At 27.7% G+C, this 230,686-nt stretch carries 246 protein-coding genes, 3 pseudogenes and 1 CRISPR repeat array (1 of these 250 cut by a window edge); of the genes and pseudogenes, 30 read left to right on the top strand and 219 right to left on the bottom strand.

The window, feature by feature from the left end; translation table 11 throughout:
* From D3Z33_RS04045 to D3Z33_RS04055, 3 genes are all read left to right on the top strand, one after another.
* Nucleotides 1-681: ABC transporter substrate-binding protein (locus D3Z33_RS04045; protein WP_160196514.1), on the top strand; the 681-nt coding region annotated here is incomplete at its 5' end.
* Nucleotides 682-708: 27 nt separating this feature from the next.
* Nucleotides 709-1,605, top strand: a complete 897-nt coding sequence (locus D3Z33_RS04050) for an ABC transporter permease (RefSeq protein ID WP_160196515.1) — start codon at nucleotides 709-711, stop codon at nucleotides 1,603-1,605.
* A complete protein-coding gene (locus D3Z33_RS04055) occupies nucleotides 1,571-2,332 on the top strand; it encodes an ABC transporter ATP-binding protein (protein ID WP_160196516.1) in 762 nt (253 codons plus the stop codon). Before D3Z33_RS04050 ends, D3Z33_RS04055 begins: the two co-directional genes overlap by 35 nt.
* A gap of 3 nt (nucleotides 2,333-2,335) precedes the next feature.
* On the opposite strand, the gene D3Z33_RS04060 is transcribed toward D3Z33_RS04055, so the two are convergent.
* The 30 genes from D3Z33_RS04060 to D3Z33_RS04205 all read right to left on the bottom strand — a co-directional run bounded on the left by D3Z33_RS04060 (nucleotide 2,336) and on the right by D3Z33_RS04205 (nucleotide 27,843).
* A complete protein-coding gene (locus tag D3Z33_RS04060) occupies nucleotides 2,336-3,268 on the bottom strand; it encodes an AEC family transporter (protein ID WP_160196517.1) in 933 nt (310 codons plus the stop codon).
* Between the two features lie 20 nt (nucleotides 3,269-3,288).
* Nucleotides 3,289-3,576, bottom strand: a complete 288-nt coding sequence (locus tag D3Z33_RS04065; protein WP_160196518.1) for a rod-binding protein — start codon at nucleotides 3,574-3,576, stop codon at nucleotides 3,289-3,291.
* A gap of 10 nt (nucleotides 3,577-3,586) precedes the next feature.
* Nucleotides 3,587-4,384 (bottom strand): flagellar basal-body rod protein FlgG, encoded by a 798-nt coding sequence (gene flgG, locus D3Z33_RS04070; RefSeq protein ID WP_160196519.1) that lies wholly within the window; start codon nucleotides 4,382-4,384, stop codon nucleotides 3,587-3,589.
* An 18-nt stretch (nucleotides 4,385-4,402) separates the two neighbouring features.
* Nucleotides 4,403-5,473, bottom strand: a complete 1,071-nt coding sequence (locus D3Z33_RS04075; protein WP_160196520.1) for a flagellar hook-basal body protein — start codon at nucleotides 5,471-5,473, stop codon at nucleotides 4,403-4,405.
* Nucleotides 5,474-5,539: 66 nt separating this feature from the next.
* Nucleotides 5,540-6,559 carry a rod shape-determining protein gene (locus D3Z33_RS04080; protein WP_160196521.1) on the bottom strand — a complete coding sequence of 340 codons (1,020 nt, stop codon included), beginning with the start codon at nucleotides 6,557-6,559 and terminating at the stop codon, nucleotides 5,540-5,542.
* A 168-nt stretch (nucleotides 6,560-6,727) separates the two neighbouring features.
* On the bottom strand, nucleotides 6,728-6,985 hold the full coding sequence (gene spoIIID, locus D3Z33_RS04085) for a sporulation transcriptional regulator SpoIIID (RefSeq protein ID WP_160196522.1): 258 nt from the start codon (nucleotides 6,983-6,985) through the stop codon (nucleotides 6,728-6,730).
* 76 nt (nucleotides 6,986-7,061) lie between these two features.
* Entirely contained in the window at nucleotides 7,062-7,904 is an 843-nt protein-coding gene (locus D3Z33_RS04090; RefSeq protein WP_160196523.1) for a peptidoglycan DD-metalloendopeptidase family protein, read from the bottom strand.
* 120 nt (nucleotides 7,905-8,024) lie between these two features.
* A complete protein-coding gene (locus D3Z33_RS04095) occupies nucleotides 8,025-8,699 on the bottom strand; it encodes a zinc metallopeptidase (protein WP_160196524.1) in 675 nt (224 codons plus the stop codon).
* 14 nt (nucleotides 8,700-8,713) lie between these two features.
* Entirely contained in the window at nucleotides 8,714-9,037 is a 324-nt protein-coding gene (locus D3Z33_RS04100) for a hypothetical protein (protein WP_160196525.1), read from the bottom strand.
* A gap of 11 nt (nucleotides 9,038-9,048) precedes the next feature.
* Nucleotides 9,049-9,612, bottom strand: coding sequence for a TetR/AcrR family transcriptional regulator (locus D3Z33_RS04105; protein ID WP_160196526.1), 564 nt, complete (start codon nucleotides 9,610-9,612; stop codon nucleotides 9,049-9,051).
* 110 nt (nucleotides 9,613-9,722) lie between these two features.
* Nucleotides 9,723-10,760 (bottom strand): stage II sporulation protein D, encoded by a 1,038-nt coding sequence (gene spoIID / locus D3Z33_RS04110; protein ID WP_347561210.1) that lies wholly within the window; start codon nucleotides 10,758-10,760, stop codon nucleotides 9,723-9,725.
* Nucleotides 10,761-10,970: 210 nt separating this feature from the next.
* On the bottom strand, nucleotides 10,971-12,251 hold the full coding sequence (gene murA, locus D3Z33_RS04115) for a UDP-N-acetylglucosamine 1-carboxyvinyltransferase (RefSeq protein WP_160196528.1): 1,281 nt from the start codon (nucleotides 12,249-12,251) through the stop codon (nucleotides 10,971-10,973).
* 70 nt (nucleotides 12,252-12,321) lie between these two features.
* Nucleotides 12,322-13,122 carry a YwmB family TATA-box binding protein gene (locus tag D3Z33_RS04120; RefSeq protein ID WP_160196529.1) on the bottom strand — a complete coding sequence of 267 codons (801 nt, stop codon included), beginning with the start codon at nucleotides 13,120-13,122 and terminating at the stop codon, nucleotides 12,322-12,324.
* Between the two features lie 308 nt (nucleotides 13,123-13,430).
* Nucleotides 13,431-13,832 (bottom strand): F0F1 ATP synthase subunit epsilon, encoded by a 402-nt coding sequence (locus D3Z33_RS04125; RefSeq protein ID WP_160196530.1) that lies wholly within the window; start codon nucleotides 13,830-13,832, stop codon nucleotides 13,431-13,433.
* Between the two features lie 10 nt (nucleotides 13,833-13,842).
* Nucleotides 13,843-15,252 carry a F0F1 ATP synthase subunit beta gene (atpD, locus tag D3Z33_RS04130; RefSeq protein ID WP_160196531.1) on the bottom strand — a complete coding sequence of 470 codons (1,410 nt, stop codon included), beginning with the start codon at nucleotides 15,250-15,252 and terminating at the stop codon, nucleotides 13,843-13,845.
* 23 nt (nucleotides 15,253-15,275) lie between these two features.
* On the bottom strand, nucleotides 15,276-16,136 hold the full coding sequence (gene atpG, locus D3Z33_RS04135) for an ATP synthase F1 subunit gamma (protein ID WP_160196532.1): 861 nt from the start codon (nucleotides 16,134-16,136) through the stop codon (nucleotides 15,276-15,278).
* Nucleotides 16,137-16,161: 25 nt separating this feature from the next.
* Nucleotides 16,162-17,676, bottom strand: coding sequence for a F0F1 ATP synthase subunit alpha (gene atpA, locus D3Z33_RS04140; RefSeq protein ID WP_160196533.1), 1,515 nt, complete (start codon nucleotides 17,674-17,676; stop codon nucleotides 16,162-16,164).
* Nucleotides 17,673-18,239 (bottom strand): F0F1 ATP synthase subunit delta, encoded by a 567-nt coding sequence (locus D3Z33_RS04145; protein ID WP_160196534.1) that lies wholly within the window; start codon nucleotides 18,237-18,239, stop codon nucleotides 17,673-17,675. The genes atpA and D3Z33_RS04145 overlap by 4 nt, the downstream gene beginning before the upstream one ends.
* Nucleotides 18,227-18,739, bottom strand: coding sequence for a F0F1 ATP synthase subunit B (locus D3Z33_RS04150; protein WP_160196535.1), 513 nt, complete (start codon nucleotides 18,737-18,739; stop codon nucleotides 18,227-18,229). The genes D3Z33_RS04145 and D3Z33_RS04150 overlap by 13 nt, the downstream gene beginning before the upstream one ends.
* 101 nt (nucleotides 18,740-18,840) lie before the next feature.
* A complete protein-coding gene (atpE, locus tag D3Z33_RS04155; RefSeq protein ID WP_130805732.1) occupies nucleotides 18,841-19,110 on the bottom strand; it encodes an ATP synthase F0 subunit C in 270 nt (89 codons plus the stop codon).
* A 60-nt stretch (nucleotides 19,111-19,170) separates the two neighbouring features.
* Complete coding sequence (gene atpB, locus D3Z33_RS04160) at nucleotides 19,171-19,851, bottom strand: F0F1 ATP synthase subunit A (protein ID WP_243153414.1); 681 nt, start codon at nucleotides 19,849-19,851, stop codon at nucleotides 19,171-19,173.
* 33 nt (nucleotides 19,852-19,884) lie between these two features.
* Entirely contained in the window at nucleotides 19,885-20,268 is a 384-nt protein-coding gene (locus tag D3Z33_RS04165; RefSeq protein WP_160196536.1) for an ATP synthase subunit I, read from the bottom strand.
* Between the two features lie 4 nt (nucleotides 20,269-20,272).
* Nucleotides 20,273-20,497, bottom strand: a complete 225-nt coding sequence (locus tag D3Z33_RS04170) for an AtpZ/AtpI family protein (RefSeq protein WP_160196537.1) — start codon at nucleotides 20,495-20,497, stop codon at nucleotides 20,273-20,275.
* Nucleotides 20,498-20,642: 145 nt separating this feature from the next.
* Nucleotides 20,643-21,302 (bottom strand): 3-oxoacid CoA-transferase subunit B, encoded by a 660-nt coding sequence (locus tag D3Z33_RS04175; RefSeq protein WP_160196538.1) that lies wholly within the window; start codon nucleotides 21,300-21,302, stop codon nucleotides 20,643-20,645.
* Complete coding sequence (atoD, locus tag D3Z33_RS04180; RefSeq protein WP_160196539.1) at nucleotides 21,302-21,958, bottom strand: acetate CoA-transferase subunit alpha; 657 nt, start codon at nucleotides 21,956-21,958, stop codon at nucleotides 21,302-21,304. Before atoD ends, D3Z33_RS04175 begins: the two co-directional genes overlap by 1 nt.
* A gap of 89 nt (nucleotides 21,959-22,047) precedes the next feature.
* Nucleotides 22,048-23,394 (bottom strand): TIGR00366 family protein, encoded by a 1,347-nt coding sequence (locus D3Z33_RS04185; protein WP_160196540.1) that lies wholly within the window; start codon nucleotides 23,392-23,394, stop codon nucleotides 22,048-22,050.
* 207 nt (nucleotides 23,395-23,601) lie between these two features.
* Entirely contained in the window at nucleotides 23,602-24,342 is a 741-nt protein-coding gene (locus D3Z33_RS04190) for an SIS domain-containing protein (protein WP_160196541.1), read from the bottom strand.
* 13 nt (nucleotides 24,343-24,355) lie between these two features.
* Entirely contained in the window at nucleotides 24,356-25,609 is a 1,254-nt protein-coding gene (locus tag D3Z33_RS04195; RefSeq protein WP_160196542.1) for a PTS ascorbate transporter subunit IIC, read from the bottom strand.
* A 14-nt stretch (nucleotides 25,610-25,623) separates the two neighbouring features.
* Complete coding sequence (locus tag D3Z33_RS04200) at nucleotides 25,624-25,905, bottom strand: PTS sugar transporter subunit IIB (RefSeq protein ID WP_130805724.1); 282 nt, start codon at nucleotides 25,903-25,905, stop codon at nucleotides 25,624-25,626.
* Between the two features lie 3 nt (nucleotides 25,906-25,908).
* Nucleotides 25,909-27,843, bottom strand: coding sequence for a BglG family transcription antiterminator (locus D3Z33_RS04205; RefSeq protein ID WP_160196543.1), 1,935 nt, complete (start codon nucleotides 27,841-27,843; stop codon nucleotides 25,909-25,911).
* A 346-nt stretch (nucleotides 27,844-28,189) separates the two neighbouring features.
* Here D3Z33_RS04205 and D3Z33_RS04210 point away from each other — a divergent pair, with 346 nt between their 5' ends.
* Nucleotides 28,190-29,362 (top strand): hypothetical protein, encoded by a 1,173-nt coding sequence (locus D3Z33_RS04210; protein WP_160196544.1) that lies wholly within the window; start codon nucleotides 28,190-28,192, stop codon nucleotides 29,360-29,362.
* A 2-nt stretch (nucleotides 29,363-29,364) separates the two neighbouring features.
* Here the strand turns inward: D3Z33_RS04210 and D3Z33_RS04215 are convergent, their stop codons facing one another.
* The 8 genes from D3Z33_RS04215 to D3Z33_RS04250 all read right to left on the bottom strand — a co-directional run bounded on the left by D3Z33_RS04215 (nucleotide 29,365) and on the right by D3Z33_RS04250 (nucleotide 37,763).
* The gene (locus D3Z33_RS04215; RefSeq protein WP_160196545.1) at nucleotides 29,365-29,790 is read right to left on the bottom strand and encodes a deoxycytidylate deaminase; all 426 of its coding nucleotides are present in this window, start codon (nucleotides 29,788-29,790) and stop codon (nucleotides 29,365-29,367) included.
* A gap of 22 nt (nucleotides 29,791-29,812) precedes the next feature.
* The gene (locus D3Z33_RS04220; protein WP_160196546.1) at nucleotides 29,813-31,024 is read right to left on the bottom strand and encodes a GNAT family N-acetyltransferase; all 1,212 of its coding nucleotides are present in this window, start codon (nucleotides 31,022-31,024) and stop codon (nucleotides 29,813-29,815) included.
* Nucleotides 31,025-31,291: 267 nt separating this feature from the next.
* Nucleotides 31,292-33,916 (bottom strand): pyruvate, phosphate dikinase, encoded by a 2,625-nt coding sequence (gene ppdK / locus D3Z33_RS04225; protein ID WP_160196547.1) that lies wholly within the window; start codon nucleotides 33,914-33,916, stop codon nucleotides 31,292-31,294.
* Nucleotides 33,917-33,944: 28 nt separating this feature from the next.
* Nucleotides 33,945-34,766, bottom strand: a complete 822-nt coding sequence (locus D3Z33_RS04230) for a pyruvate, water dikinase regulatory protein (protein ID WP_160196548.1) — start codon at nucleotides 34,764-34,766, stop codon at nucleotides 33,945-33,947.
* A 143-nt stretch (nucleotides 34,767-34,909) separates the two neighbouring features.
* On the bottom strand, nucleotides 34,910-35,539 hold the full coding sequence (gene upp / locus D3Z33_RS04235) for a uracil phosphoribosyltransferase (RefSeq protein WP_130805716.1): 630 nt from the start codon (nucleotides 35,537-35,539) through the stop codon (nucleotides 34,910-34,912).
* 35 nt (nucleotides 35,540-35,574) lie between these two features.
* Entirely contained in the window at nucleotides 35,575-36,021 is a 447-nt protein-coding gene (gene rpiB / locus D3Z33_RS04240) for a ribose 5-phosphate isomerase B (protein ID WP_160196549.1), read from the bottom strand.
* Between the two features lie 12 nt (nucleotides 36,022-36,033).
* Nucleotides 36,034-36,714, bottom strand: a complete 681-nt coding sequence (locus tag D3Z33_RS04245) for a protein tyrosine phosphatase (RefSeq protein ID WP_160196550.1) — start codon at nucleotides 36,712-36,714, stop codon at nucleotides 36,034-36,036.
* An 11-nt stretch (nucleotides 36,715-36,725) separates the two neighbouring features.
* A complete protein-coding gene (locus D3Z33_RS04250; protein WP_160196551.1) occupies nucleotides 36,726-37,763 on the bottom strand; it encodes an L-threonylcarbamoyladenylate synthase in 1,038 nt (345 codons plus the stop codon).
* A gap of 125 nt (nucleotides 37,764-37,888) precedes the next feature.
* Here D3Z33_RS04250 and D3Z33_RS04255 point away from each other — a divergent pair, with 125 nt between their 5' ends.
* Nucleotides 37,889-38,617, top strand: a complete 729-nt coding sequence (locus D3Z33_RS04255; RefSeq protein WP_160196552.1) for a ZIP family metal transporter — start codon at nucleotides 37,889-37,891, stop codon at nucleotides 38,615-38,617.
* 25 nt (nucleotides 38,618-38,642) lie between these two features.
* Here D3Z33_RS04255 and prfA read toward each other — a convergent pair whose 3' ends face one another.
* From prfA to glpX, 19 genes are all read right to left on the bottom strand, one after another.
* Complete coding sequence (gene prfA / locus D3Z33_RS04260) at nucleotides 38,643-39,713, bottom strand: peptide chain release factor 1 (protein ID WP_160196553.1); 1,071 nt, start codon at nucleotides 39,711-39,713, stop codon at nucleotides 38,643-38,645.
* A 63-nt stretch (nucleotides 39,714-39,776) separates the two neighbouring features.
* Complete coding sequence (locus tag D3Z33_RS04265; protein ID WP_160196554.1) at nucleotides 39,777-40,295, bottom strand: chromate transporter; 519 nt, start codon at nucleotides 40,293-40,295, stop codon at nucleotides 39,777-39,779.
* On the bottom strand, nucleotides 40,295-40,840 hold the full coding sequence (locus D3Z33_RS04270; protein WP_160196555.1) for a chromate transporter: 546 nt from the start codon (nucleotides 40,838-40,840) through the stop codon (nucleotides 40,295-40,297). Before D3Z33_RS04270 ends, D3Z33_RS04265 begins: the two co-directional genes overlap by 1 nt.
* Nucleotide 40,841: 1 nt before the next feature.
* Entirely contained in the window at nucleotides 40,842-41,705 is an 864-nt protein-coding gene (prmC, locus tag D3Z33_RS04275; protein WP_160196556.1) for a peptide chain release factor N(5)-glutamine methyltransferase, read from the bottom strand.
* Nucleotides 41,706-41,796: 91 nt separating this feature from the next.
* The gene (locus tag D3Z33_RS04280; RefSeq protein WP_160196557.1) at nucleotides 41,797-42,708 is read right to left on the bottom strand and encodes a metal ABC transporter solute-binding protein, Zn/Mn family; all 912 of its coding nucleotides are present in this window, start codon (nucleotides 42,706-42,708) and stop codon (nucleotides 41,797-41,799) included.
* A gap of 187 nt (nucleotides 42,709-42,895) precedes the next feature.
* Nucleotides 42,896-43,474: a thymidine kinase gene (locus tag D3Z33_RS04285; RefSeq protein ID WP_160196558.1), complete on the bottom strand. Its 579-nt coding sequence runs from the start codon at nucleotides 43,472-43,474 to the stop codon at nucleotides 42,896-42,898.
* A 78-nt stretch (nucleotides 43,475-43,552) separates the two neighbouring features.
* Nucleotides 43,553-43,750 (bottom strand): 50S ribosomal protein L31, encoded by a 198-nt coding sequence (gene rpmE, locus D3Z33_RS04290; RefSeq protein ID WP_130805705.1) that lies wholly within the window; start codon nucleotides 43,748-43,750, stop codon nucleotides 43,553-43,555.
* A 108-nt stretch (nucleotides 43,751-43,858) separates the two neighbouring features.
* Nucleotides 43,859-45,451 (bottom strand): complex I subunit 5 family protein, encoded by a 1,593-nt coding sequence (locus tag D3Z33_RS04295; protein WP_160196559.1) that lies wholly within the window; start codon nucleotides 45,449-45,451, stop codon nucleotides 43,859-43,861.
* A 180-nt stretch (nucleotides 45,452-45,631) separates the two neighbouring features.
* Nucleotides 45,632-45,967: an NADH-quinone oxidoreductase subunit K gene (locus D3Z33_RS04300; RefSeq protein ID WP_160196560.1), complete on the bottom strand. Its 336-nt coding sequence runs from the start codon at nucleotides 45,965-45,967 to the stop codon at nucleotides 45,632-45,634.
* Complete coding sequence (locus D3Z33_RS04305) at nucleotides 45,968-46,372, bottom strand: MnhB domain-containing protein (RefSeq protein WP_160196561.1); 405 nt, start codon at nucleotides 46,370-46,372, stop codon at nucleotides 45,968-45,970. It abuts the gene before it with no gap.
* A complete protein-coding gene (locus tag D3Z33_RS04310) occupies nucleotides 46,369-46,629 on the bottom strand; it encodes a hypothetical protein (protein WP_160196562.1) in 261 nt (86 codons plus the stop codon). The genes D3Z33_RS04305 and D3Z33_RS04310 overlap by 4 nt, the downstream gene beginning before the upstream one ends.
* Nucleotides 46,622-47,158, bottom strand: a complete 537-nt coding sequence (locus D3Z33_RS04315; RefSeq protein ID WP_160196563.1) for a Na(+)/H(+) antiporter subunit B — start codon at nucleotides 47,156-47,158, stop codon at nucleotides 46,622-46,624. The genes D3Z33_RS04310 and D3Z33_RS04315 overlap by 8 nt, the downstream gene beginning before the upstream one ends.
* Nucleotides 47,155-47,463 (bottom strand): monovalent cation/H(+) antiporter subunit G, encoded by a 309-nt coding sequence (mnhG, locus tag D3Z33_RS04320; protein ID WP_201750426.1) that lies wholly within the window; start codon nucleotides 47,461-47,463, stop codon nucleotides 47,155-47,157. Before mnhG ends, D3Z33_RS04315 begins: the two co-directional genes overlap by 4 nt.
* Complete coding sequence (locus D3Z33_RS04325; protein WP_160196564.1) at nucleotides 47,460-47,720, bottom strand: monovalent cation/H+ antiporter complex subunit F; 261 nt, start codon at nucleotides 47,718-47,720, stop codon at nucleotides 47,460-47,462. Before D3Z33_RS04325 ends, mnhG begins: the two co-directional genes overlap by 4 nt.
* 3 nt (nucleotides 47,721-47,723) lie before the next feature.
* Nucleotides 47,724-48,209 carry a Na+/H+ antiporter subunit E gene (locus tag D3Z33_RS04330; protein ID WP_160196565.1) on the bottom strand — a complete coding sequence of 162 codons (486 nt, stop codon included), beginning with the start codon at nucleotides 48,207-48,209 and terminating at the stop codon, nucleotides 47,724-47,726.
* Nucleotides 48,209-48,574 carry a hypothetical protein gene (locus D3Z33_RS04335; RefSeq protein ID WP_160196566.1) on the bottom strand — a complete coding sequence of 122 codons (366 nt, stop codon included), beginning with the start codon at nucleotides 48,572-48,574 and terminating at the stop codon, nucleotides 48,209-48,211. Before D3Z33_RS04335 ends, D3Z33_RS04330 begins: the two co-directional genes overlap by 1 nt.
* A 74-nt stretch (nucleotides 48,575-48,648) precedes the next feature.
* Nucleotides 48,649-49,977 carry a transcription termination factor Rho gene (gene rho / locus D3Z33_RS04340; protein ID WP_160196567.1) on the bottom strand — a complete coding sequence of 443 codons (1,329 nt, stop codon included), beginning with the start codon at nucleotides 49,975-49,977 and terminating at the stop codon, nucleotides 48,649-48,651.
* Between the two features lie 207 nt (nucleotides 49,978-50,184).
* Complete coding sequence (locus tag D3Z33_RS04345) at nucleotides 50,185-50,925, bottom strand: NADPH-dependent oxidoreductase (RefSeq protein ID WP_160196568.1); 741 nt, start codon at nucleotides 50,923-50,925, stop codon at nucleotides 50,185-50,187.
* 73 nt (nucleotides 50,926-50,998) lie between these two features.
* On the bottom strand, nucleotides 50,999-52,006 hold the full coding sequence (gene glpX / locus D3Z33_RS04350; protein WP_160196569.1) for a class II fructose-bisphosphatase: 1,008 nt from the start codon (nucleotides 52,004-52,006) through the stop codon (nucleotides 50,999-51,001).
* A gap of 142 nt (nucleotides 52,007-52,148) precedes the next feature.
* Between glpX and D3Z33_RS04355 the strand changes: the two genes are divergently transcribed.
* Nucleotides 52,149-52,940, top strand: a complete 792-nt coding sequence (locus D3Z33_RS04355) for a M15 family metallopeptidase (RefSeq protein ID WP_160196570.1) — start codon at nucleotides 52,149-52,151, stop codon at nucleotides 52,938-52,940.
* A 10-nt stretch (nucleotides 52,941-52,950) separates the two neighbouring features.
* Here D3Z33_RS04355 and D3Z33_RS04360 read toward each other — a convergent pair whose 3' ends face one another.
* The 5 genes from D3Z33_RS04360 to D3Z33_RS04380 are packed head-to-tail and all read right to left on the bottom strand — an operon-like array spanning nucleotide 52,951 to nucleotide 59,522.
* Nucleotides 52,951-54,240, bottom strand: a complete 1,290-nt coding sequence (locus D3Z33_RS04360; RefSeq protein ID WP_160196571.1) for a hemolysin family protein — start codon at nucleotides 54,238-54,240, stop codon at nucleotides 52,951-52,953.
* Nucleotides 54,241-54,296: 56 nt separating this feature from the next.
* Nucleotides 54,297-55,538: a sensor histidine kinase gene (locus tag D3Z33_RS04365; RefSeq protein ID WP_201750427.1), complete on the bottom strand. Its 1,242-nt coding sequence runs from the start codon at nucleotides 55,536-55,538 to the stop codon at nucleotides 54,297-54,299.
* 4 nt (nucleotides 55,539-55,542) lie between these two features.
* Nucleotides 55,543-56,232 (bottom strand): response regulator transcription factor, encoded by a 690-nt coding sequence (locus D3Z33_RS04370; RefSeq protein ID WP_160196572.1) that lies wholly within the window; start codon nucleotides 56,230-56,232, stop codon nucleotides 55,543-55,545.
* 58 nt (nucleotides 56,233-56,290) lie between these two features.
* On the bottom strand, nucleotides 56,291-58,825 hold the full coding sequence (locus D3Z33_RS04375) for an ABC transporter permease (protein ID WP_160196573.1): 2,535 nt from the start codon (nucleotides 58,823-58,825) through the stop codon (nucleotides 56,291-56,293).
* A gap of 10 nt (nucleotides 58,826-58,835) precedes the next feature.
* A complete protein-coding gene (locus D3Z33_RS04380) occupies nucleotides 58,836-59,522 on the bottom strand; it encodes an ABC transporter ATP-binding protein (RefSeq protein ID WP_160196574.1) in 687 nt (228 codons plus the stop codon).
* Between the two features lie 201 nt (nucleotides 59,523-59,723).
* On the opposite strand from D3Z33_RS04380, the gene D3Z33_RS04385 reads away from it, so the two are divergent.
* A complete protein-coding gene (locus D3Z33_RS04385) occupies nucleotides 59,724-60,548 on the top strand; it encodes an undecaprenyl-diphosphate phosphatase (RefSeq protein WP_160196575.1) in 825 nt (274 codons plus the stop codon).
* Between the two features lie 39 nt (nucleotides 60,549-60,587).
* Here the strand turns inward: D3Z33_RS04385 and D3Z33_RS04390 are convergent, their stop codons facing one another.
* The 14 genes from D3Z33_RS04390 to D3Z33_RS04455 all read right to left on the bottom strand — a co-directional run bounded on the left by D3Z33_RS04390 (nucleotide 60,588) and on the right by D3Z33_RS04455 (nucleotide 70,274).
* The gene (locus D3Z33_RS04390; RefSeq protein WP_160196576.1) at nucleotides 60,588-61,181 is read right to left on the bottom strand and encodes a hypothetical protein; all 594 of its coding nucleotides are present in this window, start codon (nucleotides 61,179-61,181) and stop codon (nucleotides 60,588-60,590) included.
* Nucleotides 61,182-61,262: 81 nt separating this feature from the next.
* On the bottom strand, nucleotides 61,263-61,643 hold the full coding sequence (gloA, locus tag D3Z33_RS04395) for a lactoylglutathione lyase (RefSeq protein ID WP_160196577.1): 381 nt from the start codon (nucleotides 61,641-61,643) through the stop codon (nucleotides 61,263-61,265).
* Nucleotides 61,644-61,659: 16 nt separating this feature from the next.
* Nucleotides 61,660-63,480 (bottom strand): DUF255 domain-containing protein, encoded by a 1,821-nt coding sequence (locus D3Z33_RS04400; protein WP_160196578.1) that lies wholly within the window; start codon nucleotides 63,478-63,480, stop codon nucleotides 61,660-61,662.
* Nucleotides 63,481-63,517: 37 nt separating this feature from the next.
* Nucleotides 63,518-63,682, bottom strand: a complete 165-nt coding sequence (locus D3Z33_RS17095) for a DUF255 domain-containing protein (RefSeq protein WP_160196579.1) — start codon at nucleotides 63,680-63,682, stop codon at nucleotides 63,518-63,520.
* A gap of 32 nt (nucleotides 63,683-63,714) precedes the next feature.
* Nucleotides 63,715-65,265, bottom strand: coding sequence for a recombinase family protein (locus D3Z33_RS04410; protein ID WP_160196580.1), 1,551 nt, complete (start codon nucleotides 65,263-65,265; stop codon nucleotides 63,715-63,717).
* Between the two features lie 23 nt (nucleotides 65,266-65,288).
* Complete coding sequence (locus D3Z33_RS04415; RefSeq protein ID WP_160196581.1) at nucleotides 65,289-65,855, bottom strand: site-specific integrase; 567 nt, start codon at nucleotides 65,853-65,855, stop codon at nucleotides 65,289-65,291.
* A 253-nt stretch (nucleotides 65,856-66,108) separates the two neighbouring features.
* Nucleotides 66,109-66,294: a hypothetical protein gene (locus D3Z33_RS04420; RefSeq protein ID WP_160196582.1), complete on the bottom strand. Its 186-nt coding sequence runs from the start codon at nucleotides 66,292-66,294 to the stop codon at nucleotides 66,109-66,111.
* 284 nt (nucleotides 66,295-66,578) lie between these two features.
* Nucleotides 66,579-66,725: a hypothetical protein gene (locus tag D3Z33_RS04425; RefSeq protein ID WP_160196583.1), complete on the bottom strand. Its 147-nt coding sequence runs from the start codon at nucleotides 66,723-66,725 to the stop codon at nucleotides 66,579-66,581.
* A gap of 99 nt (nucleotides 66,726-66,824) precedes the next feature.
* Nucleotides 66,825-67,160 carry a hypothetical protein gene (locus tag D3Z33_RS04430; protein ID WP_160196584.1) on the bottom strand — a complete coding sequence of 112 codons (336 nt, stop codon included), beginning with the start codon at nucleotides 67,158-67,160 and terminating at the stop codon, nucleotides 66,825-66,827.
* A gap of 64 nt (nucleotides 67,161-67,224) precedes the next feature.
* On the bottom strand, nucleotides 67,225-67,596 hold the full coding sequence (locus D3Z33_RS04435) for a hypothetical protein (protein ID WP_160196585.1): 372 nt from the start codon (nucleotides 67,594-67,596) through the stop codon (nucleotides 67,225-67,227).
* A gap of 64 nt (nucleotides 67,597-67,660) precedes the next feature.
* Nucleotides 67,661-68,437: a homing endonuclease associated repeat-containing protein gene (locus D3Z33_RS04440; RefSeq protein WP_160196586.1), complete on the bottom strand. Its 777-nt coding sequence runs from the start codon at nucleotides 68,435-68,437 to the stop codon at nucleotides 67,661-67,663.
* Between the two features lie 514 nt (nucleotides 68,438-68,951).
* Nucleotides 68,952-69,428 carry a hypothetical protein gene (locus tag D3Z33_RS04445; RefSeq protein ID WP_160196587.1) on the bottom strand — a complete coding sequence of 159 codons (477 nt, stop codon included), beginning with the start codon at nucleotides 69,426-69,428 and terminating at the stop codon, nucleotides 68,952-68,954.
* Nucleotides 69,429-69,458: 30 nt separating this feature from the next.
* Nucleotides 69,459-69,650 (bottom strand): hypothetical protein, encoded by a 192-nt coding sequence (locus tag D3Z33_RS04450; RefSeq protein WP_207708347.1) that lies wholly within the window; start codon nucleotides 69,648-69,650, stop codon nucleotides 69,459-69,461.
* 315 nt (nucleotides 69,651-69,965) lie between these two features.
* On the bottom strand, nucleotides 69,966-70,274 hold the full coding sequence (locus tag D3Z33_RS04455; protein WP_207708348.1) for a hypothetical protein: 309 nt from the start codon (nucleotides 70,272-70,274) through the stop codon (nucleotides 69,966-69,968).
* A 261-nt stretch (nucleotides 70,275-70,535) separates the two neighbouring features.
* Here D3Z33_RS04455 and D3Z33_RS04460 point away from each other — a divergent pair, with 261 nt between their 5' ends.
* Genes D3Z33_RS04460 through D3Z33_RS04470 form a run of 3 tightly spaced genes read left to right on the top strand, consistent with a single transcriptional unit; the run spans nucleotide 70,536 to nucleotide 73,260 of the window.
* The gene (locus D3Z33_RS04460; RefSeq protein WP_347561213.1) at nucleotides 70,536-71,936 is read left to right on the top strand and encodes a Sau3AI family type II restriction endonuclease; all 1,401 of its coding nucleotides are present in this window, start codon (nucleotides 70,536-70,538) and stop codon (nucleotides 71,934-71,936) included.
* Nucleotides 71,933-72,616, top strand: a complete 684-nt coding sequence (locus tag D3Z33_RS04465; RefSeq protein WP_160196590.1) for a hypothetical protein — start codon at nucleotides 71,933-71,935, stop codon at nucleotides 72,614-72,616. The genes D3Z33_RS04460 and D3Z33_RS04465 overlap by 4 nt, the downstream gene beginning before the upstream one ends.
* 17 nt (nucleotides 72,617-72,633) lie before the next feature.
* The gene (locus D3Z33_RS04470; RefSeq protein WP_160196591.1) at nucleotides 72,634-73,260 is read left to right on the top strand and encodes a BglII/BstYI family type II restriction endonuclease; all 627 of its coding nucleotides are present in this window, start codon (nucleotides 72,634-72,636) and stop codon (nucleotides 73,258-73,260) included.
* Between the two features lie 205 nt (nucleotides 73,261-73,465).
* On the opposite strand, the gene dcm is transcribed toward D3Z33_RS04470, so the two are convergent.
* From dcm to D3Z33_RS04485, 3 genes are all read right to left on the bottom strand, one after another.
* Nucleotides 73,466-74,677, bottom strand: coding sequence for a DNA (cytosine-5-)-methyltransferase (gene dcm / locus D3Z33_RS04475; RefSeq protein ID WP_160196592.1), 1,212 nt, complete (start codon nucleotides 74,675-74,677; stop codon nucleotides 73,466-73,468).
* A 1-nt stretch (nucleotide 74,678) separates the two neighbouring features.
* Nucleotides 74,679-74,891 carry a hypothetical protein gene (locus D3Z33_RS04480; RefSeq protein WP_160196593.1) on the bottom strand — a complete coding sequence of 71 codons (213 nt, stop codon included), beginning with the start codon at nucleotides 74,889-74,891 and terminating at the stop codon, nucleotides 74,679-74,681.
* 648 nt (nucleotides 74,892-75,539) lie between these two features.
* On the bottom strand, nucleotides 75,540-76,031 hold the full coding sequence (locus D3Z33_RS04485) for a hypothetical protein (RefSeq protein ID WP_160196594.1): 492 nt from the start codon (nucleotides 76,029-76,031) through the stop codon (nucleotides 75,540-75,542).
* Nucleotides 76,032-76,297: 266 nt separating this feature from the next.
* On the opposite strand from D3Z33_RS04485, the gene D3Z33_RS04490 reads away from it, so the two are divergent.
* Nucleotides 76,298-76,444 (top strand): hypothetical protein, encoded by a 147-nt coding sequence (locus D3Z33_RS04490; protein WP_160196595.1) that lies wholly within the window; start codon nucleotides 76,298-76,300, stop codon nucleotides 76,442-76,444.
* A gap of 87 nt (nucleotides 76,445-76,531) precedes the next feature.
* Here the strand turns inward: D3Z33_RS04490 and D3Z33_RS04495 are convergent, their stop codons facing one another.
* The 9 genes from D3Z33_RS04495 to D3Z33_RS04535 form a co-directional block, all read right to left on the bottom strand.
* A complete protein-coding gene (locus D3Z33_RS04495) occupies nucleotides 76,532-77,482 on the bottom strand; it encodes a DNA cytosine methyltransferase (protein WP_160196596.1) in 951 nt (316 codons plus the stop codon).
* Nucleotides 77,483-78,084: 602 nt separating this feature from the next.
* Nucleotides 78,085-78,582 carry a Swt1 family HEPN domain-containing protein gene (locus D3Z33_RS16895; RefSeq protein ID WP_160196822.1) on the bottom strand — a complete coding sequence of 166 codons (498 nt, stop codon included), beginning with the start codon at nucleotides 78,580-78,582 and terminating at the stop codon, nucleotides 78,085-78,087.
* Between the two features lie 128 nt (nucleotides 78,583-78,710).
* Nucleotides 78,711-78,872, bottom strand: a complete 162-nt coding sequence (locus D3Z33_RS04505; protein ID WP_160196597.1) for a hypothetical protein — start codon at nucleotides 78,870-78,872, stop codon at nucleotides 78,711-78,713.
* A 141-nt stretch (nucleotides 78,873-79,013) separates the two neighbouring features.
* Nucleotides 79,014-79,202 (bottom strand): hypothetical protein, encoded by a 189-nt coding sequence (locus D3Z33_RS04510; RefSeq protein WP_160196598.1) that lies wholly within the window; start codon nucleotides 79,200-79,202, stop codon nucleotides 79,014-79,016.
* Between the two features lie 3 nt (nucleotides 79,203-79,205).
* Nucleotides 79,206-80,324: a PD-(D/E)XK nuclease family protein gene (locus D3Z33_RS04515; protein ID WP_160196599.1), complete on the bottom strand. Its 1,119-nt coding sequence runs from the start codon at nucleotides 80,322-80,324 to the stop codon at nucleotides 79,206-79,208.
* A gap of 51 nt (nucleotides 80,325-80,375) precedes the next feature.
* Complete coding sequence (locus tag D3Z33_RS04520) at nucleotides 80,376-80,951, bottom strand: hypothetical protein (protein WP_160196600.1); 576 nt, start codon at nucleotides 80,949-80,951, stop codon at nucleotides 80,376-80,378.
* On the bottom strand, nucleotides 80,951-84,394 hold the full coding sequence (locus D3Z33_RS04525; RefSeq protein WP_160196601.1) for a DEAD/DEAH box helicase: 3,444 nt from the start codon (nucleotides 84,392-84,394) through the stop codon (nucleotides 80,951-80,953). The genes D3Z33_RS04520 and D3Z33_RS04525 overlap by 1 nt, the downstream gene beginning before the upstream one ends.
* 33 nt (nucleotides 84,395-84,427) lie before the next feature.
* Nucleotides 84,428-85,294 carry a TIR domain-containing protein gene (locus tag D3Z33_RS04530; RefSeq protein WP_160196602.1) on the bottom strand — a complete coding sequence of 289 codons (867 nt, stop codon included), beginning with the start codon at nucleotides 85,292-85,294 and terminating at the stop codon, nucleotides 84,428-84,430.
* 53 nt (nucleotides 85,295-85,347) lie between these two features.
* The gene (locus D3Z33_RS04535) at nucleotides 85,348-86,205 is read right to left on the bottom strand and encodes a tyrosine-type recombinase/integrase (RefSeq protein ID WP_201750428.1); all 858 of its coding nucleotides are present in this window, start codon (nucleotides 86,203-86,205) and stop codon (nucleotides 85,348-85,350) included.
* Nucleotides 86,206-87,125: 920 nt separating this feature from the next.
* On the opposite strand from D3Z33_RS04535, the gene D3Z33_RS04540 reads away from it, so the two are divergent.
* Nucleotides 87,126-87,320, top strand: a complete 195-nt coding sequence (locus D3Z33_RS04540; RefSeq protein WP_160196603.1) for a hypothetical protein — start codon at nucleotides 87,126-87,128, stop codon at nucleotides 87,318-87,320.
* Between the two features lie 780 nt (nucleotides 87,321-88,100).
* Here the strand turns inward: D3Z33_RS04540 and D3Z33_RS04545 are convergent.
* The 6 genes and pseudogenes from D3Z33_RS04545 to brnQ form a co-directional block, all read right to left on the bottom strand.
* Entirely contained in the window at nucleotides 88,101-89,129 is a 1,029-nt protein-coding gene (locus D3Z33_RS04545) for a phage/plasmid replication domain-containing protein (protein ID WP_160196604.1), read from the bottom strand.
* Between the two features lie 487 nt (nucleotides 89,130-89,616).
* Nucleotides 89,617-90,177 carry a JAB domain-containing protein gene (locus tag D3Z33_RS04550; RefSeq protein WP_160196605.1) on the bottom strand — a complete coding sequence of 187 codons (561 nt, stop codon included), beginning with the start codon at nucleotides 90,175-90,177 and terminating at the stop codon, nucleotides 89,617-89,619.
* Between the two features lie 173 nt (nucleotides 90,178-90,350).
* Nucleotides 90,351-90,527 (bottom strand): annotated as a pseudogene (locus tag D3Z33_RS04555) (DUF255 domain-containing protein); the annotation flags it as partial.
* 67 nt (nucleotides 90,528-90,594) lie between these two features.
* Nucleotides 90,595-91,149 (bottom strand): hypothetical protein, encoded by a 555-nt coding sequence (locus D3Z33_RS04560; protein ID WP_160196606.1) that lies wholly within the window; start codon nucleotides 91,147-91,149, stop codon nucleotides 90,595-90,597.
* A 78-nt stretch (nucleotides 91,150-91,227) separates the two neighbouring features.
* On the bottom strand, nucleotides 91,228-91,743 hold the full coding sequence (gene cobO / locus D3Z33_RS04565) for a cob(I)yrinic acid a,c-diamide adenosyltransferase (protein ID WP_160196607.1): 516 nt from the start codon (nucleotides 91,741-91,743) through the stop codon (nucleotides 91,228-91,230).
* 63 nt (nucleotides 91,744-91,806) lie between these two features.
* On the bottom strand, nucleotides 91,807-93,117 hold the full coding sequence (gene brnQ / locus D3Z33_RS04570) for a branched-chain amino acid transport system II carrier protein (RefSeq protein ID WP_160196608.1): 1,311 nt from the start codon (nucleotides 93,115-93,117) through the stop codon (nucleotides 91,807-91,809).
* Between the two features lie 198 nt (nucleotides 93,118-93,315).
* Between brnQ and D3Z33_RS04575 the strand changes: the two genes are divergently transcribed.
* Nucleotides 93,316-94,722: an aldehyde dehydrogenase family protein gene (locus tag D3Z33_RS04575; protein WP_160196609.1), complete on the top strand. Its 1,407-nt coding sequence runs from the start codon at nucleotides 93,316-93,318 to the stop codon at nucleotides 94,720-94,722.
* Nucleotides 94,723-94,758: 36 nt separating this feature from the next.
* On the opposite strand, the gene D3Z33_RS04580 is transcribed toward D3Z33_RS04575, so the two are convergent.
* Nucleotides 94,759-95,322, bottom strand: coding sequence for a YeeE/YedE thiosulfate transporter family protein (locus tag D3Z33_RS04580; protein ID WP_160196610.1), 564 nt, complete (start codon nucleotides 95,320-95,322; stop codon nucleotides 94,759-94,761).
* Nucleotides 95,322-95,918: a YeeE/YedE thiosulfate transporter family protein gene (locus D3Z33_RS04585; RefSeq protein WP_160196611.1), complete on the bottom strand. Its 597-nt coding sequence runs from the start codon at nucleotides 95,916-95,918 to the stop codon at nucleotides 95,322-95,324. Before D3Z33_RS04585 ends, D3Z33_RS04580 begins: the two co-directional genes overlap by 1 nt.
* A 107-nt stretch (nucleotides 95,919-96,025) precedes the next feature.
* On the opposite strand from D3Z33_RS04585, the gene D3Z33_RS04590 reads away from it, so the two are divergent.
* Nucleotides 96,026-96,697: a Crp/Fnr family transcriptional regulator gene (locus tag D3Z33_RS04590; RefSeq protein ID WP_160196612.1), complete on the top strand. Its 672-nt coding sequence runs from the start codon at nucleotides 96,026-96,028 to the stop codon at nucleotides 96,695-96,697.
* Here D3Z33_RS04590 and D3Z33_RS04595 read toward each other — a convergent pair.
* Nucleotides 96,689-97,828, bottom strand: a complete 1,140-nt coding sequence (locus D3Z33_RS04595; RefSeq protein WP_160196613.1) for an anti sigma factor C-terminal domain-containing protein — start codon at nucleotides 97,826-97,828, stop codon at nucleotides 96,689-96,691. The genes D3Z33_RS04590 and D3Z33_RS04595 overlap by 9 nt on opposite strands.
* Nucleotides 97,818-98,288 carry an RNA polymerase sigma factor gene (locus D3Z33_RS04600; protein WP_347561217.1) on the bottom strand — a complete coding sequence of 157 codons (471 nt, stop codon included), beginning with the start codon at nucleotides 98,286-98,288 and terminating at the stop codon, nucleotides 97,818-97,820. Before D3Z33_RS04600 ends, D3Z33_RS04595 begins: the two co-directional genes overlap by 11 nt.
* A gap of 248 nt (nucleotides 98,289-98,536) precedes the next feature.
* Here D3Z33_RS04600 and D3Z33_RS16500 point away from each other — a divergent pair.
* Together D3Z33_RS16500 and D3Z33_RS04605 are read left to right on the top strand one after the other, a co-directional pair.
* Nucleotides 98,537-98,667: pseudogene (locus tag D3Z33_RS16500) on the top strand (IS1/IS1595 family N-terminal zinc-binding domain-containing protein); the annotation flags it as partial.
* A 153-nt stretch (nucleotides 98,668-98,820) separates the two neighbouring features.
* A complete protein-coding gene (locus D3Z33_RS04605) occupies nucleotides 98,821-99,285 on the top strand; it encodes a GyrI-like domain-containing protein (protein ID WP_160196615.1) in 465 nt (154 codons plus the stop codon).
* A 92-nt stretch (nucleotides 99,286-99,377) separates the two neighbouring features.
* Here the strand turns inward: D3Z33_RS04605 and D3Z33_RS17155 are convergent, their stop codons facing one another.
* Both D3Z33_RS17155 and D3Z33_RS04610 read right to left on the bottom strand, forming a co-directional pair.
* Entirely contained in the window at nucleotides 99,378-99,689 is a 312-nt protein-coding gene (locus tag D3Z33_RS17155; protein ID WP_431768827.1) for a tyrosine-type recombinase/integrase, read from the bottom strand.
* A 133-nt stretch (nucleotides 99,690-99,822) separates the two neighbouring features.
* A complete protein-coding gene (locus D3Z33_RS04610; RefSeq protein ID WP_160196616.1) occupies nucleotides 99,823-100,335 on the bottom strand; it encodes a GNAT family N-acetyltransferase in 513 nt (170 codons plus the stop codon).
* Nucleotides 100,336-100,883: 548 nt separating this feature from the next.
* On the opposite strand from D3Z33_RS04610, the gene D3Z33_RS04615 reads away from it, so the two are divergent.
* Nucleotides 100,884-101,192: a YesK family protein gene (locus tag D3Z33_RS04615; RefSeq protein ID WP_160196617.1), complete on the top strand. Its 309-nt coding sequence runs from the start codon at nucleotides 100,884-100,886 to the stop codon at nucleotides 101,190-101,192.
* A gap of 119 nt (nucleotides 101,193-101,311) precedes the next feature.
* On the opposite strand, the gene D3Z33_RS04620 is transcribed toward D3Z33_RS04615, so the two are convergent.
* The 35 genes from D3Z33_RS04620 to D3Z33_RS04790 all read right to left on the bottom strand — a co-directional run bounded on the left by D3Z33_RS04620 (nucleotide 101,312) and on the right by D3Z33_RS04790 (nucleotide 132,973).
* The gene (locus D3Z33_RS04620) at nucleotides 101,312-101,659 is read right to left on the bottom strand and encodes a four-helix bundle copper-binding protein (RefSeq protein ID WP_160196618.1); all 348 of its coding nucleotides are present in this window, start codon (nucleotides 101,657-101,659) and stop codon (nucleotides 101,312-101,314) included.
* 47 nt (nucleotides 101,660-101,706) lie between these two features.
* A complete protein-coding gene (locus tag D3Z33_RS04625) occupies nucleotides 101,707-103,035 on the bottom strand; it encodes an MATE family efflux transporter (RefSeq protein WP_160196619.1) in 1,329 nt (442 codons plus the stop codon).
* Between the two features lie 49 nt (nucleotides 103,036-103,084).
* Nucleotides 103,085-103,993, bottom strand: coding sequence for an HD-GYP domain-containing protein (locus D3Z33_RS04630; RefSeq protein ID WP_160196620.1), 909 nt, complete (start codon nucleotides 103,991-103,993; stop codon nucleotides 103,085-103,087).
* 95 nt (nucleotides 103,994-104,088) lie between these two features.
* Nucleotides 104,089-104,466: a hypothetical protein gene (locus D3Z33_RS04635; protein ID WP_160196621.1), complete on the bottom strand. Its 378-nt coding sequence runs from the start codon at nucleotides 104,464-104,466 to the stop codon at nucleotides 104,089-104,091.
* 109 nt (nucleotides 104,467-104,575) lie between these two features.
* Nucleotides 104,576-105,970: a glycosyltransferase family 2 protein gene (locus D3Z33_RS04640; RefSeq protein ID WP_160196622.1), complete on the bottom strand. Its 1,395-nt coding sequence runs from the start codon at nucleotides 105,968-105,970 to the stop codon at nucleotides 104,576-104,578.
* Between the two features lie 3 nt (nucleotides 105,971-105,973).
* The gene (locus tag D3Z33_RS04645) at nucleotides 105,974-107,101 is read right to left on the bottom strand and encodes a HEAT repeat domain-containing protein (RefSeq protein ID WP_160196623.1); all 1,128 of its coding nucleotides are present in this window, start codon (nucleotides 107,099-107,101) and stop codon (nucleotides 105,974-105,976) included.
* A 5-nt stretch (nucleotides 107,102-107,106) separates the two neighbouring features.
* Nucleotides 107,107-109,134 (bottom strand): hypothetical protein, encoded by a 2,028-nt coding sequence (locus D3Z33_RS04650; protein ID WP_160196624.1) that lies wholly within the window; start codon nucleotides 109,132-109,134, stop codon nucleotides 107,107-107,109.
* Between the two features lie 94 nt (nucleotides 109,135-109,228).
* Nucleotides 109,229-110,695: a CotH kinase family protein gene (locus D3Z33_RS04655; protein WP_160196625.1), complete on the bottom strand. Its 1,467-nt coding sequence runs from the start codon at nucleotides 110,693-110,695 to the stop codon at nucleotides 109,229-109,231.
* Complete coding sequence (locus D3Z33_RS04660; RefSeq protein WP_243153417.1) at nucleotides 110,692-111,357, bottom strand: DUF4956 domain-containing protein; 666 nt, start codon at nucleotides 111,355-111,357, stop codon at nucleotides 110,692-110,694. Before D3Z33_RS04660 ends, D3Z33_RS04655 begins: the two co-directional genes overlap by 4 nt.
* A gap of 15 nt (nucleotides 111,358-111,372) precedes the next feature.
* Complete coding sequence (locus tag D3Z33_RS04665; RefSeq protein ID WP_130805657.1) at nucleotides 111,373-112,080, bottom strand: polyphosphate polymerase domain-containing protein; 708 nt, start codon at nucleotides 112,078-112,080, stop codon at nucleotides 111,373-111,375.
* Between the two features lie 5 nt (nucleotides 112,081-112,085).
* Complete coding sequence (locus D3Z33_RS04670; protein ID WP_243153418.1) at nucleotides 112,086-113,426, bottom strand: CCA tRNA nucleotidyltransferase; 1,341 nt, start codon at nucleotides 113,424-113,426, stop codon at nucleotides 112,086-112,088.
* A gap of 85 nt (nucleotides 113,427-113,511) precedes the next feature.
* Entirely contained in the window at nucleotides 113,512-114,303 is a 792-nt protein-coding gene (locus tag D3Z33_RS04675; RefSeq protein WP_160196626.1) for a TIGR00266 family protein, read from the bottom strand.
* Nucleotides 114,304-114,428: 125 nt separating this feature from the next.
* Entirely contained in the window at nucleotides 114,429-114,872 is a 444-nt protein-coding gene (locus D3Z33_RS04680; protein ID WP_160196627.1) for a cupin domain-containing protein, read from the bottom strand.
* The gene (eutH, locus tag D3Z33_RS04685; RefSeq protein WP_160196628.1) at nucleotides 114,872-116,014 is read right to left on the bottom strand and encodes an ethanolamine utilization protein EutH; all 1,143 of its coding nucleotides are present in this window, start codon (nucleotides 116,012-116,014) and stop codon (nucleotides 114,872-114,874) included. The genes D3Z33_RS04680 and eutH overlap by 1 nt, the downstream gene beginning before the upstream one ends.
* Nucleotides 116,015-116,063: 49 nt before the next feature.
* A complete protein-coding gene (locus tag D3Z33_RS04690; protein WP_130805652.1) occupies nucleotides 116,064-116,345 on the bottom strand; it encodes a BMC domain-containing protein in 282 nt (93 codons plus the stop codon).
* A 23-nt stretch (nucleotides 116,346-116,368) separates the two neighbouring features.
* Nucleotides 116,369-116,665, bottom strand: a complete 297-nt coding sequence (locus D3Z33_RS04695; RefSeq protein WP_160196629.1) for a hypothetical protein — start codon at nucleotides 116,663-116,665, stop codon at nucleotides 116,369-116,371.
* 17 nt (nucleotides 116,666-116,682) lie between these two features.
* Nucleotides 116,683-117,231, bottom strand: a complete 549-nt coding sequence (locus tag D3Z33_RS04700; protein ID WP_160196630.1) for a BMC domain-containing protein — start codon at nucleotides 117,229-117,231, stop codon at nucleotides 116,683-116,685.
* The gene (locus D3Z33_RS04705) at nucleotides 117,228-118,574 is read right to left on the bottom strand and encodes a 4Fe-4S dicluster domain-containing protein (protein WP_160196631.1); all 1,347 of its coding nucleotides are present in this window, start codon (nucleotides 118,572-118,574) and stop codon (nucleotides 117,228-117,230) included. The genes D3Z33_RS04700 and D3Z33_RS04705 overlap by 4 nt, the downstream gene beginning before the upstream one ends.
* 21 nt (nucleotides 118,575-118,595) lie before the next feature.
* Nucleotides 118,596-118,868 carry a EutN/CcmL family microcompartment protein gene (locus D3Z33_RS04710; RefSeq protein WP_130805648.1) on the bottom strand — a complete coding sequence of 91 codons (273 nt, stop codon included), beginning with the start codon at nucleotides 118,866-118,868 and terminating at the stop codon, nucleotides 118,596-118,598.
* A gap of 21 nt (nucleotides 118,869-118,889) precedes the next feature.
* Nucleotides 118,890-119,549 (bottom strand): hypothetical protein, encoded by a 660-nt coding sequence (locus D3Z33_RS04715; RefSeq protein ID WP_160196632.1) that lies wholly within the window; start codon nucleotides 119,547-119,549, stop codon nucleotides 118,890-118,892.
* Nucleotides 119,550-119,569: 20 nt separating this feature from the next.
* Nucleotides 119,570-120,394, bottom strand: coding sequence for an ethanolamine utilization protein EutJ (gene eutJ / locus D3Z33_RS04720; protein ID WP_160196633.1), 825 nt, complete (start codon nucleotides 120,392-120,394; stop codon nucleotides 119,570-119,572).
* Nucleotides 120,394-121,044, bottom strand: coding sequence for a phosphate propanoyltransferase (gene pduL, locus D3Z33_RS04725; RefSeq protein WP_243153419.1), 651 nt, complete (start codon nucleotides 121,042-121,044; stop codon nucleotides 120,394-120,396). Before pduL ends, eutJ begins: the two co-directional genes overlap by 1 nt.
* Before the next feature lie 16 nt (nucleotides 121,045-121,060).
* Nucleotides 121,061-121,792 (bottom strand): cobalamin adenosyltransferase, encoded by a 732-nt coding sequence (locus tag D3Z33_RS04730; RefSeq protein WP_160196634.1) that lies wholly within the window; start codon nucleotides 121,790-121,792, stop codon nucleotides 121,061-121,063.
* 72 nt (nucleotides 121,793-121,864) lie between these two features.
* Nucleotides 121,865-122,149 carry a BMC domain-containing protein gene (locus tag D3Z33_RS04735; protein WP_160196635.1) on the bottom strand — a complete coding sequence of 95 codons (285 nt, stop codon included), beginning with the start codon at nucleotides 122,147-122,149 and terminating at the stop codon, nucleotides 121,865-121,867.
* A gap of 26 nt (nucleotides 122,150-122,175) precedes the next feature.
* A complete protein-coding gene (locus D3Z33_RS04740; RefSeq protein ID WP_160196636.1) occupies nucleotides 122,176-123,648 on the bottom strand; it encodes an acetaldehyde dehydrogenase (acetylating) in 1,473 nt (490 codons plus the stop codon).
* Complete coding sequence (locus tag D3Z33_RS16900) at nucleotides 123,649-124,290, bottom strand: BMC domain-containing protein (protein WP_201750430.1); 642 nt, start codon at nucleotides 124,288-124,290, stop codon at nucleotides 123,649-123,651. It abuts the gene before it with no gap.
* Nucleotides 124,291-124,310: 20 nt separating this feature from the next.
* Nucleotides 124,311-124,964 (bottom strand): ethanolamine utilization microcompartment protein EutL, encoded by a 654-nt coding sequence (eutL, locus tag D3Z33_RS04750; protein WP_130805641.1) that lies wholly within the window; start codon nucleotides 124,962-124,964, stop codon nucleotides 124,311-124,313.
* Nucleotides 124,965-124,980: 16 nt separating this feature from the next.
* The gene (eutC, locus tag D3Z33_RS04755) at nucleotides 124,981-125,865 is read right to left on the bottom strand and encodes an ethanolamine ammonia-lyase subunit EutC (RefSeq protein ID WP_160196637.1); all 885 of its coding nucleotides are present in this window, start codon (nucleotides 125,863-125,865) and stop codon (nucleotides 124,981-124,983) included.
* 39 nt (nucleotides 125,866-125,904) lie between these two features.
* A complete protein-coding gene (locus tag D3Z33_RS04760; RefSeq protein WP_160196638.1) occupies nucleotides 125,905-127,269 on the bottom strand; it encodes an ethanolamine ammonia-lyase subunit EutB in 1,365 nt (454 codons plus the stop codon).
* Nucleotides 127,270-127,294: 25 nt separating this feature from the next.
* Nucleotides 127,295-128,737 carry an ethanolamine ammonia-lyase reactivating factor EutA gene (eutA, locus tag D3Z33_RS04765; protein ID WP_160196639.1) on the bottom strand — a complete coding sequence of 481 codons (1,443 nt, stop codon included), beginning with the start codon at nucleotides 128,735-128,737 and terminating at the stop codon, nucleotides 127,295-127,297.
* A 101-nt stretch (nucleotides 128,738-128,838) separates the two neighbouring features.
* On the bottom strand, nucleotides 128,839-130,263 hold the full coding sequence (locus D3Z33_RS04770) for a sensor histidine kinase (protein ID WP_201750431.1): 1,425 nt from the start codon (nucleotides 130,261-130,263) through the stop codon (nucleotides 128,839-128,841).
* Between the two features lies 1 nt (nucleotide 130,264).
* The gene (locus D3Z33_RS04775; protein WP_160196640.1) at nucleotides 130,265-130,837 is read right to left on the bottom strand and encodes an ANTAR domain-containing response regulator; all 573 of its coding nucleotides are present in this window, start codon (nucleotides 130,835-130,837) and stop codon (nucleotides 130,265-130,267) included.
* Nucleotides 130,838-130,870: 33 nt separating this feature from the next.
* Complete coding sequence (locus tag D3Z33_RS04780; protein ID WP_160196641.1) at nucleotides 130,871-131,296, bottom strand: EutP/PduV family microcompartment system protein; 426 nt, start codon at nucleotides 131,294-131,296, stop codon at nucleotides 130,871-130,873.
* A gap of 10 nt (nucleotides 131,297-131,306) precedes the next feature.
* Nucleotides 131,307-131,657: an ethanolamine utilization microcompartment protein EutS gene (gene eutS, locus D3Z33_RS04785; RefSeq protein WP_130805635.1), complete on the bottom strand. Its 351-nt coding sequence runs from the start codon at nucleotides 131,655-131,657 to the stop codon at nucleotides 131,307-131,309.
* A gap of 182 nt (nucleotides 131,658-131,839) precedes the next feature.
* Nucleotides 131,840-132,973 (bottom strand): 1-propanol dehydrogenase PduQ, encoded by a 1,134-nt coding sequence (locus D3Z33_RS04790; RefSeq protein WP_160196642.1) that lies wholly within the window; start codon nucleotides 132,971-132,973, stop codon nucleotides 131,840-131,842.
* Between the two features lie 181 nt (nucleotides 132,974-133,154).
* Between D3Z33_RS04790 and D3Z33_RS04795 the strand changes: the two genes are divergently transcribed.
* On the top strand, nucleotides 133,155-134,804 hold the full coding sequence (locus tag D3Z33_RS04795) for a putative manganese-dependent inorganic diphosphatase (RefSeq protein WP_160196643.1): 1,650 nt from the start codon (nucleotides 133,155-133,157) through the stop codon (nucleotides 134,802-134,804).
* Nucleotides 134,805-134,918: 114 nt separating this feature from the next.
* A complete protein-coding gene (locus tag D3Z33_RS04800) occupies nucleotides 134,919-135,515 on the top strand; it encodes a TetR/AcrR family transcriptional regulator (RefSeq protein ID WP_160196644.1) in 597 nt (198 codons plus the stop codon).
* A gap of 62 nt (nucleotides 135,516-135,577) precedes the next feature.
* Here D3Z33_RS04800 and D3Z33_RS04805 read toward each other — a convergent pair whose 3' ends face one another.
* From D3Z33_RS04805 to D3Z33_RS04830, 6 genes are read right to left on the bottom strand one after another with little or no spacing between them, the layout of a single operon-like run.
* The gene (locus D3Z33_RS04805) at nucleotides 135,578-136,183 is read right to left on the bottom strand and encodes a flavodoxin family protein (RefSeq protein WP_160196645.1); all 606 of its coding nucleotides are present in this window, start codon (nucleotides 136,181-136,183) and stop codon (nucleotides 135,578-135,580) included.
* Between the two features lie 28 nt (nucleotides 136,184-136,211).
* The gene (locus D3Z33_RS04810) at nucleotides 136,212-137,216 is read right to left on the bottom strand and encodes a 3-oxoacyl-ACP synthase (RefSeq protein WP_160196646.1); all 1,005 of its coding nucleotides are present in this window, start codon (nucleotides 137,214-137,216) and stop codon (nucleotides 136,212-136,214) included.
* A 10-nt stretch (nucleotides 137,217-137,226) separates the two neighbouring features.
* Nucleotides 137,227-138,795, bottom strand: coding sequence for a class I adenylate-forming enzyme family protein (locus D3Z33_RS04815; RefSeq protein WP_160196647.1), 1,569 nt, complete (start codon nucleotides 138,793-138,795; stop codon nucleotides 137,227-137,229).
* A gap of 31 nt (nucleotides 138,796-138,826) precedes the next feature.
* Nucleotides 138,827-139,243, bottom strand: coding sequence for a MaoC family dehydratase (locus D3Z33_RS04820; protein WP_160196648.1), 417 nt, complete (start codon nucleotides 139,241-139,243; stop codon nucleotides 138,827-138,829).
* 17 nt (nucleotides 139,244-139,260) lie between these two features.
* Complete coding sequence (locus D3Z33_RS04825; protein ID WP_160196649.1) at nucleotides 139,261-140,757, bottom strand: sodium:solute symporter family protein; 1,497 nt, start codon at nucleotides 140,755-140,757, stop codon at nucleotides 139,261-139,263.
* Complete coding sequence (locus D3Z33_RS04830; RefSeq protein WP_160196650.1) at nucleotides 140,757-141,218, bottom strand: hypothetical protein; 462 nt, start codon at nucleotides 141,216-141,218, stop codon at nucleotides 140,757-140,759. Before D3Z33_RS04830 ends, D3Z33_RS04825 begins: the two co-directional genes overlap by 1 nt.
* Nucleotides 141,219-141,444: 226 nt before the next feature.
* Between D3Z33_RS04830 and D3Z33_RS04835 the strand changes: the two genes are divergently transcribed.
* Nucleotides 141,445-142,227: a nitroreductase family protein gene (locus tag D3Z33_RS04835; protein ID WP_160196651.1), complete on the top strand. Its 783-nt coding sequence runs from the start codon at nucleotides 141,445-141,447 to the stop codon at nucleotides 142,225-142,227.
* A gap of 13 nt (nucleotides 142,228-142,240) precedes the next feature.
* Here the strand turns inward: D3Z33_RS04835 and D3Z33_RS04840 are convergent, their stop codons facing one another.
* From D3Z33_RS04840 to D3Z33_RS04960, 25 genes are all read right to left on the bottom strand, one after another.
* On the bottom strand, nucleotides 142,241-142,459 hold the full coding sequence (locus tag D3Z33_RS04840) for a YdbC family protein (protein WP_160196652.1): 219 nt from the start codon (nucleotides 142,457-142,459) through the stop codon (nucleotides 142,241-142,243).
* Between the two features lie 4 nt (nucleotides 142,460-142,463).
* Nucleotides 142,464-143,618, bottom strand: a complete 1,155-nt coding sequence (locus D3Z33_RS04845; RefSeq protein WP_160196653.1) for a Card1-like endonuclease domain-containing protein — start codon at nucleotides 143,616-143,618, stop codon at nucleotides 142,464-142,466.
* Nucleotides 143,615-144,076 (bottom strand): VanZ family protein, encoded by a 462-nt coding sequence (locus tag D3Z33_RS04850; protein ID WP_160196654.1) that lies wholly within the window; start codon nucleotides 144,074-144,076, stop codon nucleotides 143,615-143,617. Before D3Z33_RS04850 ends, D3Z33_RS04845 begins: the two co-directional genes overlap by 4 nt.
* Nucleotides 144,077-144,158: 82 nt before the next feature.
* A complete protein-coding gene (locus tag D3Z33_RS04855) occupies nucleotides 144,159-144,833 on the bottom strand; it encodes a rhomboid family intramembrane serine protease (RefSeq protein WP_160196655.1) in 675 nt (224 codons plus the stop codon).
* A 224-nt stretch (nucleotides 144,834-145,057) separates the two neighbouring features.
* Nucleotides 145,058-147,040: a sodium:solute symporter family transporter gene (locus D3Z33_RS04860; RefSeq protein ID WP_160196656.1), complete on the bottom strand. Its 1,983-nt coding sequence runs from the start codon at nucleotides 147,038-147,040 to the stop codon at nucleotides 145,058-145,060.
* Nucleotides 147,041-147,092: 52 nt separating this feature from the next.
* Nucleotides 147,093-147,881, bottom strand: a complete 789-nt coding sequence (locus tag D3Z33_RS04865; protein ID WP_347561215.1) for a cyclase family protein — start codon at nucleotides 147,879-147,881, stop codon at nucleotides 147,093-147,095.
* A 10-nt stretch (nucleotides 147,882-147,891) separates the two neighbouring features.
* The gene (locus tag D3Z33_RS04870) at nucleotides 147,892-148,713 is read right to left on the bottom strand and encodes a 3-keto-5-aminohexanoate cleavage protein (RefSeq protein WP_160196657.1); all 822 of its coding nucleotides are present in this window, start codon (nucleotides 148,711-148,713) and stop codon (nucleotides 147,892-147,894) included.
* Nucleotides 148,714-148,723: 10 nt separating this feature from the next.
* Nucleotides 148,724-149,896, bottom strand: coding sequence for a thiolase family protein (locus D3Z33_RS04875; protein ID WP_160196658.1), 1,173 nt, complete (start codon nucleotides 149,894-149,896; stop codon nucleotides 148,724-148,726).
* Between the two features lie 236 nt (nucleotides 149,897-150,132).
* Entirely contained in the window at nucleotides 150,133-151,518 is a 1,386-nt protein-coding gene (locus tag D3Z33_RS04880) for a sigma 54-interacting transcriptional regulator (RefSeq protein ID WP_160196659.1), read from the bottom strand.
* Between the two features lie 321 nt (nucleotides 151,519-151,839).
* The gene (locus tag D3Z33_RS04885; protein ID WP_160196660.1) at nucleotides 151,840-152,382 is read right to left on the bottom strand and encodes a PepSY domain-containing protein; all 543 of its coding nucleotides are present in this window, start codon (nucleotides 152,380-152,382) and stop codon (nucleotides 151,840-151,842) included.
* A 61-nt stretch (nucleotides 152,383-152,443) separates the two neighbouring features.
* Nucleotides 152,444-154,545: a CRISPR direct-repeat array (repeat unit 30 nt; unit sequence ATTTACATTACAATCTGTTTCTATTATAAG).
* 185 nt (nucleotides 154,546-154,730) lie between these two features.
* Nucleotides 154,731-155,009 carry a CRISPR-associated endonuclease Cas2 gene (gene cas2, locus D3Z33_RS04890; RefSeq protein WP_160196661.1) on the bottom strand — a complete coding sequence of 93 codons (279 nt, stop codon included), beginning with the start codon at nucleotides 155,007-155,009 and terminating at the stop codon, nucleotides 154,731-154,733.
* Nucleotides 155,010-155,013: 4 nt separating this feature from the next.
* Nucleotides 155,014-156,015 (bottom strand): type I-B CRISPR-associated endonuclease Cas1b, encoded by a 1,002-nt coding sequence (gene cas1b, locus D3Z33_RS04895; protein WP_160196662.1) that lies wholly within the window; start codon nucleotides 156,013-156,015, stop codon nucleotides 155,014-155,016.
* A 9-nt stretch (nucleotides 156,016-156,024) separates the two neighbouring features.
* Nucleotides 156,025-156,516 carry a CRISPR-associated protein Cas4 gene (gene cas4 / locus D3Z33_RS04900; RefSeq protein ID WP_160196663.1) on the bottom strand — a complete coding sequence of 164 codons (492 nt, stop codon included), beginning with the start codon at nucleotides 156,514-156,516 and terminating at the stop codon, nucleotides 156,025-156,027.
* A 15-nt stretch (nucleotides 156,517-156,531) separates the two neighbouring features.
* The gene (gene cas3, locus D3Z33_RS04905; RefSeq protein ID WP_160196664.1) at nucleotides 156,532-158,775 is read right to left on the bottom strand and encodes a CRISPR-associated helicase Cas3'; all 2,244 of its coding nucleotides are present in this window, start codon (nucleotides 158,773-158,775) and stop codon (nucleotides 156,532-156,534) included.
* 14 nt (nucleotides 158,776-158,789) lie between these two features.
* On the bottom strand, nucleotides 158,790-159,542 hold the full coding sequence (gene cas5b / locus D3Z33_RS04910) for a type I-B CRISPR-associated protein Cas5b (RefSeq protein WP_160196665.1): 753 nt from the start codon (nucleotides 159,540-159,542) through the stop codon (nucleotides 158,790-158,792).
* The gene (cas7i, locus tag D3Z33_RS04915; RefSeq protein WP_160196666.1) at nucleotides 159,529-160,413 is read right to left on the bottom strand and encodes a type I-B CRISPR-associated protein Cas7/Cst2/DevR; all 885 of its coding nucleotides are present in this window, start codon (nucleotides 160,411-160,413) and stop codon (nucleotides 159,529-159,531) included. The genes cas5b and cas7i overlap by 14 nt, the downstream gene beginning before the upstream one ends.
* Complete coding sequence (cas8a1, locus tag D3Z33_RS04920) at nucleotides 160,403-162,067, bottom strand: type I-B CRISPR-associated protein Cas8b1/Cst1 (RefSeq protein WP_160196667.1); 1,665 nt, start codon at nucleotides 162,065-162,067, stop codon at nucleotides 160,403-160,405. The genes cas7i and cas8a1 overlap by 11 nt, the downstream gene beginning before the upstream one ends.
* A gap of 12 nt (nucleotides 162,068-162,079) precedes the next feature.
* Entirely contained in the window at nucleotides 162,080-162,808 is a 729-nt protein-coding gene (cas6, locus tag D3Z33_RS04925) for a CRISPR-associated endoribonuclease Cas6 (RefSeq protein ID WP_160196668.1), read from the bottom strand.
* A 649-nt stretch (nucleotides 162,809-163,457) separates the two neighbouring features.
* Nucleotides 163,458-164,102: a fructose-6-phosphate aldolase gene (fsa, locus tag D3Z33_RS04930; protein ID WP_160196669.1), complete on the bottom strand. Its 645-nt coding sequence runs from the start codon at nucleotides 164,100-164,102 to the stop codon at nucleotides 163,458-163,460.
* Nucleotides 164,103-164,167: 65 nt separating this feature from the next.
* A complete protein-coding gene (locus D3Z33_RS04935; protein WP_160196670.1) occupies nucleotides 164,168-164,980 on the bottom strand; it encodes a 3-keto-5-aminohexanoate cleavage protein in 813 nt (270 codons plus the stop codon).
* A gap of 16 nt (nucleotides 164,981-164,996) precedes the next feature.
* A complete protein-coding gene (locus D3Z33_RS04940; protein ID WP_160196671.1) occupies nucleotides 164,997-165,380 on the bottom strand; it encodes a hotdog fold domain-containing protein in 384 nt (127 codons plus the stop codon).
* A 41-nt stretch (nucleotides 165,381-165,421) separates the two neighbouring features.
* Nucleotides 165,422-166,873 carry a sensor histidine kinase gene (locus D3Z33_RS04945; RefSeq protein WP_160196672.1) on the bottom strand — a complete coding sequence of 484 codons (1,452 nt, stop codon included), beginning with the start codon at nucleotides 166,871-166,873 and terminating at the stop codon, nucleotides 165,422-165,424.
* A complete protein-coding gene (locus D3Z33_RS04950) occupies nucleotides 166,873-167,538 on the bottom strand; it encodes a response regulator transcription factor (RefSeq protein WP_160196673.1) in 666 nt (221 codons plus the stop codon). Before D3Z33_RS04950 ends, D3Z33_RS04945 begins: the two co-directional genes overlap by 1 nt.
* Nucleotides 167,531-168,268, bottom strand: coding sequence for a glycerophosphodiester phosphodiesterase (locus tag D3Z33_RS04955; protein WP_160196674.1), 738 nt, complete (start codon nucleotides 168,266-168,268; stop codon nucleotides 167,531-167,533). The genes D3Z33_RS04950 and D3Z33_RS04955 overlap by 8 nt, the downstream gene beginning before the upstream one ends.
* A gap of 65 nt (nucleotides 168,269-168,333) precedes the next feature.
* Nucleotides 168,334-169,260 carry a LysR family transcriptional regulator gene (locus D3Z33_RS04960; RefSeq protein WP_160196675.1) on the bottom strand — a complete coding sequence of 309 codons (927 nt, stop codon included), beginning with the start codon at nucleotides 169,258-169,260 and terminating at the stop codon, nucleotides 168,334-168,336.
* Nucleotides 169,261-169,417: 157 nt separating this feature from the next.
* On the opposite strand from D3Z33_RS04960, the gene D3Z33_RS04965 reads away from it, so the two are divergent.
* The 3 genes from D3Z33_RS04965 (at nucleotide 169,418) to D3Z33_RS04975 (ending at nucleotide 173,144) form a co-directional block, all read left to right on the top strand.
* Entirely contained in the window at nucleotides 169,418-171,037 is a 1,620-nt protein-coding gene (locus tag D3Z33_RS04965; RefSeq protein WP_160196676.1) for an FAD-dependent oxidoreductase, read from the top strand.
* A gap of 22 nt (nucleotides 171,038-171,059) precedes the next feature.
* Entirely contained in the window at nucleotides 171,060-172,013 is a 954-nt protein-coding gene (locus D3Z33_RS04970; RefSeq protein ID WP_160196677.1) for a (4Fe-4S)-binding protein, read from the top strand.
* Between the two features lie 96 nt (nucleotides 172,014-172,109).
* On the top strand, nucleotides 172,110-173,144 hold the full coding sequence (locus tag D3Z33_RS04975; RefSeq protein ID WP_160196678.1) for a YeiH family protein: 1,035 nt from the start codon (nucleotides 172,110-172,112) through the stop codon (nucleotides 173,142-173,144).
* A 20-nt stretch (nucleotides 173,145-173,164) separates the two neighbouring features.
* Here D3Z33_RS04975 and D3Z33_RS04980 read toward each other — a convergent pair whose 3' ends face one another.
* From D3Z33_RS04980 to D3Z33_RS05020, 9 genes are all read right to left on the bottom strand, one after another.
* On the bottom strand, nucleotides 173,165-173,743 hold the full coding sequence (locus D3Z33_RS04980; RefSeq protein ID WP_160196679.1) for a TetR/AcrR family transcriptional regulator: 579 nt from the start codon (nucleotides 173,741-173,743) through the stop codon (nucleotides 173,165-173,167).
* A gap of 37 nt (nucleotides 173,744-173,780) precedes the next feature.
* Nucleotides 173,781-176,855, bottom strand: a complete 3,075-nt coding sequence (locus D3Z33_RS04985) for an efflux RND transporter permease subunit (RefSeq protein ID WP_160196680.1) — start codon at nucleotides 176,853-176,855, stop codon at nucleotides 173,781-173,783.
* Nucleotides 176,842-177,732 (bottom strand): efflux RND transporter periplasmic adaptor subunit, encoded by an 891-nt coding sequence (locus tag D3Z33_RS04990; protein WP_160196681.1) that lies wholly within the window; start codon nucleotides 177,730-177,732, stop codon nucleotides 176,842-176,844. Before D3Z33_RS04990 ends, D3Z33_RS04985 begins: the two co-directional genes overlap by 14 nt.
* Nucleotides 177,733-177,851: 119 nt before the next feature.
* Nucleotides 177,852-178,550, bottom strand: a complete 699-nt coding sequence (locus D3Z33_RS04995) for a hypothetical protein (protein ID WP_160196682.1) — start codon at nucleotides 178,548-178,550, stop codon at nucleotides 177,852-177,854.
* 13 nt (nucleotides 178,551-178,563) lie between these two features.
* On the bottom strand, nucleotides 178,564-180,144 hold the full coding sequence (locus tag D3Z33_RS05000) for a tetratricopeptide repeat protein (RefSeq protein ID WP_160196683.1): 1,581 nt from the start codon (nucleotides 180,142-180,144) through the stop codon (nucleotides 178,564-178,566).
* A gap of 72 nt (nucleotides 180,145-180,216) precedes the next feature.
* Nucleotides 180,217-181,341, bottom strand: a complete 1,125-nt coding sequence (locus D3Z33_RS05005; protein ID WP_160196684.1) for an ABC transporter permease — start codon at nucleotides 181,339-181,341, stop codon at nucleotides 180,217-180,219.
* Nucleotides 181,328-182,380 carry an ABC transporter permease gene (locus D3Z33_RS05010; RefSeq protein ID WP_160196685.1) on the bottom strand — a complete coding sequence of 351 codons (1,053 nt, stop codon included), beginning with the start codon at nucleotides 182,378-182,380 and terminating at the stop codon, nucleotides 181,328-181,330. Before D3Z33_RS05010 ends, D3Z33_RS05005 begins: the two co-directional genes overlap by 14 nt.
* Nucleotides 182,380-183,312, bottom strand: coding sequence for an ABC transporter ATP-binding protein (locus D3Z33_RS05015; RefSeq protein WP_160196686.1), 933 nt, complete (start codon nucleotides 183,310-183,312; stop codon nucleotides 182,380-182,382). Before D3Z33_RS05015 ends, D3Z33_RS05010 begins: the two co-directional genes overlap by 1 nt.
* Nucleotides 183,284-183,427 carry a hypothetical protein gene (locus D3Z33_RS05020; RefSeq protein WP_160196687.1) on the bottom strand — a complete coding sequence of 48 codons (144 nt, stop codon included), beginning with the start codon at nucleotides 183,425-183,427 and terminating at the stop codon, nucleotides 183,284-183,286. The genes D3Z33_RS05015 and D3Z33_RS05020 overlap by 29 nt, the downstream gene beginning before the upstream one ends.
* A 25-nt stretch (nucleotides 183,428-183,452) precedes the next feature.
* On the opposite strand from D3Z33_RS05020, the gene D3Z33_RS05025 reads away from it, so the two are divergent.
* Nucleotides 183,453-184,502, top strand: a complete 1,050-nt coding sequence (locus tag D3Z33_RS05025; protein WP_160196688.1) for a histidine kinase — start codon at nucleotides 183,453-183,455, stop codon at nucleotides 184,500-184,502.
* Nucleotides 184,499-185,101: a response regulator transcription factor gene (locus D3Z33_RS05030; RefSeq protein WP_160196689.1), complete on the top strand. Its 603-nt coding sequence runs from the start codon at nucleotides 184,499-184,501 to the stop codon at nucleotides 185,099-185,101. The genes D3Z33_RS05025 and D3Z33_RS05030 overlap by 4 nt, the downstream gene beginning before the upstream one ends.
* Here the strand turns inward: D3Z33_RS05030 and D3Z33_RS05035 are convergent, their stop codons facing one another.
* Together D3Z33_RS05035 and D3Z33_RS05040 are read right to left on the bottom strand one after the other, a co-directional pair.
* Entirely contained in the window at nucleotides 185,102-185,845 is a 744-nt protein-coding gene (locus tag D3Z33_RS05035) for a TIGR03915 family putative DNA repair protein (protein WP_201750434.1), read from the bottom strand. It lies immediately after the preceding gene.
* Nucleotides 185,823-187,097 (bottom strand): putative DNA modification/repair radical SAM protein, encoded by a 1,275-nt coding sequence (locus tag D3Z33_RS05040; protein WP_160196690.1) that lies wholly within the window; start codon nucleotides 187,095-187,097, stop codon nucleotides 185,823-185,825. Before D3Z33_RS05040 ends, D3Z33_RS05035 begins: the two co-directional genes overlap by 23 nt.
* A gap of 911 nt (nucleotides 187,098-188,008) precedes the next feature.
* On the opposite strand from D3Z33_RS05040, the gene D3Z33_RS05045 reads away from it, so the two are divergent.
* Nucleotides 188,009-188,479, top strand: a complete 471-nt coding sequence (locus D3Z33_RS05045) for a hypothetical protein (RefSeq protein WP_160196691.1) — start codon at nucleotides 188,009-188,011, stop codon at nucleotides 188,477-188,479.
* Between the two features lie 31 nt (nucleotides 188,480-188,510).
* Here the strand turns inward: D3Z33_RS05045 and D3Z33_RS05050 are convergent, their stop codons facing one another.
* The 3 genes from D3Z33_RS05050 to D3Z33_RS05060 all read right to left on the bottom strand — a co-directional run bounded on the left by D3Z33_RS05050 (nucleotide 188,511) and on the right by D3Z33_RS05060 (nucleotide 192,180).
* Nucleotides 188,511-190,673: a glycoside hydrolase domain-containing protein gene (locus D3Z33_RS05050; RefSeq protein ID WP_201750435.1), complete on the bottom strand. Its 2,163-nt coding sequence runs from the start codon at nucleotides 190,671-190,673 to the stop codon at nucleotides 188,511-188,513.
* A gap of 355 nt (nucleotides 190,674-191,028) precedes the next feature.
* Nucleotides 191,029-191,880 carry a hypothetical protein gene (locus D3Z33_RS05055; RefSeq protein WP_160196693.1) on the bottom strand — a complete coding sequence of 284 codons (852 nt, stop codon included), beginning with the start codon at nucleotides 191,878-191,880 and terminating at the stop codon, nucleotides 191,029-191,031.
* 18 nt (nucleotides 191,881-191,898) lie between these two features.
* Nucleotides 191,899-192,180, bottom strand: a complete 282-nt coding sequence (locus tag D3Z33_RS05060; RefSeq protein WP_160196694.1) for a hypothetical protein — start codon at nucleotides 192,178-192,180, stop codon at nucleotides 191,899-191,901.
* 252 nt (nucleotides 192,181-192,432) lie between these two features.
* Here D3Z33_RS05060 and D3Z33_RS05065 point away from each other — a divergent pair, with 252 nt between their 5' ends.
* Nucleotides 192,433-192,672: a hypothetical protein gene (locus tag D3Z33_RS05065; protein ID WP_160196695.1), complete on the top strand. Its 240-nt coding sequence runs from the start codon at nucleotides 192,433-192,435 to the stop codon at nucleotides 192,670-192,672.
* 43 nt (nucleotides 192,673-192,715) lie between these two features.
* Here the strand turns inward: D3Z33_RS05065 and D3Z33_RS05070 are convergent, their stop codons facing one another.
* From D3Z33_RS05070 to D3Z33_RS05105, 8 genes are all read right to left on the bottom strand, one after another.
* Nucleotides 192,716-193,399 carry a hypothetical protein gene (locus tag D3Z33_RS05070; protein WP_160196696.1) on the bottom strand — a complete coding sequence of 228 codons (684 nt, stop codon included), beginning with the start codon at nucleotides 193,397-193,399 and terminating at the stop codon, nucleotides 192,716-192,718.
* The gene (locus tag D3Z33_RS05075) at nucleotides 193,389-193,727 is read right to left on the bottom strand and encodes a PadR family transcriptional regulator (RefSeq protein ID WP_160196830.1); all 339 of its coding nucleotides are present in this window, start codon (nucleotides 193,725-193,727) and stop codon (nucleotides 193,389-193,391) included. Before D3Z33_RS05075 ends, D3Z33_RS05070 begins: the two co-directional genes overlap by 11 nt.
* Before the next feature lie 160 nt (nucleotides 193,728-193,887).
* Nucleotides 193,888-194,724 (bottom strand): hypothetical protein, encoded by an 837-nt coding sequence (locus tag D3Z33_RS05080; protein WP_160196697.1) that lies wholly within the window; start codon nucleotides 194,722-194,724, stop codon nucleotides 193,888-193,890.
* Nucleotides 194,725-194,753: 29 nt separating this feature from the next.
* Nucleotides 194,754-195,335, bottom strand: coding sequence for a histidine phosphatase family protein (locus D3Z33_RS05085; RefSeq protein WP_160196698.1), 582 nt, complete (start codon nucleotides 195,333-195,335; stop codon nucleotides 194,754-194,756).
* A 322-nt stretch (nucleotides 195,336-195,657) separates the two neighbouring features.
* Nucleotides 195,658-195,993 (bottom strand): hypothetical protein, encoded by a 336-nt coding sequence (locus D3Z33_RS05090; protein ID WP_160196699.1) that lies wholly within the window; start codon nucleotides 195,991-195,993, stop codon nucleotides 195,658-195,660.
* Nucleotides 195,990-196,283, bottom strand: a complete 294-nt coding sequence (locus D3Z33_RS17100; RefSeq protein WP_160196831.1) for a VanZ family protein — start codon at nucleotides 196,281-196,283, stop codon at nucleotides 195,990-195,992. Before D3Z33_RS17100 ends, D3Z33_RS05090 begins: the two co-directional genes overlap by 4 nt.
* Nucleotides 196,172-196,534, bottom strand: a complete 363-nt coding sequence (locus D3Z33_RS05100) for a hypothetical protein (protein ID WP_160196700.1) — start codon at nucleotides 196,532-196,534, stop codon at nucleotides 196,172-196,174. The genes D3Z33_RS17100 and D3Z33_RS05100 overlap by 112 nt, the downstream gene beginning before the upstream one ends.
* Complete coding sequence (locus D3Z33_RS05105; protein ID WP_160196701.1) at nucleotides 196,515-196,988, bottom strand: DUF5673 domain-containing protein; 474 nt, start codon at nucleotides 196,986-196,988, stop codon at nucleotides 196,515-196,517. Before D3Z33_RS05105 ends, D3Z33_RS05100 begins: the two co-directional genes overlap by 20 nt.
* A 210-nt stretch (nucleotides 196,989-197,198) precedes the next feature.
* On the opposite strand from D3Z33_RS05105, the gene D3Z33_RS05110 reads away from it, so the two are divergent.
* Nucleotides 197,199-197,474 carry a PadR family transcriptional regulator gene (locus tag D3Z33_RS05110; protein WP_243153420.1) on the top strand — a complete coding sequence of 92 codons (276 nt, stop codon included), beginning with the start codon at nucleotides 197,199-197,201 and terminating at the stop codon, nucleotides 197,472-197,474.
* Nucleotides 197,475-197,476: 2 nt separating this feature from the next.
* On the top strand, nucleotides 197,477-198,154 hold the full coding sequence (locus tag D3Z33_RS05115; protein WP_160196703.1) for a DUF1129 family protein: 678 nt from the start codon (nucleotides 197,477-197,479) through the stop codon (nucleotides 198,152-198,154).
* Between the two features lie 58 nt (nucleotides 198,155-198,212).
* On the opposite strand, the gene D3Z33_RS05120 is transcribed toward D3Z33_RS05115, so the two are convergent.
* The 20 genes from D3Z33_RS05120 to D3Z33_RS05215 all read right to left on the bottom strand — a co-directional run bounded on the left by D3Z33_RS05120 (nucleotide 198,213) and on the right by D3Z33_RS05215 (nucleotide 220,242).
* Nucleotides 198,213-199,817 (bottom strand): CTP synthase, encoded by a 1,605-nt coding sequence (locus D3Z33_RS05120; RefSeq protein WP_160196704.1) that lies wholly within the window; start codon nucleotides 199,815-199,817, stop codon nucleotides 198,213-198,215.
* Nucleotides 199,818-199,961: 144 nt separating this feature from the next.
* Nucleotides 199,962-200,717, bottom strand: coding sequence for an OAM dimerization domain-containing protein (locus D3Z33_RS05125; RefSeq protein ID WP_160196705.1), 756 nt, complete (start codon nucleotides 200,715-200,717; stop codon nucleotides 199,962-199,964).
* Nucleotides 200,717-202,273: a lysine 5,6-aminomutase subunit alpha gene (locus D3Z33_RS05130; protein ID WP_160196706.1), complete on the bottom strand. Its 1,557-nt coding sequence runs from the start codon at nucleotides 202,271-202,273 to the stop codon at nucleotides 200,717-200,719. Before D3Z33_RS05130 ends, D3Z33_RS05125 begins: the two co-directional genes overlap by 1 nt.
* Nucleotides 202,274-203,899 (bottom strand): MutS-related protein, encoded by a 1,626-nt coding sequence (locus tag D3Z33_RS05135; protein ID WP_207708349.1) that lies wholly within the window; start codon nucleotides 203,897-203,899, stop codon nucleotides 202,274-202,276.
* A 15-nt stretch (nucleotides 203,900-203,914) separates the two neighbouring features.
* Complete coding sequence (locus tag D3Z33_RS05140; protein WP_160196708.1) at nucleotides 203,915-204,931, bottom strand: hypothetical protein; 1,017 nt, start codon at nucleotides 204,929-204,931, stop codon at nucleotides 203,915-203,917.
* 40 nt (nucleotides 204,932-204,971) lie between these two features.
* The gene (gene ablA / locus D3Z33_RS05145) at nucleotides 204,972-206,234 is read right to left on the bottom strand and encodes a lysine 2,3-aminomutase (protein WP_130805575.1); all 1,263 of its coding nucleotides are present in this window, start codon (nucleotides 206,232-206,234) and stop codon (nucleotides 204,972-204,974) included.
* A 19-nt stretch (nucleotides 206,235-206,253) separates the two neighbouring features.
* Complete coding sequence (locus D3Z33_RS05150; protein WP_130805574.1) at nucleotides 206,254-207,291, bottom strand: zinc-binding dehydrogenase; 1,038 nt, start codon at nucleotides 207,289-207,291, stop codon at nucleotides 206,254-206,256.
* Nucleotides 207,292-207,586: 295 nt separating this feature from the next.
* On the bottom strand, nucleotides 207,587-208,972 hold the full coding sequence (locus D3Z33_RS05155; RefSeq protein WP_160196709.1) for a sigma 54-interacting transcriptional regulator: 1,386 nt from the start codon (nucleotides 208,970-208,972) through the stop codon (nucleotides 207,587-207,589).
* A gap of 59 nt (nucleotides 208,973-209,031) precedes the next feature.
* On the bottom strand, nucleotides 209,032-209,445 hold the full coding sequence (locus D3Z33_RS05160) for a DUF1934 domain-containing protein (RefSeq protein ID WP_160196710.1): 414 nt from the start codon (nucleotides 209,443-209,445) through the stop codon (nucleotides 209,032-209,034).
* A gap of 88 nt (nucleotides 209,446-209,533) precedes the next feature.
* Complete coding sequence (ypeB, locus tag D3Z33_RS05165; protein ID WP_160196711.1) at nucleotides 209,534-210,898, bottom strand: germination protein YpeB; 1,365 nt, start codon at nucleotides 210,896-210,898, stop codon at nucleotides 209,534-209,536.
* Nucleotides 210,899-210,909: 11 nt separating this feature from the next.
* Complete coding sequence (sleB, locus tag D3Z33_RS05170) at nucleotides 210,910-211,620, bottom strand: spore cortex-lytic enzyme (RefSeq protein ID WP_160196712.1); 711 nt, start codon at nucleotides 211,618-211,620, stop codon at nucleotides 210,910-210,912.
* A gap of 97 nt (nucleotides 211,621-211,717) precedes the next feature.
* Nucleotides 211,718-212,407, bottom strand: a complete 690-nt coding sequence (spoIIR, locus tag D3Z33_RS05175; RefSeq protein ID WP_160196713.1) for a stage II sporulation protein R — start codon at nucleotides 212,405-212,407, stop codon at nucleotides 211,718-211,720.
* A 98-nt stretch (nucleotides 212,408-212,505) separates the two neighbouring features.
* A complete protein-coding gene (locus tag D3Z33_RS05180; protein WP_160196714.1) occupies nucleotides 212,506-213,642 on the bottom strand; it encodes a Ger(x)C family spore germination protein in 1,137 nt (378 codons plus the stop codon).
* Nucleotides 213,639-214,739 carry a GerAB/ArcD/ProY family transporter gene (locus tag D3Z33_RS05185; protein WP_160196715.1) on the bottom strand — a complete coding sequence of 367 codons (1,101 nt, stop codon included), beginning with the start codon at nucleotides 214,737-214,739 and terminating at the stop codon, nucleotides 213,639-213,641. The genes D3Z33_RS05180 and D3Z33_RS05185 overlap by 4 nt, the downstream gene beginning before the upstream one ends.
* On the bottom strand, nucleotides 214,726-216,291 hold the full coding sequence (locus tag D3Z33_RS05190) for a spore germination protein (RefSeq protein ID WP_347561218.1): 1,566 nt from the start codon (nucleotides 216,289-216,291) through the stop codon (nucleotides 214,726-214,728). Before D3Z33_RS05190 ends, D3Z33_RS05185 begins: the two co-directional genes overlap by 14 nt.
* Before the next feature lie 42 nt (nucleotides 216,292-216,333).
* The gene (locus D3Z33_RS05195) at nucleotides 216,334-216,531 is read right to left on the bottom strand and encodes a CLC_0170 family protein (protein ID WP_160196716.1); all 198 of its coding nucleotides are present in this window, start codon (nucleotides 216,529-216,531) and stop codon (nucleotides 216,334-216,336) included.
* A 93-nt stretch (nucleotides 216,532-216,624) separates the two neighbouring features.
* Nucleotides 216,625-217,302: a GntR family transcriptional regulator gene (locus tag D3Z33_RS05200; RefSeq protein WP_160196717.1), complete on the bottom strand. Its 678-nt coding sequence runs from the start codon at nucleotides 217,300-217,302 to the stop codon at nucleotides 216,625-216,627.
* A gap of 23 nt (nucleotides 217,303-217,325) precedes the next feature.
* Complete coding sequence (ispE, locus tag D3Z33_RS05205) at nucleotides 217,326-218,174, bottom strand: 4-(cytidine 5'-diphospho)-2-C-methyl-D-erythritol kinase (RefSeq protein ID WP_160196718.1); 849 nt, start codon at nucleotides 218,172-218,174, stop codon at nucleotides 217,326-217,328.
* A 94-nt stretch (nucleotides 218,175-218,268) separates the two neighbouring features.
* Nucleotides 218,269-219,831 (bottom strand): DUF3794 and LysM peptidoglycan-binding domain-containing protein, encoded by a 1,563-nt coding sequence (locus D3Z33_RS05210; RefSeq protein WP_160196719.1) that lies wholly within the window; start codon nucleotides 219,829-219,831, stop codon nucleotides 218,269-218,271.
* A 144-nt stretch (nucleotides 219,832-219,975) separates the two neighbouring features.
* The gene (locus tag D3Z33_RS05215) at nucleotides 219,976-220,242 is read right to left on the bottom strand and encodes a Veg family protein (protein ID WP_160196833.1); all 267 of its coding nucleotides are present in this window, start codon (nucleotides 220,240-220,242) and stop codon (nucleotides 219,976-219,978) included.
* A 253-nt stretch (nucleotides 220,243-220,495) separates the two neighbouring features.
* On the opposite strand from D3Z33_RS05215, the gene D3Z33_RS05220 reads away from it, so the two are divergent.
* Entirely contained in the window at nucleotides 220,496-222,298 is a 1,803-nt protein-coding gene (locus D3Z33_RS05220; protein WP_160196720.1) for a heme NO-binding domain-containing protein, read from the top strand.
* A gap of 20 nt (nucleotides 222,299-222,318) precedes the next feature.
* Here the strand turns inward: D3Z33_RS05220 and D3Z33_RS05225 are convergent, their stop codons facing one another.
* The 11 genes and pseudogenes from D3Z33_RS05225 to D3Z33_RS05275 form a co-directional block, all read right to left on the bottom strand.
* Nucleotides 222,319-222,687: a DUF2500 family protein gene (locus D3Z33_RS05225; RefSeq protein ID WP_160196721.1), complete on the bottom strand. Its 369-nt coding sequence runs from the start codon at nucleotides 222,685-222,687 to the stop codon at nucleotides 222,319-222,321.
* A 17-nt stretch (nucleotides 222,688-222,704) separates the two neighbouring features.
* Nucleotides 222,705-223,514 (bottom strand): aminoglycoside N(3)-acetyltransferase, encoded by an 810-nt coding sequence (locus D3Z33_RS05230; RefSeq protein WP_160196722.1) that lies wholly within the window; start codon nucleotides 223,512-223,514, stop codon nucleotides 222,705-222,707.
* A 53-nt stretch (nucleotides 223,515-223,567) separates the two neighbouring features.
* Nucleotides 223,568-224,095, bottom strand: coding sequence for a GNAT family N-acetyltransferase (locus D3Z33_RS05235; protein WP_160196723.1), 528 nt, complete (start codon nucleotides 224,093-224,095; stop codon nucleotides 223,568-223,570).
* A gap of 13 nt (nucleotides 224,096-224,108) precedes the next feature.
* On the bottom strand, nucleotides 224,109-224,810 hold the full coding sequence (locus tag D3Z33_RS05240; protein ID WP_160196724.1) for a SurA N-terminal domain-containing protein: 702 nt from the start codon (nucleotides 224,808-224,810) through the stop codon (nucleotides 224,109-224,111).
* A gap of 120 nt (nucleotides 224,811-224,930) precedes the next feature.
* Nucleotides 224,931-225,413: a hypothetical protein gene (locus tag D3Z33_RS05245; RefSeq protein ID WP_160196725.1), complete on the bottom strand. Its 483-nt coding sequence runs from the start codon at nucleotides 225,411-225,413 to the stop codon at nucleotides 224,931-224,933.
* Nucleotides 225,400-225,783: a hypothetical protein gene (locus D3Z33_RS05250; protein WP_160196726.1), complete on the bottom strand. Its 384-nt coding sequence runs from the start codon at nucleotides 225,781-225,783 to the stop codon at nucleotides 225,400-225,402. Before D3Z33_RS05250 ends, D3Z33_RS05245 begins: the two co-directional genes overlap by 14 nt.
* Nucleotides 225,784-225,890: 107 nt before the next feature.
* Complete coding sequence (locus D3Z33_RS05255; protein ID WP_160196727.1) at nucleotides 225,891-226,826, bottom strand: magnesium transporter CorA family protein; 936 nt, start codon at nucleotides 226,824-226,826, stop codon at nucleotides 225,891-225,893.
* 229 nt (nucleotides 226,827-227,055) lie between these two features.
* Nucleotides 227,056-227,319 (bottom strand): metal-sensing transcriptional repressor, encoded by a 264-nt coding sequence (locus D3Z33_RS05260; RefSeq protein WP_130805555.1) that lies wholly within the window; start codon nucleotides 227,317-227,319, stop codon nucleotides 227,056-227,058.
* 83 nt (nucleotides 227,320-227,402) lie between these two features.
* On the bottom strand, nucleotides 227,403-227,615 hold the full coding sequence (locus D3Z33_RS05265) for a heavy-metal-associated domain-containing protein (protein ID WP_160196728.1): 213 nt from the start codon (nucleotides 227,613-227,615) through the stop codon (nucleotides 227,403-227,405).
* Between the two features lie 14 nt (nucleotides 227,616-227,629).
* Nucleotides 227,630-230,005 (bottom strand): annotated as a pseudogene (locus D3Z33_RS05270) (heavy metal translocating P-type ATPase).
* A gap of 158 nt (nucleotides 230,006-230,163) precedes the next feature.
* On the bottom strand, nucleotides 230,164-230,686 hold the end of the coding sequence (locus D3Z33_RS05275; RefSeq protein WP_160196729.1) for a P-loop NTPase. Its footprint extends 530 nt past the window's final position; only the last 523 of its 1,053 coding nucleotides appear in the window; its start codon lies beyond the right edge, outside the window; it ends in the stop codon at nucleotides 230,164-230,166.

The raw sequence follows: 230,686 nt of genomic DNA on the forward strand, positions 1-230,686 counted from the left end.
CCTGCTGCTCAATCTGCAAAACAAGTAACTAGTGATATTCCAGTTTTATTTAGTGCTGTTACTGATCCTGTAAAATCACAGATAGTAAATACATGGGAAGATGTTGGTGGTAATGTAACTGGTACTAGTGATAAAGCTCCTATAGAGTCCCAATTAAAAATGTTCAAACAAATTGATGACAGTATTAAAACAATTGGTATTTTATATAGCACTAGTGAAGCTAACTCAGAAATTCAAATAGATGAAGTAAAGAAACTTGCACCAAATGAAGATTTAGATGTAGTTACTGTTGGAGTAAATAATGTAAATGAAATACCTCAAGCAATAGATTCATTATTATCAAAAGTAGATGCTGTATATATTGTAAGTGACAATTTAATAGCTTCTTCAATAGAATTAGTTTCTACAAAACTTATTGAAAAACAAATGATTTCTGTATCTGCAGAGGAATCTCAAGTAGGTGGCGGAATATTAATTACAAATGGTTTAAGCTATTATGAATTAGGTAAGCAAACAGCTAAAATGGCGAAAGAAATTTTAGTAGATGGTAAATCTCCTTCTGAAATACCTGTAGGAATAGCTGAAAAAACTATTACTACAGTAAATTTAGATACCTTAGAAAAACTAGGTTTAGATAAAAATTTAGATATATTTAAAGATGTTAAAGAAGTAAAAAAATAAAAAATTAAGCTTTAGGAGGCAATTAAAATGAATTCATTAATTATAACTTCTATAGAACAAGGACTTATATTTTCAGTTCTTGCTATGGGAGTATATATAACTTATAAAATATTAGATATACCTGATCTTTCTGTAGAGGGAACATTTCCTCTCGGAGCATTTGTTTTTGCAAAATTTATTATGATTGGAATAAATCCTATACTCAGTACATTTTTAGCCTTTTTATCAGGGTTATTAGGTGGATTATTAACAGCAGTATTATTTACTAAATTAAGAATAAAGCCTTTATTATCTGGAATTCTTACTATGACAATGCTTTATTCCATAAATCTTAGGATAAATGGAAAATCCAATATACCATTGTTTCAATATGATTCTATATTTGATATAGGTTCTAATTTATTAATACTAATAGGAATTGTATTATTAGTTAAAATCATTTTAGATAGATTCTTAAAAACTGAAATAGGATATCTTTTAATAGCAACAGGTGATAATGAATCTTTAGTCAGATCATTAGGTCAAAATAGTGATAAATACAAAATAATAGGTCTTATGATTGCTAATGGTCTTGTAGCTATGAGTGGTGCTATGATGGCACAAATGCAAGGTTTTGTTGATATTACAATGGGAAGTTCTATAATTGTTGTAGCTCTTGCATCTATTATAATTGGTGATACTATTAGAAAAAATTCAGAAAGAATAAGAAATACTACTAGAGCAATACTCGGCGCTATAAGCTATAAAATTATTGGTGGTATTGCTATTGATTTAGGTCTTGCACCTAGTGATTTAAGAGCTATAAGTGCAATAATTGTTATAATTTTCTTATCTTATAATAATTTTATACCAAATATGATTGTTTCTAGAAAAAAAGGAGAGATTAAAAATGTTGAAAATAGAAAATCTATCAAAGAGTTTTAATAAAGGTACTGAAAATGAGATAACTGTTTTTAATGGTTTAGATTTAAATATAGAAAAAAATAAATGCACAGCTATAATCGGATCTAATGGCTGTGGTAAGAGTACTCTTTTAAATATAATTGGTGGAAGTATAAATATTGATAGTGGAGATATTGTTTTAAATAATAATAATATCTCTAAACTAAAAGAGGAAAAAAGGGCAGTTAATATAGGGAGAGTCTATCAAAATCCTTCTATGGGAGTTTCTCCTTCACTTACTATTCTTGAGAATATGTGCCTTGCTGATAAAAAAGGAGATAGATTTTCACTTAAAGGATTGATAAAAAGAAATGGAACAAGTAAATATGTTGAGCTTTTAAAAGATTTAGATTTAGGACTAGAGAATAAATTAAATACAAAAGTAAAATATCTATCTGGTGGACAAAGACAATCTTTATCTCTCATTATGGCAGCAATGAAATATCCTGATTTATTATTATTAGATGAACACACTGCTGCTCTTGATCCAAAGACTTCAAATGTAGTTATGGAAAAGACTAGAGAACTTTTAAAAAAATACTCTATAACTACTATTATGATTTCACACAATATGAAAGATGCAATAGATTATTCTGATAGAATAATAATGCTAGACAAAGGTAAAGTAGTTTTAGATAGAGATAGTAAAAATATTACTGAGTCTGAGCTTATTAATATTTACAGAGAAAAGATACAAGTAGTTGCATAAAGATTATACTCCTACAATCTTTACTACTAATGATATAAAAATAGGTATTGTAGCAATGCTACATAATGTTGATAAAAATACTAATTCACTTGCTAATTTGTAATTTGAATTATTTTTTCTAGCAAATATAGCTGCATTTGCTGCAACTGGCATTGACATTGTTATTGCTATTATACCTATTACTATATTTGGTAATGGTAATAAATTTAATATAAATAATAATGGTAATGGAATTATAATAAGTCTTAAAAACGTTGTTATAATTATTAATTTATTACTTATTACATCTTTTATATTTGATTCTCCAAGCATTGATCCTATTACTACCATAGCTAAAGGTATTGTTGTATCGCCTAAGCTATCAAGTGCTTGAAATAATGGAGTTGGTAATTTGATTGAAAATAAAAATAAAACTATCCCAATTGTTATTGCTATTGTGCCAGGATTTATAAGCATTTTAAAGTTTATATTTTTATTTTTATGGGGAGTTGAAAGTATCATTCCAAGTGTCCATAAAAATATATTAAACCATAAATTAAAAAGCCCAGCATAAAATATTCCTATTTCACCATAAACTACGGCTACTATAGGAAAACCCATAAATCCACCATTAGGAAATATAGTAGCAAATTGATATATTCCTCTATCAGGATTTTTAATATGCTTTATTTTTGTAAAGATATATCCAACTAACATTGCAAAAATATATGCAAATGGACCTATAGCTAGTACTAATAACCCATTACTTAACATTGCTTTAGAAAAATCGTAATTCATTGAAGTTATAAGAAGTGCTGGTATAGTAGCATATACTATAAAATTAGATAGTCCTTTTCCTAAGCTGTCATTTATTATATTAAACTTTCTAAGTATAACCCCTATTGTTATAAGAATAAACAATACTAAAACTTGGGATAGTACAGTTGTTAAGTCCATTTAAATATCCCTTTCTAATACTATATTCTATTTTTCATCTGATTGTATAACATTCTAGCTATTCCTATACCATTTTCTCCACTACTAGCTTCATTTGCAAGTTCTTCATGAAACATATCTGTGAATATCTCTCTACCTCTGCTTTTTTCTGTAAAATTAGATTCCATAACTGTTTTATTCATTTCTTTAAACATAATACCAGTGAATATAGCTTCAAAATCTTTACAAGCTTCAAGTAATATTTCTTGATCTTTTGTTTTTTGAGTTTCTATTTTTTGTGTATAATTATTTATATTATTTATTTGCATAAATTATCACTTACCTTTTAAGATTATTAGCTTGTTGCATCATTTCATCTGACGTTTGAATTGACTTAGAACTTACTTCATATGCTCTTTGAGCTGATATCATCTTTACCATTTCATCTATTACAGCTACATTTGAACTCTCTAAATACTTTTGAAGTATTGTAGAATCCATATTAAAATTATTTAAAACTCTTGGATTTCCTGATGCCACAGTCTCTTCATAAAGATTGCTTCCATCATTTAATAACCCTTTAGAGTTTATAAAATTTACTAATTTTAATGTGCCTATGTCTACAGTCTCTCCATTTGCATTTTCAGCAGTTATATTTCCTATATTATCTATTTCCAAATCTGATATTCCACTATTTAAGGTTATTCTATTATTATTATTATCTAATATATAATAGCCATCTGATGTTACTAAATCAGAAGTTTGACCATTAATACTTAGCTTAAAACTTCCATCTCTTGTATATCTTGTTTCTCCATTAGGAAGCTGTACCTCGAAAAAACCATCTCCAACTATTGCTACATCAAGTGGATTTTCAGTTGGTTGTGGACTCCCTTGAGCCATATTTCTATTTGTTGCTGAAACTTTCACCCCATGACCTACTTGAATATTAACCGGAGTATTATTATCATCATTTGGATTTGCTCTTTTTAATGCCGTATACATCAAATCTTTAAATTCAGCCCTTTGAGATTTATATCCAACAGTGTTTACATTTGATAAGTTATTTGAAATTGTATCTATATTAAATTGTTGTGTTTTCATACCTGTAGCTGCAGTCCATAATGACCTAATCATTTATAAATTCCCCCTATTTTATATTCTTGCTATATCATTTACAGCTTTTTGTAGTATTTCATCATATGACTTAACTACTTTTTGGTTAGATTCATAACCTCTCATAGTAGATATCATTTCTACCATTTCTTTTACTGTTTCTACATTGGAACCTTCTAAATAACCAGATAATACTTCACCTGTAAATGCACTTTCTTGTGCTTCTTGATTTTCTTCTATTCTATATAGATTATCTCCTTCTTTTCTTAGAAATTCTTTATTATCTATATTTACTATATCTAGTCTACTTACAAAAGCTCCATTTAATGATATATTTCCAAACTGATCTGTATTTACTTCACCATTACCTATGTTTATAGCACCATTATTCCCTAATACTCTATGTCCTTCAGATGTTGTTAAGAAACCTTCTCTATCTATTTTAAAGCTCCCATCTCTTGTATACCTAGTACCGTTTTCTGTTTGCACTTTAAAGAATCCATCACCATTTAATGCCATATCTAATGGATTTGATGTTTGCCTTATATCTCCCTGGGTGAAATTTATAAATACTCTATCAGTACGTATTCCATTTCCTAGAGTTCCTATTACATTCATATGAGGCTTTGTTACAATGGTATCTATCAAATTACCACCTGAAAATACATTTCCTTGTCCATCTATTTCTATATTATTTCCTGTAATTCTAATTCTTCCATTTTTGCCTAAAAGATAATTTTCCCCATCTGATTTTATATTTCTATCATTATCTTGATAATAAGTCTTAAGATATCCATCTTCTGTCACTCTAAACTTAAATTTATCATCATACCCTGTTCCTGCTGGTGTATCTATTGCAAAATATGCACCTTTAGTCTCAAGTAAATATTCTTCGCCATTTTGTGTTAATTCTACTCCTTGAAAAGGCTTTATTGTAGATATAGAGTTATCATTTATTCGTCTCAGTAATTGTTCAGGAAATGATTCTGAAAGCACTCCATCTTTTTTATATCCATTTGTATTAGTGTTTGCAAGATTATTTGAAATTGTATCCATTCTATGTTGATTATTTATCATTCCAGTGGTCGATATATACATGCCTCTAAACATTTTTTCACCTCAATTTTAATTCTGCTCGGTACTATTATCGGCAAAAAGTATAATATTCTTTAATATTTAATAACTTTTTGATTCAGTTGTCATTTGTTTTTCTAATATATCCATAGAGTTAAGAGATTCACCAGTACCTTTTGCTACACATGAAACAGCATCTTCTGCTATAATTACTTCTATTCCTGTTCTATTTTTTATAAGTTTGTCCATACCATTAAGTAGACACGAGCCACCTGTCATTATCATACCTTTATCACTAATGTCTGCTGCAAGCTCTGGTGGAGTTTGTTCAAGTACTGAATGTACTGCTTCTGCTATGGTAGTAACTGTCTCTTCTAATGCTATTAACATTTCTTCTGAAGATACTTTTATTGTCTTTGGAAGTCCAGTTACTAAATCTCTACCACGTACATCCATTGAAACTTGTTTATCTCTTGGATAAGCTGTTCCAATTCTAACTTTCATATCTTCTGCTGTTCTCTCTCCTACTAGAATATTGTGCTTACGTCTCATGTATTTTACTATAGCTTCATCCATTTTATCCCCAGCAAGTTTTATTGATGTACTTACTACTATTCCACCAAGTGATATAACTGCTATATCTGTAGTTCCACCACCCATATCTATTACCATATTTCCATCAGGTTGTGTAATGTCTATTCCTGCACCTACAGCTGCTGCTATAGGTTCTTCTATTAAATATGTCTTTTTTGCTCCTGCCTGCATACTTGCTTCTATAACTGCTCTTTTTTCTACCCCTGTTACTCCAGATGGTACACATATTATTATTCTAGGTTTAAAGAAAAATTTCCCCGCTGCTTTTGTTATAAAATGTTTTATCATTCTTTCTGTTATATCATAGTCAGATATAACACCATCTTTTAAAGGCCTAATTGCTATTATATTCCCTGGTGTTCTACCAATCATTCTTCTTGCTTCTTCTCCTACTGCAAGTACTTTATCTGTATTTTTATCTATTGCAACCACTGAAGGTTCTTGTAAAACTATCCCCTTATTCTTTATATATACTAATACACTTGCAGTTCCTAAATCTATCCCCATATCTGATCTAAATGTAAACATTATAAAACCTCACTTTCTACTTTTATCTATAACTAAATTATTATATCTGTTTTTTTACATACTTCTTTACTTATTCGATAAAAGTTCCAAAATTCCTGCAAAATTTTAGAAATTTTTTTATTTTTTTTATAATAAAAAAGAACCGATAAAATCGGTCCTTTTATAGTTTTACTTTACAGTAGCAGTGCTATATTTAATTTTTGTTGCCTTGCCACCTCTAATATGCCTTTCAGCTTTGTTCTTTTCTAAAACACTCTTTACCTGTTCTGAGATAAGAGGGTTTATCTTGGGAAGGCGTTCAGTTACATCTTTATGAACTGTGCTTTTACTTACCCCAAAAACATTTGCTGTCTTTCTTACAGTTGCTTTTTCTTCTATTATATAATTTGCTATTTCAAGAGCCCTTTCCTCTATATAGTCTTTCAATTGCCTAACCCCCTTTGATGGCACAACCGTCTTTTTTACATTATTATGCTTTTATAATGGTGAATAGAACATTTCTTTATTCAAAGTCTGGAATATAATCTTTTGGATCAATATGTTTTCCATTTTCTAATACTTCAAAATGTAAATGTGGTCCTTGAGATAGTTCATAACCTGCTGGTTCTCCTATAGCTCCTATGGCGTCTCCTTTATTTACATTCTGTCCTTTTTTAACTAAAATTTTTTCAGAAAATCCTGCATATTTAGTTATTAATCCTTCTCCATGATCAATAGTAATTACTCTACCTAAATCATCTGTTTCTTCTATATTCTTTACTACGCCTTTAAGTACTGCCCTAACTGAACTTCCTTTTTTTGCTGTTATATCTAAACCATTATGAGTAGTCCATTGTTCTAAAGTCTCTGAATATACAAGTTGATCTCCAGCAAAACCCATAGATTGTTTTCCCATTATTGGGACAAGCATTGCTTTTGCACGCCTTGCATTTGCTGAAACTTCTACTGCTTGTTCTTCATTTTTTGCTTGTTCTTTTGATTCTGGTTTAGGATTTGATTCTTGTTCTTGTTTTTCAGTATTTTCTTCTTTTTGAGGTTCTTCTTGTGTCTTTTCTTCATTTGGTTCTTCTACTTTTGGTTCTGGATCTGGTTCCTCTATAGCACCTATTTCGGGTTCTTCATTATCAGGATAATAGTCTAATATATCATCTTCTAAATCTTCTTCTTTTTCTAGCTCTGATATTTGTTTGAAATTATCTCCTGAAACCCAAACTGCAGTTACTCCTACTATCATTATGCATAAAAATAGTACTAGATAAAAACCATCTTTTTGCGTTACTTTTTTCATTTTATCCTTTAAACCATTTTCTTTTTTTTCATTATTATTTTTATCATTGTTATCCATCTCTACACCTCCATATATATGTAAAAACTATTTCAGTTACTATTATTAGCAAAATTATTTTTTTTATACAAAAAAAGACCCACTTTAGAAAATTTCTAAAGTGGGTCTTTTATATATTTTTTAATCTCTATCTGCAAGCAATATTAATCTTATAAGTTGTGCTATACCTACAAGTGTTGCTGCTACATATGTTAATGCTGCTGCATTTAAAACTTTTCTAGTAGGTTTCACATCAACATCTGCTATTATACCATTACTAAGTTGTGACACTGCTCTATTTGATGCATTAAATTCTACTGGAAGAGTTATTACTTGAAAAGCCACTACTGCAAGGTATAAGAATATTCCTATATATACTAAGTCACCTATTCCAAGTAAGAAACCTGCAAACACTAAAATCCATACAAACCTTGCCCCAAAACCTGCTATTGGAGCTATGTTATTTCTCAATAATAATGGAAAATAACCTTCTGCATGTTGTAAAGCATGACCTACCTCATGAGCAGCTACACCTACTGAAGCTATTGAACTTCTTTGATATACATCTCTTGACAGTCTTAAAACTCTTTTCCTAGGGTCATAGTGATCAGATAACTTTCCTCTAACCATTTCTATTTCTACATCATGAAGCCCATTTCTATCTAATATAGCACGTGCAACTTGATATCCTGTATATCCCGATGCACTAGCATGCTTTAAATACTTATTAAATGTACTGGAAACTTTTGATTGAGCATAAGCTGCAAATATTATTGCTGGTATTACCAATAAAAAGCCTACGTCTGCAAAGAACATAATTATCTTCTCCTTTAGTGTTTATTTTGTTTATCTATATATTCTGCCCTGCAATCCCAAGAACAAAAATATTTGTTTTCATCTTCTTCTAATACAATATATGCATTGTCTTTATTTACATCTTTATTACATATAGGATCTGTAACATATTCTATTTCTTGTTCTACTATTTTCTGTGTTTTTGATTCATCTATTCCAGCTTTTTCTTGATCATTTTTTATTTCTTCTAATTTTGCTGCTATTTTCTTTCTATTTACTAATGCATATATTATTCTTATAGTATTAGTAAATATTACATATAATAAAAATACTCTAAAAGCTCCTGTTAGAAGTTCCATATTATCACCTCTTAATATTTTTCTATATTTTCATATATAACCCATAGATAATTGGATAAATAATCTATATTTTCTTCATATTCCTCTGGATGTTCATTCATCATTGTTATAACTGTTACTAATATTGTTTGTAATAGTCTAATTTGATATTTACATTTTAATTCTTCATCCTTTTCATCAATTGATATGATTTTCTTTAGTCTTAATAATAATTCTTGTTTTATATTTATTTCTTGATTATTAAATTTAGAAGATCTAATTAAATGCTTCCCCATTCCTTTTCTTTCGTAAATTTCATCATATAATATTTGAACAAATTTTTTAATTTTAGTTTGCTTATTTAAGTTTCCATATATTATATTATCTAATTTTTTAAATGTATCTATCCAACTTTTATTAAATACATTTAAGAATAATGTTTTTTTATTTGGATAATAATTATATAATGTACCTACTGCTATTCCAGATTTTTTTGCTATTATTTTCATATCAACATTTTTATACCCATGTTCTGAGAATAGATCAAAAGCAGAAGTAAATATTTTATCTTCAATTCCTTCTATTATTTTAGGCATGTAAAAATCCCCTTTATACTATATAATTATTATGAACCTATATTCATAATAATATATTTTTGATTTTTTGTCAATAGAAAGCAAAGAGATTCTTCTATATAGAAGAATCCTTATTTCATCATTGAATTGTTAATTGGCGAAATTTCTACATCTGTATAATAGTGTTTTAATATTTCTTTGTAACTACTACCTTTTTCTGCCATTCCATTTGCTCCCCATTGACTCATTCCTACTCCATGTCCGTTTCCAAGTGTTTCTATAGTGACTTCACTTTTTTCTTTATTTATTGTTATAGTAAAGTTTGTAGAATTAAATCCAAATAATTCTCTGAGCTCACGACCTGTCATTGTTATTGTACCTATTTTTAATTTATCTACTCTACCTGTAGATGTTCTTTCTAATAGTTCAATTCTTTTTTCTATATTTTCTTTTGTAATATTTATATTAGAATATTTATCCTTTAGCTTCTTTACAAAATCATCTATTGAAACTTTAAAATTATCCTTTACGCTAGGTGAATCTGTTTCATAAGGACTTTCTACTGGTCTTAAATATGGTTCTGCTGATGCAAATACTTCTTCAGATGCTTCTGTCATTCCACCACTTGATGAATGAAATAATGGTTCTGATATAATCTGACCATCATATGAAATAATTTCTCCTTTTGTATCATCTACTGCTTGTTCTATTTTAGGAAAAAGTTTATCCATCCACTCTTTTCCATGAAGCTCTAATAATTTTTCTTGTGAATACCAAACCTGATCATGAATTGTATTACAAAGGGGGGCTTCTGGATGCTCCTCTGGCCTGTATCCATTGTTATATGCAATTATTTTTGAGATAGCATATGTTCTTGCTGCCACGGATTGTGCTTTTAATGCTTCTTTTTCAAATTTTGCAGGCATTTCACCAGCTACTACCCCTTTTATATATTCTTCAAGATCCATATTTATTATATTCTTTGTTTTAGTATCATATATATCTACTGATACATCTAAGGAGTCCACTATATCATTCTTTTTATTATCTATCTTTATTTTGTCTATCATTCCTTCGTTATTATCTTCATCCCATGTAAATAATATTATAATAGGAAATATTATAATCAGAAATATTATAATTCCTACTAATCCTAAAAATGACTTCACTATATTTTCCCCCATTCCTCTTATGGTTAAATTTTTACCTATTCTTCCTATTGATTCTTATTTAATATACTTATGAATAAGAAATAGCAAATATGAGTAAAAATTTTGAATGATTTTACTGGGGAAATATACGGTATTTCCCAGGAAATTGTCATGGGAAATAAATTATTGTCGACTTTGTTTTGTTAGGCAATAAAAAAACAGAAGCTATTAAGCTCCTGTTTCCATTTCTGTTTCTACTCTTTTAATTTTTGCTCCTAAATTAGTAAGTTTTTGTTCTATATTTGAATATCCTCTATCAATATGATGTATTTGATTTACTTCAGTAATACCATCAGATATAAGTCCGGTAAGTATAAGTGCAGCTCCTGCTCTTAAATCTGTTGCATTTACAGGTGCTCCTAAAAGTTGCTCTTGTCCTGTTACTATTGCACTTCTTCCATCTATTTTGATGTCTGCACCCATTCTCCTAAGTTCATTTACATGCATAAATCGATTTTCAAATATTGTTTCTATTATTACACTTGTACCTTCTGCCATACTCATCATTGCCATAACTTGTGCTTGCATATCTGTTGGAAATCCTGGATAAGGAAGTGTTTTTACATCTACTGCTTTTATAATTTTTGGTGCTACTACTCTTAAAGTATTATTTCCAACTTCAGTAAATTCTATATTAGATTCTTTAAGTTTAGATATTATAGATTTAACATGATCAAGTTCAATGTTTTCTATTGTAATATCTCCACCTGTCATAGCTGCTGCCACCATATATGTTCCAGCTTCTATTCTATCTGGTATTATTGTATGATTGCAATTTTTTAATTCATCTACTCCATTAATCTTTATTGTATTAGTACCTGCACCTTTAACATCAGCACCTAATTTATTTAAAAAATTAGCTAAATCTACTATTTCTGGCTCTTGAGCTACATTTTCAAGTATTGTTTCTCCTTCTGCCATTACTGCTGCCATCATTATATTTTCTGTTGCTCCCACACTTGGAAAATCTAAATATATTCTATTTCCTTTTAATCTATCTTCTACTTTTGCTTCTACATATCCATGACCTACTTCTATTTCTGCTCCTAATGCTTTAAATCCTTTTAAGTGTAAATCTATAGGTCTTGTTCCTATTGCACATCCACCTGGCATGGATATTCTTGCTTTTTTTAATCTTGCAAGAAGTGGACCCATAACCAAAAATGATGCTCTCATCTTAGTCATAAGTTCATATGGTGCTTCTGAATTATTTAAATTTTTAGCATTTATATTATATGATTCATCACTTGTTTTTTCTACAGTTGCTCCAAGTGAATTTAGTACTTCTTTCATTACGTTTACATCTCTTAAGTTTGGTACTTCAGTAAGTTCACATTTATCTGTTGATAATAATGTTGCTGCCATAATAGGTAGAGCTGAATTTTTTGCTCCACTTATTCTAACTTTCCCCTTTAATGGAGGGCTTTTTTCTACTATGAGTTTTGGCACCTTTTTTCCTCCTTATTATACTTTTTATCCTTTTGTTCTATAAATGCCCAAAACACAATTCCAACTTTTGCTAATATCCACCGTCAATAATTGGAGTTGCAATGAAGATATAAGTTTTGTCTTCAGTATAATTATGCCTCATAGCGATATTTAAATTCATCTTATTCTTACCTGTATATATATGATTATCTATATTTGGTGAATAGGCACTAATACTTAAAATATCTGGATTTTTATATTCTTCAACAATTCTTGCATCTACTGTTTTTGTTATATGGGATATTATATTAAATTTTTCTTCAGTTTTTATATTTCCTTCAAATGTTCCTATTACTTTTGAAGTTATATTTGGTGTTGTATTGTATTCTTCAAATATTTTTTGGACATTACTTTCAATTTTTTTATAATTATTAACATTCTGAGATATTATGTTAACTATTAAATCAGTCCTATTAAGATTACTATATTTGTCCTTGTATGTCAAAACATTTATTGTGACAAATCTGTTATTTTTATCCACCCCAGAGACTATGATTTTTTTATTATTTTCACTTTCTATATACTCTAGACTATACAGCTTTTTTGTAGAGTTTAATTGTTTAATATTATTATTGCTTTCAAGCTCACCTATTATATTAAACTTATTTTTAAAGTCTTGTCCTAATTTTTTAATATCTTTTTCAGACATAAATTCTTCATTTATTGTACCTTGAGCTTTTATGCTTATTTCTATTAAGTTTGCATTTATATTATTAAATGCTGTTACAATTGGTTGCTCTAGGTTATTCCTTATACTAGCTGATACTGTATAGTTTGATAAAGCTAAAATAAATATTAATATTATAGTTATTATTAACCTTTTACCATCCATAATACCACTCCCTAAAAATATAGGGAAGAGCAAGATATGTGGTAAAAATGTTAAAGGGGGACAAAAACATTTTTACATTCTGTGTACTCTTCCCTTTCAATAAATAGTATTGACAATGTAACTTGTCCTTTATACATTTTTTTATTTAAATTTTTAGAGAAAAGTAATGTATTGCTATGATGTTCTTACCCAATAAAAAAAATAATTAACATTTAATATCTAGCTATAATATTATATCAATCATATTATTAATTGTCTAATATTTATTAATAAATTCAAAAAAAAGATAGGTAAATTTACCTATCTTTTCATCTTCTTTTCATATTTATTCTATTTATAGCTTTTTTAAGTGCAATCTCTGCTCTCTGTGCATCCATATCACTTTCTTTTCTCTTTAATCTTTCTTCTGCACGCTTTTTAGCTAATTCTGCACGATTTAAATCTATTTCTTCTGGCCATTCTGCTGCATCTGTAACTATTGTTGTTTTCGTTTTTGTAACATCTAAATAGCCTTCTGCAACTGTTGCCTCACGATATTTACCATTTTGTTTTATCTTTACTCTGCCTATTGCAAGAGGTGTTACATAAGGAGTGTGATTTTTTAATATTCCCACATCACCTTCTAAACCCCTAACTACTACCATTTCAACTTCATCTTCAAAGAATTTTCTATCTGGAGTTACTATTTCGAGATCAAATGTAGCTGACATTTTATCACCTCTACTCTTCTTCTCTTATCTTCTTAGCTTTTTCTACTGCTTGTTCTATTGTTCCAACTAATAAGAATGCTGCTTCTGGAAGATCATCATGTTTTCCTTCTAATATTTCATTAAATCCTCTTATAGTTTCTTTTAAAGGTACATATTCTCCATTTATTCCAGTAAATTGTTCTGCTACTGTAAATGGTTGAGATAAGAAACGTTGTATTCTTCTAGCACGTGAAACTGTAATCTTATCTTCTTCTGATAATTCATCCATACCAAGTATTGCTATAATATCTTGTAATTCTTTATATTTTTGAAGTATCTCCTGTACTCTACGTGCAGTATTATAATGCTCTTCTCCTACTATTTGTGGATCAAGTATTCTAGAGTTTGAATCTAGAGGATCAACTGCAGGGTAAATTCCTAGCTCTGATATAGAACGAGATAGAGTTGTAGTAGCATCAAGATGAGCAAATGTTGTTGCAGGCGCCGGGTCAGTAAGGTCATCTGCTGGTACATATACTGCTTGTATTGATGTTATTGATCCTTTTTTAGTTGAAGTTATTCTTTCTTGAAGTCTACCCATTTCTGTTGCAAGTGTTGGCTGATAACCAACTGCAGATGGCATACGTCCAAGTAATGCTGAAACTTCAGAACCTGCTTGTGTAAATCTAAATATATTATCTATAAATAAAAGTACATCTTGACCTGCTTGATCTCTAAAATGTTCTGCCATTGTAAGTCCAGTAAGACCAACTCTCATACGTGCCCCAGGTGGCTCATTCATTTGACCAAACACTAGAGATGTCTTATCAAGCACCCCTGAATCTTTCATTTCATAATAAAGGTCATTACCTTCTCTTGTTCTTTCTCCAACTCCAGCAAATACTGAAAGTCCACCATGCTCTGTTGCTATGTTATTTATAAGTTCCTGAATAAGTACTGTTTTACCAACTCCAGCACCACCAAACAAACCTACTTTACCACCTTTAGAATATGGACAGATTAAATCTACTACTTTTATTCCAGTTTCAAATATTTCTGTTGAAGTCTGTTGTTCTTCAAATGGAGGTGCTTCTCTATGAATTGGAGATGTAGGTCCTGTTGTAACATTTTCCTTTCCATCTATTGCATCTCCTGTAACATTAAACATTCTACCTAGTGTATTTTCTCCTACTGGTACACTTATTGGAGCTCCTGTATCCATTGCTTCCATTCCTCTTACAAAACCATCTGTGGAATCCATTGATATACATCTTACAATATCATCACCTATATGTTGAGAAACTTCTACTGTAATTTCTTCTCCATCTTTGCCTTTTATTTTTATGGCATTTAATAGGTTAGGAAGATTTTCTTCATCAAATCGAATATCAACTACTGGTCCGATTATCTGAACAATATTTCCTATGTTTGATTCAGCCATATTTTCAACTCCTTTTCTAATCCTTATTGTAATGCTTCTGCTCCACCTACTATTTCTGCAATTTCTTGTGTAATTGCAGCTTGACGAGCTCTGTTATATTTAAGATTTAAATCATCTATCATTTCTTCTGCATTGTCAGTTGCTGATTCCATAGCCATTCTTCTTGCACCTTGTTCTGATGCGGATGATTCTATCATTGCTCCATATATTGTACTTCTTATATATTTCGGTATAAGATAATCAAGTACTACTTCAGGAGAAGGCTCGTATTCTGTAAGTATTCTTTTGCCTTCTGCTTTTTCTTCTGCAATATTTTGTGCAGGAAGTAATTTTAAAATAGTAGGTTCATGATTAATTGTGCTTTTAAATTGAGTATATGCTATATTTACCTCATCTACTTCCCCATCTTCATAAAGCTTAAGTGCCATATTGCCTATTTGAGTTGCATCCATAAATGTAGGGTCTTCTGATATATTTGTAAAAGAACCTTTAACATCATAATTTCTTCTTTTAAAATGTACTTTTCCTTTTTGACCTATAGTTATCATTTTAGAGCTATCTTTTGAACCCATATCAGCTTCTACTTTTTTTATGATATTTACATTATATCCACCACATAATCCTCTATCTGATGTAACTATTATATAACATTTATTTTTAACTTCTCTTTTTTCAAGCATAGGATGGCTTATTCCTCTAGAACTTGCTAATATATCTTTTATACTTCTACTTACTGTAAGGAAATACGGCTCAGTTTTTTCTAGCCTTTTTCTAGCCTTTTTAAGTTTTGAAGAAGCTACAAGTTCCATGGCATTTGTAATCTGTTTTGTACTACCTACACTTTTTATACGCCTTTTGATATCTTGCATGCTTTCTTGAGCCATCTAAACACCTCTTTTCTTTAAAAGCTTACATAGTTTTTTTAAATTCTTCTTTGAAATCTTCTATTCCTTTTCTAAGAATTTTTTCGTCTTCTTCTGAAAGCTTTCCATTATCTATAATTGATTTCCCTATTTCAGGATGATTTGTATCCATATATTTAATAAATTCTGATTCAAATTCTTTTACCTTTTCTACTGGTATATCTCTTAAGTATTTTTTAGTTACAGCGAAAAGTATCATTACCTGATGCTCTACATTTACTGGTGAATATTGAGGTTGTTTTAATACTTCCATTATTCTCTCTCCACGATCAAGAGCAGTTCTAGTTTCTTTATCTAAATCAGAACCAAATTGTGCAAATGATTGAAGATCTCTGTATTGTGCAAGGTCAATTTTAAGTGTCCCTGAAACTTTTTTCATTGCTTTAATTTGTGCATCTCCACCAACACGAGATACTGAAAGTCCCGCATTTATAGCAGGTCTTTGTCCTGATGCAAAAAGGTCTGTCTCTAGGAATATCTGTCCATCTGTAATTGATATAACATTTGTTGGAATAAATGCTGAGATGTCTCCTGCTTGAGTTTCTATTATTGGAAGTGCTGTCATAGAACCTCCACCATAATCTTCATTTAACCTTGCTGCACGTTCTAAAAGTCTTGAATGAAGATAGAATACGTCTCCAGGATAAGCTTCACGTCCTGGTGGTCTTCTAAGAAGTAAACTCATTGTACGATAAGCTACCGCATGTTTAGAAAGATCATCATATATTATAAGTACATCTTTACCATTAAACATAAATTCTTCACCCATTGCAGCTCCTGCATATGGTGCTATATATTGAAGTGGAGCAAGCTCACTTGCTGTTGCTGAAACTATTATAGTATAGTCCATTGCTCCTCTTTTTTGTAAATTCTCATATATACCTGCAACAGTTGATTTCTTTTGCCCGATTGCAACATATATACATATTACATCTTGATCTTTTTGATTTAATATTGTATCTATTGCTATTGCTGTTTTACCTGTTTGTCTATCACCAATGATAAGTTCTCTCTGTCCACGTCCTATAGGAATCATAGAGTCAATTGCTTTTATTCCTGTTTGAAGTGGTACAGATACAGATTTTCTTGTTATAACACCAGATGCTTTTTGCTCTACTGGTCTATATTTATCTGATTCTATTGCACCTTTTCCATCTATGGATTGGCCTAGAGCGTTTACTACTCTACCTATCATTTGATCCCCTACTGGAACCTCTACTATTCTTCCAGTTCTCTTTACAGTATCGCCTTCTTTTATGTTATCATCAGATCCAAGTAACACACAACCTACATTATCTTCTTCTAAGTTTAAAGCCATACCATATATTTCACCAGGGAATTCAAGAAGTTCTCCTGCCATACAATTTTCAAGTCCATATACCCTGGAGATACCATCTCCAACTTCAAGTACACTTCCTACATCTTCTACGTCTATTCTTTTTTTATAATTTTTAATTTGCTCTTTTATAATTGAGCTAATCTCTTCAGGTCTTAGGTTCACTTCATTTCCACCTCTTTCTTAGTTACTGTAGCGTTATTTAGTTGTTTTGACATTTCATCTATTGTACCTTTAACGCTTGAATCTATAACCTTGTCGCCTATTTTTACAAGCACTCCACCTAATACAGTTGAATCAACTTTATTTTCTAATTTTATTGTCTTATTTAATTTTTTAGATAATTCTTTTTCTAATCTTTCTAATTTTTCTTGTGCCATTTCAATTGCTGTTATAGCTTTTCCTTCTACTATTCCATATTCTTTATTGAAAAGCACAATATATTCATCTTTTATATCAGAAATATATTTTTCTCTTCCTTTATCTACTATGATATATAAGAAGTTTAAAACTTCTTCAGTTATTCTATTTTTAAAAAGATTATTTAGAATATCTTTTTTCTCATCTGTTGAAAGTTTTGGATGCTCAAATACAACTTTAAGTTCTTTTTCACTTTCAAATATATCTGATACTCCAATAATTTCTTCTTTAAATTTTTCTAAGTTTTCTTGTTCAAGGGCTACTTCAAATAGAGCTTCAGCATATCTTTTAGATACTAATTCTGCCATTTTGATTCCCCTACCTCATCAATAAACTTATCAATCATCCCCGCATGGGCTTCTTTATCTAAATTTTTATCTATTACTTTGCTTGCAGCAAGCATTGCAAGTTCTACCACTTCATTTTTTAGTTCCATTCTAGCTTGCCTTTGTTCTCTTTCTATTTCTTTCTTAGCTCTATTTATCATATCATTTGATTCTTTTTTCGCGTTATTTACTATATCTTCTTTTATATCTTCTGCTTTTTTCCTTGAAGACTCTATAATTTCTTTTCCTTCACCTTTTGCATCTTCAATTTTAGCTTGATACTCTTCTTTTAATTTCATAGCTTCCACTTTTTCTTTTTCTGCTCTATCTAAATCATTTTGGACACTTTCTTGTCTTTTATTTAAAGATTCCTTTACTGTATCCCATAAGAAATGTCTAAGCACAAGAAAAAGTACAAGTGTTGCTAATAATTGAAGTGTAAAATTGAACGGATCAGGTAACACATGAATTTCAGGTACCATTCATAATCCTCCCTTCAGTAATTACTGACATTTTAATTAGTTTTAGCTACAACAATAAGAGATGGGAAGGTGTTCCCCCACCTCTTTAAATTTATTATTTTTTAAAGAGCTCCTAATAAAGGTCTTACAAATAATAATATTATAGCTATAACTAGTCCATAAATACCAGTTGTTTCTGCAACTGCTTGACCTAGGATCATTGTTCTAATTATATCTCCTTGTGCTTCTGGTTGTCTTCCTACTCCTTCTGCTGCTTTACCTGCTGCATAACCTTGACCTATACCAGGACCTATACCTGCTATTGCAGCAAGACCTGCTCCTATTGCTGAACATCCTAATATAAACGCTTCACTTGAAATTCCTTCTAACATTTTGTTTCCTCCTCTAATTTTAAATAGTTTTTTAGTTTAATATCTTTTAAAAAATTAATCTTAGTCATCCATTGCCATTGATACAAATACCATTGTAAGCATAATAAATATAAATGTTTGAATTAATCCTGCAAATAAATCAAAATAAGCATGAAATACAGGAGTTACAACTGGTGCAAAATAACCTACTGCACTATATAAAAGTCCCATTATAATAACACCGGATAATATATTACCAAACAAACGGAATGATAGTGATATAGGGTTTGCAAGCTCACCTATTACATTTATTGGAAATAAAAATGGTATTGGTTCAAAGAATCCTTTGAAATAACCACCTAGTCCTTTGCTCTTGATACCAAAATATTGTGTCAATATAAAGGTAATTATAGCTAATGCTAGTGTTACATTATAGTCTGATGTAGGCGGAGCAAATCCAATTAATCCAAATAAATTTGCTACTGCAAGATAAAGTGCAAGTGTTCCAATATAGGGAGCAAATTTCATCTTGTCTGGCCCCATAGTATCTTTTACTAGTTTTTCTATTTGCACAACTATTATTTCTACTATATTTACTATACCTGTGGGTTTCTTAGTAGGATCTGATGCCTTTATTTTCTTACTTACATATATTGCAAATAGGGACAACAATAATACTACTATCCATGAATTAATTACTGTTGAGTGTATGTAAATTTCCTTACCCATAAACTCAAATAATATCCCCTTGATATTGTCCAAATATATGACCTCCTCTCTTCAGTTTGTAAAGCTTTAGCTAGTTCTTTTTTTAACCATATCATAAAATGTATCAGACATTATGACTATTTTGACCATAAAAAAACCTAGCACTACTGTATAAAAATTTAAATAGTCGGCTAGTGCAGCTATAGCAAGCACTATACCATAAATTATATATCTAGCCATATAGCTCCCTACAACATATGGCATAATTTTCGCTTGTGGCATCTTCATTGCTTTGGCTAGAGACAAACTCATAAGTCTAAAATTAAGTAAGTTAATTATCGATCCAAAGATAAGACCTAAAATATCATCTTTAGGGTTTGGTATAGCAAGTAGTATTATACCTATAATGATAAGCGTAAATATTATTACCCTTCTAAATATTTTGTATTCAGTATTTTTTGTTAAACTCAATAGATCACTTCCTATTACTCATCCTTGAAGTCATTTTAAATAATGTCATAAATGCAGCCCCGACACCTAGTATTAAAAACACTATAAGAAAAAGTATATTTGTACCTAATTTTTTATCTAAAAAATTACCCAAAAATATACTTCCGATTATAGGTACTGCCATAGATATACCTATTTGTGTTATTAATGCTATATTTTCTAAAGCTTTAGAGGTGCTTTTCTTAGACATTGAACTCCTCCTATATATTTGAATAGTTAGACAATATATATTCTATTATAATCCAAAAAGTTATTAATCTCAAGAAGAGTTTTGATAAAAATTTGATTTTATTTTGTCAATTTCCCACAAAAAAAGCAGAGAGATCTCTGCTTTTTTATATTTCCATAGATTTTAGATTTTCATCTATTATAAGCTCTGCTTCTGTTGCATTTTTTATTTGTTCTATTGTTGTTTCAGGTCCTATTTCCTTAAGAACTAAACCTTTATCTGTTACTTCCATTACTCCCATTTCTGTTATAATTAAATCTACTTGAGATTTTGCTGTAAGAGGTAATGAACATTTTTTAAGTATTTTAGGATTTCCTTTTGCAGTATGAGTCATAGCTACTATAACTTTTTTTGCACCTACTACAAGATCCATTGCTCCACCCATTCCTGGTACCATTTTACCTGGTATCATCCAATTGGCAAGACTACCTTCTGAGTCCACTTGAAGAGCTCCTAAAACAGTTGCATCAACATGACCACCTCTGATTATTCCAAAGCTAGATGCACTATCAAAAAATGCTCCACCTTTTTTAATTGTAACATGTTGACCACCTGCATTTGTTAAGTTATCATCTTCTGAACCTTTTTCTGGAGTTGGTCCAAGTCCTACAAATCCATTTTCAGATTGAAAAATTACATCCATTTCATCTGGAATAAAATTAGCTACAAGTGTAGGAAGACCTATTCCTAAATTTATTACATCTCCATTTACAAATTCTTTTGCTACTCTTTTTGCTATTATTTCTTTTACTTTATTTTTATCCATTACTTTTCACCTCCATCAACAATATAGTCTACAAATAGGCTTGGTGTAATAACATTTTCTGGATCTATTTCGCCTATTTCAACTAAATTATCTGCTTCTACTATAACAGTATCTGCTGCTGTAGCCATTGTTGGATTGAAATTTCTTGCTGTTTTATCGTAACGGATATTTCCTTTTTTATCTACTGTTTCTCCTTTTAACAATGCAATATCTGCTTTTAAAGGTGTTTCGAGTAAATAATCTTTACCTTCTACTTCTATTTTCTTTTTACCTTCTTCTACAATTGTATTAACTCCTGTAGGTGTAAGTACTCCTCCAAGTCCAAATCCTGCTGCTCTTATTCTTTCAACAAATGTTCCTTGAGGCACTAGTTCTACCTCTAATTCATTTTCATTCATTTGTCTTCCTGTTTCTTTGTTTGTACCTATGTGACTTACTATAACTTTTTTAACTTGCTTGTTTACTATTAATTTTCCTACTCCTTTATCTATAAAAGCTGTATCATTTGCTATTAATGTTAAATCTTTTACATTTTTTTCTACTAAAGCATCAACAAGCTTATTAGGTGACCCTACAGCTAAAAATCCACCTACCATTATAGTCATTCCATCTTCTATTTTTTCTATAGCTTGTTCGATAGAAATTTGTTTGTTCATTTGTTGCACCCCCAAAATTTATTTGTTTGTTATCAATACTATGTTATCACATAAAAAAATCATTTTCTAGAAACTATCTAGAAACTATACTATAAAAACATTAATCCCAAGGAGATTATTACTCCTGTATATATTAGGTCTATTATACAATATCCCATAATATCTCTTGCTCCAAGTCCTGCAATACCCAGTGCTGGTAGCGCCCAGAATGGTTGTATTAAATTGGTCCAAGCATCTCCCCAAGCTATACTCATTCCTGTTTTTGCAGCCGAAACTCCAAGTTCTGCACTTGCTGGCATCATTATTGGTGCCTGTACTGCCCATTGTCCCCCACCAGAAGGTACAAAGAAGTTAACTACTCCTGCACTTAAGAAACTGAAAAACGGAAATGTTGTTTCATTAGAGATACTTACAAATCCATTTGATATAACTATTGCAAGAGAACTACCTGATGAGCTGAGTCCAGTCATCATACCCATTATTCCTGCATAAAATGGGAATTGTAATATTATCCCTGCAGTTCCTCTTGTTGCAATAATTATAGCATCTAAGAATTTTCTAGGTGTACCATGAAGTATTATGCCTAAAAATAGGAATATAAAGTTAACTATATTTAAGTTTAAATCAAATCCATTGTTTATGAAATAATTAACTATAAATATTAGTCCCATTGCTCCTATTAAGATAGATAATATAGAACTATTTTCCATCTTATCTGCAAATGTTGGATTTTCTACCTCTACACTTAAATCTTCATCTACTAATAATTCTGGATCTACAGACACTACATCCTCTGGTTTTGGATGCATCGCTCTGTTTATAAAAGGCATTGTTAATAGTATTATTCCAAATATAATTAGATTATATGGTGAAAATATAGTTTCACTTGTTGCTATAGGATTTGTTACTACTCCTGCTGTTGCTTCTGCTAAACCTTCTCCTGCTGTTGCAAGCTTTAGTGGTATAGATCCAGATATACCTGAATGCCATACTACGAAACCTGAATAAGCTGAAGCTATTAATAATCTATAGTCTACAGTCTTAATTTGTCTTGCAAGCTCTCTTGCATATAACGCTCCGATTACTAATCCAAATCCCCAGTTAATCCAACAAGCTGCTATTGCAACAAAAGTAACTGCAAGTATTGCTTGCATAGGAGTCTTTGGTATTGATGCTAATTTTCTTAGCCCTTTCTTTATAATAGGTGCATTTGCTAAAGTATGACCTGTTACTAAAACTAGTGCCATTTGCATTGAAAATGCTAACAGTCCCCAAAATCCATCTCCCCAATGAACTATCATAGCTAATGGACTTTGATCTGTTACAAAAACACCTGCTAAAAATACAATAAAAGTAAGTATTGCAGCAAACAAAAATGGATCTGGTAAATATTTTTGTACTACTGCTACACATGCATTTGTAAATTTTTTAAACATTATTTCTCCCCCTTACAATTTATTTATGAAATACAATAATGCAAATACCGTGCCATCTAATTTAAACCTTATAATGAGTATATAGCTTCTTTTGATTATACTCTATATTTAAATCATGTTCATATTTTAATACAGTGTATGAGATATCAGACACTGTAATGATATAATTAATAAAAGCATTGGTGGTATTAAGACCACCAATGCTTTCTACAGGTAATAAATTGAATCTTTATATTCTTCAAATATTTTATTATTATGTTCTTTTCCACCATCTATATTTGCACTAAAAAGTATTGGTGGTGTTATACCTTTATTCATTAGTTCTTCTGCCACTTGTGCAACTATGGAGTTTACTATAGTACTTCCTACTACAGTAGATGTAGGAGATACTTTTTGCTCTAGACCTTCTACTTTAATAGTAGCATCACCTTTTTCTCCATGATTATCTATTACTATATCAGCAATATCCATTAATCTTTTCCCTGATGGATGTCTAGATTCTACTTGAGATGAATAAGATACATTAGTAAGACCTATTATTTTAGCTCCTTTTTCCTTTGCTTTATTTGCAAAATCTATCATTACAGAATTTCTTCCTGAAACTGAATGACATAAAATAACATCGTCTTTTTTTATATCTACTTTATCAGCTATTAATTCACCATATCCAACTAAACTTTCCATTTCACTTGTAAATGTGATAGGCCTTATGTTTAACATTATTGAAGGTTCAAAAATAGGGTTTATTAAAGCAAGTCCACCTGCTCTATAAAATAGTTCTTCTGATATTATTCCAGCATGTGATGCTCCAAAAGTAAATATACTATTTTTGTTTTCTATAGCTTTAACAAATAAATCTACTACTTTTTCTATATTTTCTTTTTCGTTTTCTTCTACTATTTCTAATATTTCTTTAACTTTATTAAAATATCTATTATATGCTTTCAAAAACTCACTTCCTTTATATTAGAGAAATTAATTTAGCTATATATTGAGAAATTGTACCCCAAAGCGAAAGATCATTTCCTCCGAAAATTAAAATCCAGTTTTGAATTGTACCAGAGTATATTATAGCTGAAATACCTACTAAACCTACCATAACTATTGCTGAAAAACTGGTACCGATAATTGCTCCTCTAAGTCCGCCTTGACCTTCTCCTATTACTGCAGCTGCTCCACATTCAAAGAAACTTGTAATAACTAAAGGTATAAGCATCAAACCAAATACATTAAAACTATTAGCTATTAATATAACTATTGTGGATACTACCATTGCTGTAACAAATCCAATAATTGCTGCGTTTGGTTTATAGTTAAATAATATTGGAGCATCTAATGCAGGTACTGAATTAGGTATAAGTTTTTCTGATATTCCTTGGAATGCAGGTAATATTTGATTTACTAACATACGTACACCTTGTAGCATTATTACTAGGCCTGCACCAAACATGAATCCTTGATTTATTGCATAAAATACTATTGGTTGTGCTTCTGCTTCAAATGCACCGTCTACAGTTAATCCTAAAAATAAGAACATTAAAAATACTACTATACCACCAGTAATAGATACTTCTTTAAAGAATGATAAACTTTCTGGTATCTTTAAACTTTCTGTTGATCTTTCTTTGTTTCCAAACTTCTTAGCTATAAATCCTGATATTAAAGCTAAAATTCCTGATGGATGACCTAGTGTAAAGGAATCATCTCCTGTGACAGCACTAACAAAAGGCTTTAATAACCATGGAACTATAGACCAGTATAATGCTGATAATACTGTTGCAAATATTATTAAAGTAGCTCCACTTAAATTCCCTTCTACACCTGCAGCTACAAATATAAATGGGAACCACCATAAAAAGTGACCAGTTAAAAATATAGTTTTAATTGGTGTAAATCTAGCTATAAGAAGATGTAATACTAGTGCGAAAAACATTGTAAGACCAACTTCTCCACCAAACTCTGAAGTAAATGTTATATCGTTAAGTCCTTCTGTTACTTCTCCACCAGCAATTTCTTGAAATAATCCATTTATTGGTGCTATTGACCCAACTAATATATTAACACCTTGCTGTAATATAAACATTCCAATAGCAGCTAAAAGACCACCTTTAATTACATCGCCAATTTTTTTCCCTTGTAAAGCAAGACCTATTATTGCTATTATTCCTAATAATACAGGGGGATTTCTAAAAAGGTTATCAATTATAAAACTCATTAATATTCCTCCTTTTATTTTTTATTTTCATTAATAAATTTTTCTACTGCGCTTTTAACTTCTTGTTTATCCATATATTTTTCCACTTCATATACTGGAGAAGTTGTTGAATTTCTCAAGTCTTTAGCTATTTCCTTAGAAGTGAAAATTGCATCTGGTTTAGCACCTTTAGCTGATGATAGATCCATTGTTTGAACATTTGCATCTACCCCTAATTCTTTAAATACCTTGTCTAGAGTCATTTTTAAAACCATTGAAGACCCTACTCCAAATCCGCATACCGCTAAAATTTCCATTTATTATTCCTCCTCTTCTTTATTTATCATTTTAATTACTTCTTTACTACTGTTACTAGATTTAAGTTTTTCAATATTATCTTTATCTCCCACTATTTCAGTTAATGAAGCTAAAGCTTTTATATGAGATGAATTATCTATGGAAGCAAGGACAGTGAAAATATTTACTGGCTTCCCTAATAAATCAACAGGTTCTTTTAATATTAGCATAGACATGCTCATATCCTTAACGCCACTTTCTGGCCTAGCATGTGGCAATGCAAAATAATCTGTTAATACTATATAAGGTCCATGTTCCTTAACACTATCTATCATTGCATCTACATATTCATCAGTTATTGTTTTTTGATTTAATAAAGGTTCAGATGCTATTTTTATAGCGTCTTCCCAATTGTCTAAACTATCTTTTAATACTATTCTATCTTCTGTTAATAATTCTTTTAACATTGGCTGAACAAACTCCTTTTTATTTACCTTATAAAATTTTTGCAATATTTCTCTTTCTAAAAGTTTTTCATTGTGCACTGTAGAATATTTTTTGATTACATCTAAAAGAGACTTTATATCTATTCTTATACCTTGAGCATCATATTCCATAATTTTTTCATACAAAAGATGTATATCATAATTACTTAATATTGGATTTACCACTATAACATTTTCATATCCCTTTAAAGATACTGTTGAAATTATATAGTCAAAATCGCCTTGATAATTATCTATATCTTTTATAGGAGTTGTTGCTACTATATCAATATAAGGAAATTTTTCTTCTATTTGTTTTTCTAATATTTTAGAAAACACTGCTCCTTTATGACAAACTATAAGAACTTTTTTCATGTTTCTATTCAAGGATTCTGGTTTTTTCTTGAAATATATTCCAAAATACATACTTATATAAGCAATTTCTTCTTCTCTTATGCCTGATAACTCTGGAAATCCTTTGATATTTTCAATTATTAATTTTGTAATTTTAAATATATCAGAATACTTTTCTTTAATTTCTTCTAATAATGGATTTACAATAGGAATCTGAAATCGTATTCTATTATAAGAAGATTTAAAATGACTTTTTAGATTGTTTCTTAGTTTTTCTTCTTCTTCTATATTTATAGATACTTGATTTTTAAACTGAGAAATTAATTTACTAACTATATCAATTATCTTTTGTTCATCTATTATAGGTTTCAAACTTGATAATGAACTTATATACGTTGTTATATACGCTCTTTCATAAATATTAATATTTATATCTTTAGCAAATAACTCATGTATATAATCAAAATAAAAAAATTCTTTTGCTTCATTTACAAAATTATATTTATTAAGAATATATCCCTGTTCAATTCTTGTATGGATAAAATTTATGAGATTTTCTAAATAAAACAAAGAAATATCTGTTAATTCCAGTTGAAATACCTTATCAAAATCTAATATGTGCTTATTTTCCACTATATTAAATTGCTTATTCTCTAAATTTTTAAGAAATAATTCCCTTATATCTATTTCATTTCCATCTAATATATATTCTCCCTTATAATAAAGAATAATATTTCTCTTTTTTAAAATTTTTTTTATAAAAGAAATATCATTTACAATAGTATTTTTACTTACTAAAAACTTTTCTGACATCTCTTCAATAGTAATTTGTGGATTAATAAATATAATATTAAGCAATTCAATCCTTCTCTTACTAGCATCAAAATAAATTTCATTGGAATATTCAAGTTTCTTTTTTAGTTTCTCAATATCCCCTATAAATATTACTTTTCTATTTATAGTTTTTATTTCTCCAATTTCCTTAATAAAATCATTTATTTCACCTATAGAATAATATAAAGTTCTTTTAGATATATTAAAATATTCTAATAAAGAATGTAAAGTATTTTCTTCTTTATTTAATATTTGATAAAGTATTTTTTCATTTCTTTTTTTCATAGCAATCTCCTTAAATAAATAATATCATTTTAATAAAAACATCTAAATACCAAATAAATTCACTGATTTTGCACAAGTAGGTTAATTTATATGAATATAATTATATTTCCTTAAATAGACTTCTATATGCATAAATATCCTTACTTGAAAATATAGTTTAACAGGATTACTGTTGCAACTATCCTTCAGTTATTATAATAGTAATAATATATAATAATAATAGCAATTATAAACTTATTTGTATTTTTAAGCTTGAGGAAATATTGAATATAAATTTAAAACCCTTTTCAAATATTGCTTTAAAATATATAATAATCTTTATAATATATAAAGGGGATTTGATTTAATGGATAATGTAGTAAAAAACAACAAAAGAAAAGGCAAATATTTAGGACCTATTTTATTTATATTAATATGTGCTGGTCTAGGACTTATACTTGGGTTTCTTTCAAATAATTATTTAAAGGATTTTTTCCAAAAATACATCAATAATGAAAAAGCATATATTGAACTTTTTAATATCTATATTTTATTATTAATATTTATACTAGGTTATTTAATACATATTATAATTCATGAAGCTGGACATTTAGTGTTTGGACTACTTTCAGGATATAAATTTGTATCTTTTAGAGTTGCTTCTTTTACAATAATAAAATTTCAAGGAAAATTTAAGTTTAAAAGATTTAGTATTGCTGGTACAGCAGGGCAATGTCTAATGATGCCTCCTAATATGATAAATGGAAAATACCCATTTACATTATATAATTTAGGTGGAGTAATATTTAATTTAATTATATCCATATTAGTTATATTAATTGCAAAACAATACTCTTCCTACTTAAGTGTTTTCTTTATATTAATAAGTCTTGGTGGAATACTTTGTGCCCTAACAAATGGTATACCTATGAAAATTAATGGAGTAGGAAACGATGCATATAATTTATTGTCAATGATTAAAGATAAGAATGCAAGAGAATCTTTTCACCTTCAACTTGAAATAAATGGACTTTTAACTGAAGGGAAAAGATTAAAAGATATGCCGTATGAAAAATTTAAACTAAAAGAAGATGTTAATTATAAAAACTCTTTAAATTTTTCTAAGTTTTTTATAACTTATAACTACTTTTTAGATAATATGGATTTTAAAAGAGCAAGACAAGTATTAAAATTTGCAGAGTCTTTTACTCAATACACAATTTCATTAAATAGATTAGAATGGGAATCTGAAATGTTGTTTATGGAACTTATAGGCGATTGTAACGAAGAAATAATAGAAAAATTATATAATAAAAGCCTTCAAAAATATATAAAAGCTTCAAAATTTATGGTAAGTAAAAAAAGAATTATGATGGCTTATGAAGGTCTTTACAAAAAAGATAAAGAAAAAAGCTTGAAATATTTAAATGAATTAAAAGATTTAGCTGAAAATTATCCTCTAAAAGGTGAAGCTGAAATGGAACTTATGCTAGGAGATTTTTTAAAAGCAAAATTAGATAATAATAACCCACCAATTTAAAATTATTTGGTGGGTTTATTATTATCTAAATAAACTACTTCTATATTTGGTGATTCTTTAAACCAATTTATTGATGGACTATAATCTTTTAAAAATACTACTCTAGTAATTCCCGATGTTATTATAAGTTTTTGACATTCTGGACAAGGCTGATGTGTTACATAAATAGTAGCACCTTTTCTTTCATCTGGTGTAGTTTCTAGTAGACAGTTAACTTCTGCATGAATTGTACGAGTACAATGATTATTCACTATATGACACCCTACATCTTCGCAATGAGGAAGACCTGCAGGACTCCCATTATATCCTGTCCCTTTTATTCTCTTATCTTTTACTATGACAGCTCCTACATGAAGCCTAGGGCATGTACTTCTTTCTGCAACTTTTAAGGCTATATCCATGAAATAATTATCCCAATCTTTTCGCATGTTTTTCCTCCTCTTTTTTATTTTAATAATAATCTGAAAAATATGGAGTCTGTTGTTCAATAGAATCCTCTAGCATATCCACTATTTCTGAACTACATTTCAATCGTCCAATTTTATGGAGATAATCAGGTCGTTTATATCCTAATAGCATAGTTACCATAGTTTGAATATCTATTCTTGAATCACTTTTCTCCTTTGTAGCAATGATTTCTCCTTTTCCCTTTATGTCAATTTTAAGGGTGAAAACCCCTTGATTCCACAACAACATTGGATCATCTAGAGTAAAGGTCCATACACGCTCCCTATTATCAGGTTTAAAATGATACTGATCAATAAACTGCTGAATATCTACAATTCGTGCCATATAGTAAGGTGATATAGTTTCCTTAATATCTGCATCTTCTAGCAAAAATGCCAATGGTTCATCTGTATGGGTATTTCCTATTACTTTTGAAATCATGGAGAAGTGAGCACTAATAAAATTCCACAAGCCAGTTCTAGCTTCTTCATTAATAAAAATCATGTCTTTTATATGAAACACTTCATCGGCAATCCAATACAAAACATAGCCTTCAGGCTCTCTATTTTCATTGTAGTAGATAGCCGCATTCAAATCATCATAATCCCATAGCCAATATTCATTCCAGGCCAGATCGTTTCTTAACATAGCTCCATGTCGTTGACTGCTAAAACGTCTATAAGCTTCTTTTACTTCTTCACTATTTGTATCAACACGTTCAACTTCTCCTGAGACTTGTTTAACTTTGGGTAACTGATAATCATTGACTTCAAATACAATCTTATCAGAAATAATTTCCCATCCTTTCCTACGATAATAGGGAATTGAATAAGGATAAAGAAAAGATATAGACTGCTTACGAGTTCTCATATTAAAAAGTGCTTGATATAAAAGTTTGTGCATTAGCCCAATATTGGAGTACTCAGGAAAAGTTCCTACTCCAGTAAGACCAGCCATATCATATATTCTATTAAATATATTGACCTTAAAAGGATAGACTGCTACCTGAGAAACCAGTTTATCTCCATCAAACCATCCCAGTACATCAGCCTTCTGTAAAACAGGAGATTTTGCCCGAATCATGTCACGGTCTTCCCAACCTACCTTACGTAGCTCATTATCAGTAACTTGAAAAACATACCTAAGTAACTGATTATACTGTTCAAGATGTTCTAGTTCAACACGCTTCATTTTTAATCTTTTTTCTCTCGCCATAAAAACCCTCTTTTCTTTTCAAACAGATTGCTTTAGTTTGATGTTAGGCAATAAATTTTCAATCGGATAAATACTATTATGTCAAACATTATTAATTATTATAGCATAAAATTTTTCATGGGACAATTTGCCTATATGACTAAAAATACTAAGGTTACTGGGTTTAAGTAAATCCCTAGAGTTTTGATTTAAAATAAATATAAAAAAGCAGATTTATTATATTAATATAATAAATCTGCTTAATTTAAACTAAAGTATGGATTACTACTATATATTTTTCACTACTGCTTGTGCTGCTGCAAGTTTTGCTATTGGTACTCTAAATGGTGAACAGGATACATATTGAAGTCCTAATTCATAGCAGAATTCTACTGAAGATGGCTCTCCTCCATGTTCCCCACATATTCCAAGTTTTATATTTTCTCTTGTTGATTTACCACCTTCAACTGCTATCTCCATAAGTTTTCCTACACCTTTTCTATCTATTGCTTGGAATGGATCTCTTTCTAATATTTCTTTGTTTACATATTCATCTAAGAATTTACCTGCATCATCTCTTGAGAATCCAAATCCCATTTGTGTAAGGTCATTTGTTCCAAAACTAAAGAATTCTGCCTCAGTAGCTATTTCATCAGCTGTTATTGCAGCTCTTGGTATTTCTATCATTGTTCCTATCATATAATCTACTTCTATTTCTTTTTCCTTAAATACTGCTTCTATTTCTTCAATTATTTGTCCCTTTACATATTTTAATTCTTCTATATGTCCTACAAGTGGTATCATTATTTCAGGTTTGATATCTTTAAATCCATTTTGTTTTACTTCTATTGCAGCTTCTATTATTGCTCTCACTTGCATTTTATATATTTCTGGATAAGTTACTGCAAGTCTACATCCTCTATGACCAAGCATAGGATTAACTTCATCAAGTTCTTCTATTCTATCCATTATATTTTCATAATCTATATTCATAGCTTTTGCAAGACTTTCTATATCCTCTTTTTTAGTTGGTAAAAATTCATGTAATGGTGGATCAAGAAGTCTTACTGTAACTGGCTTTTCTTTCATAACTTTATATAATCCTAAAAAGTCTTCTCTTTGGAATGGTAATAATTCTGCAAGTGCATTTTTTCTTTCTTCTTCTGTTGTAGAAAGTATCATCTTCCTTACAGAAGGTATTCTCTTTTCATCAAAAAACATATGCTCTGTTCTGCAAAGACCTATTCCTTCTGCTCCAAATTCCAATGCTTGATTAGCATCTTTTGGTGTGTCTGCATTTGTTCTTACACTCATAGTTCTTATTTCATCTACCCATTCCATAAATTCACCAAAGTTACCACTTAATTTTGGTTGAACTTTGTTTATATTACCTTTATAAACATTACCTGTACTTCCATCAAGAGAAATATATTCTCCTTCTTTTAGTACAAAGTCTTTTACCCTTATTTCTTTTTTCTCTTCACTTACTCTTATTTCACTACATCCAGCTACACAACATTTTCCCATTCCCCTTGCTACTACTGCAGCATGAGATGTCATTCCTCCTCTAGATGTAAGTATACCTTCTGCTGATACCATACCTTCTATATCTTCTGGTGATGTTTCTTGTCTTACTAATATACACATTTCTCCTCTTGCTTTTGCTTCTACTACATCATGAGCATTGAAATAAATTCTACCTGAAGCTGCACCAGGAGAAGCTGCAAGACCTTTTGAAAGTAATTCTGCATTTTCTAATGCTTTTTGTTCAAATGTAGGGTGAAGAAGTTGATTTAATGTATTTGGCTCTATTCTTAATACAGCTTCTTCTTTTTCTATTACTTCTTCTTTTACAAGATCTACTGCTATATTTATTGCAGCTTGTGCTGTTCTTTTTCCTGTACGTGTTTGTAATATATATAATTTTTTATTTTCTATTGTAAATTCAATATCTTGCATATCCTTATAATGTTCTTCTAGTTTTCTTGTTATATTTTTAAATTCTTCAAATACATCAGACATACTAACTTCTAAATGAGAGATTTCTTGTGGTGTTCTAATTCCTGCAACAACATCTTCCCCTTGTGCATTTATAAGATACTCACCAAATAATTTATTTTCTCCTGTTGCTGGATTTCTTGTAAATGCTACTCCTGTACCTGAAGTTTCTCCCATATTACCAAATACCATTGATTGAACATTTACAGCTGTACCTAATTTATGTGATATATTATTTATCTTTCTATATACTCTAGCTCTTGGATTATTCCATGATTTAAATACTGCTTCTATGGCAAGTTCCAATTGCTTTACAGGTTCTTGTGGGAATTCTTCTCCTATTTCTTCACTGTATACTTCCTTGTACTGTTCTACTAATTTCTTTAAATCTTCTTTAGTCAAATCTGTATCAAGCTCTGTATTCTTCTTTTCTTTCATATCATCAAGTAAATTATCAAATCTTACTTTTGGTATTTCCATTGCAACATCTGAAAACATTTGAATAAATCTTCTATAACTATCATATGCAAACCTTTCATTACCTGTAGATTTTGCAAGTCCTTTTACTGATATATCATTTAACCCTAAATTAAGTATAGTATCCATCATACCAGGCATTGAAGTAACTGCACCTGAACGTACCGATACAAGTAAAGGATTATCTTCATCAGAAAAACTTTTTCCAAGTCTTTGTTCTAAATCTTTTAAATGCTTTTTTATTTCCTCGTGTAATTCAACCCATATTTTCTCATTTTCTTCATAAAATCTATTGCATGCTTCTGTTGTTATTGTAAACCCAGGTGGAACTGGCAAATCTAAATTAGTCATTTCAGCTAAATTAGCTCCTTTTCCGCCAAGTAAAGATTTCATTTCTTTTTTACCTTCATTAAAGTTATATACATATTTATTTGTCATTTAAATTCCCCTCTCTGATCTCTAATATTTATTGAAAAGTAATACCATTTTTATTTAATAATGACACTACTATTTCTGCTGTTTCTTCTATTGCTTTATTTGATACATCAATTATAGGACATCCTATTTTCCTCATTATTTTGTCTGCATATTCTAATTCTTCTAATATCCTAGAAAAACTTGCATAACTTGAATTTTCTTTGAGTCCTAAAGACTTAAGTCTTACTTCTCTTATTTCATTTAATTTTTCTGGTGAATTTGTAAGTCCTATTATTCTTTTTTTAGGTATTTCATATATCTCTTTAGGTGGTTTTATTTCATTTACTAATGGTAAATTTGCAGCTTTTATATTTTTGTTTGCTAAATACATACTTAAAGGTGTTTTAGAAGTTCTAGATACTCCTAGTAATACTACATCTGCTTCTAAAAACCCCCTTGGATCTTTGCCATCATCATATTTAACTGCAAATTCTATTGCTGCCACTCTACTAAAATATGCTTCATCTAATCTCCTTATAGTACCTGATTTTCTAAGTGGTTTATTGTCTAACTTCTCACTTAAGGCATTGATAAGTGGACTTAACAAATCAATTGTTGCAATTTGAAACGTTTTTGAGCAATCATCTATAAAACTAACTAGTTCTTTATTAACTAATGTATATAAAACTAAAACATTTTGTTCTAAAATTACTTTTTTCATTATTGTCTCAAGCTTCATCATATTTGTTATATGAGAATATCTATTTATCTCATAATTATCTGTTTTAAATTGTGCCATTGCAGCTTTTAATACTGTTTCTCCAGTTTCTCCTAATGAATCTGATATAATATATATTTTTAATTCTTCCAATTTGTCACCTCTTTTTATAATGTGATATACTATATAACATTATAAATATATAGTATGTCATATTAATTATATTGTCAATACTTTTTTATAATAAAAAAAGAAAAGACAACTATTATAGTTATCTTTTCCATTAATATACCGTATTATTTTGTACCGTATAATCTATCCCCTGCATCACCAAGTCCTGGTACAATATATGCATGGTCATTTAATTTTTCATCCATTTCACCAAGATATATGTCTACATCTGGATGAGCTTCTTGTATTGCTTTTACACCTTCCGGTGCTGCTATTAGGCACATTAATTTAATATCTTTTGCACCTCTTTTTTTAATTGCTTCTAGTGCTGATATTGCAGATACACCTGTTGCAAGCATTGGGTCTGTTACTATTAATGTTCTTTCTTCTACATCTTTTGGTAATTTACAATAATATTCTACAGCTTGTAAAGTTTCAGGATCCCTATATAAACCAACATGACCAACTTTTGCTGCTGGAAGAAGTGTAAGCATTCCTTCTACCATTCCAAGTCCTGCTCTAAGTATTGGAACTATTCCTAATTTCTTTCCTGATATAACTTTTGATTTTGTTGTAGTAATTGGTGTTTCTATTTCTATATCTTCAAGTTCTAAATTTCTTGTAACCTCATATCCCATAAGCATTGAAACTTCTTTTACAAGTTCTCTAAATTCCTTTGGTCCTGTATTTTTGTCTCTTATAAATGTTATCTTGTGCTTTATTAATGGGTGGTTCATTACAAATAATTCTCCCATGTATGCATCTCCTTTCAATTGTTTATCGCTAAATATTATAACATATTTTCTTCTATATCCATAATTTTATTTACTCTTCTTTCGTGTCTACCTGCTTCAAATTCTGATGAAAGAAAAGCTTCTACTATAGCTTGTGCAAGGTCTTGACCAAGTACACGTCCACCAAGTGCTATAATATTTGCATTATTATGTTCTGCTGCTTTTTTAGCTGAATAAATATCTGAACATAATGCACATCTTATTCCACGAACTTTATTACATGCTATGGAAATACCTATTCCTGTACCACATATTACTATTCCTTTATCATATTCTCCTTTTGCTACTGACTCTGAAACTTTTTTACCAAAATCAGGATAATCAACTGAGTCTTCTGAATATGTTCCAAAATCATTATATTCATAACCTGAATCTTCTAAGTACTTGATTATATTTTGTTTTAATCCATATCCTCCATGGTCACTTCCTATTGCTATTTTCATAATTTATTCTCCTCACTCTTTTAAATTTTTTACTACTTTTTCTAATGTTTCTTTTATTTCCTCTGCACTTTTTTCATATACAGATGTAGGCTGTCCAAATGGGTCTTTTATATCAAGTGATGGTATTTTACTTTGTAATTTGGTTATTTTAGCTTTTTGATCTTCCAACTCACCTTCTATATCTCTTTCCCAGTCTTTTAATTCAATATCAATTCTTTCTATTTCTTTTAATAATTTTCTTTTTCTTTGTTGTAACTTCCTAATTTCACCTTTTCTTTGTTCCATTAGATGTGCTCTTTTTTGATTTATAGATTTATATATTTCATTTATTTCATCTAATATATCATTTATATTTATATCTTTATTTGCATATTCTTTTAACGTATATAATTTATTTTTTGCTTCAGGATATAAGTTAAGTACTAAAGATTTATGGTTAGTTGTCATTGTAAGTATTATATCTGCTTTTTCTACATCTTTTTTTGTAAGAGATTTCGCTTTATGACTTCTCATATCTATTCCCATACTATCCAGTACTCTTATTGCTTGTTTTGATGCATCCGTCCCATCTATTGCAGCTACTCCTCTTGAATATATATTGAATTCACCGTCATCAGTCATATCCTTTAGCATTGCCTCTGCCATACTACTTCTGCAGGTATTTCCTGTACATACAAACAGAATGTTTTTCATAATTATCACTCCTATACATTTTCTATATTGTATCCTGCTGCTTTTTCCATCCTATTCATTATAGCACTTCCTATACCTTTTTCTTCTATAGCTTCTGCAATTATTATATCTACATCTAATTTATCAAATTCTCTTAACATTAAAAATAAGTTAGAAGCTATAGTACTTGGGTCTCTTCTTGAACCCAATACAAATAAATTTTTATTTTCATATCTTCCTTTTGTTTCCTCTGTTGCTAATATACCCACTTTTAATCCTTCTTCTCCATAATATCTATCTAAAATATTTATTCTTTTTATTATTTTTTCTAAATCTCCTCTAATTATCTTCATATTTGCCTTAGGCGAATAGTGTTTATATTTTTGTCCTGGGGATTTAGGTACAATATCTTTATCTTTTAATGATTTATCTTGTTCAACTTCATCAAATACTTCAAGTAAGTCTTCTCTAGTTACATCTCCTGGTCTAAGTATCATTGGAGTTTTACCAGTTACATCTAATACAGTAGATTCTAGACCTACATCTGTTTTTCCGCCATCTATTATCATATCTACTTTTCCAAACAAGTCTTCTTTAACATGATTTATATATGTTGGACTTGGTCTTCCTGATATATTAGCACTAGGTGCTGCAACAGGAATATCAGCTAATTCTATTATTTTTCTAGCTATATTATTTTTAGGCATACGTATAGCAACTGTATCAAGTCCTCCTGTAATTATATCTGGTATAATATCTTTTTTCTTCATTATTAAAGTTAAAGGTCCTGGCCAAAACTTTTCTATTGCTAATTTAGCAGAATCTGTTATGTCTCTTACTAAATAATTTAATTGATTTATATTTGATATATGAACAATTAATGGATTATCCTGTGGCCTTCCCTTTGCTTTGAATATTTTTTTTACTGCTTCAGTATTTAGTGCATTTGCTCCTAATCCATATACTGTTTCTGTAGGTATAACAACTAACCCACCATTCCTCAAAATACTAGCTGCTAATTCAAGTGCATTTTCTTCATCTGATTTTTTTATGATTGTTTTTTTATTCATATTATCCCTCTAATACATATTTTCTTTTTAATATTATATATTATTTTTATCATTATATACAACACGTATATTTATAATCCTATTTGAATAAAATTATATATCTTAAACTTTATGGGGTGCATTAAATGCAATTAATTAATAATACTTTAATAGGTTTCATTGTAGGAATATTAGGCACCAGTTTAGGTGCAATAATTGCTTTACTTTTTGTCCATGATAATAAAAAGATACTTTCACTGATACTTAGCTTTACTGCAGGTATTATGCTTTCTATTGTAACTTTTGATCTTATTTATGAAGCAATAGAATTATCAAATATAAAAATGACTTCCTTTGGCATATTTGTTGGAACAATTATAGTAGTATTTATGGAAAATATATTATATAAATTACAGATTAATAAAAATCATAATAAATTCATTAAATCTGGATTATTAATGGCCATTGCAATTGCTATACACAATATTCCTGAAGGTCTTGCTATAGGTTCTGGTTTCATGTTTACATCTGATATGGGTTTTAAACTTGCTATTATAATATCTCTCCACAATTTACCTGAAGGTATAGCTATGGCAACTCCTTTAAAAATAAGTGGATTTAAAGGAGTAAAAATAATAATTTATTCAATACTTGCAGGAATTCCTACAGGTATTGGTGCTTTTTTTGGAACCATCTTAGGAGGTATTTCAAATTCATTTATAGGTTTATGTTTTGCTATTGCTGCAGGGACTATGCTCTATATTACATGTGGAGAACTTATCCCAAACTCTAAAGATATCCACAATAATAGACTTGCACCTGTGACTTTGTGTCTAGGTTTTATTATTGGTATTATTATAATAAATATATTATAAAAGCGAACTCAAAAAAGTTCGCTAATTATTTTTCTATAGTTTTAAGTTTTTCTGCTTGATCTGTTGTGATAAGAGCATCTACCATTTCTTCTATATCCCCATCTAGAAAATTATCCAATTTATATACTGTCATATTTATTCTATGGTCTGTTATTCTACCTTGAGGATAATTATATGTTCTAATTCTCTCTGATCTGTCTCCTGTACCTACTTGTGATTTTCTAGCTTCTGCTATTTCTTTATTTTGCTCTGAAAGTTGTTTTTCATAAAGTCTTGCTTTTAATACTTTAAATGCCTTATCTTTATTTTTGAGCTGTGATTTTTCATCCTGCATAGCTACTACTATTCCTGTAGGAACATGAGTAAGTCTTACTGCTGAATCAGTTGTATTAACACTTTGGCCTCCATTACCTGATGAACGGTATACATCAACTCTTACATCATTCATATTTATTTCTACTTCTACATCATCTACTTCAGGAAGTACTGCAACTGTAGATGTTGAAGTATGAATTCTTCCACCAGATTCTGTTTCTGGTACTCTTTGTACTCTATGAACTCCTGATTCATATTTTAGTCTAGAATAGGCACCTTTACCTTTTATCATAAATACTATTTCTTTAAATCCACCTACTCCTTGTGAACTTGTACTCATAATATCTACTTTGAAACCTTGTCTTTCAGCATATCTTGAATACATACGGAACAAATCTCCTGCAAATATACCTGCTTCGTCTCCTCCAGCTCCTGCACGAATTTCTACTATAACATTTTTCTCATCATTAGGATCTTTTGGTATGAGTAAGAATTTAATTTCTTCTTGCAATTCTTCTTGATTTTTTTGTAATTCGTTTAATTCTTCTTTTACCATTTCTTTGAAATCGTCTTCTAACTTTTCATTCAACATTTCTTTTGATTCTTCTATTTGTTCTGTTACTTCTTTATATTCTCTATATTTCATTACAATGGGCTCTACTTCAGCATGTTCTTTTACATACTTTTGCCATTCATTTATATTGTTTATTATATCTGGATCACTTATCTTTCCGTTTAAATCTTTATACTTTTCTTCAAGAAAATCTAACTTTTCTAGCATTTATTTCACCTCATTCCCTTTCGCCAATAATATATTATATCAAAAATTTATTTAAAAGTCGAATTAATATATCAAAATTCCAGTTATTCCTGCCCCAATTATCCCTACTATAGGACTTATTTTTTTTATTCCTACCAAATAAAATATTGCTATTGCAATAATAGCTCCCTTTATATCTAATATAGATTCTTTTCCTACTAAATATAATGCAGATGCTATAAGCGATAATACTATAGGTCTAATTCCAGAAAAAATCCATTCTACATATTTAGAATTTTTAAATCGTTCTAGAAAGTGAGCTATTGTTATAAGTATTAAAAATGAAGGAAGTATCACTGAAATTGTTGCAATTGCTGAACCTAATACTCCATTTATATTAAAACCTAGAAATGTAGCTGAATTTATTGCAATAGGGCCTGGAGTTACTTGTGATATAGCAAGCATATCTATAAACTCTTTTGGATTTATCCAACCTCTATTTTTTATCAATTCTTCTTGTATAAATGGAAGCATAGCAAGCCCTCCACCGAAACTAAATAAACCTATTTTAAAAAATGATAAAAACAATTTTGGTGATATCATTATTCTTTCCTTTCTTCCCTTAATTTATTATATGCTATAGATACAAATGCAGCAGTTAACAATACATATACAGGACTAATCCCAAATATTATAAGAAAAACAGCAGCTAATATTGATATAATGATTAATATAGGTTTTAATTTAGCAGATATATATAAATTCCATAATGATGCCCCAATAAGTCCTACTACTGCAGGTGTAAGACCTTTGAATACTTTTTCTACTATAATATTATCCCTAAATCCGTATACAAATTTAACTACAAATAATATGATTAAAAAGGAAGGAGTTGATACTCCTATTGCACAAAAAATAGCACCTTTTATCTTATTTAACTTATAGCCTATAAGTATAGAAGTATTTATAGCAATTGCACCAGGTGATGATTGTGCAACGGCAAGTATATCTAAAAATTCTTTTTCAGTTAGCCACCTATTATTATCTACTACTTCTCTTTGTATTAAAGGTAACATAGCATATCCACCACCTATTGTAAATATACCAATTTTAAAAAAGGTGATAAAAAACTTAAAAAGATCTTTCAAGCTAGCCCATCCTTCCTATAACTGCTCTATCCCTACCTTGTAGGTCTTTTAATATTAATATATCTTTATATCCGTTATCTTTCATTATATTTTTAACACTTTCACCCTGATCATATCCTATTTCATAACATAAAAGTCCATTATATATAAGTTTTTCTTTTGCTTTTTCTGTTATATATCTATAAAATACTAACCCATCATCTCCACCGTCTAATGCAAGTCTTGGTTCATATTTTGATACTTCTATTTGAAGACTATCAATATCTCTTGAAGGAATATAGGGAGGATTTGATACTACTATATCCATTTTTTCGTCTATCTCTGGAAATCCCTCTAAAATATCTTTAGTTATTAACTGTACTCTGTCCTCAAGGTTCATTTTCTTTTTATTTTTACGTGCTATTTTTATTGCTTTTTCACTTATATCTACAGAATAAATATATGAATTTTCTATATAGTAAGCAAGACTAAGTGATATAGCACCACTTCCTGTTCCTATATCTAATATTTTTAATTTTTCTTTGTCATTTTTTCTAGCAAATTTTATTATATATTCAATTAATATTTCAGTGTCAGGTCTTGGTACGAGTACTCCCTCTGTTACATGGAAATCCAAACCCATAAATTCTTGATTTTTCAGTATATATTGTATCGGGTAACCTTGTTTTCTCTTTTCAACTAATTCTTCAAATTTATCTATAATTTCTTTATTTACTATACGATTTGGATGAGTGTAAAGATAGGCTTTATCAACATCTAATAAATGCATTACTATAAGCTCTGATTCTAATCTTGGACTTTTTCTTTCTGTTTTTGATAAGGATTTGAAACCTTTTTCCAAAAGGTTTCTTACAGTTGTACTCACTTGAAATGTCCCCTTTCAAAATATTCTATTTAAAATTATAACATAAGCTGAAAATCTCTACCAATATTTATTATAGTAGAGATTTTTAATCTTAATTTAATACTTCACTAAACTTCTCTGAAATATTTTTCATATTGTCAATATAATTTTCTGATAGTGGATCGACCTTTATTGCTTCCCCACCAATTTCCTCTGCTATAGTTTCTGCTTGTGAACTGCTAAATTCTTGCTGATAAAAAACAAATTTTATATTATTTTCTTTAGCAAAATCTATTACTTCAGTTATTCTTTTAGCACTTGCTTCCTTACCTGATTCCTCTATTGCTACCATATTGAGACCATAATCATCAGCAAAATATCCAAATGAAGGATGATAAATTATAAATGACTGACTTTTTACTCCTTCTAGACTTTGTTTTATACTTTCATCTATTTGATTTAATTCTGCTTTATATTTTTCACTATTTTCAGTGTAAAATTCCTCATTTTCAGAATCTAATTCTATCAACTTATCTGTTATAATATCTACTATAGCAATAACTCTTTTAGGTGATAACCATATATGTGGATCTCTACCTTCTTCATGGCTATGCTCTTCATCTTCTTCATGGCTATGCTCTTCATCTTCCTCAAAATATCTATTGGGAAAATCCTGTTCTATATTATTTGCTAAATGGATTATTTCCATATCTTCATTTAAATCTTTTGCCTTTGGAATAATATTTGATTCTTCTGCTGGTACTCCCATAGCAAAATATACTTTAGAGTCACTAAATTTTTGTAACTCTTTTGGTGAAGGCTGATAATTTGTAGGACTGTTTCCCGGTGGTATCATAGTAACCACTTCTATTTTCTCTTTTGCAATAGAATTTATAAATCCTTTTATTGGTGGTATTCCAGCAGCTACAGTTAGCTTGTCACTTTTTTGTGCTTCATTGTTATTATCGGTACAACCTGTTAATACAACTAATAATATTGTTAAAACAATAAATATTTTCTTCATAATTCCCTCCTTAAAACACATACGATTTTACATTTATACTTCTAGTATAACCTTTTGTATTATTTCTAACAGCATTATAAAATTTAATACCCTTTATAATAGACAGTAATCATAAAGAATAAACTTAAAATAAGATAGATAAATGTACATTTATCTATCTTATTTTAAATATAGTAAAATTTGAACCTTACCCACGTTTTACTTCATGATGGAGTCTACATCTTGCTTCATAACTTTCTTTTGCTCCTACAAGTATTGTCGGTTCATCATATCTTGCAGGTTTCCCATCTATTAATCTTTGAGTTCTTGTTGCAGGATTTCCACAAACCATACATACTGCTGTAAGTTTGTCCACAAATTCTGATATAGCTAATATTTCTGGTGTAGGCCCAAATGGTTCCCCTCTAAAATCCATATCAAGTCCTGCAACTATTACTCTAAGTCCTCTATTTGCAAGTGTTCTACAAATATGTACTATTCCTCTATCTAAAAATTGAATTTCATCTATTCCTACTACTTCTGTATCATCTTCTAATAATTCTAATATCTCTTCAGAATTTGATATACAAATTCCTTCTATTTTATCTCCATTATGGGATACTACATCAACTTTTGAATATCTATTATCTATTGCGGGTTTAAATACTTGTACTTTTTGTTTTGCTATCTTTGCTCTTCTAAGCCTTCTTATAAGTTCTTCACTTTTTCCACTATACATAGGTCCTATTGCAGCTTCTATATATCCATGATCGTTTGGTCCATACATCTAAATCCCCCATTGTCATTAGTATATTTTGAAAAAATAAAGGTTAGAAGAATTTTCCCTTCTAACCTATAGCTTCTATTACATTCCATATTTTTTCTTGAATTTATCAACACGTCCGCCTTTATCAATAAACTTTTGACGTCCTGTGAAGAATGGATGACATTCTGAACAAATTTCAACTTTTATATCTTCTTTTGTAGAACCAGTTTCAAATTCATTTCCACATGCGCAACGCACTTTAACCGTATTATATTCTGGATGGATTCCTTCTTTCACTAAAATCACCTCTTTCCGATGCAACTTATAAATTTATGATTTTCATATTTGTCAGTTTTCAACTAATACATTATAGCACAGAAAAAAAACTTTTGCAAACAACTAAATTTAAATTTTTATCCACAAAATCATTACTACTATAAAGGTTATTAACATTATATTTGTAGTAGAAAATGATAAATTCACATGTCTTAATTTCTTTATTATTTTGTAGTCTTTTTCTATTATAAGTTTAAATATTATATATCCTAAAAATACATTTAATATATAATCAATTATATAACCCATGTCAAATATATTTAAATAAGATACTTCTATTCCAAATAAATTTAACATTATACTTTTTGAAAATAATCCTAGAGACAAACAAGTTATAGCTAATATGCCAATAGAAGTTTCACTTGTTCTATGGTGTAATTTGTTTACATTAGAATGACCAAAAAATATCTGAGAAAATTTTACAAATGAAATTATAGTGCCTAAATTAAGCAAGTTTAACATATTTATTTTTAAACTACTTCCATAAAGTCCATGCTTTATTATTGTTTTACTTACATATCCATTAAATAAAGGTGCCCCTGTTATAGATAATATACCAATTATCATAAATATAGAGATAATTGGTGAATCCCTAAAAACGCCTCTTATTTCTGTAACGCGTCTTGAACCATATCTATTTATAAGTATTCCTGCTGCTAAAAATAGTAATGTCTTAAATATTGCATGATTAAATACATGTAGTGTTCCACCAATCAAAAGTTCTCCTTCCATAGCACTTATTCCCATAAGCATAATACCTATTTGAGATATTGTATGAAAAGCTAAAATTTGCTTTATATCTTTTTGAGTTAATGCAAACAAGACACCTAAAAATCCAGTTGCAAAACCTAATAAAAAGAAAAAATCATTTAATAGATCTATATTAAACATCTGATTCATCCGAATAAATGCATATAATCCACTTTTTACGAGCAGTCCTGAAAGTAAAGCTGATACTCCAGATGGTGCAGCACTATGGGCTCTTGGAAGCCAATTGTATACTGGAAAAAGTGCTGATTTTACTCCTACTGCTGCCATTATAAATACATAGGATAATTTAACTATATTTGTATCTCTAAAAAATTCTATTTTAACTTTTATTGTGTCCATATTAAGTGTACCTGTAAATGAATATAATAAAATTAATCCTAATAGATAAAATAATATGCCTACTGAATTAAAAGCAAGATAATAAAGCCCTGCTCTCACTGAAAAACCATCTTTTTTATATATTATAAGTATTGTTGAAAGTATTGTTATTATATCTAATACAACAAAAATGTTAAAAAGGTCATTACTAAATAAAAGTGCTATAAATGCTCCTTCTAGAAATAATAAAAAGAATAAAAACTTATATTCATGTTCTCTTTTATTCCAGCTATATAGTATTATTAAAGTCCAAATAAATATTGTAAGTGCTACAAAAACCATACTAAGATTATCAATTAGAAATGTAATTCCAATTGCTTTATTCCATGGTCCTAATGTGAATATATGTTTTCTTCCTATAGTTATAAAATACTTTGAATAAAGTATGTATAAAATTATATTTGTAATCTGGGTTACAAATGCCAAGTAATTTATTCTTCTATCATGTACTAAGTATATTATCATTGCTGAAAAAATTGGTATAAATATTAAAAATATCGGTATAAATTTCATAAATTACCTCCCTAAAAAACCCAAACCCATATGATCATAAATACGACAGTAACTAATGAAATCGCATTTGTATTTTCAAAGGATAGATTATAATTTCTTATTTTAATGTGAAAAACTCTATATAATTTAAATCAACTCTAAATATAGCTATAAGGATTAGAATAGGTGCAAAATCTATAATTATCCCTCCCTATCAAAAAGCTCCTTCCAACTAAGGGTACCATAATAATGAAATACTTTTATAGCTAACATGAGAGATAATGCAGTGATACTTGCTCCTATTACTATTGTTGTTATCATAAGAGCTTGTGGAATAGGATCTACTATTTTTTCCGCTATTCCATTTAAAATAGGTATTTCTCCTCCTTCTGTTGCTCCAATACTTAAAAACAATAATATTATTGCTGCTTGAGTTATATTTAAGGAAATAATTGTTTTGATTATCCCTTTACTAGTTGAAAGTCCGAAAAGTCCTATAAGTACTATTACAAATGAAAGTAATATTTCTAATTTCACCTATTCACCCTCTTCCATAAATGTAGTCAATATTGTTATAAGGCCTGTTGAAACCTTAATACCTATTAGAAAATTTAAGATTAATAAAAATATAGTTTTTACTCCCATACTCATATGTTCTGGAACAAAATTAGTAAAAAAGCTACCTCTAGTAAATATACTGGTCATTGCTACTAATATAATTATAAAAAAACTATATTTTTCTATTTTAACTAATATTACTATATCTTCTAATATTGGTACTTCCACTATATATGTTATTAGTATAGCTGTTGCAAGTATTGCTCCTCCTTGAAATCCACCACCTGGAGATAAATGTCCATTGATTATAACATAAAACCCATATATCAGTATAAATGGAAATAAAATTCTACAAATACATGTTAAAATTTCGGATTTTTTCATATTACATCATCATCCCTTTTAGAAATAAAAATAATACCTGAAACTGTCACAAGAAGAAGTCCTGCTTCAAATAGTGAATCATATAATCTATAGTCTAAATATATTGCTGTTATAAGATTTTTAGAGCCTGTTTCTTCTAATCCATTATTAAACAAGTAATTTTTAGCGTAATTATCTACATCCAAATCTATCAAAATAGAAGAAAAACTTAAAAATATTATTACTAGAAGAATTATAGTTATAATTTTTTTAATCATAAACATGTTCCTCCTCTACAAATTTCACCTTTACATCTTTATAGTCTCCACAAATTTTACTTAGTCTATTAGTAATAGTAGATGCTGGATTTCCTTTAAAGACATAATGTTTATCTTCTTTATATATAAATAAGTCCACATTTCTAACTCTAAATACTTCAAATGATATATCATTTTTATCTTTTAAAAATACTAGTTTAAGTTGATAATAATCAGTTAATTCTTCTAATATTTTGTATCCTATTCCAGACTTACTTTCTATATCTAGAAAGCTATCTTCTACACTTCCTAATACTACAATAAACTCCTTTTGCTTAGATATAGCTATTATAAATATAAGGGGTATTATTGCACTTCCTATTGCAGCTTCAGCAAGTGCCAAGTCTGGTGCCCTATAAAAATAATAAAGAAGAGCTGAAATAAGAGAAAATACTGAAAAGAAAATAACTGATTTTAAATTATTTTTTAATGTTATTACCGTAATAGATATTATTATTAAAAAAACTTGAAGTAAAATTATTATATTCATAATCTCTCCTTATCTGGTTTTGAAGGTATACCATTTAAATATGCACTTCTTGCTATGATATGATTACTAACTGGACCTGTAAGTAGCATAAATACTAGTATTATAATAAGTCTTATTGATAATGTGTTTATTCCAACTTTAAATATTAGAGCAAATATTATTGTAATAAAAGCCACTGTATCTATATTGCTACTAGTAAGTAATCTAGCATAAATATTTTTGAATCTATATATACCCAAAACTCCAAAAAATATAAATATCCATGAAAGAAAAATTAAAATTATCGAAATAATATCAAATATCATTTTTGTCTTCCTCCTCTAAGTAAAAATCTTGAAAGAAGCGTTATAGTCAAAAATCCTATGATCCCATAAGATATTGCAATATCTAAAAGCATTGAACTTTCTTTATATATTCCATATATTGTTATAAGAAGTATTGTATGTGCTGAAATTAAATTAAGGCACATTAGCCTGTCCCAAAGAGTAGGCCCTTTTACCATTTTTATTAAAACAAAAAACATTGCAATTATCAAAACAACCATAGTTATGATTAAAAACATATATCAATTCTCCTTTTTAATAAAGAGTTTTTCAAATTTCTCTTTGATATTTTTTTCTGCGTCTCCATTTTCATCTTGCCTTATATATAATACGATTAATTTGTTGTCTTTTTTATCTACAGTAATTGTCCCTGGTGTAAGTGTTATTGAATTAGCTACAAGTGTAATCAAAAAAGAATCTTTTAAATCTAGCTCTATCTCCAATATAGAAGGATCATATTCATCTTTTATTATGCTTTTCATCAGATCTATAGAAGATATATAAATTTCTGAAATAAGAATAAATATGTACTTTATCCATGTATAAATACTAGGAAACGAAAATAAAAATCCGTTTTCAGTATATAGTAATCCATAAGACAAATAGGTTACTATAAAAGAAACTATAATCCCTCCTATTATATTTAAAATCTCTAAATTAAGAGTAAGTAACATCCAAAATATAAATAGAATAATAAACATCTTAGGGTGAAATTTCTTTACTTTCATTATTCCTCCTCTTTAAGCCCATTTTTTTCTTTTACGAGTATTATTTCTATATTTTCTCCATCATAATTAACATATGATTTATCTATAAGACTTGCAATAAGGTATATATTTTCTTCTTCTATATCATCATATAATCCTTCATATAATAATAAAGTTATATCATAATCTTCATCTTTTTCAAGATACTCTCTTAATTTATCAACATTCTCTTTCTTTAAATTTTTTATATTACCTACCATTCTTATTCTCATGTATTCTTCATTATTATCTATATTTAAATCAATTTTTTTAGCATCTTTTTTAAGCATTATGGAAGTAAGAGAACAAACTATATTATAAATATCATGCTTTCCTCTATTTAACATATTTTCACCTCTCCTTTTTTTATAATACCCTTTTCACATATATATAAAGCAAGACTAGAAGAAAATCTTCTAGTCTATTTTTTATTCCTCATTATCTCAATGAACTCAAAGTTTGTTTTTGTCTTCATTAATTTTTCAAGTATCATTTCTGCTACATCTACAGTAGAAGTATTACCAAGTGCCTTTCTTATATTCCAAATTGTTTCAAGTTCTTTTTGTGATAAAAGTAAGTCTTCTCTTCTTGTACCAGATTTATTTATATCAATTGCAGGGAATATTCTCTTCTCAGATAATTTTCTATCTAAATGCACTTCCATATTTCCTGTTCCTTTAAATTCTTCAAATATTACATCATCCATTCTGCTACCTGTATCAATTAAAGCTGTTGCAAGTATAGTAAGACTTCCTCCATTTTCTATTTTTCTTGCTGCCCCAAAAAAGCTTTTTGGTTTATGTAATGCTCCTGGATCAAGTCCTCCTGAAAGTGTTCTACCTGTTGGTGGTATTATAAGATTATATGCACGAGCAAGTCTTGTTATGCTATCTAAAAGTATAACTACATCTTTACCATGTTCAACTAATCTTTTGGCACGTTCTAACACCATTTCTGCCACTTTTGTATGATGACGTGGAAGCTCATCAAATGTAGAATACGCTACATCTCCTTTAACTGAACGTTGCATATCTGTAACTTCTTCAGGTCTTTCATCTATTAATAATATTATAATTTCTACATCAGGATGATTTTTTGCTATACTATTAGCAACTTTTTTAAGAAGTACTGTTTTTCCTGCCTTTGGAGGAGCTACTATCATTCCTCTTTGGCCTCTTCCTATTGGAGCAATAAGATCTATTATTCTAGTTGAAATTTCAGATGGGTTTGTTTCAAGAGTCATTCTTTCAATAGGATAAATAGGGGTAAGTGTATCAAAGTTTGGTCTATTAGTTGCACTCTCAGGATTTAAATCGTTTACCTTCTTAACATATAATAAAGCATTATATTTTTCACCTGTTTTTGCAGGTCTTGTTATCCCAAATACTTTATCACCTGTTTTAAGATTGAATCTTCTTATTTGTGAAGGAGATATGTATATATCATTATCTCCTGAAAGATAATTTTGACGTCTTAAAAATCCGTATCCACCATCAGGGTGAAGTTCAAGTATCCCTTCAACATAATTTATTTCTTTGCTTTTATCTATTTCTTCTGATAGTCTGTCTGGCAACTCTTTTTTGTGCATTTCTTTTTGATTTAATTTTTCTATTTTTTCTAAATCTCCTGCCTTTAATAAATGATCTATCAATTCGTCTTTTCTAAATTTAGTAAACCCTTTTAGACCTACATTTTTTGCTATGCTTTTTAACTGGTCTAATTTCATCGACTCTAGGTCCGATCGTTTCAAAATTCCACCTCCGCAAATTTACAATTATATATAATTTTATGTATTTTATATGGTATATGAATTTAAATATCATGGAAAAATAATATAAGAAAATAAAAGATAAGCTTATATATAAAGTAATATTATCCGCTAGCCATGAGTATTAGAACTCACAGCTTTTGGATAATTATATAGTATCATTTGAATATTAACAAGTCAATAAGAAAACTATTCTGATTTATAGCCTTTTTTTCTTATTGAATCACTTACTTTAGGAAAGTAAACATTTTCATATATTTGTGCTACTGTTTGACTCCAATTTCTATCTGATTCTCCATTAGTTCTTTCTTTCATATAATCACTCATTGTAGAATCATATTCATCTATTAACTTTTTCATGTCTTTTGAATCATATTTTTCTCTATGGAAAACTGCCTTTTTAGGAAGTCTTGGTTTTTTATTTGACCTATCCATAGGAAATCCTATACATAGTCCTACCATAGGAAATACATATTCAGGTAATTCTAACATCTTAGCTAATTCTTCGGATTCTTTTCTAACTGCACCAATAGGGACTATTCCAAGACCTAATGATTCTGCAGATACAATAGCTGCTTCTAAAGCAATACCTACATCTACTGAACCTACTAATGTTGCCTCTATATTATCAATTATTCCAAATTCTTTTCCTTGCTTTTCAAGTGCTAATTTTGCTTTATAAAAATCTGAACAGAATATAAGCATAAGTGGCGCTTGATCTATCCATTCTTGATCTCCTGATAATTGAGAGATTTTCTTTTTCCTAGCTTTATCCTCTATTGCAATGACTGATATTTGTTGTCCATTTATGGACGTTGGTGCTGATTGTACTGATTGTATTATATTATCTAAATATTCTTCTGGGACACTATCCTCTTTATACTTTCTAATTGATCTATGATCTTTCAATAAATCTAAAACATTATTCAAGATATTCAACTCCTTTATTTATATACCTAAGTATTATACCCTTATAAATAAAAGATAATCCTTTTGTTCGGTTCTAAGCTTCTCCATGTTTATTCATAAGATTTATAAGAATATCATTTTTATCCAACTTATGAATAGCTTCTACAAAACGTATAGTTCCTGTTTTTGATCTCATTACTACAGAATGTGTAGTTGCTACATTATTCCCTTTATATACTACTCCTTTAAGTAAATCTCCATCACTTATTCCTGTTGCAGAAAAGAATGCTTCATCACCTTTTACAAGATCATCTAATGAAAGTGTTTTATTTATATCTTCATCTGTTAAATTTAGATCTCTACATCTTTGTAATTCTTCATCAGATCTTACATTTAGTCTTCCTACCATATCTCCACCCATGGCCTTTATAGCTGCTGCTGTTATTACGCCCTCTGGTGCACCACCTATTCCCATTAGTATATCAATTCCAGTATCATCAAAGCCTGTAGCAAGTGCTGCAGCTACATCACCTTCTCCAAATAATTTTATTCTTGCACCTATGCTTCTAATTTCTCTAATTAAATCAAAATGTCTCGGTCTATCTTGTATTGTAACTGTTAAGTCTGAAATTTCCTTGTTTAATGCTTTTGCAACAGCAGTTAAATTTTCTTCCACTGATGCATCTAATCTAATCTTCCCTTTAGCTTTAGGTCCTACTACTATTTTTTCCATATAAGTATCTGGTGCATGTAATAAACATCCCTTTGGAGCCATTGCTATTACTGCTATAGCATTTGGAAGACCCTTTGCAACTAAAGTTGTACCATCTAATGGATCAACTGCTATATCTACTTCTATGGATTCCTCAGTTCCTGCTCCTATTTCTTCTCCTATAAAAAGCATAGGTGCTTTATCTTTCTCTCCCTCTCCTATAACTACAGTTCCTTTTACTTCTGCTAAATTAAAAGCACTTCTCATTCCATCTACTGCTGCTCCATCTGCTCCTATTTTGTCTCCTCTACCCATATATTTTGCTGCAGCAAGTGAAGCTATTTCTGTAACTCTAACTAATGAAAGTGCTAAATTCCTATCTAAATTCATATTTTTCACCTCTTTTTTTATTCTCTTCTTTTTTATCACTATAAAGTAAAATAGTCAACATTTTTCTTACATTTATTTAATTATTTTTGTTACTTTATTTAATCACTTTTGCTATACTATAATAGGTAAGGAGGCACAAAAAATGAAAAAAATTATAACTTTATTACTAACTCTTATTTTATCTATAGCTATTATTGGATGTGAAAATACAGAAGATAATGATAAAACTGAAATTCAACAACAAAATGATAACAAAAAAGATAATAAAAATAATGAACAAACTCAAGAAAACGAAAAAGAAGAATCATATTTAGAAAAAACTATAACTACAAATGCTAGTGGCGAACAAGTTGTAACTAACCCAAATGATATACTAGTTCTAACAAATAAAAATAGAAATTTACCTAAAGATTATGAACCAGAAGATCTAGTTGATCCTGATATCCCATTTGTATTCAAGGATAGTCCTGTAAGATTTATGAGACAAATAGCAGCTGAAAATTTAGAAGAATTATTTAAAGCTGGAAGTAAATCAGGTTTTAAGTTCTATGGTAGATCTGGATATAGATCTTATGATATTCAAACATCTTTATTTAATCAATATGTAGAAGCAAATGGCATAGAAGAAGCAAATAAGTTTAGTGCAAAACCTGGACAAAGCGAACATCAAACAGGACTTGCCATGGATGTTACCTCTGAAGTTGTCAATAATCAACTTACAGAATCATTTGGTGAAACAGCTGATGGCAAATGGTTGGCTTCCAATGCTCATAAATTTGGATTCATTATAAGATTTCCTAAAGGAAAAGAAGATATAACTGGTTACCAGTATGAACCTTGGCATTTAAGATATGTTGGTAAAGATGTTTCAAAAGAAATATATGATTTAAATATAACATTAGAAGAATATTTTAAGGACTACTTTTCAAAGTAGTCCTTAAAATTTACTTTGTTATTGTCATTTTTACAACTTTTATTCTCTTGCCTTTTATCTTTTCTACCTTAAATATTATATTATTAAAGTTAATCATAGGATAATCATCTTTATCTGGGATATCATCAAGTAAACTAAGTACAAATCCACCTATAGTATCTGGGCCATCTAAAGGTAAATCTAACTCTAACTCTTCATTTACTTTTTTTATGCTTTCAAGTCCATCAACTAAATATACACCCTCTTCTAAATATTTTATAGAGTGTATTTCTTGTTCAAATTCATCAAATATCTCTCCCACTATCTCTTCTAATATATCCTCAAGGGTTACAATTCCTGAAATGGAGCCATATTCATCTATTATTATAGCCATATGATTTTGATTTACTTTTAATTCTTTATATAATGTATCTATCTTTTTAGTTTCTGGTACAAAATAAGGTTTCCTAAGTATATTCTTTATTTCTATTTCCTGTTTTTTTATTCGTTCCATTTCATAAAATAAATCTTTTATATAAAGTATCCCAATTATATCATCACTTTTATCCCTTACAGGTATTCGAGAAAAACCACTTTTTATTATTCCATCCATCATACCTTTAATATCTGTTTCTATATTGACTGAGAATATTTTATTTTTAGCAGTTTTAATGTCTTTTACAAGTTTATCATCGAACTCAAATATCCGTTCAAGCATTTCTGTTTCTGTAGGATTTAATACTCCATGCCTTCTACCTTTCCTTATTGTATTTCTTATTTCTTCTTCTGTTATTTTTTCTTCTGCTCCTTCTGTATCAGTACCTAATAACTTTGCTACAATATCTGTGGTTTTCGTAAGTATAAATATTACTGGTTTCATAATTTTAGATAATAAATTTATTGGTGTTACTGAAAATAATGCTGTACGTTCTGTATTTGCAAGGGCTATTCTTTTTGGTACCAATTCTCCAAATACTAAAGTAATAAATGAAAGTATTATTGTCCCTATTACTATTGCAATTTGATCACTAAAGTCGGATATTACAGGTAATCCTGTGGCTTCTAATATTTCACCAAAAGGCTTTGAAATCGTTACTGCTGCAGATGCACTAGCTAAAAAACCAGCAAGTGTTATCCCTACCTGTATTGTAGCTAAAAACCTACTAGGATTTTCAGTTATTTTTAAAAGACTTTGTACTTTTTTACTAGTGTTATATTTTTCAGATTCATATTTTTCTCTTTCTATTGAAACAAGGGCAAATTCAGCTGCTGCAAAGAATCCATTTAGTAGTATAAGTATTAGTATCAAAATAAAATCCATATTTTCTCCTCCCTAAAGCATATTATAAATAATATACCCTAAATAGGAAAAATAAATTAATACTTCAAAAATGTAATTATAAAACGAGTAAACTCTCCTTTTATACTTTCAGCCTCTATTATGCCATTATGACTCTCAATTATTGATTTAGAAAGTGCAAGGCCTATTCCTACTGAATCACTATTTTGGGAGACTGTAGATTTATAAAACCTTTTAAAAATATGAGGTAAATCTTTCTTATCAATTCCTTCACCATAATCCTGTATTTCTATTCTCCTATAAATAGGATTTTCAAATGTAAATATATTTATATCACTTCCTATTTCACTATGATCTATTGCATTCACTATTAAATTGATAATGGCTTCTTTAAGCCAATAGAAATCATGATTTAAAAATATCTCATTTGTAGAATCAAAATTTATCTTTATTTTTTTTGCTTTTATTTTTTCATTTAATGATTCTACACCTACTTTTATAGTATTATTTACATTTAGTTTTTCTTTATCAAATTTTATAGCTTGTACGTCAAGTCTTGCAAGTTTAAGTAAACTTTTTACTAACCATTCTATACGTTCTAACTGTTTTTTATTATTTTCCAAAAATATTAATTGCTTTTCTCTTGGAAGTTCTTTTTCTGTAAGTATGTCATTATATACTATCATTGAAGAAAGTGGAGTCTTCAATTGATGAGATATATCAGATAATAAATCTACTAAAAAGTTTTTCTCTTTATCCAATTTTTCTAAATTCCCCTTTATAATTCCTACCATAGAATTAAATGATGATATGAGCTTTGGAAAATCACCTTCTTTATCTTTTTCTTCAAACAGCTTAAATTCTCCTTTTACTATATCTTTTGCTCTATTAGATATTTTTCTAATCTTTCTATAAAAATATCTATGTTCTATAAAATTAAGTATAAATAATACTAATAAAAGTAATATAAAAATCAATATAAACAACATATTATTCGTCATATAAGTTTCATTAATATTAGGGAAAAGTGAGTTTTCTAAGTCTTCGCTTAAACCATATTCCTTTAGAATAACCCCTGCCCTTTTACTTTGTTTTATATCCTCTTCTCCTGTTATACTAGGTATTATATCTTTTGCAAGCTCAGGATCACTGTCATTAACTATCATAAGTACATTTCCAAAGCTATCAATATAATCTCTTTTTAAATTTTTATAGTGTATATTTAAAATTGAAAATGATATAAGTGTAAATAAAACTATGACAGTTAAAAGTATTATAAAACTATTTTTCATTCTAGAATTTATCAAGTAACTATCCATATCTCTACTCCTTTATAACTTCTTTTTCCCAAATATAACCTAGCCCTCTTTTTGTAATTATATATTCAGGGTTTTTATGGTCATCTTCTATTTTTTCTCTAAGTCTTTTTATATACACAGATAATGTGTTTTCATCAAAGAAAGCTTCTTCATTTTCTGTTAGATAAGATAAAATTTCTTCTCTCTTTGATGATTTTTGGGGATGATTAATGAAAAATAATAATAATTTATATTCAAGTGCTGTAAGTTTAATTTCATTACTTTTCTTTTCTACTTTTACCTTAGATATATTTATTGTTAAATCACCTGATTTATATATGTCTATATCATCTTTTTTAGTTCTGCGAAGTATGGCTCTGATGCGAGAAGTCAATTCTCCTACTCTAAAAGGTTTTGTAATATAATCATCTCCTCCAATATCAAGTCCTAGAACTATATTTACCTCTTCATCAAGTGCTGTTAAAAATATTATAGGTACATCACTTTCACTTCTTATATATTTACACAAATCATATCCACTTCCATCTGGTAAATTAATATCTAAAAGTATTAAATCTATTTTTTCTTCTTCATATATTTTCTTACTTTCTTTTATAGTACTTGTATTAAACACTTCATATCCATTTTCTTTTAAGCTAAATTCTATTCCCATAGCAAGTGCTTTATCATCTTCTACTAAAAGTATACTTATCATCTTATCACCTCTTTATTACTTTATATTATAACAAAAAGAGATGATAAATATCATCTCTTTAATAGTCACCTTTTATTGTTTCAATTAAATTATCACGCTTTATTTTAGATAATGGATATTGTACAGAAAGAAATCCTATTAATACAATGGCAATTGTTGCTATACCTATAGTATTCCATGGTATATTCCAAAATTGCATTTCCCTTACACTTCCCATTCCTCTATACATGACAAATGAAAGAATCGAGCCTATTATAGAACCATATATTAAACCCATTACTCCATATAATATTCCTTCTAAAACCACCATTTTTTTAAGTCCTTTATGAGTAAGTCCAATAGATCTAAGTGTTGCAAATTCTCTCTTTCTTAAAAGAATATTTGTTGTAATTGTATTTATTATATTTACACTTCCTATAAGTGAAACTACTACTACAAAACCATATAAGAGTATTTTTACTATTAAATTAGATGCTTTTGATTGTCTATTATTTTCTATATGATTTATAACTCTTAAGTTTGGATCATCATTTATTATTTTTTCTAACTCTGTAACTACTGATTTTTCGCTTGTTTCATCATTTAATACAATATTTAAATTTATAGGTTTTATAGAATCTTTATCTAATAAATCTTGTGCTACCTCTTTTGATGTTATTATTTTTAATCCTTCTTCACCACCACTACCTCTAAATCTAAATATATTTCCTTTTGCAACAGCCATTACTTTTAGGTCTTTGTTTATATCATCTATTATTTCTTCTTCATTTTTAGCGTCCCAATATATTCTATTTAGTACTTTTATTTCATCTCCTGATTTTATATCTGCTATAGGTCCATAATATGAATTTTCAGTTTCATAGTTATAAATTCTATTATCTGCTATAAATATTACTCCATTTTTATCGTTTATCTCTTCTATATCTATATCTCCTGATTTTAAATATTTCTTTGATACTTCTAATGCATTTTCATCGTATATATTTATATTACCATTTATTTTAATTTTCTGGTGGTTTTCAGATTCATTATAAATCTTCTCTCCACCCACTTTTGCAATTCCTTCACTTATTTCTTTAACTTTACCCGTTTGACTATCCTCGTCTATTTCAAATTCAAAAGCATAGTCATTATATGCCTTATATACCGTTTTTACTGAAGGCATATTTTTTATTTCTTTTATTATATCCTCTTCTATAGACTCTCCATTATCAAATCCTGCTGTATCTCTAACTATAGAGAAATGAACATTATCGGACTCTGTAGGACTATCAGTTACATTATCTGCCATATTCACAAATGATGAGAAAGATATGAATAATACTACTGATATTACTATTGAAAATACTGTTACTCTATATCTCTTTTTATTTCTCTTAATATTTTTATATGCAAGTTCTCCTTCAAAACCTAATATACCTTTAAATAATTTACTTAATATACTCTTTTTTCTTTTAATTTTTTCCTTCTTAATAGATTTTCTATTACTTATAGCAAGTAAAGGAGATATACGTCCAGCAAATATAGCTGGTAACAATGCTGATATATATATAGATACTATACCAATAATACCACTAATTATTAAAACAATTGGTGAAATAGAAAGTTTTATGAAATCTAAGTTTTCGCCACCTATAAGATTAAAAACTAAATCTATACAGTATATTGCTATTACTCCAAATAATAGTCCTATAGGAACACCTATTGAGGATAGTAATGTAGCTTCTCTAACTATTATTTTCCTTATTTGTTTAGGAGTTGTTCCTACTGCACGAAGCAAACCAAATTCTTTTATTCTTTCTACTACAGATATTTGAAATGAATTATATATTACTGCTATAGTTGATATTACTACTATACCTATAATCACAGCTAATGCTATATATAATCCTAATAAATCATTTACATCTCCTGCTCCTTGTAATGAAAGTAGATAATTATTTTTCTCTACTTTCATCGGTGCCAAACTACTTAATTCATCTACTGCCTTTTTTAAGTTTGCTTTTTCACTAATTTCTACTAATAAAACTTTTTCACTTTGATTTGATATGTCCCCTGTCGTGTATATTGAACTATTTAAATTCATTTGATTATACACACTATCTTCTAAAATCCCAACTAATCTATAACTTTCACCATTTATATCAATAATACCACCAATATCAGCATCAGGTTCTATATACTTAAGTAACCATCCTTCCAAAGCTACTTCATTTTCTTTTTCTGGATAACTACCCTTTTCAATTTTAGTAGGTAGTAATTCTAATGCTTCATCTGTAACTAATAATTTCATAATATTTATTTTTTCATCTATCATAAACTCTGACTCTACTGTATATAATCCACTTCTACCTACTTTAGGATTATTTTCTATTTTGTCTATATCTTCATTATCTGGATTTTCATATAGTAAATGAGCTGACCCCTGAGTACTTTTTGCAACTTCAACTTGTGATTCTTGTAATCCTTTAAAAAATAATCCTATAGATGAAATTAATGAAACAGAGAGTATTATCCCAACTATTGTAAGTATTGCTCTTTTTTTATTGCTCTTTAAATATCTTTTTGTAATTCCTTTATAATTTGTAATCATTTCATCACCTCTATTCTACTTTCAAATATTCATCTGATACTATATCTCCATCTTTAAGTGTTATAACTCTATCTGCCATTTGTGCAATATTTAATTCATGTGTTATAAGTATCAATGTTTGATTATATTTTTTTGCAGTAAATTTCAATAATTCTATTACTTCTTTTGATGTAACACTATCTAAATTCCCTGTAGGTTCATCTGCAAGTATTATTGAAGGTTTATTAAATAATGCTCTTCCTATAGCTACTCTCTGTTGTTGTCCTCCTGATAGTTCTGATGGAAGATGATTTCTTCTATCTTTCATTCCAAGCAAAGAAATTAACTCATCTAAATAATCTCTACTTACTTTTTCATTATCTAATAATTCAGGAAGTGCAATATTTTCCTCTACATTTAATATGGGTATTAGATTAAAGAACTGAAATATAAAGCCTATTTTTCTTCTTCTAAATATAGCTAATTTTTCTTCTTTATAATTGTAAATATCTTCTCCATCAATTATTACTTTCCCACTAGTAGGTCTATCTAGTCCTCCTAATAAATGTAATAACGTAGATTTACCTGATCCTGAAGCACCAACTATTGATACAAATTCTCCTTTATTTATAGATAAATCAATATCTTTTAAAGCTTCCACTTTTGTATCTCCTGTAATATATGTCTTATTTAATTTTTCTACTTTTAATATCTCCATTAAATTTTCCTCACTTTCTTTTATCTTTCTAAATCCATTATACTTTTAGTTTAAGCATTAAACCATAACTACTAACTTACAATAATATTTTTTATCTTACAGTTTTGTAAGTTAAGAAAATATTAGAACTTTTATTCTTGCAATAAATAGAAAAGAATATTAATATATAAGAAGTAATAAATAATTTATAGGGGTGAAAAAATGTTTTTAATAGAATTATTTAAAACTTTAATTCTTGGAATAGTTGAGGGAATTACTGAATGGCTTCCTGTAAGTAGTACAGGTCATATGATTTTAGTTGAAGAATTTATAAAATTAAATTACTCTGATGCATTTAAAGAAATGTTTTTTGTAGTAATACAATTAGGTGCTATTATGGCTGTAGTAATTTTATTTTTCCATAAATTAAATCCTTTTTCTCCTAAAAAGACTAAAAAAGAAAAAATGGATACAATGGCAATATGGTTTAAAGTAGTAGTTGGAGTTCTTCCTGCAGCAGTTCTTGGACTTCTTTTTGATGATTGGTTAAACGAACATTTATATAATTATCAAACTGTAGCTATAATGTTAATATTCTATGGTGTATTATTTATAATAGTTGAAAATATGAATAAAGGAAGAACAGGTAAAATTAGAACATTTAATGACTTAAGTTATTTAACTGCATTTCTAATAGGAATGTTTCAAGTTCTAGCCCTTATTCCAGGTACATCTCGGTCAGGTGCTACTATTATAGGTGCAATTATACTTGGAACGTCTAGATATATTGCTGCTGAATATTCATTCTTTTTATCTATTCCAGTAATGTTTGGAGCAAGTGCATTAAAACTTGTTAAATTTGGCTTTGATTTTTCCATGGAAGAATTTATAATACTTATATTTGGTATGGTTGTAGCATTTATTGTTTCAATTATATCTATTAAGTTCTTACTTTCATATATTAAAAACAATGACTTTAAAGCATTTGGTTGGTATAGAATAGTACTTGGAATTCTTGTAATTGGATATTTTGTATTTTTTGGATAAATAAAATTGTCAACTCACTCTTGAGTTGACAATTTTATTTTATGATACTTTCATTCCTATTTTATTTTTAATATAATTAAAAGTCATGCTTTTGATACTACGTGATGGATACATTTCCTTTAAGTTTCCTTCATACACTATTTCACTTTCTATTTCTAATAAATTTTCAGGTCTTACTAAATTTCTAGATATATTTAAATCCACAATATAACTTTCATTCAATATGTAATATACAAATTCAGAACATAAAAATCTATCATCTGACAAAATTTCTTTGTTTAAAAGCATATATAAGAGTCCTTTATAATTATATTTATATACTTCACTATTATATGTGAATTTATGTAATAATTTTATTGCATCTTCATATTGCTCTTTTGTTACTTCTATTTCCATTACTCTACCTGGTAGTTCTTTATGAAATTTATAAATTCCTTTATCAAATTTTTCATGTTTAAATACTCCAATAAATGGATTATATGCTTTTTTTCTACTAAAGCTATACATGTTGGTTAAATCTTTATCTAATGAAATTGAAGCATGAGTATAATTATCATTTTTAAATAGTTTTATTAATTTTGAAATAGCTGTATGAGGACTTGTAAGGACTACATATAAATAATATTTTTGCATAATTTGTGCTCCTTTAACTTTATTTCTTATATAATTATACACCATAATTTATATGCAATCCATTACAACTTTATATCATTATTATGCTCTTATTACTTCTACATCATATCCATCTGGATCTGTTACAAAATAATATTTTGGCTTACTTCCCGGAAGGCCCATAAGCTCTGTTACTTTATAACCCATATCTTTATGTCTTTCTCTAGAAGCTTCTAAATCAGCTACAGAAACAGCTATATGTGCAAAGCCATTTCCAATTTCATATGGTTTATCTGGATTATAATTATAAGTTAACTCTATCTCATAATTACCTGTTGAGTCCGTTAAAAACACTAATGTAAATTCATATTCAGGAAAATCCTTTCTTCCAGTTTCTTTAAACCCTAAAGCTTCTTTATAAAACTTTAATGACTTATCTAAATCCATAACTCTTAAACAAGTGTGTAACATTTTGTAATCCATTTACTTTTATCCTCCTTTATTTTAATGCCTCTTTAAATTCTTCTAAATTATTTATAGGCATATTACAACTATAGTTTTCACAAATATAAACTGTTGTTTTATTATCTTTAAGCTCTCTTCTACCTTTAACTACTGTAGTAAAAGGTAGATATCTGCTGTTTATTTCTCTAATTATATCATCAAATAAATCATCTTCTTTTTCATAAGCTATTACTATATTTTTACCATTTTTTATATAATCCATATAACTAAGTAAAAAGAATGAATGGGCATGGGGCATATTTTTTATAGTACTACTAAATGACTTTAACATTCGGTTATACTTTTCTTTATAGGACTCGTCTTCTAACATTTTAGATAATTTTATCATATTAAAAGCAGCTACTGAATTGCCTGAAGGTATTGCTCCATCATATATTTCTTTTGGTCTTAATACTAATTCTTCTGCATCATGACCATTTATGAAAAATCCTCCATTTTTATCATCCCAAAATAATCTAAAAGTATCATCCATTAATTTTTTTGCTCTTTCTAAATAAATATCATCAAATGTTGCCTCATAAGTTTCAATCAATCCCCAAGTTAAAAATGAATAATCTTCTAAATATCCTTTATATCTTGATTCGCCATCACGGTATCTTGCAAGTAATCTTCCATTTTCATCAATTAAATTTTCATATATAAATTCTATACTTTCTTTAGCACGATTTATAAATAGAGGTTTATTTAATATTCTACCACCATATGCAAATGCTGCTATCATAAGCCCATTCCAAGAGGTAAGTATTTTGTCATCCTTGTGGGGTTTTATTCTATTTTCCCTTGTATAAAATAGCATATCAGCATATGCATGTACTCGATTTATTAAATCAGGAGATTTTTTCAGAAAATTCAAATCATATTTTATAAGATTTGGTATATTTTTGCCTTCAAAATTTCCTGTGTCTGTTATATCAAAATAATTACAAACTACTTCACCTTCTTCATCTCCTAAAATATCTTTTATCTCATCTTTAGTCCAAACATAAAACTTACCTTCCACACCTTCACTATCTGCATCTTCTGCTGAATAAAATCCACCTTTATTTGAAGTCATATCACGAATTATATAAGTAAATATTTTTTCTGCTACTTCTTTATATAACTCTTTTCCTGTTGCCTGATAACCTTCTAAATAACAGTATGCTAAAAGTGCATTATCATATAACATCTTTTCAAAATGAGGAACTAACCATTTTCCATCTACTGAATATCTGGAAAATCCAAATCCTATGTGGTCAAATATACCACCTTTATACATTCCATCTAATGTTTTTTCTATAATTTCCAATGCTTTTTCATCATTATTTTCTTTATAAAAACGTATCAAAAACATTAAATTATGGGGCATAGGAAACTTAGGAGCACTTCCAAAGCCTCCATATTTAGGATCAAAGTCTTCCTTTCTCTCATTAAATACTTCCTCTAAAACTTCTTTACTCAATTCTTCATTACTTGAACTTTGAATATTATTTAATTTTTCTATTATGTCTTCACTATTTTCTACTATATCATCTCTTTTTTCTTTCCATGCTTTATTTATATTATATAAGATATCCATAAGTCCTACTCTATCTAATATAGAACGTTTTGGAAAATAAGTCCCTGCATAAATTGGCTTTTTATCAGGTGTTAAAAATACATTCATAGGCCAACCACCTTGACCTGTGATTGCCTGCGTGATTGTCATATAAATATTATCTAAATCTGGTCTTTCTTCTCTATCTACTTTTATAGGTATAAAGTAATCATTTAAAAGCTCAGCTACTTCTTCATCTTCAAAACTTTCTCTTTCCATTACATGACACCAATGACATGTAAACTATTAACCGCAATCATGAATACCCAATCGAAAGGAAGATTGGTTTATCTTCTTTTTTAGCTTTTTCAAAAGCCTCTTGTCCCCATGGATACCAATCTACAGGATTGTACGCATGCTGAAGTAAGTATGGACTCTTTTCATTCACTAAACGATTGGGCGTTTCTTTGATTTTAGTCATTGGGCAACACCTCCTCATTGTTTTATTTTTATTTAAAGATATTCTACCTCTAGTGTTATATTATACCCCTCTCTATCGTAATTAATTCTTTTTACAATAGTTTTCAGCAAGTTATTCTGTTGCTTTGGAGTTGTACATTTTCGCCAATTGTTTTTGAAATATTTAATTCTAGAATTTAATTCTTCCTTTGACATTCTCTTAGTTGAAGCTATCTTTTCTTCTAATTCTTGCTTCTTTTGTTTTTTATCTTTTATTATATTGTCTATTATCTTTTTTTCTTCCTTAAGTTCTGTTAGAGTGTATATATCCTCTCTATAGGCTTCTTTCACTTTTTTTAAAGCTACTTCTTGCTTTATAATTTCTTGATTTAGTTCCTCTATTAAAAATTCTATTTCTTCTATTTCTTTTTTATTTATTTTGCTTTCTTCTATTATATGATTATTCAGATTATCGTTAATAATTGAATTATATAAGGCATTATAGAAATCTTCATCCATCTTTTTCCCCACTTGTGGGCACGTTTCTCCTATAGCATTCTTATGAGTACATTTAGTTAGGTTATATTGTTTTCCAGTTTTTGCTTCTACTTTCCCGATGCTATAACGCATACTATACCCACATTTTTTGCAAAACATTAATCCAGTAGTTGGAAATACGCCTTGCTTACTACGACTAGGAATCTTATTATTTCTTTTGCTGATTTCTAAAATTTTATTATGTTCTTCTGGAGTTTTTAAAGTTTCCCAATCTCCAGTTCCAATATGCCATTCACTTCTATCTTTTTTTCTAGTTATTTTTTTTTTGCCATTTATGTCTTTTTTCCATTCATTTTTTCCGTATATCATAACCCCCATATGAAATTCGTGCAGAAGCAAGCGACTTACTGCATTAGAGCTCCAATTTTTATTTTTTGCTGTTTTGTATCCTTGTTTATTTAGATAAAAGGCTATCTTCTCAGTTCCATAATTACCAGTTAAGTACATATTTTTCATAATATTATAGACTTTTTTTCTTTTTTTATCTATTGATATTTCAGATGCTACTTCTTGTTTACCATTAATATTAATTTTCACTTTTTTATTATATATGTAAGGAAATGGTGGGCTTCCATTAGTCCATTTTCCTTGTTCTGCCCCTGCCCTTTTTCCATCCTGAAATCTCTCAATAATTCTTTTTAATTCTGCGTTAGAAAATACACCTTCTATTGCTAGTTGCATATAATCATTTAAATCATTTACGTTAAAATTTTTATTAGAGGTCATTATGAAGGTATCACTATATCTAAATGCATCTATAACCCTTCCAAAATCTTTTAAATCTCCTCTGCTTAGTCTGTCATACTTTGCTACTAGTACACCATCAAATTCACTTTTTGTGACTAAGTCTAACAGTTGAGTTACTATTGGTCTTTCATCTACGCTTTCTCCCGATTTTATTCCTTCTTCAAATATAGAATATTCATAATTATTTTTTTTACATAACTTAACTAAAGTCGTTCTGTGTTTTTTTAATACATCTTCTTCATCGCCCCTACTCTTACGTAAATATATAGCAACTTTTTTAATATCTCTTTCATTTATCATTTTTCAATCTCCTTTGAATCTATTTATAGATTTAAGTTTAGATAAACATTATCTAAATCCTGCTGTGTTATACCTAAATACTTTTTAGTGTTGGAAATGGAAGAGTGGTTTAATGCTTCCATTATTAATGCTATAGATACACCATTTTTATAAGCCCAATAACCCCAAGTTTTTCGCATGGAATGTGTGTTTATTGGTTCTTTTATTCCAATATAATTTGCTGTTTTGCTAATTATACTAGAGGCTTGTTGTCTACTTAAAGGTTTGTTATATCCTTTTTTACTAAAAAATAAATAAGATTGAGCACTAGGATTGTATTCTTTCATATACTCATGCAATGCTTTACTAAGATTCTTTGTGATAGGAAACCTTTTAAGCTTGCCTGTTTTTTGCTCCCTAACTTTTATAAACTCCCTTGGTTTATTATTCTGCCATACATCATTTACGTGAAGACCTAAAATATCACTTATTCGCAGGGCTGAATTAATTCCAAGCACAAACATAAGATAATCTCTTTTACTTTTGCTTTTTAAATATATCTTCATAATTTCTATTTGTTTTTTATCTCTAATAGGACTAACAAAATTCATTTCAACAACTCCTATCGTGAATTTGTTAATATTACATATCATGCTTATATTATATATTATGTAATATTGAAATTTAAATAAAAAAATATTTTTGTGCCTTTTGTGTATTTTAAAGGATTATATACTTTACACAATATTATTGTGTAAAGTTCATTTTAAATAAGCTTATTAAAAATAATATTATTTTCTTTTGGAATGTAAGTAAATCTATTCTTTTAAAATAATATTATTTTAAATTAAATAAATTCTTCAACTATAATTTCCCAAGTTTTTCAAACACCTTTTTATTTCTTTTTAATATTTTTCTAGCTATTTTTTCAACTTCATTTTTATCTTCTTTTCTTTTCATTGTAAAATTTTCAATTAAAATTATTATAAATATAATTAAATTAAACTTTAGTATTAAAATAATATTTTTATTAATTTTACATTTTCTCACTTTATAAATCACCCTAAATTTGTCGTAATATCCCTTTAATTAGCTTGATTTACACATCCTTATAGTATATATTCTTCATTTCTTACATGGTTTTTGTCGTTGTTTAGAAGTTTCATACGTTTAAGGATTCACCCTAAATTTGTCGTCATGTCCCTTTAATTAGCTTGATTTACACATCCTTGTAGTATATATTCTTCATTTCTTACATGGTTTTTGTCGTTGTTTAGAAGTTTCATACGTTTAAGAGTTCACCCTATTTTGTCGTCATTAATAAAAGATGTACACTAATCCTGTCCTTCTTTGAAATCTACTATAAATGTAGGAATGAACATTGCCAATAATGGAGTAGCACTTTTTGTTATGTATATAGCAGTTGTAACGGCTATACCTGTAAATATCCAGGCGATTGCAGAAACTGCATTTCTTTTCATTTACTTCACCTCCTTATAACTAATCATATCTTTTATTTTCATTCAAAAGTTGACCCTATTTTTATCGTTATATAACTTAAAATATTCAAAATTAAATTATTACAAGAAAAAATCCTCTAAAGGAAGATTTTTAATAAAATCATCCACATCTTCTTCGCTTTCTATATCTCCTACAAATATAGTATACAATCCATAAGATTGAAATAAATTATTTAATAATAAGATTGAATTTTGACAATTATTATAGAAACTTTTTTGAGTTGATTTATATAGTTTTTCATCAGCGAAAATATGAAATATTTCAAATTTAATTCTTTTGTAATCTCTTATATTTTTTATTACATTGTTTAGTATTAAAGCACCCCCTATAAAATCCAACTCATTTTGTAGCGTTAATAAACTCAAACTCATTTTGTTATTTATATTATTATACATAGTTCTTATCCCCTTTTTTATTTTTTATAATTATAATATTGAATATAAATATGTTTATTTTAATCTATAACTCTAATAAGCTTTTTTCATATTCTTTAGCTATATTTGGGTTTTTAAATAATACACCTTTTTCCTTATTATATTCTTTTATTTCTTCATATTTAAAATGTTGAAATCTTTTAAGTTTACAATGACTACTATATTCATTATCTATAACATAGTACATAGTTCTAACTTTTGCTCCTGCTATTATCACTTCTTTAAATAGACTTTCATCTATATTATCATCTATATCTATTATAATATTATTTTTTGTTAGATAATATTGCTCATCTTTATATCCATCAGTACTTAAAAATATTTTAAATTGCTTACAATAAGATTTAGATTTAACATCTTTCATATCTGTTAATTGTAAAACTTTTAGCTTTCTCATTTAAAATCTCCTTTTAACTTTAGTTTTAAAATCCTTGATTTATAAACTATATTTTTTTAAAATATTATGAAAGCTTTTTCTCACTTAAAGGTATAGAATCTTCAATTTCTTGCCATACTTCAGTCATGGAAGTTTTCTTAAATTTAGTTAATATAGTTTTTAAACAAGGTAAATCTTCTTGTGAGTTTATCTGTTTCACTGTAACTTTTTTATTCTTTTTTAAATATAAATCTATTAACTTAATTTTAATATCTTCCTTTGTATAAGTTGTTTTATTCGTAATTATAGGAGGAAATCCCGCCTCTTCTTTTAACTTGCTCATACTTCCAAATCTAATTAAAAATATGCTTGGGTCATATATTTTATTAGATTTTAATAAATCATTATAAGATGCTGGTTTTCCAATTTTATTGCTATATTCTATATACATTTTTAATAATTGCTCTTTGCTTTCTTTAATTTTTGTTGGAGTTTTGTGATTTTCAAAATCATCTTTTATTTTTTTTGCTGCATTAGCATATGAGCCAAAATATTTAGCTAAAACTTTAGGAGTGTAACCTAATTTAATAAATTCACTTTGAGAAGGCATATATCCTAATGACTCATAAATTTCATTTAGCTTATCTAAATACTGCTTCTTATCTCTTCTTACGTAATTAAGTTCTTCATCTGAAATCCCTGACATAATTAATATCTCATTATATGTCTTATTAAATTTCTTTTGAAGATTTTGTAAGCAAGGTATTCTTTTATCCCTTTTTTTAAAAAAATCCCAACATCCTTTAGGTTTTATTCTTTTATATTCTTCTTTAATTAACTCCAATAATTCTTTATCACTCATTATTATACCTCCTAATAAATCTTTAATTTTAAAAATTCATATTATTATAATACTATATTAATTAAGTAGTATAAATAAAAAATCAGTTCTACCCCTAAAATTTATTTACTATAAAATATTAACTTAATGTTTGTGAGTATATATAATTAAATAACAATATATTCAAATATTTATAAATCAATTTGTGACAACTAAATTGATTTATTGCTTATAGTCAACAAAAAAAGAGACTTTATTCTTATATATATAAGAATAAAGTCTCTTTTTTTATAAAATATATTGATATATTAAAAAACTTAACTATATTTTTTTCCAATTGAATTTTCTCCCCAACTGTTTATTTTTCATAAATTTTATAAGTATAAATAATAATTAAATATATAATTAAATATATAATTAAAAATATATTTATTACTTATTTTAATATTATATTATATATCAATCTCAGTCAATGTTTGTATTATAATTTTTTTTATTTAGTTAAATACTAGTATATATAAGTTATATTTAAGGCTTATTGATTTTGTAATTTCTTATCATTCCATTTATCTTTAGACATTACTTTCCCTTCTGGAACTTGTTCTAGACATTCGCCTTTACTTTGGTAAAAATCAATACATTTGTTTTCCATTGATGTTAACCTTTGAATATCTTTATAATAATTATCGAATTCTAATTTAACTTTTTCTAATATTTTTATTATTATTTTATCTCCATTATTCATAGCCTTTACTAGACTTTTATTTGAATGAATCCCTTTTTTTAATTTAGTAATATGACCATTAGAACTAAACATCCTTAAATAAATATTATCAGACCAACCTACATATATACATTTTTTATTTTCATCTTTATCTAGCTGGGACTTTACAAAAATACCATAGACCCCTCTTAAAGAATTGTTAGACACTATAATTATATCATCAATTTCAAGATTTTTCGTATCATTTGCCCATTTTAAACTTTCATTTCTATTTATATTTTTATTCATCCTATTTTCCTCACAAATTCAAATATATTTTTAAAAATTAATATTAATACATACTTTCACAGATGTTATTTCCTCCTGATAGATTACATACTCCCATTTCTTTTCTTCTGCATATTCTACTAATTTAAGTCGATGCTTAGATAATATATCTTTCTCTTTATTTTTATCTCCTCTTGATTTTCTCAGATATATTGCAACTTTTTTTATATCATTTTCTCTCATCATGCCTACCTTCCTCACTCTAATGTTATTAATTTTTCAGCCCTTATACATATCCTGACACGGATACTATCTCTCTTTTCTTATATACTGATTTTCACTGTTAGTATTTTATTTTTTGAAATTAAACCATTATGCAAACACTCTTATTTATCCAACAACTCCTTATATAATAAAATATATAAGTTTTATCCATTATCTATAAATATATCATTTTTTTAAATATTGAATATATCACTAACATTATTATTACACTGGCTACTACTGAACATTATAGAAAAGGATAAAAGAGCACTGTGCTCTTTTATCCTTTTCAAATTAAAAATATCTACTAATGATTAAATCCTTAATAAAAGTATCTACTTCTTTTTTATTTTTTATATCACCTTCAAACAACAAGTCACTTTTATATACAATACACAACTGATTTAACAATTCAATACCATTTATAGCATTTTTGTAAAAACTTTCCACAATATTAGCATATACTTTCATATTTGGACTACCGAAGGATTGCCATGCATTTAATGTTTGATAATCATTTATATTTTGAAGTATATTTGTCACCACCACTTGACTTTCAAAGGAACTTAATTTATTTTCTAGTCTTAGTAATTTCTCCATCATTTTTTTACATATCCCCTCTCATCTTTATATAACCCAATAAAGGTCTCCTTTTTTTATTATTCTATAAATTATATACACCTTTATACTTTTAACAACTAAAATTTGAGTTTTCTTAAAAAATTAATAAAAATAATATTATTTTAAAAGATTCTTAAGTTAGTGCTACATTACATATTTCATATTTATTATAAATTTTTCTTTTTCTTTATTATGTAGTACTATATAATGGTAGGATTAATTTAGTGAAAGGAAGTAGATAAAGTGAATATAAAAAAGAATTTACTCTATGATGAGACAAGTCCTATTTCTATAGAATCTTATGCAAAGAAACTAATTGGAAAAACATTTGAGGATGTTATTGGAGAAGCAAAAAAAAGCAAAATTAAAAATAAGGGAAGACTAGGTCAACTATTAGAAAAATATTATTTTTTATATGAGCTGAATAGTGATAAAAATCCTGATTTTAAAGAGGCCGGTGTAGAACTCAAAGTAACAGGTTATGTGATAAATAAATCTAATAAAAAAAGAGCTAAAGAACGATTAGTATTAAACATTATAAATTTTAATGAAATATATCTAGAAACCTTCGATACTAGTTCTTTTCTCCAGAAGAACTCCTTACTTTTGTTGGTTTTTTATCACTATAAAAAAGGTGTACAAAGGCTAGATTTCACTATTGATTATGTACAATTGTTCCAGTTCCCAGAAAAAGACCTGAAAATTATTAGAGATGACTGGAATACTATAGTGAATAAAATTAGAAATGGTAAGGCCCATGAGTTGTCTGAAGGAGATACTAATTATCTTGGAGCATGTACAAAGGGTGCTAGCAGTAAGTCAGTAAGAGAACAGCCTTTTAATAATATCATGGCAAAACAAAGAGCATTTTCCTTAAAACAAGGATATCTTACTCAAATCCTTAATGATTATATAATAAAAGGTAAAAAAACTTATGATGACTCTGTAATCAAAGATATCCGTGTATTAGATAATATTACATTTGAACAGTTTGTAATAGATAAAATAAATTATCATAGAGGTAAGTCAATAGCAAATTTAGCTAATGAATTCGATGTAAATACTAACCCTACTAGTAAAAGTTATGTGGCTGATATAACTAAATCTATCTTAGGAGTAGAAGGAAAATACATTGAAGAATTTGAAAAGGCTAATATAAAAATTAAAACTATTAGAATAAATCAAAAAGGTACCATTAAAGAGCATATGTCCTTTCCTACATTTAAATTTACAGAAATAATTAATGAAGACTGGGAGTCATCAACTTTACGAGAAATGTTTTTAAATACTAGATTTCTCTTTGTTATATATAGATTTGATAAATTTAATGATTTACGATTAGAAAAATGTATGTTTTGGAATGTACCTCACAATGATTTGGAGTATGAAATTAAAGAAGTATGGAAAAAAACTATTAGTATAATCAAAGAAGGAATCAGAACTAAAAAAGTTGGAAAACGAACTACTAATAACCTGCCTTCCGCTTCTTCAAGTTCTATTCTACATGTTAGACCTCATGCTAGAAATAAAAAAGATACATACCCTTTGCCCAATGGGGGTGAGTATACAAAACAATGTTTTTGGTTAAATAATTCATATATATTAAGGCAAATTCTTAATGATGAAAGCGAGGAAATCAATTGAGCAATTTTAAGAATGATTTAAATTCCGAAAATGAACTTGCTAAATTTCTTGATGTAAACTTTTACCCCCAACTTATTAAAAAAAATTATATTCTAAATTTTGAGAGAATTTATGATAAATCATTGCAACGGAAAGGTGTAGATGTTATTTTACATACAAAAGACAATAAAACCATAACTATAGATGAAAAAAGTAGCCTTCACTATCTAAATAAACATCTCCCCACCTTTGCTTTTGAACTATCCTACTTAGATAAATATAAAAACACCCATGATGGATGGCTTCTGGATAATAGTAAAATAACTGATTTTTATGCTTTAATATGGCCTAATATAATAGATAAGAAATATAATAAATTAATTAAAGAATATGGAGAAAATCAAAAACTATGGCAAGGAGTTATAAAATCAAAAGACTTTTGTAATATGGAAATTTGGTTCATCAAGAAATCTGAATTATTAAGTGTTTTAAAAGATGAATATAACTTGTCTAAATCAGAATTACATAACATTTGTACTATTATACGCAAAGACCCTACTAATAAAATATATAATGAAACTAAGAAATTTAAATTCTACATCTCTACTTCTTACACTGAAAAACCTATAAACATAATAATTTGGAAAAAGTTTTTAGAATATCACTCGCTTGCAAGAAAGTTTAAATTAGAAAAATTATAAATAAACAGGAGGTATTTATGAAATACTTAAAACACTCACATCGCTATGGACTATCCTTAATGAAAAATGAAGATGAATTTATACATCTTTGGGAAGATATCACTACAGCATTAGATACAATAAGTGAAGAAGATATTATTAACTACTATAATCAGCATTGTGCCAATTCCATGAGCATTTCTAAAGCAATAAATAACCTTATAAAAGAACGCCTTTTGCAACGGGGATGGAATAAAGAAAGTCCAATTTTTCAAGCAACTAAGTACAGGAACAAAAGATGGCGTTTAGATTTTGCCAAAGATAAAATTTCTATCGAAGTAGCATTTAATCATGGAGAAGCCATTGCATGGAATTTGTTAAAGCCCGTTATGGCAAGCGAATTAAACCATATAGAAAAAGCAATTCAAACAAAGGTTGGTGTACTTATTACCGCAACAAAAGATATGAAAAAACAAGGTGCTTTTGATGGTGCCTGTGGAGAATATGAAAAAGTCTTAAGATATTTAACCCCAATGAATGATATTTTAACAGTTCCTATGGTAATTATAGGTTTAAAAGCACCACAGACTTTTCGAGTAAAGAAACATAAAATAAATGGTAAAAACATTGGAGTAATTGAAAGGTTTACAGATTTGAAGCTATGATGAATATCTTAACAATATGTGAATACCGATATCAAATTTAGTTTCTATCCCTCATCAAACCAGAATTATTATAATATAAAGCATGATAAGTTACTTGATGATAAACTAAATATTTATATTTGACTAATACATATTTTGAATAATGCTATTATTAGAGAGTAATCAGACTTTAAATTTAATGAAAAATAAAGAACCATATGGTTCTTTATTTTTCATTTGCAAAAATTGTATTTAACTCTTCGCCCATCTTCGATACTAGTCCTACAACAAGGGCATTTCCCATACAAAAATATCTAAACTTTTGTGACATTCCAGTATTAGTCCAATTATCCGGAAACCCATTTAGCCTTTCTGCTTCTGTAGGAGTAATTTTTCTCAGCTTATTTGTTTCTGGGTCTTGTATAATGTGTGTACTCCTATTTTTAGAAGATTCACTCGTTAGCATTGTTCTAGAAGGTCTGTCAATTGGGTCTGGGAATGCTATAGTTCCTTCAGAGAAAATATATTTATGTCCTTCTTTACTAACTCTCTCAATTCTTTTGGAGCCCTTCATATAATTCCACTCATCTAGTGCCCCATTTAAGTAAAATTTATTATCTACCTTTCTCTCAAGCACATCTCCTAGAGTGGTATACCGGCCATTGTATTTAGGTTTAGTTTTTTCAGTATATATTTTTCCATTACTCATAACACCGGAATTCATAAATTTACAACTAAAGTTATCAGATATATCAACTAAATCATTATAATCAAAATCAATATTTTTGATATCCTTATTTGAAGAATCACTATCTTCTATTGGAAATTGTGATTGAAAAAATCCCACATTATGCATCCAGTGTTTAAGTTTATCATCTTCAATATTCTTTGCATATTCAGTATCATTTCTAAAAGCAAAGATAAATACTCTTCTTCTTTTTTGTGGAAATCCATATTCGGCAGCATTAATAACTCTCCATTCCACGGAATAACCTAATAAATTAAAACAACCAAGCATAACACCAAAGTCTCTACCTCTTTGCTTTGATGGGGATTTAAGTAATCTATCCACATTTTCTAAAAGTACAAATGGAGGTTTTTTTTCTTTTAATACTTCATTAATTTCCCACCACAATACTCCTTTCTTCCCTTGAATGCCTTTTGCACCTGTACGGGCTACACTATAATCCTGACATGGAAAACCACCTACTAATAGATTGTGCTCAGGAATATCTTTTTTATCGATTTGAGCAATATCCATATTAACATGATTTTTATTATTTCCAAAGTGTTTAATATAACATTCAAACGCATGCTGAGATTTTCTACTCGGTTCATATTGATTTGCCCAAACAAAATTCCAATCTTGAGAAGAAGCATTTAGTCCTATTCTAAATCCTCCTACACCTGCAAACAGTTCACAAACAGTTTTCTTCATCTTATTTTTCACCACTTTCAATCTTTCTCTTTTTTAATTCACACTCTATAATTTCTACTGTTTTTTCGGAGAAATTCTTTCCATTACCGTATAACATAATATCTTTTTTTATATTGTCCGTTATGTATATTTTTGCACCTTTTTTTCTTTCATTTTCACTCAAAGGAGCTCTTCCTGCTCCTTTTCTAACTCCACCCCAATTATGCTTAGACAAATATATCACCTTCAATTATAATTATATATAACTCATTATAACAATTCTATCTTGAATTTTCAACCCTCTTTTTCAAGTTTTATGTAATTAAATAAAAAAAAGAAATGTAATTACATTTCTTTCTATATTAAATCATCTACATATTTATTTTTAGGATTATATTTATATCTTTTATTCACTCTATTATTATAATCCTTCATTATTCCATTTTTTTTATATCTAATAAATCTTTTTAAAGCCTTTATATCTTCTGGTGTATAGTAGATAGTGCCTTGTTTATCTAGATGGTTTATTCCTTTAGGAATTAACCTTTTCTTTTCTCTCCTCTACCTTCTAATTCAGTCGAATATCTATAATAATTGTAAATAGTTTGTTTAGATTTTTGAACCATTCTGGAGACTTCTCTTAAGGTATAATATTGCATTCCATCTATTATTTTTATAAAATCACCTCCTATTCTATATAAGTTTACTTTTCTTTAAAGGAATGAAAACTGATATGCATCTTTTAGTATATTCTTAATTCTAAATCCCCATAATATCAATGCTTTAATAACTTTATATCTAAATTTGTTTGACATCTAAGTAGACATTAAGTAATAAATTTTGTTATATAACTACTATTATAACAATCTATACTGTCTTTATCTTACTTTAATAAATGCTTGGGGATATAATCAACTAATTCATTTTTTCTCTTTTCTTCTCTTATAATACTATTAATTAAATCCGTCCGACTTTGGTTGCTACATGCACTTCTAATGCTTAAATAGTTAAATAAATCCTTCTCTAAAAATAGAGTGGTTTTTATTCTTTCTAATGAATTATTTTTCTTATCTTTTTGATTTAGAGAAGTATTTTTACAACTTCCTCCAAAGTATTTTCTCTTTTCCTTACCTCTTTCTTGAGACATTTTAAACTGCTCTGTATATATCCATTTTTCTTTTTTCATATCGTAAAAATAGACTTTATGAAATTCATTACATTCTAGACAATAAATATATAATGAATTATCTGATGCATCAAACTTAAAGTTCTTACTCTTCTTACCTCTTTTCTGTAAACTTATAATTATCTCTTCTGGTAGATTTATTTTCTTTTCTCCAATCATTATTTCCATAATTCCATATTGTAGGTACATTAGTATTTTCTCCTTTGGTGTGATAGTTGTATTTTTTATTTATATGATTATATGCAAAGTCATATTTTCTACAACTAAAACATTAATCAAAATATAATTTTTTCCAAGGTATCAAACACATTATCTATTGACCTTTTAATTTAAGAATTATAATATTATTTTACAAGAAGGAATAGTAGTAAATAATATGAAAAGGGAGTGTTCTAAATGGCTGGACATTCATAATAAAAAAATTGAAAACCTGTGTTCAGGAAAGGGTATTAAAATTGAGTGAAAAAATCAATTATATTATAATCAAAAGAAATGAACCTTCTAAAGAAGCTATTGAAAATTTAAATAACACCTTTTGTGACATTCTACAGAAACATTTAGAAGAAAGTTATAAAACTGAACAAGAATTAATCTCTGCTTAATATTTATATTTAAAAACCCCCAAGATAGGGGGCTTAGTACATAAATATAAAAATTCTCTTTTCATAATTTAACTATACTTTCTATTTTTATTGAGTTAAGGCATTTACAATACATTTTGCTATTCTTTCCACGACTGGCACTACGACACTATTCCCCACTTGCTTATAAAGATGATAATTTGCTATATCAGGCAGTTTATAATTCTCCGGGAATCCCTGAAATGAAAAACACTCTCTTGGTGTTAATTTTCTAATACCATATTTATCTATTAACAAAGGAACATTATGACCTCCGGTACCCATACTAGCTACTAATGTAGGGCATAAATTGCTTTTGTTTTCCCTTACATAACTTCGTCTAAATTGATATATTGTATCTTTTCTTTTAATTCTTTCTTTTAATATAGGATAGTATTTACTATTTTCATAATAGTACTTCTTCTCTTTTATTTCATCTGGTTTAGTTATATCAGATATTGTTCTTGTTAATTTAATAGGCTCTGGAAAACAAAACTTATCATAATTTTCTTTATTCTTAAAACCTACAACAAATATTCTTTCTCTATTCTGTGGGATATTCCCATAGTCCTTTGCATTTAAAACTTGATATTTCAAATAATACCCTGCCTCTTCTAATGAATTTTTTATTATCATAAATGTTTCCCCATTATCATGGAATAATAAATTCTTAACATTTTCTATGAAAAAAACTTTTGGTTGTTTTTCTTTTATTATTCGTAAAGCTTCAAAAAATAAATGCCCCGTTTTTACATCATTAAATCCTTTTCGGTATCCTGCAATACTAAAAGAGGTGCATGGAAATCCAAATAAAATAATGTCTGCATATGGTATTTCATCTGTTCTAATGTCTTCAATGTTTTTTTCAATTAAAATGTTTTTAAAATTCTCCCTATAAGTAATACAAGCATTCTTATCAGAGTCATTTGCCCATATAACATTAACTCCTGCACTTTTAAAACCTAGGTCTATTCCCCCTACTCCACAAAACAATGAAATCGCTGTGTATTTTTCCCTCATCTTCTATCTCCTCTCGCAATATGATTTTTGATTTTTCATATCATAGATGAAATAAAAAAAAATATAACGATTCACTGAGAGAACACACTTCACTTTTTGTTCTATTATTAGTAAGTTCTTAAGGGTTGTAGTTATTTAAAATAAAAAAGTAAGCATTATTTTTCAATGCTTAATAAATTGTAAATATTTAATTATAAATAGAACCAATACTTTGCCTCCTTATTTATCCCATATATTATTTTGCACCAATAATTATCTTCACTATTACTTATCTAAAAATATCAATTATGTAAAATTAGTACTTTTTATATTTGTTTTATCCCCAACTCATTTAACTTTTCCACCTGTCAAGTTTTTAAAGACTTTGATGCAATACATATGAAGTCTTTTGCTCTGTTCAATGCTACATGATAGAATATACTCCTTTCTTATTCATTGTGAATATCTTTAGAATTTCTTTTACTTCTATTTCATATCTACTATCTTTCGCATATTGTTCTGCTATAAATATTCGGATTAGCCATTTGTTACACTTGAAATATAAATTATAATAAGCTTAATTAGAAAGTAAGTATTATAATTTTAGTTAATAATTTTTCTATTTACTCATCTTCGTCATTATTATCTAGATTATTAAGAGTAGTAACTTGAGATTGTAGTAAATTACTTAACTCTTTTTGTGGAATATTAAATTTTATCTCCCTCATTGGCATTTTGCTCATTTCCTTTGTCATTTTAGAAATTTGTCTTACTATAGGAGCCATTTCTATAGAAAATTTATTAGAGTATAATCTCATAGCCTCTGCAAATACAACTATACTGTCACTTATATTACTTTCACTAAATGTTCTCGTTTCAATATCAGAAATAGCTTTACCAATTTGCTTTATCAATTTATTGAGTAATGTATTAAATTTCTCATAATTATCCTTATGAAAATTCTTACTATGAGCGACATAGTTCCTATAATCCCTAACCTCTTGAAGTTTATTTTGTAAATTATCTATTTCTATTTTACATTCAAAAAATCTATCCCATGTATTTTTAGCCCGACATTTTTCTAATATCTTTAATACTTCATCTTTTGACTTCTCATTTATTTGTTTTTGTGATAGCTCATTTTCTAATAATTAATTAGCATCCAACTCTCTATATGGTATAAACAAATAAGTTTCAAGCTGATACATAGTCATTTCATGTAGAGCTTTTTCAATTAGTTCACTTTCACTCATTCCTTTTGTTTGTTTTTTATTTCTGATTTCAAATCATCATTTACAGTTTTAGTATACCAATTAACTCCAAAAGACTTGGTTAATATAATCAAAATAAACTCTCTTATTTTTCTTTCAAATAAATTTATTTTAGGATATATTTTATTACAATAATACATAGATACACCATCAAATGATGTAATAATATTATAATCTTTTCTGTGAGCACCTTTAATTAATATCCTATTAGCTTCATCTAACCTTTTTGCACATTGATTGAGTGTTCCCTCAGTTCTAAAACTTAAGTAAATTATATTCTTTCACATTTTGTTAGTTGTTTTATACTTTATTAAATAGTATACCTTATCTGTTTTTACATCAAATGAGGATTCAGAAACATTATCAAACAAATGAGTTAACATTTTCGTTAATGATTGGCTTGTACCATCATTCTTTTTACTTTCATTACCTTTTCTTAGAAAAATATATTTCATTTCCATGTGTTTCATAATCTAACCTCTCTCATATAGAATGTTAAATTCTCTTTCTATTTCATATAAAAAGAATTTATGAAACTTAGGAATACATCTAATAAACTTATGGAATGTATTTTTATCGTTAATAAAAAACACACCTATTTCTGATTCATTATTTCCTCTATTACTTACTTTACCCTTAACTAATGATTTCCCTTCCTTCGATTCCAGAACTTCTAAAGTAATTTCGAAACACCTTCTCAACCTTTCTAATCTCTTTTTCTTATATTCAAGAATGTCTGATTTATTAAGTTCATTAAAGTAATCAGTACATTTACTTTCATCGAGATAAAGATATTGTTTTAAAGATAAATAATAACCTTCTTTCCTACAATCTAAGCGATAGAACATTTTATCTGGAAGTTCTTTAAAGTTATACTCTTGTAAGAAATTAAAGTGAGTCCAAGGTCGACCTTTACTTGAACCATGGGATAGTGAACCCTTTATGTTATTGAATATAAGCTTCATAAACATCCATTGCCCTTCATAAGTTTTAAGTAATTCATTTCTTTGTGATATATTATCTTTTTGTATAATATTTGATAATTTTTCTTCATTGAAAGCCAGTTTTTCTATATGTTTATAATAGTCAAGAAAGATATCATTATCTATATTGTCACTATATTTACTCATTAAATTAAGCATCATTTTTCTTGAAAATATCTTGTAATTAGTGTTCTTAGTTTTTTCTATTTCATAGTCATAAATATAACCAGTTTTATAATATACACCAATTGGATTGCAATACTTATACTTATCTTTGTTCTCATCAACAATATTACCTAAATATGTTTCAAGTTGTTTACTATGCATTGATGTATTAGTCTTATCTTCAATAATTATAGGTAGTATTTTACCTGAACTAAAGTATAAATTAATTAATATATCTATATTCTTATATTGTTTAGCTAAGTTTACTTTATCTACTTTTTGTTCATCGAATTCTGTAGTATGTAATTCTAATATTTTTTTAATGAAATCTAATGCAAATTTCTTCATTTCACAATCATCGTAATTTATCCAATCAATTATCCAGCATATAATAGCATCTTGGGAAAGCTCACTTGTTGCATAAGTAAAGAGATTGGGCTTCATAAAATTCCTCCTATTAAATAATTATAATATGTTCTAGACTTCTGCTATGAACTAGATAAATTGCATTATAATACTAATAATAAGTAGAACTAATAGAGCAATCGATATTATTTCATTAGTTTTTAGTTTTTTATTTACTTCTTGCTGATAACTCTTATTCTCTTCTCTTATACCATTTATTATATTTATAACTTTATCAGTTTTATTTCTTATTTCTACCTTTGTGTCCGAACTGCTTCTTTCTACCTTGGAATTTAAAATACTTTCAAATTCTAAATACAACTTTTTATTCTCACTTTTCACCTCTTGCAAGTGGCTCAGCAAGTCACTTTCCATTCCCTTATATAAATTACTTAATTCTTTATTAAATTCAATATTATTATCGTTAATTTCCTTTATACTAGCTTTTATATTTGATAGGTATTGATTGTTTTTATCAATAGATGAGTTTATATCTTTATTTAAATCTTTTATAGTATTGATTAATTTTCTATATGATTCATTTTTAATTGCTATATCATTATTTAATTTGTCTAATTTTCTAATAATATCTGATATCTTCTTGATATTAGTAACTTCTTCTTCTAAGCTCTCAATATTTTTATTTAGTTTACTTACATCTACCATTATAAAGCTCCCCCTATTTTTTGTATTCTTTCTTTAGAATTCTTAATCACCTTAAGTAAACTGAAGTTATCCTCCAATGACTCATATATATCTATAATATTGTTAGGGTAATATTCGCATAGTAACTCACTTAAATCTTCTTTATTTTCCTTCTTTGCAATTTTTCCAATCTTTAATGTTCTTTTTAAAATCTTTTGTTTTTCATCTTTTTTATACTTATCTATTTGCCCTAACGCTGATTCTAGCCTATATTTTCCATCTTGATTATCAAATTCATCTAACAAGAATCTTACTATACCACTAATATAGTTTAATCCTGTATTATATCTATAACTTTCAAGCAGTCGACTTAAACTTCCTTGAATTTCTTGAAGTTTATTTTTTTCTAGTATCACTTTGTTCTCCTCTAGCTCTTCTTCTATGTTTTCACCATTCTCATAAAAGATTCTAAACCAACTCTCTATATCAGTAGGATTTTGAGCTATATGGTCTAATAAATATGACTTTTCTGAAAATCTAAAAAACTTTTCTATACCCTCTTTAAAAGTACTTGGGTCACTGTATCCATCACAAAGTTCTAGAATATTTTTAATTGATTGCCTTCTGTTATATACAATATTATCATATCCCCATTCTAACAAAATCAAGATAGCCTTTTCATATTCCTTTAGAGATTTATCTCTTAATATCTTAATGTATTTACTATATTTAATATCCTGTTCATTTGTAATGTCTAGATTAAACTCTTTATCATATCTCTTTATGTATTTTAAGAGTGAATCCATTATAGTTTTCTTAGTATATTTATTAAGTTTTATTTTTATTATTTGACTACCTTTATTCCAGTTTTCTATAGTCCAGTCCTCAATTATTCCTAATAAGCTTAGTTTATATATAGCTTTTTGTATTTCCGAGAAACTGTACTCTAGCTTCTTACATTCAATTAATTGTGTAGTTCCTTTCTTAGCAAAACTATCATATATTTTCTTCATAACTTTAAACTCATATGCTATTCCTTTATTACTATTTAACCAAAAGAAAAAGTTTCGTAAGATATCTCGACTATTTTTAAAGCCATATTTTTCTTGAATTTTAGAAATTTCTTCAATGCTAGTATCAGGATTAAAGAGTATTTCAAATTCATCTGGAGTTAATTTCTCTCTTGAGTATAGGATATAACAGTTAGCTTCCTTCTTATCCCTTCCGGCCCTTCCAGCTTCCTGATACAAAGATTCTAATGAGCCTGGTATACCAAAATGTATAGTATATCTTATATTACTTTTATCAATTCCCATTCCAAATGCTTTAGTAGCAACTAACAAAGGATACTTATTTTCTTGAAAATCATTTTGGACCTTAAGCTTATACTCATCAAATTTATCCTGGGGCATTACTGAAATTTTTACTCTTCTTCCATTCGTAGAGACAGTTTTTTTAGGAATTTCTCCAGAATACCATTCTGCATTTATATTAAACTCTCCTGAAATTCTAAGAGATAAATCATAACATCCCATACTCCCATTCTTTAGCATAGTAAATATTAACCCTGATTTACTATTTTCATTATCTAAAGTAAATATATTATCTTTTTCATCTAATCTCTTTAATAATTGAATTAATTCTTTTTCCTTATCATCTAATGATTCACTATCGTCCTTAATTACATGAAAATTTAATTCTGGTCTCGTGAATGAAGTAAGAGTTTTAATATTATCTGCTGATAAATTAAATTCCACCTTTAAATCTTCCAATACAAAACTTGATGCAGTCGCTGTTAATCCGAGTAGTGTTGATGATGGGCAATACTTTCTTATTGTTTTAATTAAATTTAAGTAAGATGTTCTAAAATCATGTCCCCATTCGGAAAGACAATGCACCTCATCAATTACTGCATATGCTATAGTTTTTTCTTTATTTAACTTTTCAAGATATTTCCGAAATTTAGGAGTTTGAAATCGTTCTGGAGACATCCATATGAAAAAGTACTTTCCATTTGCAAAATTCTTACTAACTTGATTTTTCTCTGAAGCATCTTGGTCACTCGATATGTAATCATTATAAGTTATATACTTTTTAAAAGTATTATATTTTTGGTCATACATCAGACTCTTAATAGGGCATACGACAAAACTTATACAAGGCTGTAATAAAGCTGTAAACTGATATGTTAAGGATTTACCCCCTCCTGTAGGTAAAATACCTATCGTATCATTTAATGCTAAAGTATTAACTATAATAGGAATTTGACCATCGTTGAAATCATCAAAGCCAAAAATGTTTTTTAATAAAAACTTTAAGACAGGAATATCACTCTCTTCTCCATCATATATAATCTTATATTTTATTGGGTCAGAGATACTAACTTCAAAATAATTCTTTTTATCGTTATAATCACTCCTAACAAATATAACATTTTCATAATCTATATTCTCATCAGTCCACCTCCGTAAAAGACTAAAGTCAATGTTAATAACATTATTTTCAAAGATATAATCTTTAGCATCTTTACAGTAGGTAATTTGTATGTTTGGTTTGTAATAAGGTAATTTATTTAACTTACAAAGATTTTTAATCCATATGAATAAATCTTCAATAGCTAGTTCTGCAAAATGTTCAACATCCCTAGCTAGGATATTTAATCTCCAATCATTATCATCTAATTTAATCCTCTTTTTTTGTAATAATGATATCACAAGTACTTGAAACCTTATTATTGCTGAAGATTTCATTAATTTTTCATTATAATCATTTATAAAATAAGGAGGATGTTCATAATGACTTTTATAAAAGTTTAAAATCGAACTATATTGTTTTAACCTAGCTTCTATCAATTTTATTTTTTTCATAAATTGTTCATTTTTAAAAGAAGCTTCATTTATTTCACTTGTAGTTAATCTAACTGTATCAATCATGTGTTTTTGTAAAAACATAGCTCTTTCTTTATCATTTATTCTAGTTACATCTTCGATTTTATGCCTTTGACCATCTATCTCTATAACAAGTTTTGCTTGAGGCAGATAAAAGTCTACCTGTTGACCATGAAAATACTCACCACTATCTTCTACTATATCTTCAAATGCTACTTCCGGTAGCATCAATTGTTGAATAAACTGATACTCTGGTAAATATTTAGGTATCATATCTTCAAAAAACTCTTTTGCTGGATAGTATTGTTCCTCTGCGTCTCCCTTAATAGTCCTACTCCACTGTGGTATGTTTCTATCAATAAAGCCCATCTTTTTGTTAAAGTTCTTTTCCATATGTATACTTCCGATGCTTTTTTGTAAAAATTCGGACATAGTGGTAGGATATCCTCTTTGTATTATGTTTTTAAGAACACATAGCATGGGATAATATTTATCTCTAACTCTATTTTCACCTTTAATATTTTGTATTACAAAATTAGGATTTGTGTTTGCATAGTTAGCTGTATATTTCTCCATTTTGTTACTCCTTTGATTTTAATTATTAAAATACTAATCATCTAATACATTATTTAATTCCTGTGCAATTTCTTCTACTGTAAACATAGATGTGCTTAGAGCCTTTTTACCTGCTAATGAAGGGCTAAATTCTTGTACTTCATTCTTAGTAATTTTATGCCAAATAGGTAATATTGTTTTACCATAAGTCATTTCTTTTTGAAATAACCCATCTAATTCATAATTTGTCCATCCTTTTTTTATAAAATCTTTAGATATTATAACAATTCCAAATTTAGATGATTGTAGTCCTTTATCTATACTTTTTCTTAAACTATCTCCCCATTTTATAGAAAATTCATCATACCAAACTTTAATATTATGTTTATCTATTAAGGTTTCTGCTAGTTCTCTCACCAAATCTTCTTTATCTTCCGAAGCATGAGATATAAATACATCATATTTAATTTCAGTTTCACTGTCTATAAACTTATTAGAATTTTGTTTCAAAATATCTTCGGAAATATTATCTGAAATCTGTGCTTTGAGCTCATCAATCTTAGTTTCATATGTTTTTTGTATTCTTTCTTGTTCTTTTTGACTCTTTTTATACTCTTTTTCTTGTTCTTTGCGAAATTTTTGGTTATAATCATTCAATTTTACTTTTTGTTGACTAAGTTTTTTAGTTATATCAGATTTCTTTTTTATGATTAATTCTAATTTAGATTCACATTTTTGAATTTGATTTAATTTATTACTTTGTATAGATAAAGATTTAGTTCTTTTTATACTTGTTTTTAGAATATTTATCCTTTTATTAATATCTGATTCTTTTTTCATTTGTGATGCTAAATCATTTTCAAGTTTTATAATTTTTTTATTTATTTGGTTAATGGAACTTCTTAAGCTTGCTATGCTCATAACTTCGACCCCCTAGTATATTAGTTAAGATAATATTAATATCTAGCTATTTATTATAAAGATTCAAGCTTACTCTTCATATTTTCTTTGCTAGGATTTGTATAAATTAGTGTTGTTTGAATACTTTTATGTCCTGCTAAATTGGCAACTTCATGAATAGCAAATCCTGAATCTAAAGCATTACTACAGAAAAAATGTCTTAATTTATGGGGTGTTATCACTTTACTATATTTTTTGAATTGCTTATTTATAACGCTTCTATCTACTCGTGGCGATTGTCTTGATGCAAACAGATAATTGCTATTAGAATCTCTTGTCTTCATATATGCTTTTATTGAATTAACAACCTTAGAATTTAAAAATAAAACTCTCGACTTATTTCCCTTAGCTTTTGTAACTATTAACTCTTGCGTTATTAAATTAATATCATCTAGCTTTATATTTAGGGCCTCTGTTATTCTCAGACCAGAATATGCTATTAATGTGACAATTGCATAAAGTCTTTTATTATCTGCTTCTAATATCTTTTGTCTAAAGTTTTCAACATCAATTTTACTAATTTCTGCAGGATTCACATAGCTTGTCTGTATTTTTAACATATCATTTTTCTTTATAACTAAATTACTTTGCCTCTTTTCCTTAATAAGAAATTTATTAAAGGAGAGTAAAGCACTAATTTTAGCATTTATTGTTTTACCCTTTAGTTTATTTCCTTTATATTTTTTAATGTTAGATAGATAGCTTTTATATTCTAATACATTTTCTCGGTGGAGCTTAATAAAGTTACATCCATAACTTTTCTGAAACCAATCCAAATATTCTTTTACTTGTAATTTATAACTTTTAATTGTATTTTTGCTTTTCCCTTCTTGTTCCATAAATTCATCGAAGCTTCTTAAAATTTCATCCATACTTTTCTCCTTTTACAGTTATGTTGCACTCATAAATGTTGAAATTTATTTAATTATGTTGCGCTTAATAGTATAATCTTACCATATACTATTAAATAATGCCATATAATTGCTGTTATGTTGCACTCCTATTTTACATTCATTATTTATAATTCGACTATATATTTATCTTTTTATCATTATCTATAATATTGAAGTAAAAAATAATATTATTTTTATTCTCTAAAATAATCTTTTCTATATTAAAAAATAAATTTATTTTTTATATAATTAGATAGTTTTTAAATTAGTCTGTATCTCGATTAGTTATTTATATATTTTAAATTCAATTATTTTCTAATTAATATTCCTCTAGTGTAATTACCACAATAAAAAACATGCTATATACTATAGCATGGTTAAATACATGTAGCATTGACATTTTTCAGAATATAAAGATATAATATAACAAAGAATAGTTTGAAAAGTGGAAAGGCAGTTAGTAGGATTTTTAGATGTCGTGTCCATTTTGATTAACTTTGGAGGGGTTAATCATCTTCGCGTACTGAATTAACTTTTGTATTAGGTAGAACAAAATCAAAGAAAAATGCTAATCTTATAAATTTTGATAAGGTTAGCATTTTTCTTTGATTAAACTCTTAGTGTTTCTAAATGTATCTTCATATTTTAAATTAAATAGCTCCTAACTTTACAGCATTTATGAATATTATTATATCAAATCTAAACTCTATATCGATTATATAATATAGCAATCTATATTTCTTATTCTAAGTTTTCTAATATGTATTAAAAAAGCCTCCCAATCACTTCTAAGTTATTATGAATAAACACATAAATAACTAGAAGTATATAATTTATCCAAAATATTTATTAATATGTTATAATTAAATTAATACAAAACACGATAAGGAGGCTTTAAGATGCCTACTTCTTCTTTTTCCAAAGAATTTAAACTAATTGACAAAAAAGCTGTAGATTCTTTTTATAAAATAATATCTTCTCCAATTAAAAACAAACCAATTAATAGAAATCTTATAACTATTGAGACACAAAAAAAAGCTGAAGCAAAGTTGAAAAAGATGCTCTCTCAAGAGAATAATAATCAAAAGAAGTAGTAAGTGAATGATTTCAAGTATATACTCACTACTTTTTTATCTATTAATTTAGTCGTTACTTCGCATTGATTTGGTCGTCATTAAGTACTTTTCACATTGATTTTCTCGTTGTTTAGCATTCTTTTTCTCGTCATTAAGCAATTTTCACATTGATTTTCTCGTTGTTTAGCATTGATTTAGTCGTTAGTTTACATTGATTTAGTCGTCATTAAGCACTTTTCACATTGATTTTCTCGTTGTTTAGCATTCTTTTTCTCGTTATTAATCAATTTCCACATTGATTTAGTCGTTAGTTTACATTGATTTAGTCGTCATTAAGCAACTTCACATTGATTTTCTCATCTTTTCACATTGATTTAGTCAGTAGTTTAGCATTGGTTTAGTCGACACTTCGCAGTCATTTAATTAAGATAAAAATAACTTAATTACATATCAGCTTAATTAGGAAATCTTTTACACTATTTTTTATAGTATTTTTTCTTAGTTTATTATATTTAATGTTTCTCCATTGTTAGCATATTAAACTTTTGACCTAAGTCCTAACATTCTTTTATAATTAAATTAATTTATATATATTGGTTATGTTTTCTGAAAGTTGTTTTAGACTCCCCTTTTATTTCTAAGTATTCAATCCTAAATATTTAAATTACATTAAAGATTGAACTATTACTTTTTAGGAGATATTGAAAACCTCTATTCAAAAAAATAATAATAGTATATATACAATCACATATATATACTATTATTCCCCGAATAGGGGATTATATATTTTTTATTTACTTACTTTTCAAATTTAAAAGGATTATTAATAAACGAATTTGATTTCCAATTTTTTGGAATGAGAATCGGATTAATGTTCAATTCTTCCAACAACCTAATTCCTTTAGTAAATTTATACTTACTATATTTTTGCTTCTCATACACTACTTTTTTTTCTGATTTATCATTATTATTCCTACTATTTATTTTTAATTCTTTAGCTCCTGTAATCCCTGATTTTGATATATCCGTAAGAAACTCTTGTAGAAATTCTTTATCTTTATATTTTAATTTGCTTGCATAAATTATTTTTTTAGCTTGATAAATTTTATAATAATTTCCTCTATATAAAATGGGCTCCAAATACATATTCATATATTTTTTATATAACCCTTCTTCAAAATAATTTTCTAGTTTTTTATCAATGTTATATTTATTTTTTCTATAATTTAGATGTTTATTTTGTAATCTTACTTCAAATCTTAAAACATTTTCTTCGAACACTTCCACCTTTTTATTTTTAAAATTTCTCTCTTTTGTCTTATCATATACAGTAGCCTGAGTAGATTTTGAATTGTAATATATTGTACTATTATATTGGTCATATTTTCTCTGAAATCTATATTTTTCTATAGTTTTTTTATACAATTTCATCAAAACTTCTCTTTCATTTTCATTTGGAATTTTAACATCCATCCTATAATCAATCCGATTCAATAATAAATCTTTTTTATTATCTTCAAAAATATTGAAGAGATATGAGTTCAATATAGTGTTTATCTCCTTAAAATCTTGTTCTTTAATATCTTCTTTTCCTAACAATAAAATGAAGTCAACATTTATATACATAATGTAATTAGTAGATTGTTCTTCTCTAATATTAAAAGTTAACTTATTTTTCCCTAGCGTATAAACTCTTCTTTTTATAATGTGAGCAGTGATTCCTGTAGAATCTAAATTTATTATATTAGGTTTTGTTTTATACTTATCTTCTAAGAATATAATATCTTCTTCATTAAGCCATATAAAAAACTTTGCTGTGTGAACCATATATATTTTATTCCTCCTTATATTACATTAGTACGGGAATTATAAAAACACTCTAATTTCAATAGTTTCAATGTGTTTTGAGATATGATTTTTTTCCCGAACAGAACATATTTAATTAATTTTGCATACCTTTTACAAGGTCCTTATGAAGATAATAATAAATATTAGGCTTTAATATAAGGATTTATATGTCGTACCATTATAAAAACCTGTTCTATATATTAGGAGCTTTTTATTATAGTACTTTTAAAGTAAAAACATAAAAAAAGCACTGGATAAATTTATCCAGTGCTTAATAATTTACTTATATAGTTATAATTTCGGTAATACTTGGAATGGTTAAAATTTTAATATATTGAATTAATAGCATATAATTAATAATGTTTATAACTTCTAGTGTTTATATTATGTACTATTTCCTTGTGAATGAATAAGTATTTTATATTTGTGTAAGTTGATACTCCATAAATTAAATCAAACTAAATTTTTAATACTTATAAGAAACTCCTCTTTCACAAATATATACAGTTAAATTAACTTCACTTTTTTTGCAAATATTTGACCATTCATTTACAGTTTCTAAATCTCTATCACTTGGTTGTGTGCAATTGTACATATTTGGATTAGGATTAGGATGGTTATGAAACATTAAAATACTTGTATAATTATTATCTTTTGCCAACCGAACTATATTATCAAAACTCAAAATTAAACCGACAGATTTGCTATCCTTTCCTTTATTTGCCCATATACATTCTACTCTATCATTTTTTACAAAAGCTAATACAATCCATTCGTGTTTCTTGTATTTCAATAAACTCGCTACTAACTCAGGAGTTTCACTAAGTTTTTTATCAATAGTATAAAATCCACCCTTAGGATTCATATGTTTTTTAAGTTCTTTATCATTATTAAACTTTTTTCTGCGATATTTATAATAATAATGAGCAATTTTATTAGGTCTCATATAATAGAGTAGTTTAAATATTTCATAAAAGATGACACTTAAGCCGATAACTACTATTAGTATTAATATTTCAAAATACATATACCTTCTCCCTTTCTATCTAATACTTATTTTACCATATATAAGTATTAGGGTATAACTTTTAAAAGTTAAATCTACATAAAAAAGAAGAATAGTATTAAGATGTGATGATATGAGTCTTTCAACTATTTTGAATTTAAAATAATACATTATATTAAAAAGAGTTTTTAGGATACATGACACCAATGACATGTGCTATAACCTATTGATAAAAATATAGGTTTATCTTCTCTTTTAGCCTTTTCAAATGCTTTATCATCCCATGGATACCAATCCACAGGATTATAAGCATGTTGTAAAAGGTATGGGCTTTTTTCATCTATTAATCTATTTGTATTCTTCTTCCTCAAATTATCACTTCCTATTTTATATTCTAATGATATTATTACCCAATAAAATAGTTTTATATTGATTAATTCACTGTATAATCATTCTATTGATTAACATTTGTGAAAATTCACGTGATAATATTCTAATTTGACTATTTACTTTAATTTCAAATTGTTGATTATTTATATTTTCATTTACTAATTTATTATTAATAATAAATTTTTCATCCCAATCTAATCGTGTAATTTCCTTATTCTTATCTGGTTGTTTTTTTATAGAATTAGTAAAAAATACTCCTCCTATATTATAAAATTGTTCTTTACCTAATTTTATAATGTCTTGTATATCATTTTTATTTAGATGTGATGATAGTATACATATATCTGATGGAATAAATATACCTTCAAAGTAATCTTCTACTGTAGCTATATCACTATTTTTCTTTTCCTGATAACTTCTATTGCCCAAAAATAATTTTATTGAATTTTTTAATGCATATGGATGATTAATTTTATATTCTTTTCCAGAATATAATCTAGAATCCTTATTTTCATCACATAATATTTTAAGTAGTTCTTTTTGAAATGTAGTTTTTCCTGTATTATTATCTCCAATTAATATATAAATCCATTTAGATATCATTAAATCTCTCCTTATTTAAATTATGGCATTTATATATACTATTCAAAAACTACTCTCTATATTTAATATTTTTTTAATTTAACTCTCTATACCTTTTCTAGCCTTTACACCACTATTATAATAATGCTTTATTTCTTTCATTTCCGTTACTAAATCTGCTATTTCTATTAATTTATCTGGTGCGTATCTACCTGTTATAACTAATTCTATATTTTTATTTTTGTTTTTAATAAGTTCCAACACCTTTTCTAAGCTAAACAATTTATAATATAGAGCAATAGTCAATTCATCTAATACTACCAAATCATAATCACCTTTTTCAAGAATTTCTCTACATTTTTCTAGTCCAACTTTAGCACATTCTATATCTTCTTTTTCTGGCTCTTTATCTATAAAACAAGTTCTGCCAAATTGCTCTATTTCAAAATTTGGTAAATATTCTACTGATTTTGTTTCACTATATTTCATGCCTTTTACAAATTGACCAAAAAATACTTTTTTCCCTGCACATATTGCTCTTAAGGATAACCCTAACGCTGCTGTTGTCTTGCCTTTACCATTTCCAGTATAAATATGTATATATCCTTTATTCATTTTAACACCCCTATATATTTTTATTGTTAGTTTATATATTCTATAAAAAAAACAATATATCCTTTAAATATATTGTTTTTCTACTTTTTTAATTTTATTTAATTTACTAATAATTACTGATATTATCATGCCTAGTATAGAAGGTATAATCCATCCAAAACCTTCATCCCAAAGTGGCAATATATTTATTATACTATCTAATAATCCCCACTCTACTCCTAATGAATTTATTCCATCAATTGTACTTATTAAAAGTGCTCCGTATACTGCACCAATATATATTACTTTATTTTTAATTAGGTCATCAAATAAGTTTAAAACAATCAATACTATTGCTACTGGATATATTACTGCAAGTATAGGTCCTGCAAATTTAACTATACTTTCTACTCCTAAATTAGCTATTATCCCACTAATTATTGTGGCAATTATAACAACTAATTTATAGTTTACTTTTCCTTTACTAATTTCACTGAAAAAATTACCTACTGTAGCAATAAGGCCTACTGCTGTGGTAAGACATGCAACTGACACACAAATTCCTAATATTACTTTTCCTATTTCACCTAAGACATTGCCTACTATAGCTATTATTAAGCCTGTCTTTGTCATTTCTAATGAAAACTCAGAGCTTGCTGTTGATCCTAAATATAAAAGACCTCCATATACTATAGCTAGACCCATAGAAGATATTAATCCTGCTTTTAAAGTAACTTTAAATTGAGATTTTTTATCTTTATATCCTTTCTCCACTAATGAACCAACTATTATTCCTCCAAAAATTGTTGCTCCTAATGCATCCATTGTCTGATAACCTTCTGTAAATCCATTAGAAAAAGGATTTAAAATACCCGTATTAACTGGAGTACCAATTGGATTTATAATTCCCTTATATATTATTATAAATAACATTATAAGTAATATTGGAGTGAGTAACTTCCCTATTCTATCAATTATACCTGTAGGTTTTATTGTTAAAAATAAAGTAAGAGAAAAGAATATTATAGAAACTAAAACTGGGCTTACATCTGGAAATATAGGACTTATACCTACTTCATAAGTCGTAGCCCCTGTTCTTGGAACACCTAATATTGGTCCTAGTATTATTATAATTATTATTCCATATATTTTACTAAATTTTGAACTAATTTTACCAGCAAAATTATCTAAAGTTCCTCCTGCTTTTGATATAGCTAAAATTCCAAGTAGTGGCATTCCTATACCAGTTAAGAAAAAGCCAACCATTGCGCTAAACCAACTATCTCCTGCACTTATTCCTATAGAAGGCGGAAAAATTAAATTTCCAGCTCCAAAAAACATTGCGAATAAAGCAAGTCCTATAACAAATGAGTCTCCGTTAGTATTTTTTGTCATTATGACCCCCCATTTATGATGAAATATAATTATTGTAACACAGCTATTTATTATATCCAACACATAAAATTATGAAAAAAAAGAAATATATTCTTTTATATGTTTTTCTACACTAATCTTAAATCATTTACTCTCAACTTCTAACCTATGATTAACATATTATTTATGAGGTATAAATTAAATTAAGGAGGTAATTTAATGGACTATAATAAATTATATATTGATGGAGAATGGATAAAACCAGATAGTCAAGAACAAATAGAAGTAGAAAATCCTGCAAATCGAGAAATAATAGCAAAAATTCCAAGTTCAAATAAAAATGATGTTGATAAAGCAGTTAATGCTGCTAAGCGTGCATTTGAAACTTGGCAATATGAAGATTTAAATAAAAGAATAGAACTAGTAGAGAAACTAAGAGATGAAATGATAAATAAAAAAGAAGATATGGCAAGCATAATAATGGATGAACTTGGCAGAAGTAAAAGCTTTGCTCTAAACCCTCAAGTTGAACCTTATATTGATGCTATGAGTGATTTTATTGATATAGTTAAAAATTATGAATTTGAGCGTAACAAAGATGGATATAAAGTAAGAAAAGAGCCTTTTGGTGTAGTTGCAGCAATTACACCTTGGAATTATCCTCTAGGTCAAATCATCAAAAAAATAATTCCTGCTTTACTTGTAGGAAATACCATAGTCTTAAAACCTAGTCAAAAAACTCCACTTGTAGCTTATACATTAGCAGAATGCTTTGATAAAGTAGGTTTCCCAAAAGGAGTATTTAATTTAGTAACTGGAGCTGGATCTAAAGTAGGTAAAATGCTTACAGAACATAAAGATGTAGATGTAGTTTCATTTACAGGGTCAGTTGAAGGTGGTAAAAAAGTAGGTGAAAATTCAATTAAAGGAATTAAAAAAGTTACCCTTGAATTAGGTGGAAAGTCTCCTGCTATACTACTTAAAGGTGGAGACTATGAACTTGGTATCAAAAAAGCACTAAATACTGTATATAACAATACGGGACAAACTTGTAGTGCATTTACAAGACTCTTAGTACCAGAAGATGAAAAAGAAATAATTGAAAAAATGGTAGTAGAAAAAACTAAGAAATATAAATTTGGAAACCCTTATAGTGAGGAAAAAATAGTAGGCCCTTTAGCAAGTAAAAAGCAATTTGATAAGGTTAAAAGTTATATAGAAAAAGGACTAGATGAAGGCGCAAAAATGATTTATGGTGAGATACCAAAAGATTCTAGTAAGGGATATTATGTAGGCCCTGTAGTCTTTACTGATGTAACAAATGATATGAAAATTGCACGTGATGAAATATTTGGTCCTGTAATTTCAATTATAACTTATAAAGATAAAGAAGATGCTATTAAAATAGCAAATGATACAACATTTGGACTTGCTGGTGCAGTTTTTGGTCCAGAGATAGAAGCAAAAGAAGTAGCAAATAAAATAAAAGCAGGTACAATTACTATAAACCAAGGAAGCCCTACTCACAAAGCACCTTTTGGTGGCTATAAACATTCTGGAATTGGTCGTGAAGGTGGAGTTGCAGGTTTTGAAGCATTTCTTCAAGAAAAAGCAATATTTAGTTAGTTAAAAAAGGATTTGGCATATGCCAAATCCTTTTCATTATCCTCTTTGTTTTACATTCATAGGTAAGATATATGCTATAATCATAATTACTATACCCATGGATAACAATCCACTAAATCCTATATTGAATACAGAAGGAAATTCTCTTGATATATTAAATAATGTCATTTTTCCTATATCCATGATATCAAATAGTCCTAACTCTTTAAATGAACCATATGAAAGTGTGAATATAAATGCACCTACTAACCCACCTAATATAATTGCTATTGATTTTTTAAGTCCTCCACTTGAACTGTCTGCAACACATGTTCCTGGACATTTTCCTGCAAAACCAAATCCTAACCCAAATATAAGTCCACCTACTATAACACCTAGATTAGTTGATTTTACACTTAGATGTGATATATCAAATAGTCCTATAAGTGCAAAAATAGAAACTAAAGCACTTGAAAATCCTATTGCAAATAATATTATTTTCATAAGTGATAAGTATCTAAGGCTAAGCATACTCCTTAAATTAAATGAACTTGTTGAACCTACATAATATAATGCGAAACCGAAAAATCCTCCTAATAATATTGCAAGTAATATTTCCATTATGCCTTTGCTCCTTTCTTAAATATCATCTTTGGTAAAATTATTGCTGCAGGTACTGCTGTAGCAAATACAGCTATTGTAAATACAAATCCACTTACACTACTTTGCATAATTCCACTCATCATATGACCACTTGTACATCCTCCTGCCATTCTAGCTCCAAACAACAATAAAACACCAGATACAAAACTTGGTCCATATTTTTTAATAAAACTTTCACCTGAACCCTTTAACACTTCTAAGTCATTTGAATTTATATCTTTTTCAACTTCATCTTCTATAACTTTTTTTGATTTTAATTTAGAAGCTAAGTATGCTCCTAAAGGTATTGCAAGTACAAATACAAAACTATAATTTAATGGATTTTCTATTGCCTTTGCATATTTACCATCACTTTTTGCATAATATGCATTTGTACTAGTATATCCTGTTGAGCTATTTTCATCTTCTGTTATTACATCAGAATCTATTGCATTGTAGATTATACCATCAAGTATTACAAATTGAGTTGATACTCCTATTGGTTTTACCAATAAAACTGCTAAGAAAAAGGCAAGGCCTAATACAACTCCTTTAATTAACCATTTATTATTCATTAATTTATACCTCCTAATAATTTTCCTATATATACTATACATTATGATATAATATATTTCTGTGACTAAGTCACTTAGATATTTAAATATAATAGGAGGTAAATTATATGTTAAATAGAAATGATATTGATATATTAAAAAACAATCTAAATTTTTGGTCTAACTTAGATGAAAAAGATAAAAATTTAATTATAAATAATTCTATAATAAGAAAGTTTGAAAAAAATGAAACTATACACAGTAACTTAAATAGTTGCTCTGGAGTATTAATAGTTAAATCAGGAATAATAAGAACTTATTTGCTTTCAGAAGAAGGTAAAGAAGTTACACTATATCGTGTAAATAAAGGCGAAACATGTGTACTTTCTGCTTCTTGTGCCATTAAAAATATAAATTTTGATGTTCATATAGATTCAGAAACTATAAGTGAGATTATTTCTATAGATATAAATGTAATAAATAAACTTTCAAAAAACCTATATGTTGAAAACTTTTTACTTAAACAAACTGTTAATAGATTTTCAGATGTAATGTTTGCTATAGAGCAAATATTATTTTTGAAATTTGACCAAAGACTTGCTTCCTTTTTATTAGATGAGTCATATAGAAACGAAAAAAATGTTTTAACATTGACTCATGAACAAATTGCAAAGCACTTAGGTACCGCTCGGGAGGTTGTTTCAAGAATGTTAAAACACTTTTCAAAAGAAGGCTATGTTATGCTTTCAAGAGGAAAGATTACTATATTAAATAATTCAGCTTTAGAGAAATTAATTTAGATTCCAAAGCTTTACATCTTTCACTCTCATATTTTTTATATAATCTTCTTGTTTTAGCTTTAATATATCTTTAGTAGGTCCTGTAATAACCATACCATATATTTTTACTCCATTTTCTTCAATATGATTTATAATGCTATTTATATTTTTTCCTAACGTATAATCCACTTTACCAGCTATATCTTTATATTCATTTAAAAATTCTAGTGTCTCTAAGAAGTTTTTATCTCTTGATTTTCCACTTCCATATGGATCTACTGAAGGATATGAAGTTGATTCAGAAACTACTTGTTCTCCAAATAAAGTTTCATCACTTTCTTCTGTATAGGTTGTTCCATCTCCTTCTCTCCACATAGGATATGAAGGAAATCCTATATCTGAAAACATTTCACTAGGTATTGCATCTCCTATATCTACAGCAGCCCATAGCCAATTTAATTTTGATAGTTCAATTTTTTCAAGTATTTCATCTGTTTTGTATAATTTATCAAATGAAACATATACTTCTGCTACAGTTCCTTCATGCAATTTTTCAAGCTTCCCCCAATCACTTTGTGGATCATATTCTAAATTTTTCTCTGGATGTATAAAACCTATTGATTCAATTGAATCTAATTGTATGATATCTGAATTAACCTTATTAAATAGAAATTTTGCATTTAACTCTCCTACATCATAAAATCCATCTCCTACTTGCTTTTCAAGTTTTCCTTCTGTACTCATAGTAAAATAATTTTCTTGGGAAGTCCCAACAGAAGAAAGAGATAAATTTGGTCTAGTTACATATATTGTTGATTTTATTGCATCAATATAATTTTCCCTTCTATTAGGATTCCCAGTATTATAAAAAACACTTGTAATTATTCCAGATATTATACTAAAAACCATAAAAATTGCTATAGCAGTAATTGCAATATTAAATCTAGCTTTCCATTTTCCTTTTTTAATAATTTTTTTATAATTTCTTTCTTCTCTTTGAGATTCTTTTCCTTCTATTTCATTAAACTCTTCATTCATATATTCTTGATAAATTTCTAATTTATCTAATTCTTGTTCAATTTTTTTTGACTCTTCATCATTTAATTTACCTTCTTTGTATTTCTTTAATTTATCTTTGAAATCATCTTTCACTTTTTTTACTTCCTTTCATATTTTCTCTTACTGCTTTCCTTGCCCTAAATAACAATACTTTAAAATAGTTCAAATTTATATTCATTATAATTGCTGATTCTTTATATGATAATTCTTTAAAATCACATAATATTATAGCTTTTCTTTGTTTTACAGATAATTTTTCTAATACTTTGTATGTATCTTTTACTTCATTTTTATTAATAATTTCTTTTTCTATATCTTTTTCACTATGAATTTCATCAAAATATTTACTTTCTTTTAAGATATTCTTTTTATTCTTTCTAATATAATCAATATAACAATTCTTTGCTACAGTAAATAACCATGATTTAATATTACTATATGGACAAACTTCAAAATAAAGATATGCCTTATAAAACACATCTTGCATAATATCCTCAGCTATATACTTATCCTTACATAATGATAGAGATAATAATATACATCTTTTGAAAATTTATTATAGATATAATCAAGTGAATTTTTATCCAAATCATTACCTCCTCATTAATTAAACGTTTCAAATAATAAAAAGTTACAGTTTATTTTAGTATATAATAAATAAAAGTTTAGGAAAAATTTTAGTTTCAGATATACAAATAGTAGAAAGTAGGGTTTTTATGTTTAAAATAAAGGCTATATTAAAGAACTGTGCTGAAATTTTATTATAACCTGTAGAATTAGTTATAATAAGACTATACAAATGAAGTTAAGGAAAACAGATTTTCAAGGGGGAAAGTCTGCCTCATTGTGAACATAATAAAATATCCAGAAATGAGAAGTATAACAGAAATCAAAGATATATCTGTAACTCCTGCCAAAAGACTTTTACTGATAAGGGTTATATTAAATTCGCACAAAATTAAAGGATTTTAGGTTTAGAGAAGCAATATATGTATAACTAATGTAAAATATTTGTAATTATAAAATTATATGATGTATAATTAAATACAAACATAAAGTCTTTAATATAATGGGAGGTTTGAAATATGGAAATAACAAAGTGCATAAAAAAGTCATTTTCAGTCATAGGTAAAGAAGGTTCTACAAATGAAGGAAAAGGTTTTATTCAGAAGTTATGGGCTGATGCTAATTCTAATTTTGCAGAAGTGTCACCATTAGCGAAGAAAGATGAAAGTGGAAATCTTCTTGGAATATGGGGTGCAATGTCCGATTTATCCCGTTCCTTTAATCCTTGGGAGGATAATTTCACAAAAGGACTTTACCTTGCAGGTGTTGAGGTTATAGACAATGCTCAAGCACCACAAGGTTGGATGAAATGGACAATTCCATCATATGAGTATATTTATGTCAAGAATGAAAGTCAAAATACATTTACTGAAGTTATAGAGTATTTGAAAGAAAACAATATCAAACTTATAGGTGCAGCTCATGATTATACCTGTCCTGAAGATGGACAAGAATATATTTTTTTCCCAATACGAAGAGTATGAGAAAATCTTTATTTGCATTTTTCATAAAATGTGGGTTAAGGGAACTCGTTAACGAGTTCCCTTAAAATATATCATATTATCAACACTATGCTTTAATAGAGCCAAAATAAAAAATAAGAATTCAATAATTTATAGAATGTATCTATTCCTGATTGGAATAACATATTTCCCTCTCTAGACTTGAAAATATAATGATCCATGGAATAATCCAAAAGCTCTTTAAGATCATTTTTTGATGTCTTGTTTAGCTTAATTCTTCTTTCTTTATTAGTTTCACCTTCAATTATACAAATATCCTTAAAACGCTTCTTATTCTTTAATACATTAACCCATTTAAGCTTAAGTAAACCTGAGATTCTAAGAGCAATCTTAATTCCTAAAACAAAAAAGGATAAAGTATAAATTCTACTCTATCCTGGTAATATCAATAGTTATAAAGCGTTTTATGAATTTGTTATAATATCTATTTTGACAAATTCAATGTGAGTTTATTATATTATGTAGCTTAAAAAATTTATATTTTGAATAATTTAAAGTTTATTTATCAAATTTAACAGCTAAATTATCTAAAGCACCATCAGTTACTCTATATACTGTCCATTCGTCCATTGGAATAGCTCCCATTTGCTTATAAAATTCAATTGAAGACTTATTCCAATCTAGACACCACCATTCTAATCTTCCACAATTTCTTTCAATTGCTAATTTAGCAAGATAAGAAAGCATGATTTTTCCCATTCCCTTTCCTCTCATTTCAGGTCTAACATATAAATCTTCTAAGTAAATGCCTGGTCTTCCTAAAAAAGTAGAAAAATTATGAAAGAATAATGCAAAAGATACTGGTTCATTTTCGTATTCACCAATAATAACCTCAGCAGTTTTCTTTTTAAATAAAGAATCCATTAAAATTTCTTCTGTTGCTATAACTTCATGTAACAACTCTTCATAATCAGCTAATTCCTTTATAAATTTTAAAATCAAGGGAATATCTTTCTCCTCTGCAAATCTTATTTTAAAATCATTCAATCTAGTATCAATTAACATTTTCATACCTCCAAGTTATAATTAAATTAAAACATATTAAAATACTAATATGTTATTATAAATTTCTATAAAGGTCATTAAAATCCCTTTAATTTAATCTATAAAATATCATACGACTTTAAAAATAATTGAATTTGTCACAATTACTATTTTAGCTTTTCATAAAAAAATGAATTTGTGAAATTAAGGTATTAAATATAAAAACTAGTAACTATGCTCCCCATATTTAAAGTTAGTACTAAGAAAATTACACTTAGAAATCTATTAGTGATACTAAAGATACAATTAAAGACACATACTTTGATAAAATACTATAATAAGTTAAGAATACATCAATAGATAAATATACCGTTTTATGTTAAAATTACTATATGATGTTTATTTTATTCATAAAAAATATTACCTTTTAAGTGCCTAAAAGGAAGTGGTTATTTTGTCAATGATCAGAAAGTTAATGCCTATAATATTAATTATCTTAGGAGTTCTATTTATTAATATGGAACATTTTCTAATACCATATATCCTTATGGGAATCGGTGTATTCTACATTTTTGATGCAATATATGTTTACAAGCAAAAGAAAGAAGGTTGATAAAATGGATGCATCAATTTTAGAAGTCTGGTTTCCTTTATTTTTTATAGGAATTATATTTACTATAGGTATCTTAGCTATCTCTTTTAAAGTTTCAAGAACATTTTTATATTCAATATCTCTTATATTGAGTTTAATTTGTATTATCTTGTTTCTTTTCAGTATAACTGTTATTAGACGTTGGGAAGGATTAGCAATAGGATTTATTGCCATAAGTTCTTTGATAGGTACATGGATAGGCACTATTATTGGAATGCTAATAAAAAAATAAAAAATAATGGGCCTATTTATAATAGACCCATTACTTAAAACCTTAATATCTCTTAAATGAAATAATAGATTAACTTAATATATATACTTATTTAAAGTATTTTGGTTTTTCTTTAACTTTTATCCTACCATTTGTCTACATTCATCTGCACAACTTCTACATATCTCAGCACATTTTATGCAATGATCTGTATTCATTTTTTCACATTCAGCTGCACACGCATCACAAATTTCTGCACATTCTTTACAAATATGAACGGCATGTTCACTACCTCTAGCCATAAATCCAATAGCAGTGTCACAGATATCTATGCAATCTCTTAATATCTTCATACAAGATACCATTTTCTTTACATCTTCTTCATTCATACAAAGAGTAAGACATTCTTCACATGCTCTTAAACATCTTACACATTCATCAATACACTTTTGCATGTTATCATTACCTATATTTCCAACTATAGCCATTTTGACAACTCCTATAATTTATTTTTTACAATAATATTATGTGCAAATTACTTTAAATTATAAGATTCTTTTTTTAGTAATATTACACCAAATAAAAGTGTAGTAAATTCTGCTACTGGTACGCTTAACCAAACTCCATTCATATTAAAAATATATGATAATATAAATAAACTTAAAAGTAACATTACTACTCCACGAGATAATGTAATCATAGTTGAAAAATTAGATAATTCTATGGATTGAAAATATGTTCCTATTACAATATTAACTCCCATTATTACAAAAGCCACAAAATATATCCTTATTCCTCTTGTAGCTATAGTTATAAGTTCTTCACTTCCTTCAGTAAAAAGAGAAATCAATTGCTCAGGAAATAAATTACCTACAATAAAAAATGCAAATCCAAATATAAATGCTGATAACATCCCCATAGTTCTTATCTTTTTTACTCGTGAATATAATCCTGCACCATAATTTATACTTATAAGAGGCTGTAATCCTTGTGAAAGCCCTGTAAATATATATACACATATAAGGGATAAATTAGCTATTATACCATAGGAAGCTACTCCTATTTCACCTATTAAACTTAAAATAACCAAGTTAAATGAAACAATTACTATACCAGATGATGCCTCTATTATGAAACTTGGGATACCATTTTTAATTATTCTTTTCAGTATAGAAAAATCAAATTTAATTTTTGTAAATTTCAATGATGCAAATCCACTAACAAAGTGACTTAATAATATAATTATACTAGTAAATGCTGAAAATACTGTTGCAATAGCAGCACCTTTCATACCCCAGCCAAAAATAACTATAAACAACCAATCAAAAATCATATTAGTTAATCCACCTAATATTGTAGCCATCATGGCAAGTCTTGGTGCTTTATCGTTACGAACAAGTGGTGTCATTCCATATACTAGTAAAAAACTAAATCCAAACATAAATACTACTCTCAAATAATCTTTTACAAGTTCAATATTTGTACTCTCTGCTCCTAAAATATATGAAATTTCTTCTAAGAATACACTTCCAAGTATTGTATAAATAAGTCCAAATCCTATTATAAATGTCATAGATAAGGTAAATATTATATTTACTTTATCATAATCCTTTTTACCTAAGGATACGGAAATAGCAGTAGCACCACCCACTCCAAATAAAAGTGCAGTAGCAAATAATAAATTAAAAACAGGTATAGCAATATTAAGTGCAGCAAGACCACGAGGTCCTATCCACCTACCTATAAATATAGTATCAGCTAGTATATATAATGAATTCATTACCATTCCAGCAACTGCAGCAGATACATATTTAAAAAATAAACCTTTTATATCATCTTTTAATAAATCTGTACTATTTTTCATTTGTTTCACCTCTATATAAAAGTAAAATCCTCATCTATCTTTGAGGATTTTACTTTACACCTTCATTTTTATATAATATATTAGCAAATATTTTTACTAATTTCTTGTCATAATGTATTCCAGCATACTTTTTTATTTCAGCCAAAGCCTGACTAGGAGTCATTCCTTTTCTATATGGTCTATCAGATGTCATAGCATCAAATGAATCAGCTATTGATATTATTCGGGCTTCTAGACATATTTCTTCTCCCTTTAATCCTTGAGGATAACCTGAACCATCTATTTTTTCATGATGCTCATTTATAACTCTTGATAGTTCTTTAAAATATGTTTTTTCTACTAATTTAGCTCCATCTGCAGGATGTTTTTTTATTTCATCAAATTCTTCCTTTGTAAGGGATGATGGCTTTTTAAGTATTTCATCTGGTACATTTATCTTACCTATATCGTGAAAAAGTGAAGCATATGCTATTCTTTCAACCATATCATCTGACAAATCTAATTTGTTTGCTATTTCTATTGAATATTGTTGAACTCTATATCCATGATTATGAGTATACATATCCTTTTCTTGGCTTTTTTTTGATAAGTTAATTAAGTCATTTATATTTTCACTTAAATAATGAAATACTGGTTTAGTAGTTATATATAGTAATTTCACGTTTTCTAAAGATTTCAATTTAATTGTATCCTTTAATTCATGTACATAAAAATATTCATTTTTAGAAAGTATCTTTTCTTCCTCATCTATTTTAAATTTAATCTTTCCTTCTAATATATAAAAGAACTCCATAAGCTCATTTGATTCACCAGGTTCTATAAAAAAATGTTTATCTTTCTCTATATTTTGAACCATTATCTCTGCACCGTCACCACGTGCTATAAGACTAAGATTAGTTTCACCTTGTATAAATTTTTCTATAAAAGTTTCATCATTTCCTATATGTAAGCCATCCATTATTTAACCTCCCATAGTAGCTCTTTTTTATATTATAACATAGTAATAAATCAATAATCCAATACATTGGATTATTGATTTATTATTATCTCTATTTACCATGTAGGTACTACTAATGGGTCTATCCATACTTCTCTACCACCTATGATATATAAATCATATTGGCATTCTACTACTACACCTAATTTTGCAGCTCTATCAATCATAGCTTGAGCTTCTCTATCTGTTACCTTAACTAAAACATCTATGATTAGATCTAAATCTTTTTCACTTGTTCCAGGTAAGTCCGCTAAAAACTGAGCAAATTTAACTTTACGAGCTATGGATTCGTTAGTTCTTGCTACATCTTCCTTAACACGCTCTACTACATCTTCAAAATCCTCATCATAATCATCAGCAAATGATACCATAGGCATAATTGTCATTAAAAATGTCAATACAAGTAATATAGATATTATTTTCTTTTTATTCATTTTTTCACCTCCTATCCATCTCATATTACTTCTACATAAGTTCTAAAAATCCTGCTTCTTTTACCATCATTATATTAAATACCCTAATTTTAGTTTATTAATATATTATTTAAGATTTTTGTTCCACTCTTTCCATTTCACCCCATTTTTTATTTTTTAATTTAAATAATGCTATTATTCTATAAAATGAACATATTTGTCTATATCCAAAGGACTCTAACATACAAAATACAAATAACTTAAACATAAATTTCATAGGTATTGTCTTCTTAAATAAATATTTTTCTAAAAGAACTGATATTATTGAAATTACTACATTAAATCCTATATAAAACAATAAATAAAATATAAAGAATCTAAAATTTATAATTCCTATAAAAAATGATATTATTATAGTTGAAACACCTAAAACCTCTAAAACAGGAGATATAAATTCAAAAAATAAAAAATATGGAAAGGAAAGCATACCTACTAATCCATAGTGGGTATTTAAAAACATATATTTATGACGTCTCAAACTCTCTCCCATACCAATATGCCATCTTACTCTTTGGTTTTTTAGAACCTTTAAGTTTTCTGGTACTTGAGTCCAACATATAGCATCAGGTACATAATTCATTTTATAAGGTAATTTATTTTTTCTGTAAAATGCATGCATTTTAACAACTATTTCCATATCTTCCCCTATTAATCCTTTTGTATATCCTCCTACATTTATTACAGCACTCTTTCTATATATCCCAAAAGCACCTGATATTATTAAATTAGCATTTAATCTGTCAAAAAATACTCTTGAATTTAAAAATACTCTAAAATATTCTATTATTTGAAATAACACAATGCTTTTTTTAGGCGGATTTATATTTTTAATTTTACCATTTTTTATAACTATTTGATTAGAAACTTTTATATTACCACCAACTGCTATTGTAGAACTATCTTCCAAGAAGGGCTGTACTATTCTTTCAAGTGAATTTTTTTGTAACATAGAGTCTGCATCCACGCATACAAATAATGGGTATTTACTTATATTTATTCCTGCATTTAATGCATCAGATTTTCCACCATTTTCTTTATTAACTAAAACTATTTTTTTATCCGATTGATTTTCATATATACTAGTTATTTCTTCTGAATTAACTAATTTTCTAAAGGGTTTAGATATCCTACTTAAGTTGAAATGTTCTATTACTTTCTCTAAGGTTTTATCATCTGAACCATCATTTATAACTATAATTTCATATTCTGGATAATCTAAATCCATTAATGAATTTATTGTTTCTATAATTGTAATTTCTTCATTATAAGCAGGTACAAGTATAGATATAGGTATATAATTCAACTTATTTGAAATCATAGAATAACTCATATGCTTTTTACGTATAAAAAAATCATCTAAATTTATTGCTGAAAAGCTTGTAGTAAAGAAAAATACTATAGCATATATAAACATGTATATAAAGAAAAATACATTTATATAATAAACTATATTCTCTAAATTCATAAATTAACCTCCTTGCACAGCAAATTTTTCTTTATAATTATTATAAGATTCAAAATCTATAATATTATTTACAAACATTACATATGCTAAAATATCCTTTGCAAATCGGTCATGGTGATTTAATAGTTCCTCCATTATCTGATCCTTTTCTTCCATACTAATAAGAGAAAATGCGCTATTATATCTTACAAAGTAATTATTATCTCCTATGGTTTGCTTGAGTATATCTATAGCTTTTTTATTAGGATATTTGCATATAACCTTAGCACTTATTGCTCTAACTTCCCAATGCTCGTTTTTTAAATTCTTATTTAAAATATTAGCTACTCTATTATCTATTACTCGTTTAAAATATCTAGTTGATGAGATAATTACATCTTTATCATCACTTGTTGATATATAATTTAGCATTGAATCTCTAATTTCTAAACTATCATTTTTTCTATTTGAATAATGCTCTATTATTTTTGTCTTTAATTTTATATTATAATTATCTAATGTATCTAATAATTTCTTATCAAGTATATCAATATCACCTTTAAAATTATCCGAAAAATCTAATAATATTTTTTCATTAAAGTATTTTTCAGTATTATTTATAATGTTTATTGCTTGTAATGCTAGTTCTACATCTCCAATATTTTGAATTAGTTTTAATGAATTGTTTCTTATATAAATAGAATCATCTTGTAAAGATTCTAAACTAATTTGTCTAGTCTTTTCACTATCAATTCTAAATTCAGATAATAAATATAATATATAACTTTTTTTATACTTGTCCCTTACAATACTATTTTTTCTTATTTTTTCATAACTAATTATCCTATTTATATATTCTTTTATTGTAAAATCATATCCATTATCATTTATATAATCCTTATATGCTAAATAAAAAGCTCTAAGCCCTAATTTTGTAGATGATATTTTTTTTATTTGTTCAATATCTTCTTCATTCATTCCCTTATCATTAGACAGTTTATTATACATAATAGATTGTAACTTATTTACTTTTTTGTTTATTGTTTTGTTTGCTAAATTATTATAAATAATTGATGATATTAGGTAAATACTTACTATAAAAAGCATAATTACAAAAACTATAAAAGATATGATAACTATATAAACTTCCAAAATAATCACCTCTTATTTTTCCAATATTCTTTTAGTATATAATAAGATTCTTTTAATTCCTCATTATATTTTACCTTTCTAAATCTAGGAATAGCATACTCTTTACTATCAGTAATTATTTTTTCAGTATCATTCCTAGAAAAAGCTGAAATTTGTATATTTTCAATTTTAATTGTATCTTCTATTCCATTTTTATAAAAATCTCCTCTTATGTTTTTTTCTAATGGATTTATAACATTTATTAATGTCCAAGGAATTCTTAATTCTAAAGTGTTATCATTATTATTAAAATCTGATAAAGAGTTACTTTCATTATAGTCTGGATTATTATTTCCATAAAGTAATTTTCCTGTTTCATAATAAAGTGGTTCTAACACTTTATTATCATCTTTTAAATAAAACTGCTTTCTATTCATAATATATACTGGAGAGAATATATCACTATTCTTATTCGGTATATAAGTCTGCTTGTCCACTAAATATGAGTAATATTTATATAAATAATTAAATAGATTATATCTTTCATTTACTAATATTCTAGAATCATTATATCCATCTAATTCTACTATAAAATCAACATGATTTTTAAATTCAACTGATTTATCTTTCCACATTTTCGAACCCATAGAAGGATTTATATCTAATCCTATATACATTTCATCTCTTGTTAATGTCCAATCATCTTTTTCTATCATTAAATATAAATATGAAGGATCAGAATCTACTTTTATTTTTAAATTTTTTTGATTAATTAAGTAATCTGTATCTTTCCATTCGTCAATATTTCCATCTATATGTTTCTTATTATTCGCTTCAAATTTTAACAACCCAAAACTTTCATCACTAGATTGAGAATCAAACCAATATGTTGAATTACTTTCTAAAATATAGTCTTCTATCAAATTAAATTCTGTACTTCTATTCCAATTATCTTGCCAAGAATTTATACATACTCCTTGAATGTTTGCATCATTTACATAGCTTAATAGTTTTACTAATTGTTCGCCTGCTTCACTCTCTGAAAAGTTTCCTCTATTAAAGCCTTCATTTACATCTATTCTTGACATTCCTCTCGATGATGGTATCCCTATATCTGTTATTATTAAAGGCTTATTATAATAATTTTTTATATCTTTTAAATACCTTAGAAATGACTCTTTAGATTCATAATTATAGCTTATATAACTATTTGAATTTGGATATGCACTATAACTTACAAATATATTAGAGTATTTATTTTCTACTATATTTGTAATATCTATATTTGCATTTTCAAGTAATTCAGTTTGATTTTTATGCTTTAATGGGTCTGTTTCTATGCTTGTAATATATGAAATAAGACTTAATTTATTATATTTTTCAATTTCATAAGATACACTAAAATCCATTATTTCTGCTATGAAATGTTCAAAAGGTTTAGATTTATCATTAATACTATAGTACTCTCCAGAGAATGTACTCATATTTTCATTTTTAATATTAGTAAGAGCTACCATCTCAGGATTAGTTCCTAGCCCTACTACATATCCTAAAGTATATTTAGATATATCTTTCAAATATATCCCTGATGGATATCTATCTCCTCCAAATATGAAACCATTTCCATTTATTATATCTATGGCATTTTTTACATCATCTTTCAAAGTATTTTTTATGTCTAGATTGAAAGCATTGTAATGTTCTAATACCTTCCTTTCATCTACCTCAATTTCTTGAATTACATATATAGGTTTTTCTTTGTTTAAATTATAATCATATATAGCACTATAAACAGCAGGACTCATTATATCTGACAAAATAATAGTATTAGCATTTAAACTATCAATTTGATTTAACCATCTCATAGCTTGTTTTTTATCTATATTTCCTTTATTCCTACTGTAATTTGGTGCAAATGAAGATAATCTAATACCTCTTATGTCAAAATATTTCCATTTGTCTTTTTCATATATATAAATATTATTATCTTTTATTTTAGTTATTCTTTTCAAACCATCTATATTATCGGTACTTTTAGATACTTGATCTCTCATATATTTTTGATAACCAAATGTCATAAAAAATATTACTACAAATAATAATACTAAAAATATTATAGTGAATCTACGTATATTTATATTATCACCTCTAATCTATAGTATTTTGTCTAAGTCTTTTTACTAAATGGACATTCCTATCCATCCACTCTAATCTTTCAGATAAGAATTTCTTTATATTATCAATCTCCTTTTGATAATCTTCAGGTGTATCATTTGGATACCATTTCTTTTGATTTCTATAAGCTGCATCTCCAATTTGTTTAACTGCATCATCTATCATCTTATTTATTTTCTCTGTTTTCCATATGCTATTTCTATATTTTTTATAGTTTATCTTATATCTGTTAGCAAAATAATTATCTTGGAACAATCTTTCAAACCATATTGTATCTACAATTCGAAATCCTGTAGGTTCATTTACTTCTTCTACGTCAGTGTTTGATAAACTTAAATCAAAATCCCATACGGGTCCTGCTTTCATAACACCGCCAATATCTTTATGAAAATATGCACTAACTTCTCCACCATCTATATTTTTTACTATCTCATTTACCATAGCATAATTAACAAATGAATCTATATCAATATATTGTCTATATCCATATTTTTTATCATCAAAATCATTTGATCTTAAAAGATATTCAAAATCATTTATATAATCTACTATTTTATTTTTATATTTAATACTTAACTTTTTACTACTAGGATAAACTGGAGTAAGAGAAGTTCTTCTATTTACTACTCCCTCATTATTTATAATATATTTTTCCTCCAAATAGCTCCAATCATTTTTTAAAACTATGTCATCTTCTTTAATCTTATCTCTTGCAATAATAAAACTTACATCTTTATATTTTTCTTCCGCTTTTTGTATATCCACCCTTTCCTCATCTCTTTCTATTTTTTCAATTAAAATATAGACTCCTATATAATCTTCTTCAAAGTTCATATTATTATCATCATTTAAATAAACTTCTACAAATCGTGTTCTAGGTGCATAGTCTTGTATATCTCTAGCTAATTTAAAGCCAATATAATTTCTAATTAAACTTTTATCTCCATAAGAACTATTCAAAACCCATTTATCATGCTTACTCATACCTAATAACTTAATAGGCTTTTCCCTATTCTTATCATCTATAAATCTAATAGTATATTGCTTTTTAGGAAACTTTAAAGATGATTGTCCACGTACATTTATAGTTATATCTTCTTCAATACTAACTTCTTCAGGAAAATTATAAACATCATATAATTTAAATTTTGATTTTATTTTTGGAGAAGATTTTGTGATTAACTTGCCATTTAGATCATTAACACTATTATTAGTTTCTATTTTTTCACCATTAGTATCTATCACAATTATAGGTAGATTATTTTTACCTACATTATCCTCTTTATCAACATTTATATTTTCATCTTCACCTTTAGTCTCTTCAATATCTATAGTAATTTTAATAAAATAAACAAATATAAATATCATTAGTAATAAAAAAAAAGAAATAATATAATATTTAATTTTTTTATTTTTTTTTATTATTTTCTGATTTCTCATCCTAATGTTTCTCCATCTTGAGCTACCATATTAACAAATTCTACACCTTCAATACTTTTTAGTTTTTCATATTCTTTTATATTTTCATTTTTTCGAATTTTTATTTGATATACAATTTCTATATGATTTTCTGTTACAGTTTCAGCCCTTAGTTTACAAGCCTTATATATTTGAAAAAGTGATGACCTAACTGTCTCAAGACTCTCTAAATTCCCTCTAACTATAATCAAGTAACTATTTGAATCTTTGAACCCAAAACTTAAAATTAAACTAATAATTACTACAAAAATTGATCCTATTGCTACTACATAATAATTAGAAGAACCAGCACCAAGTCCAATAGCTATAGCCCAAAATATATACGTTGTATCTCTTGGATCTTTAACTGCAGTTCTAAATCTTATAATAGAAAGTGCTCCTACCATCCCTAAAGAAAGCGCTAAACTACTTGCTAATATATTCATAACCATTGTAGTTATCAATGTTAACATCATAAGGGATGTATTGAATCTCTTATTATATGCAACACCACTATATGTTATCCTATATGTAATACAAACTAAAATTCCTAGTATAAGTGCAACTATCATGTTTTGAATAGAAAACATAGGTGATGAAGATGATGTTCCTTCATATAATAAATTGTAAATTGTTTCTTTCAAATTAACCTCTCCTTTTTATGCCATATATTGATGAAATATTTTTCTTGATTCTACATATTTACTAAATGATTGTTTGTTTAAAGAATGAATCTTTATTAAATCAGCTATCCATTTATGAATAAACCCATTAAATTTAACTTCTAACAATGGATAATAAAAATTTTCCACTGGATTCATTATTGGATTTTTAGCAAAAAAATCAAAATTTGTTTCACTTGCATGTATTTGACTATCTAAAGTAAGTCTTATATTATTCATGGCATGTACAAATGCTTTTCTCTTGTATTCAATTAATACTACAGGTTTCATAGAATCTATCTTCATAATATTATATATTGTATTTGCTATATTGGATTTATATTTTTTAAGTACTTCATAATTACATTTTATCAGTTCTTCAGCATCTAATCTATCTATCCAGACAGTTTTCTTTTGTTGATTATCACCATACTTCTTTTTAATTTCAAGCTTTACCTTATCTGAATCATATCTATATAGTCTAAGTCTTATTTTCTTTCTATTTTCAACACCATTTAATTTGTCATAAAAGTCCATATTATTATATGTATCAAAATATAATGATCTAACAGTATATCCATCAACTCCATTATTCTTATCTGATGTTAAAGCAGAAGATAAAACATATGATAACTTAACATATTGCATAAAATTAATTTTATATTTAAGTTCCTTTCTTGAAACAGATAAAATATTTTCTGACATAATATTTAATCTCCTTTAATATTTTCTACTATATCTAATAATTTTTCACGAGTATTTAAACTTTCATCTTCCAATACATATTCAAGCAATATATTAAGTATTTTACCTATCTGTGGACCTTTAGGAATACCTAAATCGATTAAATCATATCCATTTATTTGCAAATCCTTTGTACTCATAGGCTGTTTTTTATTTAATATATGGATTATTCTTTTTTCTAATTTATTTATATTTTCCACATCTTCACTATGATTTGTACATTTTATATCAGCACGCATTAAATCTAAAAGTTTAAATATATCATCTTTACCTACTCTATTTATTAATCTTTTAAGTCCTTTATTGCTAAATTCATTATGTCCTATCATATGTTCTTTAACAAGTACACTTACAGTATTAATTAATTTTTTAGAAATATTTAATCTTTTAAGTATATCTTTAGATAATTCACTTCCTTTTTTTTGATGATTATAAAAATGACCTATACCTTTATCATCTATTGAAAAAGTATGTGGTTTTGCTATATCATGTAAAAATGCAGATAATCTATTTTCTATTGTTCTTGGAGAATTATCCACAACACAGAGTATATGATCGAATACATTTTTATCATGATGTGGATTATGTTGATTAAAATCCACACTTTCCACAATTTCAGGTACTATATAATGTATTAAACCAGTATCTACCAATAATCTAATTCCTACTGATGGTTTAGGTGATAATAGAATTTTAAAAAATTCATCTCTTATTCTTTCCTTAGATATACTTTCAAGTTTCTTCTTTAGATTTATTATAGACTTATATGTATTAACTTCTATATTAAATCCAAGCTGTGTGCTAAATCTTATAGCTCTTAATATTCTAAGAGCATCTTCAAGAAATCTTTCTTTTGGATTTCCTACACTTCTTATCACTCTTTTTCTTATATCCTCTTTTCCTCCAAAGGGATCAATAATACCTGTATTTGGATTATAGGCTATAGCATTTATAGTAAAATCTCTTCTTTTTAAGTCCTCTTTTATATCTTTTTTAAACTCTATCTTTTCTGGTCGTCTGTTATCTTTATATTCGGATTCTGCTCTAAATGTTGTTATTTCTATAGGATTACTATTTTTTATGACAGTTATAGTTCCAAATTTCTTTCCTGTTTCTATTGTTTTTTCATAAATAAATACTTCTAAAATCTGTTCAGGTAAAGCCGATGTTGTAACATCCCAGTCATTTGGAAGTCTTTTCATAAAACTATCTCTAACACATCCACCTACTATATATGCTTCAAATCCTTTATTATTTAATTTATCTAATATATATTGGACCTCAACAGGTATATTTATCTTTAACATTTTAATCACCAATTTAATTATATATCATTTATAGAAAAACTTAAATAATATAAAATAACTCCTAAAAATAGGAGTTATTTTCAAATTAATTGTCATCACCAAACATACTTCCAAGTATTCCACCTGCTATTCCAGCACCTATATTACCACCCATGTTACCTCTATCACCTCTACCTTCTCCTGTTCTACTACCTACAGCTGCAAATATTCTCTCTGCCATCTTAGATAATGGTAAACTTTGAAGATATACTTTTCCTGGGCCTGTTAATCTAGTTAAGAATAATCCTTCTTTACCAAATAGAGCATTTTTAAATCCGCCTATAAACTGGACATCATAATCTACTGATGTCTCAAATCCAACAAGACAACCTGTATCAACTCTTAATACTTCCCCTGATTTTAATTCCCTTTCTATAATCGTACCACCAGCATGAACAAAAGCAAGTCCGTTACCTTCTAATCTTTGAAGTATAAATCCTTCTCTGCCAAAAAATCCAGCACCAAGTTTTTTAGTGAATTCTACTTCTACTTCTATTCCATTTGCAGCACACAAAAAAGAATCTTTTTGACATATAAATTTCCCACCACAATTATCTAATTGAATAGGTATTATATTACCAGGATAAGGTGCACTAAAAGCTACCTTTTCTTTGCTACTTCCATTATTTAAAAATGTTGTTATAAAGAAACTTTCTCCTGTAAATGCTCTTTTGAAACCTTTAAATAGTCCACCACCAGTTGAAGTTTCCATTTCAATATCTTTGTTCATATAAAGCATGGCACCAGCTTCTGCCCTTACTCCTTCTCCTGGATCTAACTCAATTTCTACAATCTGCATATCAGAACCTTTAATATTATAATCAATAATATCAGCCAATATAATCATCTCCTTTTCAATTTTATACCCTTTTCAGAATATAAATATTACATTTTTTAAATAATTATACATTATAAAAGACAAAAATCCTAGAGAATTAGAATTTTTGTCTTTTAAATTTAATATTATAATTGATCCCAATTAGCAGGGTAAACTACATAAATAAACTTAGCATGATCAGGACAGCTGAATTTTATTGGAGTATCTTTAGGAATTAAAATTATATCACCTTGTTCTCCAACTATCTTTCTACCATCAATAATTATTTCTAAAGTTCCTTCCATTATATAGTCTATTTCATCATATTTAAGAGTCCAGTCAAATACTGTTTCTTCCATTTCCATTACACCACAACCAAGCCTTGGACTTTCTTCAAGGGTAAAAACATCTTTTAAATAAACTTTGTCTCCTGGCTTACCTGTGTCAAACTTTTCTGGTTTTACTTTGTTAGTTTTTACTACTGCTACTCCACTTTTATCAATCTTTTTTATTTCTTTTTCAGATTGATTCATATAGCTCATTACAACTTTTTTAACTACTTCTTCAATTTTCTTGCTATCCATATCCATTAAGCATTGCTCCTTTTATCATCTAAATCATCTGCAATACCTTCTGGCACTACTGTAGTATTTTTACCTACTGTTTTATTAGCAATAAGCATAGCTACTATAATAGCTGTTATACCACCTACAAGCTTTCCTACTACCATAGGGAATATCATTTCTCTTGCTACTCCTGCTGTAAAACCTAAATGATCTCCAAATACAAATGCGGCACTTACTGCAAAAGCAACATTTATAATTTTTCCTCTTTCGTCCATATCCTTCATTAATCCAAACATAGGTATGTTATTTGCAAGAGTAGCTACCATACCTGCTGCTGCAACATCATTCATTCCTAATAATTTTCCTACCTTTAATAATGGTTTTCTAAATACTTTTGTTATTACATAAACCATAGGGAATGCTCCAGCTAATACTATTGCTATTGAACCAACAATTTCTATTCCATCGGAAATTGGTGCCATACCTGGAATTACTACTATTCCTGTAAGTGTTTCTATAATTATAGCTGCAAGTCCAATAGTTATAACTATTACAACACCTTTTCCAAATACAGTAAATCCTTTAATCATCTTTTCTGGCATTTTCCATAACCCTAAAGAAATAAGCACAGCAACTAAAATTATTGGAATTAAGTTACTTATTATCATGCTTATACTAAATCCTGCAACCATTCCTCCTACAAATGCTCCTATTGGTATAGTAACTATACCAGCTAATATACCTGTTGCTAAGAATTTGTGATCTTCTTTTTTAATTATACCTAATGCTACTGGTATAGTAAAAACTATAGTAGGTCCCATCATAGCTCCTAAAATAAGTCCTGCAAAAAGTCCAGCTTCTGGTGTTTGAGCCATTTCCACAGCTAATGGATATCCACCCATATCATTTGCTAAAAGAGTAGTAGCAAACATTGCTGGATCAGCACCTAATGCAGTATATACTGGTGATACTATAGGTCTAAGAATTTTTGCAAGCACTGGAGCTAATGAAATAACCCCTACCATTGCTACTGCAAGGGAACCCATTGCCATGATTCCTTCTTCAAATTGCTCTCCTAAACCAAACTTATTACCAATTATCTTATCTAGTGCTCCTAATACCATAAAAAATACCATTATATATACAATAATCTCATTTATACTCATCTACTTTACCCCCTCTATTTATTAAGGTTTCTAAAATTTATTTTCTATACTACTCACTCTTTGGTAATACTACTTCAACTTCATTATGTGGTCTTGGTATTACATGAACAGAAATTAATTGTCCAACTCTTTCAGCTGCTGCTGCTCCTGCATCAGTTGATGCTTTAACTGCTCCAACATCGCCTCTTACCATTACAGTTACTAATCCTCCACCTACTTGTTGCTTACCTATTAATGTAACATTTGCTGCTTTCACCATTGCATCTGCTGCTTCCACTGCTCCTACTAACCCTTTTGTTTCTATCATTCCTAATGCATTTTGAATTGCCATTTACAATCACTCCTCTTAATTTTTTATTTATTTTTTGAAACTATTTTTAAAACTATTTTTAAAACTTTATCAATTTTTTGTTTGTCTGTTACATCATGATCGTGCTTTAATATTTCTATTACTTTATTTTTAAGATTTTCTTCATCTAATAAATTATTATCTTCTTTTGGTTGTTCTCCATATATTATTTTTAAATTATTATTTCTTATTTGGTCTTTAGCTCCAGCAGTAAGTATCATATTATCAGATACATATATATTTGAACTACCTTTAGATATAAATTCTTTATAATTGTTTTTAGTAAGTAATATCTTTTTCACATTATCACTCCTGTCTTTTATAAGAGCTTTTCAAAAACTTCTTTTCTAGGAGATGGTATAACTACTTTATTTATAAGCATTCCATTTTCTTTACCTATACTTGATCCTGCTTCTACTGCTTCATTGACTGCACTTATATCACCACTTAAAGTTACAAAAGATTTTCCACCTATTGCAAAACCAAGTCTTATTTCAATTAAGTTTACAGAAGCAGCTTTTGCTGCTGCATCTGCTGCAACAATTGAAGTAGCTATACTGAAAAATTCCATTGCTCCTATAGCATTTAAATCTCCTATTTCTGTAGCACCATTTATAGCATTTATTAATTGTGGATGAACACTTGGTAATATTAATTCATCTACTATATATTCTCTTCCTATATTCTTGCCTACTTCTACTGCTGATTTTACTGATCCAACATCACCTGATATTAAAACTATATATTTACCAGGACATATTGAATTCGATAATATCAAGTTTACTTCTGCAGCTTTTAACATAGCATCTGCTGTTTCAATACCTTTAGCTATACTATTTAATTCTATAAGACCTATAGTTCTTATCATAAGATCACCTCATTATCTTCTATTTCAATGATAATTTTATCTGAAATATCTACTACCTTACCATCTATAGATGAATGAACATTTGCTCCCATATCATTTCTTTCTACTTTTCCTATTAACTGTCCTCTTGATACTTTATCTCCTATATTCACTATAGATGTAGCAGGTTTTCCTATGTGTTGACTTAATGGAATAGATACTTTTTTAACTTTAACTTCTTTTAATTCATCTATTTGTTGATCAGAATATTTCATAATATCTAATCTAGACATTAACCTATTAGTAGGTATTTTTCTATACTCTATCATCTCTCTACTTTCTATATCTAAACTGCCCTTTTCTGGTCTTATGCCTTGCTTTCTCAGTTCACCTTTAACAAAGATATTTACTAATCTAGGAGACAACCCCATAGGGCAAGAATATAATTCACATATTCCACATTCACAACATAATAAAGATTCTTTCATAATTTCTGGATCTCGTTCTGCCATTCCTACATTTCTCATAACTCTATGTGGTCTTAATTTATGTCCTAAAAGATATCTGTGACATAAATCAGTACAATACCTACACTGAATACACGCTGAACGTGTTTCATTTATTATTGTTTTTATAGGCTTTCTTTTTCTTTTAACTATATAGTGATCTTTTGGTAAAACTATTAATGAACCATCTGTTTTTTTAATATATATACTACTTGATTCATCATCATCTATTATAGTACCCATCATAGGTCCACCTATTATTACTGCATAATCATCAAGGGTTGAACCTCCTGCTGCTTCTATACATTCTTTTATTGAAATACCTATTGGAACTTTTAACATTCTAGGATTATTAACTTCTCCTACTACAGTAATATATTTTTCAGTTACTGGCTTATCATTTATAGCATTATACACGTTTATTACAGTGCCTACATTTGATACTACAGTTCCAACATCTAAAGGAATACCAGCTTCAGGAATTGATCTTCCTGTAACTTCATATACTGTCATTTGTTCATCACCAGCTGGATAGAAGTTCTTCAGATAAAATAACTCAACTTTAGAATCTAGTTTTTTTATAGTTTCTTTTAAGATACTAATTTCCTTAGAATTTTTTTGTTTTATAGCTATTGTAAGATACTTTGCTCCTAAAAGCTCTCCTATATGTTCCATACCTTTTATCATTTCTTCAGCTTTAATACTCATAAGATATTTATCTGTATTTAGTAGAGGTTCACATTCAGCTGCATTTATAATGAAATATTCAACATTAGCATTTAACTTTATATGAGTAGGAAAACCAGCGCCCCCTGCTCCTACAACACCCGCTTCATATGTTTTTTGTAATAAATCCATAATTTAAACACCTCTTTTTAGTTAGTTGTCATCTATATCTACTTCATCGATTATTCCAACTATTGTAGCATCTATAGGAGCATTATTCTTGTCCAACGCTTTCCTAGCTGAACTTCCCTTTACTACTAATACATTGTCACCTATGCCAGCTCCAATTATGTCTGTTGCAACTATAGTAGGTATGTCTCTTTCAGTATATTCATCTAATGGTTTGACTACTAATAACTTGAATCCATTTAAGGCTTCATCTTTTCTTGTAGCCCACACATTTCCAACTACTTTACCTATTATCATAAACTTGTCCTCCCTGTGATTCTATTTTTTTGAAATTGTAATATTGTTTATTCTTATATAATCTTTGGCTAAGGGAGTTACTATAGTATTTTTATTTATAAGAATATTTTTGTAACCTTTTCTATATATATCTTCTAATATAGCTTCTGTAATTATTTTATTATTAATTGTATAAAAGTCTTGTTTATCTAAGCTGATTTTTGACTCTTCTTCTTTTTTATCATAAAATATCTCAGTTATATTTTCTTTATCTACAAAGCTTATTCCAAAGGAAATAAGTTTTTCTTCATATGATTTAAGCATATTATAGAAGTTTTTATTAGAAGTATTTTTATATTTATGATATTCTACTCCATCAGTTAAAATAGAAATTGATTTTCCTTTTAGAATACCTTCTGTTACTATAGAAGAAACATTATCTGTGGATTTACCCATAGAAATATCAATCAATTGATCTTTTGTAAAATCAGATACTATAATATATTTATAACTATCAATTTCTAAATCTTCATCTATTTCATAGAGATAATCTATTCTAAAATTATCATCTTTTATTCTAAAATCATTTTCTTCTTTATTAATTACTAATATTTTATCCTTCTGTACTGTATTAGAATTTATTTTTTTCATTACTTCCTTCGTTAAATACTCTACTAATTTATCAATGTTAATTGTATTCAAATCCAAAATATCCACGTCCTTTATATTTTACAATTCATTGCGATACCTAAAGGGGTTACTAAAAATGGATTCTTAGGTTTTATAGTTTTTACTTTTGTTTCCTTTTCGATAATTGTTTCTATACCTTGTAAACAACTTGTACCTCCTACAAGATATAATTCTTTTACATCATATTTTTGAATATGATTATGAACTATACTTGCCATTTTTTGAATTACTGGTATTACTACTGGAAATACTTCACTTTGTTTATCTTTAGCTTTCTTAAAATTCTCTGCATCCTCAAACTTCATCTTATAACTACCAGCAACTACTAATGTTAAATGTGTTCCTCCAGTAGCTTCATCTGCTACATATACTACATTTTTATCTTCTATTATAGATAGTCCAGTGGTTCCACCACCTATATCTACTATGGCCCCATCAGTTATATGAAGTACTTCGTTTGCAGCTGTAGGTTCATCCAATATATTTACAACTTCTAATCCAGCACCTTCAACAACATATCTATGAGTCTTGCTATCTTTCTCACCTGTTCCTGGCGGTACTGCTATTGCAGCTTTAGTCAACTCAGTTCCTATTTTTTCTTCTATATTTTTCTTAAGCTTTCTAACTATATTCATAGCCCCTATATAATCAACTACTAAACCGTCTCTTATAACTTGAGCAAATTCCATTTCACATGCTACTGGATTTTTATCTTTATCTAATACAACTATTACAATATATGCTGTACCTAAATCCACGCCTACAAGTAATTCTTCATCTTTATTTACTTTCTTAGGATTATCAATAGTTTTTTCCAGTTGAGAGATTAAATCATCTGAATTTTTAAAGTCTATCATTAGATATTCTCCTTTTTATCCAGTATTTGTCCCTTTGTTCCTTTTTTTAGATTGCAGGCATTAGCTTCGTCAAAATCTATATGCATATTTAAGCTATATTTTTCACTTACTCTAATTAAAACATCTTCAAATATAACTGGTCTATCACTTAATATTTTTACATTTACAATATCTTTATCTACTAATCCAAATTTATCTGCTGCTTCTGGTGGCATATGAATATGTCTTCTTGCTATTATTACAGCTTCTTCTGCTTTTATAATATTTTTTCCTGCTGAAATAAATAGATCTGCACTACCCTCTGTATCTCCTGAATCTCTAACAGGTGCATTAACACCTAAAGCTATACCATCAGTCTTAGATATTTCAATTTGAGTACTGTTTCTTTCAGGTCCTAATACGGCTACATTTTTAATTACTCCTTTAGGCCCCATTATATTAATTCTTTCTTCGCATAAAAATTGGCCAGGTTGAGATAATTCTCTTTTAGGAGTAAGTTTATAACCTTTTCCAAATAATTTTTCTACATCTTCTTTACATAAATGAGCATGTTTTGCAGATGCTTCTACAGGTATTATCTTGTCTGTATCATCTGAATTCAACTCTTCTATAATTTTACTTATCATTTCTTTTACTCTTGATTCATCCAAGAAATCACCTCCTATATTACTTATAATATCCAGCTAAATATCTGCACATCATTACATATACTGCACTACTTAATCTATTAAGTGATTTAATGATGTCATCTCTATTTAACGAGATAGAAACTATTTCAACTTCACGAATATTACTTCTTATTGAATTAAGTCCTATTACTAATTCTCCCATTTTATAATCTGGTAGAATGTGATCCACGCCTAAATTATTTTTTGGATTATGTGACATTTCTCTTATATCTGTTTCTTCTATTCCAAAAAAATTGAAGTCTTCTATTTTTTGATTTATAACTTCTGATTTCAATATATTTCTAACAAATTCAAGTATCTCTTGTAAATCATCTATTAATTTAGTTTTTTTATCTTTATGTGCTAACACTTGAATTTCAAGTATTTTAGATTGCAAACTATCAAGTTTTCCTCTAAATATAATGCTAGGATGATTTTTAAAAACCAATTCATTACCATATAATTGAGTCATATTTTCTGGCTTTTCTTCTAAATATCCTCCTGTATATTGACATATATATTTAGGAGTAAATTTTTCTTCTTTTGTCTCTTTTTCTTCTTCATTAGTTGTTTCTAAATGTTCCTTGTCTTCAAATACTAATTTGATATTTTTTTCATTTAAGTATTCTTTAGCCGAAGGAGTAATTATGGTATTGGATTTGACAATTAAATTCTCCATTTGTTCCTTTTTATGTTTAGCTCTGAGTTGAGCTTCAGTCAAAACTTTCATCTATTATCACATCCTTTTTAAGGGATAAGTCTGACCCTTTAAACTAAAGGGTCAGATATCACCTTAGACTAATTAACCTTCAAGTTTTGGTAATATAGTTTCTACTTCATTGTGAGGTCTTGGTATCACATGTACAGATACTAATTCTCCAACTCTTTCTGCTGCTGCTGCTCCAGCATCTGTTGCAGCTTTAACTGCTCCAACATCACCTCTAACCATTACAGTTACTAATCCTCCACCTACATGCTCTTTTCCAATAAGTGTAACATTTGCTGCCTTTACCATTGCATCTGCAGCTTCTACAGATCCTACCAATCCTTTAGTTTCTATCATTCCTAATGCGTTTGCATTTGCCATTTTAATATCCTCCTTTAAATTTTATATTATTTAATATTTTGTAGTTGTTCCATTACTAATCTTGTTATTGCTTCAACATCTAAATCAGCATTTGAATCATTTTCTTTGCATTTATTAGTTTCATATTCATCCGCTAAATCTTCTACTTCTTTTACTCCATATGCTAATCTCTTTATATCTATTAGATTTAAAGGACTTACATTATCTGATGTAGCACTACCACCTACAGCACCACAACCTAAAGTAAGTGCTGGAGATAAATTAGTAGTTGCACCTAAAGCTCCTTGTGCTGATGGAGTATTAACTAAAATTCTAGATGCAGGTTTCTTAAGTGCAAATGCCTTTATTATCTCTTCATCTTTTGAATGAATTGATAATGTATGACCAAGTCCTCCATAATTTAATAACTCAATACATTTATCACATGCACTATTCCAATCTTCTTCAGAATAGAATCCAAGTATTGTAGATAGTTTTTCTCTTGAAAATGGATATTTAATTCCTACATTAGTTTCTTCAGCTATTAATACTCTTGTATTATTTGGAACTTTAATTTCTGCCATTCTAGCTACTTCTTTAGCAGATTTACCAGCAATTTTTCCATTAAACTTGCCTGACTTATCTTGAATTACATCTCCTACTTTCTTTTTCTCAACACTATTTAAAAAGTATGCACCTTGTTGTACAAGAGATTTTTTAACTTGATTCTTAATGCAGTTTTCTGTTACAATTGCTTGCTCTGAAGCACATATTGTACCATTATCAAATGTTTTACTATCTAATATTCTCTTTACTGCTAAATCTATGTCAGCAGTTCTTTCAATAAATGCAGGTACATTTCCAGGACCTACTCCTAAAGCTGGTGTTCCTGAACTATATGCTGCCTTTACCATAGCTGAACCACCTGTAGCTAGTATTAGGCTTACATCATCATTTTTCATTAAAGCACTAGTTCCCTCCATATGAGGTATTGTTGTGCAATTTATAGTACCTTCTGGAGCACCTAATTCTTCTGCTTTCTTTTGAAGTATATCTACTGTTTCTTTTATACTATTTAGTGCTGAAGGATGAGGACTAAATACTATTGTGTTTCCAGATTTAACAGATATAAGTGATTTATAAATAGCTGTAGATGTAGGGTTTGTTGATGGAATTAAACCTGCAACAACTCCAACTGGTGTAGCTATTTCTACTATTTTTCTGTGTTTATCTTCATTTATTATACCTATAGTCTTCATATCTTTTATATAGTCATATACTGCTTTACTAGCAACTTTATTCTTTACTATTTTATCTTCATATACTCCAAATCCTGTTTCTTCTGCTGCCATTTTTGCTAGTCTATCAGCTTGTTTATATGCCTCTTCAGCCATTCCTTTAACTATTTTATCTATTTCTTCTTGACTTTTAAGCTTCAATTTCTGTTGAGCATTTTTAGCTTTTTCTACTAAATCCCTTACTTCTTGAATTGAGCTTAAGTCTTTATCTTTTATATGCACTTACTTCACCCTTTCGTAAAACTTTAGTATTGCATCTATTAGCTCGTTTTTCTTAGAATATTTAATTTTATTTCTTTCTATTGGAAAAAAATCACTATATTTATCATCCAATTCTCGAGCTATAGTTCTTAACTTAACTGTTTTTTTATTTTTAAGATTTTCTTTAGTATGAATTTTTATATCAAATGAACTGCTATCTTCATTTGATTTTTCTTCTTTATTTGACTCTTTTTGTGATTCTTGATTTTGCTCTTTCTTTTCTTCTGGCTCTATTTTGTCTTGTAGTTTTGAATCTTCTTTTTCTTCTTTTTCTTCTTTTTCTTCTTTTACTTTCTCTTTAATATCTTCTTCATTGCTGTTCTCATTTTCCCCTACAGGCAATATTTTTTCAATACCTTCGCCAGGTCTAGGTATTACATGAGAAGATATTAAACTACCTACTTTTTTAACCGCTGCTTCTGCTGCATCTATAGATGCTTTTACTGCTCCTACATCACCTGTTATATGAATAGTTACAAGTCCTCCTCTTACAAATTCACACCCTAACAACTTCACATTAGCTGATTTTACACATACATCTGCAGCTTCAATTGCTCCTATATATCCATATGTTTCTATCATTCCTAGAGCTTCATTTTTCATCATCATCACCACAGCTCATACTAATATTTAACTGGATTATCAGCTACACTATTTACTGCAGCTGCAAATGCATCACATGCTGCCTTACATGCTGATTGACTACCAGTCAATAGTCCTCCACCAAAGTTAGTTTCAGATGGTGGTCCATAAAATTCTACCATCTTAACATCTGCAGCTTTTAGAGCAGCATCCATTGCATACATAGACTCTATTGGTGGTGCTATAAGGTAAGCTACAGCTTCCCCTTCTCTAATTCCACACATATCAGATATAAATGATCCTGTTCTTGAAATACAATGAGCATAATATACTATAGAATCATCATCATTTGCACTATAGAAGCACGCATCATTTTTAATAAAATCAACTGCTGCATCTAAACCACTTCTTACTTCTGCTGGTGTAGGTCCTGATAGAATGCCTATAAACTCACCTGCAAGTTTTGTGTTTGCATTGTCTGCTCCACCATAGAAAGATTTAGCATATGCTACTGCAACTTCTGCTTTCTTTGTAGCATCATCTAATGCAGTGTAACCTACATCATCAACATTTGTTGTTATTAATCCTATACTCTTATGTCCTGGTTTTAGTTCTAATGCTTTCGCTAAGTCATCATCCACATTTGGAATCAATTTAACACTTAATACCTCTGCACAAATTGGATCATTTTTCATGAATAATCCCTCCTATTTATAATTCTAAATCTAAACCACTAGTTTTTTGTTTTACCATTTCATTTATAATGTGAGCTATATGAGCTCCTGCTTCTACTGCAGCAGTACCATCTTTATGAATATTTGAAACTACATTTCTTCTTGCTTCTGGCATTCCAACTGTTGCTTTATATGCTATATATGCACTCATACTTTCTCCTGTTGCAAGTCCAGGTCTTTCTCCTACTAAAAGACAAGTAACATCTGCTCCAGTAACTTCTGAAACTACATCCATTGATGGAACTCGTCCATATTTAATAAAGAATGGTGTTCCAAGTTCAAGTCCATATCCTTCTAAACCTTGCTTTAATGTTGGAAGTATATCTCTAATATTAGCTTCAATAGCTGTAGAACTTAACCCATCTGCAACTATTATTTGAACTTGTGGATTCTTTTTGCAGTTTTCTTTTATTTTATTTATCTCTTCATCAGCAAATTGTCTACCTAAATCTGGTCTAGTTATATATTGATCTTTATCTTTACACTTTGTTTTAACTGTAAAAAGATCCATTTCTTCAACAATTTTTTCATCTACACTTGTAAATACTGCATCCATTGCAACTGCATGATCTGCTCTAAATCTTAAAAGTGTACTTGTCTTACATCTTGGTCCAGATCTCCAAGCACCTACTCTAGCAGCTGTATTCTTTTTAAGCTCTAGATACTCTTCCTTATTTTCTGGTTCTGGCACTAATAATTGTTCCCTTAAATTCACTTCAGTTATATCAGACAATTCACTATTATCTACATCCGATACTTTTGTTTCTGGTAAAGAACATTTATCACTATTATCAGAAGGTTTACCATCTAATTGTGATAATACTTGTTCTACTATTTCCTTTAAATCTTTTTCAGATACCATTTAATTCACCTCTCCATTTTTCAATGATTATAATCTATATTATTTTAAAAAGATTGATGCATCTCCAGCTCTTTCAGTTAAAACTCCATTTCTTGTTATTCCCATTTTTTCTGTCCACTCATGGAATTCTTTTATAGGTTTTAAGTTCATTAATTCTCTTAAAGCTGCTATATCATGATAACCTGCTGATTGATAGTTAAGCATTACATCGTCTCCAAGTGGAGTACCTATTATATAATTACATCCTGCATTGTGTAATAATATTGAAAGATTTTCTATATCATTTTGGTCAGTTTTCATGTGGTTAGTGTAGCATACGTCAACTCCCATTGAAATTCCACTAAGTTTACCCATGAAGTGATCTTCAAGTCCTGCTCTTATAACTTGCTTGCTATCATATAGATATTCTGGTCCTATAAACCCAACAACTGTATTTACTATAAATGGATCATATTTTTTAGCTAATCCATAACATCTAGCTTCTAATGTTACTTGGTCTACTCCATGATGAGCATCAGATGATAACTCTGAACCTTGTCCTGTTTCAAAATACATTACATTAGGTCCTGCTGAAGTACCTTCTTTTAACATTAAATCTCTAGCTTCTTCTATTAATTTAGCATTTACTCCAAATGCTTCATTACCTTTTTCAGATCCTGCTATACTTTGGAATATCATATCTGCAGGTGCACCTTTTTCTACTGCTTTCATTTGAGTAGTAATATGAGCTAATACACTTGTTTGTGAAGGTATTTCCCATTTGTTTTTAAGGTCTTCAAATGCATTTAATACTTCAGTAACCTTGCTAACACTGTCATTTACAGGGTTTAATCCTATTACAGCATCACCAATACCATAAGATAATCCTTCCATAGCAGAAATTAAGATTCCTTCTACATTATCTGTTGGATGGTTAGGTTGAAGTCTTGCAGAAGCAGTACCAGGAACTCCTATTGTTGTATTACAAGTAGCAGTTATTCTGATTTTACTTGCAGCATATATAAGGTCTAAGTTTGACATTAACTTTGTTACAGCTGCAACCATTTCACTTGTAATTCCTCTGCTGACTCTCTTAATCTTGCTTTCTGTAGTTTTATGATCTAACAGCCATTCTCTAAATTCTCCAACTGTCCAATTCTTTATTTCTCCATAAATTCTTTCATTTACTGAGTCTTGAATAATTCTAGTAACTTCATCTTCGTCATAACCAATAACAGGGTTATTTCTTAAATCCTTAAGTGTTAAATTACTTAATACCTCTTTTGCAGCTATTCTTTCAGTTGTTGACTCTGCTGCAACTCCTGCTAAATTATCCCCTGATTTTTCTTCATTGGCTTTAGCTAATACTTCTTTGATTGATTTAAACTGATATACATCTCCAAATAATTTAGTTTTTAATATCATACATTTTCACCTCTTAGTTTTATAATTAATATCCAAATGCTAATGTCTTGATTACAACAGGAACAACCTTACCATTTGCTAAAGGTTTCCCTATATCTATAAAGTCACCATTTTTTACCTTTACACTATCTATACAAACTATATCTTTGTTGTAACCTAAAAGTCTGTTTATGGTTTGTCCTAATGCTTTTGCTATGTCATTTTCCACAATAACTATTAAGGGTTTTTCAGTATCTATTATTTCTTTCATACCTTCAATGACACTCTTGGCCAAAGATTGCAGCTCATTAAAGCTTATATTCTTCACCCCCTTCAATGCTAAAGCTATTAGTTGATTACCATCTTCTAAGTTAAACCAATTAAGCTTTTCCTGGATTGCTCCACTTAAGCTATGGTAATCTAACTCTTCATCTTGACTTGAAAGTTTTAAAATAGGGATGTTTTTAAATGGGAACATATCTTTTGTAAAAGTAATAGTACTTCCACTTATATCAGTAGTGTGAGTTCCTGCTCCCACAACAGTAGCTCTTATGGTTTCAGATGGCTTGTGTACTTTGAACTCATCAAATAATATACTTTTTCTTATGCTTTTACCTAAAACCACACCTATATCGCCATATTGAAAACTTTCTTTGTTTGCTTCAGCATCATATATGCAATCTGCAACTCCACCTGAAAAAGAAATATATTCTATATCATATTCTTTTTTAAGTCCCTTTGTAGTTAATATCAAATCTAGATCTTTACTATTTTGCTTAACTCCTATACCTAATGCCTCTTCAAGCACATCTGACATTTTATCTGTTACATAATTTAATTCATGCTGATTTATCTTTTTTCCAACTTCTAAATCAATATCTATATTTTTAGCAAGTTTTTTTATTTTGTCTGATACATATTCAATTTTCATGGTCTCAGGATTTACTTTAATTAATCTGCCACCTATATCTAAACAAGTAGTATCAATAACCTCACCTCTATCAAATATAGATATATTTGTAGTACCGCCTCCAATATCTAAATTTGCTACTACTGTTTTTTCTTGTTTAGAAATCACATCAGCTCCTGCACCTTTTCCAGCAATTATAGATTCTAAATCAGGCCCTGCAGTAGCTACTACAAAATCTCCTGCTAATCCACTCAATTTTTCTAAAACTAAGTTAGCGTTTTCTTTTCTAGCTGTCTCTCCAGTTATTATTACTGCTCCTGTATCTACATCTTTAGGTGATATATTAGCTTTTTTATATTCTGACTCTATAATTGTCTTTACATATTCACCATCTATTTCAGTTATAGATTTTAAAGGAGTATAATAAATATCACTTTTATATATAACTTTTTTATCTACTATATTTACTTTCGGTATAGCAAAAGAAGAAGCTGTATTTTCAATAAATAGTTTGCTAAAAACTAATTGAGTAGTAGAAGTACCTATATCTATTCCTACACTAAGTATTTGCTCCATCAATTAAATTCCTCCAGTCAAAATAGCAAAAGGAGCCTAAAGGGTATGTGTATACATACCGCTCTAGGCTCCTTTGCCTTCTCCAAACACTCCATTGTGTTATATTATTCGTTTTTAAAATCAAAAATTACTTTTGTACCATTTGATGTGGAATCCATATTCAAATGTCCTTGTAGTTTATCCTTGACAATACTTTTTACTATCTCAAGGCCTAAACTATGTTTTTTATTTTCATCTATATTAAAACCACGACCATCGTCAATTATAGAAATACTAGAATATAATATACCCTTTTGTACAGATATTTCTATATTTCCTTCAGCCTTACCTTTAAAAGCATGCTCCAAAGAATTTTGTAATAATTCATTTACTACTAATGCTATTGAAGTAGCTTTATCAGAATTTATAGTTATACTATCGCCTTTTATTTTTATATTTATTTTTTTCTTATAAGGTAAACCTAACCTTAAAGTGCTATTTTTTATTTTATTTATTATAGTTTTTAAATCTATATCATCTATACCATTTTGAGCTAATATCTCATGAGTAACAGCAATACTAAGCATTCTATTTATACTTTCATGAAATGCCTTTTTTACTGATTCATTTTTTACTCTTCTAGATTGAAGACTTAAAAGACTAGCTATTGTTTGTAAATTATTTTTTACTCTATGATGTATTTCCCTTATGGCAACAGATTTTAAAATTAATTCTTTTTCCTTTTGTCTTACCTCAGTTATATCTTTTATCAGCATTGTAATTCCTATTATCTTATTTTCACTTTTCATCAATGCATATTTTAACTGTAGTACAAATTTACCTGCAGTAATTTCCGTCTTTCTCAAGCTAGGTTCATTTATAACTTCTATAATAGAATTTTCATCTAAAGATACGTTGTTAAAATCCATTCCTATTACAGGATCTTTATATCCTAATTTTTTATAAAGTTCTTTTGCAACTGGATTTGCATAAGTTGCTATCCCCTTTTTATCAAATATAACTATGGCATCATTAACATGATAGGTCAAAGAATGTTTACTATCTTCAAAATTTAGTAATGTCTCTGTAAGTTGTTCCGTAGTCTCTGTAAGCACTTCCATTTTGTGTGTCTCATTTATATCTCGAGTTATATCTTGTTCCATTATCAAACATGCTATAACATCTTCATTATTATTGTAAATTGGTACAACACTTTGTCTTACTGTTTTATTTTCCTGTGTTATAGCTTTTAAATCACGTGTAGGCATTCCTATTTCTAAGGTTCTAAGAGCAGCTGGTTCATTTTTTCTAAAAGCTAATTGACCAACAACTGAATTCTTATACATAGAAATAGATGTAGTAGGTGATGCCTCTGCAACAACTATAGCAGTATCTGAATCTTCAGTTAAACAATCTATAAATATATCTGCTTTTACTAAATTAGCTATCAAAGGTAATACCCTTGATACTTCATTTATTTTATCTATATCAGAATCAGAAAGGGTAGTGTGTTTTTTACATATTTCTCTAATGATAATGTCCCCCTCCATTCTATGAATTACTCATTATAATTGCAGATGCAATATCTTGCATAGGACAACGTTTATCCATGCTTAGTTTTTTAATTTTCTTATATGCTTGGTCTTCAGTAATATTATTCGTTTCCATCAATATACCTTTTGCTTTTTCAATAACCTTTCTTGCTTCTAATTTGTCTTTAGCTGTTTTTATATCTTTTTTTATTTCTTGAATTTCTCTACCTTTAGCTATAGCAACCTCAATAGCAGGTATAAGATTTGGTTTGTTTATAGGCTTTACAATATATCCCATAACTCCAATTTCTTTTGCTTGTTTTATAAACTCTGGTCCACTATAAGCTGTCAACAGTATCACACTCTTAGCAATATTATCTTTTAATATTACCTTAGATGCTTTCATCCCATCCAATATAGGCATTTTAACATCCATAAGAACTAAATCAGGATTATACTCTTTACATAATTCTACTGCATCGAACCCATCAGAAGCTTGCCCTACAACGTTGTAGCCTTCTTCCTCTAAAAACTCCTTAAGGTCCATTCTAGTAATAGGCTCATCATCGGCTATCACTATATTATATTTCATAATATTATGCCTCCTTGATACAATTTTAGAATATTAATCATTAATATAATTTTGTATATCTTTTATGCCTATATCTTCTTTTGAACTTACTTTAAATATTTTTTGCGCTCCTGCTAATTCAAGACATTTTATAGAATCTTCAATATAGATATCTTCTTTATCCACTTTTGTGACTATACCTATCACTGGCTTCGTGAATATTGAAGCAAAGTTAGGCGGAAAAACACATCTTTTATTGCTTGAATCTTGAATTAATGCTATCTCATCACAATCATAAGATGCTATTGTAAGAGCATTATAATATCTTCTATTTTCTAAATACTCTCCTGGAGTATCTATGATATTACCATAATATTCTAAAGCTTGTGTCTTTTTATATTGAGTATTCATTTTTTTTAAAGACTGTATTAAAGTAGTTTTTCCACTACCAATTGAACCAATAATAATAATTTTTTTCATATTAACCTCTTTATGATCTAGTAATTTGTGCTGGAGTAAATAAAAGTGAGTCACTTAATACTGCTATTATTTCTTTTAAAGATGATTCTACACTTGATACATCTCCAGTAATAACTAAAGATCCACTAAACCTATCTATAAAACCTATTTCTACATCTGCTGATTTTGTAGCTACATCTGCTGCTATTATAGCTGCTTCACTAGGAGTTATAGTAAGTATACCAATAGCATCACTAAATTCATCATTTAGTCCCAACTTAACATATATACTCCTGTCAGGATTCGCAATAAGATGTGCTAAAGTCACTTGTTTCCCAGGAACAAATTCTTGTATTATTCTTTGTTTGTTTTCTTTTTCCATTTTAATCATTCCTTAATTAGTCTAAAAACACATAAAGCCCTACCCCAAAACATAGTTAACCGTTTCAGTGTAAGCCTCCTCGCTTTCTTACTGCACCCCATTGTACAATATATATTCAATTTTAAATCATTATAACATACCGTTTAAATTAAATCAATATCATATTAACAAAAATCATCATGCTATTTTTTTCCATTATATAAATCTTCATATATCTTTATAAAATCTGTTCTAGATGGAATTCTTGGATTGTTTTCTGTGCATATATCATTCATTGCTTTATCAACCATTTCATCTATAGCACTATAGAATTCTTCTCTTTCTATTCCCATATCTTTTAATGAATGTGGAATTTCAAGTTTTTCATTTAATATCTCAACTGCCTTTACAAGTGCATTTACACTATTTCTTTCATCTGGTACTTCTATACCTATACTTTTTGTTATATAAGCATATCTGCTTCGAGCTTGTTTCTCTTCTGAATTATACTTTATGATATGTGGCATTAACATAGCATTTGCTCTTCCATGAGGTATATGGAATCTAGCTCCTAATGCATGGGCCAAACTATGATTTATTCCTAGAGAGGAATTGTTAAATGCAATACCTGCCATGGTAGAAGCATTATGAAGTTTTTCTCTCGCAACCTCATCTTTTCCATCTTTAAATGCTTTAAGCAAATAACTAAACACTATCTTAATAGCCCCTTCAGCCAATGTATCTGTATAATCATTTGATTTTTTAGATACAAATGCTTCAATAGAATGAGTCAATATATCTAATCCAGTATCTGCAGTTACTTTTTTGGGTACTGTAATTGTAAATTTAGAATCCACTATAGCTAAATCTGGCATCATGATTGGATCATCAAAAGCTATCTTTTTGCCTTCCTTAGTATCTGTAATCACAGAGTAAGATGTTACCTCAGAACCTGTTCCACTTGTTGTAGGAATTGCTACAAAATATGGTTTCTTCATCTCTTTATTTTGATCCATTTTCATGAAAAAATACATCATTGCTTTAGCTGTATCAATAGATGAACCCCCACCAAGAGCAATTATACAATCTGGTCTTTCAGTTACCATCATATCTAAAGATTTAATTACTAAATCTACAGTAGGGTCTGGTTTTACCTCTGAAAATACATTATAATCAGATCCTTGTAAACTGAGAATATTAGTAACTTTTTTGGATATTTCAGAATCCACTATGAATTTTTCAGTTACAAGCATAACGTTTCTAAAGTCTTTTTCAATCAAGCATCCAATAGAACCTCTGCCATAAAGTATTTGAGGTCCTACCTCAAATCTATTCATTATATCACTCCTCATATTTATTTATTTATTTAATATTAAGCTAAATTATACTACATTAATTCTCATATTACAAACCTTTTAAATTTTTACCAATTTTAAAAATAAATATTTTTATGAGTTTTAATAAAGACATATTAAATGATATAATATATAAAACAAACATTGAAAAGAGGTGTATTAGATGAATGAAACCATATATATAACAGGACATAAAAACCCAGACTCTGACTCAATTTGTTCTGCACTTGCATATGCAGAATATAAAAATGGAAATGGAAATATAAATGCTATTCCAATAAGACTTGGAAAAATTAATAGAGAAACTAAGTTCATATTAGACTACTTTGGAGTTGAAGCACCCAAAGCTTTAGATACTATAAGACTTAGTGTAGAAGATTTAGATTTTGATAAAATTGCCCCTATTACTCCTGATATATCCTTTCGCATGGCTTTAGAATTAATGAAAAAGAATAATTTAAATAGTATACCTGTAGTAGGTGATAAAGAAGAATTATTGGGTATTGTAACAATTTCAGATATTATACAAGCATATATTGATGTATGGGATAATACAATATTAGGTAAATCTAAAGCATCAATAGACAATATCATAGACACGCTTTCTGCTAAACCCATATATATTCCAAATAAAATAAAAGAATTTAATGGAAAACTTTTAGTTCTTGCTATGGAACCAAATACTGTATCTAATTATATAGATAAGGATGATATTGTTATATGTGGAAATAGAAAAGATATTCAAAACAGTGCATTAGAAAAAGATATCTCACTTATGATTGTAACAGGAAATTTAGATGTTGAAGATGATATTATAAAAAAAGCAAAATCAAAAAATATCGCTATAATATCTACACCACATGATACATTTACTACATCTAGACTAATCCCACAATCTATTCCTGTTAACTATGTAATGACAAAGGAAAATTTAGTTTTATTTGATTTAGATGACTTAGTAGATGATGTAAAAGCAAAAATGAGCCAAACTAGATACAGATCATATCCAGTAACAGATAATACAAATCGTGTTGTAGGGCTTATCTCTAGATATCATTTAATATCAAGTAAAAAGAAAAAAATAATCTTAGTAGACCATAATGAAAGAAGTCAATCTATAGATGGATTAGAAGAGGCAGAAATATTAGAAATAATAGATCATCATAGAGTGGCAGATGTATTTACAGGTACTCCTATATACTTTAGAAATGAACCTGTAGGTAGTACTGCAACTGTTATTGCTTCAATATTTTTTGAAAATGGAAGAAGACCTTCAAAGAAAATTGCAGGAATACTTGCTGCTGCAATTATATCTGATACACTTTTATTTAAATCTCCTACTGCTACAAAGACAGATAAAGTCATGCTTAAAAGACTTGAAAAAATAGCTAATTTGAACGTTAAAGAATTCGCCATGGAAATGTTTAAAGAAGGAACATCTCTAATAGGAAAAACACCTGATCAATTATTAAGTGAAGATTTTAAAGTATTTACAATTGATGAAAATAAAATAGGTATAGCTCAAGTATATACCATGGATCCAGAAAGTTTAAAAGATATGAAAGCAGATTTACTTTCTCTTATGCAAAGAAGAATTGAAACAGAAGGGTATACAACATTTATCCTTATGCTTACTGACATTTTTGAGCAAGCTTCAGAAATGATAGTTGTAGGTGATAATAAGGAACTTATAGCAAAGTCATTTGGTAAAGAAATAAAAAATAATTCATTTTATGCAAAAGATGTACTTTCAAGGAAAAAACAAGTTGTCCCACCAATTACATCTGCTATAACTGCTGTAGAAGAAATATAGCTAAATCAAGATTTCTTTTAAAAAATACCAGAAAAAGTGTTATAATATTAATTATATTAGAAAAATCAGCTTATATTGAGTTTATAAGCTGATTTTTAATTAGGAGGAACTAAGTTGGGATTAATAAATGAACCTAAGACAAAAAGAGGGATGGAAACTTTAAATAAAATATGTAAATCTGCTGAACATCTATTTAGTGAAAAAGGTTATTTTGAAACTAGTATAGTAGATATTGCTCAAAAGTCTGAGGTAGCTCAAGGTACTATATATATATATTTTAAAGATAAGAAAAGTATATTTAGATATTTAGTAAAATATTTAGGGCAAGACTTAAGACAAGAAATTAAAAATGAAACTAAAGTTAAAACTTCAAGATATAATCAAGAATATGTTGGGTTAAAAACATTTTTAAATTTTGTAGGAGAACATATAGGAATATTTAAAATAATATGGCAAGCTCAATTTGTTGATATGGAACTTTTCAAGGAATATTATGAGGAATTTTCTAAAAGCTATATAAAAGGTATAGAAAGAGCTCAAGAAAATAATGAGATGAGAAAGATAGATTCAGAAGTATTATCATACTGCTTCATTGGTATTGCAAACTTTATTGCCTTAAAATATATAGTTTTTGATAATGAAAATGACTATAATGATATAGTTGAATCTGCAATGGATTTTATTAAAAATGGTGCTTTTTTTAATGAGTAATATTAAAAATATAAAAAATGAACTATTAATTCTTAGAATTAATAGTTCATTTTTTATATCAATTATTTTTTAAGTAAATACTCTATATTACCAGCTAAGTGCTCCATTATGCCTATTCCTTCTGTATCTTGCTCTGCATTTATTTGTCCACCTGCACCTGCTACTCCTATATTCCAGTAATTTGAGCCTACAACTGTACAATCATTAACTGTTGCCCATAACACTAATTGTGAGAATGCAAAGGTTTGACCAGTTCTTCTAGCTACTGTTATAGGAGCAACTAATTTTCTAGAAAATGCTGTACCTTTCCAATTATAAGAAGATGATTCATCTACCATTTCATTAGCAATCCATCGTCCTGTAAACCCTGCTCTATCAAGTAAACTTTTTAACTTTGGTGTAATTGAAGCATGATAGACTGGAGAAGATAATATTATAACATCTGCTTTTAACATTTTATTAAAAATCTCCTGAAAATCATCTTTAATACTACAGGATTGATTCTCAATACAATAGTAACAACCTGTACATTCTGAAATATCTTTTCCAATAAGTGAAATAAATTCAGTTTCAATATCTGACTTTTTTAATTTAGATAATACTACTTTAGTAAAGAACTCAGTATTTCCATCTTTTCTTGGACTACCACATATTGCTAATACTTTCATAAAGATACCCCCTATTTATTATTTTATATTAAGCTTTGCCCCACTTAACAGCTGTTGCTGCCCATGTATAACCTGTTCCAGCACCTAATAAAACAGCTAAGTCTCCATCTTTCAACCTATTTAGCTTTTGTCCTTCAAATAATGATATAAATGCATCTGATGATTGGCAATGACCATATTCTTCTAAAACAAATGAGTTTTCTTCAGATAATCCAAAACCTTCTAATATACCTTCTAATAAAGATCTTTTCATAAATATTGGAGCTAAATAGTTTATATCATTAATTTCATATCCGCTTTTTTCTATTGATCTCTTAATTACTTTATTAAAATTATCAAAACTAATTGGGTCTAGTCTTGATTTCATATCGTTTATATCCTTTACATCTAAAAATCTATTCTTAAATTTAACATCTTTTGAATTATTAAAATTTTTACATCCAACACCATATACTGCAACATCTTCTGCAAATGAACCATCTGTAATCATAGCAGTTTCTAATATTATATTCTCATTTAATCCCCTTTGTAATAGTATAGCAGAAGCTCCATCACCAAAGTTAAACATAAATCTTGAATTATGATTAGTATAATCTATTATTTGAGTCTCTTTTGAAGAGGATACTAATAATACATTATTTAAATTTTTATCATTTAACATCATACTTTTAAGAACTTTTAGAGAATATACTCCTGCAGAGCAAAGAGAATGAATTTCAAAAGCATTGGCATTTACTGCTCCTATTTTATTTTGTATATCTGCTGCACAATTATATAGATAGTAATCTTTATATTCACTACCACAATATACTACTAAATCTAATTTCTCAGGATCAAATCCATTTAGTGCTTTCTTTGCAGCTCTTGCACCCATTTCTGAAACAGTTTCTTCTTCAGATGCTTGATGTACTTTTTTAATACCGAATTTTTCTCTTATCACATATTCTGGTATTTCTGATAATTCTGATATTTTTTTGCTGTCTTTAATTTTTTTAGGTATATATATACCAATATTCTTTATTCCTATATTCATTTATATCCTCCTAATTATCATCACTTGTGCCATATAGTTCCATAATTTTCCCAACTACAATCTTGCCTACATTATTTTTAGGTATATCTTCTACAAATGTAATGTATTTTGGAACTTTATAATTAGCTAAATTCTGTTTTAGTTTTTCTTGAATTTCTTCTTTCGAGATTTGCATATTAGCTTTAAGTGAAACAACTGCTTTTCCTACTTCTCCCCAAACTTCATCAAATACTCCAAATACACATACTTCATTTATTTCTGGAATTTTATATATATATTTTTCTATTTCAGGAGGAAATACATTTTCTCCACCACTTATAAACATATTTTTCTTTCTTCCAACTATATAGTAATATCCATCTTCATCAACCTTAGCCATATCTCCTGTATGAACCCATCCATCTATCAATGTTTTATTAGTTTCTTCTTCGTTATTCCAGTATCCTGAAAAGATTTGTGGTCCACTCCAAAGTAATTCTCCAACTTCATTAACTCCTACTTCATTATTGTTTTCATCTACTACTTTAGTCATTGTTAAATACATAGGTTTACCAACTGAAGCAAATTTTTCTTTTATTTCTTCATCAGTCATAAACTGTACTGCTCCAGATAAATTGTTAGGTCCAGCTTCTGTCATACCATAACCTAATACAAATTTTAATCCTTTATCCCAGAACTGCTCCATTATATTAATAGGCGTAGGAGCTGCTCCTGCCATAATCCACTTCAAAGATGATAAATCAGCTGTTTTAAATTCTGGTAATTCTGCCATCATTCTAAATATAGTAGCTGCACCAAAAAGTACAGTTGTTTTTTCAGTCTCGATTATATCTAGGGTTTGTCTAGGATCGAATTGCTTATTAATTATTATTTTACCGCCTGCATGTAACAAGGGTAGAGTTAATAAATTCCAACCTCCAGTATGAAATAATGGTAATATAATATGTGCACTATCTTCATAATTAAGACCCCATGTGCAAATTTCATTCATTGAATTAAACAACTCAGCTCTATGGGAAATCATTCCACCTTTAGGTAACCCAGTAGTACCCCCTGTATGTATTATTAAATGAATATCTTCAAAATCTAAATCTTTACAATTTATAGGATTGTTATTATATTTCATTATCTCTTCATAATTTAAGTTATCTATATAAATATCTTCATCTAGATTTTGTAGTATAATATAGTTCTCAACATCTAATTTATCTTTTATCTTTGTAATAGATTCATTATATATATCTTCGTAAACAACTACTTTTGGCGTCTCACTATTTATAAGTTTTTCAAGTTCTTCTGAAGATAGTCTAGCATTATACGGAATCATAATAGCGCCTATTTTTCCTGTAGCATAATATCCATCAATTAGCTCAATTCTATTTCTAGAAATAAATGCTACTCTATCACCTTTTTCTACTCCAAGTTCATATTTAAGATAATTGGCTAACCTGTTAGCTCTATCATTTAAATCGTTATAAGTATAGTTAGTATCATTATCTGCATCATATACAGCTATTCCATGTCCATTGATTTTACTTCTAGATAATAAATAATCTCCTATCCAACCATTATTATACAAAGTAACCACTCCTTAAAATAGTATAGTATTTTTATTTACTAACCTTTACTATTGCCTCTCCATCTAACACTAAATTTTCATCTTCATCCTTTATTACAGTCAACATTCTTAATTTTCTTCTAGGTAATTTTTCTAAGACCTTAACTTCTATAGTTATATTAGAGTTTAAATATACAGGAGTTTTGAAATTCAATGTTTGATTAAGATATATAGTACCAAATCCTGGTAATTCTTTCCCTGTTACTTCAGAAATATAAGAAGCGATATGCATTCCATGACAGACTCTTTTACCAAATATAGATTTTCTTGCTACTTCTTCATCAACGTGAAAAGAATCTTTATCATTAAGAATTTCAGCAAAAGATTCAACATCTTTTACTGAAATTCTCTTATTCATAATTGCACTATCACCAACTCTTATGTCATCATAAGAAATTTGCTTTATCAACAGTATCTCATCCTTTATTAAAGCTCTATTACAGCTTCTACCTTTTTATCAAGAACTTCATCTTTTGCTAATAATGATACTACAACAGTAGTAATTATTGAAATTGTTATTACATTAAAGTACCATGGAAGAGCACCAGGCCAAGGTATTAAATTTAAAAATGAAACTATATTTAATATTAATGCCATAACTGAACCAGCCATAACTCCTTTTACACTAGCTCTTTTCCAAAGTAACCCAAGTATAAATACAGGGAATGTTGCTGACATGAGTGTTCCCCACCCAAATGTTCCTAATATAGCAACCATTTCACCTTGCGTTATAGAAAAGAATATTGAAGCTATTCCTATTACTGCCATTGCTCCTTTTGCATATTTCATTTGTTTTTCTTCACTTAACTTTATTCCAAATGCATCTGGTAAATCTCTAATTATTATATTAGAACTTATTGATAGGAATAAACTAGCAGATGACATTGCTGCAGCTAATACTGCTGCATATACAAAAAGTTGTACAATTAATCCTGAATAATCTGCAAATTCATATATTGCTCTATCTGGATTATCTAAAGGAGCAATTTTACCCGTACCTACTAAATATAATGCCCCGCTTGCTACTACTAATGTTAATAATCCAACTATTGTATGAGCTATAGCAGAATACAATCCCAATCTAGGCATATCTTTAGGATCTTTTAATGCATACATTCTAGTTAAAACTTGAGGTTGCCCTACAGTTCCTAAAATAGGAATAAGCATATATGCCATCGCTGCAACTTTAGGAAGGGTGCCCCAAGCATCTAAAATACCTGGAGAAAATTCCTTTGTAATATTGTTAGCAGTTACAGTTCCCGCTTCAGAAGTTACTTTTAAAACTTCTCCAAATCCTCCAGTCATTCTAAAGAAAGCTACTACTAATACTAATCCTGCAAGTACCATTACAAACCCTTGAAAAGCTTGAGTTAGTAATCCTCCAACTTCTCCACTAACAGACATATATATAGTTAATACTCCAAATATAACAAGTCCAGATACAAGTGGACTCCAGCCAACTAAATGACTAAAAAGTTCAGAACCTGCTTTTATTTGAGCAGATAAATAAGCTATACATCCAAGTAATAATGTTATTGACATACTTCCCTTTATAATCTTATTATTATTAAATCTTAAGTCAGAAACATCACCTAAACTAGCTACTTCACTAATTTCTGCCATGGCCCTAACCTTTTTACCTATAATTATGTATGCCATTGCAAATGCTGCTGAAGATAACATCCAAAAAGTCATTGCATTTCCTGTAGCATAGAGTATTCCAGGAATACCAACAAGAGCAAATGCACTAGCTACTGCAGCAGTACTAGATAACCCAACTACTAATGGTCCAAACATTCCTGTACTACCAAAATATGCTTTAGCAGTATTTGCTTTTCTTTTAGCCCACCATCCAATTGCAAATGAAATCAAAATCATACCAACTGAAAATGCTATAATTAAAGCTCTAGCTGTATTACTCATTATATTGCCCCCTTCTTTTCTTGTTCTTCGATAACTCTAATCTTTTCTTTAAAATCATTCCAATCTTTATCTGACATCCATTCATCTTTAAAAAACATAAATCCAAGTGTTAATGTAAGCATTCCACCAATCCAATATAAAAAAACTACTGGTGCAAAAGAAGGATGAAATCCTAATATCGTAAAAGAAGGCATTGCTCCTGCAAATTTAATTCCATAATAGTTTGCAAGAAAGAAACCTATAATCCATGTAATTGACCATGCTGCAAGTGGATAAAATAAAAATTTCTTAGAAACTACTCCTTTATTGGCAACCCCTAAAACCATGTATAAAAGCATCAATATTACCCCTAAATAAAGCCCTAACATATGATTGCCTGACCAGCCTAAAACATTTATCACTGTCCATAATATAGTAGTTAAAATTATTATGATAGTGATACCTTTTTCAGATAACTTCATTAAATCACCCCTATTTATTATTATTTACATGAATTATGAATCACTTCTCATGTTTATGATTTAATTATAATCTATAAAATGTTAAATGTCAAACGTTTTCAGACTTTTTTAAATTTTATTTTTTTTTGAATTTTTCTAACATAATTTGATTATAATTTGTGAAAATACTTATTTTAAAATATAATTATTGTAAGGTATAATTAATATAAAATATTGAGGTGAAAATATGTATAGAGCAATAGATTATAGAATATCTACTAGAAAATATAAAGATCAAAAAGTTTCAAATGAACATTTTAAAAATATACAAGATATTATAAAGGATATAAAACCACTCAATAAAGATATTCTAATGGATACCATAGTTTTAAGAGATGGAGAAAAGATAATAAATACATTTAAAGGATTTACATCAAAATATGCTAAAGTAACTGCTCCCCACTATATAGCATTTACTTCAAAGATAAAGGATAACTATTTAGAAAATATAGGATATATTGGTGAACAAATAGTACTAAATCTAACTAAATTAGGTATAGGAACTTGCTGGGTAGGTAGCCCAATAGATGAAAAAACCTTCAGACAAATTACAGATGTAAAAAAGGATCAAAAATATATTATACTCATAGCTTTTGGTTATCCAGAGAGAAAATTAGAAAAGAAAGAAAATAGGAAAAGAAAAGAAAATAAAAATATTTTATCTGGAAATATAAAAAACGAACTTATTCCAATAATAGATTCTCTTAGAAAAGCACCTTCTGCAATAAATTCACAACCTTGGAGAGTTCATTGTAGTGAAAATACTTTAAACGTATATATAGAATGGAAAAATATACTTACAAAAAAACTTCTAGAAAAAAATAATCATATTGATATAGGAATAGGACTAAGTCATATTATAATAGCAGCTAGACAATTAGGTTATGATGTGGAATTTATTAATAAGGATATTCAAAGTAGTAAAAACAAAAAATATATAATTACTATAAAAATAAAAAATGTGGATTAAAATATCCACATTTTTATAAATTCATATTATTTAATACATCTCTTAATTCTTTAAGTTCATCCTTTGTAAGTGTTATTCCTTTTCCCATCTTTTCATTATCAGGTGCCCAATCTCTTAAATCATATTTAGCATCCCTTGAATTCCAAGATATAAGATTTAGTTTCTTTTTCCAACCTGATTTAGATTCTGAAATTAATCCTATTTCTTCTAATATTTCATAATTTATTGCCATAAAATCACCCTTTATTATTTATTATTTTTTGTAACTCATTTTTAAACTTAGATACATCTCCATCAAATACTACAATATTTATATCCATTTCCTTTGCCCTATTTATTACATTCTCTTTTTCTGGATAATATGTACTTACGAGAATATCAATATTTTCACCTTTACTTATTCTCCTACTATACACATTAAGCTCATTTAACGCTTCTTGATCATACCCCTTACTATCCTTACAAGATATACATATAAGAGAAGAATCCACAGATGCAAGAATATCTAATTCATTTTTTACATTCTTCACATCTCTATCCCATAAAAATACAACACCTGTTTTTAAGTCATCTACATTATTTAGAGTTTTTACAACACTATATGTTATAAATTCAAGCCAATATCCAGAGATCAATATAAGACTTTTTGCAAATTCACTTTTAATATCCAATCTTATTTGATTTTTTCTATACTTATATTCAATATAATGCATATTTTTTAATATATTTAAGAACTCTAATAAAGAGTTTATATTCTCTTCCTCTAATTTACTTGTATTTATAAGTAATCTATTGTATATATAGTCATGAAATTCTATGTTTTTTCTATCTTTAAATATAGCTTTTACTTTTTTCCATTTATCATATTTTTTTATAATATAATTATAAATAGATTCTAATTTATCATCATTATATTTTGGAGTATTATCCCAAAGTATCTTTCCACCTGATATAGATATAAAATCATCTATATTCATATCATATAAATCCATATTTATTTTTTCTACTTTACCTTTTCTATATATAATGATCTCTGAATGTGCTACTTCTAAATAAGCATAATCAATAGTAAATATTTGAGAAAAGTTATAGATATATAGATTAACTAAAGTATCTGAACCAGTAATATTTATAACAGCTTCTTCATCTTTATATCTAAATAATATTTTTTCTAAACTTTCATAAAGAAGCCTATATATTGTTTCTTCTATTATTTCTATATCCTTAAAGTTTTTCCTATAATAATCCCTTATATCATCTGAATAAGCTTTTTTCTCATCACTACCATCATGAATAAGTACCAGTTTCTGAGGACTAAATGCATGTGTAGCAACTATATTAAAGTCATTATTTTCCCCAATCACATTTATAATTGTATTATATTTCTTCATGAAACTCTCCTTTTTTTAAGTTTAGAAAATACAAAATATATAGCTAGTCCAAAACTAGCACCAAAACTATCTATAAATACATCTTTTATAGATGGTCCTCTTCCTGGTATAAATGACTGATGAAACTCGTCTGTTGCTGCATATATTATTGATATTAAAAGAGCTATTATTATTGATTTAAAGCCAAAAATATTACTTGTTCTAAGTGCATTTATAAGGAGTATAGCAAGTATAAAATAAGCAGTAAAATGTGCTAACTTCCTTATAATATGGTGAAATAAATCTATATCCACCTTCAAAGATGGAAATATAGTATTTATCACATTTAACATCATTTCCGTTATTCCTGAACTTAAGCCTCCAGAGCTATCTCCAGATTGATGAGATAAATAAAATATTACACCCATCCATACAAAAACAGCTAAATATGATATTTTCTTCTTGTTATTTTGCTTCATAATCACTTTCCTTTTTAAGATAATATATCTTAATTATATTATCTTAAAAGTTATAAAGCAAACAAAATAGAATATCAATAAATCATATTCTCCTATAATAATTAATGCTCTTTTTAATAAATAATTTATGAAGAAAAACTCCAGCTAAAAATCCAAATATATGTGCCCACCAAGCAATATTTTGAGACAATTGACCTGCAAGTCCAGAACTAATTCCAGAAGATAATTGAATTAAAAACCATATTATAAGAAATATTTGTGCTGGAACTTGTATAAAAAAAGGAAAAATAGGAACTATAGTAAGCACTCTAGAATGTTTAAACATTAAAAAATATGCTCCCATAACTCCAGCAATTGCACCAGATGCACCAATTACAGGAACATATGATGAAATATCTGATAACATATGAAATATGGTTGCAATTACTCCTGTTAAAAGATAAAACAAAGTAAATCTTAAAGGCCCCATTCTATCTTCCACATTATCACCAAAAATCCATAGTGACCACATATTTCCCAGTAAATGAATTAAATTGCTATGTAAAAAAATATTCGTGATAAATGGAATATAAGCTAGTGGATTAAATATATTATATATAAATCTTATTGGTATGAAGCCATAATTAAAAACCATCTCACCAACCATTTCTTTCGGTATCATAGTTTGATATAAAAATATAAGTGCGTTTATTCCTATAACTATAAAGGTTGCAATAGGTCTTTTTCTACTTGGACTAGTATCTCTTAAAGGAATCATGATATCACCTCCTATTCAAATTGATTATATGTATTATACCCATTAAAAATAGATGATACCCTTTTGTATCATCTATTTAAATATATTTTAGTTATCTTTTTCTATTAAGTTTTCAGTTTCTATTGTTATTTTAATTTAATCGTTTAATTTTTAACGCATTAGTTATCAAAATACTATTACAAATTAAATTTTTTATTGATTTTTAAATAATATAATATTTCATTCTATAAATTATAGTTTACAGCAAACTTAGATACTGCATCTTTGCCTTTTTTTGTTACATAAATTTTTCTTTTAAACAAGCCTTTTTCAATAATATACCCTTGTCTTGTTAGATGGGAAGTTACACTTGATACTTTTAAAGAACTCCACCCCTCTTTTTTAATAAATTTATTTAAAGCACTTGGAGTTTCAATTACTATTTTCAATAAATTTATATATGATTTATTCAACCCAACATTAATTATTTCTTCTTCATTATTATCTAACTTTGATAATACTTCTTTAGATTTCTCAGTCAAATTAAATTCATAAAATTTGCTACCAATTAAACCTGCTCTTTCTATATAACCACCTCTATCAAGCTTTTCGATTGATATACTTGTGGTATTAGAGTCTACACCAAGTGCATCAGTGATATCTGACATATATATATGACCATTTCTTATTAATTCTAATACTATTATATCTTCTTTATTTAATTTAACGGACTCTCTCTTTCCTTCATTAACTTTAAATTTCCAATCACTTTTACCATAATATTTAGATTCTTTAAATGTATTAGCAATTACTCCTACTACTACAGTTATTAAGAATCCTACAATTGCAAGATGTGTCCATTTTCCTATGCTAAAGATGCCCATCAAATCTGTTAAAGTTAAGATTGCCATTGAAATCATTCCTGTAACTACACCCCAAAGAGCTCCATTTGAATTGAATTTAGGCCAAATAGCTCCAAAGCAAAGCAATACTGCAGGTGGCACTAACCAAGCGTTAGCAAAAGCAAATAAATAAGTAGGTCCACCAGGGAAGTAGCATAGTAACCATGTAAAGATCCCAATTATTAACATCATTATTTTACTTACTTTTAAGGTTTTCTTACTGTCAGCATTAGGGTTAATTGTTCTTTGATATATATCCCTAGTAGCTGTAGATGTTGCACCTAAAGTAGCTGTAGATGCTGTAGATATTGATGCTGCTACCGACCCAATTATAATAAAGGATGATATAAAAGGTGAAAATACCCTTGCAAAAACTCCATAAGCAGCTGTAGGTAAATTGCTACCTCCTGCTAAAGTATAAGCTTCTGGTGTTGAAGCACCTGCATAGGCGCCTATTATAGCAAGTGGTACCATAAATACTACTATCAATAATAATCCAGCAATAGTAAAGGATTTTTTACCTATTTTTTCATTCCTACAAGATGCAAGTTTTATCCAGTAATAATTATTGCCCCAAACCAAAGCTGCACCGAATAGTAATACAAACGTTAACCCACTAGGATATTTAAAAGACATAATAGGCATGCTCATACCACTTATACCTTCTGTAAATATATTTGCTCCACCCCAGTTTGCCTGTAAAAATTCAATACCCCCAAATTTACTAACTGCTAAATATAAAAATATAGGTATTGCTATTATACCAACCGATACTTGAAAAAAATCAGTTATTGTTGCTGCCCATAAACCACTTATATAAGTGAAAGCAAGAATTATTAAAAATATTAAAGATATTACAATTTCTTGAGGCCAACCTACAAAACCTGAAATTATACCAACACAAGATACAATATTATTAGCTAATATTCCACATAAACCTATAATAGTTCCGTAAGAAACCACATTTCTTACCTTTCCATCATATCTCATTTCAAGAAATTCAGGTAAAGTTTGAGCACCACAAGTCCTTATAAATTTAGAGAATACTTGACCATATAATATTAAACCTAGAGCTGCGTATACAAATCCCCAAATAAAAGACCCTCTTATTCCAAAGTTAATTGCATAACCAGGAGCAAGAGATACAGTAGTGCCCGCAAATCCTATTGCAGCAACTCCCATGATATTTATAAGCAAACTTACTTCTCTTCCTGCCAATATATAATCCGAAGTTTCTGATACCCATTTCTTTGTATATACACCTGCACCCACCATTATTGACGCAAAAATAACAAACATAATACTAAATATCACATTTATATCCATTAATTTCATCTCCTTTTATTAAAATCACTACTACAAAAGTAGTGATTTTATATTAATCAATAAAAGCTATAGCTCTAATCCATCCTGCACTAGCATCTTTTATCTTGATTGGTAAACCCATAAAGAAAAATCCATGAGATGGAAGTTTTTCTAAATTAGTCAATTTTTCCATGTGATAATATTCTTTTTCTATTCCTGCAAAATGTCCTTCCCAAATCAAAGAACTATCTTTAGTTTCATTGAACTCTTCAGCAATATAACCTAATGGACGATCCCAACTCCAAGCATCAGTCCCTACTAACATTACTCCTTGATTTATTAACCACAATGTTGCTTTCTTACCCATTCCCGCTCCTGAGGTTAAATATTCTATAGTGCCCCACTTAGAAGAAGCTCCTGTTTTAATTAAAACTACATCACCTTTTTTTAGATTATAATCTATATCTTTTAATTTTTCTTTTAAGTCATCTATAGTAACTAAATATCCATCTGGTTTATCTGACATATCTAAAACAACACCATATCCCATAAATCTATCTAAAGAAATTTCATCTATACATGTTGCTCTTTCTCCATTATTCATTGTAGGATGATAGTGTACTGGTGCATCTACATGAGTTCCCGAGTGCGTTCCTAGTGTTATTTTTTCAGTTTGCCAACCTAATCCATTTGGTAAGTCATCTTTTGATGCTCCAGGAAAAAACCCTAGCATTTCATCTACACTATCTTCATGCCTATTATATTTAATTTCTGGAATCATCATAGGTGGATCACTTGGTAATCCATCTTGTATTGTAATACTTAAATCTATTATTTTTTTATCTTTTATAAAGTTAATCACGTTATTCCTCCTACTTTAAACCCAATATTTTTCTAGCTTCATCTGGTGTAGCTACATCATTTCCAGCTTCTTTTATAATTCTAGCAGCTCTACAAACTAAATCTTCATTTGTAGCTAATACATTTTTTCCATAATATATATTATCTTCTAACCCTACTCTTACATGTCCTCCCATAGCTATTGTAGCAAGTAGTATAGGTAAATGACCTTTTCCAATTCCAAATGCTGACCATGTAGAATCTTTAGGTATTAAACTTTTTAAATATGTTAAATTCTCTACAGTTGCAGTAGTACCTCCTGCCGCTCCTAAAACAAATTGATAATGTAAAGGACTATTTAAAATTCCTTTTTTCACATAATACTGAGCATTATAAATCATACCTGCATCAAATACTTCAATTTCTGGTTTAACATTATTTTGTTGCATAGTCATTCCTAACTTTTCTAAGAACTCTGGAGTATTTAAAAATACAGTTTTATGTTGCCAATTCATAGAACCAGCATCAAAAGATGCCATCTCAGGTTTCAACCTTATTAAGTGTTCTTGTCTAGTTTCATCAGTTGCATTTAAATCTCCTGAGGTAGTTAAATTAATAATAATGTTGCATTTTTCTTTAATTAATTTAACTGTCTTCTCAAACCTATCTGCAGACATTGTTCCTTCACCTGCATCATTTCTCATATGAATATGAGCTATAGCAGCTCCAGCTTTATAACATTTATAAACATCTTCTGCTATTTCTTCTGGAGTATATGGAACGTTTTCATTTAGCTCTTTTCTAGTTACCGCTCCAGTTATGGCTGCAGTTATAATAGTTTTTTGATTACTCATTTTAACCCTCCTAAATTCTTTCAAGTACCATTGCTACTCCTTGTCCACCACCACAACAAAAAGAAATTAAACCTTTCTTATTGTTTCTTCTTTTAAGTTCATAAAGTAATTTTGTAGCAAGAATTGCTCCAGTCCCTGCTAAAGGATGTCCTAAAGCAATGGCACCACCATTCACATTTAATTTTTCTTTGTCTAATTTCATATCTTTAATACAAGCAATAGATTGAGAAGCAAAAGCTTCATTCATTTCTATCAAATCTATTTCATCTAAATTTAATCCATTATTTGTTACTAGTTTATTGATAGCTTTTGCAGCACCAATTCCCATAATATTAGGATCTACACCTACACTAGTAGACATTACATATTTTCCTAATATTTCTAAACCTAATGACTCAGCTAATTCTCTTTCCATTAGTATTAATGCCCCAGCGCCATCACTCATAGGAGAACTATTACCAGCTGTAACTAAACCATCTTTTATAAATGCAGGTTTCAATTTAGACATATCTTTCATGTTAATATTTTTTCTCAAAACTTCATCTTTTTTAACAATATTAACATTCCCTTTTCTATCAACTAATTTAACAGGTATTATCTGTTCATCAAAATAGCCTTTATCCCAAGCAATTGCTGCTTTTTTGTGTGATTTTATGGAGTACTCATCCATATTCTCTCTTGTTATATTGTATTCTTTTGCTAAATTCTCAGCTGTAACTCCCATGTTTGGATTACCTATATGAGGTGGCGAAAACATTAAATCTTTAACAAACTCAGGCGTAGGAAAAGTAAATCCTTTTTCCATCTTTCTAATTATATATGGTCTCCTTGAGTCAGATTCTACTCCACCTGCAACTATAACTTTAGCCACTCCTAATTGAATCTTCATAGCTGCAATTGCAATTGCATCAATTGAAGAACCACATTGTCTATCTATAGAAAATGCAGGAACTTCAATAGGTATATTGGAATTTAAAGAAATAACCCTAGCCATATTATTTGTATCGTAGGCCATAAGATTACTAAATATAACTTCATCTATTAGTTTAGTATCTAAATTAATTCTTTCTATATTCTCTTTCACTACTAAAGTACCTAACTCCACTGGATCTACAGATGATAACGCTCCTCCATAACGACCTACTGGTGTTCTTACTGCTGAAACTATAACTACTTCTTTCAATTTTAACCCTCCTTTCTTAACATCGTATATATGCAACCTCCGTGCCAATCACTACAACCCAGTATTAACGCCCATTAGAAGAATTCTTATCTTTTTTATTTAAATATTTAATTTGTTTTTGTTCAATTAATTTTACAACCTTATTTAAAACCAAAATAATTTTGACATATACACTTGCTTTTGATGAATATAAAATAAACTGTCCAAAAAAGTTTACGCAAACTTTTTTGGACAGTTTATTTTATATCAAACTTTATAATTTTATTATATAAAGTAGTTCTTGATACTCCTAAGAACTCTGCTGTTTTAGTTTTGTTATTATGATTCATATTCAAAGCACTTATTATAATATTTTTTTCTAATTCATTTTTAATTTCATCTATATTTTTATCTTGAATTAACATATTTGTTGTATTCAATTTTCCTTTAAAATTTCTTTTGTTTTTAAAATAACCTTCAAAATGTTCCCATTTTAATTCTTTACCATAACTTATATTCATAGCTCTTTCTATTACATTTTGTAATTCTCTTACATTACCAGGCCAATCATATTTTTTTAAATTAGTATAAATTTCAGGATCTACCTTTGTAATATTCATACTTAATTCAAAGTTTAAATTAGACAAAATATCATCAAAAATCAAATCAATATCTTCTAATCTTTTTCTTAATGGAGGTATGCTAATTTTAATAACATTTAATCTATAGAACAAATCTTCTCTAAATAATTTCTTCTTTACCAACTTTTCCAAAGATTTATTTGCAGCTACAACTACTCTAATATCTATACTGATACTATCTTTTCCACCAACTCTTTCTATTTCTTTCTCTTGCAACGCTCTAAGTAACTTAGGCTGCAAAGTCATATCCAGTAAATTTATTTCATCTAAGAATAAAGTTCCTTTATTTGCTAATTCAAACTTGCCTATATTACCACCTCTTTTTGCTCCAGTAAAGGATCCTTCTTCATACCCAAAAAATTCTGATTCTAAAAGTTCTTTAGGAATAGCAGCACAGTTAACTTTTATAAAATCTTCAGAACTTCTGTCGCTTAAATCATGAATAGAATGCGCTACTAACTCTTTTCCTGTTCCAGTTTCCCCTTCAATTAAAACAGTAGACTTAGTCCTAGCAGCTAAATATATTTGTCGTTTCATTTCTTCAATTTTATCACTTTTACCAATGATATTGTCTATGGTATATTTAGAACCTCTAACATTCCTAAGTTCATTTTTATAATATTTTAATTTACTGCTCATTTTATTAACTTGATCTGAAAATAATAAAGCTTCTTCCATCCCCATCATAATAACTTGAATAAAAACTGCAATTATTTTATTATTTTTAAATATAGGAGTATATTGACTAAAAGCTTTCATATTTCCATTATTTTTAAGAACAATAGGGTGTCCTTTTATAAATTTTCCTGTTTTTAGCACTTTGTCTGCCTTGCTATCTTTGATTATATCCCTAACAAACTTCCCTTTTACATATTCAAATTTATACCCTATCATATCTTCCCAAGATTTATTTACAAAAATGTATCTTCCATCAGCATCTGTTATAGCTACTCCTACTAATTGTTCTATTATTTGTTTATACATATCATAATTATTTTCCACAAAGAATCCCTCCTATTTTAAAGAATTTCTTAATTTAATATAACTCATATTAATTATAAAAAGTCATTATATAAATAAAAGTATATTATAGTTTTATATCTATTTTTTTAAAGCAGAACTTATTAATTTCTATTAATTAATAGTCATTTTAAAAAGAAAAAGTAAAAATTCTGAAAAATATATTTCTCAATTTCTTCTTAAATTAGACTATTCCATCTTTATGTGTTAATTAATTATATTTTATACTTTATACCTTTCATAATCAACTATACTAAAATAAAAATAGATGATACAGAAGTGTATCATCTATTTCAATATATTTTAGTTATCTTTTTCTATTAAATTTTCAGTTTCTAAATCATAAGTATATTCAACTTCATTATTGTCCTCAATTACTTCTATATCAAAAGCTAATATATTATTATCATATTCAAGACTCCATTCATTAACTCTTGAACCTTCTTTTGATTCATCTAAAGCTTTTTTAACTAAAGATTCTATTTTAGATAATTGATCTTTAGTTATTTCTCCCTGTTCATCATCTAAATCAATGATTTCTGTATCATCACTTATAATGTCTCCACTTACAGGATTGATTCTAACCTCATAATCATTTTCATCATCATAACCTTCTACCACATATTGATATTCTGTCATGTTTTTATCTAGAGAAATCTCCCTGATTTTTGAATCTGAATGAGATTCCATAAATTTGTCATATACATCCTCTGGAGTAAGTTCAATATCCTCATAGCTTACTTCATCATTATTATCTACATCATCACCATTTAAATCACCATCACCACATGCTGTAAGTGTCAATATAAACACTAAAAATAAAGATAGTAATATACGTTTTTTCATTATTTATAAACCTCCTTAAGAATATTATACCCAAGAAGGTTAGGATTAATTAGGCTGTAGAATTTACATTACAATCTGTTTCTATTATAAGAAGAAAATAAAAAAGGCATGGACTCAAGTCAATTAACATTTACATTACAATCTGTTTCTATTATAAGACAAAAGAAAGGTGATTAAATGACTAAAAAGTATTACATTTACATTACAATCTGTTTCTATTATAAGTAGGTTTTTGTGTTATTTTTGTATCGCCAATATTTATATTTACATTACAATCTGTTTCTATTATAAATCTCCCAGTTAGTTCCTGTTGCTAATTCAGCATCAGTATTTACATTACAATCTGTTTCTATTATAAGGGGATAGCATGAAACTAGAATACCCTTGCAGAGAATGATTTACATTACAATCTGTTTCTATTATAAGAGAGAAATAAGCAGAGAAATAGCACAAGAAATATCTATTTACATTACAATCTGTTTCTATTATAAGTATTTGCCATTGCTAAAGCGTAATTGTCAACTAAAATATTTACATTACAATCTGTTTCTATTATAAGACCAATTTAATAGTGATTACGGACAAGGATGGACTTTATTTACATTACAATCTGTTTCTATTATAAGCATACTGTTTTTAAAAAAACACCTGTTACCATTGACAATTTACATTACAATCTGTTTCTATTATAAGTGATTAAATATCTTTCAATTTTACTCATTCCCCTTAAATTTACATTACAATCTGTTTCTATTATAAGGGAACAAAAGTTAAACGTGGTGATGTTGTGGGAACAAATTTACATTACAATCTGTTTCTATTATAAGGGATTCTGATATAGAAGAAATGACATATATGGAAACTATTTACATTACAATCTGTTTCTATTATAAGACTCACATCAGACCCAGAACTAAAATATCTACAAAAATTTACATTACAATCTGTTTCTATTATAAGAAAATCCGGATTAGTTAAAGTCTCTTCTATAGTTTCATTTACATTACAATCTGTTTCTATTATAAGGTAAGCTTACAGGAGACTTTAGACACTACTAGTGCTTTATTTACATTACAATCTGTTTCTATTATAAGCCATGCCATCTGAATAAGTTAAAATAAGGTCTTAGTGCATTTACATTACAATCTGTTTCTATTATAAGAAGAAGTTGAGAAATCATGCAGTATTGAGAAGAAGATTTACATTACAATCTGTTTCTATTATAAGTAAAATATTCGTCTTTTAGTGATTACTTAAAAGATATTTACATTACAATCTGTTTCTATTATAAGTGTAAATTTTTAATATGTTCATCTAATTTCCTAATAAATTTACATTACAATCTGTTTCTATTATAAGTGAATTAAAATGTATTGTATTTTTTAAATCTGTTAAATTTACATTACAATCTGTTTCTATTATAAGTTTAATGAAGATTTATTTTAAGGAGGTGAAAAAAGAATTTACATTACAATCTGTTTCTATTATAAGATAGGCAACATTGTAATAAATTCTTTCTTCTTCGTCATTTACATTACAATCTGTTTCTATTATAAGTTCTAAAAATCTTAATGGTAACTTATTTCTAATTTCAATTTACATTACAATCTGTTTCTATTATAAGTAAAGACTTACTAGAGATACAGAGAATAAAAGATAGTATTTACATTACAATCTGTTTCTATTATAAGTAACAAGAGAAACAAAAATGCCAGCCGTATTATTAGAATTTACATTACAATCTGTTTCTATTATAAGCAGATAGCTTTAAAAGAGCTTGCTTTAACTGGGGAATATTTACATTACAATCTGTTTCTATTATAAGTACAATCATCATAAACAGAAATTTCCTTCATTGATTTATTTACATTACAATCTGTTTCTATTATAAGTTTTATTCTTTTATTTTATATTCTTCTATAAGATACTTATTTACATTACAATCTGTTTCTATTATAAGAAATAATTCAGATAAATATAATGAGTGTAATACTGCAAGATTTACATTACAATCTGTTTCTATTATAAGCATATTTATTACCATTGTGAACAACTAGCTCAATTGTATTTACATTACAATCTGTTTCTATTATAAGTGGTGATATTGGGGTAGAAGGTGCAAGCCAATACCATATTTACATTACAATCTGTTTCTATTATAAGGCGTTTCATTGTAGCCATTGATTCTACTAGCTTTGATGTTGTATTATTGTCTCTGACTACTTATTTTTAAATTTCATATTAATGTTTTTATTATTTTATAGCTTATATTTAAATTTTATATTCAATTACTCAAATTTGTCTATCTCCCATGATTTTTACACTACTATAGGTCGACAAAGATAGAATTAAAAAAAATTAGAAGTCTTATCATCTTCTATTCCTAAAAATTCTTTAGTAAGCCATCTTTCTTCTCTACTTTTAAAAATGATTAATGAATCTTTATCTCTTCTTATATGTTCATTTAATTCCTGTTTTAATTGAAATAATTTTAACTCTGATAAATTGCCTTCAAAGACAGACATTTGAATATGAGTTAAATATCTTTTAGATATTTTAAATACATTTCTATGAACTTTCGCTCCTTTTTCATCTGACATTATATCATACATTAAAACTATATACATTAAATCACCACCATATTTTAAATCCTTCATATCTCTTTTCTTCACTGATATGTTTTATAATTTTATAGCACTCAAGCCTAATAAGATGCCTATATGATACTGTTCTATTTAAATCCTTATGCTTAATTGTTCTCATAAGTCTCTTATCATATTCCATAAGTATTTTCTTTTTACCTGTTTCTTTTAAATATAAATAATTAGAGTTTATTTCAAAATCGTCCTCTGTAATTTGATTTTTATTTAATAAAGAAAATATCATTCTTTCTCCTATCAAAGGCTTAAAAATTTCTGCAATATCTAAACATAATGAAAATCTCTTTGTTCCTGGCTGATGAATATAGCTTATAGTTGGATTCAACTGTGTTTTATAAATCTCTGATAAAACAGTTGTATAAACTAAGCTATTTATAAATGATATTAGAGAATTTATCATATTGTCAGGTGGTCTTTTGACTCTTTTATTAAAGTTAATATCTTGATTTACTATATCATTCCATCTAGAATAATATATCTTTCTTATATTACCTTCTATACCCATTAATTGGTTGATATCTTCAGCATCTTTCATTTTATTTCTTAAACTTTGAATTTCTTTCATAGACTTTTCTAAGTCTACATTTTTTCCGTTTCTTCCATTATAGTATCGTAAATTTCTATAAATATTATGTGAAGCAGATAATAAAAATTCTTTTGCAAGTTCTATTCTTAAATCTAGATTTTCATAATGTTTAACTTGATTTACTAATAAATATCCACTTATTTTAGTTTCTCTGGGATAAAAACTCCCACTATAAAAACCGTAGTAGTTAAATAAATGAATAATTATATTTTGTTGTGATGTGAAATTTAATAATTTTGTATTCATATCTAATTCTCCAAATATGTATATTTCATCAGTCACTTCTGATTTTAAATTTTTAGATCTTCCATCTGGAGTTGTAACTATTATATTATTATCTTTTCTTTTAAGCCTGCCATTATTAAATATATAAAAAGTTTCTCCCATAATCTCCTCCTAAATATAACAAAGTTCATAATAAGCACATTTTTTACATATTGGGGCATCTATTACTGCTGGTGGAACATGTAAGTTTTGTATTTTATCTATCTTTTCAATTATATTATTTATAGTATATTTATCATCTTCAGTTAAATATATTTCATTGCGCCTTCTAAGTAATGGATAATCTAATATGCCTTTTTCAATATCTACACCTTTTTCTTTTAATAAATACATATAATATTTGAGCTGCCATATAGCTGCATCTTCAATTTTTCTTGATTTCTTGACTTCATGTATCACTTTCCAATCTTTTATAAAATCAATATTAATATTTTCATCTATTAAAATATTTTTCTTTTCTCTTTTGTATGAATTTTCATCTATTAATTTACCTATTTCAACTAGTTCATTGCCCTTTTCCATATTTAAATCTTTACTGAAATACCACAGCTTTCTCTTACATATAAAATAATAGTAAAAAATTACACCAGTAACATTTTTCAAGTTATCACATCCTAGTTAAAAAAAGCGATTTTCTATTTCATTTTCTATTCCATTTTCAGATTTATCCTTTTTTATATATTCAATTCCATGTTCGTAGCTATATTTACAATCAAATATGGGGATTTTTTCATATCTATTTATTTCTAAATATTCCTCTATATTTCTAATGATTCTATGATATGGAATACTAGCAGTATAATCTTGTAATTTATTTCTTGCAATTCTTTTTTGAATTTTATATTTTTTTATTTCTTCATCGCTTAAATTTTTATCATATTTGAAATTAATGGTTGTTTTATATCTTTCAATTTCTTTTTTATTGCTTTCATAAACATCTTTAGGAATTACAGTTACACTATTTATATTCCTAAAAATCTTTTTCACTTCACTTTTACTTTTTTCAAAACTGTCTATCATTCTAATATAATTTATATTTTCTTTTATTTCTTTATAATACTCAGTATCTTTTAATTTTTCTGTATTATATATTTCTTTTATTAAATTCATTTTTTCTTCTTCTCTTATAGTGCCATCAAATAATTGTAAGGCTTTTTTTGATAAATTATATATATTTTCATCAATAAAGTTGCCAACTCCAGTATTTTTCTTTTCTCCTGCGTCAAAAACAAAACAATTATATCCTTCTTTGTCAAAACTTCTATTCCTATAACATCTACCCATTCTTTGAAATAAGCCATTCAAATCAGATAACTCAGTTACTAAAATATCAAAATCAATATCTAGAGAAGCTTCTACTACCTGAGTAGTTACCCATATGCCATATTCATCAGAATTCTTATCTCCAACCTTTAAGATATTATCTTCTTTTGATTTTCTATCTTTTTTTATGAAATTACTATGAAATAAATTGATATTTTCTACATCATCTTTTTTTAATTCCTTATATACTCTTTGCGCTTCTTTTACTGTATTGCATATTACTAATACTTTATTTTTATCATATAATTCTTTTATATATTTTGAATCTATTTTTTTATTTATAATCTTCAAACTGTGTCTTACTCTATTCTTCTTAGTAAATGTTTTAGGCTCCATAAATTCTATATTCTCTTCTTTAAGTAAATCTACTACTATATCTGGAAGTGTTGCTGTGAGTATTGCAAACTTTCCTCCAACTTCAGTTATATATTTCAATCCTACTATTAAATATGCTACTAAATCTGGAGAATACATTTGAATTTCATCTATTACAATTTTTGAATAAGAGAGAGTTGCAAGTTTTGGTTCAAACCCCCTATATCTAAATGTAAAATCAAATATTTGATCTATCGTACAGATTGTCAAAGGTAGTGATAATTGTCTTGTTTTAGTATAATATTCATCTATATCTTTATATTCATCTCTTTTGTCTAAATACTTATGGTAAGTATCAGAATGGAGCATCCCTACTTTTTTTTCATAATTATCAAAAATTATATCTTTTGTTATGCGATTATACATAGCATTTATAGCTGTTTTTAAAGGTAAAGTAAAGAATCCTTTATTATTTCCTATCCATAATAATCCTGCTTCAGTTTTTCCCATTCCAGTTTCAGCTATAGAAATGATATTTTTATTACTATTTTCTAGCATATGTTTCTGTAAATCATTCCATCCTGCATGTTTATCTTCTTTTTGCCAGGTATCCATAAGCTTATCTAGATTTCCTAATAAAAAATCATTTTTGTTTTCTACTGGAATATAACCACTAGCTGCATAATCTATTCTGTTCAATAGACCTTTAATAAGTAAATATTCATAAAAGAGAGTTTCATCTTCCTCTTCTTTTATATAATTTTTCCTAAAAAATCTTTTGCTTAATTCTCTAACATTAATATGTTCTAACTTATCATATTTAAATTTTTTTACTTCTTCTTTTAATAATTCTACTTCTTTTTTTAGTTCTTCTTCAGTATATTTTAAATCTCTCTCATGATGATAAGCAATAGAATGAGCCATTAACTTTATATCATCTTTTGAATATCCTTTTTCTTTTATTAAATATCTTGCATCAATAAATGCTAAACTAAGTATTCCATGAGGTATTTCATTCTTATGCCTAGTACCATTTTCAATTTTATCTTGAAATTTAAAATTCATTTTTCCTAAATCATGTAATAAGCATACTTCATATAATATATCCCAGTTTATCTCTAAACTAGGATATATTGATTTTAGTATATTATAATTTTTAATTAAATTATCAGTATGCTCTTGAATAGTTTCTTTAGGTTTTGATTTTGCTAAATAATTATTCATATTTTCACCTTTCTTTATGCTGAAAAAACTATATTATTATCTTCATCTACTAGTACAGTTTCCCATTCAGGAGCTATTATTCTAGAAGAGTAAATAACATCTATCTTATTCCACTTTCTAAATACTTTAGGATTTTTTTTACTTCCATGATTTATTAGTTCATAATTTTTATTAATTTTATATTTGGTACCACTATTTATACTATTATTTGTTCCACCAATAACAATATTTTCATCTTCATACATTGACGAAGGTATATAAGCTACATTGTTTTCTGGTAAAATTATATCTTGTTCTAATTCTTTTTCTGCTAATTCAACTATTTTAACTTCATTGATAATAGCTAAATCTTCTCTTCTTCCTAAAGAAGGATATTCTCTGGGAGTTTCTAAGGAATTATATATATAATCTATATATCTTTCATCTTTAGGTATAATGTGTATTAATAGTTTTACATCTACCAAAAGTTCAGCAGTAGACACTCCTCGTCCCACGCCATAACCCGATACCTTTAGTTGATGCCTTTTTTCTTGGTATTTCATGCCATTCTTAAATTCATATCTGGTATATAAATCATTTACTTTTGAAAAATATTTACCCTGAATACTTACATTCATTTCCTTATACTCTTCAAATCCACATAAATTGTGAATCATTCCTATTACTGTAGAGTACGGTGGCAATGGATATGTTTCCTTTAATTGAAAGCTTGTAGGTTTTTTGTAATTTACCATATTTTGATATAACTTTAATCTAATTGCTTTCATAATACTCATTCACTTTATCTTTTAAATATCTAAATAACTCTGGCATTATAACAGTATTTAATTCTTCTTTTATTTGTTCATCATTATCAAATTTACCTTCAATTAATCCAATCTTAGTATCATTCTTTATATTATCAAATAAAATTCCCTTTATTTGACTAACTATTACTTTGTTTTTATTTACATCAATTACATTATGAAAAATAGGATTTTTTACATCATATACTCCACCTACAGCAAATATAGGTTTCAAATCTTCTCTTCTACCTCTAATATCTCTATATAACATAGCCACAGTATCTAATAACTTACCAACTCTTCTTGATTTTTCACTATCATCTATATTAATATCTTCTTTCTCATCTACTCCTATCTGTTCTAAATCAACAGTTAAAGTATATTTATAATATGAATGATGAATTTCCGATTGAGCTATATTCATATTTTCATTTAATCTATCTGCTAATCCTTTATTAGTTAAAAAATCTAAATCACCTTTAAAAGGCTCTAAAGAAATAGCATTAGATAACCTTACTTTTGCAGTGCGTATTTTACTTTGATTACCTTTTTCTGTTTTCATATATCCAAAAAAGTCTATTTCAGGATAATCTTTAATAGTAGATTTAGGATCAAATTGTATAACCTTTTTATCACCACTACCTTCTGCCTTTACTTCTGCTAAGTCTTCTCCTAATTGCTCTACAATATTGTATCTTATAGCTTGTCTAGAAATGTAAGTATATTGTTCTCCTTTATTCCTAGAAATTTTTTTAAGCGATGCCACATTTCCTACAGATTCACCATAATTTGCACTTTCAGCTTCAAAGATCATAGTTAAAGTTAAACCCTTTGGTTTCATATTACTTTGCATTATTATCTCCTCCATTTTCTTTTCCTTCTATCAAACCAGTAACAAAAGCGTAACCAATATTTTTAAAATTTTCTTCATCCTTTAATGCATCTAAAAATATTTTAGGTACAGATTTCTGTGCATATAAATAACAATTTAATAATGTATCCATAAACATATCTTTATTATTAGTTTTAATAGCATTAAGTAGTCTATATGAAATACCACTTAATTTATCAACTGCCCCTTTTTGTCTATATTTTTCTCTTAAATAATATCCTGAACCACTTGCACTTTTTATAATATCTTTTTCTTTAACATTCATAAATCCCATCCCCTCCATAAATTTTTTATTTATATTTAACACTCTTTTTATATGTAAATTATTAAATCTACAATTATTGGGACTTGATAATTTAAATATTAAGAGTTTATGAACTAATGTAAATAGATTTTGATTATTAAATAATCTGTCTATAACTAATTCATAAATATTAAAATAAGTATTAATCTCTTTATATCCTGAGTTTATTAATTTACTTAAATCTTCACTTGTATTATTTAATATATTAAGCATTTGTTTTGATAATATATTAAATCTATAATTTTCATCTTCATATCTAATTACTTGTATGTCAGAGATTTCATATTTTATCTTATTATTATATTTTTGGGCTAAAGAGTTCATAAGTGCTTTATAAGTAGAACCACTAGAAATTTTTTCTTCATTATTAATTTCATATTTTATCTTATTATTTGTGTTTATTAATGAGGCAATATTAATATTATCATTTATAAAAATCCCTCTATTGTATACATACATTATACCTGCTGGTGTACAAGAATAAATTAATTTACATATAGGACACATTGCAGCATCATTGTTGAACTTCCATACATGCGAAGCTTTCTTGTCTACATCAAAACCTATATTATTTAGAAAACCATAATGATTTTTTAAGTCCTTGATTTGATTATCACAATTAAAACAATTATATTTGTATTTAGATTTATCGATTTCAATATATTCTGTAGTAGGTTTTACAAAATATTCTTTAAAATCTATATATATATTTTTTTCTTTAGTTTGAGGATTTAAAAAACTAATTCCATTCCAAGAGTTTTTAACAATAGTATAAATCACATTTTTTCCAGCTAAATATTTTTTATGTGAAGGATTGTCCATATAATCTATAATTTCTTCTAGTATTTGATGACTATAATTCACTTTTTCTAATACACTTTCAATTGTATCTTTCTTTCTTACTTTTATAGTTTTTAAACTTTTAGAAAGTTCAATTACATTTTTGTTACTTTCAATTAAATTATAAGCAGCTTTATAACTAGCACTTTTTGTATAATATTTTACATCTTTTATATAACTATTTAATCTTTCTAAATTATCTTTATTAAATTGATCAAGTCCTTCTTCTTTGAAATGCTCTATAATAGGCCTATATGACACTATTTTATTCCATGATAATTGTTTCTCATATGTATCAATAAGATACTTAAAATATTTCTCTTCAAAGTCATCCAATACCTCTTCTTTAAATTCTATATAATTATCATATTTTTCTACTTTATCCCCCGAATGCTCTAGTATATTTACAAATCCAATAATGCCAGCATTAAATAACCAGTCATTCATTTCCACTTTTATTTTCTCACTCAAATCATCACCCCCTTATACTATTTCTAACATGCCAAAACCACTAGATTTAAGGCTTGATGCTCCTGATTTATATAAACAATCTAATATATAAGGTTTTGCTTTAATTTTAATTTTACCTATATTAGAGTGAATTTCTATGCCGTAATTCTTAACTTTGACCATTTTCATTGTGTTGGCAGGAGTAAATTCAATATTTTTAATATCTACTAAAGCTTCTTTTCCTAATTCTTTTTCTAATTGATATTTTAGATTATTTTTAAATACTTCTTGTCCTTTTTTATCTTTTAATGAATGAAACCAAGTTTTAGAATTATCTCCATAATGCTCTCTTACTACTATGGGACTAAGTGTTTTAAATATTACTTCATTACTAGTTATATATTTCTCTCTTACCATATTGATTCTTTTTACTGTAATAGTATTATTCTGTATGTTTATTTTTTTACTTTTAAGAGCTAAAAAAGAATTATAAAACATTATTCCATCTTTATTGTTATAGGTAGAAAAGTTTAGTGATATTTTCTTTTCTGGAATTAATATTTCTTCTCTCAAAAAAGTACAACTACCCATATAAAGAGAAAAAGTAAAGTCTTTCATTTTATTTTCTTTACTCTCATAAAGTTCCTTATAATATTTTTTATCATAAAAACTAAAAGCTTTTTTAAATAAAGATAAAATAATCCTATTTTTATCTTTAGATATCCTATCTTTTTCTAACTCCAATTCTACTGTAAATCTCATCTTCACACTCCCTTTTAATTTGACTCTTATTATAACTAAATTATATCAATTTTTATGTCCAATAATACGGACTGCTTTTTAACTATATTTACCTTTTAATTTATAGATTCTACATATTTTACAAAATACCTTCTTATTTTACTAATCTTTCGAAAATTAAAATATATACTTTCAGAAAAATTTAAGGCATTGTTGAAAGTACATATTTTAATTTAGTTATTTTTATATTTTGTTCTAATAAAATAGTTATAAGACTCTATTTCAAATCCTCATGTTTAACATTCTAATTTTCAAGCTTACATAAATACAATTTAAAGGTCACTAGATAATTATACCTTTTTTCCAATATAATAATGTGACACCTAGCTTTAGGACATGACAATTGCCCTTCATAAAATACTGTATTTCTAGCCTTCTTTATATTTTAAAAGTTTAAACACAATGATTACAACACAAATGTAACGGTTCGACTAATCCTGTAGAGCCTTCTCAGAAATTGTAATTAAAATTTAAATACAACAATTATTACGGTTCAATTAAGATAAATTTACCCTATTTATCTATATTATAACATATTTTACGAACTTTTGTTCCTGTTATTTTAAGTAACAAAAAAAGGACCTCTTTAGAGATCCTTTATTTAACATACTTATTTATTTGCTTCTTCCCAATCACTTAGAAATTTATCAATTCCTATGTCTGTAAGTGGGTGTTTTAGCATTTGTTCATATACTTTATATGGTATTGTTGCTATATGTGCTCCAAGTTTTGCACTTTCAAGTACATGCATAGGATGACGAATACTTGCTGATATAATTTCTGTATCTATTCCATGAATATCAAATACTTGTACAATATCAGCTATTATATCATATCCTGTGTTACCTATATCATCCATTCTACCTATAAAAGGTGATACATATGTTGCACCTGCTCTTGCTGCAAGAAGTGCTTGATTTGCTGAGAATATAAGAGTTACATTTGTGTCTATTCCTTTATTTGAAAGAACTTTTACTGCTTTCATTCCTTCTTTAGTCATAGGTATTTTTATAACTATATTTGGATTTATCTTTGCAAGTTCTTCACCTTCTGCTATCATTTCATCTGCTTTAAGGCTTAAAACTTCTGCACTTATTGGTCCATCTACTATATCAGTAATTTCTGATAATACTTCTTTGAAATCTCTTCCTGATTTTGCTACTAGTGATGGATTTGTAGTAACTCCACATATTACTCCCCAGTCATTTACTTCTCTTATTTCATCTGTATTTGCTGTATCTATAAATAATTTCATCCAATTCTCCTCTCTTTTTTGCCTGCTTATTTATATTATACCAAGAATATGGACTTAATTCACAATTATTTTAGATTTAATATTTTTCTTGCTTCATCAGGAGTAGCTACTTCTCTACCTAGTTCACGTGAAACTCTTGCTATTCTTTCTACTAATTGTGCATTTGATTCTGCTATTTCACCTTTGTTATAATATATATTATCTTCAAAACCTACTCTAACATGTCCACCAAGTGTTATTGCTGCAACACCTAATGGTAATTCGTATCTTCCTATACCTGCTACTGTCCAAGTTGCATTTTCTGGTATGCTTTCTTTCATATATATTAAATCTCTTAATTCTCCTGTTATTGCTCCAGGAACACCCATTACAAAATCAAAATGTAAAGGTTCTTCTACTAAGCCTTTTTTAACTAATCTCATTGCATTGTTTATCATACCACGTTCAAATACTTCTACTTCTGGTTTTACACCTTTTTCTTTCATCATAGATGCAAATTTATCCATATACTCTTGTGTATTCATGAATACATCTGGACCAAAATTACAAGTTCCTGTACTAAGTGTAGCCATTTCTGGTGATAATTCCACTGGTTGTAAACGTTCTTCTGGTGAATGATGAACTGCTCCACCTGTTGATGGTTGGAATATTATGTTACATTTAGCTTCTATTTTTTCTTTTATTTCTTTATATACTTCATAGTCTTGTGTTGGATTACCATCTTTATCTCTTGCATGTACATGAACTATTGATGCACCAGCTTTATAGCATTCATATGCAGCTTCTGCTAATTCATCTGGTGTTAATGGTAAGTTTGGTTGAAGATCTCTTGTTGTTTCTGCACCTGTAAGTGCTGCTGTTATTATTAATTTTTCCATTTTTTATCCCTCCAGATTATTTTCTTTGTTTGTCTTTTGGAACTACACATGTTCCTTCTGCTTTACATACTACAACTGGCTCATCTAATACATCACATGCTGAGTCATTTATATCTGCTCTTGGAACTATTACTTTTCTTGCTTCAAATTTCATTTTTCTTGATGTATTTCCTGCGCTTACTATTTCTCCTTCTGCTTCTATATAATCTCCTGCATATACTGGAGCAGTGAAGTTTACATCATTGTAAGCTACGAAAAGCCCTTCATCTCCATCATTTCTGATTAAAAGCTCCGTTGCTACGTCCCCAAATAGCTGAAGCATTTTTGCACCATCCACTAAATTTCCTCCATAGTGAGCATCGTGCATACTCATTCTCATTCTAATTACTGCTTTTTTCATTTAAAACACTCTCCCTTGTTGTTTTTTTCACATCAACTCTATTATACTAGATAAGTCTGTTTTGGTAAAGCCACAAAAAATTTTACTCCATCTTTTTTATTTATAGCCCCATAGCTTCCTCCATGAAGTTCTACTATGGCCCTTACTATAGCAAGGCCTAGTCCAGTACCTGAATTAATGTGTTTTTTATCCAAATCTGCTTTATAAAAACTAGTCCATATATTTTCTAATTCTTTTTCATCTATTTTATCTCCAGAATTATAGAAAGATAATTTTATTTTATCAGTTAAATCTTCTAAAGTTATTTTTATATTTCCTCCTTCTTTTCCATATTTCAATGCATTATTCATAAAGTTAGTTATTATCTGTTCTATTCTTAAACTATCAGCACTTATTATTAATCGTTCTGGTATATCTATAATTAAATCTAAATTCTTTTCTTCAATATTTCTTCTATATTTATCTATTATATTTTTTAACAAATTAGATATATCTATATTTTCTTTGTTTATAGAAAAATTTCCTGATTCATATGATGATAATGTAAGAAGATCATTTATTAAATTGTTCATTTTATCTGTTTCATCTATTATTACGTCATAATAATATTCTTTATCTTCTTTAGTTTTTGCTATATTATATTTTAATCCTTCTATATATCCAGCTATCATACTGATTGGAGTTTTAAGTTCATGAGATACATTTGATACAAACTTTCTACGCATTTTTTCTAATTCTTTTTCCTTTTCTATATCTTCTCTAAGCTTAGAGTTTGCTAATGTGAGTTCTGTTAATACTGTATTTAGTTTTTTTGATATATGATTTATATTTGTTCCTAATATACCTATCTCATCATCACTTTTCACTTCTACTTTTTTATTAAAGTTTAATTTTGATATTTCTCCTGCTACATTATTTATCTCCATTATTGGTTTTGTAAGTTTTTGAGATAAAAAGTATACTATAGCTGTACCTATTAAAAGAGTTCCTATACTTGCTATTACTAAAAAAAGCCTTGCTATTTGAGCACTTTTTTCTATTTCTTTTATTGCTTTTTGACCTATGAAAAATCCTCCACTTGACAATTCACCTATGAAAAACATACTTTTATCATTGTTATTTATATTTTCTGATACAACTGAAGTAAAATTCTTTCCTTTTTTTAATCTTAAATATTCTATTTGTTCTAAAATATCTATATTTGAAAGATCATTTTCTTCATATCTAGATGTAGTTATTTGTAGGTTTAAGTTTGGACTTAATATTGTAATATTTCCACCTATGGTTTCTACTAATTCTATCAAATCATTTTCAGTTATATTTCTATTTTGAAGTGTTGTATCAAATCGATTATATGCATTTTTCATTATTCTTTTATTTTCAAATATAAAAATATCGTCTAAAAAAAATGAACTTATCAAAAATATTACTATAAATAGTGTAAGTATTACTAAGAATACTCCAAACAATTTGTATCTTATGGAATTTTTCATTATTCTACCTCAAATCTATATCCAACAGCTCTTACTGTTTTTATTTTATCTCCTACACTTTCAAGCTTTGAGCGTAATAATTTTATATGTGTATCTATTGTTCTAGGATCTCCATAGAAATCATATCCCCAAACTGCATCTAATATATTATCTCTTTTAAGTGCAATGTTTCTATTTTCTATTAGATATAAAAGTAAATCATATTCTCTTGGACTTAATTGCAAGACTTCTCCATTTAACTTCACTTCTCTTTTGTTTTTATCTATCTCTAAGCCTTCTAAATTATATTTATCTTCTGTTTTTTGTACTCTTCTAAGTGCTGCTTTTATCCTTGCTATAAATATCTTGTATTTAAATGGCTTAGTTATATAATCATCTGCACCTAATTCTAACCCTCTTATTTCATCTTCTGTACTACCAAGTGCTGTTAGTATAAGAACTGGTATATTTGACTCTTTTCTTATTTCTTTTAAGACTTCAAGTCCTGTTTTTTTAGGCATCATTATATCTAGTATTACTAAATCTATATCACCATTTAGATAAAATTCTTGAAGAGCTTTTTCACCATTTTCCGCTTCAATTACACTATAGTTTTCATTCTGTAAATAATCTACTATAAGCTTTCTTATCCTCATTTCATCTTCTGCAATTAAAATTTTAGCCATTAATCCACCTCTTTTTAAAAGCTATTGCTTTATCTGGATAATCTGTTATTATGCCATTTACTCTATATTTGAAACATTTTTCAAAGTATTTTTCTGTATTTATAGTGAATGTATTTACCTCTAAGGATGTAAGCTTTGCTTTTAGCATAAGTTTTATACTTACTCTTTTAAATTTTGGATGAAGTGCATCTGCTTTTATATTTTTTGCAAACCTTATAGGTCTTTTTATATTTCTACTATATAGTATTCCTGTTTTTATATTTTCATCTATATCTTTAATTTTATATATGGTATTGTGATTAAATGATGATACTATTACTCTTTTTTCTATTCCATATTTTTTAATCAATTTTACTACCTTTTCTTCTATACCTGGATAGTTAATGATATTGTTCTTTATTTCTATATTTAATATTATATCAGTATTTTTTATAAGACAAATTAATTCTTCTAATGTAGGAATTTTTTCTCCTTTAAACTTCTCAATAAATTTCACTCCTGCATCTAATCTTTTTATTTCTTCTAATGTCATATCTTTTATATAGCCTTTACCATTAGTAGTTCTATTTACTTTTTCATCATGTATGAGTACTAAATAACCATCTTTTGATAAGTGTACATCTGTTTCTATTCCTTCTGATTCCATATCTATAGCTAATTTAAATGCTGCCATTGTATTTTCAGGTGCATATGCCTTTGCACCTCTATGTGCATATATTATTGGTAACATAATATCCCTCATTTCTTTCTTTTATTATACTATAATATGAAAAAAACCACAGAAAAGTCTGTGATTTATAGTGATTTTATTTGTTTTTCAGATTGAGAATTCTTGAATATATCTATTTTTCTATAATCTTTTATTACTTTTATAATAGTTTTTAACTTTTCATCTATTATTTTATCTTTATGATATACTATGCTAAAATTTCTTTCCCATATAAATTCTCTATTTTCTATCATTTTTATTTCACCATTTTTCATTTCATCTTCTACTAATCTAGCTGATAATACTGCCATACAGTTATTATTTAGGACTGCATCTTTCATAGCTCCTGGACAACCACATTCCCATACTGTATTTATATCAATATTATGAGCATTCATATAGTCTTCAAATGTTTTTCTAGTTCCACTACCCTTTTCTCTCATTACAAAATCCATATCTTTTAGTTCTTCTAATTTAATTTTTTTTCTATTAGCCAGCTTATGATTTTTACTACATGTAAGTATTAAATAATCATTAATCCCATCAATTGTTATTAAATTAGGGTTCTGTATTTCTCCCTCTACTATAGCTATATCTAATTCAGAATTTACCAGTTTATCTTCTATAATTGAAGTATTATTTACATAGGTATATGTATGAATTTTTTTATCTTCATTTTTTATATTATTTATTATTTCAGAAAGTATTGAATTCCCTATAGTTATTGTAGCACCTATATTTATTTTAGTTCCACCATCATGTAAAGACATATTTTCTTCTAATTTATCAAATTCTTTTACTAATTTTCTAGCATAAGAAAGTAGTTTTTTGCCTTCTTCTGTAATATATAACTTTCTATTTAATCTTTCAAATAATAGAGCATCATAATGTTCTTCTAATTCTTTTATTACTTGACTAATTGTAGGTTGAGCTAAAAAAAGATTATTTGCTGCAACACTCATTTTGCCAGTTTCTACTACTTCTATAAATATTTTAAGATGCCTTATTGTCATTGATTTATCCCCCTAACACCATGATTTAAACATTGTTAAATAATTAATAGGTTTTCTCTATAACTATGATAATATTTTATCATTATCTTTATAGTACAGCAAGTGATATATTATTAATATAGAGACATCGTTAAAAATAAAACTAAGGGGTGAGATATTGAAAGTACTTATTATTGGTGGTGTAGCCGCTGGTACAAAAGTTGCTGCAAAACTTAAAAGAGAAAATAGAGATGATGAAGTTACAATACTCACAGAAGGAAAGGACATCTCTTATGCAGGTTGTGGATTACCTTATTATGTTGGTAATGTTATTGAGCATCGAGAAGATTTAATTGTAAATACTCCTGAAAGCTTTTCCAAATTAACTGGAGCAAATGTATTTACAGAAAAAAGAGTTACAAAGGTAGTTCCAAATGAACACTATGTAGAAGTATTAGATTTAAATACAAATGATACTTTGAGATATAACTATGACAAATTAGTTATTGCAACAGGAGCAAGTCCTATTAAACCTCCTATAGAAGGTATAGATTTAGATGGGGTGTTTTTTATGAGAACTCCTGAAGATGCTATAAAATTAAAATCAGCTATTAAAAATAAAAATTATAAAAGAGTTAGCATAATTGGTGGAGGTTTTATTGGTCTTGAAGTAGCAGAAAACTTAAATGATTTAGGTATTAGAACTACTGTTATTGATATGGCTGATACAGTACCTCCTGGATTCTCCAAAGAATTTAGTGAATATATTTTAGATAACTTAGCTGAATATAGAATTATGACTTTTACTAATACTAAACTTGAAAAAACAATAGGTGAAGGAAAAGTAGAAAAAATTAAAACAGATAAAAGAGCAATGAAAACAGATGCTGTAGTACTTTCTATAGGAATTAAAGCTAATACTGAATTTTTGTCAGATACTGATATTGAACTTATGCCTAATAAAACTATAAAAGTAGATGAGTATTTCAGAACAAAATATGAAGATATTTATGCACTTGGTGATTGTGCAACTGTTACTAATAAAATTACAGATAAACCTGCTTGGTCTCCTATGGGTTCTACTGCTAATATTTCAGGTAGAATACTTGCTAAAAATATTAATGGAGAAAATATAAAATATGGTGGTGTTTTAGGTACTGCTGTTGCAAAATTACCAAATCTAAATATTGGTAGAACTGGACTTACTGAACAGGAAGCAAATAAATTAGGATATGATCCTATAAGCGTAGTGACAGTGGTAGACGATAAAGCTCATTATTATCCAGATTCTTCTCCATTTTTAGTTAAAATGATAGCTGAAAAAAATAATAAAAAATTATTAGGACTTCAAGTACTAGGATCTGGAAATGTAGATAAGATGATTGATATTGGAGTAACAGCTATAACTTTAGGAGCTAATTTAGAAACAATTTCACAAATGGATTTAGCTTATGCTCCACCATTTTCAACAGCAATCCATCCTTTTAGCCATACTGTAAATGTTTTATTAAATAAGATAAATAATGAATTTAACACTATAACTCCAAATGAATATTCTTTAGGTAAAACAAAGAATTATAAAGTTCTTGATGTATGTCTAGTACCTACTTTAAAGGATGCTAAATATGTTGATCTTAGTAGTGTAGAAGGTGAAATAGATGGTTTTGATAAAGATGATAATATTTTATTAGTTTGTAATAAAGGTAAAAGAGCATATATGCTACAAAATAGATTAAAGCATTTTGGATATAAAAACACTTCAGTACTTGAAGGTGGAACTATTTTCAATAAATTATAAAAATATAAGGGGGTAAAAAATTATGGCAAGTTTAACAATTAGTGCAGAAAATATGAAAAAGGTAAAAGGAGTAGGTTTTCTTATTAACAAGGGAACTGACAATTTTTCAGCTAGGATTATAACTACTAATGGAAAGATAACTTCAGCTCAAAATAAATGTATTTCAGAAGCTGCTGAAAAATTTGGTAATGGTGAGGTGGCATTTACTTCAAGACTTACTATAGAATGTCCTGGTATTCCATATGATAAAATTCAAGATTTTAGAGATTATATTGGAAAAGAAGGTCTTGAAACTGGTGGAACAGGGTCAAAGGTACGTCCTGTAGTTTCATGTAAAGGTACTACCTGTCAATATGGATTAATTGATACTTTTGAAATTTCTGAGAAAATTCATAACAAATTTTATAAAGGTTATAATGATGTTAAATTACCACATAAATTTAAAATTGGTGTAGGAGGTTGTCCTAACAACTGTATGAAACCAAGTTTAAATGATTTAGGTATTGTAGGTCAATTAATTCCTAATTATGATGAAGATTTATGTGTTGGATGCAGGGTTTGTGGGGTTGAAAACTCTTGTCCAGTAGATGCTACAAAGATTGTTGATGGAATACTTCAAATTGATAATGAAATATGTAATAATTGTGGGCGTTGTATAGGTACTTGTCATTTTGATGCTATAGAAGATGGAAAAATAGGCTACAAAATTTATATTGGTGGTAGATGGGGTAAAATAATGAACCCAGGAGTTGCTCTAAGTAAGATATTTGAAACAGAAGAAGAGGTTTTTGAAATAATTGAGAAAATGATTTTATTATATAGAGAACAAGGAATTACAGGAGAAAGAGTGGCTCAAATGGTACAAAGAATAGGGCTTCAAAATATAGAAAATCAATTATTAAGCAATGATTTATTTGAAAGAAAAGATGAAGTATTAAATAGTGATCTTCATTTAGTAGGTGGAGCTACTTGCTAATATATTTATTTAGGAGAAAGTAAAATTACTTTCTCCTAAATAAAATTTTTAATATTGATTGTTCAAAATTTAACAAATAATAAAGGAGAGGTTCCTATGAATAATAAAAAAAATCTAGCAATTATCACTTGTATATCCATTGCAGTAATCTCAACTTATCTTGGCAAATTACAAAATATAATTGGAGCTCCTATGATTGGTTTATTTATTGGCATGATTATATTAAATATTATGCCTAATATTGATAAAGAATTTAAGGCTGGAACTAGTTTTGCAGGCAAAAAATTTCTTAAATGGGGTATTATTTTAGCAGGTGCTACTCTTAATTTTTCTCAAATATTAGGATATGGAGCTATGGCAATGCCTCTTATAATATTTAATATAATACTTGCTTTTAGTGTTGCATATTTTGTAGGTAAAAAATTAAACCTAACTCCTAATACATGTACTTTAGTAGGTGGTGGAAGTTGCATATGTGGAGGTACTGCTATTGCCACTCTTGCTTCTATTATAAAAGCAAAAGAAGAAGAAATTGCTTATGCTATGACTGCCATATTTTTATTTGATATTTTTGCAGCATTAATATACCCTTATTTAGCTGAAGCTATAGGCCTTACTGTAAATCAATTTGGTATTCTTGCAGGTACTGCAATAAATGATACTTCAAGTGTTGCTGCAGCTGAAGCTACTTATAATACATTAACTAATGGTGATTCTACTCTTGCAATAACAGTAAAACTTGCAAGGACTACTATGTTGATACTAGTATCTATTGCTGCAACTTTTATAACAGTAAGAAATGAATCAAAACTAAATAAGTCAGCTGAAGAAAATCTATCTATATGTAAAACAGTTATGAAAGTTTTTCCTTGGTTTATAGGTATATTTTTAGGAATGGCTATATTAAACACAATAGGTGTATTTAATATAATACCTAATTCAGCTGTATTCTTTAAAACTAGTTATAAGTTTCTTATAACAGCAGCACTTGTAGGAGTTGGATTTAAGATTCAATTTAAAGAATTATTTACTAAAGGTACAAAACCAATAATACTTGGTGGCTTAACTTGGGGTGCTGTTGCTATATCTTCCTTATTATTCATAACAATATTCTCTGATTTTATAGGATAAAAATAAGACCCTGTTGGGTCTTATTTTATTCCATTAATTAACATATTTATAACAGGTTTAGGGTCAATATTTTCTAATTCTCTTTTTTCCACTCCTATACCTTCTGCATAAAAAAAGTTTAATGTTCCAAAAAGGCTCATTACAAATACTTTTTCATCTATATTATCTCTTATTTCACCTTTATCTTTATATTTCTTTATTAATTTTGAAACTGTATTTAAAAGGTACTCTTTTATACTACATATCTCTTTTGTCATATTTTCTGATAAATCTACTGAATTACTCATAAGATTATTCCACATATCTATATGCATTCTTATGAATCTTCCATGAAAACTAGCTATTTCAACTAAGGTTTCTTGAAAATTTGTTGATTTATCTATTAAGTCTTGTAATGAATCTATATAACTTATTATGAAATACTTTATCATCTCTTCAAATAGATGATTTTTACTTTTGAAATATTCATATATTGTACCTTTACCTACATTTGCAGTATCTGCTATAGTCTGCATTTTTGCTTTATGAAATCCATTTTCAGAAAAAACTTTTGCTGCAGCTTTTATAATATCTTTTTCTTTTTCTTGTTTTACATACATTTTATCACCTACAACTTTTGTTTATATTATCCATACCTTATTTTTTAAATTTAAGTGATATATCATCAAACACTGTATACATTACTGGTATAAGTACCAGAGTTAATATTGTAGATAGCAATAATCCTCCTATTACTACTGTTGCCATTGGTGCTTGTATTTCAGAACCTTCTCCAAGTCCTATTGCTATAGGTAAAAGTCCTAATACTGTTGTAAGTGTTGTCATAAGTATTGGTCTAAGTCTTATAGGCCCTGCATTTTTTATAGCTAAATTTCTCTCTTCTCCATTTTTTCTTCTTGTATTTATATAATCTATAAGCACTATGGCATTATTAACTACTATACCTATAAGCATTATAGCCCCTATTAATGAAGTTACATTTACTGTTCTGTTTGTTATAAAAAGTCCTAATGCTCCACCTGCTATTGAAAGTGGAACTGTAAACATTATTGTAAATGGGTGAAGTAATGATTCAAATTGTGATGCAAGAATCATATATACAAGAATTATTGCTAAAACTAGTGCAAGCCCTAAATCACCAAATGCTTCTTCTAATTGTTCATTTTCTCCTGCTATTTCATAGCTATATCCATTTTCTAAATCATAATCTTCTAATTTTTCTTCTATATCAGTTATTACACTACTTAAATCTCTTTCTTGTATTTTACTATTCACTGTAACCATTCTAGATTGGCTATCTCTATTTATTGATATTGGACCATTAACAATTTTTACATCTGCTACTTTTTCAAGTGATATTTGTGATCCCATAGGAGTATTTATAGGAAGATTTTTTAGGTTTTCTAGATTTTCTGAATATAGATCATTTCCTTTTAATACTATATCTATTTCATTACCTTCTGTAGTATATCTACTTGCTGTTGTACCAGATACTACACTTTTTACTGCATTACCTATTTGAGCTGTAGTAAGTCCATAATTACTTGCTTTTAAACTATCTATATCAACCTCTACTTCTGGTATACCTTCTCCTATATTTGAACTTACTTCTCTTGTTCCTTCTACACTTTCTATTATTGATACGAAGTCTTCTGAAATATCTTCTAATCTATCTAAATCTTGACCTTTTATTTCTATACTTACTGGAGCTCCACCCATACTTGCTGGTCCCATAGCATTACTTGTTACATCTACGTTTATATCTGCACCAGCTATATTACTTAATTTTTCTCTTATATTTTCTGCCACATTAAAAGTGGATTCTTCTCTTTCTTTTTTGAGTACTCCTGTTATTGTAGCTTGATTTTCAGTACTACCACCCATAGAAAATGCTCCTCCAGATCCTATTGTAGTAAACACTGTATCAATTATATCCATATCTTCTAATCTATTTTCTACATCTTCTACTACTTCTCTTGTTCTATCTAATTCTGAACCTACAGGTAAATTAACTGATACTGTAAATTGTCCTTCATCTGTAGCTGGTATAAATTCAGCTCCTACAGGTATTAGAGATGCTATACTTAGTGAAAATACTAATAAAGCTATAATTATAGTAGATTTTCTATGTCCTAAACTCCAACTAAGTACTCTCTTATATATACTTTCTAATTTTGCAAATCCTTTATCAAAAGAATGTAATATAAATGACTTTCTTTTAGATTTTTCTTCATTATTAATATCTACATTTAATATTTGTGAAGATAACATTGGTACAAGCGTAAGTGATACTGCTAAAGATGCTAAAAGTGAAAATGTAACTGTTAGTGCAAGTTCCTTAAATATTGTAGATGTAATCCCTTCTACAAATACTATTGGTAAAAATACTGCTACAGTTGTAAGAGTTGATGCTGTAACTGCCATAGCAACTTCTTTTGTCCCTTTCACTGCAGATTCAGATTTACTATAACCATCTCTTCTATACCTATATATATTTTCAAGCACCACTATAGAGTTATCTACGAGCATACCTATACCAAGTGCAAGACCACCAAGTGTCATAAGGTTTAATGTTATTCCATTAAAATATATTAATGAAAATGTTGCTATTATTGATACTGGTATAGCTGTTCCTACTATTAAAGTTGTTCTTATATTTCTTAAAAACAAGAATAATATTATCATAGCAAGAACTGCACCAAGCGCACCTGATTTTAATACTGTATTTATTGATAGATTTATGAAATCAGCTTGATCTATTACTACTTTTATATCTCTTGTAGGAAATTCTTCTTGTATTTTCTCAAGTTCATCATTAATTCTAGAAGATACACTTACAGTATTAGTTCCTGATTGTTTTTGAACTGATATGCTTATACTAGGTTTACCGTTTATCTTTGATATACTTTTTACTTCTTTATTTTCTAAATTTACTTCTGCTACATCAGATAATGGTATTGTACCTCCTGTTGGAAGTGTAATAGGTAAGTTTCTTATTTCTTCTATATCTTTAAATTCACCTGTTGTACGTATAGTTAAATTTTGTATTCCTTTTTCAACTGTTCCACCAGGAAGACTCATATTTTGAGCCCCTATGATTTGAGATAATGTATCCATTGAAATTCCATAATTTTGTAATAGATGTAAATCTGCTTTTACACTTATTTCTTTTTGATATCCTCCATTTATATTAACTGAAGCAACCCCTTCAAGTCTTTCTAATCTAGGTGATAATTCATCTTCTGCAAATCTTTGTAAACTTGAAAGGTCATCACTACCTGATAATGATGCTTCCATTACAGGCATTGCATTCGGATCTATTTTAAGTACCATAGGATCATTTGCGCCTTCTGGTAAAAATCCTTTTATCATATCTACTTTTTCTCTCATTTCAAGAGATGCAAAATCCATATCTGTACCAAAATTAAATTCTGCGATTATCACAGAACTTCCCTCTGAGGATATACTAGAAACATTTTCAATATTTGATACAGTACCTATAGATTGCTCCAATGGTTTTGTAACTAGATTTTCAATTTCTTGTGGCCCTACTCCATTATATTGAGTCTGAACTATTGCTATAGGAAGACTAAATTGTGGTAATAAATCTATAGGAAGCCTTGTAAGAGATACTACACCTAAAAGTACCACAATTAATGTCACCATTACAATAGTAACTGGCCTTTTAACTGAAAGTTTAGTTAGATTCATCTTTTTCACCTCTTACAACTTCAACTTCACTCTTATCTTCTATATAGTTCTGGCCCTTAACTATAACTTTATCTCCTTCATTTAATCCTGATTTTATTTCTGTAAAATCACCTGTATCTAATCCTACTTTAACTTGTTTTTCTATAGCCTTATTATCTTTTACTATATATACTATATTTTTTTCACCAATATTTAATATTGATTCACTTCTAACCTTTAATGCATTTTTTACTACATTAGTATCTATTTCAATAGTTGTAGCCATTCCCGGCTTTATATTTCTATTTTCTTCATCTAATAAGATATTTACAGTATATAATCCTGTTTTTGGATCTACTGTAGGAGATATACTTACTATTTTTCCATTTAATCCTTGTTCATCTATTGAATCTATACCTACCCAAGCTTCTTTTCCTATAAATAATTCTCCTATTACATTTTCACTTACATTCATAGAAATAGTCATAGGTGCATTTTTGTCAACTATTACCATAGCAGGTTTAGTTAAAGGTACATATTCACTTTCTTTCATATTTATAGTCGATACGATACCTTCTAAAGGAGATTTTATCTCTCTTATTTCTTCTCCATCTTTTAATGTGAATAATACATCGTCTTTTTCTACCTTTTTTCCAAGACCTTTTTTGATATCTTCTACTTTTAATGATGAATCTGCTGTTATCATCATTTCTGCTTGCATAATAGCTCTTCCACCTAATGTTAATGAGTTTGAAAGAGTGTCTTTTTCTACTTCTTCTATTTCAACAGCTACCTTTTCTTCCTCTGTAGTTTCATCTTGTGTATCTTTATTGCTACATGCAGAAACTACTCCTAAAAGTAATATTGCTATTAAAAATATAGCTAATTTCTTCTTCATATTTTAACCTCCAATAATTTTTACTTCAAGACTGACCAGTCGGTCAATAATATTCATTATATTATAAATAAAAAAATTGTCAACAATTTGTTGACAATTTTTAAGTTAAATTATCAATATTAATCTACTTTAAAATCTATTATTTTACCCTTATAATATTTCATACTAATCATCTTCCCAAATTTTCTATTATTCTTTACTCTTGTTATATATGTTATATTAATAGGTTCATTTTTAATTTTAAAATAATCAATATTTTTATGATCAATTTCATCTAAATCATAACCTTTTTCTATTATATAATCATCAGCTATTCTTTCTGGTTTGATTTGTATACCCATGTGATTTTTTGTTATTAAAGATATTACTATTAATAGTATAACTGTTATAGTAGCTACGTATTTTACTTTTCCATCATTATTTTTACTTCTAGATGTAATACCGGATATGGAAAACAATATAACGTATAAAAATGTTCTTATATTAGGACTTAGTATAAACAAAATAATAATATTAAAAAGAATAAAATTTAGTATCATTGTTGTGATTACCATTATACTATTTATATATTTATCATTTTTAACTTTCTTTTCGTAAATACTTATAATACTCATTATTATAAGTGCAAGTATTGATGCTATAATCCAATCAATATGCGTATCAGTTAATAAATATAAAAAATATATATAAATAATAATTAGAGGAACAATGACAAGAAATATATTTAATCTCTTATAAAGACTACTTTCTTTAGATATTTTATTAAGTTTTGTGAATAGCCATAAAATAAAAGTATTTGCTATTCCAATAATCAACATAATGATTAATGCATTAATAATCTTTCACCTCTTCTATAAGAGCATCTTTTATATTTTCATCTAAATTGTTAAATTCAAGGAAATCCTTATATGCTTCTTGATTGCCCATTTCTAAATCTTCTTTTAATTTTTTATATTGTTGAATTTTTGGTTTTAATAAGTCTGGATATACTACTTTATCTAACCCACTTTGTAGTATTTCTATACTTTTATCTATATCATATAGAAGATAAATCTCTGCTAGATACTCATAATTAGTACCTGAATCCCCATTAATCTCTAAAGAACTTTTAAAAGCTTCTTTTGCTTTTTCAAATTCATTTAATTTTAAATAGTTTTGTGCTAATAAATCCCATAGATGAGAATCATTTTTCTTGTCCATGCCTAATTTCAGCACTTCTGATACTTCTTCAAAGTTTTTGTTCCTACTATATAAAAAGGCTAACTCTTTTATTGCATCAATGTTATCTGGATATTTTTCTATATATTTTTTTATCCCAGTTATTCTTTCTTGTTCTATATCTTCCGTCTTCTCTTGAAGTTTTATCTGTGGAAATGTCTCCCAACCATTCTTAAAGTGTTTTTTTAACTGGTTTTCATAATTTTTTACAGTTTTACCTGTAGCTTTTTTAAAGGATTCATCAAATGATTTATCCTTTAATCCAAGTAATATTTCATCAATTATATTTTCACCATGATTATATATTAAAAGATATATCATTTTATAACTCTGTTCATATCCATTCTTACTTGCCCAATCTTCAGGCTTAATTAATTGTTCAAAAGGAGTTATTCCATCTAATATAATATTTGGAGTACCAATATTGTCTGCTCCTATAAATGATGCTACCCCTTCTTCAAACCAAATTGGTATTTTATTTTCTTCTATATTATTTTTTAATCTATACATATGTGATACATAATGTGTATATTCATGCCTTAATACAAATTTAAATTCATTTACAGTATCTAATGCAAGAACTTCATTATAGACATCATTTATTGGCATTTTTATTTGTTTTAAATCCTCATAATAATATCCACCTGTAAAATCATTTACTATTATATCCTCATTAAAAGTTTCAGAATCAGTTATTTTTATAGTTAATGGATCATATTTCACATCTTTGTATATTTTTGTTGAATCTTTTTTTACGTCTTTTATATATTTATTTATAAGTTCTATTCCTGGTTCAGAAGATTTTCTATAGAGAATAGTCAAATTATCATCTTTAAATTCTTTATATTCTTTTTTTATTTTATCTTTTGGTAATCTTGATTGTGCAAATTGATTAAATGTAGTATATTTTGTATCCTCAATTTTACCCACATATATATATGATATCCCTATATTGATAAAGCTTAAAATAATAATTGAAACAACTAAAATCCCTTTAGAAAATTTATCCTTATATATAAATATTTTTTTCTTTTTTAATGCTATTATTAGAGAAACAAATATTAAAAAAGCTGAAGTTATAAATGAGAAAGTATATAGATTTTCTAAACTTATAAATGTAGCTATTATCATATATATTAAAGTTAAAACTAAAATAAGTGCAAATGTAATAAATATAGTTTTTGTTCTTTTCAAAACAAAACCTCCTAACACATAATATTATGATAGTTATATTTTATCATAATATTATGTCTATTAACATATATGTTAGGCCTTTTGTTTTACTTTTGAAAAATAGACTCCTAAAAGTAGAAATGCTACTCCAAATAATATTTGAATAATTAATTCATATCTTATATCACTTAATGACGATATATCCATATTATTTATTTTTATATAATAATATGTGGGAAAAAACTTAGCTATTGTTATAACTTTTTCACTTAAATATTCTACTGGAACCATCACTCCTGATATAAATGCAGTACCAAGAGATAATACAGTACTTAATCCATTAATTATAAATCTACTTTTAGTTAAATTATTGATTAAAAAAGTAAGACATAATATAGCAAATGAAAATATACTTACATTTACAATATATTTTGTGAAATTAACTTCTTCTAAATGCTGTCCTTTTAAAACTATACTTCCTATTACAAATAATCCTGTGATAATTACTCCAAGTGTAATTTGACCTAAATACATTTCTTTATTATAGTTTAAAAATTTCTTAGATGATATTTTTGTTCTATTTTCTAATTTTTCATCTTTAAATTCAGTCATTATAAGTCCCATCACTGCTATATAAATAGCTGTTATAATATATGCAGTAAAATTAAAATAATATTTAAACCAAATATTAGCTGAATTATTGACATCAGAAGATTTTTCTAATATTTCTACATTAATATTCTCTTTTAATGCATTATTTATAGTCTCAGTTTTAAACTCACCACTTACCTTACTTGCATTTGCAAATATAAGATATTTATTTATTTCATTTTCTATTTGTATAGAACTTATCTTTCTATCATCTTTTATAACTTCCAGTGACTTTTGTTTTCCCTTTACATTTTCTTCAAAATCACTTGGTATTATAATAGCTGCATCTATTTGTTGCAAAAATATTTGTTCTTTTATTTCTTTAATATCATTTTTTAGATTCACTATATTATTATTTTCATCTAAATAATTTTTTAACCCTCTAGATAAATCAGTATTAGAATCATCTACAATAGCTATATCAAGTTTTGTTTCATCAAATGTAATCTCTTTATTTTCTGTATCTATACCATTAATTATTGAAAGCATGAAAAATATAACTGCATATGATAATATTATCATTTTATGCCTAAGAGCAGTTTTTAAAAAATACTTATATACTATCATATTGTCTCCTCCTTAAAAACACTAAAGATATAAGTGATAATATTAGAAAATAAGCTAATAAAATGATTATACCTTCAAATATTCCATCAGTATTATTTAATAGATTAACCTTATATAAATTATTTGTAATTACTGCAATAGGATTTATCTTTGCTAGTATAGGTACATATTTCTCTATCATTATTTTAATATTTGTATTAAATAGTCCTGATAATCCTGATAAAATAACCGTGAATGTAATAGCTATCATTGTTTTAACGTTTATATTCTTATTGTTTGATACACCTATAAATATACCAAATACAATTCCAAATAAGTTACCTAAAATTATAAAAATAAGGCTGTATCCTATATTGGTTATTAGATCTAATTTCATTATTAATTCTATAACAATAAATAATATAATATTAGATGTAAAGTTAAGTATAAGACCTACTATTATTCCAGCTAATAAAAAAGTTTTCTTTTTTATAGGTGTAGTATTTATTCTTGCTGCTACTTCTGATAAATTACTCTGGATGTAATGAACCACTTCTATTCCAGAATATATACCATATGTTGAAACCATTGCAATTAAAGAATAAAATATTACAAGTATACCATTTTCTTTTTGGTCTTTATCATTTATATAATCTACTTGAAAATCAAATTCTTCTATGGGTTTACCTAAAGCACTAGTTTGCACAATTTGGTCCAATATAGACTTAATTACAGTCTGATTAAGACCTGAATCATTTACAATTAAACTTAAATCCTTTTTAATAAATCCATCTATTTCTTCTTTTTCTAACTTCTCTTTTGATTCCCTATCTGAAATTTCTTCTACATTTAATATCTCTATATTTTGAAGTATAGATTTTATATTACTATCCTCTTCAACACCTACGTTTATTTTTTCTAAATTCACATTTGTAATTCCACTAAAAGCTATATAGAAAAATGTTACCATGATGATAGGATAGAGAAGTGACCAGAATAAAAATCCTTTATCTCTAAAGCTATTTTTAGCTTGATATATAATATTTCTATATAAATCCACTAGTCCCTCAGCTCCTTTCCAGTAAGCTCTAAGAATACATCATTTAATGTAGGTTGTCTTGAATATAACTTTTCATATGTTAAATTATTTTGTTTTATAAAATCTATTAAATTAGATAAATTATTTACACCAGATTCAAATTTTATAATATAATCATTATCTTTCATTTCTATATCTAACACTTGGGGTATTTCTTTTATCTTTTCTAAAATTTCACCATTAGTATCAATAAATCCTACTACTATTTTTTCTGTAGTTGTAATCATATTTTTCAACTCTTCATTTGAGCCAGATGCTATATTTCTTCCTCTATCCATTATTATAATTCTATCGCATAATATTTCTGCCTCTTCCAAATAATGTGTTGTATAAATAATAGTGCTTCCATTTTTGTTTAATTTTTTTATACCTTCAAGTATAAAATTTCTACTTTGAGCATCTACTGCAACAGTTGGTTCATCTAAAAATATGAGTTTAGGTTTATGAACTATACCACAAGCTATATTTAATCTTCTTTTAAGACCACCACTTAACTTCTTTGGAAAAAATTTTGTATAATCTTTTAAACCTACAAATTCTATAGCTTCATTTACATATTTTTTTCTTTTTTCTTTATCATTTATATATAATCCACAAAAATAATCTATGTTTTCATCTACTGTTAAGTTTTCAAATACAGAAACTTCTTGAGGTACTACACCTATTTCCCTTTTTATATTGTAAGAATTAGGTGTCATCTTTTCTCCAAATATAGTAATTTCACCTTTGTCAAATTTAAGTAGAGACAATATTGAATTTATAGCTGTAGTTTTACCACATCCATTTGGACCAAGTAACCCTAGTATTTCCCCTTCTCTCACTTCCATATTAAAATGATCAAGAGCTATAAGCTCTTTATATCTTTTAACTACATTTTCTACTTTTACAACCATCTATATCACCTCTTATATTTGTTAATACTATTGTACCAATCATATAAATTTTATTGTAGTGAATATTCTCATCACTTAATATGACAAATGTCATATCATAAGTTATAATTATCATAAATAATCTTTTAAAGGGGATTTCTATGAGGAGATTTTTAGAGAAACTAATTATAATAGTATTTTCGATTTATTTTACATATAGTTTAAATAGTGAAAGAGATATAGCATTTTATTTTCTTATATCTATTATAATTTCAATATCACTAGATTTAATTTCTAAAAAAAATATTAAATATATAATTTATTTTTTATTTGTAGCTTTAACTTTTTATGATAATGTATTTTTGTATTATTTTCCTTTAATTCTCTACAATATCTATATTGACTTTAAAGGCAATTTCTTTTTATTTTTGCCATTATTATTTATAGATTTAACTCCTGTTATAATTATCTTATCTTTTGTGTCAATGTATCTTTCAATATATACATATAAATTAAATAAGGTACTAAATCAAAATAGAAAGGTACGGGATAAATTAAGAGAAGATACTCTTTACCTTAGAAAATATAATGAACAATTAAAAATAGATAAAGAAAAAAATATTCAAATAGCATTATTAGAAGAAAGAAATAGAATTTCTCGGGAAATACATGACTCTATAGGACATACAATAAGTAGTAGCCTTATTCAACTAAAAGCTCTTAAATTATTAAATGGTGAAAATGTATCTAATGGCCTTGATACCCTTAGTGAAACCTTAGGTAGTGGTATGGATGATATAAGAAATAGCCTATATAATTTGAGAAATGAATCTTTAAATTTAAAACACAAAATAAATGAAATAATAAATGAAATGACAGGACTTGATATTAAACTTATATATAATATAGATGAGAATTTAAATTATAAATTAAAATATGATATGTTATCAGTAGTTAAAGAAACTATAACAAATACAGTTAAACACTCTAATGCAAGTAATATGGAGATAAAATTGTTAGATCAACCTAAATTTTATTCTATCATTATTAGTGATAATGGTACCAATATGAAAGATAAAATTGACATAGACGATGGAATAGGCCTTTATTCTATGAATAAAATAGCAATAAAATATAACGGAATATTTAATTATAAATTTGAAGATGGATTTCGAATACATTTAACACTTATGAAAGGAAATGAAAAATGAAAGTTATAATTATAGATGATGATCCTTTAGTAGTAAGTTCACTTAAAACTATAGTAGAAGCAAATAATATAGAAGTTTTAGCTGTAGGATATAGTGGAAGTGAAGCGGTAAACTTATATAATAAATATAGCCCTGATGTAGTTTTAATGGATATAAGAATGGAAAACTTATCTGGAATAAATGCAACTGAAGAAATATTAAAATATGAAAGAGAAGCTAATATTCTTTTAATTACTACATTTAGAGATGATGAATACATAAAAAAGGCATTAGAACTAGGGTGTAAAGGATATATTTTAAAACAAAATATAGATAGTTTAATTCCTTCAATAGAAGCAGTGTATAAGGGAAATATGGTATTTGATAGTGAGATTGTATCTAATTTTAAGACTAATTCTAAAAAAGATATTGAAACTAATCTTTCAGATAGAGAAATCGATATTTTACTCCTTGTAGCAGAAGGCTTCAATAATAGAGAAATAGCGAAAAAATTATTCTTAAGTGAAGGTACTGTAAGAAATTATATTTCAAACATGCTAGATAAGCTAGATTTAAGAGATAGAACTCAACTTGCAATATATTATTATAGGGGGAGATAATTATCCCCCCTTTTCTATTAGATACTTCCAATATTTTTTTGGCATATTACTCCTTTGAAGTTTAGGATTAAACTTTTCTTTTATAGAGATAGATTTAAAATACATCTTCCATAAATTTTGGTAGTCCTCTTCTTTTTCATTAAAGATTATATTTAAATCACCTTTTATTTCTCTTACAATCCATTCTTTTTTATTATAAAATACAGATATATTTCTTTTTTTATCATGAATTATGAAATTTTCATTAGATAGTCTTTTTATAAAATGTGGTGCAATTATTCCTACTAAATTGTAATCTGGCGAAATTTCTGCATATAATATATTATTTTTAAGTTCCTTAAAACGAATTAGTCCGGTCATTCTATGTCTTTCGTGACTTACTTTGTTATAAATACTTTCTATTTTAAATACCGCTTCGTTTGCTAAATTTAGTTCTATATCAGTGCCTATTTTAAATCCTAACCTAACAAAGTTCAGTATATCCATTTCTATACCATCTATTTCTGATAAATAAGCATAATATATCTTTCTTAAGGCAGCAGGAGAAATCTTCTTATCTATTGCTTCATAGACTTTCTTTGCTTTTTTAGCATCTGTATCTATTAATATTTCTTTTACTAAGAAATTATCTTCTCTTTTTTCATAAGAAAGTATTTTATCAGGTTTATCAGGAGTATAATATGCCTTGTATATTGCATTTAAAAGGCCATCAAATGAGCCATCATATATGTAATGATTTATCATTAAAACCACCCATTTCCCAAAGAGATAACTGCTTTTCAAATATATTTCTATCCAAACCATATATTAATTTTTTTCTAATCTTTTCTGGATTCATAGAACTCATTCCATAATATTTACCATTACAAGTTATGAAATATTTGGCCCTTTTAAGCACTATATTTAATTTTTTCAAATTATCATAATTAAGTGGACCAAATTTTCTTGCAGCAACTATCCTTCTAGCTGATTTAACTCCTATGCCTGGTACTCTTAAAAGAGTATTGTAATCTGCCCTATTTATCTCTACAGGGAATATCCCAATATTTCTAAGCGCCCAATTACATTTTGGATCAAGAGACAAATCAAAATTAGGCATATTTTCATCCAATAGTTCATCTGCCTTAAATTTGTAAAATCTAAGTAACCAATCTGCTTGATATAATCTATTTTCTCTAATTACAGGTGGTGAATCTAATACAGGTAAATTAGGTGATTTCGCTACTGGTACATATGCAGAATAATACACTCTTTTTAAATTGTATCCATCATATAATCCTTCTGATAATTTAAGTATTTTTAGATCATTATCCTCAGTTGCTCCAACTATTAACTGAGTACTTTGTCCCCCTGGTACAAAAGAATTTGCATATTTAAATTTTTTCTTTTCTTCTCTCGTCTCTACTATTCTATTTCTAATATTTCCCATAGGGGTTAATATGCTCTTTTTAGTTTTATTTGGAGCAAGTAGTTTAAGTCCATTTTCAGAGGGTAATTCTATATTTATGCTCATTCTATCTACATATAATCCTATTTCATCTATAATACGTTTATCTGCATGAGGTATGGCTTTTGTATGGATATAACCATTAAATCCTTCTACTTCCCTAAGCCTTTTTACTACATTTAATATAAGCTCCATTGTATGATTAGGTGATTTTATTATTGCAGAGCTTAGAAAAAGACCTTCTATATAATTTCTCCTATAAAAATTTATAGTCAAATCTACTATTTCATCAGGAGTAAGTGTTGCTCTTTCTAAATCATTTGATGATCTATTTACACAATATGCACAATCATATATGCAATAATTTGTCATAAGTATTTTAAGTAGTGAAATACATCTTCCATCATCAGACCAACTATGACATATCCCATTTATACTAGCAGAACCTATGCCGCCTTTTTTATTTTTTCTACCACTTCCACTAGAAGAACAAGAAACATCATATTTTGCAGCATCAGAAAGTATTCTAAGTTTATCTAATACATCCACAAAAACCACCTCTTTCTATAGGAAAATTATACTATGTAAAAGGTGGTTTGTCAAACATATGTTCGTGTATGGTAGGTGGATGTTATATATGGTAAAATACAGATAATATGTTAAACTGATGTTTCTGACCCACATTATAAAAAGAAAGATAGGTTTAAATGATAATTGCTAAATATATACTATTTGCTTTATTTCTAGCTATAATTGTTAACTATATTTTGATTATTAAATTAAAGAAACCATTTATACTCTCTATAGTTATGTCACTTACAATTATTCCCCATAAAACAATTGAAATGCTAACATATAATTCAATTTATCCCCCAATAGAAAACATGAATTTCTATTTAAAGTTTAATCACATTGCTTATATGTATTTTTCCTTATTATTATTTGATATAATATTTGGTATTCTATATATAGTTTTGAAAAAAATAATAAAAAACAAGAAAAATCATCATAGTAATTTTATTTTCTATATTTAATGTATAAATGTAGATTTATATTCTATAAGAAAATTTATATAGTCTTATAAGTAAAGAAGAGCAAGAATAATCTAACTATAAATATAATATAGTATGATATGTTAGAGTTTAGGTAGTAGTGGATATCTTATATTTAAACATTGGTCATTTCTAGCTTTTGGAGTAATAACAAGTAGTATTATATTGATAAGAGGTAATTAAGTAGAGATTATTTATATTAAAAAAATTTAATAGATAAAAGGTGTTTCATTATGGTAAGAGTAATGAGAAGTGTTTTATCCATAGAAATTTAAGTAAATTTTATATTTTATTATAACTAGTATTTTGGACTCTATAGGAGTATAATATAATTAGGTTTTTTTAAAGTTTTTTAAAGAATTGTTTTATCTTTCTTTAAATTTTACTATATATTATAAGGGGATTTCAATGAAAAATAAAAAATTATTTATTGTGCTGTTAATTTCAATTACTATTATTTTATTACTATATTACGTATTTGGACAAGGGCATAGATATGCTAAAAGCTATGCAAATCGACTTTTTGCTTATCAATTACCTAAAAAAACAAAAATAATTGAAAAGGATTTCGATTATGGTGTCCTCTATGGAGGCGGACCAAGGGGGAGTGGGGGTTATCCGACCATGGTAGCACACATGAAGTTGTCATCTGAATTAAGTGAAAAAGAGATATTTAATCATTACAATAAGAATAAGTTTGAGATATTTTTTGAAGGTTATGAAACCATTAAGAAGAATAGTGAAGGGAAAAAATGGTATGAAGGTCAAAAATCAACAGGTAAAACCCTTAGTGATGAAATGAATAAAGACGAACCAATCAATTTTATCGTTCAATATAGAACAGAATTTAACTATCCATTCTTTATAGATTTTCATTAAGAAGCCGGAGTTAACCCTCCAGCTTCTTTTTTTATCTGCTTAGCTGGTTATAGTTTTCGAAAGCTTGGTAGATTGTATAGTTTCTTTCACCATACTTTGTGGCTGATTCATTTGTTCCATTGTAACGAGCAATAGTGCCTTTTACTTGAGATTCTGTGTAATTTAACATATTGGAAGGATATCCTTTTTCTACAACAGCTCCCCATTTAAGAACATATGCGCATGTTTCAATATTAAATGCTCGATCAACATGAAGTTTGTGCCAGATTTCATTTATGTCATCTTTATTATTAGCATCTCGTATTGTGTCATCTAGATAATTTTGATTAATGGCCCAATTTCGAGCGTTAATCGCAACCCAGGCAAATATTTGACCTACTCCTGTACTTGAGTCATCAATGTCTCCGTTCTTAACTCTCTGATCTTGAATTGCATCCAGAGTATTCTCTGCGGAAGCTTCCCAAGAGATCACTGTCTGGATAAAAGATTTTCGCATTTGAAGTTTTCTTGCCATTCGAGTGATTAAGCCATCATAATCAAGAACGATATTAACTGAGTCAATTGGTTCTCTTATAGATGAAAATTCTTGAAGAAAGTTTAAAATATCTTTAATAATCGGAGGCACTTCCTCTCTTATCATAGGTAAATAAGTAAGAATAAGAGTAGAATCTAAGCCATCTTTATGATTTATAGGTTCTACCGACGATTGTCCTGCATCTAATCCTGATGCAATATTTTTGTCGATAGTAATTAAACCCCTGCCTGAACCGACTGTAATGGTTGCAATTTGATCAAATGCCCAGTTCTGAGGAAGTGGGTACCCAAGATTGCCACTGAATCCAGTTGACATTCCACTTACAAAACTTTTTGTTGCATATCCTGCTTGAGAAACTCTAATGCATATATTTCGTGGTCCGTATACTCCAACTTTGTACTTACCACCTAATGCATAAAATTCAGATTCAATTGCTCGGAAATGAGGTAGAATGTTATTATCAACATCATTATCGTAAGCATCAAAATCAACAGCAAAATAAATAGTAGTTCTATCTTTAAATCCGTGACTTTCTGCAGCATAGTACGCTTCAATAGCATCTCTTCCACCTTGACCGAAATTGAAATATGATGCATCTCCACCATAAGTCTGAAAAATCGGGAAAACTCTTAGGTTAGCATCAAAGATTGTTTGCAGTTCACCAATTTGTATTTTTTTATTTAATACACCATTTCTTGCATTTGTTAAATATCTTCCAATTATTTCATAACCTTCAGCCTTTAATGTTGTAGCTCTTTCAGGAGTAATCATGGTAACACTGTCACAAGCAGTACCTCTTCGACTAGTATCACCTGTACTAGTTATAGCAGAAAGCCAAGTTTGTTTCCCCGCAATACCATCTACTGGAGATAATGCTACAAATTCTTGGAATCCCATTACAGCATTCTTAACTCCATTTCCATAAATTCCATCAAAAACTCCAGGATCATATCTATTAAAATATAAAGCGTATTGAAACAATTTTACGAAATCCCCTCTATTTCCTAACATTAAAGTAGGAAGACGCTCTCTTGTTGTAGGACCAACTGAACCTGTTTGTAAATCTGGAGCAATACCTTCTTCTGTCTGAATACCATAGATCAAAGCTTTGTTAGTACCTCTTTGATAATGTCCATCAGCTGGTTGAACACCAGAAGTCATAAAATAGTTGTAATTCAGGTTTCTTTGGATTTCTCTAATTCTAGGGTCGCCTCCTAATGTAAGTACATAAGCATCCATAACTAAAAATGCCTTAAATACATAGTCATAGACCTTACCATCTTGAATAGGAAGACCCGCATCAGTTTGTAGCTTAGTTACTGCCGACTTTGTTCCTTCTCCAAATGTTCCAGTAAACCCTGTAGGATCATAACCTTTACAATACATAGCCCCTTGTAGTATTTTTACAATATTTTGTCCTTGATGATTTAAAGGGACACTTCCCATTTCCATTTCTCCCCAAGCTTTATAAGCACTTGAAGTCCCTTCACCAAAATTGTTAGCTGGAGTAGCAATTCCTAACTCAATTTGCAAAGCTCTCGTCAACGAATACATTGTCGACCATCCTGTTTTTCCGTTTTCTGGTGCCAATATAAAGCCATTTTGCCCCGAATATGTGTTGTTAACCCATTGTTGAACAATTAAAACCATTGGATCCATCTTAAAACCCTCCTTTGTTATATTTTTTAATCCCATTCAATTTTATTCTTTAATTTTTAAATTATACCAATAATACCTTAAATTTTATAAAGGATAACTCTTAATAATAATTAAAACTTAGAAATGATTCTAAAAATAGTTCATCAAAAAGATAAATATATATAAACAATTTTTTAGTTTGGAATGAAGTTAAAGTAAATAACAAGAAACATCATATTCTGCAGCATCAAAAAGTATTTTAAGTTTATCTAATACATCCACAAAAACTACCTTTTTCTATAAGAAAATTATACTATGAAAAAGGTAGTTTGTCAAACATATGTTCGGGTATGGCGGGTGAATGTTATTCTATTAGCTAATTAGATATAAATTCTTTAAATTTTTTATCTAAATTATAAACTTTACCGTATTTATCTTTTATAATAAATTTAAATAATAATTTTTCTTGAATAATTTCATCATCTATACCTTCTATACCAAGATTTCCTTCATAAAAATATTCTTTAGTTATATCTTTAAGCTTCTTTTTTTCAGCATTTTTTGTTATATCTATTGTATCTAATTTTTCATCCATATAATATATATCTGCTTTTATTGAGTTAATTTCTAAATCCTTTTTATCTTCTATAGGACTATTAAATATTTGAATTTCATATTTTAGTTCTTTACCTTTTTCAAATTCGGTAGGGTACATATGTATTGTAAATCTTCTAGCTAATTCTTCAGCTAATTTTATAGGAGATAGTTCTTCACCTATCATTACTTCATCATTTTCCATAAACAATTTGACATTGTAATTATCATTATATGATAAGTTTAATTCAGTAGTATATTTAAGTTCCGAAACTTTATCTAATTTCACTTTTGCTGTACCTTCTTTTTCTGCTATAGAATATATTATATATGGAGTTGATTTATTTTTTAATTTTTTAAATTCAACTTGAACAGCTACATTTGCATTTTTATACTCATTTCCTATGTTCTCTATATCATAATTATGAGAGGATATTAAACTTGATTTTTCTTCTTCAGTTTTTAAATCTTGTTTTAAATTATATATTTCGTCTTCTAAAAAATATATTTGTTCTTTTAATCTTGAGATATCCTGTATTGTATCCGAACTAAAGAAGTTTAATAAAATATAACCATTTAAAATAAGTAATATAGCCATCATTATAATTATTATTTTGCCTGAACTTTGTGTCACCAAATCTCTCCTATCCTTTTAATTTTGTATTGATTTTTTTCTTATTAAATTATCTATTATGAATCCAAGTAATAATGGTAAGACTATGCTAATTATAGATATAGTAGTGCCATTATCTTCATTTGTCCTATTAATTTTCAAAACATCTATCCCTATACTATAGGCTAGAATTTGCTCTATTACAAATAAGCTAAAAAATATAATCATAGCTTTAGGGTATCTGTCTTTTTTTATATTATGTCTTACACCTAGGAATATTGCTATAAAAGATATAACTATATTAATCCAATGAGGCCACATATGATTTCACTCCTTTTAACTAAAAAATTCCCAAATTATTTACAATTGAATTATACCATAGGAAGCTATATAAAAAAATTATTATAAAAACTAAATTAAATTTATAAAAATTGGAAGTTATATATGGTAAAATGTAGATAATATATAGTATTTGATTTATTTATAGCTATAATTGTCAACTATATTTTAATTTATTATTTAGTACATTATATTTAATCTTAAAAAAATATAAAAGATAAAGGGTGTTTAATTATGGTAAGAATAATAATTGGAAGTGTGTTTCTTTTAATATCTGCTATTCTTTATGGCACAAAATATTTATCTGCTGCTATCTCAGGGGTAAATAGTACCTCTTGGGGTAAAGATGATTTTGTGCGAATGTTATCCTATACTCCAACCTTATTAAATTTTTATATTTATATTTCTTTTATACTAGGTATAAGTCTTCTTATATGGTATGTTGTTGATTTTTATAATAAGAATAATAAATAAAGATATAAAAATATAGCTAGAATCTAGCTATATTTTTATATCTTTATTTTAAATCACTAATATAATTATTTTTCTCTCTTGCTAATCTATGAATATTTATTTTCTTTAAATATTGTATTATAAGATATATTACAGCTGATGGTATTATAATATACAAACTATTAACTTGAATTTTCTCTGAATTATTATTTGTTAAAAGTATAATACCTATCAATGCTATAAATGAAAATGTAGATATTATTTGAGGTATATTCTTTTTAAATCCTTTTTCTGCTATAAAGATTGGTGTTATAATACTTTCCATTATAAATATAACTATGACTGTTATTATATAAAAAACAAATAAATTAGAATTCATTCCCCAGTTAAACTGACCATACGCTATAATGGATACTGACATAAGCCAAATAGATATCCAACCGAATAACTTAGATAAAAAATTCAAGATAATTTCTATCTTACTTGGTCCATTGCCATTATTTATAATTTCCTTAGCAAATCCTTTAACATCACCATTTATTTCTTCTTTTAAGCTAGAGTTCCTTAATCGCAATTCATGTGCCATACCTATCAAGTCTCTTTTTACAACTTCTGTATCATAAGAATTTAATTTGAATATACTCATGCTTCTCATGATATTCTTAATCATATCCTTATCTTCTTCTTTAATCTCTCTTGTTTGTTTTTTATTTTCCTTTTTTAATAAAGTCATCTCATTACCTATCATATTCACCTTCTCCTTTCAAAACACTATCTACAGATTTTTTTACTTCATTCCATGAAATTATAAATTCTTTAAGAAATTCTTCTCCAATTTGAGTTAAAAAATAGTATTTTCTCTTTGGTCCGAGTGGCGATTTTTTGTATAAGGATGATATTATTTTCTTTTTTTCAAGTCTTACTAAAATAGGATAAATTGTTCCTTCTTTCACATTATAAAATCCATAACCTTGTAAATGTGATACAATCTCATATCCATATGTTTCTCCCTTACTTATTATACTAACTATACATCCTTCTAATGTTCCTCTCATTAATTGAGATCTATCCATCATATATTCACCTACCTTGTAGTACATAGTAGCTTAACTATATTGTACCACATAGTAGTGCTTTTATCCATAATTTTTCATAATAATAAACACCCTTTTTTGTAATTCTATCTTAGGGTGTTTTATTAATATAATATAATATTATATTTTAATTAGATATCAACTAATATAATTTTCTATCTAACTTATATATTCTTCCTGACTTATCTATTATAGTAAATTTAAATGATAAACCTTGCTCAATATCTTCATCATTTAAACCTTCTATATTGATAGTGTCATTGAACAGAAATTCTTGATTCATATGATCATTTCTTATCTCTTCAGCTTTTTTCATTATATTTATAGTATCTACTTTTTTATCCCTGTAATATATATCTGCATTTATACTTTCAAGTTCTAATTTTTTTTCATTTTCGCTAATAGGATTTAATATTTCAATTTCATAAGTAAACCCTTTATTAGAGTCAAATGATATAAGATATATATTTATAGAAAATCTTTGTTTTAAATTTTCTGCAAGATTTATAGGGTCTAATTCTTCTGCTATTATTTCTTCTTCATTTTCCATGATTATTTGAATATTATAGTTATTACTATATGATAAATTTAAATTTGTGGAATATTTAAGTCCTAAGCCTTTATTTAACTTTATTTTTTCTCCTTCATCTTTTCCTTCTATAGAATAAACTAAATATGGAATAGAGTCTTTTTTTAATTTATTGAGTTTTACTTCAACTGCTACATTTGCTTCTTCATAATTATTTCCTATATTTTCTATATAATAATTATATGATGATATTAAATTTGATTTTTTATTTAACTCATCTATATATTGTCGTAAACTATCTATTTCTTGTCTTTGATTAGATGTTTCATTTTCTATATGACGTAAATAACTTTGATCAATTTCCTTATTATTCATTATTAAAAAATATAGATTTATAAAAAGTAATATAACTGTAATTACAATAAATATCTTTCCTGTTTTTTGTGTCATGCAAGTCCCCCAATTATTTTAATGATTATTTATACGGATTTTACACATTTTCCTTCCAATGCAGTCTCTTCTATATCTATAACATTTAATTTATCATCAAATGTAATAATAAATATAGCTGGCATTTTTAGTGCTTTCCAATCTTCATAATTAAACTTATCATCATAGTGATTTAATAATACGCTAAGAAAAGTACCATGAGTTCCAACCACTATATCTTTGCCTTTATGTTTATTTAGTATATTTTCTATTACCTTTATTCCTCTATCTTTAACCTCATTAAGTGATTCTCCACCATTAAGCTTATAATTAAAATCTTTCCATTGATTTATTGAAAATGACATAAAATCATCTATAAATACATCTGATACCTTTCTTTCCCTTAAATCATCTACAATATTTATATCCATATTTCTAAAATCTGCATATAGTTTTATAGTATCTATTGCTCTTTTGTAGGGAGACGAATATATTATATCTACATTTTCTCTTTTTAATGCTTCTAATACATCTTTTCTTTGAATCTTTCCCTCTTCTGATAATTCTCTTGACTTATCATCTTCAGTATATATAACTTTTGCATGTCTTACCATTATTAATTTTGTGTTCATATTTAATCTCCTTTATATTTAGATTTGAACCATATCAATAAAAATAGGGATAAAAAGAAGAATTAAAATTAAACCTAAAATAAAATTATAATATCCCAATATTGATTTTGAATTATTCTTTAGCTCTAATATACCTCCAGTAAGCATATTAATACCTACAAGAGGTATAGCAATAAACGTATATATAAAATTGCTTTTCGTAACAAGAAAATAATAAATAGCTAATAAAATCATAATTACACTAGATATAATTCTAATTATTTTAAGCAATATTTTCTATATGAATACTTCTCTCATATAAAAATTCTTGAGTAATATCATTTTAATTGTTTATTGATTTTTTTCTTACATAACTCCCTATGTAATTAGATACTAATAATATAAATTCATATAGTATAAAAAATGACATTACTGATAATTCATAGTATATAAAAATTGTAGGTACAAATAAAAGTGCAATTATATTGTGAAGAATTAAGTTAAACTCATTTTTTATGCCATAATGATAACCAAGTATAGCTGTTAAAACTGGAAATATAACTAGTAATAATATACTCATATAAGTATCACTACTATTAAATAAAGGTAATATGTAAAAGAAAATTGAAGCTATTATTATGTAAGGTATCATTTTTTTATTAAAATTATGTGGTCTCATTTAATCATCCTTTTCTTATATAGTATTATTTTCTTAATTAAATAATATGATCCATATCCTGTAACTGCGCCTAAAGTATTTAATATTAAATCATCTACATCAAATGAGCCAAGCCCTGATATTAGCTGTAGTATTTCAAATAATAAACTAATTATAATTGAAGTAAATAATATATGTTTTACCTTTTTAAATTCTCCATGTTTAATTTTATATTCTTTTTTGTCTTCTTTCTTATAAAATTTCCTATAATATTTCCTAGTAAAGTTAAAGTTTGATAAGTTGGAAAATATATTATTGCTGAAATATTATAATATATAAAAATAGTTGGTAAAAATACACCTCCTAATAATAAAGGTAATAGAACATTAAACCCATATTTAGTTCCATAAATTAATCCTAAATTAAAACTTACAAGAGGAAAAATCACTAAAAGTACAAGTATAAAATAACCTGCATTTTTCCCTAATAATGGCAATATGTAAAATGAAGCTATAGCTATTATTAAATATGGTAGCATTTTTTTATTTTTGTTTGTATTCATCTCTATCTCCTAATTTTTCTTTTAATAGTTCATCTACTTTATTTTTATCTTCTTCTTTCACTTTAAAAGTGAATTTATCATCTTGTGTTTTAAAATATAGAGAATAATAATTTTCTTTTTTTCTTATATTTAAATTTTCTTCCCATTCAAATACTAATATATCTTTCCATTTAAAATTACCATCTTTAGTATATATACCTTTATTTGTGATAATATCTCTTCTGGAATCATTAATTATGTATAATATTCCTAGAAAAAACATCATTAAAGTTATCTGATTGTTATTTTCATAAAAATTTAATGTAGCAACTAAAAACCAAAATATTGGTCCTAGTATTTTGAGATTCATATCTTTTATAGAATAAAAATAAATATCCATTATTTGCCTGTTACAAATATCATAAGCTATATCAATTAATATTACTAATGATAAAACTATAGTTACTTTCGCCATTTAATCTCTAACCCCTTTATTCGCCTTTGATTAAATTATATCATAATAAATAAGTCATAAAAGGAAAATTATTCATAATCATAAAAAATTATTCACTATCATGTATTGCAATATAGCTTATTTTATATTATACTATGTTGTATAACAAGGTAGGTGATTTATTTGGTAGATAATGCTCAAATTTTAAAAGGGATATTGGAAGGTTGCATATTGGAATTAATAGATAATAATCCTATTTACGGATATGAACTTGCATTAAAACTTCAAGAATACGGATTAGAAGTAAGTGAAGGTTCTATTTATCCAGTACTACTTAGGTTACAAAAAAAGAATTTTATCACAGGAAAAATGAAAAAATCGCCTAGTGGACCAAATAGGAAGTATTATTATTTAACTGAAGAAGGGCAAATATATCTAAAAGAGTTTAAAATCAATTGGAAAAATATCAAATCTAGTGTAGATGATTTAATGAATGGAGGAAGATAATAATGAAAGCTCAGGAATTAATTAAATTAAATAATGAAAAAAGAGAAAAATTAAATGATGAAAATTTAAAGTATTATGAAGGTATGTTACTCTATATACGTACATCATGGGGTAAAAAAGAATTTGAAACAGAAGAAATTTTATCAGAACTATTAGATCATCTATTAGATGCTCAGGAAAATGGAAAAACAGCAAAAGAAGTATTCGGACAAGAGCCACGGGAATATGCTAAGCAAATAACAAATGAATTACCTAAAATGAATATAAAGGAGCGAATATTATTTTTCACTCCTGCTACTTTATTTCTTATTGCAGGAGTATTATTAGTAAATGGAATATTTAATCCATTACTTTATTATTCTTTAAATATAGGTACATTAAATAAAACCATACATCTAGGTTCTCTTTTATTAGAAAGTATTTTAGTATTAATAATATTCGCTATATTTATATATATTATTATGAGGGCTACTAGAATGTTAATTTTTAAAAATATAAATAAAAAAATAGAATTTCTTATTTATTGGATCCTTAGTACATTATATTTAGGGATATTTATATTAATATTTTTATTTGTCCCTGACCTTGGATATGTAATTGCTGTTCCATTTTATATACAAATTTTATTAGGAGCTATTTTAGCTATATCAGGCTATATTATATATAAAGTTAATAATTAAAATAAAAGAAAAACATCTATATTCCTAGTATTACCTAGTCTTATAGATGTTTTATTATTTACTTGTTTTCATATGAAGCTTTTATAAAGTCTCTAAATAATGGATGACTTCTTGTTGGTCTTGATTTGAATTCTGGATGGAATTGACTTGCTACAAACCAAGGATGATCTTTTAACTCTACTATTTCAACTAATCTTTCATCTGGTGAAACACCACTTATAATTAATCCTGCAGCTTCTAATTGGTCTCTATACTGATTATTATACTCATATCTATGTCTATGTCTCTCATATACTAATTTTTCCTCATATGACGCTTTTGCTTTTGTTCCTTCTTCTAGTTTACATGGATATAGGCCAAGTCTCATAGTACCTCCCATATCTTCAACATCTACTTGCTCTGGCATTAAATCTATTACTGCATATGTTGTATTAGGTAATAATTCTGAACTATGTGCATCTGATAATCCTAATACATTTCTTGCAAATTCTACTACTGCCATTTGCATACCTAGACATATTCCAAGGAAAGGAACTTTATTTTCTCTTGCATATTTGATAGCACAAATTTTACCTTCTATACCCCTATCACCAAATCCACCTGGTACAAGTATTCCATCAATGTCTTTTAATACTTCTTCACAATTATCTTCATCTAATTCTTCTGAATGTATCCAATCGATTTGTACATCTACGTCATTTGCAATACCTGCATGATTTAATGATTCTGCTACAGATAAATATGCATCTTTAAGTTCCACATATTTTCCTACAAGAGCTATTTTAACTTTACCTTTACGATTTTTCATCTTTTCAACCATATTTGTCCACTCTGTTAAATCAGGTTCTTTAGTTTTTAAATTAAGTCTTTCTATTGCCATTTGTGGAAGTCCTTCTTTTTCAAGCATTAAAGGCACTTCATAAAGAGTATCTGCATCTAGATTTTGAACTACATTATTATGATCCATATTTGAGAATAATCCTATTTTCTCTTTTATCTCTTGTGATAATTCATGTTCTGTTCTACATACTATTACATCTGGTTGAATACCTATACTTCTTAACTCTTTTACACTATGTTGAGTAGGCTTTGTCTTAATTTCTCCTGCCTTTGCAAGATAAGGTACTAGGGTAGTATGAATATACATTACATTTTCACGTCCTACATCATACTTAACTTGTCTTATTGCTTCTAAAAATGGAAGACTTTCTATATCTCCTACTGTTCCACCTATCTCTGTTATAACTACATCTACCTTTTTTTCTTTTGAGACTCTATATACTCTTTCTTTTATTTCATTTGTAATATGAGGTATTACTTGAACTGTTCCTCCAAGATAATCTCCTCTTCTTTCTTTTGTGATTACTGACCAATATACTTTTCCTGTAGTTACATTATTGTTTTTGCTTAAATTTATATCAATAAATCTTTCATAATGTCCTAAGTCTAAATCAGTTTCTGCACCATCATCTGTAACAAAAACCTCCCCATGCTGATATGGACTCATAGTTCCTGGATCTACGTTTAAATATGGGTCAAATTTTTGTATAGTAACTTCAAGACCTCTACTTTTAAGTAATTGACCTAAAGATGCTGCTGTTATTCCTTTTCCAAGTGATGAAACTACACCACCAGTTACAAAAATATATTTAGTAGATGACATTTTTATCCTCCTTAAGTTTTTCATTATATTTTATCGTTCATTTATATTACCTTAACTTATAGTATTGTATATTAAAGCCTATATTATGTCAATTGAATTTGCTGGAATTTAAAAAGATTCTCACTGAAGTGAGAATCTTTTTATCTATACTAATTTTCTTTCAACTATTTCTGTAACTACAAAAGTTGCAACATCATTTGCAAAGCTTCCAGTAGTAAATCCAGCATCATATCCTAGTTCTTTTGCAAGTTCATGTGATAATCTTGGTCCACCACAAGCAAGTACTATCTTATCTCTTATTCCTTCTGCTTCTAATAACTCTACAAGTTCAGTAAGGTTAGGTATATGAACATTTTTCTGAGTTACTATTTGAGATACAAGTATTGCATCTGCATTTTCTTCTATTGCTTTTGCAACAAGCTCTTCATTAGGAACTTGACTGCCCATGTTTATTGCTTCTACTCCTTCATATCTTTCAAGTCCATAATGACCATCGAAGCCTTTCATATTCATGATTGCATCTATTCCTACAGTATGAGCATCTGTTCCTGTACATGCTCCTATTATTTTTATTTCTCTTTTTATATTCTCTTTTATATATTCTTCTACATCTGTTTTATCCATAGAATCAACTTCTACCTTTGGAACTTCTATTTTTGTATAATCTACAGTATGCATACACCTACCATATACTACAAAAAATGTATATCCAACTCCTAAATCTGAATAGTGAACTATTTCAGGTTCTTCCAGACCCATTTTCTTTCCTAATATTCTTGCTGCTTCTTTAGACTCATCATTATATGGTACTGGTAATGTAAAAGATAACTGCATCATTCCATCATTTAATGTATCACCATATGGTTTTATTTTAGTTAAATCTACTTTTTCTACTGCCATTATCTTTCACCTCCAAGCATCAATTTAATAAATGGATTGTAATAGTTTTTATCTTTTTCTATTACACCTTCAAGACCTTTTCCACCATCTCTAGGTCTTTTTATATCTGCAAACTTACCTTTTTCTATAGTAGAGAATAATCCTTCTCTTTCTATATCTTTAAGTAATTTTTCTGCATCATCTAATACTTTATGAGCTCTAGTTTCTATTATTCCACCACTTTTGAACTCTATTTCTTCTCCTATATCTCTTGCATTATTAAATACATATTTTGCATTTTCAATTGAAAGCATTCTATCTTGTAATAATGGTGTATGAATTGCTTCTGTTGGCATACCTAATAATTGTAAACCTTGATTTGTCCAAACAGATATAAGATTGAACATTGCATCTTGAAGATGACCTTTAAATATATCTCCTGTCATAAACTTTGTAGGTGGCATATATTTAAGTGGTGCTTTTGGGAATATCTCTCTAGCCATTTGTGCTTGTGAAAGTTCAAGTAAAAATCCATTTTCTAAACTAGGATCCATTTCAAATGCATGACCAAGTCCCATTTGTTCTTCTGGTATTCCAGCTTTTAGGGCAAATTGTTCATTCATAAATTGAGAAGCAAGTACAGTATGAGCTTCTTCTACTGCATCAGCTGTTGTAAGGTAATTATCTTCACCTGTATTTATTATTACTCCTCCATATCCATTTATAATTCTAGAGAAATATTGATCAACTAATGTTCTTTGCATGTTTATATCTCTGAAAAGTATTCCATATAAAGCATCATTTAACATTACATCTAATCTTTCAAGTGCACCCATTGCTGCAATTTCAGGCATACATAATCCTGAACAATAATTACAAAGTCTAATATATCTTCCTACTTCTTCTCCTACTTCATCTAAAGCTTTTCTCATTATTCTAAAGTTTTCTTCAGTAGCATAAGTTCCACCAAATCCTTCAGTTGTAGCACCATAAGGTACATAATCAAGAAGTGATTGAGCTGTAGTTCTTATAACTGCTATTATATCTGCACCTTGTCTTGCTGCTGCTTGAGCTTGAACAGCATCTTCATAAATATTTCCAGTAGCAACTATTACATATAAATAAGGCTTTCTACCTTCACCTAAAGTTTCAATGTATTCATCTCTTTTTAACTTATTTTTTCTTATTTTTTCTGTAGTGTCTTTTGCTATTAATTCTACTTTTGTATATATTTCATCATCACTTGCTATAGGTAATTTTGTTAAATCTATTTCCCCTCTACTTACAAGTTCTGCTACCATTTGAGGACCTTCTCCAGTATGAACCATAGCATTTCCTATCCAATATGCTATACCTTTTTCTAATCCTCCACCTTCTTTTACATTGTCTACTACTACATTTGGTAATGGTCTTTCTATTTCATCTACTCCATCAATACCAAGTAATCTTGCTACTGTTCTTTCTACTGATACAGTAGAATGCTTGTCTATAAACTTTTGAACATCTTCAGCTATATTTTTAGCTGCATTTCTAGCACTTTCTACTTTATTAAAATCTAAGTTTAATTTGCTATTCATTTAATCTTCCCCCTCCATTAGTATTTTTTCCGCTTGATCCAATATTTCATCCTGCAATCCCATAAATTTCGAAATGTTTAATGCATCTCTTGGTACATTTGCTATATTTTCAAGCTTTGTAAGTCTATAGTCCATAAACTGACTGATAGCTTCAATTCCTATATCCTTACTTTCATTTTTAAGTTTATTAAAATCAAGGTTTTTAAGTCCAATAACTTGATAATGAACTACACCTTTTGTATTTGCAATATTGTCATAATGTGTTGTTATTACATTTATAGAAGGCTTCTCTAAAAGATATTTTAAAATTGATTTTGATATTGCATAGCCTTCCTTTGGGTTTGTTCCACGAGCTAACTCATCTATTAAAATAAGTCCCTTTTTATCACTATTTGATAATGCATTTTTAACCTTATTTATTTCTCCCCCAAATGTACTAAGGCCACTATCAATTGATTGAAGGTCTCCCATAGATACAAAAATATATTCTCTAAGTGATGTTTCCATGGATTTAGCAGGAACTAATAATCCATATTGGGCCATTGCTGTAAGAAGTGCAATTATTCTTAAGGTTATTGTCTTGCCTCCCATATTTGCTCCTGTTATACAAGTAACACCTTTATTTAAATATATTGATATCGGTATGAATTCTCCATTTCTTCTTGTTACTTCCTGTTTGGCTTTAGGATGAATTCCTTCTATTATATTTATTTCATTTTCATCTAATATTTTTGGTTCTGTTGCATTTAATCTAAGTGCTAAATAAGCTTTAGCTAACTTAAGATCAAAATTACCTATAGATTCAATGTTATTCATAAGGAAATCAAAATGAAAACCAATTTCAGAAGAAATCTTTTCTCTTATTCTTATTTCCTCTTCTTCTTCTTCATACTTTAAGCTTTCTAATTTATTTATTAAATTAGATATTTCAATTGAATCTTTTATTTTATATCTAATAGACATATAGCTTTCCGATAAATATTCAAATTCATCACTATTATTTAATTCATCATTTAATTCACCGTTCTCTTTTGAAACTACTACTTCTCCCTTTGGATCTATTCTTATATTAAATTTGTCTTTTAATTCTTTTCTCTTTTTGTTTTTCTCTAGTTTTATTTCTTTTCCTATGTTTCTTTTTTCTGCTCTTATTCTTTTAAGTTCTTCTGAATATTCTTCATATATATAGAATGTTTGGAGACCCTTATCTTCAGGATCAAATAATAATCTTAAGGTATCTGATGATTCTATAAATGTATCATCAAACATATCAAATGGTAGTTTATGCATTATAGCTTCTATGTCTTCTATAATTGATATAAAAGTTTTAATTTCATAAAGTTCAACTACAGAAAGAATAGAATCATTTTTAGCTCTATATATTGAATTTCTTATATCTTTTATATGAATGAAAAGGGATGTCAATTGTTCATATAAATTTCTATTATCTTCTATACTATCTTTAATTATTGATACCTTATTAAGTTCAGAATTTAATTTTTCTTTATCAAAAAAGGGCTCCATTTCACTCTTTTTATCTCTACCATAAGGAGTGAGCACCTCTATATTTTTTAATATATAATCAAATCCTATAGCTTGTTTCGTACTATTTGTCATATATTTCATTTAGCTATCAACTCCTTACATCATTACATCATATACTGGTACATCTTTTATATACTTATCCATCTTGTCTTTGAAATTGTCTCTATCAAAATAATATCCAGAAGGTGAATATGGATTTAAAGTTATTGCTGCTATATTTACTCTATTTAAAACATTAATTTCTATGCCTTTTTTCTTGAATTTAAACCAATCAATAGGAGATATAAATATCTTAGTACCATCTCTTACTATTATCTTTATATTTTTATAATATTTTGTTGACTCAGTTAAGTCCTTTAATGTCTTAGTAACAAAACAGCCAGGTATATATACATATCTGGAATCTTCATCTATATTATCAGCTATTATCTTACCTGAATTTAATGAAGTTTTTAAATCTACACTTTTAACTCTTTTTTCTTTATCTATAACTGATATCTTATCTATATTTTTTTCTATTATTTTCTTTATATCAATACCTACTTCATCTAATGATAAGATAGTTTTTTGATGAAGAGTTTCTTTTATAACTTTATCCATATTTCTACTTAAAACTGCACCTGTAGCAAGTATTGTAGCTTCAGTAACTGTAGGATCAGCTACAGCAATTCTATTTATGGAACCATCTATTAACACTAATTCCGCTCCGTAATTTAGCATTTTTTGAGATAAAACTTTCATTTCATTTGCAGTTTGAGCTCCAGCAATTTCAATATATCCCCCATATACTACTCTTGCAAGAACAATATTTCCCATAGATGACCTATAATTTGTAACTTCTAATATTTCTACTGTAGCATCTCCTTGTTCAATACTTCCTGTTGTTGTTGCAATAATACTCTCTTCATATACATATATGGCTGGTTTTTCTGTACTAGTTACTACATCTTCGCGCTCCCCATCACGTCCAGTTGATGTAATTCCTAAGTTTATATCTTCATAATAGGCATCTTCTATTATTTTATTTAATGTTACAGTTTTTCCAGCATTTTTAGCCATACCTATTATAGATACAATTTTATATTTTTGATTTATATTATCTATTAATTCCATCAAAACCAGCCTCCTTTTTCAATAATTATTGTTTAATATATTACTTACTTTCTTCTCTTTTCTTAGCTCTTTCATTTCTTGCAAGCTTTGTAGGCTCAAGTGCTATATCATTTCCTTCTAATAATCCTGCAACACCTGTAAGTTCATGCTTATCTTTTCCTGTACAAGTATCACATTTACATTCACTTTGTTTTACTTCTGGCTCAGTATAAGTTGTAATAACTCCTTCAAAGTTTCTAAGAACAACTTTGTTTGAAGATCTAGATACTACGTAATTTGGCATTACTGGTATCTTTCCACCTCCACCTGGTGCATCTACTACGAATGTTGGTACTGCATATCCTGAAGTATGTCCACGAAGTCCTTCTACAATTTCAATTCCTTTACCTACAGAAGTTCTAAAATGCTCTATTCCCATAGATAAATCACATTGATAAATATAGTATGGTCTAACTCTTATTTTAACTAATTTATGAACTAAGTCTCTCATTATGTGTACACAATCATTTATTCCTCTTAAAAGTACAGATTGATTTCCTAATGGTATACCCGCATTAGCTAATAATTCTATTGCACGAGTAGATTCTTCTGTAATTTCTTTTGGATGATTAAAATGTGTATTTAACCAAATTGGATGATATTTTTTAAGCATACTTACTAGGTTTTCAGTTATTCTTTGTGGCATAACAACTGGTGCTCTTGAACCTATTCTTATTATCTCTACATGTGGTATTTCTCTTAATTCTTTAATAATTTCTTCTAATCTTTCATCAGATACTAAAAGTGCATCTCCACCAGATAATAATACGTCTCTAACTTGTGGTGTTTTTCTTATATAATCAATAGCTTTCTTTATTCTATCCATTCCCATTGGAGAATCTTTTTGACCTGCAAATCTTCTTCTAGTACAGTGTCTACAATACATACTACATTGATCTGTTATTAAAAGAAGTACTCTATCAGGATATCTATGAGTAAGTCCTGGTACAGGTGAATCTGTATCTTCATGAAGTGGATCTTCCATATCATTTGCACCCATATGTGTCTCTACAAGCTCTGGTACTGCTTGCATTCTTACTGGACAATTTGGATCATCTTTATCCATAAGAGAAGCATAGTATGGAGTAATTCCCATTCTAAACTTTTCAAGTACAGAACCTATATTTTTTTCTTCTTCTTCAGTTATGTTTATTAATTTCTTTAAATCTTCTACAGTATTTATTCTGTTTTTTACTTGCCAGTGCCAGTCATTCCAATCCTTTTCATCTACATTTTTCCACATATCAATATTCTTATAATTCATAGTATTCATCCTCCTTTTATTATGCGTATAAATCTTCGTATACTTTTCTTAAATTTTTATCTTCTCTCATTATTTCAAGAGAAATTTCAGCATGGCCTTTTGTATATCCATTACCCATAATCATATTTACATCTTTACCTACTCCTTCAGCTCCTAAAGCAGCTTTTGTAAAGTTTGTAGCCATACTAAAGAAATATATTGTTCCATCATCTTTTGTAGATAATATACTTCCCATTTCAGTGTTTGGTACATTTACATTATTTATAGTTATATCTACCATTTTTCCATCAGTTGCTTCACTTACTTTATTCATTACTTCTACTGCATTAGTAGCATCTGCAACTATATAATGATCTGCTAATCCTAATCCTTTAACTCTTTCAATAGTCTCCTCACTATGACCTAGGCAAATAACTTTACCAGTTACTCCTACACGCTTTTTAGCTTCATATAAGCAAAGCATTCCTGATTTTCCTGCTCCACCTATAACAAGTACTGTATCTCCTGGATGAACTAATTTTGCAGTTTGTGCTGGTGCTCCAGCTACATCAAGTACTGATAATGCTAAGTTTTCTGGAAGATCATTTGGTATTACTGCATATATTCCACTTTCAAAAAGAATTGCTTTTCCTTTTATATCAACTTGATCTATATCTTCTCTTACTTCATTAATTTCATCAATTCTCAACGGAGTTAAAGATAATGAAACAAGAGTTGCTATTTTATCTCCAACCTTTAAATCAGTTTTTCCTTCAAGAGCAGGTCCTATTTTTTCAACAGTACCTATAAGCATTCCACCAGAACCTGTAACAGGGTTTTGATGCTTCCCACGAGTTTCAACTATGTTTTTCATTATTTCTTTTATTTTTTCAACCTTTCCACCTGCTTCATTCTTTATTTGAGTAAAGCTTGCAGAATCAATGTTTAATGTTTGAACATCAATTAAAATTTCATTATCATAAATTTCCATGTTATTATCAATTTTTGTAGCTGGTTGTGGTAATGTACCTTTTGGTTCAATTACCCTATGTGTTCCATATGGATTTCCTTTTTTCATTATATTACCCCCTAAAAAATTTGAATTTATCTATCGAAACCTTTTCACGAAATAAATAATATTGCAAAGCTCATGCCAAAATTATAAAAAATAATATCTTTTTCAAAAAAATATATTTTGTATAAGTAATATCAATGTTTCGACAAAAAAACAGACAATATTACAAATTTGCAACATTGTCTGTTTTATGTTTTTTTGATTTATTATAAACTTTTTTGGGTATATATTGAGTTGATATGATAACTTTTGCCGAATTTTCGGCACAGTTTATTTTTTATCGTTAAATATTGTACATTTATAACCCATATTTTTTGATCTTATACTGTAATGTTTGTCTTGGTATAGATATGAGTTCTGCTGTTTTTGTAATGTTCCTATCTGTTTTTTTAAGTGCTTCTTTTATTATATTTTTTTCTAACTTCTCAACTGCACTATTTAAAGGTCTTATATCCTCATCTTTATTAATTTGAACTTTATATTTTTCAAATTGATATGGTAAATGTTCTTTTTTTATAGTATCAGTATCTTCTAATGCAAGTACTCCCTGAATTACATGCTCTAATTCACGTACATTTCCAGGCCAATCATATTTCATAAGTACATCTAATGTATCATCTTCAATTCCCTCTACATCATTACCTAGTTCTTTATTATATTTATCTATAAAAAACTCTATTAGTAATGGTATATCATCCTTTCTTTCTCTAAGTGCTGGTATTTTAAGATTTATAACTGCTAGTCTATAATATAAATCTTTCCTCATTATTTTTTCGTCTATTGCTTGTTCTGGTTCTGTATTTGTAGCAGTAATTACACGAACATTTACATCTATTGTTTTAGTTGAACCTACTCTTCTTATACTTCCATCTTGTAAAACTCTAAGCATTTTTGCTTGTAATTCAAGTGGCATAGAATTTATTTCATCTAAAAAAAGTGTTCCACCATTTGCAAGTTCAAATAGTCCCTTTCTATCTTCTGCTCCAGTAAAACCACCTTTAACTGTACCAAAAAGTATCCCTTCTAATAAATTAGATGGGAGTGCTGCGCAGTTTTGTGCTATAAATGGTTTGTTTTTTCTTGGACTTGCATTGTGAATTGATTGAACTAGAAGTTCCTTACCTGTCCCAGTTTCACCATATATAAGTACAGGGGAAGATGTATTTGATGCCCTAAGTGCTGTTGACTTAAGTTTAGCCATTTTTCTATTTTGACCTATTATATCTATGAATGTATACTTAGCTCTTTCATTATTCTTCTTTGGATTATCATTTTCACTATATAATTTTGTTTGTAAATCTGTTATCTTTTCTGTCATTTTTCTTACATGGGTTATATTTCTAGATATTTCTATAGCGCCTTTTATTCTGCCTTTTTCCTTAATAGGTATAGATGTATTAATCGTAGTTATTTTATTTCCTTTATAGTTTATAAACATCTGTTCTTTTTCATATATAGGACTACCTGTTTGCATTACTTGTATAAGAGTAGATGTATCATGATTAAGTGATGGATATACTTCTAATATATGACGTCCTATTATCTTTTCTCTACCTAGTTCATCTAATTCTTTAGCAGATTTATTAAAATACAATATTCTTCCCTTTTCATCTATTATTTGAATAGCTTCTTCTATATGATTTAATATTTCAAATATATTTTCCCTAAAGAATATACTTTTCACCTTAAACCCTCCCGCTTAATTTTTGGCACTACGTGCAAAATAATAGGCACTATTTGTGCCTAAGATATTGTTATATCTAATGTATTTAAACTTTCCATATTATTTGAAATTAACAATTTATATTTTAAGAATATCTTCCCTTTACCTTCTTTTATATCTACTTGTATTTTTTGAGTTGAAACTTCCATATCTAGATTCCCATAAATTGTAGAATATAAAGTATTGTATTTATAATTTTTTTTAAACTCCATTTTGGAATTATTATCTCCAAAGCGCTTCATGGAAACTTCATCTTGTTTTATTTTTAAACTAGTAGTGGAATTTTCAAGTCCTGATATTTCAGATTCATCATATAATAAATAATATGAATCATTTTTCTCATAAAATTTTCCTTCTGTTACAAGCTCTATTTTGTTTTTTTCTCCATCTTCTGTCTCTTGTGTTCCTTTTAATTTTACTAAGACATCTTTCATTATATCTTCCTTTCAACTATTATCTTTACTTATATATATTGTACATTATTATTGCAAAAAAGAAAACCCGATTTAATAATCGGGTTTATTACATCATAAGTGTACCATTTTCATCTTTTATTATTCTTAATATATCTTCCTGAGTCCCATCCATGGCATTTATATATACTATAAAATCATAACCTTTATATTGCCCACTAAATTCATAGCATAACATATCCCTGCTGCCATTGTCAGGAATTATTGCAAGTCGAACTCTTTCTATATTAAATCCAATTCTTACCTTCTCTTTAGCTTCATTTTCACTTATTTTAGGTTTTGGTATTTCTCTATCAACATGACTTATAAGATATTTAGCCATATCTGCAGCTATTATTTCTCCATCATCTAGTGCTACTTTAACTTTTATTAAATCTGTATATATTGGAACACCATTTTTCTCATATACAAAGTTATATAAAATACTATCATCATATTTGGTGCTATAATTTGCTTCCATACCTTTATAACCATTCTTACTTAGAAATTCCTCTGCTTTTTTTAGAGCTTCTTTTTCACTAATATTTTTCTCTTTTACATCTTTAGGATTTTGCATCCATACTACTTTTCCACCTTTTACACTGACTCCTATTATTATATTTCTGTCACCTTTCTTAGGAGTTATGCTAAATGTATATGCTTCAATATTACTAGTTCCAGTATCCTTACCTTTATTAAAAAGTTTAACCTCTGACGGATTACTAATTCTTAGAAAATCAAGTGCTATTTTCTCAGCTTGTTCTCTCGTTACTTTCTTTTTAGGAAGTCCCTTTGGAACTGCATTCATAACTTGATCAGAAAACGGACCGTCATATATAAGCTCTGGATAATCTGTCATTTGCTCTTCTTCATATTTTTGCATCTGTACATCTAATATATTTTGATTAGATTTTGCTATTTCTTGATTTTGTCCTTTAGCTACTTTAAAAAGAGTTAAATCACCCTTAGCTATTTTTTCATGAGCACCTTCAAGTTCTCTTGTTAATTGTTCCGTATAATCTTGTAGTCTAAACAACACTTGTCTTTCCTTATCATCTAATTTTTCACCTTTCATAAACCTTGCAATAAGTGAATAACTATAATCTGCAACTTGAGTTAAAAACTTTTCTGTTTTGGCAAGATTATTATGTGCTACAGGTAACTGTGACAATTTATCATGAGCAAAATATGCTTGTTGATATATTTGACTAAGTAACAATACGTCCTTTTCTTCAGATGCTGATACTAATGATTTAGAAAGTGAAGTCTGAACTGTTTCTATATTATCTTTCATATCATAAAACATTCTTTGATATTGATTAGTTAATTGATCTTTATAATAATTTTTAGTCTTATATTCATTATATCCCCATACTCCCACTGCAACTAATGCTAGTAAAAGTAATACAGATATTATTGTCTTTTTATCTCTCATCTTTACCTCCTTTAGTTTCCAAACCAGTGTTTACCTATTTGAATAACTTTTTTTCTAGACCATATCCACTTACTTGTAGCTGTAGCAGGATTCCAGTAATAATTGCATCCATAAGTTGGATCCCAGCCATTTAATGCATCCCTAGCAGCTTTTAAAGATTCACCATCTGGTGCTAAATTTATTTGTCCATCAGCTACTGCAGTAAAAGCAAGTGGTTGATAAATAACCCCTGCTATAGAATTAGGGAAAGATGGATTTTCAACTCTATTTAATATTACAGCAGCCACTGCTACTTTTCCTACATATGGTTCACCTCTGGCTTCTCCGTGTATTGCACGAGCAAGTAAATATGCATTATCGTCTCTTGAAACTCCACTACTTGCAGTATTAGCACCAGCAAGTGATATGCCTAATTTATTTGCTGTTGCAGGTCCTATTATTCCATCCACTCCTAGACCATGTCTTCTTTGAAATTCTCTAGTTGCTCTATAGGTTCCAGTTCCATATATACCATCTACTGATCCAGTATAATATCCCCAGTCTTTTAATCTTCTTTGCGCTTCCCTTACTACATCACCAGAAGAACCCCAATATATAGTTTTAGGTGCTTTCATTTTATATCTTTTTGCAATAGTTCCTATTTGTTCATTATTATTTAGTGCCATATTTATTGGTATCATTAATAACAATGCTAAAAATGTTATTACAATTAACTTTTTCATCTTGACCTCCTTAATCTTTATATCCTATAACTTAAATATATTTTCTGTAATAACATTACTTTTTATACCATGAAAAAAAGAAAGGGTTAACCCTTTCTTATATTCCACCATTAAATAAATTGGCAAGCTTAGTTTTGTTTTTTTCAATTACTTCTACAACTTTGAACTTTAATCTTACAGGAGTATCTCCTTCATTTTCTTCATTTTCTTCTTTTTCTTCATTATTTATCATATTATATTCATTTTCTGAAAGTACTTTCTCCATATTTTCTTCTGAGTGAGAGCTTTCAACATTATTATCTAAGTCTAAAAAACAAAGTGGAGGAAACATAACACACCACCAATTTTCACCTACCCCTTCACCAAGAACAATTTTAAGTGCTCTATAATTACCAGCTGGAAGAGTAAATTTACCGTATGATTTTGTTGGAAAATCATAATCTCCAAAATATACCTTCACTCCATAATCTTTTCCTATTTTATGTAATTCTTTTTCTGCTATATTTTGGATTAAATCCATATTTTCTTTTAATATCATTTCAGTTTCATCTATAGATTCTGATTCCTGAAACTTAGGAGTCATTTCTTCTATTATCTTATCTCTTATTTGTAACTTTATATCTTGATCTTCTTTTGTATCACTATTTGCTATTACATGAAGTCTTATAAGTTTTTCCTTATAACTTCCCACATTTTTATATACCTCTGCAATAGATACTGCCCCTATACCTATAAGTATTGCTAAAATCAAAACTATATTTATAATAATTTTAAATTTACCTTTCACTTTAATACCCCCTAAAACTTTTATTAGTATTAAGTATTAGCATAAAAGGTAAATTTTAAACCTATTTCCCTTAAAAAATTAGTATAATTATTCGAAACTTATTTTGTAAGCCCAATTCTTCTAACTTCAGTATTTACATTTACTGTAAAATCTATTTCTTTAAATTCATTCTCCCAATTATCTTTTACTCTATCCCACAATTCAGGCTCTTTTTTTCTTAGATGGTCTTCTACTTTTAATACATCTACCCCTACTTCATTTTGTAATTTATCTATAGTATTAATTATACTTTTCTTTATTTTTTCATCTAATTGTTTTTCTATATTTTTTATAATCTTACCTTCTAGTAAATCTGAATCAGTTTTAATTGTCTTTGGATCTAGATATTCATCGATATATCCTTCTGTCTTTATATCATAAATAAAATTTATATTTCCATTTTCAACTTTTACATCTTTTTCTACTTTATATTCACCTACAATATAATTAACTATATACTTTCCTGAATCTTTCATTATAGTAACTTCATCATTATAAATTTCTTCTGTAAGTATAAGTATAGTTCTCGTATCTTTTTGATCTAAAAATTCTACTAATTTTCTATCTTTTATTATACTTGATCCTTCTACTACCATATTATTTTTCTCATATTTTATCTTCCCTACTAATCCTATATTACTTCTATATAAATCTTTAGATAAATCACTTATAGTTGTAACTCTGTATTTGCCACCTATAGTTTTTCTTTCTGATAAATCACTTAGATATCTTCCTAATAAGGAATTTCCTACTGTATTACTATTCAATATATCTTCCGCTCTTCCTTTGGCTATAAATATAATAACTTTTCTTCCTGTTATGGGTGTCCTATTAAAGATTTCAATCATTTGAGAAAATTTAACTTTATCCTTAGCCAAGTCTTCTCCTATAATTATCACTCTTAGATGATTAAAAAATACATCCTTTTCAACAATAGTTCCTATTTCTCTATCAATCTTTGATAAGACTTTACCTGACTTACTAATAATAAATTTAGGTTCCCCTTGACCATTTTTTCCTACAGCTCTTAAATTTGGATATTCATATGTAACCTTAAACCCATCACTATCGCCTTCTATCTTATCCATTCCTATAGCTGTAATATATGCTCTATTCTCCATCTCATGTTTATCCCAACAGGCTGTGTTTATAAAAAAACTAATTATAATTATAATTATTAATATAATTTTTTTCATATTTTATTATCCCCTTTCTTTGTTATAACAACAAATACAAATAATATTAAGGGTATTATAAGTATTATTACTACGCCTAAATAATTGGAAAACAAATCAATATAATAATAAACTTCATCAATATTGTCGGGAAAAAGGGCTAATAAATACATTATAGGAAGTAATGTCATAGAAAGAAAATCTACTTCTTTTAATTTAAATGATTTATTTAATACAATATTTGACTGAATTAAAACAATAGATAATATTTGAATAGAAATAAATGTCCATAAGGAAATAATTATTCCATCAACATTTTCTAAAAAAGCACCTGGTACATCTACAGTTTTCATTAAAAGTAATGTAGGCCATAATAAATCTTCTGTTTGTTCTTTACCAAATTCTGATATAACAACAATAAATGCTACCAAATACATAATTCCTAAAAATATCACAGATAAAATATTATATTTTAATATTTTATCTGTATTTTTAACATAAGCAGTTGAAACAAGTACTATCTCTATACCTATAAAACTAAATACTGTTGTTTTTATCCCTTTTAATACATCAACAGTATTCATTTGAAATACAGGATAAATATTTGTAAAATCTAATTCAGGTATTAAAGATAAAAATAAAATAAAAATAGGAATAACAACTAACGGTAATACAATCTGTGCTAATCTAGCCACAGGCTCTATTCCTTTTCTCGTAATAAAGGAAACCGCTAAAATTAGTGATAATATTGTTACCTCTAAAGGTGTGTTTCTTAATAAAAACATTCTTATTATATCACCAAATATTCTAACTATTATTGCTCCTGTAATTAAATAATGTAAAATAAATAATAGATCAATAATCTTTGCTATGGGATTTGGAAGTATTTCATCTATCACTTCAAATATTGTTTTAGACTTAAATCTAGTTATCAACTTAGTATACATTGTTACTAATAATATACTAATAATCGTCCCACTTATTATTGAAATAATACCATTAAATCCTGAACTTTTAGCAAGCTGACTAGGTAATGATAATATACCTACACCTAAAATAGAAGCTATAATAAGACTTAGATTTTGCCCTTTAGTTATTTTATCATTACCCCCTATCATTTTTATCCTCACCTTCGCTTTCATTTAATAATGAGTTTATATATCTGCTATTATTCATTCTAACCTTATCAGTTGTATTCAAAAATTTAGGTCTTAACTTCATAAATTTATAAGGTAATTGAATTATACTATCTTTTAAGTCATAAAAATTATTAACCATATTAGAATAAGGGTCCATGTAAGGAATTCCAAAACTCTTCAAACTCACTAAATGTGCTAAAAATACCATAAATCCTATACTTATACCGTAAAGTCCTAATACGGTTGCTAAGATCATCAATAAAAATCTCCATAGTCTTATTCCTGATGTAAGAGAAAAACTAGGTAAAGTAAATGATGCTATAGTAGTAAGAGCAACTATAATTATCATAAAAGGACTCACAATTCCTGCTTCAACTGCTGCTTGACCTATTACAAGACCTCCTACTATACCTATAGTCGTACCTATAGGTCCAGAAATACGAGTTCCTGCTTCTCTTAATATTTCAAGTGTTCCTTCCATTATAAAAGCTTCAATAAATGCAGGAAATGGAACATCTATTCTTGTTGCTGCAAGATATAGTGCTAATTCTGTAGGAAGAATTCCTGGATGATAAGAAGTAATAGCTATATATATTGCTGGTAATATTAAAGATATAGGTAAAGATATATAACGTATTACTCTTACTAAATTAGCTTTTGACCATCTTCCATAATAATCTTCAGAGGAATGTAACAATATATTAAAAGTAGCAGGAATTAAAAGTGCCGAAGGACTATTGTCTACTACTAAAGCTATTCTACCTTCGTATAATGCAGCTGCTACTGCATCTGGTCTTTCTGTATCTTGTATTTGAGGAAAAGGAGATAACCAATTATCTTCTATTAACTGTTCTATATATGAACTTTCTAAAATAGCATCTACATCTATTCCTTTAAGCCTCCTATTAAGTTCTTTTAATACTTCTTTATCTACAATATCTTCTATATACATTAAAGCTACATCTGTTTTTGAACGTCTACCTATTTTTTGATATTTTAATTTTAATTTAGGATCTCTTATTCTCCTTCTGATTAAAGAAGTATTCACTTTACCTGTCTCAGTAAATCCATCTCTTGGTCCTCTATTCACTGATTCTGTTGTAGGTTCAGCTATCCCTCTTATAGGCCAACCACGTGAAGATGTTAAAAGTATTTCACTAAACCCATCAAATAACAATATTGTTTCTCCTGCAAGCACGCTATCAATTGCGGTTTCCAAACAGTAAATATCTTTTACTTCACTTAGAGGTATTCCCCCTCTTTTAGAAAGTTCATATAAATCTTCACTTACAGTTCTAGGGCTAGGAATTTCATCTCGTGCATCATGCATAAGTGCTTCAAGTACATATTCATTTATCAATTGCTTGTCAATCAAACCATCTATATAAATAAGTGCAAATCTATAATTTTGCTTTTTACCTACATTAAATTCTCTAATAATTACATCGTCACAATCTGCTAATATCTCTTTTATTTTTTTAAGATTTACATCTAAATCTTTAGATATTGGTATTTTAATTTTATCTTTAATTTCTTTACTTCTCTTTTTTTTCTTCAATGAAGTACTCCTTTCCTATAAAATAACGGATAATATATACATAAAAGGTCCTATTATAATTAAGGCTACAGACAATACTATTGCTATTTTCCTTTCTTTTTCTAATCCTTTTTTATTTAATTTATGTGCATCTATAAAAAATAATACAAAAGCTACAATTACAGTTAAAATAACAAAATAAAAATCTATTAATCCTTTAAACTTTTCAATCATAAATATTCTCCTATTATTAAAGTCTTATTATAATATTGACTATTAAACTTATAGTTATTCAAAAAGAGCATAAAAAAAAGACCTTTATAGGTCTTATTTACTTTTATTTTGGAAATGTTCTACTATATGTTTTTTTGATATTTCAATATGCTCTTCTGCATATTTTTTTGCTTTTGATTTATCTCTATTTACTATAGCATCTATTATTTTTTTATGTTCTTTATATAATTCAGCTGCCTGTGAATGACTACTTACATAGCTAACTCTAAATCTTTGAACTTGTTCTTTTAATGAATCTACCATTTCAATAAGCTTAGAATTTCTTGCAGCATTAAAAATTATTTTGTGAAGTTCTTCATCCTTTTTTAAAATTCCTTCTACATCTTTTTTATCTGCATATCCTTTTAATTCTTCATGTTTTTTTATAAGTTGTTTTAATTCATCATCTTCTATTCTTTCAGCTGCCAAATATGCCCCTAATCCTTCAAGACTAACTCTTATTTCTAATGCTTCTTTAATATCTTTTAAAGACACTTCAGATACATATGCTCCTTTTCTTGGAATCATTATTACTAATCCTTCTAATTCCAATTTTCTTATAGCTTCCCTTACAGGAGTTCTACTAACTCCCAATTCTTCAGCAAGTTGTATCTCCATAAGCCTTTCTCCTGGAGCCATTTTGCCAAGAATTATAGATTCTCTTAAATGTTCAAATACAATTTCTCGCAAAGGTTTATAATCATGTAAATCCAACTTTTTAATTTCATCCATATAATTAATCCTCATTTCTATTTTTATATAGTTTTCGTTACATATACTTCATCTATAGTTTCCTTTAGTATATCTTTGCATTTCTCAGCCTGTTGTTTTGTTTCAAATATACCAAATACAGTAGGTCCACTACCACTCATCATACTCCCCATTGCTTCACATTCAATCATTTGTTTTTTTATATTATTTATTATAGGGTGTTTTTTTATAGTTACAGTTTCAAGAACATTCTTCATATTATTTGCTATAAATTTTATATCCTTTTTTTCAATAGCTTTTAATAAACTATCAGTATCAGGATGATCTACATTTCTAAAATTTAATTTTTCATATACTTCTTTTGTAGAAACATCAATATCTGGTTTTGCTAAAAGGATTATATTATTTTTAAAAGATGTAATCTCTGAAATATGTTCCCCTATTCCACGAGCAAAACCTGTTCCACCAAATATGCAAAATGGGATATCTGCCCCAATACTTACACCCATTTCCATAAGCTCTATATCATTTATTTCTAAATTCCAAAGTTTAGAAATACCTATAAGAGTTTGAGCAGCATCAGAACTTCCTCCTGCAAGTCCTGCAGCTATTGGAATATTTTTCTCCAAATAAATTCTTACACCTTTATTTATAGAATATTTTTGTTTTATAACTTCATAAGCTTTATATATTAAATTACTTTTATCTGTAGGAACTCTTTTGTCATTACAAATTATTTCTATTCCACTCTCTATTTCTTCAAATGTCAATATATCATGTAAATCAACTTGTTGCATTATCATTTCTACTTCATGGTATCCATCATCTCTTTTTTTTAATACATCTAATGATAAATTTATTTTAGCGTAAGCATGTCTTTTTACCCTGTTCAAAAAAATCACTCCTATATTTTATCCCTTATCTTATTATATAGGAATATTGTATACATTGAAACAAGAAAATAAACTAGAGAATGATTTCTCTAGTTTAAATAGCTACATCTACTGTCTTTATTATGAATATCTTTTCTCCAGGCATTAAATTTTCTGGAGCAATTATATCGTTTACTCTGATTAATTCTTCTGTAGTGGTATTATACCTTTTAGCTATATCCCAAAGAGTATCTCCGTCTTTAACTATATATATTACTATAGAATGTCCTTTATTTATATCTTCTACATCCTCAATTTCCAATACATTAGTAACTATATCTATATTCTTAATTCTGTTTACAGAAGTATCAGTCTTTATATCTGATATTATTTCTACCTCTCTAGAGCTTGTTTTTTTATAATCTAATTTCACAAGATTCATTTCAACTTCAAGATCCATATCATCACATATATCATCCATATCTATATATGATTTAAATGGAAAATCATTTCTTGCACTTTTTATTTCTCCACTTTCTTCACCTAAATAAAGCATATTTGCATTTAAAATACCTTCAATTATGGCTTTATCCTCAATAATTCTAGTATCTGTCACTATAGGGATAGTATTAACACTATAAATCTCTTTTATTATTTCATCATCATAGCTAACATCTATAGAATCTTTTATGGTTTCATAAGTTGAAAATGAATTTATATTTTCTGTTATCTTTATATTTTCTTTAGATAATTCAACTTGCTTTTTAGTTGAATATGTATCTACAGCTATTTCTTTTTCTTTTACTTGAAATACTTTTGCATTTATTTCTATGAGAGATTCTAAATCCAATATTCTATTTTTTCCATTTATATCTTTTTTAACTTCATAATTAGGATCAGAATTGACTAATTTAACCCTACATTCCATATCTTTATTTATTCCATCAACATCTACGAAATGAGTAAATGGTATAGTGTGAGATATAGTATTTAATTTGTTCTCATCAGAATCTTCTATATACATTACTTTTCCTTCAACTTCACCAGCTACAATTATTTTTCCATCAACTATTTTAACTTCCTTCTGATATGATTTAACATCAATATTTAATACTTCAAGAATATCAGAAAGATCTTCAGTTAATTCAAAACCATCTTTTACTATTGTAGAAGACGAATTTTCACCTATAACTTCATTGTACTTTATATTTTCCTTTAATACCTGTATACCTTTTTCACCAGTTATATCTTTTAATACATTTATAATGCTATTTTTAGTTATCTTTATATTTATACTTATAACTGATTTAATCTCAACTTGTTTTTCATTAGAAAGTAAAAAGTCTATATTTTCTATTTCTAAAGAAACTTCTGCTTTCATATCATCCTCAAGATTATCTATAAGTATTTCTTCCTTAAAATCAAATTTTTCAGACTTAGAATTTATATGTCCTTCTTCTGTCATATACAATGTCATAATATTTAAATACCCTATTACCTTTAGTTTGCCTTTATATATTTCAAAAGAATCTAAAGATACATTACCTTCTACATTTAAAACTTTTGCTAATTTACTTTGAGTCTCTATGTCAATATTTTTTGTTAAATATACATCCTTTTCTTCTCTAGCTACAGTTTGGTCTATCTTAATTAGATCTTTCACTAATTCAATTGCCAAAATTGTTCCCTCCCTTTAATTAATCTATCAATTAATTGTATAGATATTATTCTATTAATATATCTATGCAAATATAAAAGAGAAAATGAACAATTTTATAAATTTTTTTGGACAGTAAAAAAACCGCATTCAAGCGGTCTACTTCTAACTAATTCTAACTTTGTTGTCAATGTCGCAAAGGGTTACTTCTACAGTCTCTGTTAATATGTCTGAATAACTATAAGATACTCTTCTTACTGAATTATATCCGCCTTCAATCTTAACTACAAAAATACTTGGATAAGCATTTTCTAATATACCTTCTCTTATAGTAGTTTTCTTTCTTCCTTTGTTTGCCTTTAGTCTCACCTTTTCTCCGATATGAACTGCAACATTCTCTTTAATTTGATCTAGAGTGTTTCTCTTTATCAAAGGATCACCTTCTTTATTTATTTTAGACAAATCACATTACTCTAATAATAACATATATTTCACCAATTGTCAAACATCTAAATAAATATTATACATCTTTATTGTATAGTATGTCAAATGTTTTTTTATAGCATTATGTACAATAAAAATAGTATTTACTTTTTTTAATTTTTTTATTCATTAAATACAAAGTCTGATATAATATATATTATGAATTAAATATTACTTTGGTACTAACAGAAAGGAGAAATTTATGAAAGCAACAATAGTATCATCTTGGATAAAAACTTGCGAAAAAATATTTGGAGAAGAACTTACAAATGAAGCAATACAACATTCCGGGATTGATCGCAAAAAAATATTTAGACCTACAGAAGATATAGAAGACTCTAAGCCAAAAGAAATGATTTCCTACATAGCTAAAAAAATAAACAAAACTACATATGAAGCTTGGAAAGAAATGGGGGAAGAAAATATAAATTCTTTCTTTAATGATTATCCTGCTTTTTTTGATCATAAAAATTTATATTCTTTTTTAAAGTCAATGTACGATGTACATGTAGTTATAGCAGGAAAAATAAAAGGTGCAAATCCTCCTCTTTTAGGTATAATTCCTATAGATAAATATACAGCTGAAATGACTTATAAGTCAAAAAGAGGTTTGTTTGGTTATTTTAAAGGATTATTAAAAGGAGCTAGTAATTTTTATGGGGAAAAAATTGAAATAGACAGAATCGAAAATACAGATAATTTTCTAAAATTACATATTAAATTTAGTGAACCAATACATTATTTCAAAAAATATAAAATAAATAATTTATTATCATTTGGTTTTATAAAATCACTACATACAAAAATTGCTGTATCTTCACTTTTATTTGTGGGATTGCCTTATATAATATTATCTAATCTTACAAGTGGAACAGTATTAAATATTGTCACTTTAGCTCTTACATTTATAGTTCCTTTTATAACTTCAAAATTATTATTTATGCCTAAAAGAAGTATAATAAATTCTTTAAAAGATTTAGAACAAAGAAATTATGCTGAAAACATAGAGATATCCACAAATGATTTTTTTGAAGACATAAATAAATATGTAAACAATTACAAAGAAAATTTAATAACTGACTTTGTAGGATTTAAAGGTATGAGTGATGAATTAAATGTTTTTACAGAAAAATTTAATGAAGTTTCTTCAAATATGGATAATACTTCAAAGGATATTGCAGGGGTTGTAGAGCAGGTTGCAGCCGGAGCAATAAGTCAAGCAGAAGAAACAGAAAATGCTGCTTATATATTAAATAATAATATTTCTTCTCTAACAAAAATTACAGAAAAAGAAAATGAAAGTAAAGTTTCACTTGAAAATGCAGTTGATAATATTAACAATGGATACAATGAACTTAAAGATACAGCTTTAAATTTAAAAAATATATTAACTAAATTTAGAAATGTAAAAGAAAATAGTACAATACTTCAAAATAAAGCAAAAGATGTTACAAAAATAGTAGAAACAGTAGAAAATATATCTGATCAAACTAATCTACTTGCACTTAATGCTTCTATAGAAGCTTCACGTGCTGGAGAATATGGTAGAGGTTTTAATGTAGTTGCAAATGAAATAAGATCTTTGGCAGAAGAATCTAAAAATGCAGTTAATAATATAAATCAAAATTTATTATCCTTCATTAATGATATAGATAGCTTAGTAAATCAAATAGATGAACAGTATATAGTATTAGATAAAGAAAATAACAAACTTTCAAATGTGGCTGAAAATAACTATGAGACAGTTGTAACTATAGACGAAGTGTCTAATTCCCTTATAGATATGATAAATGCTCTTACAAAGGAAACAGAATCCATAACAAAAGTATCAGGAAATATTGAATCATTAGCAGCCATAGCAGAAGAGAACTCCGCTTCTTCACAAGAGGTAAGTGCAAATGTACACACTTATTCAGAAGAATTGTCTAAGATGATGAGTAGCATAGTTGAATTTAAAAAAGTATCAGATGAATTTAGAAAAGATTTAGGAAAATATAAGATATAATCTAAGGGATATCCCTTAGATTATATCTTTTCTTCTTTATCAAAATTCATAAGGATATTACCTTTATACGTTAAATACCCTTCATCATTTATATTCAGCTTATCATATTTAGATCTAGTCACTTTCATCTCAACTTCACTTCTATCATCTAGTTGAAATTTAACATAATAATTATTTTGATCTATTTCTAAAAAAGTTTCATTAGAATTAGATATAAATTCTTCTCTTTTACCTATAACTTTACCTTTCTTTTTTACAAAATATTTATAATTATTAGAAAACCACATACTAGATTCTATTATTGTTTTAAATGCAAATACTACAAGTATTATAACAGCTAATGGTGTTATTATCCAAATAAATATATCGCTTATGGAATCTAATTTCATATTATCCCCCTATAAAATTACTTTTCTATTTTGTTTATCATCCATTTTGTAGCAAAATCTACTATTTCTCTTTGCTTGAAAAGTCTTGATTTAGAAGAACCTATATATCCAATGTTTATATCATTATTTTCTTCAAATTCTTTACCTATTTCTTCAAATTCATCAGTATCAAGATCTATATCATTAAATGTTTTCCATACTCTCTTGTTATCTTCAATTATTGGTGCTTGAAGTTTACACTTTTCTCTTATTCTAGACCTATATTCTGAAAGATGTAAAGAAGTATTATTATCATGATTAACTCCTAATAAAAGTATAAAACCATCTAAATCATATATTTTAGCAAGAGGAGAATTCTCTCCTAGACTATATTCTAAAGAATGATTATTTATAATTTGTTCTTTATATCTGCCCCATGCCGCAAAGGAATTATGGGGGTGAGAACTACGAATAACTCCAGGAAAAGTCCTAAATACTTCTACAATTCTTCCCATACTTCTTGTAGGTGTAATTTGTTTATCATATGCTGGCATAGTTTCCTTTATTGTACCTATCCATTCCTTTGGTACAGCTGGATTTCCCCATAAAGAGGGATCTCCTAAATCTCCACTTTGAGTTGGCATAATAATCGTTCCTGATTCTGTCACTACGTCCATCAAAGCTTGAACAACTGCTACTGGCCCTCCACTAACCCATCCTAAAGATTTTAATGAAGAGTGAACAATTATTGTCATGCCTTGCTTTAACCCTAAACTTCTTAAATCATCTGAAATACTCTCCCTAGTTCTAGGAAAAGGTGTGTTTTCTATTAAATTTTTTTCGCTCATTTTATGTCTCCTTTTTATGTTAATTACTCTTAAAATCTAAATCTTCATCACTACTAAACCCAATCCTCCTTTAGTAGAGCCATAAGTATATCATCTTGATATTTCCCGTGTCTATATACCTCTTGCTTTAATACTCCTTCAACTTTAAATCCACATTTTTCATAACATCTTATTGCTCTTTTATTAAATGAATAAACATTTAACTTTATTTTATTTATATTCATTTCATTAAAGATGAATTTTATTAATACTTTTAATGCATCTGTACCATACCCCTTTGACCAATAATCTTTATCACCTATAAACATACCTATTATAACATTGCTATTTTTCCAATCTATACTATTGATACCACAGCCACCTATATATTTGTTATCTTCTAATGTTCTCATTGCAAAATTATACTTATCATTATTTGCCGATTGACTTTCATACCATTTTTCTTCATCTTCTAATGTATATGGATATGGTATACCTGGAGATAACAATCCTTTTATTTCAGCATCATTTACATATTCCTGCGCTTTTTTTATATCTTCTTTTCTATATTCAGTCAATACTACTTTTTCACCTTTGTACATATTAAACCACCCTTTACTTGTTTTCTAAATCTAAACCTTCATGTTCCCACTTATCACCATGATATTCTATTTCGTACTCATCATCTTTTATTTCAATATTAGCATTTTTCAGTAAATGTTCTATATAATTTACCCAAGAATCAAAAGATTCTCTATATTCAAGATCACCATTCATATTCTCTTTATCTAATTCTTTTTTTAATTCATCCATATAATTTATTGATAACTCATTAATTAAATATCTAGTTATTAGCATATCTATATTTTCTTCATAATAATTTTCCATGGAGTCATATCCATATTCTTTTACAATGCTTTCTTTAAATTCTTCGCTACTACCATATTTATCATTTAAATTTCCCTTAATTTCTGGGTCTACTTTCTCCCTTTGCTCTTTAGATTCATCAAGCATTTTCATCATTTCCTCTTTTGTTTTAACCTCATAGCCTAAGTTTTTAGCTTCAATATATTGCACTTTTTCTCTTACTATAAGATTAAATACTTCATTTTGTGTAAAATTAGTTTCAGCATCTTCTTTCCCTGTATATAGTTTCTCAGCTACTTCTAAAAATTCTATTCTATCTTTTATATCTTGCTCTGTTATTTCCTCTCCTTCTACTGTAGCTATTACATTTTCTTTAGACTCTCCAGTACAACCTACAAAAGAAATAATTATAAATAATCCTAATATTAAAATGCTAATATATTTTTTCATCTTTACCCCTCCATTTTTAATTATATATCTCAAATCACAAGTATCTTGTTCCTTGAAATGCATATTATTATATTTATGAAGTCTTGAAAGTTGAATTCCTTTACTTATAATTTTAGCTTCTTACTCCCAGTATCCTTCCTCTAATTCTAATAATTTTCCTGTTTGTTCATTAACAATGAAATATTTATATTTATTTCTTAATTTTATTTTATAATAATATGCTCTATCCTTTGTAAAAAGATTTTTAGGTTTGTTAGACACAGGTATTGTATCCATATCTCTTGAATAATGTACAAACTCTACTTTCTCATTAAAATAGTCTTTTATAATATCCTTGCCACCATCATAAGTATAATTAGGCAATGTAAAATATATTATAATAGGTAAAATAATTGATAATAATACTGATACAATAATTCTAAATCTAGACTGAGGCTTTTCTTTTTTCAATAACCAAATATACCATATAGGCTGTAATATGAATATACTAAAAAAAGCAATATCATATACACCTCTATAATTTATATAAACATTATAACCCCAATATAATTCTATTAAAGTTATTATAATAATTAATATATAAATAAACCTATTCCTTCTCATAAACCTTATAACTCCTATTAGCTACTAAAATATATATTATTAAAATTATACTTATAAACACATCTATACCACCACCTGTTATTCCTAGTTCTAAGGTGCTAAAATTTGCTCCTCTTTCTATATCATAAATAACTATATTAATTATAAACACAATAATCTCTACTATAAAAAAAGGAATAAATTTTTTAGCTTCAAGTTTCTTTTTATTATCAATATTCAAATAATAAATTCCTAAAAATACTATTAATAATCTTAAGATAAGACTTATTATGTGTAAGTCTGTTTTAAATACAAAGTAAAGCACACTATATATAGTTCCAGTTACTACTGAAAATGCTATTAACAATATACTTAAATATTTACCCTTCATTGACCTACACCTCTATTAACTATTATATTCTACATAGATATTATATCTCCTTCTTTTTCTAAAATTTTACACAAAAATAAGTTATGCTTAAGCATAACTTATCATTTTCAAAACATATTTTTTCTAGAAAGTATTACTATTGCTATTGTAGCTAAAACTATTGAAAGTCCCATTATCATTGGAAATGCATATGGTGAATTTTGAAGCGGAAGTCCTACGTTCATTCCATAAAAGCTTGCAAGCATTGTAGGAATTGCCATAACTATTGTTATTGATGTTAATACTTTCATTACTATATTCAAATTATTTGATATAACTGATGCAAATGCATCCATCATACCACTTAATATATTACTATAAATATTTGCCATTTCTATTGCTTGCTTGTTTTCTATAATTACATCTTCAAGTAAATCCTCATCTTCGGGATATAATTTCACTGATTCAGATTTAAGCATCTTTTCCATAACTATTTCATTTGCTTTAAGTGAAGTCGAAAAATAAACAAGAGATTTTTCTAAATCCAAGAGCTGTATTAATTCTCTGTTTTTAGTAGATTTATGAAGTTGTCTTTCTATTCTATGACTTATTTTATCTATCTGTTTCAAATATATCAAATATCTTGCTGACATTCTATATAACATTTGAAGTACAAAGCGAGTTCTTTTATAGGTATAAAAAGATTTTACTTTTCCTTCAACAAATTGTTCTAAAAGTAAATTTTCTTTAAGACATATTGTTATAATATATTTTTTATAAAGTATAATTCCAAGAGGAAAAGTATAATATACATATGAATCATCTTCTTTTTCAACCATAGGTATATCTACTAATATAAGTGTTTGATCTTCTTCAATTTCAAGTCTTGAAGTTTCTTCATCATCTAGAGGAGACTTTAAAAAATCCATATCTACATTTAGCTCTGTATTTACTCTTTCTAACTCTTCCTTTGTAGGATCAATTAAATTAATCCAACATCCGTTTTCAAAATCATCTAATTCTGCAAATGTCCTATCTTGCATTGTTTTATAAATATTAAGCATAAAATCACTCCTAATAAATATCCGAGTCTCCTTTTACACTTATGTGAAAATGGAGGTCAGATATATTGTTTAACTTTCTTCTGTCCCATAAACTGGGTCCTTCGTCCACCTTCACCACACCCTTCATATATACTAGCCTTCCTTTATATCTTATTCTATCATAGGGTTTTTTGCAAGAAAATAACCAAAATAATGAGGATAACTTATTTTGCAAAATAAGTTATCCCCATTATTTAATATATTTATCCAGAACATTAATTATTTCATCTATCTTCTCATCACCATGTCCTTCTAATATTGCTTCTTTTACACAAGATTTTATATGTGCATCTAATATATTTAAATTAGATTTTTTAAGTAAACCTTGTACTGCAAGAATTTGTTTTGATATATCTACACAATATCTATCATTTTCTAGCATTTTTATAATACCTTCTATTTGTCCTTTTGAAGTTTTTAAAAGGTTTAATGCCTTTTTTCTTTCATCTGTCATATAATCACCTCTTTTACAATTATCATAAAATGCTTGGATGACATAGATATAATAATGTCATCCTAAGCAAAATATAATTAGTTTTATATTGTCTTTATATCTATTACTTCATATCCTGCATCTGTTACTGCTTTTTTAAGATCATCATCATTAAGCTCATAGCCTTCAACTTCTGCTGTTTTGCTTGCTAAATCAACACGTGCATTTGTTACTTGCTCTAGTGATTTTAAAGATTCCTCAACTGCCTTTTGGCAATGACCACAGCTCATTCCTTTAACTGTTAATGTTTTTTGCATTATAATCTCTCCTTTTATTTTACATTAAATTTTTTTAGTCTAAGTGAATTTGTGAGTACTGATACTGAACTAAATGCCATAGCTCCTCCTGCAATCATAGGATTTAATAATCCTAGTGCTGCAATTGGTATTCCAGCAGTATTATATGCAAATGCCCAGAATAAATTTTGCTTGATAGTTCTCATAGTTTTTTTACTTAACTTTATAGCAGTAACTATTTCCATCAAGTCTCCTCTCATAAGAGTTATATCAGCTGCTTCAATAGCTACATCTGTACCAGTTCCTATTGCAAAACCTATATCTGCTTGCGCAAGTGCTGGTGCATCATTTATTCCATCTCCTACCATTGCTACTTTTTTATTTTGAGATTGAATTTTTTCTACATTTGCTGCTTTATCTTCAGGCAATACTTCTGCTATTACATTTTCTATACCCACTTGTTTTGCTATAGCATTTGCTGTCCTTTGATTGTCACCAGTTATCATATATACGTCTATATGCATATTTTTAAGTTCTTCTATAGCTCTTTTTGAACTTTCTTTTATTGTATCAGCTACTGCTATTATACCCTTTAATTCTTTATCTATAGCTAAAATCATAGCAGTTTTTCCTTCATTTTCAAGTCTTTCTATCTCAGATGAAGCTTTAGATATATCTATATTTTCTCTATCCATAAGACGTCTATTTCCTAAATATATCTCTTTTTTATCTAGTGTTGAATATATACCATGTCCTGGTATTGCTTCAAAATCAGATACATCACTAAGCAAAATTTCTTTAGAGTTTGCATCATTTACTATAGCTTCAGCTAAAGGATGTTCTGAAGATTTTTCTGCCGATGCTGAAATTCGAAGCACCTCTTTTTCATCTAAATCATATGTTAATATATCTGTAACTTCAGGTTTACCTTTAGTAATAGTTCCTGTCTTATCAAATATTATAGTATCTGTTTTTTGTGCTCTTTCTAGATGTTCTCCACCTTTTATAAGTATTCCATTTTCTGCACCTTTACCTGTACCAACCATTATAGCTGTAGGAGTTGCAAGCCCTAATGCACAAGGACAAGCTATTACTAGAACAGATACTGATGCTACCATTGCAGGATTAATCTCTCCACTTACTACATACCATATAATAAAGGTAAGAATAGCTATTACTACAACAATAGGAACAAATATACCAGATACCTTATCAGCAAGTCTTTGTACTGGTGCTTTAGATCCTTGTGCTTCTTCTACCAGCTTTATGATCTGTGATAAAGCGGTATCTTTACCAACCTTTGTAGCCTTGAATTTAAATGTACCATGTTTATTTATAGTTGAACCTATTACTTCTTCACCTATAACTTTTTCAACCGGTATTGATTCACCTGTAAGCATAGATTCATCTACTGTAGATTTACCTTCAATGATTTCACCATCTACTGGTATTTTTTCTCCTGGTCTAACTATTATAGTTTCTCCTACTTCTACTTCTTCTACTGGTATATCTTTTTCTTCACCGTTTCTTATTACTTTTGCAGTTTTAGCTTGAAGTCCCATAAGCTTTTTCATAGCTTCTGATGTTTTTCCTTTAGCTATGGCTTCCATTAACTTCCCTAATATTATTAAGGTAATAATAACTGCTGAAGATTCAAAGTAAAAATGGTTCATTCCTACAAGTAACATATAAATACTATAAAAATATGCTGCTGATGTACCCATAGCTACAAGTACATCCATATTTGCTCCTCCACCTTTTAATGAATGGTAAGCACCTTTATAAAATCTCCATCCTACAATAAATTGTACAGGTGTTGCTAAAATAAATTGAAACCATCCATTACTAAGTATAGTATCCAGTCCTGCCATATCTACAAACATAGCTGAAAGTAACGGTAAACTTAGTATTGTTGATATTATAAAAAGAGTTTTAAGATTCTTTATTTCTTTTTCTCTTGCTTCCTTTTGCTTATCAACATCTACATTTTGTTCTTTTTGTGCTTTATATCCTGCATTTTCTACTGCTAACTGCATTTCTTTTATATTTGTCTCAGATGATAGATATTCTATAGTTGCTTTATTTGTAGCTATATTTACGTTTACTTCTCCTATACCTTCAACTTTTTTTAACGCTTTTTCCACTCTTGCAGCACAAGCTGAACAAGTCATACCTTCAATATCTAACCTTACTCTATCCATTGAAGCTGTGTATCCTGTGTTTGTTACTGTATCCATTAATTTTTTAACACTAACTTTTTCAGGATCATATTCAACTGTAGCTTTTTCAGCAATTAGGTTTACTACTGCACTTTTTACACCATCTATCTTTGATAGAGAACCCTCTACCCTATTTGAACAGGATGCTCAAGTCATACCTGTAACTTTAAAACTTACTTTTTCTACACTCATTGTTACAACTCCCTTCTTATACCCCACCCTATGTGGGGTGTGTTATAAATTAATAATAACATATATTTTTTTATAATGCAAATAGTTATTATAATTATTACCCTAAAAAATAAAAAAATATGACCTTAATAAAAAGGTCATATTTTTTATTTTAAATCTTATTCTGTTTCTAAAAGTTTTGTTGCTATTAAATTATATTTATCTTTCATGTTAAGTCTTTCATCTAATACTGAAGGAACACCTTTGTCACTATCCTCTCTTACAAGGGTTGATAGAGGAATTTCACCAAGTAAAGGTACATTTAATTCTTTACTTAATTTTTCTCCTTCACGTTTACCAAATATATAATGTTTTTCATCACAATTATCACATATGAAATAACTCATATTTTCTATAATTCCTATTACTTTACTGTTTGTTTTAGATGCCATAAATCCTAATCTTTTTGCTACATCTGCTGCCGTAATTTGTGGTGTTGTAACTATAAGTATTTCTGCTTTTGGTAATTGTTGCATAAGACTTAATGGCACATCACCTGTTCCTGGAGGTAAATCTATTAACATATAATCTAATTCTCCCCAATAAACATCGTTGAAAAACTGTGTAAGAATTCCACCAAGAACTGGCCCCCTCCATATAAGGGCTTCATCTTTTTCTATTAGATTACCCATTGAAATAACT

Source organism: Senegalia massiliensis, from assembly GCF_009911265.1.
GTDB lineage: Bacteria > Bacillota > Clostridia > Tissierellales > SIT17 > Anaeromonas > Anaeromonas massiliensis_A.

Coding starts and splice junctions, on each gene's coding strand:
- D3Z33_RS17095 (WP_160196579.1), bottom strand. CDS start 63,682: ATGACTAAAATCAAAGAAACGCCCAATCGTTTAGTGAATGAAAAGAGT.
- D3Z33_RS04990 (WP_160196681.1), bottom strand. CDS start 177,732: ATGAAGAAGAAATTAGCTATATTTTTAATAGCAATATTACTTTTAGGA.
- D3Z33_RS04950 (WP_160196673.1), bottom strand. CDS start 167,538: ATGGCTAAAATTTTAATTGCAGAAGATGAAATGAGGATAAGAAAGCTT.
- D3Z33_RS04060 (WP_160196517.1), bottom strand. CDS start 3,268: ATGGACTTAACAACTGTACTATCCCAAGTTTTAGTATTGTTTATTCTT.
- D3Z33_RS04470 (WP_160196591.1), top strand. CDS start 72,634: ATGAAATACTTAAAACACTCACATCGCTATGGACTATCCTTAATGAAA.
- brnQ (WP_160196608.1), bottom strand. CDS start 93,117: ATGACAAAAAATACTAACGGAGACTCATTTGTTATAGGACTTGCTTTA.
- D3Z33_RS04535 (WP_201750428.1), bottom strand. CDS start 86,205: ATGGATGAAATTTTAAGAAGCTTCGATGAATTTATGGAACAAGAAGGG.
- D3Z33_RS04665 (WP_130805657.1), bottom strand. CDS start 112,080: ATGTCAGAAAATATTTTATCTGTTTCAAGAAAGGAACTTAAATATAAA.
- D3Z33_RS04305 (WP_160196561.1), bottom strand. CDS start 46,372: ATGAAAAAATCCGAAATTTTAACATGTATTTGTAGAATTTTATTTCCA.
- D3Z33_RS05140 (WP_160196708.1), bottom strand. CDS start 204,931: ATGGAATTAATAGATAATATAAATCAAAAATATAAAATTGTATCTATA.
- upp (WP_130805716.1), bottom strand. CDS start 35,539: ATGGGAGAATTATTTGTAATGAACCACCCATTAATAAAGCACAAGATA.
- D3Z33_RS04310 (WP_160196562.1), bottom strand. CDS start 46,629: ATGATTAAAAAAATTATAACTATAATTCTTCTAGTAATAATATTTTTA.
- D3Z33_RS04670 (WP_243153418.1), bottom strand. CDS start 113,426: ATGTTAAAGATAAATATACCTGTTGAGGTCCAATATATATTAGATAAA.
- cobO (WP_160196607.1), bottom strand. CDS start 91,743: ATGAATAAAGGATATATACATATTTATACTGGAAATGGTAAAGGCAAG.
- D3Z33_RS04620 (WP_160196618.1), bottom strand. CDS start 101,659: ATGGCTATAGTTGGAAATATAGGTAATGATAACATGCAAAAGTGTATT.
- D3Z33_RS04370 (WP_160196572.1), bottom strand. CDS start 56,232: ATGATAAGTATACTTTTAGTAGAAGATGATAAAGCACTTGCTATGGGA.
- D3Z33_RS04855 (WP_160196655.1), bottom strand. CDS start 144,833: ATGATTCCTTTAAGAGATACTAGTCCAAGTAGAAAAAGACCTATTGCA.
- D3Z33_RS05160 (WP_160196710.1), bottom strand. CDS start 209,445: ATGAAAGATGTCTTAGTAAAATTAAAAGGAACACAAGAGACAGAAGAT.
- rpiB (WP_160196549.1), bottom strand. CDS start 36,021: ATGAAAATAGCAATAGGAAGTGACCATGGAGGATATGGATTAAAACAA.
- D3Z33_RS04550 (WP_160196605.1), bottom strand. CDS start 90,177: ATGTATTTTGAAATATTAATACTAATAGTAGTTATCGGCTTAAGTGTC.
- D3Z33_RS04840 (WP_160196652.1), bottom strand. CDS start 142,459: ATGGCAATAAATTATGAAATATTAGAAGAAATAGGATTAATTTCAGAA.
- D3Z33_RS05075 (WP_160196830.1), bottom strand. CDS start 193,727: ATGATGGATAGATCTCAATTAATGAGAGGAACATTAGAAGGATGTATA.
- D3Z33_RS04630 (WP_160196620.1), bottom strand. CDS start 103,993: ATGGATGGCTTACATATAGGAAATGATGAAACTTTTATAGAAAAATTT.
- D3Z33_RS04375 (WP_160196573.1), bottom strand. CDS start 58,825: ATGATTACAAATTATAAAGGAATTACAAAAAGATATTTAAAGAGCAAT.
- D3Z33_RS05130 (WP_160196706.1), bottom strand. CDS start 202,273: ATGAATAGCAAATTAAACTTAGATTTTAATAAAGTAGAAAGTGCTAGA.
- D3Z33_RS04575 (WP_160196609.1), top strand. CDS start 93,316: ATGGACTATAATAAATTATATATTGATGGAGAATGGATAAAACCAGAT.
- D3Z33_RS04455 (WP_207708348.1), bottom strand. CDS start 70,274: ATGATGGAGAAATTACTAAGACTAGAAAATAAATTAAGTTCCTTTGAA.
- D3Z33_RS04295 (WP_160196559.1), bottom strand. CDS start 45,451: ATGAAATTTATACCGATATTTTTAATATTTATACCAATTTTTTCAGCA.
- D3Z33_RS04210 (WP_160196544.1), top strand. CDS start 28,190: ATGGATAATGTAGTAAAAAACAACAAAAGAAAAGGCAAATATTTAGGA.
- D3Z33_RS04730 (WP_160196634.1), bottom strand. CDS start 121,792: ATGAAAGTTTTGACTGAAGCTCAACTCAGAGCTAAACATAAAAAGGAA.
- D3Z33_RS04510 (WP_160196598.1), bottom strand. CDS start 79,202: ATGAAACACATGGAAATGAAATATATTTTTCTAAGAAAAGGTAATGAA.
- D3Z33_RS04650 (WP_160196624.1), bottom strand. CDS start 109,134: ATGAGAGATCAAGTATCTAAAAGTACCGATAATATAGATGGTTTGAAA.
- D3Z33_RS05015 (WP_160196686.1), bottom strand. CDS start 183,312: ATGGTTGTAAAAGTAGAAAATGTAGTTAAAAGATATAAAGAGCTTATA.
- D3Z33_RS04975 (WP_160196678.1), top strand. CDS start 172,110: ATGAATAATAAAAAAAATCTAGCAATTATCACTTGTATATCCATTGCA.
- D3Z33_RS16900 (WP_201750430.1), bottom strand. CDS start 124,290: ATGAAAAATGAAGCTCTAGGAATGATAGAAACATATGGATATATAGGA.
- D3Z33_RS04605 (WP_160196615.1), top strand. CDS start 98,821: ATGGAAATAACAAAGTGCATAAAAAAGTCATTTTCAGTCATAGGTAAA.
- cas7i (WP_160196666.1), bottom strand. CDS start 160,413: ATGCAAAGTAATATGAAACCAAAGGGTTTAACTTTAACTATGATCTTT.
- cas1b (WP_160196662.1), bottom strand. CDS start 156,015: ATGGGAGAAACTTTTTATATATTTAATAATGGCAGGCTTAAAAGAAAA.
- D3Z33_RS04205 (WP_160196543.1), bottom strand. CDS start 27,843: ATGAAAAAAAGAAATGAAAAAATACTTTATCAAATATTAAATAAAGAA.
- D3Z33_RS04430 (WP_160196584.1), bottom strand. CDS start 67,160: ATGTATAATAATATAAATAACAAAATGAGTTTGAGTTTATTAACGCTA.
- D3Z33_RS04335 (WP_160196566.1), bottom strand. CDS start 48,574: ATGTTAAATAGAGGAAAGCATGATATTTATAATATAGTTTGTTCTCTT.
- sleB (WP_160196712.1), bottom strand. CDS start 211,620: ATGAAAAAGTTAATTGTAATAACATTTTTAGCATTGTTATTAATGATA.
- D3Z33_RS05185 (WP_160196715.1), bottom strand. CDS start 214,739: ATGATAGGGGGTAATGATAAAATAACTAAAGGGCAAAATCTAAGTCTT.
- D3Z33_RS05230 (WP_160196722.1), bottom strand. CDS start 223,514: ATGAGCGAAAAAAATTTAATAGAAAACACACCTTTTCCTAGAACTAGG.
- D3Z33_RS05020 (WP_160196687.1), bottom strand. CDS start 183,427: ATGATAATTATAACTTATGATATGACATTTGTCATATTAAGTGATGAG.
- D3Z33_RS04805 (WP_160196645.1), bottom strand. CDS start 136,183: ATGAAAGTATTAGCAATATGTGGTAGTCCAAGAAAAGATGGAAATACT.
- mnhG (WP_201750426.1), bottom strand. CDS start 47,463: ATGATATTTGATATTATTTCGATAATTTTAATTTTTCTTTCATGGATA.
- D3Z33_RS04425 (WP_160196583.1), bottom strand. CDS start 66,725: ATGAAAAGAAATGCAGTTTCTGCAATCGCCTGGATATTTACAGGTATA.
- D3Z33_RS04770 (WP_201750431.1), bottom strand. CDS start 130,263: ATGGAGGGGGACATTATCATTAGAGAAATATGTAAAAAACACACTACC.
- D3Z33_RS04175 (WP_160196538.1), bottom strand. CDS start 21,302: ATGGATAAAAATAAAGTAAAAGAAATAATAGCAAAAAGAGTAGCAAAA.
- D3Z33_RS05045 (WP_160196691.1), top strand. CDS start 188,009: ATGAAAAATAAAAAATTATTTATTGTGCTGTTAATTTCAATTACTATT.
- D3Z33_RS04520 (WP_160196600.1), bottom strand. CDS start 80,951: ATGGTAGATGTAAGTAAACTAAATAAAAATATTGAGAGCTTAGAAGAA.
- D3Z33_RS04090 (WP_160196523.1), bottom strand. CDS start 7,904: ATGGATAACAATGATAAAAATAATAATGAAAAAAAAGAAAATGGTTTA.
- D3Z33_RS04585 (WP_160196611.1), bottom strand. CDS start 95,918: ATGAATAATAAATGGTTAATTAAAGGAGTTGTATTAGGCCTTGCCTTT.
- D3Z33_RS04835 (WP_160196651.1), top strand. CDS start 141,445: ATGTATAGAGCAATAGATTATAGAATATCTACTAGAAAATATAAAGAT.
- D3Z33_RS04610 (WP_160196616.1), bottom strand. CDS start 100,335: ATGAAAATGTTAATTGATACTAGATTGAATGATTTTAAAATAAGATTT.
- D3Z33_RS05085 (WP_160196698.1), bottom strand. CDS start 195,335: ATGAACACAAAATTAATAATGGTAAGACATGCAAAAGTTATATATACT.
- D3Z33_RS04780 (WP_160196641.1), bottom strand. CDS start 131,296: ATGAAAAAAATTATTATTATTGGTTCAATTGGTAGTGGAAAAACTACT.
- D3Z33_RS04495 (WP_160196596.1), bottom strand. CDS start 77,482: ATGAGGGAAAAATACACAGCGATTTCATTGTTTTGTGGAGTAGGGGGA.
- D3Z33_RS04985 (WP_160196680.1), bottom strand. CDS start 176,855: ATGAATCTAACTAAACTTTCAGTTAAAAGGCCAGTTACTATTGTAATG.
- D3Z33_RS05090 (WP_160196699.1), bottom strand. CDS start 195,993: ATGAGACCACATAATTTTAATAAAAAAATGATACCTTACATAATAATA.
- atoD (WP_160196539.1), bottom strand. CDS start 21,958: ATGAACAAACAAATTTCTATCGAACAAGCTATAGAAAAAATAGAAGAT.
- D3Z33_RS04065 (WP_160196518.1), bottom strand. CDS start 3,576: ATGCAAATAAATAATATAAATAATTATACACAAAAAATAGAAACTCAA.
- D3Z33_RS04885 (WP_160196660.1), bottom strand. CDS start 152,382: ATGAAAAAACGTATATTACTATCTTTATTTTTAGTGTTTATATTGACA.
- D3Z33_RS05255 (WP_160196727.1), bottom strand. CDS start 226,826: ATGCTTAATATTTATAAAACAATGCAAGATAGGACATTTGCAGAATTA.
- D3Z33_RS04215 (WP_160196545.1), bottom strand. CDS start 29,790: ATGCGAAAAGATTGGGATAATTATTTCATGGATATAGCCTTAAAAGTT.
- D3Z33_RS04380 (WP_160196574.1), bottom strand. CDS start 59,522: ATGGAGATATTAAAAGTAGAAAAATTAAATAAGACATATATTACAGGA.
- D3Z33_RS04315 (WP_160196563.1), bottom strand. CDS start 47,158: ATGAATATAATAATTTTACTTCAAGTTTTTTTAATAATAATATCTATT.
- ypeB (WP_160196711.1), bottom strand. CDS start 210,898: ATGAGAGATAAAAAGACAATAATATCTGTATTACTTTTACTAGCATTA.
- D3Z33_RS04830 (WP_160196650.1), bottom strand. CDS start 141,218: ATGAAGTTATCTGAAAAAGGTATCACTATCATAATAATTTTAACTACT.
- D3Z33_RS04995 (WP_160196682.1), bottom strand. CDS start 178,550: ATGTTGATTATTGGAATAGCAAATACTTTTATTTTATGGCTATTCACA.
- cas2 (WP_160196661.1), bottom strand. CDS start 155,009: ATGTATATAGTTTTAATGTATGATATAATGTCAGATGAAAAAGGAGCG.
- D3Z33_RS04655 (WP_160196625.1), bottom strand. CDS start 110,695: ATGAGAAATCAGAAAATAATAAAAAAAAATAAAAAAATTAAATATTAT.
- D3Z33_RS04710 (WP_130805648.1), bottom strand. CDS start 118,868: ATGATAATAGGTAAAGTAGTTGGAAATGTGTGGGCTACAAGAAAAGAT.
- D3Z33_RS04540 (WP_160196603.1), top strand. CDS start 87,126: ATGCCTACTTCTTCTTTTTCCAAAGAATTTAAACTAATTGACAAAAAA.
- D3Z33_RS05260 (WP_130805555.1), bottom strand. CDS start 227,319: ATGACAGATGAAAGAAAAAAGGCATTAAACCTTTTAAAAACTTCAAAA.
- D3Z33_RS04680 (WP_160196627.1), bottom strand. CDS start 114,872: ATGGATATGGATAGCAAGAAAATTGAAGAAGTAGTTAAAAAAGTTGTA.
- D3Z33_RS04850 (WP_160196654.1), bottom strand. CDS start 144,076: ATGAAGCAAAATAACAAGAAGAAAATATCATATTTAGCTGTTTTTGTA.
- D3Z33_RS04635 (WP_160196621.1), bottom strand. CDS start 104,466: ATGAATAAAAAGAAAATAATATCTATATTACTTGTATTGACATTTTTA.
- D3Z33_RS05030 (WP_160196689.1), top strand. CDS start 184,499: ATGAAAGTTATAATTATAGATGATGATCCTTTAGTAGTAAGTTCACTT.
- dcm (WP_160196592.1), bottom strand. CDS start 74,677: ATGAAGAAAACTGTTTGTGAACTGTTTGCAGGTGTAGGAGGATTTAGA.
- D3Z33_RS05065 (WP_160196695.1), top strand. CDS start 192,433: ATGGTAAGAATAATAATTGGAAGTGTGTTTCTTTTAATATCTGCTATT.
- D3Z33_RS04945 (WP_160196672.1), bottom strand. CDS start 166,873: ATGAAAAATTCCATAAGATACAAATTGTTTGGAGTATTCTTAGTAATA.
- D3Z33_RS04485 (WP_160196594.1), bottom strand. CDS start 76,031: ATGTACCTACAATATGGAATTATGGAAATAATGATTGGAGAAAAGAAA.
- D3Z33_RS05200 (WP_160196717.1), bottom strand. CDS start 217,302: ATGGATGAAATTAAAAAGTTGGATTTACATGATTATAAACCTTTGCGA.
- D3Z33_RS04360 (WP_160196571.1), bottom strand. CDS start 54,240: ATGGATTTTATTTTGATACTAATACTTATACTACTAAATGGATTCTTT.
- D3Z33_RS04075 (WP_160196520.1), bottom strand. CDS start 5,473: ATGTTTAGAGGCATGTATATATCGACCACTGGAATGATAAATAATCAA.
- D3Z33_RS05235 (WP_160196723.1), bottom strand. CDS start 224,095: ATGTACAAAGGTGAAAAAGTAGTATTGACTGAATATAGAAAAGAAGAT.
- D3Z33_RS04615 (WP_160196617.1), top strand. CDS start 100,884: ATGCAATATATGTTTACAAGCAAAAGAAAGAAGGTTGATAAAATGGAT.
- prfA (WP_160196553.1), bottom strand. CDS start 39,713: ATGCTAGAAAAGTTAGATTTTCTTGAAGAAAAGTATAAAGATTTAAAC.
- D3Z33_RS04435 (WP_160196585.1), bottom strand. CDS start 67,596: ATGAGAAAGCTAAAAGTTTTACAATTAACAGATATGAAAGATGTTAAA.
- D3Z33_RS04775 (WP_160196640.1), bottom strand. CDS start 130,837: ATGAAATATAATATAGTGATAGCCGATGATGAGCCTATTACTAGAATG.
- D3Z33_RS04525 (WP_160196601.1), bottom strand. CDS start 84,394: ATGGAGAAATATACAGCTAACTATGCAAACACAAATCCTAATTTTGTA.
- flgG (WP_160196519.1), bottom strand. CDS start 4,384: ATGATTAGGTCATTATGGACTGCAGCTACAGGTATGAAAACACAACAA.
- D3Z33_RS04080 (WP_160196521.1), bottom strand. CDS start 6,559: ATGTTTACATTTAGATCAGATATGGGGATAGATTTAGGAACTGCAAGT.
- D3Z33_RS04735 (WP_160196635.1), bottom strand. CDS start 122,149: ATGGCAAATGCAAACGCATTAGGAATGATAGAAACTAAAGGATTGGTA.
- D3Z33_RS04810 (WP_160196646.1), bottom strand. CDS start 137,216: ATGAATATAGGAATAAAGAATATTGGTATATATATACCTAAAAAAATT.
- D3Z33_RS05005 (WP_160196684.1), bottom strand. CDS start 181,341: ATGATAGTATATAAGTATTTTTTAAAAACTGCTCTTAGGCATAAAATG.
- D3Z33_RS04050 (WP_160196515.1), top strand. CDS start 709: ATGAATTCATTAATTATAACTTCTATAGAACAAGGACTTATATTTTCA.
- D3Z33_RS04560 (WP_160196606.1), bottom strand. CDS start 91,149: ATGATATCTAAATGGATTTATATATTAATTGGAGATAATAATACAGGA.
- D3Z33_RS04445 (WP_160196587.1), bottom strand. CDS start 69,428: ATGAATAAAAATATAAATAGAAATGAAAGTTTAAAATGGGCAAATGAT.
- D3Z33_RS04265 (WP_160196554.1), bottom strand. CDS start 40,295: ATGATATCACCAAAATTGTTTTTATCATTTTTTAAAATAGGTTTATTT.
- D3Z33_RS04285 (WP_160196558.1), bottom strand. CDS start 43,474: ATGTATGGACCAAACGATCATGGATATATAGAAGCTGCAATAGGACCT.
- D3Z33_RS04245 (WP_160196550.1), bottom strand. CDS start 36,714: ATGAAAAACATTCTGTTTGTATGTACAGGAAATACCTGCAGAAGTAGT.
- D3Z33_RS05225 (WP_160196721.1), bottom strand. CDS start 222,687: ATGAAATTAGATTCCATAAGCGATATATTTATTTGGATAATAACACCA.
- eutC (WP_160196637.1), bottom strand. CDS start 125,865: ATGGTATCTGAAAAAGATTTAAAGGAAATAGTAGAACAAGTATTATCA.
- D3Z33_RS04870 (WP_160196657.1), bottom strand. CDS start 148,713: ATGAGTAATCAAAAAACTATTATAACTGCAGCCATAACTGGAGCGGTA.
- D3Z33_RS04625 (WP_160196619.1), bottom strand. CDS start 103,035: ATGAAAAATAGTACAGATTTATTAAAAGATGATATAAAAGGTTTATTT.
- D3Z33_RS04185 (WP_160196540.1), bottom strand. CDS start 23,394: ATGTTTAAAAAATTTACAAATGCATGTGTAGCAGTAGTACAAAAATAT.
- D3Z33_RS04145 (WP_160196534.1), bottom strand. CDS start 18,239: ATGGCAGAATTAGTATCTAAAAGATATGCTGAAGCTCTATTTGAAGTA.
- D3Z33_RS04125 (WP_160196530.1), bottom strand. CDS start 13,832: ATGTCAGCTACATTTGATCTCGAAATAGTAACTCCAGATAGAAAATTC.
- D3Z33_RS04440 (WP_160196586.1), bottom strand. CDS start 68,437: ATGAGTGATAAAGAATTATTGGAGTTAATTAAAGAAGAATATAAAAGA.
- D3Z33_RS05060 (WP_160196694.1), bottom strand. CDS start 192,180: ATGTGGCCTCATTGGATTAATATAGTTATATCTTTTATAGCAATATTC.
- D3Z33_RS04980 (WP_160196679.1), bottom strand. CDS start 173,743: ATGTATGTAAAACAAGAAAAAGAAAAAGATATTATAAAAGCTGCAGCA.
- D3Z33_RS04860 (WP_160196656.1), bottom strand. CDS start 147,040: ATGGATATAAATGTGATATTTAGTATTATGTTTGTTATTTTTGCGTCA.
- D3Z33_RS05220 (WP_160196720.1), top strand. CDS start 220,496: ATGAAAGCAACAATAGTATCATCTTGGATAAAAACTTGCGAAAAAATA.
- D3Z33_RS05245 (WP_160196725.1), bottom strand. CDS start 225,413: ATGAGAAGGAATAGGTTTATTTATATATTAATTATTATAATAACTTTA.
- D3Z33_RS04255 (WP_160196552.1), top strand. CDS start 37,889: ATGCAATTAATTAATAATACTTTAATAGGTTTCATTGTAGGAATATTA.
- D3Z33_RS04055 (WP_160196516.1), top strand. CDS start 1,571: ATGTTGAAAATAGAAAATCTATCAAAGAGTTTTAATAAAGGTACTGAA.
- D3Z33_RS04795 (WP_160196643.1), top strand. CDS start 133,155: ATGAATGAAACCATATATATAACAGGACATAAAAACCCAGACTCTGAC.
- D3Z33_RS04580 (WP_160196610.1), bottom strand. CDS start 95,322: ATGGAAATATTACTTGCAATATTATTAGGAGGATTTTTCGGTTTCGCA.
- eutJ (WP_160196633.1), bottom strand. CDS start 120,394: ATGATAGACTTTAAAAATTCAGATGATTTAATCTCTCAACTGGAAAAA.
- D3Z33_RS04120 (WP_160196529.1), bottom strand. CDS start 13,122: ATGGATGGTAAAAGGTTAATAATAACTATAATATTAATATTTATTTTA.
- D3Z33_RS05250 (WP_160196726.1), bottom strand. CDS start 225,783: ATGAAGGGTAAATATTTAAGTATATTGTTAATAGCATTTTCAGTAGTA.
- D3Z33_RS04410 (WP_160196580.1), bottom strand. CDS start 65,265: ATGATAAATGAAAGAGATATTAAAAAAGTTGCTATATATTTACGTAAG.
- D3Z33_RS05125 (WP_160196705.1), bottom strand. CDS start 200,717: ATGGCAGTAGAAAAAGTAGATTTAACTAAAATAAAACCATATGGTGAT.
- D3Z33_RS04450 (WP_207708347.1), bottom strand. CDS start 69,650: ATGAGAGAAAATGATATAAAAAAAGTTGCAATATATCTGAGAAAATCA.
- D3Z33_RS04400 (WP_160196578.1), bottom strand. CDS start 63,480: ATGGAAAGAGAAAGTTTTGAAGATGAAGAAGTAGCTGAGCTTTTAAAT.
- D3Z33_RS05195 (WP_160196716.1), bottom strand. CDS start 216,531: ATGATTGAAAAGTTTAAAGGATTAATAGATTTTTATTTTGTTATTTTA.
- D3Z33_RS04100 (WP_160196525.1), bottom strand. CDS start 9,037: ATGGAACTTCTAACAGGAGCTTTTAGAGTATTTTTATTATATGTAATA.
- D3Z33_RS04515 (WP_160196599.1), bottom strand. CDS start 80,324: ATGAAGCCCAATCTCTTTACTTATGCAACAAGTGAGCTTTCCCAAGAT.
- D3Z33_RS05070 (WP_160196696.1), bottom strand. CDS start 193,399: ATGATAGGTAATGAGATGACTTTATTAAAAAAGGAAAATAAAAAACAA.
- D3Z33_RS04640 (WP_160196622.1), bottom strand. CDS start 105,970: ATGAATTTAGAGAATATAGTTTATTATATAAATGTATTTTTCTTTATA.
- D3Z33_RS05135 (WP_207708349.1), bottom strand. CDS start 203,899: ATGAAATATATGACAAATAGTACGAAACAAGCTATAGGATTTGATTAT.
- D3Z33_RS05080 (WP_160196697.1), bottom strand. CDS start 194,724: ATGACACAAAAAACAGGAAAGATATTTATTGTAATTACAGTTATATTA.
- D3Z33_RS04250 (WP_160196551.1), bottom strand. CDS start 37,763: ATGAATAAAAAAACAATCATAAAAAAATCAGATGAAGAAAATGCACTT.
- D3Z33_RS05240 (WP_160196724.1), bottom strand. CDS start 224,810: ATGAAAAAATATATTAGCATTTTAATATTAGGATTATTTATAATTATT.
- D3Z33_RS04105 (WP_160196526.1), bottom strand. CDS start 9,612: ATGCCTAAAATAATAGAAGGAATTGAAGATAAAATATTTACTTCTGCT.
- atpE (WP_130805732.1), bottom strand. CDS start 19,110: ATGTTAGAAGGAATTTCAAGTGAAGCGTTTATATTAGGATGTTCAGCA.
- cas5b (WP_160196665.1), bottom strand. CDS start 159,542: ATGAAAGCAATTAGATTAAAGTTATATCAAAATATGGTAAATTACAAA.
- D3Z33_RS05050 (WP_201750435.1), bottom strand. CDS start 190,673: ATGGATCCAATGGTTTTAATTGTTCAACAATGGGTTAACAACACATAT.
- D3Z33_RS04505 (WP_160196597.1), bottom strand. CDS start 78,872: ATGTATTATTGTAATAAAATATATCCTAAAATAAATTTATTTGAAAGA.
- D3Z33_RS04330 (WP_160196565.1), bottom strand. CDS start 48,209: ATGAAAGTAAAGAAATTTCACCCTAAGATGTTTATTATTCTATTTATA.
- D3Z33_RS04970 (WP_160196677.1), top strand. CDS start 171,060: ATGGCAAGTTTAACAATTAGTGCAGAAAATATGAAAAAGGTAAAAGGA.
- D3Z33_RS04280 (WP_160196557.1), bottom strand. CDS start 42,708: ATGAAGAAAATATTTATTGTTTTAACAATATTATTAGTTGTATTAACA.
- eutH (WP_160196628.1), bottom strand. CDS start 116,014: ATGAGTATAAATGAGATTATTGTATATATAATGGTATTTTTTATGGTA.
- D3Z33_RS05265 (WP_160196728.1), bottom strand. CDS start 227,615: ATGCAAAAAACATTAACAGTTAAAGGAATGAGCTGTGGTCATTGCCAA.
- D3Z33_RS04385 (WP_160196575.1), top strand. CDS start 59,724: ATGTTTTTAATAGAATTATTTAAAACTTTAATTCTTGGAATAGTTGAG.
- D3Z33_RS05120 (WP_160196704.1), bottom strand. CDS start 199,817: ATGTCATCTACTAAATATATTTTTGTAACTGGTGGTGTAGTTTCATCA.
- D3Z33_RS05180 (WP_160196714.1), bottom strand. CDS start 213,642: ATGAAAAAAATTATATTAATAATTATAATTATAATTAGTTTTTTTATA.
- atpD (WP_160196531.1), bottom strand. CDS start 15,252: ATGGCTGAATCAAACATAGGAAATATTGTTCAGATAATCGGACCAGTA.
- gloA (WP_160196577.1), bottom strand. CDS start 61,643: ATGGATTACAAAATGTTACACACTTGTTTAAGAGTTATGGATTTAGAT.
- D3Z33_RS05150 (WP_130805574.1), bottom strand. CDS start 207,291: ATGAAAAAAGGAAATCCATATGGAACACATAGGGTAATTGAACCAAAA.
- D3Z33_RS04935 (WP_160196670.1), bottom strand. CDS start 164,980: ATGGAAAAATTAATAATAACAGCAGCACTTACAGGTGCAGAAACAACA.
- D3Z33_RS05115 (WP_160196703.1), top strand. CDS start 197,477: ATGAAAGCTCAGGAATTAATTAAATTAAATAATGAAAAAAGAGAAAAA.
- D3Z33_RS04095 (WP_160196524.1), bottom strand. CDS start 8,699: ATGTTCTTTGCAGACGTAGGCTTTTTATTGGTAATACCAGCAATAATA.
- D3Z33_RS04760 (WP_160196638.1), bottom strand. CDS start 127,269: ATGATATTAAAAACTAAATTATTTGGAGATGTATATCAGTTTAAATCA.
- D3Z33_RS05100 (WP_160196700.1), bottom strand. CDS start 196,534: ATGAATACAAACAAAAATAAAAAAATGCTACCATATTTAATAATAGCT.
- D3Z33_RS04590 (WP_160196612.1), top strand. CDS start 96,026: ATGTTAAATAGAAATGATATTGATATATTAAAAAACAATCTAAATTTT.
- D3Z33_RS04150 (WP_160196535.1), bottom strand. CDS start 18,739: ATGGTACCTGAAATTCATGTGTTACCTGATCCGTTCAATTTTACACTT.
- D3Z33_RS04705 (WP_160196631.1), bottom strand. CDS start 118,574: ATGGATTTATTACAAAAAACATATGAAGCGGGTGTTGTAGGAGCAGGG.
- ablA (WP_130805575.1), bottom strand. CDS start 206,234: ATGAATTATAAGAATATTGATATGTGGAAAAATGTAGATGAAAAGGAT.
- D3Z33_RS04325 (WP_160196564.1), bottom strand. CDS start 47,720: ATGTTTTTAATCATAACTATGGTTGTTTTGATAATTGCAATGTTTTTT.
- D3Z33_RS04940 (WP_160196671.1), bottom strand. CDS start 165,380: ATGAAAAAAGCAGTAATTAGAATGAGAATGAGTATGCACGATGCTCAC.
- D3Z33_RS04390 (WP_160196576.1), bottom strand. CDS start 61,181: ATGCAAAAATATTATTTATATGTAGTCCTTACAAGTCCTCATACAGCT.
- D3Z33_RS04195 (WP_160196542.1), bottom strand. CDS start 25,609: ATGAGTTTTATAATTGATAACCTTTTTAGAAATCCCCCTGTATTATTA.
- D3Z33_RS05025 (WP_160196688.1), top strand. CDS start 183,453: ATGAGGAGATTTTTAGAGAAACTAATTATAATAGTATTTTCGATTTAT.
- D3Z33_RS04355 (WP_160196570.1), top strand. CDS start 52,149: ATGAAAAAAATTATAACTTTATTACTAACTCTTATTTTATCTATAGCT.
- D3Z33_RS04530 (WP_160196602.1), bottom strand. CDS start 85,294: ATGAGCATAGCAAGCTTAAGAAGTTCCATTAACCAAATAAATAAAAAA.
- D3Z33_RS04700 (WP_160196630.1), bottom strand. CDS start 117,231: ATGATAAGAACTATAGGTCTTATAGAATTAAATAGTATAGCTAAAGGT.
- eutL (WP_130805641.1), bottom strand. CDS start 124,964: ATGAAAAATGATCCAATTTGTGCAGAGGTATTAAGTGTTAAATTGATT.
- D3Z33_RS04845 (WP_160196653.1), bottom strand. CDS start 143,618: ATGAAGAAATATAATACAATTATAAATGTGATTGGGGAAAATAATGAC.
- D3Z33_RS04955 (WP_160196674.1), bottom strand. CDS start 168,268: ATGTTACCAATAATATATGCACATAGAGGTGCAAAGGCATATGCACCT.
- D3Z33_RS04825 (WP_160196649.1), bottom strand. CDS start 140,757: ATGAGTAATACAGCTAGAGCTTTAATTATAGCATTTTCAGTTGGTATG.
- D3Z33_RS05035 (WP_201750434.1), bottom strand. CDS start 185,845: ATGATAAATCATTACATATATGATGGCTCATTTGATGGCCTTTTAAAT.
- atpG (WP_160196532.1), bottom strand. CDS start 16,136: ATGGCTCAAGAAAGCATGCAAGATATCAAAAGGCGTATAAAAAGTGTA.
- cas3 (WP_160196664.1), bottom strand. CDS start 158,775: ATGAATAATTATTTAGCAAAATCAAAACCTAAAGAAACTATTCAAGAG.
- D3Z33_RS04170 (WP_160196537.1), bottom strand. CDS start 20,497: ATGTCTAAGAAAAGCACCTCTAAAGCTTTAGAAAATATAGCATTAATA.
- glpX (WP_160196569.1), bottom strand. CDS start 52,006: ATGAATTTAGATAGGAATTTAGCACTTTCATTAGTTAGAGTTACAGAA.
- D3Z33_RS04365 (WP_201750427.1), bottom strand. CDS start 55,538: ATGGATAGTTACTTGATAAATTCTAGAATGAAAAATAGTTTTATAATA.
- D3Z33_RS04690 (WP_130805652.1), bottom strand. CDS start 116,345: ATGGCAATTCAAAATGCATTAGGAATGATAGAAACAAAAGGGTTAGTA.
- D3Z33_RS04220 (WP_160196546.1), bottom strand. CDS start 31,024: ATGGCGAGAGAAAAAAGATTAAAAATGAAGCGTGTTGAACTAGAACAT.
- D3Z33_RS04790 (WP_160196642.1), bottom strand. CDS start 132,973: ATGAATAGATTTGAGGTAGGACCTCAAATACTTTATGGCAGAGGTTCT.
- D3Z33_RS04545 (WP_160196604.1), bottom strand. CDS start 89,129: ATGGTTCACACAGCAAAGTTTTTTATATGGCTTAATGAAGAAGATATT.
- D3Z33_RS04960 (WP_160196675.1), bottom strand. CDS start 169,260: ATGACAATAAGGCATCTTAAAATATTTATAGAAGTAGTAGAAACTGGC.
- eutS (WP_130805635.1), bottom strand. CDS start 131,657: ATGGAAAAAGAAAACAAACAAAGAATAATACAAGAATTTGTTCCTGGG.
- D3Z33_RS04200 (WP_130805724.1), bottom strand. CDS start 25,905: ATGGAAATTTTAGCGGTATGCGGATTTGGAGTAGGGTCTTCAATGGTT.
- D3Z33_RS05105 (WP_160196701.1), bottom strand. CDS start 196,988: ATGGCGAAAGTAACTATAGTTTTATCATTAGTAATATTAATTGATATA.
- ppdK (WP_160196547.1), bottom strand. CDS start 33,916: ATGACAAATAAATATGTATATAACTTTAATGAAGGTAAAAAAGAAATG.
- fsa (WP_160196669.1), bottom strand. CDS start 164,102: ATGAAATTATTTATAGATACAGCAAATACAGATGAAATAAGAGAAGTA.
- cas6 (WP_160196668.1), bottom strand. CDS start 162,808: ATGAGATTTACAGTAGAATTGGAGTTAGAAAAAGATAGGATATCTAAA.
- D3Z33_RS04415 (WP_160196581.1), bottom strand. CDS start 65,855: ATGAATTTTGTTAGTCCTATTAGAGATAAAAAACAAATAGAAATTATG.